The following is a 226,738-nucleotide window of genomic DNA, read 5'->3' as shown; positions in this document are numbered from 1 at the left end:
GGGCGCGGTCGTCGGGCTGATGGCCGGGCCGGGGCCCGCGCTGCTCGCCGAGATGTTCCCGACGCGGGTGCGCTGCACGGGGCTCGGACTCGCCTACGCCCTGTCCAATGCCGTCTTCTCGGGCTGCGCGGGGCTCATCATCACGGAGGCCGTGAAGCGGACCGGGAACGTGGACGTCCCCGCCTACTACGCGGCGGCGGCCTGCGCGGTGAGCATGCTCGCCCTCTTCAAGAGCACCGCTTTCAACGGCACTGCGGGAAAGGCGGGTTGGACGGATGCTGGTGATCGGTCTGATGTCGGGGACGTCGTACGACGGCATTGACGCGGCGGCGGCCGAGCTGCGCCTCACGGGGGACACGCTCCTGCTGAAGCCGCTCGGGATGGTGAGCGAGCCGTACGACGCGGAGCTGCGGGAGCTGCTCGCGGGGGCGCTGCCCCCGGCGTCCGTGCCCCTGGCCGACGTGTGCCGGCTCGACACCCGGATCGGGCAGGCGTTCGCGGCGGTGGCCGCCCGTGCGAACGCCGAACTGTGCGGAGGGCGAGCGGAGTTGATCGCCTCGCACGGGCAGACGGTCTACCACTGGGTGGACGGCGACCGGGTGCACGGCACCTTGCAGCTCGGGCAGCCCGCATGGATCGCCGAGGCGACCGGGCTGCCCGTCGTCGCGGACTTCCGCCCGCGTGACGTGGCCGCGGGCGGCCAGGGCGCGCCCCTGGTCAGCCTGGTCGACCTGCTGTGGCTGCGGGGCAGGCCGGGAACGCCGGTCGCGCTGAACATCGGCGGCATCGCCAACCTCACCGCACCCGACGGGACCGCCTTCGACACCGGTCCGGGATGTGCGCTGGTGGACGCGGCGGCGCGGGAGTTCAGCGGTGGCCGGCTGGCGTACGACGCGGACGGCGCGCTGGCCGCGAGCGGCCGGGTGCACGGCCCGCTGCTGGAGCGGCTGTTGGCCGACCCGTACTACCCGCGCCCCGCTCCCAAGACGACCGGCAAGGAACTGTTCCACCCCGGCTACCTGCGGGCGACGGCCGCCCCGGAGACGCTGTCCGGTGTGCCGGCCGAGGACGTCCTGGCCACGCTCACCGAACTGACGGCCCGCACGATCGCGGACGCCGTCCGCGCGGTCTCGGCCACGGAGGTCATCGCCTCCGGCGGCGGCACCCGCAACCCGGTTCTGATGCGCGGGCTCCGCGCCCGGCTCCCCGGCATCCCGGTACGCGTCTCGGACGACCTGGGCCTGCCCTCGGCCGCGAAGGAGGCGTACGCCTTCGCGGTCCTGGGGTTCCTCACCCTGCACAACCTCGCCGGTACGGACCCCGCCGCCACGGGCGCCCGCCACGCGAGCATCCTGGGCTCACTGACCCCCGGCCGCGACGGACTGAGGTTGCCCGCACCGGTCGAACGGGGCCCGGTACGGCTGGAGCTGGGATGAGCGGGCTCAGAAGGCGTACCGCACCCGCAGCCAGGGCGCGTGCGCCGCGACCAGCTCCGTCAGCCGCCGTACGCCCTCCCGCTTGACGTCGTTGCGGTAACGCACGTTCAGCGCGCCGTTCTCCGAGCGCTTGTCCTGCTGGATCTCCGGGCGCCACAGCACGTCCTCGGCGCGCGGGTGCCAGCGCAGGTTGACGTCATGGAGCTGGCGGTTGTGCGTCAGCATGATGACCTCGGCCGCCGCCTGCGCCTTCACCCGCGCGGGCAGCACGTCGTCCAGGTGGCGCAGCAGCTCCGCCCAGTCCTGCTCCCAGCCGGGGCGCAGCACGACGGGGGAGAGGTTGAAGTGCACCTCGTAGCCCGCGTCCAGGAAGTCCCCGGCGGCGGCGATCCGTTCGGCCACCGGGCTGGTCCGCACGTCCAGCAGCCGGGAGTCGCCGGGCGGCATCAGCGAGAAGCGCACACGGGTCGAGCCGCGCGGGTCCAGACCGAGCAGGTCGCGGTTGACGTACTTGGTGGCGAAGGAGGCCATCGCCGTGGGCCAGTGCCGGAAGGCCGCGACGAGATCGGCGGTGTTGTCGCTGATCAGCGCGTCCACCGAGCAGTCCCCGTTCTCACCCGTGTCGTACACCCAGCGTTCCTCGTCGCACTGCGTGGGCTCCTGCTTCGGGCCGAGGGAGGTGATGTGCTTGTCCAGGGCGCCGATGACGTCCCCGATGTTGGTGAAGACGGTGATCGGGTTGGCGTAGCCCTTGCGGCGCGGTACGTAGCAGTACGCGCAGGACATCGCGCAGCCGTTGGACGCGCCGGGCGCGATCCAGTCCGCCGAGCGTCCGTTGGGCCGTACGGTCAGCGACTTGCGTACCCCGAGGACCAGCGTCTGCCGCTTGACCCGCACCCAGCGGTCGGCGTTGCCCTCGTTGCCGTGCAGATGCGGGATGTTCCAGTGCGAGCCGACCTCCACCAGCCGTGCCCCGGGGAAACGGGCGATGACCTGCCGGCCGCGTGGGGAGAGGGCTGCGGCGGGCTCGGCGTAGATCTCCCGTACGTCGAGCAACCGGGCCGCCGACTCCGACAGGCCACCCGGCTCCGGCGCCCCGCAGGGCTGCGGCTCCTCGGCGCCCAGCAGCTCGGTCAGCCCGAACAGGGCGTCCGGGTCGCCGGGGGCGGGGGAGGAGGACGAGGTCACGACGGGCTCCAGGCGTGCGGGGGTGTGCGGACGAGCGGCTCTGTGCCCTCCCAGGATCCCATCCGACGGTGGTGTTCCGTCCGCGTGCGCGGCCGGGTCAGCGGCCTTCGGCGGGCGCCTTCACGGTGTCGTGGAGCGCGCCGATGATGCCGTCCCGGGTCCTGGCGCCCAGGCGGTCGCTGGTGACCAGAGTCAGGGGGATTGAGGGGAGGGGCGGAAGGGAGTCGATCCTCGTCAGGCCCGGCTCGCGCAGACGGGCCTGCGGGAGAGCTGTGATGCCCCCGGTCGTCTTGACGGCGGACAGGAGACTGACCAGGTCGGCGCATTCCCGGACGAGCGATCCGCCTGTCGCCGCTTCGGACGCCAGGATGTGGTCCCGGACCGTGCAGGGGGCGGTGAAGGTGACGAGCGCGCCCGTGTCCGGAGCGCGGTCCGTCGGGCCGACCCAGGTGAGGGGCAGGTCGGCGATGCGTCGGGTGCCGTGACCCAGGTCCCCGATGCCCAGCGCGACGTCCGCCGAGTGATCGTGCACGAACTCGCGCACCCGGGCGCTGCGGTGGAACCGGAAGCGGACGGCCCTGGCCGGATGGTCACGGGCGAGGACGCGCGCGACCGCGCGCAGCAGCGCCTCGGTGGCGTGCTCGGTGGAGACGACCAGCAGCTCCCCGCTGCGCGGGCCCAGCAGGCGGTGCAGGGCGTCGTCGTGCTCACCGAGCAGCCGGTGGGCCTCCCGCAGCACGTCCTCACCCCGGGACGTGAAGGCGATGTTCCGGCCCTGCCGCTTCACGACGGGGAAACCCAGCTCCGACTCCAGGCGGCGCAGATGCCCGCTGACAGCGGCCTGCGACAGATGCAGTGCCTCGGCCGCCCTGCGGACCCCGCCGAAGGAAGCCACGCTGACCAGGCTGCGCAGGCACGTGATGTCGAGGGTTGCCATGACTCATTGTCACCGGTGGACGAGGGAGGGAAGGAGGAATGTTCACGAATCCCGATCGGTCACGCGCGCCGACCGGTGCCGGTGCTGAGGTCGGGGCATGTCCCAGCGACCTCTTCCGGCCCTGACCGTCCTGCTGTACGCCCTCGGCTATCCCCTCGGCTCGCTCACCCTCGGCCATGTCACGCCGTTCCTGCTGATCCTGCTGCGCTTCCTGCTCAGTGCCGTGCTGATGTGGGCCGTCGTGGCCGTACGGCGCACTCCGCTGCCGCGCGGGCGGCTGCTCGCCTGGACGGTGACCGGCGGGCTGCTGGTGCAGGGGGTGCAGTTCCTCGGTCTGTACTGGGGCATGGCCCACGGGGTGGGGCCGGGTGTGGCGGCCCTGGTGATCGCCATGAACCCGGTCACCACCGCGGTCCTCGCCCGGCTGGTGCTGCGTCGGCGCGAAAGCCCCTGGGGACTCGTCGCGCTCGCCCTCGGCACGGTGGGCGTGATCGCGGCGTGCCTCCCACGGCTGCTGTCCGACCCGTCCGTCGGACCGGGACTGATCACCGTCCTGGTCGCTCTCGGCGGCTTGTCCGGCGGCTCCCTCCTCCAGGAGAGGAAGCTGCGCGCGGTGGACCCCGCCGTGTTCACCGCGATCGGCGTCACCGGCTCCCTCCCCCTGGCCGCCGCGCTCACCCTCACCACCCCGCAGCACATCACCGACCCCCTGCCCGGCGCCGCCCTGCTCCTGCTGCTCGTCCTCGCCAGCGCGCTGGGCATGGCCTGCTACGCGGCCTGCGTACGCAGCAGGGGAGCGCGGGGCGCGTCGATCCTGTTCGCCCTCATCCCCGCGGTCGCCGTGATCGCGTCCTGGAGCCTGCAAGGCACGCCTCTCGACCCCACCACCGCGGTCGCCCTCATCTGCGGCGCACTCGCCTGTGCCGCACAGAGCAGGTCGACGCGGCCCACGCCCGACCCCGCCGGGCGGAGCGGGCAGGGCGGCCCGTACGACGCGGCCACCGTCCGGGAACGAGTTCGCTGAAGACGGAGGCAGGCCACCGCGCACCTGCCCCGCCCGCCTCCCCGGCCGAGTTGCTGCCACCCGTCGATGCGAGAAGGTGAGGGAAAGGTCGGGGAAGGGAGCTTGTGGTGGCAGGCGGTCCCATCGATGACGCCGCGGTGCTGAACGCGCTGTTCGGAAACTCCCCCCAAGGGCTGTTCGTCTTCGACTCCGAGCGGAAGGTCACCCGCTACAACCCGGCCGGCCGAGGGGTCAGGAAGCTCGCCCCCGAGGACATCCTCGGCCACGACGTCGAGGAGTTCGCGCCCGGATTCGAACCGGGGGAACTCGGGTCCCTGATCGACGAGGCCCTCGCCAAGGGCGCGCCGCTGCGGGGGCGGCTGATCCGGGGGCCGTCGCCCTCCGACCCGCGCCGCACCCTCGCGGTGGAGGTGTCGCTCTTTCCGCTGCACCGCCCGGACGGCGGGACCGACGGGCTGGTGGGCGTGGTCGAGGACGTGACCGAGCGGCAGGCCGCGGCGGACCGGCTCGCCGTCCTGAGCACGGTGCACTCGACCGTCGGGTCCACGCTGGACGTACGGACCACGGCCGACGAGCTGGTGCGGGCCCTGGTGCCCGCCTTCGCCGACGCGGCGAGCGTCGACCTGCTGGACGACGACCTCGTCCCCGGCCCCCTGTCGGTCGGGGTGCCGCTGCGCCGCGTGTCCTTCGCTCCCGCGAGCGCCGTGACCGCCAGGAAAGTGGGGGACAGCCGGCCCTTCCCGTTCCCCTCCCCGTACACCCAGGCCCTCAACGACACCCGGGCCCGTGTCGCGCCGGTCTCGCCGGACGCGCCCTGGGTGGCCGCCGACCCGGACGCCTTCGCACCGCTGATCGAGGCGAACGTGCACTCCATGATCGTCGTACCGCTCATCGTGCGGAACACCGTGTTCGGTCTGCTGAACCTGTACCGGCACCGGACCGACCCCTTCGAGGAGGGTGATCTGGACGTGGCCCGGCAGGTGGCCGCCACGACCGCCGCCCACCTGGACAACGCGCGCAGCTACCGCCGCGAGCACGCGGTGGCCTCCACCCTGCAGCGCAAGCTCCAGCCCAGCACCGTTCCGCGCCTCTCGGCGGTGGAGACCGCCCACATGTACCTGCCCGAGAGCGCGGGCGGTGACTGGTTCGACGTCATCCCCCTGTCCGGCACGCGGGTCGCCCTCGTCGTCGGTGACGTCGCCGGACACGGCGTCGAGGCCGCGGCCACGATGGGCCAGCTCCGTATCGCCCTGCGCACGCTCGCCCTCCAGGACCTGGAGACGGACGAGCTGCTGACCCACCTGGACGAGGTCGCCTCCCAGCTCGCGGACGGCTCGGGCACGCAGGTGGCGACCTGCGCGGTCACCGTCTACAGCCCCGTCTCCCGCCGCTGCGCCATGGTGCGGGCGGGGCACCCGGCACCGGTGGTCGTCGACCCCGCCGGATCGCCGGTCGCCGTGGACGTCCCGCCGGGGCCGCCGCTGGGTGCCGGGGGCGGCCGTGTCTTCACCCCGGCCGTGATCGACCTGCTGCCGGGGAGCCTGCTCGCGCACTACACCAACGGCCTCATCGGCGCCCACGGCCACGACCAGGAGGCAGCCCGGCGCAGGCTCGAACAGACCCTCGCCTCTCCGGCCCGGCCCCTGCAGGAACTGTGCGACGACGCCGTCTACCGCATGGCGCCCTCCCGCCAGGACGACGCCGTACTCCTGCTCGCCCGCACCCGCACCCTGCCGAAGGAACACGTCGCGGACTGGACGCTGCCCGCCGACGCGTCCGTCGTGAGCACGGCACGCCGCCTCGTCGACCAGCAGCTCGCCGTCTGGGGCCTCGACAGGGCCGCCCACACCACCGGGCTCATCGTCAGCGAACTCGTCACCAACGCCATCCGTTACGGCCAGGGTCCCGTCCAACTGCGCCTCATCCACGACCGCGGCCGGCTGCTGACCGAGGTCACCGACACCAACAGCACCAGCCCCCATCTGCGCCACGCGCGTGAGAGCGACGAGGGCGGCCGCGGCCTCTACATCGTCATGCGCCTCAGCTCCCACTGGGGCGTCCGGCACAGCCACCAGGACAAGACGATCTGGTCGGAACAGCGGCTGGACGACGAGCCGGAGGGCCCGCCGCAACTCTCCTGAGCCGCCCCGGCCCCGCGTCAGGCCGGGAGCCGCGGATCTCGGCGGACGTACGCCGCCCAGGTCACGCCCGCGCAGACCACGTACGCGGCGACGAACGCCACGTACGCCGCGTCGCCGTTCCCGACCGCCAGGAACGACTGGCGGAAGGCGATGTTGACCAGGACGCCCCCGAAGGCGCCGACCGCCCCGGCGAAGCCGATGAGGGCCGAGGTGCGGGCCTCGCTGTCGGGAGCGGTCCGGCACAGGGTCGGGATCATCTTGTAGGTCGAGCCGTTGCCCAGGCCGCTTAGGACGAACAGAGCGGTGAACGCCGTCATGAACAGGGGCAGCGAGTGGGCCCTCGATGCGGCCAGCGCCAGCAGGGCGCCGCCCGCCATCGCCGCGAAGGCCGCCAGGCTCACCCGTGCCCCGCCGAAGCGGTCGGCGAGGCGGCCGCCCACGGGACGCACGAGGGAGCCGAGCAGCGGACCGAGGAAGGTCAGGTACGCGGCGCTGACCGGCGTGCCGAACTCCTCCGCGAACTGCACCTGGAGCACCTGGCCGAAGGCGAACGAGAAGCCGATGAACGAGCCGAACGTGCCCACGTACAGCAGGGATACCAGCCAGGTGTGCCGCCACCCGAGCAGGACGCGCAGTTGACCGGGCGGCCGGGGCACGCGCAGGTCGTCCATGCGGAGGAAGGCGCACACGGCGGCGGCGACGATGAGCGGCACGTAGAGCAGCACCAGCACGCGAGGACGGCCAGCGCCGACCGTGGCGAGGACGGCGAGCCCCGCCAACTGCACCGCCGGGACACCGAGGTTGCCCCCGCCCGCGTTGACACCGAGGGCCCAGCCCTTGAGGGCTTGGGGGTAGTACGCGTTGACGTTCGCCATGGAGGACGCGAAGTTGCCGCCGCCGACCCCCGCGAGGCAGGCGGTGAGCAGCAGGGTGCCGTACGAGGCGCCGGGCTCCAGCACGACGGCGGTCGCCACGGCGGGGACGAGCAGGAGCAGCGCGCTGACCACGGTCCAGGTGCGCCCGCCGAACACGGCGACGGCACGGGCGTACGGCACGCGCAGCAGCGCGCCGAGCGCGGTCGGCAGGGCGGTCAGGAGGAACTTGCCGGCCGGGTCGATGCCGTACTCGGGCCCGAGGAAGAGGACCAGGACGGACCACAGGCTCCACACCGAGAACCCGACGTGCTCGGCGAGGACGGACCACACCAGGTTGCGGCGGGCGATGCGGGCGCCGCCCGCCTGCCAGAAGGCGGGGTCCTCGGGGCGCCAGCCGGTGAGTTCGCGACGCCGGCCGGGGAGCAGCCGGCGCAGGGGCGGGCCGTCGTCACGAACGCCGGGCGGATCGGCCGGGTGGGCGCTGGTCACAGGCATGAGGGACCGCCTTCGGGGCTCGGGACGTACGGGGGAGTGGTGCGTACCCGCCACACGGGCAGCCGGGCGGGCGTGCCGTCGGGCGCGGTGGGCTCGTCGAGACAGGTGCCGGTGCTCAGGTCGAAGACCTGCTTGTACATGGGGGAGGCGACGACGCGAGTGCTCCCCCGGCTGCCGAGCAGGCCGCGGGACATGACCTGGGCGCCGCTGAACGGGTCGCGGTTGCCGACCGCGTGGAGATGCCCGTCCCGGTCGCGGAAGAGGGCGACCTGCTCGTCGCCGAGGAGTACGGCCACACCCCGGCCGGGGACGAGGTCGGCGTACCTCAGGACGGGGACCCAGCGGACACCGTGCCGGACCTCGACCACCACATCCGTCATCGCCCGGCCTCCTCGGCGGCCGTGAGGACGAGGTCCCGCGGCGGGCGCCCGTGCTCGCCGGGCCGGGCGGGGCGTATCTGCTCGCGTTCGGTCACGAAGGTGACGGTGGGGTCGGGCACGTCGGGGGCGTTGGCGAAGGAGGTGAAGCGGCGCAGCCGGTCGGGGTCGTCCAGTACGGCGGCCCACTCGTCCGCGTATCCGGAGACATGGCGGGCCATCTGGGCGTCGAGGTCGGCCGCGATGCCCAGCGAGTCGTCCAGCACGACGGCGCGCAGATGCTCCAGGCCGCCCTCCAGCCGCTCCAGCCAGGGCGCGGTGCGCTCCAGGCGGTCGGCGGTGCGGATGTAGAACATCAGGAACCGGTCGATGGTGCGGACGAGGGTCGCCTTGTCCAGGCCGGTGGCGAGCAGGTCCGCGTGGCGCGGGGTGGTGCCGCCGTTGCCGCCGACGTACAGGTTCCAGCCGGTGGACGTGGCGATGATCCCGAAGTCCTTGGACTGCGCCTCGGCGCACTCGCGGGCGCACCCGGAGACGGCCGACTTCAGCTTGTGCGGGGCACGTAGTCCCCGGTAGCGCAGCTCCAGTTCGATGGCGAGCGCCGTGGAGTCCTGTACGCCGTACCGGCACCAGGTCTGCCCGACGCAGGACTTCACGGTGCGCAGCGCCTTGCCGTAGGCGTGGCCGGATTCGAAGCCGGCGTCGACCAGGCGGCGCCAGACGGCGGGGAGCTGGTCGACGCGGACGCCGAAGAGATCGATGCGCTGTCCGCCGGTGATCTTGGTGTACAGGCCGAAGTCGCGGGCCACCTCGCCGATGACGATCAGCTTCTCCGGCGTGATCTCGCCGCCCGGCACGCGCGGCACGACCGAATAGGAGCCGTTGCGCTGGAGGTTGGCGAGGTGGTGGTCGTTGGTGTCCTGCAGGGCCGCCTGTTCGCCGTCCAGGACATGGCCGTTGCCCAGGCTCGCCAGGATCGAGGCGACGACGGGCTTGCAGATGTCGCAGCCCTCGCCGGTGCCGTGGTGGTCGAGGAGGGTGGTGAAGTCGGTGATGCCCCGGACGCGGACGATCTCGTACAGCTCGGCGCGGGTGTGGGCGAAGTGCTCGCACAGGTCGCGGGAGACCTCGGCGCCCGACGCGGCCAGCTCGTCCCGGACCACGGTGCCGAGCACCCCGAGACAACTCCCGCATCCGGTACCGGCCTTGGTGCACTTCTTGACCTCGGCGACATCGGTGAGCCCTTGGTCCCGCACGGCGGCGCGGACAGCACGTCCGGTCACGCCGTGGCAGGAGCAGAGCACCGCGTCGTCGGGCAACTCCACCGCACCGGTCCCGCCTTGGCCGGAGGGCAGCACCAGTCGCTCCGGCGGTACGGTCAGCGGCTTCCCGGCGAGGGTGAGCGGGCGCAGTACGCCGTACGCCTCCGTGTCGCCCACCAGGACGCCCCCGAGGAGGGTGTCGTCGGCGCCGATGACGAGCTTCTTGTAGACACCGGAGCGGCTGTCGGTGAAGGTGACGTCGAGGGCGCCGTCGGCGGTGCCGTGCGGGTCGCCGAAGCTGGCCACGTCGACGCCGAGCAGCTTGAGCTTGGTGGAGAGGTCCGCGCCGGTGAACTCACCTGTTCCTCGGCACAGTTGCCGTGCTGCGGTCTCCGCCATCGCATAGCCGGGAGCGACGAGCCCGTATACCCGCCCGTCGGCCGCCTGGGCGCACTCGCCGATGGCCCAGACGCGCGGGTCGGCGGTGCGGCAGGAGGCGTCCACGGTGATGCCGCCGCGCTCTCCCACCGGCAGGCCGCAGTCGCGGGCCAGTCGATCACGGGCGCGGACCCCGGCCGAGAACACCACCAGTCCGGCCGGGAGTTCGGTGCCGTCCGACAGCCGCGCCGCCCGGACGCGTCCGTCGTCGCCCGCGTCCACGGCCGACGTACCGGCGCCGGTGTGCACGCGTACACCCAGCTCCTCGATCTTGCGGCGCAGCACCGCTCCGCCGCCCTCGTCGACCTGGAGCGCCATGAGTCGCGGGGCGAACTCCACCACATGCGTGTCCAGACCGAGGGCGCGCAGCGCACCGGCCGCCTCCAGGCCGAGCAGTCCGCCGCCGACGACGATCCCGGTCCGGGCGCGCGCGGCGTCCTCGCGGATGGCGCGGACGTCGTCGAGCGTGCGGTACACGTGACAGCCGGGGAGGTCATGACCGGGCACGGGCGGTACGAAGGGGTACGAGCCGGTGGCGAGAACCAGCGCGTCGTAGCGCAGGACACGCCCGGAGGCGCTGGTGACGGTGCGGGCGGTGCGGTCGACGGCGGTGGCGGGGTCGCCGAGGTGGAGGGAGATGCCGTGCCGCGTCAGGAACCCGTCCGGCACCACGTTCAGTTCCTCGGCGGGCGTGCCGGAGAACCAACTGGTCAGGTGGACGCGGTCGTAGGCGGGCCGGGGCTCCTCGGCGAGGACGGTGACGTGCCAGGCGTCGGCGCCCGGCTGCTCGTACAGCGCCTCCAGGAAGCGCTGGCCGACCATGCCGTGGCCGACGAGCACCAGTTCCTTCGGCTGTCGGGTGGTGGGGGCGGTCATGGGCGGGACTCCTCGATGACTCGGGCGGACGGCGATGCGGTGAGCAGGGACAGCGGGTCCGGGCCTACAGGGCGGCCGGTGAGGTAGGCGCGGGTGAGGGTGCCCGCGGTGGCGAGGTCGCCGACGAGGACGGCGCCGACGATCCGGTCGCCGCGCAGCACGAGCTTCTTGTAGGCGCCACGGGTGGCATCCCCGATGCGCAGCACGTCGGCGCCCTCCTCGGCGGCGTCGTCGCACGCGCCGAACGCGGCGAACTCCACAGGGCCGGCGGTGAGACGCGACATCGGCCGGGAGCCGGTGTAGCGCGCGCCGGGGTCGGTGCCGGAGAGGCGGGCGGCGAGCACGTCGGCCTGGTCCCAGGCGGCCATGGCCATGCCGTGCGGCGCGGCGCGGTGTTCGGCGCAGTCACCGAGGGCGTAGGTGTGCGGGGCGCAGGCGAGGGTGTCGTCCACCACGACCCCGTGCCGTACGGGCAGTCCGGCGGCGCGGGCGAGGGCGGTGCGGGGGCGCACTCCGCAGGCGAGGACCACCAGGTCGGCGTCGAGGCGGCGGCCGTCCGCCAGGGTGACCCCGGTGACGCGCTCGCCGCCGTCCAGCGCCGTGGCGCGCTCGCCGGGGTGGACCGTCACACCGAGGCGGGCCAGTGTGGTGCGCAGGGCTGCGCCGGCCCGGCTGTCGAGATGGCGTTCGACCAGGTGGGGGCCCTGGTGGACGATGTCCACGGGCAGACCGCGGGCGGCGAGGGCGTGCGCGGTGCCGACGCCCAGCACACCACCGCCGATCACCACGGCACGGCCGGCGGTGTCCGCGTCGCGGATGAGGCGTGTGCAGTCGGTGAGGGAGCGCAGCACGTGTACGCCGCCCGACGCGTCGCCGAGCCCGCGCAGCGGCGGCAGTACGGGCTCGGCGCCGGTGGCGAGGACCAGGTCGTCGTAGGTCTCGCGGCTGCCGTCGGCGAGGGTGAGGGTGCGGCCCCGGACGTCGACGGCGACGACCTCGGTCCCGGTGCGCACCCGTGCGTCCCAGGTCGGCAGCGCGACGGCACCGGGCCGGTGCCGCCCTGCGAGTACGTCGGCCAACAGGGCGCGGTTGTAAGGGGCGTGGGGTTCGGCGCCGTAGAGGGTGGTATCCGTCGGCCCGGCGTGGGCGTGGAGCTGCTGGGCGAGGCGCGCGGCGGCCATCCCGGCGCCGACGACGGCGATGCGGCGGGGCTTCACGCGGTGACCGCCACCGGAGCCGCGGGTGCGCCGACCCGGGGGAGCACCGCTTTCTCGACCCGCACCGCGCACACCTTGAACTCCGGCATCCGGGAGACCGGGTCGAGGGCCGGGTTGGTGAGCAGGTTGGCACGTTCCGGGCCGGGCCAGTGGAACGGCATGAAGACCGTGTCGGGCCGGATGGCGGGGGTGACACGGGCCGGGGCGGTGACGGTGCCCCGGCGGCTCGTGACGGTGAGCGGGTCCCCGTCGCGGACCCCGAGCCCGGTGGCGAGGTCGGGGTGCAGCTCGACGTACGGTCCGGGCGCGGCGGCGGCCAGTTCCGGCACCCGGCGGGTCTGGGCGCCGCTCTGGTAGTGGGTGACGGTGCGCCCGGTGGTGAGGTGGAGCGGGTAGGCGTCGTCGGGTTCCTCGGCGGCGGGGCGGTGCGAGGGCGCGGTGAAGCGGGCCCGGCCGTCGGGGTGGGCGAAGCGGTCGAGGAAGAGGCGCGGGGTGCCGGGGTGCTCCGGGGCCGGGCAGGGCCAGAAGACGCCGTCCTCGGCCGTGATGCGGTCGTAGGAGATGCCGGAGTAGTCGGCGGGCGCCCCGGCCGTGGCCCGGCGCAGCTCGGCGAAGACCTCCTCGGGGGCGTCGGGGAACCCGGTCGCGTGGCCCAGGCGTCGGGCCAGGCCGCGCAGTACGGCCAGGTCGCTGCGGACGCCGGGCGGAGGCGTGACGGCGGCCTGGCGCAGCAGGACGCGGCCCTCCAGGTTGGTGAGGGTGCCGGTCTCCTCGGCCCACTGGGTCACCGGCAGGACGACATCGGCCATCAGCGCCGTCTCGGACAGCACGACGTCGCACACCGCGAGATGGTCCAGCGCGGCCAGCCGACGTGTGACGCGGGCGGCGTCCGGGGCGGAGACGACCGGGTTGGACCCCATGACGAGCAGCGCGCGGACCCCGCCGGGCCGGCCGAGGGATTCCAGGAGCTCGTACGCCGACGGCCCGGAGTGCGGCAGGGCGCCGGGGTCCACGCCCCAGACGCCGGCGACGTGCGCCCGTGCCTCCGGGTCCTCCAGGGAGCGGTAGCCGGGCAACTGGTCGGACTTCTGGCCGTGTTCGCGGCCACCCTGGCCGTTGCCCTGCCCGGTGAGGCAGCCGTATCCGCTCAGCGGCCGTCCGGCCCGGCCGGTGGCCAGACACAGGTCGATCCAGGCGCCCACGGTCGCGGTGCCCTTGCTCTGCTGTTCGGGCCCGCGCGCGGTGAGCACCATCGCGTGCGGGGTGCGGGTGAACAGGGCCACCGCTTCACGGAGTCGCGGCACGGGTACCCCGGTCAGCGCCTCCACGCGTTCGGGCCAGTGGGCCATGGCGGCGGCGCGTGCGTCGGCCCAGCCGGTGGTGCGGGCGGCGATGAACTCCTCGTCCAAGTGCCCTTCGGAGATGGCGAGATGGAGCAGGCCGAGCGCCAGGGCCAGGTCCGTGCCGGGGAGGGGCTGGAGGTGCAGGTCGGCCAGTTCGGCGGTGCGGGTGCGGCGCGGGTCGACGACCACGAGGGTGCCGCCGTTCTCCCTCAGCTCCCGCAGGTAGCGCACGGCGGGCGGCATCGTCTCGGCCGGGTTGGCGCCGACCAGGATCACGCAGCCGGTCCGTGCCACGTCCGCGAGCGGGAAGGGCAGGCCGCGGTCCAGACCGAACGCGGCGCGGGAGGCGGCGGCCGCGGAGGACATGCAGAAGCGGCCGTTGTAGTCGATCGAGCGGGTGCGCAGCGCGACACGGGCGAACTTGCCCAGCAGGTAAGCCTTCTCGTTCGTGAGCCCGCCACCGCCGAACACCCCCACCGCGTCCGGCCCGTGGGTCCCGGCGGTGGCGGTCATCGCCGACGCGACCCGGTCCAGCGCCTCGTCCCAGGACGCCTCGCGCAGGCCGTCGGCGTCACGCACCAGGGGTGCGGCCAGTCGCGCACCGGGCGCCAGCAGTGCGGCCGAGGTCTGTCCCTTCCCGCACAACGCGCCCCGGTTCACCGGGAATTCGTCGCGCCCGGAGACCTCGGGGACCCCGCCGGTGGCGCGCAGCCGCATGCCGCACTGGAGGGAGCAGTACGGGCAGTGAGTGTCGGTCATGGCAACGAGGCTGGCCCGCCGCCGTTTCCACTCGCGCTCGGCCGCGTTGCCCGTGCGGTACGGGACGCGCACAGCGCCGCCGGAGCGGTGTGCGGGAGAGGACATCTTCCGTAACGCGCACGCCCGTTGCGGTAACCGGGACGTGACCGGCTGGCAACGGCCGTGACATCGTGCCCCCGCAGCCTCGGGGCATGAAGGCCGGTACCAGGGAGACGGCCGCCGAACTCACCGGCTTCACGGTGGGCGTCACGGCGGCACGCAGGCGTGAGGAGCTGACGGCGCTGCTGCGTCGGCGCGGGGCGCGGGTGGTGGAGGCGCCCGCGCTGCGCATCGTGCCGCTGGAGGACGACGCGGCACTCCGCGCGGCCACCGAGCGGTGCCTCGCGGCCCCGCTGGACTATGTGGTGGCGACCACCGGCGTCGGCTGGCGGGGCTGGATGAGCGCCGCAGAGGGCTGGGGCTACGGCGCCGCGCTGACCACCGCCTGCCGGGAGGCCGCAGTGCTCTCGCGGGGTCCGAAGGCGACGGGCGCGGTACGGGCCTGCGGCACCACGGAGACGTATTCGCCCGCCTCGGAGGCGGTGGACGAACTGCGCACCTGGCTGCTCGCGCGGGACCTGCGGGGCCGGCGGGTCGCGGTGCAGGAACACGGGGCGCCCCTGCCGGGACTCGCCGCGGCGCTACGGGAGCGGGGCGCGGAGGTAGTGGAGGTGCCGGTGTACCGGTGGGCGCCGCCGCAGGACCCCGAGCCGGTGCGACGGCTGGCGGAGGCCACGGCGCGCGGCGAGGTGCACGCCCTGCTGTTCACCTCCGCGCCCGCCATCACCTCGTTCCTGGAACACGCGGAGGCGGCGGGCCGGTACGAGACGGTCCTGGAGCGGCTGCGCACGGACGTGCTGGCCCTGTGCGTCGGCGCGGTGTGCGCCCGGCCGCTGCTGGAGGTGGGCGCGGAGCCGGTGTGGCCCGAACGAGGCAGACTGGGAGCGATGGTCCACCTGCTCACCGCCACGCTCCCCGGCCGGAACCGGTACCTGGTCCCGGCCGGCGACCGCACGCTGATCCTCCAGGGCAACGCGCTGCTGCTGGGCGGCGACGAGGCTCCGGCCGAAGCGGTGTGGCTGACGCCAGGGTCGGCCCGGGTCCTGCGGGCGCTCGCCGAACGGCCGGGCTGGGTGGTCGGCCGCCCCGACCTGCTGCGCCGGGTATGGCCGGGCCAGGGCGCGGACGAGCACGCGGTGGAGGCGGCGGTCACCCGGCTGCGGGCGGCACTGGGCCCGTACGCGAGTCTCGTCCGCACGGTGCCCAAGCGCGGATACCGACTGGCGACGGAAGCCCCGGCCCGGCGGGACGGCGGTGCCCGATGAACGCACGGCACGCGCTGCCGAGGGTGGCGCAAGGTACCGACCGGCTGCGGGCGGCGCCGTGGCCCCGTGCGGACCTGGTCCGGACGGTGCCCGAGTCCGGGTCCACCAGGGCCCCGGCCCGGCGGGAGGGCGGTGCCCGATGAACGCACGGTACGGGCTGCCGAGGGTGGCGCAAGGTACCGACCGGCTGAGGGCGGCGCCGTGGCCCCGTGCGGACCTGGTCCGGACGGTGCCCGAGTCCGGGTCCACCAGGGCCCCGGCCCGCCCGCGAGGCGGTGCCCGATGAGCGCACCCACGCTGCTGGCGGTGGCGCACGGCACCCGGGACGAGGAAGGGGTGCGTACCGTACGCGCCCTGCTGGACGAGGTGCGCCGGACCCGGCCCGGACTGCGGGTGGAGCTCGCCTGGCTGAGCCTGGTGGAGCCCTCGGTGCCGCAGGCGCTGGCCTCGCTGCCCGGCCCCGCCGTCGCGGTCCCCCTGCTGCTGGCCAGGGGCTACCACGTACACGCCGACCTCCCGGCCCTGCTGGCGGACGTGAGCCCCGGCACGGTACGGGTGGCCCCGGCCCTCGGCCCTTCTCCGTTGCTGGCGGACGCCCTGGCCGCCCGCCTGGCCGAGGCGGGCCGCCCGGCGGACGGCGGACCGGTCGTCCTGGCCGCCGCCGGCTCCTCCGACCCCCGCGCCCGGGCGGACACCGCGGAATCGGCCCGCCTGCTGTCGGCCCGCCTTCACGCCCCGGTGGCGGTCGCCTTCGCCTCCGGCGAAGGCCCGTCACCCGCCGAAGCGGTGGCCGACTTGCGGGCGGCGGGCCATGCGGACGTGGCCCTGGCGGCCCACCTCCTGGCCCCCGGCCACTTCGCCCGCACCCTGACCGGGACCGACGCCCGCTGGACGACAGCCCCCCTCGGCACCCATCCCTCGGTCACGGAACTGGTGCTGCGCCGGTACGACGAGGGGGCGCGGGCGGGGCGGCCCGTGGAGGCACGCGGACCGGTCCTGGCCCGCTGACGCCGCGCGGCCGCCCGTTTGCGGTCGGCGGCGAGGGCGCGAAACATGGACGAGGGGTTCGTCCCCTCGGGGGCGCGCCCGCGTGGACGGACACCGTCTCGGGGTACCCGTCACCACCAGCGGCTGGGTAAGCCGCGCGACGAGGCACTCGTGTGCCCATTCCAAGGAGTGGCCATGCCCGACATCCCGCCGCCCATCACCCCGTACCTCGAACCGGCCGCGAAGGAGCTGGCCGAGGCGACCGACCCGCACCCCCGGATCTACGAGGTCCCGCCGGAACAGGGCCGGGCCATCCTCGCCGACCTCCAGAGCGACACCAGCGTGCCCCGTCCCGAGGTGGACGAGGAGTGGGTCGACGTGGACGCCGGGGAGTGGGGGACGGTCCGCACCCGCATCATCCGGCCCAAGGGGGTGACCGGCCCGCTGCCGGTGCTGTTCTACATCCACGGCGCCGGCTGGGTGTTCGGCGACGACAAGACCCACGACCGCCTCTTCCGCGAACTCACCGTCGGCGCGGGCGCCGCGGGTGTCTTCCCGGTCTACGACCGCGCGCCGGAGGCGAAGTACCCCACCCAGGTGGAGCAGAACTACGCCGTGGGCCGGTGGGTCCTCGAACACGGCGCGGAGCACGGCCTGGACACCTCCAGCATCGCCGTCACCGGCGAGTCGGTCGGCGGCTGCATGGCGGCGGTGTTCGCGCTGATGAACAAGGACCGCGGCGGCATCGACCTCAAGGCCCAGTGCCTCCTCTACCCGGTCACGAACGCCGACTTCGACACGCCGTCCTACAACCAGTTCGCCGAGGGGTACTACCTCACCCGTGACGGCATGAAGTGGTTCTGGGACGCCTACACCTCCGAGCCGTCCGAGCGCAACGAGGTGTACGCCGCCCCGCTCCAGGCGTCCCTGAGCGAGCTGGAGGGACTGCCGCCCACCCTGGTCATCACCGACGAGGCGGACGTCCTGCGCGACGAGGGCGAGCAGTACGCCAACAAGCTCCGCGAGGCGGGCATCGACGTCACCTCGGTCCGGGTCGCGGGCATGGTCCACGACTTCCTGCTCCTGGACAGCCTGCGCGACACCAGGGCGGCCAACATCGCCCGCAAGATCGCCATCGACTTCCTGGGGACGGCTCTGCACGACGACTGAGGCGGAGGGCACGGCACATTGTTGACGGTGCTTACATCGGGTGGCTACCCTGATGTAATCACCGTCAACTTGCGAGCTCTGGAGCCGTGCCATGCCCTCGTCCCAGCAGGAACCGCAGCGGGAGACAGTCGAGGTCGACCTCGGCGGCCGTACGGTCACCGTCCCCAAGGGCGGTCTGTACGACCGGTACCGGATGGAGACCGACCTCGACGAGGTCGCCCGCGACCCCCGCGTCAGCGGCGTGGACTTCTTCCGCGAGCTGCCGAAGACCAAGGTCGACTCCCCGATCGGCCCCACGCTGACCCCGAACTTCTACTACCGCCTCTCCACAGCCCGGCTCACGATGCTCGCGCCCACCCGCGCCATCCGCTCCCGGCTGCCCCGCGAACTGGCACCGCTGGAGGTCGCGCCGGGCCTGGGCCTGGTCTCGGCGATGTTCTTCCGGTACGACGTGTGCGACATCGACTTTTACACCGAGGCCGCCGTCGGCATCGCCGTGAAGCCGGCCCGGCACGGCAGGCTCGGCTTCTTCGACCTCGTCGCCGCCCTCAAGAACGAGCGCCTCGACTCCTACGTGCTCTCCCTCCCGGTCAGCACGGAGATCGCCCAGGTGCGCGGCCACGACGGCTACGGCTTCCCCAAGTGGGTCACGGGCCTGGACGTCGACATCGACGCGCAGCGCACCACCGCGCGCGTGGCCAACGACTCCGGCGGCACCGACCTGGCGCTCTCGGCGCCCACCCCGGCCCAGACCATCCACCCGAGCGGCGAGCGGGTCTCCTCCCTCACCTCGTACACGTCGATCGGCGACGCCTGGCACTCCACCCTGAGCCAGACCAACGTGCTGGCGTCCGGCACCGCACTCGTCCCGCGTGACGTCGGACTCGAGGTGGGGGAGGGCCGCATGGCCGACGACCTGCGCTCCCTCAGGCCGATCCGGACCGTCCAGTTCGACGTCGTGACCGAGGGCCAGCTCGCCCTGCACATGCCGGTCCCGACCTCGGTCCGCAGCCGGTAAGTGAGGAGCCCCGCCATGGCCGTCGACCAAGCCACCCCCACCACCGCCCGCTTCACCGGTCTGCCCGCGTCCCTGACACCGGCCCGCATCGAGCGATTGGCGGCACGGATCACCGCCGCCCCCGACGCCGTACGCGTGACCACCACCGCCCCCTACACCGGCGCACCGCTGGCCGACCTGCCGGTCTCCACGCCCGCCGACGTCGAGGACGCCTTCGCACGGGCCCGCATCGCCCAGCGGACCTGGGCCGCCACCCCGCTGAGCGAGCGGAAGAAGATCCTGCTCCGCTTCCACGACCTCGTCCTCGCCCGCCAGGACGAGGCGCTGGACCTGATGCAGGCCGAGAACGGAAAGACCCGCCGGGACGCGTTCCTCGAAGTCGTGGACATCGCCGTCGTGTCCCGCTACTACGCCCGCAACGGCGCCCGGTACCTCGCGCCCAAGCGTCGCCGGGGCGCGATTCCCCTGCTCACCCGCACCACCGAACTGCGCCACCCCAAGGGCGTCGTCGCGGTCGTCTCGCCCTGGAACTACCCGCTGAGCATGGCCGCGAGCGACGCGATCGCGGCGCTCATGGCCGGCAACGCCGTCGTCCAGAAGCCCGACACCCAGACCGCGCTCACCGCACTGTGGTCGCTGGAACTGATGCGGGAGGCCGGACTCCCGTCCGGGGTCTGGCAGATGGTGGTCGGGCGGGGCAGTTCCATCGGCGGCGCGCTGATGGCGGGCGCCGACTACATGATGTTCACCGGCTCCACCGCCAGCGGCCGCAAGATCGCACGGGACGCGGGGGAGCGGCTCATCGGCGCCTCCCTCGAACTCGGCGGCAAGAACGCCATGCTCGTCCTGGACGACGCCGACATCGAGAAGGCCGCCGACGGTGCCGTCGCCGCCTGCTTCCCCTCGGCCGGCCAGCTCTGCGTCTCCGTCGAGCGCCTCTACGTGGCCGATCCGGTCCACGACGAGTTCGTGGCCGCGTTCGTGGCGCGCGCCCAGCGGCTCAAGGTCGGCGGCTCGTACGACTTCAGCTACGACGTCGGCAGCCTCACCACACCCGCCCAGCTCAAGACCGTCACCGAGCACGTCGACGACGCCGTGGCCAAGGGGGCGCGGGTCCTCGCGGGCGGGAAGGCGCGCCCGGATCTCGGGCCGCTGTTCTACGAGCCGACCGTCCTCGCAGGCGTCACCCCCGACATGACGCTGTACGACCACGAGACGTTCGGCCCCGTCGTGTCGGTCTACCCCGTCCGCGACGACAGCGAGGCCGTCGCGCGGGCCAACTCCACGCCGTACGGGCTCAACGCCAGTGTGTGGTCCCGTAGTGGTGCGCGGGGCCGCGCCGTGGCAGCCCGGCTGCACGCGGGCACCGTCAACGTCAACGAGGCGTTCGCCGCCGCGTGGGGCAGCGTCGACGCGCCGATGGGCGGCATGGGCGACTCCGGCCTCGGCCGACGCCACGGCGCCGAGGGCATCCTCAAGTACACCGAGGCCCAGACCGTGGCTCACCAGCGTGTACAGGGGTTCACCCCGCCGTCGGGCATCGCGCCCGAGACGTGGGCCGCGCTGCTGACCGGCGGGCTCAAGGCGCTCAAGGCGATCGGTTCCCGCTGAACCGACGACAAGGCGGCGCGGCTCCGACAGAGCCGCGCCGCCTTGTCGTGCGGGAACGGTTCGCGCTACGCGGCGCCCCTTGCCGTGCTCAGCCAGGTGCGGTAGCGGCGCAGTGCCCGCCGCTGCCTGCGCTGCTCCGCGAGGAGGGCGAGCGCCGGGTGGGTGCCGGGCGTGGGGCGGCTGCCGCGGGCTATCCGGCGCATCTGGTGACGGACCTGTGCCATGCCGGCGGCCGAGGCGAGCGCCTTGTCGGACCAGGTCACCGGCCTGAGCTGCCGCTCGGCCTCGCGGCCGGCGCGCCAGCGCCCGGGCAGGTCGGGGGTGACCGCGAGGGCGGTGCCCATCCCGATGACCGCCACCCCGCTGTCGAGGACCCGCTCCGCGGTCTCGCGCCGGGTGATGCCGCCGGTGAGCATCAGCGGCAGCGGGCTGGTGCCGACCAGGTCCTTCGCCAGGTCGAGGAAGTACGCCTCGCGGGCCTGGGTGCGCGCGTCGGCCGCGCGGCCGGACATCGCCGGGCTCTCGTAGCTGCCGCCGGACAGCTCGACCAGGTCGACACCGAGCGGCGCCAGCATCTCGATCACCTGGCGCGCGTCGTCGGCGTCGAAGCCGCCGCGCTGGAAGTCGGCGGAGTTCAGCTTGACCGCGACCGCGAAGGACGGTGAGACGGCGGCCCGTACGGCGCGGACCACGTCCAGCAGCATCCGGGCCCGGTTCTCCAGCGAGCCGCCCCACTGGTCGGTGCGCCGGTTGACCAGGGGAGAGAGGAACTGCGAGAGCAGGTAGCCGTGCGCGGCGTGGACCTCGACGCCGTCGAAGCCCGCCTGTTCGGCGCGTCGGGCGGTGACCGCGTACCGGGTGACGGTCTCCTCGATCTGCTGAGCGGTCATGGCGACCGGGCGGCCGAAACGGCTGCTGTGCTTGCCCAGTTCGACACCGACCGCGGAGGGCCCCCACACCACGCCGGGCATGTCGGACCCGATCTGGCGGCCCGGGTGGTTGATCTGCATCCAGATCGCCCCGCCTCCCGCCTTGCCCGCCTTCGCCCACTCGGCGAACGGCTCCAGCGGCGCCGCCTCGTCGAGCACGACTCCGGCCGGACCGGTCAGCGCCTCGGCATGCACCATGACGTTGCCGGTGATGAGCAGTCCGGCACCGCCCTCGGCCCACCGCCGGTACAGCCCGAGCAACTCGCCGCCAGGCAACTGGCCGTCGGCCGCCATGTTCTCCTCCATGGCCGCCTTGGCGATCCGGTTGCGCAGTACCTGCCCGGAGCGCAGGGGCAGCGGCGAGAACAGTTCGCTGGTCATCCGCTTAACCTCTCGTTCTGTATCGCTTACAATGTGTACAGCGTTCACATTAAGCCAGGAATGTAAGCGCCGTAAACTTCGAGGAGTGTGACCTATGCCGCAAGCGAGCAGCTCGTACCACCACGGCGATCTGCGTGCGGCCTGCCTGCGTGCCGCGCGGGAGCTGCTGGAGGAGGACGGCAGCGCCGGACTCTCGCTGCGGGCGGTGGCGCGGCGGGCGGGCGTGTCGGCGACGGCCCCCTATCGCCACTACGCGGACCGTGACGCGCTGGTCTCCGCGGTCGCGGCCGAGGGGTACCGCGAACTCGCCGGACACCTGGCCGCGGCCCACCCCGCACCCAGGACGCCGGACGAACTCGCGGCGGTCGCCGTCGCGTACGTGCGTTTCGCGCTCGACCGCCCCGCGATGTTCCGGGTGATGTTCGCGGAGCCGTGCGACCCGAACAGCGAGGAGCGCGTCGCCGCGACCGCCGCCATCTCCGGGTACGTCCATGGCATCGTGCGCGCCGTCTTCCCCGACGCCGACCCGGACGCGCTGTCGACCACGGTGTGGGCGCTCGTACACGGCCTGGCCTTCCTGCACCTGGACGGCAAGCTCGACTCCTCGACGCCCGAGGTGGTGGAGGCCCAGGTCCGCGCGGCCGTCCAGGCGGTGTTCTCCCTGTCGGCGGCGCGGTAGGGCGCCCCATGTCGAGAGCGGAGCCGTACGGCTCGTCGTCGACCAGAGCGTGCGCATGCCCCAGGCCGCCGAGGCGCGCCGGCCCATGGAAGCCGGCGGACACGTCGGCAGGATCCTCCTGGTGAACGAGCAGTGCGAGGGCGGCACTCGGCGCGCTCACGGCCCCGCCCGAGCGTCACAGCAGACGTAAGATCCGTCGCCGAACCGGCCCCGGATTGGTGTGAGATACGTCTTCATCCGATCAGGGGACGCCACCAATCCACCCCCGCCGCGGGACCGGATTCCCCCCGTGAGCGAAGAACAGAGGGACCCAAGGACACCGCCGCCGGGTCTGCCGCGCCTGGCGCTGGGAGCGCTGAGCGGCATCCTGTCCGGCTTCGCCTCACTGGCCCTGGCCGAACTGGTCGCGGCTGCGGTACGTCCCCAGTCCAGCCCGGTCGTCGCGGTCGGCGGAGCCTCCATCGACCAGACCCCGGCAGCGCTCAAGGACTGGGCGATCCGCAACTTCGGCACCAACGACAAGCTGGTGCTGCAGCTCGGCATCCTCGTGGTGCTCGCGCTCCTCGCCCTGGCGCTGGGTGCGCTGGCGGTGCGCCGCCGGGTGGCCGGAGCCGCCGGGATCCTGCTGTTCGGCGTCATCGGCGCGGCGGCCGCCCTCACCCGCCCCGACTCCCGAGGCTTCACCGACGCGCTGCCGTCCCTGGCCGGGGCCGTCGCCGGAGCGGGACTTCTGTACTTCCTGGCGGGACGCCTCACAACTCCCGCCGTACCGAAGGGCGCTGACAGCGATTCCGCCGCGCCGGACACCTGGGACCGCCGTGGCTTCGTCATCGCGGCCACCTCCGCGGCCGCCGGGTCCGCCGTCGTGGGCGGGGTCGGCAGGTCGCTGACCTCCTCCCGGGCGGGGGACGCCGTCGCCTCCCGCAAGCAGGTCGTCCTGCCGAGCCCCGGCTCCCCGGCCCGGCCGGTACCCCGGCGGGCGGCCTTGCGGGTCGACGGCGTCAGCTCCTACCTCACGCCCAACAGTGACTTCTACCGCGTGGACACCGCCCTGGTGGTGCCGAAGGTCGACGCCACCGCCTGGCAACTCCGCATCCACGGTGAGGGGGTGAGCCGGCCGCTCACCCTCACCTTCGACGACCTGCTGCGCCGGAAGCTGATCGAGCGCCACATCACCATGACGTGTGTGTCGAACGAAGTGGGCGGCCCGTATGTGGGCAACGCCCGCTGGACCGGCGTGCGCCTGGCCGACCTGCTGGCCGAATGCGGGGTCAAGGCTCCCTCGCGCGGCGGACCGGCCGACCAGTTGGTCGCCCGCTCGGTGGACGGCATGACCATCGGGACGCCCGTCGAGGACATCATGGACGGCCGCGACGCCATGCTCGCCGTCGGCATGAACGGCGAACCGCTGCCCTTCGAACACGGCTTCCCCGTCCGCATGCTCGTCCCCGGCCTGTACGGATACGTCTCCGCCTGCAAGTGGATCCAGGACATCGAGCTCACCACGTTCGACTCCTACGACCCCTACTGGGTCAAGCGTGGCTGGGCGCGCAAGGCGCCCGTCAAGACCCAGTCCCGGATCGACACGCCCAAGCCGTTCGCCCGGCCGAAGACCGGCACCGTGATGGTGGCCGGCGTCGCGTGGGCCCAGCACCGCGGTATCGACAAGGTCGAGATCCGCGTGGACGACGGCCCCTGGCAGGAGGCGCACCTCGCTGCCGAGGACACGCGTGACACCTGGCGCCAGTGGTCCTTCCCCTGGCAGGCCGGCAAGGGATCCCACACCCTCACCGTGCGCGCCACCGACCGCGGCGGAAGCGTGCAGACGGAGAAGCGCGCGCGGACCATACCCGACGGTGCCAGCGGCTGGCACTCCGTCGTCGTGACCGTGGACTGAGCCGCCGTACCGAGTCGCCCACCCGGGCGATCACGTCGCCCCCTGAACCAACTCTCGCTTTCCAGCAGCCAGTTGCTGCCCATCGATACAGGAGAAAATTGATGAACGCTCGCATCCGTCGCACCGCCGGTCTGCTCTCCGCCGCCGTGATGCTCCCCCTCGCGCTCAGCGCCTGCTCCGGCAGTGACAGCGGCAGCGACTCGGCCAAGTCCGAGTCGTCGTCGCCCGCCGCCTCCTCGCCGAAGGCCAGTGAGGGTATGAGCGGCATGGACGAGCCGTTCGGTCCGGCGTGTTCGTCGGTGCCGAAGAACGGCGCGGGTTCCTTCGACGGCATGGCCAAGGACCCGGTGGCCACGGCTGCTTCGAACAACCCGGCGCTGTCGACGCTGGTCACGGCGGTGAAGAAGGCCGGTCTGGTCGACACCCTGAACAACGCCCAGAACATCACGGTGTTCGCGCCGACCAACGACGCGTTCAACAAGATCCCGAAGGCGACGCTGGACAAGGTCCTCAACGACAAGGCCCAGCTCACCAAGATCCTGACCTACCACGTCGTGGGCAAGAAGCTGGCGCCGAAGGACCTGGAGAACGGCTCCTTCGACACCCTGGAGAAGTCCAAGCTCATGACCTCGGGCATGGGCGAGTCCTACACCGTGAACGACTCCGCCAAGGTCGTCTGCGGCAATGTCAAGACCGCCAACGCCAACGTCTACATCATCGACACCGTCCTGATGCCCAAGAGCTGACCGGTGCCGGACCTCAGAGCGTGACCACCGCCAGTGGCGCGGTCGTCGGCTGCTTCGAGCCTCCCGTGGGCTCGACCGTGATGCCGACGGCCGTCGCCCGGCCGAGGGGGCCCAGCAGTACCCGGCCCTGGCGGCCGCCCGAGCCGGAGAGCAGGCCGGCCGGGCGGAAGGTCCCGTTGTCGGCGTACCAGAGCTGGTACACCTTTCCACCGCCGAGGGCGGGCAGCCCGGCGGCGACGAACGCCGCCTTCGCCTGCTGGCGGGACACCACCACCCCCGCCTTGCCGCCGTTGCTGAGCTCGCCGGTACGCACGGTGGCGTCCGGGGCGGTGACCACCTCGGCGAGCGAGGCACTGCGTCTCTCCTCGTCGAGGGCGGTTCGCCTGGCGTCCCGCGCCTCCTCGTACTGCCACCAGGCGACCGATCCGCCCGCGACGGCCGCCGCGAGGCAGGCGGCGAGCGCCCAGGGCAGCAGGCGTCGGGCACGGCTCACCCGGACGGTCGGCGTCTCCTGCCGGGTGTGGCGGATGCTCTCCAGCACGCGGGCGCGCGCCGCGTCGTCCGGGCCCAGCGGGGCGGCCTCGGCCAGCCCGACGACCGCTTCCATGAGCTGCGCGGCCTCCTCCCGGCAGGCCGCGCAGGCCGCGAGGTGGTTCTCGAAGGCCGCCCGCTCGTCGGCGGGCAGGGCGTCGAGCACGTAGGCGCCGACCGCGTCGTGGTCGCCGGGTCCCGTGGTCATTCGCCGGCCTCCAGACATTCCCGCAGCCGGTGCAGTCCGGTGCGCATCCGCGTCTTCACGGTGCCGGCCGGCTTGCTCAGGGCGCGGGCGACCTCCTCGTACGTGAGGCCCTCGTAGTAGGCCAGCACCAGGGGCACGCGCTGGTCGCGGCACAGGGCCGCGAGGCAGCGGTACAGCCTGCGCCGCTCGTCGCGGTCCTGCACCAGCTCGGCCACCACGTCGAACGGGCGCTCGCTGTTGCTCTGTGCCACTCTGCGGTCGCGGTCGGAGGCCGCCTGTGCCGAGCGGACCCGGTCGACCGCGCGGTGGTGCGCCAGGGCGAACACCCACGACCTGGCCGAAGCGTGCTCGGGGCGGAAGCGGGCCGCGGTGCGCCAGACCTCCAGCATGACCTCCTGGGCGACCTCCTCCGCCTGGGAGGCGTCGCGCACCACGCGCAGGGCCAGGCCGCGCACGGAGCCGGACAAGCTGTCGTAGAGCAGGGTGAACGCCTCCTCGCTGCCTCGCGCGGTCGCGGTCAGGTACCCGTCGAGCCGCTGGTCGGCGGCCGATCTGTGCCCGTGCATCCGCGGCGTCCCTCCCCTCGTCCTCGCACCTCCTGGCCGGTCTTTCCCTGCCCAGCCTGGGCGCCCGGCGCCGGACGCGCTCCCGCTGGAGGCCCGTGGGTCCGGAAGTCCGTCCGTTCGAGTGCTCGTACCGCCCCTGACGCGCTCCGCGGGGACGTCACGGGGCCGTTCCGTCGAGGACGGCCCACACCGTGTGCCCGTTCCGGGTCGGCTCGTCCCCCCACCGGCTGGCCAGGGTGTCGACGAGGAACAGGCCGCGCCCGCCCTCCTCGAACGTGAAGGAGGGATGCCGCCAGCGAGCCCGGACCCGGGCGGTGTCGAAGCTCGGCCCCGCGTCGGTCACCTCGATGCGCAGGGCCGCCCGGTGGGGCGACCGGCGTCGCAGCGCGCACGCGACCCGCACGGGCGGCCGGCCGTGGCGCAGCGCGTTGGACAGCAGCTCGCCGACCACCACGGCGGCGTCGTCCGCCAGCTCCGCCGCCTGCCGGCGCGTGAGCAGGTCACGCAGTTCGTGCCGCACCGCCTCGGCGGGTACGGACGAGCCGTGGCTGAGACGACGGGAACCGCACTTCATGACGAACCACCTTCGACGGTCTTACAAGTGGTTCGTCACCGAACGCGCCGTGGATGGACCTCCGGCGCGCTTCCTGGAATTCGGCAGAAACTGCCGTCAAGGGTCAAACCGCGGCATCCGCTGCTCCGAATCACAGACATGGATGCTTCGAGACCCGAGAGGAGGTGTACTCAATGCGCACACTCGATGTGAAGCGAGCCGCGGTCCTCGCGGCCGCGGGCGCGATGCTGGCCGGCGGTGCCGCCATCGGAACGGCGGGAACCGCGTCGGCGGCAACCCCCGCGTCGGCACCGGCCTCGCACAGTCAGCACGACGGCGACCGGGGGTCGGGCCATCACGGTTACGGCGACCGCGACAACCGCCACCACGACCGCAACGGCCACGACCGCTACGGCCACTCGCACAACCGTTGGCACCACAACTGGCACGACGGCTGGTGGGGCAACGGCTGCTGGCACTCAGGTTATTGGTACTGACCCGACAGCCGGGGCAAGCGCGGTGAGGCCGGCCCATGAGCGGGGACCGGCCTCACCGTCAGTCACCCGTCCACCCCCGGACGGGGCGTCTGGCGTCGATCCTTGCCGCTGTGCAACGATGGCGGAGACATGAGCTGCCGGCGTGTGCCCCGAGGAGGGTGCCGGTTCCGGGCTCTGAGCCGCATCCCGCTCTGGGATGGGCCGAGGGCCTGCCGTCGTCGGCCGGCCCCTCGTCCGCGAGCGGGACGTGCCGTGCACGGGCTCCTTTCCCCCGAAGGGGGTGCATCCTCTGAAGACGAGCACAGTGATCTTCGGCGACGAAGCGGCGATCAGGCCGCACGGAGACATCGACCACGACGCGCTGCCCAGCCTGAGAGCGGCGTCGGACGCACTCCCCGGCGACGTGGCCTTTCTCACCTGGGACTTCGGCGACGTCCCCTTCATCGGCGTGGCCGGCCTGCATCTTCTGGGCGAGCAGCGGATGCTCGCCGGACGGCAGGGGCGGACCCTGACCGTGCGCGGGCTGCGTGCCCAGCCGCAGCGGCTGCTGCGCGTGGCCGCCGAGCTCTACCCGACGATGGGCTGGAACACCCTGCTGGCCGGTTAGGTCAGACCGAGGCCATCTCCGGCCGCGACCGCTGCTCGCCCAGACTGCCCCCGCGCGGGCCGGCGGGCGGCCTGGTCGGCCACCACAGCCACGGCCCCATGTCGACGGCGAACGCCGGGACGAGGAGCGGGCGGATGAACAGGGTGTCCAGGAGGACCCCCACGGCGACGATGACGCCGATCTGCGCGAGGTAACGCAGGGGCATGACGGTCAGCGTGCCGAAGGTGACGGCGAGGACGATCCCCGCCGAGCTGATGGCGTTCCCCGTGGCGCGCAGCCCCCGGAGCGTGCCGATCCGCTGGCCCGCCAGGAGCGACTCACGGCGGACGCGGTGCATCAGGAAGATGTTGTAGTCGACCCCCAGCGCGATGAGGAAGACGAAGGAGAACAGGATCAGGGACGGCTCCGTCGCGGCCGAACCGAAGACGACGTCGAAGACCACCGCGGAAATGCCCAGCGCGGCCAGGAAGTTGGCCACGGCGACCACGACGAGCACGACCGGCAGGGCGAGGCTGCGCAACAGGCCCAGCAGGAGCAGCAGCACGATCACCAGGACGGCCGGCAGTACGCGGGCCCTGTCGCGCTCGGCGGCCCTCTGGAGGTCGTACACCTGCGCCGGATGGCCGCCCACCTCGGCTCGGGCACCCGCGGTCGCGCGAAGGCGGCCGACGGTCTCCTGGGCACGTTCGCCGTCGGGGACGCCGTCGAGGGTGACCGCGATCGCCGTGCGGCCCTTGGCGGCGCCGGGAGTGATGTCCGTACGTGCCACGCCCGGTGTGGCGTCGATCCGCTGCCGTACCCGTTCGGCGTGGCCGGACTCTACGACGACGACGGCCGGGCTGCCGGTCCCCGCCGGGAAATGAGCCTCCAGAGCCGACTGGGCCCGCACGGAGGGCGCCCGCGCCGCGAGCGCCTGGCCGAGCGGAAGGCCACCGGGTGCCAGGAGCACGGCGAGGGCCGCGCATCCCGCGAGTGCGGCGCACCCCACGGTCCACACCGGACGGGCGTGCCGCTCGACCACCGCCGCGACCAGGGACCAGACCCTTCCGTAGGACCGGCCCGAGTGCGGTCCTCGGGGCCAGAACATCGCGCGGGGGCCGAGGAGTACGGCTGCGGGGACGAAGGTGAGCGCGGCCAGCACGCAGCAGGCCATCGCCACCGCTCCGGCCAGGGCCAGGGAGTGGTTGGAGGGGAGGGCGCTCAGGAGCAGCGCGACCATGGCGCAGGCCACCGTCGCCGCGCTCGCCGTGATGGGCGCCCAACTCGCCAGCCACGCCGTCCGCATGGCGGCCCGCGCAGGCATCTGCGGCGCGTGCTCGTGGTACCGGGCCAGCAGGAGCAGCCCGTAGTCCGTCGTCGCGCCGATGACGAGCACGGAGAGGATGCCCTGCACCTGCCCGTCGACCGTCACCGCGCCCCGGCTGCCCAGCGCGTACAGGGCCGCACTGCACAGGGTCAGGGCGACCACCCCGGAGGCGGCCACCACGAGCGGCAGCAGGACGCTCCGGTGCACGAGGCAGAGAATGACGGCGACCGCGCCCAGCGCGATCAGCAGCAGCCTGCCGTCGATGCCCTCGAACGACGCCTGGAGATCGGCCTGCGCCGCCGCGGGACCGGCCAGATGGACCCTGCTGTCGGGCAAGGCCCCGGCGGCCTGCCTGATGCGCTCCAGAGCCGGCTGGAGCCGTGATGCGTCGAGGTCGGTGAGAGAGACGACACAGACCAGCGAGCGGCCGTCGGCCGAGGCGGTCACGGGGCCGGGAGACCCTGCCGAGAGCGGCAGAGCGCCGAGGACCCGCCGTGCGGCCACGGGGTCCAACCGCCGGGCCGGGGCGGACCGTTCGGCCTCCCACACCACCACGACCGGTGGACCCGTGGACGGCCCGACCGCCTGCAGCTCCCTGGCCACCCGGCTCGACTCGGCCGATGCCGGCAACGTCATCTGCGGCCGCTCGGCCGCGACCGAGGCGAGTCGGCCGGGAAAGGCCGCCGTGCACACGGCCACCACCAGCCAGGCGGCCACGACGAACACCGGAAACCGTGCCGCCACGAACTGCCGGCGCGACAAACGCACCACCTCACCTCACGCGTGTGGACGATTCCGACGCCCTCGCTGCTACAGGACACCGTCCGAGTCCATGGATGCTCGACCCGATCGACGGTGATCCGGAGCCGCCACCCTGGACGGATGGGTGTAAAGGCCCCGATTACCCCCTTCGGTGGAGCGCGCACCGGTCGCTGCCCGGAGTGCGTGCGTACGCCGGTCGGCGTCGGGGATGGACGAGAGCCCCCAGAACCCCTGTACTTGGGGCCGGACAGAGGAGGTACGGCGAGCATGACGAACAGCGCACTTCTGGTGATGGACGTCCAGCGGGACGTCGTGGCCATCGCCGACGACGGCTCCGGGTACCTGCTCCGCCTGCGCAGGGCGATCGAAGGGGCGCGGGCGTCGGGCATCCCCGTGATCTACGTCGTGCTCGGCCTGCGGCCGGGCGATCCCGAAGTCGGTCCTCGCAACAAGGTGATGGCGAACGTCGTGCGGGCCGGGCTCTTCACCGAGGGTGCTCCTGGGACCGAGATCCATCCCGACGTCGCGCCCCGGCAGGGCGATGTCGTGGTGACCAAGAGACGGGGCAGCGCGTTCTCGGGCAGCGACCTCGACCTGGTGCTCAGGGCCCGCGGCATCGACACTCTCGTTCTCACCGGCATCGCCACCAGCGCCGTGGTGCTGTCCACCCTGTGGCGTGCCATCGACCTGGACTTCGGCCTCACCGTCCTGACGGACGCCTGCCTCGACACCGACCCCGAGGTACACCGGATGCTCACCGAGAAGCTGTTCCCGCAATGGGCGGACGTCTTCACCGTCGAGGAGTGGCTCGACGCAGTCGCGTCGCGCTAGTGCCGCATCAGGCAACGTCCGCCCTGCGGTGAGACCGTGCCCGCCGAGGGCTTCGGTAGCTGGCGATAATCGAATGATGAGCGCCCTCGAACGTCCCATGCCTCCCCTGAACGCCGACGAGCGCACCACGCTCGAAAGCTGGCTCGACTTTCACCGCATCACGCTCGCCATGAAGTGCGAGGGCGTGGACGACGAGCATGCCGCCGTCGCGTCCGTGCCTCCGTCCGGCTTCACGTTGACCGGCCTCGTCCAGCACATGGCGGAGGTGGAGCGGAACTGGTTCCGTCGCGTGTTCGCCGGGGATCAGGCCCCGCCCATATATGACCCGCAGGCCGACCCGGATGCCCCCGACGGCGGCTTCGAGTTGGCGGAGGGCGCCACCTTGGGGGATGCCCTCGCCACCTGGCAAGCAGAGATCGCCCGCGCCCGCGAGCACTGCGCCGACCGTGCTCTGTCCGATACGGGTCGCTTCATGGACCAGGACGTCAGCCTCCGCTGGATCTACGTCCACATGATCGAGGAGTACGCCCGCCACAACGGCCACGCCGACCTGGTCCGCGAGCGCGTCGACGGCACCACCGGCGTATAGCGACGGATCAGGCAACGTTGGCCCTGCCGTCGACAGGGCGAACGTCGCCTGATGCGGCACCAGCGGGCGGCAACGACCCGCGCCGGGACCGGGGACCTTGTCACGGACGGGTGGGTCTGGTTCTGTACCCCCGGTACGAGTGCGTGATCACGAAGACACGAAGACGCGAGGAGAACGAGCGGCGTGGAGCGGGGAACGCGGGCGAGTACCAGGGACTCGCTGCCGGAGGGGCTGGGGCAGGCGATACGGGAGACGGCCGGGGCCGTCGCCGCGCTGCTGGACGGCGCGACGGACACGACCGTTCCCGTACCGGGGCTGGAGTGGACCCTCGGTGAGACGGCCGCCCATCTGGCCCTGGCCAACCGGCTGATGGCCGAACTCGCGGCCGGCCGGGAGCGCCCGTACGGCGACGGCACCCCGCAGAGCCTCGCGGCCGCCAACGAGCGGAGTCTCGCCGAGTTCCCCGAGCGCGGGGCGGAACCGCTGGCCGCGACGATCGTCGAGCAGGCCGACGCGTTCCTGGCCGCGCTGGACGGGGCGGCTTCCGACCGGACGCTCCTGACCCCGCTGGGTCCTATGGGCCCGGACGTGCTCGCCTCGTACCTGCTGACCCACATGCTGGGCCACGGCTGGGACCTGGCCCGAGGACTGGGCCGCCCGCACATGATCGACCGGACGCGGGTCGCGCTGTGCCTGCCGTTCCTGAAGACGGCGATGCCGCGCGTCGCCGTCGCCCCCGCCGCGCTGACCGCCCGCTACACCTTGCGCGTCCGGGGCGGCGAGACGTTCGGCGTCACCTTCCGCGACGGCACGGTCGAGGTGCTCCCCGGCCCGCCGGAGCGCTCGGACTGCACCGTCCTCACCGAGCCGGTCACCTTCCTCCTCATCGCCCTGGGACGCCTCGGCCCCTGGCAGGCCATGGCACGCGGCGGTGTACTCGCCTGGGGCCGCAAACCCTGGCTGGCACCCCGCTTCCCCACGCTGTTCCGAGCGCCCTGATTCGGCAGGTGATCGGGGGGTAGGCGTAGCCGGGAACGACGTACGCGCCGAAACGCAGGAGGCTTCCCATGAGCAAGTTCGGGGATCTGGCGAACAAGGCCAAGAACCTGGCCAAGGGCCACCCTGACCAGGCCGACAAGGGCGTGCAGAGCGTCGAGCGGCTGATCGACGAGCGTACGGGGAACAAGTACGACTCCCAGACCGACAAGGCCGCCGACGCGGTGCGCCGCTCCTACGGGGGCCGCGGCACGACCGGCACCCACGGCACGACCGGCACCCCGGGCACGCCCGAGCACTGACCGGCACGGGAGCACAAGGGGCGGGAGACGCTGCACGCGTCTCCCGCCCCTTTCCTGTGTGCGCCCGCCGGTCCCCCCTGACCGGTGACACGTGGAGCCCGATCGGAGCCACGGTGTCGGGCGTGCCTCCGACGCCCACGCGCCGCCGGGCGGTGAGAATCGGCCGCATGGCCCGCCACCACTCCCCGCCCGAGAAGACACCTGATGGGCATTTCGTCGTCATCGACGGGCGGCGGTGGCGTGCGACCGACCCCGACGTGCCCGAAGACATCGCTGCCCGTCTGCGTCGGCATCTAATGAGCGCGCGCCGGGCCGTGCGCTCCGCCCTGGACGCCGGGGACAGCGAGGCCGAGTCGGCGGCGCGTGGCCGTGTGCAGCGGGCCAAGGTCGCGCTGGGGGAGCGTGGAACGCCATGGTGGGAGCAGCCGGGGGAGGAGCGGCGGCGGCGCTGGGAGGAGGGACTCGCGCATCTCGACGCCGACTCCCCGGATTGAGCAATTCCTTTGCTCCGTAGCACATTTGACGATTCATCAGCGAAGCGTCATGCGCCACAGCCGTGTGCATCGAATGTGGAAACCCTGTGCCGTCGAGGTGACTGAGCCACCCTCCCCCGGGCATCCGGACTGTGTTCCGGAAGACCTCACTCACCCGAAGGGGAGCACATCATGCTGGCCATCATCTCGGCGGTCCTGTTCTTCATCGCCTTCCTGATCAACGCGGCGGACATCTCGACCAACGACACCTTCAGCTCGACCAACGTCATGCTGATCGGTCTCGCCCTGCTGGCGCTGCACGTCGCGGGCATAGGCGCCGGCTGGAAGGCCCGCGGCCGCAGAAGCTGAAGCGTCCGTGCCGGGCGGCCGGCCGTCCGCCCGGCACGGACAGGTCGAACTCACGTCCATTCCTTACCTGGTGTCGGCATGAGAGCCGCGGCAGGGGTTACCGGGGAGGCATGGTGCGTTTCGGAGCCGTGGGTCTCCTTCTGACCGGTGCCGCGGCCGCGGCGTCCGCCGCCGTCCTTGTGTCCCCGTGGTGGTGGTCCGCCGCGGGCGTCCTCGCGGCCCTGGGCCTGCTCGGCGGCCACGACCTCCTCCAACGCCGTCACACGGTGCTGCGGAACTACCCGGTCATCGGCCACGCCCGCTATCTCCTCGAGGCGATCCGCCCCGAGCTCCAGCAGTACTTCGTCGAGCGCAACTTTGACGGCCGCCCCTACGACCGCGACACCCGCGACCTCGTCTACGAGCGGGCGAAGGGCATCGACGCCGAGGAGCCCTTCGGCAGCGAACGCGACATGTACGAGCGCGGATACGAGTTCCTGGTGCCCTCGATGGCACCCGTGGACATCCCGGACACGCCGCCCAGGGTCCGGATCGGCGGCCCCGACTGCGCCCACCCTTACGACATGGCACTGCTCAACGTCTCCGCCATGAGCTTCGGCTCCCTCTCCGCCAACGCGGTCCTCGCCCTCAACACCGGTGCCGCGCGCGGCGGGTTCGCCCAGGACACCGGGGAGGGCGGCCTCTCGGAGTACCACCTGCGCCCCGGCGGCGACCTCGTGTGGGAGATCGGTACGGGCTACTTCGGCTGCCGCACGGAGGACGGGCGCTTCGACCCCGCGCAGTTCCGTGAGAAGGCGGCGCACCCCTCCGTCAAGTGCGTCTCGCTCAAGCTGTCCCAGGGCGCCAAGCCAGGCATCGGCGGCGTCCTGCCCGGCAGCAAGGTGAACGCGGAGATAGCCCGGGTGCGCGGTGTCCCGCAGGGGGAGACGGTGATCTCACCGCCGTACCACCGGGAGTTCTCCACCCCGCGCGAACTGGTCGGCTTCCTGGCGAGGATGCGTGGACTCGCGGGCGGCAAGCCGGTCGGGTTCAAGCTCTGTCCGGGCTCGCGCACCCAGTTCCTCGCCGTCTGCAAGGCGATGCTGGCCGAGGGTGTCACCCCCGACTTCATCGTGGTCGACGGCGCCGAGGGAGGCACCGGCGCCGCACCGCTGGAGTTCGCCGACCACCTCGGCATGCCCCTCACCGAGGGACTGGTCACCGTCCACAACGCCCTCACCGGCGCCGGGCTGCGCGACCGCATCCGGGTCGGCGCGAGCGGCAAGGTCGCCACCGGCTCGGACCTCGTCAAGCGGCTGCTCATGGGCGCCGACTACACCAACGCGGCCCGCAGCATGATGTTCGCCGTCGGCTGCATCCAGGCCCAGCGCTGCCACACCAACCGCTGCCCCACTGGCGTCACCACCCAGGACCCGCGCCGCGCCCGGGCCCTGCACGTCCCCGACAAGTCCGAACGGGTCCGCCGCTACCAGGAGGCGACCGTCCGCAGCGCCCAGCAGATCATGGCCGCCATGGGCGTCACCGCCCCTGCCGACCTGCGCCCGGAGATGCTGCGCCGCCGCGACACACCCGCCGGCGACTTCCGCTCCTACGCCGCGCTCCACGACTGGCTGACCCCCGGCGAGCTGACCTGTGAGCCGCCGGAAGCCTGGGCGGCCGACTGGAAGGACGCCGACCCCGACCGCTTCGCCGGCTGACCCGCCGGCATCCGTACCCGTACGGCGGCGCATCGTCCGCCGTACGACACCACCGGGCCCTCAGAGCCCGCGGAGAGGACGATCCCCATGGCCCGCACCGTCGCCCGTCTCGTCGTCGACACGCTGGAAGAACTCGGCGTACGCCATGTGTTCGGCGTCGTCGGTGACGCGCTCAACCCCTTCACCGACGCCATCCGCGCCTCCGATGCCGTGTCCTGGGTGGGCTGCCGCCACGAGGAGGCGGCGGCCTTCGCGGCCGGAGCCCAGTCCCAGCTCACCGACACGCTCGGGGTCTGCATGGGCACGGTCGGCCCCGGCTCGGTCCACCTCCTGAACGGCCTCTACGACGCCGCGAAGAGCGGCACGCCGGTCCTCGCCATCGCAGGGCAGGTCCCCCAGGCGGAGATCGGCACCGACTACTTCCAGGAGGTCGACAACGACCTTCTCTTCAAGGACGTCGCCGTCTTCCGCGCCACCGTCACCTCGCCCGCCCAGCTTCCCGCGCTGCTGGAGGTCGCCGTGCGCACCGCCGTCGGCCGGCGGGGTGTCGCGGTGCTCACCGTGCCCGGCGATGTCGGCGACCTCGAACTGCCCGACGACCGGCCCGTCCGGCTGTCGCTCACCGGCTCCGCCAACCGGCCCGAGGACTCCGCCCTGGACGAGGCCGCCTCCGTGATCGACGGCGGCGGCAAGGTCACGCTCCTCGTCGGCAGGGGCGCGCGCGGCAGCCGCGAGGAGGTCCTCGCCCTCGCCGAACGGCTGGCCGCACCGATGGTGCTCACCCTCAAGGCCAAGGAGGGCTTCGAGGGGGACAACCCCTACCAGGTCGGCCAGACCGGCCTCATCGGCAATCCTGCCGCGGCCCGGGCGATGGACCAGGCCGACACCCTCGTGCTGCTCGGCACCGACTTCCCGTACCGCGACTGGTATCCCGAGGGCAAGAAGGTGATCCAGATCGACCGGGTCGCCGAGCACATCGGGCGCCGCGTGCCGGTGGACGTCGGACTCGCCGCGGACGTCGGGCCGACCCTGCGCGGGCTGCTGGAGCGCGTCCAGGCGCGTACTGACCGGGGCCATCTCGACGGGGCGCGCGAGAAGTTCACCAAGTGGCAGGAAGGCCAGCGGGACCTCGCCGCACCTGGCCACGACCGGGGCCTGCTCGGCAAGGTCCGCTCCAAGTTCGACAACCGCTCGCACCTCGTACGGCCCGAGGCGCTGGCGGCGGCCGTGGACGCCGTCGCGGACCAGGACGCCGTCTTCACCTCCGACACCGGCATGGCCACGGTGTGGCTCTCCCGGTTCGTCGAGATGCGCGGCGACCGGCGCCTCCTCGGCTCCTACAACCTCGGCTCGATGGCCAACGCCATGCCGCAGGCGATCGGCGCGCAATTGCTCGACCGGGACCGGCAGGTCGTCGCCTTCTGCGGCGACGGCGGCCTGTCCATGCTGCTGGGCGACCTGATGACGATCCGCACCGAGCGGCTCCCGGTGAAGCTCGTCGTCTTCGACAACCAGCGCCTCGGCATGGTCAAGCTGGAGCAGGAACAGGCCGGGCTGCCGGAGTTCGGCACGGTCCTCGACAACCCGGACTTCGCCGCCGTCGCCCAGGCCCTCGGCATCCCCGGCATCCGGGTCACCCGGCCCGAGGAGCTGGCGGACGCGGTGAAGCGCGCGTTCGCCGAGCCGGGACCCGTCCTGCTGGACGTGCTCACCAACCCCGACGAGATCGCCGTACCCGGCAAGGCGACCGTCCAGCAGGGCTGGGGGTTCGCCATCGCCAAGGTCCGGGAGAACCTGTCGAGTTCGAGCCGGTAGGGCGTACTCCGCGCGCGGCGGCGTCCGGTGGCCGGGCCGGACGCCGCCGACGGCTCACCTGTGATCGGCGCCGAGGTGCCGGGCGAAGAACCGGGTCGCGCTGTCGGCCTCGAACAGCGGCCAGGCGACGTGGGCTCCGGCGTTGGCGTGCAACGTCTTCTCCGGCGAGGCGAAGGTGTCGAACAGGGCGAGAGCGTCCTCGCGCGGGATGCGCTCGTCGTCCCACTGCACGTCGAACTCGACCGGGACGGTGATCTGCTTCGCCGCCTCGAACAGGGCATCCGGCCACGTCATGCCGAAGACCGCCGCCGTGATCCTGGGCTCGGCCGCCACCAGCGGCACCCCGATCGCCATGCCCAGACCCATGCCGACGTAGCCCACCGGCCCGTCGGCCCCGATCTCCGGGAGTTCCTGAAGGGCGTCGAGGACCGCCCGGTACTCGGGCACGGCGGCCTCCGCCAGACGGGCGTTGTACGGGACGACGACCGGGCTCTCCGGCTCACCCGCCGCCTGGGCGCCGCGCAGAGCGGCGATGTCCTGCTCGTCGCGTGCGGTGCGCGGCCGGTCGCCGTGACCGGGCGCGTCGATGACGGCGGCGTGGAAGCCGCAGCGGGTCACGAGGAGGTGGGCGCGGCCCACCATCGCCCGGTGCTTCTTGTGGGTGCCGCCGCCATGGCCCATCAGGACCAGGGGCGCGCGACCGGCGCCGGAGGCCGGTGACCACAGGACGCCGGGGATGTCGCCGATGGTGAAGTCGCGCTCGACCATGCCGTCCGACGACGACTCGGTGGTGAACTGCAGAGAACGCATGGGTGTTGCCTTTCGGGAGTGCCTGGTTGTCGAGGCGCTCCCGGCGACACCTGCGTCAGTCGCCGGCCGTGACGGAAAGGGGGAGCACCCACGTCGATACAGCGTTCATGGGTCTCACCTCCTCGGGCGGTGTCACGGTCGACTGCAAGCTACAAGGCCGGTCGGCATCGCGTCCAACCATTTTATTCCCCCCGCCCGCAGCACGACGCGCCTGCGCGGACCCAGGGGAGAGCGGGTCCGCGCGGGCGGCGACTCGGGCGGCCCCTCGTCGCTCGGGCGTCTAGCGTCCGAAGGCGATGACGGTCCGCTCGTACTGGCTCAGGGCCTGGCCGAGGCCGAACCAGGTCGCGGGCCAGGTGGCCACGAAGATGCCCCACCGGTCGGCCCGCTCCACGCCCTGGGACTCGACCGTGCGCGAGGTGAGCCAGGACGCGATGGACAGGCCGATGGCCGCGCAGGCGACGGTGTTGGCGTGCTCGCTGCGCAGACCCTTGTCGTACAGGAACTTGATGATCATTGCTCTCCCTCAGGGGCTCGACGACACCTCCACCACGATCTGAGGACGCCATGACGTGCGCACGCGGTATCGGGCAATGGAGTGACGGCGGGGAGGGACCGGCCGGTGAGCGGACCGTGTGCCTCGGCGAGCCGACGCAGAGAAGTGGCCCGGCCATCGTCGGCCGGGCCACTTCATCGCGGTGCGTCGGGCACCGATCGCACGGGGGCGCTCTACCAGCGGTACCAGCGGCCCTTGCGGCCGCCGCTGCCGGCGGGCCGGACGATGAAGCCGAGCACCCATACGACGAGAACGATCACCGCGATCCACCACAGTGCCTTCAGCGCGAAGCCCGCACCGAAGAGAATCAGAGCCAGAAGCAGAACCAGAAGCAGGGGAACCATATTTATCAACCTCCTGACCACCGAATGCCCTCATCCTCGCCCCACACGCACACAAAGGTGAAGTTTGATCTTCCCTTTCAAGGGCATCCGGTTTGAATTTCTCCTGTCCTGTAGGTCGGACCCAGAGGGTGACCGTGGGCCGAGAAGTTTTTCCGTCGCGGGGTTTACGGGCCGGAGACACGGTCATATGCCACCTCGTCAGGCAACAGCGGCACAGCGAAAGGTGAGCGGCATGAGCGCCAGCGAGAAGGCCAAGGCCACGACCGAGCAGGCCAGCGGCAAGGCCAAGGAAGCCGCAGGTCGCGGGGTGGGCAACGAGAAGCTGACCGCCGAGGGCCGTGCCGAGCAGGCCACGGGTGACGCCCGCCAGGCCAAGGAGAAGCTGAAGGACGCCGCGAAGGACTGAGTCCCGCAGCGCGCCTTCGGAGAGCGGCGTGCAGTAATACCCCGCACCGGTCGTGTGCGGGGTATTACTGCACGCCGTTCTCGTATTCTCCTGCCATATTGCTTTTCCTCGAACTCTTCGCCTTTCGGGCATGACGGCAAATCCGCCCAGGCTGCCCGTCTCCACATTTCGCCCCCCCGAGTCGGCCACGATCGCCCGCCCCCGTCCCCAGATGCCCGCGGCGTCCAGAACCGCCGTCTTGCTGCGAGCTGGTCACAGTTGTGGCACTCTCCGACGCGCAACGCCCGCGCTGGGCAGACTCCAGATCATCCTTGCCCGTACGGACAGTGAACTTGACGACGAGGAGCACGAGTTGGCGACCGGCCCGGGCAGCGACGACAGCCGACGGCACTACGCGACCACGCCGCATCTCGTCGAGATGCTGGAAGCGATCTTCCAGGCGTTCCGGCGCCGCAGCCCCATGGCGCTGCCGGAGTTCGTGCTGCACACGGACGGGAGCTCGCACGAGGGCGACGCGGCCGTCCGTGGCAGCCTCGCCGAGTTGCGCCAGGAACTCCGGGCCCGCGGTGTGCCGTTCGCCTCCGTTCGGCAGTCCGCGCTCGTCGACGCCGGCGACGGCGGCAGCCCCATGGTGCGCGCCCTGCGGGTGGTGCAGGCTCTCGGCGGCAAGCCCGTCGGCTCCGGGAACGAGCCGTACGTGGAGCCCCACGCCTGGCGCGGCGGCAGGCGCCAGTACGGCCAGTACGAGTTCCCGCGCAGCGAGCTGCTCCTGGCGATCGAGAGCGTCGTGCGGGACCTCGGCCCCGACGCCGAGCCGGACGAACTGCTGCACGGACTGAACCGCACCGGCTGGCGCCCCGGCGGCGTCCAGTGGACGGCCCGGCTGCGCGACGCCGTGACCGACGCCTCCCGTACGGTGCCCGCCCTCCTCATCGCGGTCGTCGCCGTACTGATCACCGACAAGCCCTGGTACGTGACGCTGCTGTTCCTCGCGGTGGTGATGACCGCTCTGCTGGCCCTGAGCATCCTGCCGGGCCGGGCGCCGGTCTTCCTCGGGCTGCGCCGCGAGGTCCGCTGGTTCCTCAGCACCACCTATCTCAACCAGGGCCCGCGCGCCGACCGCGGTGAGGGCCTGACCTGGCGCCTGCTGCGGCTGTGGCCGCCGGGCCCGGTGCGCCAGCGCGTCGCCGCCGTGGCGCGGGACATCCAGGACGGCGCCCTCCTCGACGAGCACCGCGCCGGCAGCGGCGACGAGGACGCCCAGCGCCGCCACCTCCAGTTGCGCGTGCACGCCCTGCGCGAGGACCTGCGCGACGCGCACCGCGCCTGGTCGCTGGACCTGCGCGGACGCAAACGCCCCACCCCGCCGGTGCTCGTGCTGCCGGACGCCACCGCGGACAACGGCCTGATCGAACTCCTGCGCGCCGTCAGCGACATCCGCAGCATCCGCAGCGAACTCGACCCGCTGCTCGTCGTCGCGGCGGTGCGGCACGAGGACATCGGTCTGCTGGAGCGCAGTTACTCGGCCGAGCCGGCCGCGAGGCACCTGACCGGCTCGGCCGCCGACCTGCCCGCCTGGTACGCGGGCTGGAACCGCGCCCGCCGCGTCAGCCAGTCGCCGAGCCTGGAGGGCAGCACCCTGCCGTGGGTGCTGCGGGTACCGCTGCCGGAGGGGCTGCTGCTCCACCCCGACCTCGGCGTCAGCACCCTGCGCCGCTCCCGCCTGTCCACCGGCCGCCCGCGCTGGACCTGGCTGTGGTCACTGCCCGCGCTGGCCCTCGTCCTCGCCGCCGCCGGGCTCGGGCTCGGCGTACGCGACCACCGGCTGAGCAGTGAGTACTGCGCCAGCGACCTCAGCGGCGCCAACCAGGACACCCGCCGCATCCCCTCGCCCAGCGGCCACGGCTCGGAGTGCGTCGGCGTGGCGACCGGCGGGGTCACCTTCCCGGTGGCGCGGCGGCTCCAGGAGCTGATCCACGAGGAGAACGAGGCGATCAGCGGCACCAACTACGTCACCCTGGTCTACGCGGGTCCACTCAGCGGACCGGACGCGGAGGGCAAGAGCGACGAACTGGTCAAGGGGTTCGAGGAGTTGCGCGGTGCCTACATAGCACAGCACGCCAACAACGCCTCCCAGCCCGTCAAGTTGCGGCTGCTGGTCGCCAACGGCGGCTCGGACATGACCGGCCAGGTCGAGATGGCGGACCGGATCGTGGACGTGGCTCGGCGGGACCGTACGGTCGTCGGTGTGGTGGGAGTCGGCCGCGACATGACCGACACCGACCAGGTGCTGGAGAAGCTGCGCCAGGCCGAACTCCCGGTCGTCTCGGGCACCAACTCCGGTACCTGGCTGCTGGACAAGCCCAACTTCTTCAACCTGGCCGCGACGGACGAGTGGCAGGTGCGGCAACTCCGGCTGCTCGCTGAGCAGTTGCGTGCACCCGGCTCCCATGGCTACGGCACCGCGGGCCGCGCCGTGGTCCTCGGCCGCAACCCCGGCAGCACCCGTGACCGCTACACCCGCGAGCAGATGGACCACGGCGGCCGGATGCTCACCGACGTGGGCTACCGGGTGGACCGGCTGGAGCGGTACAAGCTGAGCAACGGCCGCCCGGTCCTCGGCCGGCAGGTCAGCCAGATCTGCCAGGAGGGCGAGGTACCGCGGGTCGTCTACTTCGCGGGACGCACCGAGGACATCAACGCCCTGATGGACGGCATCACGTCCGAGCCCGGCTGCAACGGCAAGCGCATCGCGCTCCTCGCCGGGGACGACCTCTCGCAGGCGGGCTTCGACACCGACCGCAGCAGCGTCGCCGCCAACGTCACGCTCTACCACCTGGTCCTCACCGCTCCCGGCACCAAGGACGAGGGCACCATCTTCGTCAACAACCTGCGCAAGCTCGGCCCGGAGCAGGAGAAGACACTCGGCCTGAGCGCCTCGACCCCGCAGACGGACAGCGCGTTCAACGACGGCCAGACGATGCTGATGCACGACGCCACCGAGGTGCTGTACCGGGCGGCGGCCGGTGGCGGCGAGGCGCGCGGGCGGGCGGAGGCGTGGTCCGGACTGCTGCGCACGGACATCGACAACCTGGCCACCGGCCGGATCGACTTCACCGCCGCCACCCAGGACGACGCCCGCGAACAGGGCCTGGAGCCCGGCACCCGCGACAACTACGCGATCTCGCTGGTACGGGTCGCCAACACGGGCGGCGCCCACTACGACCGCACGGTCCTCTGCTCCCGCCGCGCCGGCGACAGGCGCCCGCTGACCCAGCGGGAGTGCGACGCGGACCGCCGGGCCCCGTAGACACCGGGACCACGGCCCCGGACTGCGGCGCGCCCCCCCGGGGACCCCGCTGACCAGGAGGCTCTCCCCTGGTGGCGGGGAATCCCGCGTGCCAGTGTTGTACGTGTGCCCTGGGGGACCGGTGCGATCCCGAAAGGTGCCAGATCCATGACCACCATCGACCGGGTGCTGATCGCCGGTGCCACCGGCCGTACGGGCCGGTACGCCGTCGCGGAGGCCGCCGCGCGCGGCCTCACGCCCGTGGCCCTCGCCCGGGACGCTGACCATGCCCGCGAGGCGCTGCCCGGCATCGAGGTCGTCACCGGCGACCTCACCGAGCCGGGCAGCCTGGCGGACGCGGTCCGGGACGTCGACGGGATCGTGTTCGTGCACGGTTCCGACGGCGACTCCCGCCCCGACTCCTTCGAGCGGATCGACTACGGGGGTGTCCTCGGCGTCCTGCGCGCGCTGGGCGAGCGGCGCCCCCGGATCGTCCTCATGACGACCTTCTTCGTCACCCACCGGGACCACTTCTTCAACGAGGGCGGCCACGCCCTGGACTGGAAGCGCCGCTCGGAGCGGCTGGTGCGCGCGAGCGGTGCGCCCTGCACGATCGTGCGTCCGGGATGGCTGGACACCGGTCCCGAGGGCGAGCATGTCCAGGTCGAACAGGGGGATACCGTCGAGGGCTCCACCGGCCGCGCCGTCCTCGCGCGCGTGCTGGTCGAGGCCCTGCTGCACGTCGACGCGGTCGGCAAGACCTTCGAGGTCTTCTCCGGCCCCGGCCCCGCGACCACGGACTTCGGCGCCCTGTTCGCCGGCCTCCGCCCGGACGCGCCGGGCGCCCTCGACGCCGTCGACGACACCGCCGACCTGCCGCTGTCCGCCGAACCCCACCACGTGATCACCGGCTTGGCGGCGTTGCGCACACGCTGACCCTCGTGCCTGGAGAGGGCTGGGCCGACCGCACGCGATGGTGGTCGGTCGGCCCCTGCCTCTCCCTAGATCCCGGAGTCCGTCAACGCGTGCGGCCGGCGACCTCGCGTACGGCCTCGGCGATGGCCGCGAAGTCCTTCTTGAGGAGCGCGCCGTGGTTGCTGGAGACCTTCGCGGCGATCCGGATGTTCGGGTTGCGCTCGGTCACGGCGTCGAGGCCGGCGCGGATGCGTTCCTGCTCGTCGCCGCGGCTTCCGAACGACGTCCCCGAAGCGACCACGTACCGCACCGGGACGGTGATGCCGTCCAGCACCGGGCCCAGCTCGCTCTCGCGGGAGAGCCTGCCGAGCTCGATGTTGCTGTCCGCCTGCTGCTCGGCGGTCATCCGCGGGGCCAGTCCGGTCGGCCGCAACAGCGGCAGGAACCAGCTCAGCCGGCGGAACAGCTTGCGGATCCGCCGCTCCATGGCCTCGTCGAGCCAGTCGTAGGGGAAGGCCCCGTCGACCAGGACCGCGCCCAGGGCGCGCTCCGGACTGCGTTCGGCCCAGTGCGCCCCGACGACCGCTCCGTAGGACCAGCCCACCACCAGCGCCCGGTCCACCCCCCTGGCCGCGAGAACGGCGTCGACGTCCCGGACGGCCGCTTCGAAGGAGTAGTCCGCCGAACGCTCCGATCTGCCGCGGGCCCGCTCGTCGTAGGTGATGTGCCGCCACTCCGTGCCCAGTTCGGCGATGACCCGCTTCCAGTACCCCTGCGTGGCGAACTGGCCGTTGAGGTAGAGCACCGGGATGCCGGGACCGCCGGTGTCGGTGACGGCCAGGGCCGTGTCCTCGACCGGCACCATGCCGGTCCACGTCGAACCGTTCGCGGACGTGCTGTTCTTCGTCATGTGTTCCCCCTGGTCGCTGGAAGGTCCGGGCTCTGGTCCGTCAGAGGCTGCGGGCGGTGATGTCGCCCTTGGAGGTGGTGGCGCGGATCTCGAGTGCGGTGGTGCCGTCGTTCTTGAGGGCGCTGCTGACGCGGCCGTGGTCGGTGGCGGCGTCCAGGGCGGCCGAGACGCCGGTGGCGGCGGCGACCGAGATGTCGCCGGACTTGGTGCGGAGGATCACCGTGCCGCGCAGCGCCTCGGTGATCCGGATGTCGCCCCGCGCGGTGCTGATCTCGGCGGGGCCGCCCAGGCGGCCGATCTCGACGTCGCCGTCGATGGCGGTGAGGCGGACGCCGGCGGCCTCGTCGAGCTTGATGTGGCGGTACGCGCCGTCGAAGGCGACGTCGCCCAGGCGTCCGACGCCGCGGAGTTCGGCGCCGGCGGCCTTGCCCTCGACGCGGGAGCCGGCCGGGAGCTGGACGGTGACCTCCAGGGACCCGGAGGGGCCGAGGAGCTTGCTGTCCGGGGTCGGTGCCGTGATCCGAAGGACACCGTCGGCGTAGGTGACGGTGGTCTGCTCGGCGGCCTTGATGTCCCGGCTCTTGGCGGGGTCGGTGGGGCGGACCTCGACGGTGGTGTCGGCGCGGTCCGCCGCGATGAACTGCACGCGTCCGGCGGGGATCTCCAGGACGGCGGAGACCGGAGCCGGGGTGTCGAACTTCTGCATCGTCTTCTCCCGAGTGCTTGTCGTTTCTGACATTGAAAACGCTACGTTGCGTTCAAGGATCGGGCAACGTACTTGTTGCGCTCGAATGAGGTAAGTGCAGTTGAGAGCCCCTAATTTGTTGCAATGGTTCTGAGTGCAATGCAACGGTGACCCTCACCGTCATTGCAATGGTCCTGAAGTGAACGCTACTGTGGGGCTCGGCGACCGCCGCGACGGACCATTGAGGAGACAGCGATGCCAGGAGGCAGGCTCACCCACCAGGAGCGCCAGCAGATCGCGCTGGGGCTGGCCGACAGCCTCCCCTACGCCGAGATCGCCCGCCGCCTCGACCGCCCGACCTCGACGGTCACGCGCGAGGTGATGCGCAACGGAGGCCCCACCGCCTACCGCGCCGACCTGGCCCATCGCGCCACCGAGCGCCGCGCCCACCGGCGCAAGTCTCCCGCCGCACCAGGCTCGGAGTCGGCCCCGCAGCCGCACGGACGTGACGCCGAGGCCATGGCGGAGTACGAGGAGACGTTCGCCGCCGTCCTCATGGCCTCGGGCCTGACCAAGATGTCGGCACGCGTGCTGACCTGCCTGTTCACCACCGACGCGGGCAGCCTCACCGCGTCCGGGCTCGCTCAGCGCCTCCAGGTCAGCCCGGCGTCCGTTTCCAAGGCCATCGCCTTCCTGGAGAGCCAGAGCCTCGTCCGCCGCGAGCGCGACGAAGGCCGCCGCGACCGCTACGTCGTCGACGACGAACTCTTCTACCAGGCGACGATCGCCAGCGCCCGGGCCAACGACAAGCTCGTCGAGACGGCACGCCAGGGCGTCGCGGTCCTCGGCCCCCACACCCCCGCCGCCGCCCGCCTCGAAAACATCGCCCGCTTCCTCGACTTCATCAGCGAAAGCGTCACCCGCGCCGCCGAACAGGCCCGCGAAGTCCTCCACACCAGACCCGGAGCACCCACGCCCGACACCACCCGGCCGACCCCGGACGACGAGTAGTCCCGGGCCCGGCTCCGGGCGTGCCGGCTTCGTTCTCCGTGAAGACGTGGCGCTCCGGGTCGGCTGGGCGGTGATCGCTCGGCGGGGTCACGGCGGTCGGCCTCATGAACAGGTGACTCCGTGCTCGGACGTACATCCGGGCACGGTCCAGGGCCGACCGCCGAGCGCTACGCCTGCCCGGGCGGAGCCCAGGGCTTCCGCGGAGGCGGCGGGGCCTGCAAGGCACCGCGCAGCGTTTCCTTGAGCGTCTTCGGTGGGGCTTCCTTCTCCTGCACGGAGTGCATGAGCCGGGCGGTGGTCACGCGTATGTGGCATTCGCGGTGGCGCTGCCGTACGAGGACCACCCATGACCCGTCCTGCGCGAGCAGGGCATGCCGGGCCGGTTCGTCTCCCGTGTCCGGCGCGGTCCGGCAATCCTGCCATGTGGATCATCAGCGGCGATTCTCCTTTGCTAGTCGAGAATCTGCGCTCTCCCGTACCAATCTTGCGCACGTTCATAGACTTCCTTTCCGTGCGCTCCTAGCCTTCTTGCGTCCGCTCACCCCACGAGCCCTAAGGACGCACGCCCATGACTTCACCCCCCAACGGCAGACCCCTGCGCCGAGGACTGGCGGCGACCGTGTCGCTGGTGCTGGCCGCGGCCGGCACGCTCGTCGCCGTGGCACTCGCACCCGACGCCGTCGCGGCCGGAGTGCCCGCGCCTTCCCCGGTCGGCATATCCGGCCGCGGCGCGACCGTCCCCTTCAAGGAGCAGGAGGCCGAGTACGCCGCCACCAACGGCACCCTCATCGGACCGGACCGGCTCTACGGCCATCTCCCCTCCGAGGCGTCCGGACGCCAGGCGGTGACACTGGACGCGGCGGGCGAGTACGTCGAGTTCACGCTCAGCGCTCCGGCCAACGCGATGTCGTTCCGCTACTCACTGCCCGACAACTCCGCCGGCACCGGCCGCGACGCGAGTCTCGACCTGAAGGTCAACGGGGCCCAGCTCAAGTCCGTCCCGGTGACCTCCAAGTACGGCTGGTACTACGGCGGTTACCCGTTCAACAACAACCCGGGCGACACCAACCCCCACCACTTCTACGACGAGACCCGCACCCTGCTCGGCTCGACGCTGCCGGCCGGGACCAAGGTGCGCCTGCAGGTGTCGTCCACGAGCGCCTCACCGACGTTCACCATCGACCTCGCGGACTTCGAGCAGGTGGGCGCGCCCATCGGCAAGCCGTCCGGAGCACTGGACGTCGTCGGGGACTTCGGCGCCGACCCGACCGGTGCCGCCGACTCGACCGCCAAGATCCAGGCGGCGGTCGACGCGGGCAAGGCGCAGGGCAGGACCGTCTACATTCCCCAGGGCACCTTCCAGGTGCGCGACCACATCGTCGTCGACCAGGTGACACTGGCCGGTGCAGGCCCCTGGTACAGCGTCCTGACCGGCCGAGACCCGGTCAACCGGGCCAAGGCCGTGGGTGTGTACGGCAAGTACGCGAACCAGGGCGGAAGCAAGAACGTCACGCTCAAGGACTTCGCCATCCTCGGGGACATCCGCGAGCGAGTCGACGACGATCAGGTGAACGCCATCGGCGGCGCGATGTCCAACTCGACCGTCGACAACGTGTGGATGCAGCACACCAAGTGCGGGGCCTGGATGGACGGCCCGATGGACAACTTCACCATCAAGAACAGCCGCATCCTGGACCAGACCGCCGACGGCGTGAACTTCCACATGGGTGTCACCAACTCCACGGTCACCAACACGTTCGTCCGCAACACCGGTGACGACGGCCTGGCCATGTGGGCGGAGAGCGTCCCGAACGTCAAGAACAAGTTCACCTTCAACACGGTGATCCTGCCGATCCTCGCCAACAACATCGTCACGTACGGCGGCAAGGACATCACCATCTCGGACAACGTGATGGCGGACACCATCACCAACGGCGGCGGCCTGCACATCGCCAACCGGTACCCCGGCGTCAACTCCGGTCAGGGCACGGCCGTCTCCGGTACCACCACCGCCGCCCGCAACACCCTGATCCGGGCCGGGAACAACGACTACAACTGGCAGTTCGGGGTCGGCGCGGTCTGGTTCAGCGGCCTCAACGAAGCGCTGGACGCGACGATCAACATCACGGACAGCGAGATCCTCGACAGTTCCTACGCCGCCATCATGAACATCGAGGGCGCGACGAAGGGGCTGCACTTCGAGAACGTCAGGATCGACGGGACGGGCACCTACGCCCTGCAGGTCCAGTCGACGGGCACGGCCTCCTTCACCAACGTCACGGCCACCCACGTCGCCCAGTCCAACCCGATCCACAACTGTGTCGGTCCCGGCTTCGTCATCACCCGCGGCACCGGCAACAGCGGCTGGTACGCGGACCCGCCGGCCTGCACCGGCAACTGGCCGGCCCCGCAGTGGACCAACGGCGGCGTACCCGGCGGAGGCACCACGCCGCCGACCGACCCGCCCACCGATCCTCCGACGGACCCGCCGACGGACCCGACCGTCAACCTCGCCAAGAACCGGCCGGTCACCGAGACGAGCCACACCGACGTCTACCCCGCCACCAAGGCCGTGGACGGCAACGCGGACACGTACTGGGAGAGCGCCAACAACGCCTTCCCGCAGTCCGTCACCGTCGACCTAGGCGCCGCCAAGGCGGTCAAGCGAGTCGTCCTCAAGCTGCCCCCGGCGGCGGCGTGGGCCACACGCACCCAGACGCTGAGCGTCCTCGGCAGCACCGACAACTCCACGTTCAGCACGCTCAAGTCGTCGGCGGCGTACACGTTCAACCCGTCGAGCGGCAACACCGCGACCGTCACCCTGACCGGTACGCCGACCCGCTACCTCCGCGTCACCATCACGGCCAACACCGGCTGGCCCGCGGCACAGTTGTCCGAGCTGGAGGCGTACACGGGCTGACATGCACGTCATGCCCAGTAGTCACTGGCGGTCCCGCTCCGGAAGCCTGACCCGGAGCGGGACCGTCTGTGGCGTCGTGGAGCCGGGTGTCCACCGTGCTCAGTCGGCCGCCCTGACCAAGGTCTCGAAGCCCGAGCCGTCGCAGTAGGACACCGCCCGGCTCTCGGCCCCGGTGTCGCCGCCGACCGCGTCGACGGTGTCGTCGAGGATGCGGGTGGCACCGTCTTCCAGACCCGCCCGGTCAAGCCTCTTCGAGGCATCGATGACCGCGTGCCCCGCCGATGCGGTGCCGTCGGCGTCGGGCGAGTCGACCCCCTGTCCGTCACCGGCGTCTGCGTCGCTGCCTGGTGTGGCGTGCGCCAGGTCCTGCCAGGACCCCAGCTTGGCGCAGTAATCCCGTTGCCACTCCTTGGCCTGCGCCGGATCCTCTGACGAACAACCGCTCACCAGGACTGCGGCGACGGCAAGGACCGCTGCTCGCCGGGCGGTTCGTGTGATCATTCCGGTTCACCTGTTCGGTCACGACAGCACGGGACGGGTGGGGCGACGACGTACGAGTTCGGCGGCGAGGGCGACTTCGGTCCCGGCCAGGCCGACTGAGCTGAACACCGTGATCTGATCGGGGTCGGTGCGGACCGTCACCGCCCCGGCGAGGGCGGCACCGAGGTCGATCATGGCGTCGACGGCGAAGATGTGCGGTTCGGGGTAACCGGCTGCCTGGACCAGGGAGTCGGTGAGGACCACCGAGGCACGGTGGGCCAGGGCGGCGGGCACTTCATGCCGGGAGACGGTCTTGGGGCCGACGGTGTTCACATGCGTTCCCGGAGCGATCCAGTCGGCGTCCAGGACCGGCACCGCACTGTTCGTGGCCACGATCACCACGTCCCGGTCGCGTACGGCGTCCTCGACCGTCCTTGCCGCGCGCGTCCGGACTCCTAGCTCGTCGGCGGTCCTGCGGGCGAACGCCTCGGCACGTCCGGGACGGCGAGCTGCGACCACGACCTCCTCGACCTCCCGTACCGCGAGCATGGCCCAAAGCTGCGTCCACGCCTGCGCACCCGCGCCCACGATGCCGACGCGGACAGGGCCGGGTCCGGCCGCCACCTCCACGGCGACAGCTCCGATGGCGCCGGTCCGCCGCGCGCCGAGTTCCGCACCCTGCACCAGTACGGCCAGCTCGCCGTCCCGGGCAATCCATACGGCCACCAACTGCTCCGCACCGACAAGGGTGTCGTACACCCGGAAGCCGAACATCTCCTGCTCGCGCAGATGCCCGGCTGTGACGACCAGATGTCCGCCGCCAAGATCGGCACGCACACGCGGCGGTGCCTGCAAGGTGCCTTCGTGATGCGCCAGGATCGCCGCCCGCATGGCCCGGACGGCCGTCCCGGCGTCGAGCCGGGCACGGACGTCGTGGTCGTCGAACAGCGGCACAGACACAGCGACACCCCGTTCACCTCGGACGGAAGAAGAGGTCAGTCTGCCAAGGGCGACTCCGCCAGGACCTCCGTCCGCAGGCGTAGGCCGGGTCCGTCTCGCGACCGACGACCCATGACCGAGGCGAGGCCGGGGGACCGGGACCGGAAATTCGGTGTCCTGCAAGGTCCTTGAGGACACAGGATGGTGCGCATGACGTTGGCCACCCCCACGCTGCACACCACTCGCCTGCGACTGCGCCCCTTCACCGACGCCGACGCGGAGCAGCTCTTCGCCCTGCACAGCAACCCCCACGTGATGCGCTACTGGGACTCCCCGCCGTGGGACGACCGGGCCCGCGCCGAACGCTTCATCGACACGTGCCGGAAGATGACGGACGAGGGCTCCGGGGCCCGGACGGCCATCGACCGCGCCGCTGACGGGGCCTTCGTCGGCTGGTGCGGTCTGAGCGGATGGAACCCGGACTACCGCAGCGCGTCGCTGGGGTACATCCTCGACGAAGCGATGTGGGGACACGGCTACGCGACGGAGGCCGCGAACGCGCTGCTGCGGTGGGGGTTCGACGTACTGGACCTGAACCGGGTCCAGGCCGAGACCGACACGCGCAACGTGGAATCCGCCCGGGTCCTGGAGAAGATCGGGTTCCTGCGTGAAGGAACGCTGCGGGAGGACTGCGTCGTGAACGGCGAGGTATCCGACTCGTGGGTGTTCGGATTGATCAGGCGGGAGTGGCGGCCGGCGGCCGTGCCGACTTCAGCCCGCGAGGAGCGGCATTGAGCCGCGGGCTCTGTCAGGCGGACCCGCGAAGTTATTCGGAACGGAGAGCGGCAGCATGAGCGAGGCTGAACCCGACGCCCGGCTCAGGTCGGCGGTTCGCGCCGGGGACGCCGAGGCGGTACGGGATCTGCTGGACAAGGGTGCCGACCCGAACGCGGTGGACGCGAACGGGCTGCCGGTGCTGTGCGTGGCGGTGGCGGCGTACGACGAGCGGGTCGCCGAGGAGCTGACAGCGGGCGGAGCGGACCCCGACCGGGTGCTGCCGGACGGGACCACACCCCTGTGGCACGCCGTCGACGGAGGTTCCCCCGCGGTCTTCTCGGCGGTACTGGGCCCGGAGCCCCGATCGCGACTCCCGCAGGCCGAACGGGAACGTCTGCTCACCTTGGCCCGATGCCGGTACGAGACGGGCACGGCCGAGGAGCTGCGGCGCAGGACGGGCGCGCCGGGGCCCGCCGAGACGGTCCGGGTGCGCGACGACGAGTACGACTGGGTCGATCAGGTCTCGCTCGGCGGCCTCGTCATGCGGGCCGGACACGGAGCCGTCCTGACCTCGCTGGAGGGGGCCTTCCGCATCCCGACCCCCGTCGACGAACTGATCGGCCGCGCGGTCGTGCGGCCGGACGAGGAGCATGTGGACTGGTCCGCGGCCTGCTGGGTCCTCATCCAGCGCCGCAGCTTCGAGACCTGGTCCGCGGTGGTGGCCCAGCGCCGGAGCCCGGACCGGGCACATCGCCTGTTCGTGTCCGGCTACCTGCGGATGCGGGGGCTCTTCGATCCCGACTCCTCCTACGAGGAGGAGGAGCGCGAACTCCTGGCGGCCTGGGCGGCCGAGGAAACGGACGGCGAGATACTCGCGAGGGTGCTCGAGGCCCTCACCGACCGCGACCATCCGGGCCAGGAAGCCGTAGGCCTCCGCCACGCCCGCCATCCCGACCCGCGTGTACGCCGCCAGGTGCCCTACGCCCTCTGCGTGGACCACGTTCCCCGCACGCCCACGGCCAGGGCCGCCCTGCTCACCCTCCTACACGACCCGGACGCCGAGGTGCGGCTCAGCGCGTGCGCGGCGGGCATCCGGGACGGCGACCTCCTGCCGGAGATCACCCGAGCGCTGCTGTCGGTGGCCGAAGCCCCGGACACCGGACCGCGGGCCGTGGCCGCGGCGGCGCTGGCCGGCTCCCCGGACCGTACGCCCGCCGTCGCCGACGCCCTGGCCGCGTTGCTCGGCGACGAAGACCAGCTCGTCCGTCTGGAGGCCGCCTACGGTCTCGCCCTGCGCGACGACCCGCGCACCGCCCGGGCGATCGAACGGGTGGGTCCTCTCGGCACAGGCTTCGAACACGACCACCGGGCCGACGAGTTCTGGCGGTGGAGGCAGCGGAACGGGAACCCGACCGGGGGCTGACGGGGTGGGCCTCTGAGGCTCAGGAGCGCTGAAGGCGTTCGCACTCGCCGCCGAGCTGTCGTCCCGCGACTTCGGCCCGGCCGCCACGGGCACAAGCGCCCTTGCTGGCCTAACGACGTTACTGCGTAAGGGCCTTGGCGCCGACCCTTGGTACCGGCAAGGATCAGGGCTGGAGAACGGGGGGAGTCTCTCCCCTTCCTCGATGGGGGAGTTGCCATGAGTGATGAGCAGGACGCGCTGTCGGAGTTCGCCGAGGCCACGGCCACGAAGTACGGGGTGCCGGGTGCCGCCGTCGGGGTGTGGGTGAACGGCCGGGAGATCTACGGGTGTCACGGCGTGACGAGCGTCGAGAACCCGCTGCCCGTCGATGAGGACACGCTGTTCGTGCTGGGCTCGGTCACGAAGCCCTTCACGGCGACGGCACTGATGCGTCTGGTCGCGGAGGGGCGGGTCGAGCTGGACGCACCGGTGCGCCGGTACGTTCCCGAACTCGCGCTCCCGGACGAGCGGGCCGCGGCGGAGATCACCGTGCTGCAGTTGCTCAACCACACGGCGGGCCTCGACTGGAGGATGAGCGCCTACACCGGCGAGGGGGACGACGCCCTGGCCGCTTACGTGGCGAAGATGTCCGAGGTGGAGCTGATCGCGCCGCCCGGCGCCCGCGCCTCGTACAGCCAGGTGGGGTACAACCTGGCTGGGCGGATCATGGAGAGAGTCACGGGCCGGACCTACGAACAGGCCGTCTCCTCGCTGCTGTTCGAGCCGTTGGGTCTCTCGAACACCTTCTTCGCCGCCGGTGACGTGATGACACGCCGCTTCGCGGTGGGGCACAACGTCGGCGAGGACGGAGCGCCGGCCGTCGCGCGGCAGTGGAAGGACAGCCGCGGCAACAACCCTGGCGGGGGCGGCTCCTCCTCGGTGGCGGACCTGCTGCGATGGGCGCGGTTCCACCTGGGTGACGGCCGTGCACAGGACGGCTCCCGGGTGATGTCCGCCGAGGCCCTGCGGCAGATGCGGGAGCGGACGGTCGAACTGCGGGGCAGCACGCTCGGTGACGCCTTCGGCATCTGCTGGTTCCTGCGCGACGTGGACGGCGTTCGCACCGTCGGTCATGGCGGCTCGGCCAACGGCCAGTTCACCGAGCTGCTGATCGTGCCCGAACGGGACTTCGCGGTCGTCGCGATGTCCAACGCCGGACCGGAGGGCGGCCTCGCCTTCAACCAGGCCGCCGTCCGATGGGCGTTGGAGCATTACCTCGGGGTCGTCGACCGGGACCCGGAGCCGCTCCCGCACGACGAGGAGCGGGGCGTGGAGGTGGCCGGGACCTACGCGAACGACATGATGGCGCTCACGATCGCTGTCGAGGGAGCCGGGCTGACGATCGCCTGCGCGATCAAACCGGAGATCCGCGCGGCGGCGGACACCGAACTGCCCCCGGATCTCCCGCCGGCCGGTCTCGGCCTGCTGCCCGGCGACGCGGACGCGTACATCGTCACGGGCGGTGGCCTTAAGGGGCAGCGAGGCTTCTTCACACGCGACGAGAACGGTGCCATCACCGGCGCCGACCTCGCGGGCCGGCTGTTCCAGCGGGTCTCCCTGGATTCCGTGTGAACGTCGGAGCGCGACCATCCACTGTTCCCCCGCCGGAGGTCCGGGTTTCTGGACCTACGATGGCCCGGTGAAATTCGTGATGGTGCCCGGCGGTTGGCAAGGCGGTTGGGTGTTCGACCCGGTGGCCGACGAGTTGCGCCGAGGCGGTCACCAGGTCGAGACGGTGACGCTGTCGGGGTTGGAGGCGGACGGCCCCGTCGACGCGGACCGTCCGCCGAACCTCGACACCCATATCGACCAGGTGGCAGAGATCGTCGACCGTGGCGGCGGGACGCCCCTCGCGCTGTGCGGCCACAGCTATGGCGGGATGGTGATCGCCGGTGTCGCGGACCGGCTCGGTGACCGCCTCCACCAGCTCGTCTTCATCGACGCCTACGTCCCGGACGACGGGGATTCCTGCTGGTCCCTGACCAGCGACAGATTCCGGGAGGCATTCATTTCCGGCGCCCACGCCGACGGCCGATGGGTCGCGGTCCCCGAGGGGCTCGACCCTCGCGCGCGGCCGCACCCGATGGCGAGCTTCGTCCAGTCGATCAGGCTGAGAGGCAGCCACAGCCCGGCGCTCCGCCGCACGTTCATCAGCGGTGGCGCCTGGGAAGGCAGCCCGTTCGTGCCCCTGACCGAACGGCTGCGCCACGACCCGGGCTGGCGGGTGCACGAGATCCCCGTCGGCCACAACATCGCCCGCCGCGACCCACACAGCCTCGCCGCCGTTCTCGGCGCACTGTCGTCCAACCCCGCCTGACGCACAGCTACTCACACCTCCGCCGTCGCGAGGAGCCGCCCACGACCGGCTACCGGCGATGTCGGTCGCGCTGATCCTCAGTTCAGCCTCCAGTCCGGACTCGGTTGCGTGCCCGAGGGGATGGTGTGTCAGACCACGGCGAGCCTGTCCACCAGTAGTTCCACCCTCGGCTCGGTGTCCTCCGGCGGCAGCCGTCCCGCTCGGGTCAGGGTGGCCAGCCCGTGCAGGGCCGCCCAGAACGTCTCCGTGAACAGTGCCGCGTCGACGCCGTCCCCGGCGACCGCGCCGAGGCTTTCCAGCAACGCGGCGAAGGCGTCCTTGAGGGGCTCCGGGGTGTCCTCCTGCGCGTACGCGAGACCGCCGTCGAGCTGGAAGATGGCGTCGTAGACCGCCGGGTTGCGTGCGGCGAAGTCGAGGTAGGCCCGCGCGAGGGCGGCGACCCGCTCGCGCGGGCCGTCCGCGGCGGCGGTCGCGGCCCGGACCGCCGCGGCCATCTCCACGGCGCCCTGGAGGGCGACGGCGCCGATGATCTCGCGCTTGCCGCGGAAGTGGCTGTAGAGCACGGGCTGGCTGTACTCGATGCGCTCGGCGAGCCGGCGAGTGGTGACCGCGTCCCAGCCCTGCTGCTCGGCGAGTTCGCGCGCCGTCGCCACGATGAGGCGCTCACGGATCGCCCGTTCACGCTCCTTGCGTTCCTGTACCGACATGCCTCGATCCTAGCACCGCTAGACAAGCAAGCATCGGTAGAACTAGCGTTGCCTCATCGGCTATCAACGCTAGATTCCAGGGAGCGACATGCTCAACGCACTCGAGGTGTGCACCACCGTCGTCGTCGGCGTGATGGTGGGGGTGGAGTTCTCCGTCGCCTTCGTCATCAACCGGATCCTCGACGCGCTCCCGGGTGACAGCGGCCAACTCGGCCGTGCGCACGGGGGCCGGATGCTCGGCGCCGTGATGCCGGTCTGGTACATCGGCTCGCTCGTCCTCGTCGCGGCCTGGGCCGTCGCCGGACGGCACCACCCCGGCACCGGCCTCCTCGTCACCGCCGGCCTGTTGCTGATGCTCAGCGTGATCATGTCGATCCTGCTGCTCGTCCCGATCAACGACCGGAGCAAGACGTGGACGCCTGAGAATCGGCCCGCCGACTGGAAGCAGCAGATGAACCGCTGGGACCGCTTCCACTACGTCCGCGTCGCCGTCCTGGTCGCCGCCTTCGCCCTGCTGGTCGCGGCCCTCACCTGAGCCCGCGGTCTCACCCGCCCGGCCGTCAGCCGCGACCGCTCAGCCGGGCGGCCTGAAGCGCAGATCCGCACGGCTGTGGCCCGGTCGGCGCGCATCCAGCGGGGCGACTCGACTCGCCCCGCTGGGACATGGCGAAGCCCTCGCAAGACCTACGACCGCGCCATGCGCTACCGGTTCTCCGAGGCCGTCGACTTCACCGACTCCCGCGTCGACGCCAGCCGTTCAGTACAGCGGAACGATCTCATCGGCGCGGGGCGCGGCGGTGCACCCTCATGCCGGTGGGGTAGCCCGAGGGCTACCCCACCGCCGCCTCTTCGCTTCCCCCGTCCGCCGCGGGGAGGGCGTTGTCGATGAGGACGGCGGCGATGGCGGCGGCGGGGAAGGATTTGTACCCGTACCATCGGCGCACTGGCGATGGCGGGCGGTAACACTGTCGAGGTCATGGGCCGCGATCACCCCAAGGCCGCCGACCTGGCCAAGGCCCTCGGTGGCGGCGCCACGGCGGGGGAGTGGGGCGCCGTACCGGCGGGGGACATCGTCATCGTGGCCCTGTTGTCCGACGGTGTCGTTCCGGCCGTCGTCCACTATGGAGACGCCCTCGCAGGCAAGATCATCGTCGACATCAGCAACCCCTTCAATTCGGCGGCCGACGGTCTGGCCCACCGTGAAGTCACCTCCATCGCGCGGGAAGTCGCCAAGGTGGCCCCGGCCGGTGCCGCCGTGGTGAAGGGATTCAACACCGTCTTCCGTCATGTCCTGGAGAACGGCCGACCCGACATCTTCATCGCCGGCGACGACACGCAGGCCAAGGCGGACGTGGAGGCGTTCATCAAGAGCCTCGGGATGCGCCCGCTGGACGCCGGTGGCCTGGAGATGGCGCACTGGCTGGAAGGAGCAGGTGTACTCACGATGGGGCTCGCCCGGCAGGGGGTGGGCGGCTGGGACTTCTCCCTCGGCGTCACGGAACTATCCGCCTGAGCTGCGCCGAAGGGCTGCTCGCGCTGAAACTTGGAGCTGCTGCACAGCGGTCTCGGCTCGGCCTCAGGCGGGGAGCGCATGGGTGCATGGTGCGGTGGCGGACATGGTCACAGCAACGCCGTGATGCCCTCCCGGTTCTCTGGCAGCCCGGCCGCGCGGAACCACAACACGTTCCCGGCGATGCCGCCCGTCGCTTCGTCGGTGTCCACGAAGGCCCCTAACAGGCTGCGTTGGGCGGGGGTGAGCGGGTGGGTGGGGTCGTAGCCACCGGCAAAGGCTCTGAGCAGGATCGGCCCGCGTTCATGTTCCGTGACCGATGTGCCGTCGGCGGTCACCATGGCGATGGTCACCGGTGCCACCTCCTCGAAGGTCTCGGCCAGGGCGAGTGCGGCGCGCAGCACGGTGAACCTGAACCACCCGTCGAGCCCGGGCAGCGGCTCGGGGAACCAGCCGTCCGTCCGTCGCGGATCCCGCAGGGCGTCGAGGAGGACGGCGAGCGCGCGTGGCCGGTCAGCAGGGGCGGGACGGAGCGCGGCGCACACTCGCACAGCCGGGTCGGAGTCGGCGAGCAGGTCGGAAGTGTCCGTTCCCCACGAGCCGAGCGCCCGCGCCACACTCGCCCGCTCCCTTCGCCCCGCCGCTGGGCCCAGTTGTGCCCGCACCAGCTTGGCGGCCCGCGGTACCCGGTCGGCGAGTTCTGGGGCCGAGAGGAGTGGGACTGCGGCGCCGAGCGCGACCTCGCGGACGTGGGTATCGAGAGAGGAGAGGAACGGCTCGACGGCGTCGTACAGGGTGGGGCGTATCTCCCGGCACGCGTGCAGTGCGGCGCGCTCGTCCGGGTCGTGCTCGCGTCGCCCCTCGTCGTGCCAGGGCGCCCACTGCCAGTCGGTTCGGTCGCGCACCGGATCCTCCCCATGGGCGGCCGACTCGGCGACCTGCCCCAGCCAGGCGAGCAGGCTGCGCGGCGGCCCGTCGTCCCACGGGAAGTGTTCCTCGTGCTCGGCGAGGCCCACCGGGTGGTCGAGGATCGCGGCGACGAACAGTGCGGCGGGCGCGGTGACGGTGTACAGCGACCCCTGGTGCAGCACGCCCATGTCCAATGCGGCCAACGCCTCGGACCGAACCTCGGGATCTTCGTCGACGAGCGGCCGCGTAGAAGCCGGCTTGCTGGAACCGGGCGTGCGCGGACGCCCGGTGATCAGTCGGACGGTGACTCGCCCTGGGCGACCTCGACACCCCGGTGCAGCCAAACGGCTCCGGCCAACGACGAAGCCCCGGCTGCCGTGCACACGAGGGCCATGGCCAGCAGCGCCGGAACCACACGTCGTACGGGCGCGGGGGCGAGCAGCGCCCTGACCCGCGCGGGAACGGGTCCGGTGGCGGCGCCGGGGGCCAGCGCGGGCGTGGTGGCGGTGCCGCGGGCTCGACTCGCGGCCAGTGCCGCACGCCCCACGGCCCGAGCCGTGGTGTCCCGGTCACCGCAGTGCCGCGCGGCGGCTTCGTCGGCCGCCCGCTCGGCGGCGAACGAGACATGGCCGTTGACGCTCGACAGGGCAGGGTGGCACCACCCGGCAAGCTGGGCGGCGGACAGGAAGAGATGGTGTTTCGCGGCGAGGTGGGCCCGCTCGTGCGCGAGCAACGCTTCGCGTTCGACCGGTCCCAGGGCGCGCAACATGCCGGTCGTCACCACGATCCGGTCGGCCCGGCGCAGGGCACCCGGCAGAGCGAAGGCGTCGGGGCGGGGGTCGTCCAGGACGCAGAGTCCTCCGGCATCCGGGAGACCGGCGACGCGGCTGTGGGTGGCGCGTAGGCACACCAGCTCCAGCGCGGCCTTGCGGAGCACTTGGCAAGTGGCCAGTGCGAGACCCCCGGAGGCAAGCGCCGACACGCCCAGGGCCAGCAGCCGGGGCCCCGCGTCGAGCGGCTGGATCAGCTCCGCGAGCGCGGCGGCCGGGGGAAAGGCGAGGGTCAGTGGCAGCAGCAGGACGCCCAGGCTCGCCACGACCCCCGCAGCCAGTGCGAACGTGGCGCAGGTGACCGTCCAGAGGGCGATCTCGGGCCGAACCCGCTCGACGGTGCGCCGGGCCAGTGGCGGCAGCGCCCAGGGCAGGACGAGGGGGACCAGCAGCAGAGTGATCAACGGCCGTCTCCCTCAAGCAGGCGTTTGAGCTCCGCCTCGTCATCGGGGCTGAGTCTTTCGACGAACCTGGCCAGCACCGTGCTGCGATCGTCGTCCTGGTCCAGCTCGCGGTGCATGCGCTGTGCGGTCAGGCCGTGGGCGTCGTCCACCGCGAAGTACAGGAAACCCCGCCGGCCCGGCGTGCGCCCCACCGCCCCCTTCTCATGCAGTCGGGCGAGCAGAGTCGCCACCGTGGTGCGGGCCAGCTCCTGGGGTATCGCCGCTCTCACCTCGGCCGCCGATCGCGGCCGATCCGCCGCGCACAGCGCCGCCAGCACGCTTGCCTCCAGCTCACCGGCGGGCCTGCGCTCGCCCACTGCGTCAGTCATGGGACCTTCCTGTCCGTCCGGTCGTCTACAGTAACGTAGACCGACTACTGCTTTGTAGACGCAAGGGGTCCTGTGCTGCGGCGTCCTGGCAGCGCTCCCGTTCCGTCCGTGTCCGGTATACCCGACAGCCATCACCGAAGGGCCAGCGCCGATGACGCTCGCGCACCAAGCAGCACCCCCGCTCCAACTCGCCGTGAACCTCCTCGACGCGCAGTCGCTGCTCGCCACCTTCGGCACGCTCGGCATCGCCGCGGTCCTCTTCGCCGAGACCGGCCTGCTCATCGGCTTCTTCCTGCCCGGCGATTCGCTGCTGTTCACCGCCGGGCTGCTGTGCGCCTCGGGCTCGGCCGGCGGATCGGGACACCTGTCCCTCGGTTGGGTCCTGGTCGCCGCTGCATCGGGCGCGCTCGTCGGAGCCCAGGTCGGCTACCTGCTCGGCCGCCGGGCCGGCCCGGCACTGCTGAAGCGCACGAGGTCACGCAGGATCAGTGAAGGCGCGGCCAGGGCCGCTGACATCCTCCAGCGGTACGGGCATGCCAAGGCGATCGTGCTGGCCCGCTTCCTGCCGGTCGTACGGACCATGCTGAACCCGCTCGCCGGTGCCCTTGACGTCCCGGCCCGCACCTTCGCCCTCTGGCAGGTACTCGGCGGCCTGCTCTGGACCGTGGGTCTGGTGCTGGCCGGATACGGCCTGGGATCGTCCGTGCCCGACGTCGACCGCTACCTCCTGCCGATCATCGCCGTCATCGTGGTCGTGTCGCTCGTCCCGGTCGGTCTGGAACTCGTACGCTCCCGCCGCTCGCGCGGTGCGAACGGAGGTGCGTGATGCGCACCGTGACCACCGCGCAGGCGTACGACGGCTCGGGCATCGACGGTGGCGCCTACCTCGACGTGGTCGATGCCGCCCACCACGCACCGGCCTGGCTGGACGGCTTCGTCTCGGGCTACTCCACGTACGGCCTCGCCCTGTTCGCCGTCCTGATGCTGATCGGCTGGTGGCAGGCCCGTCACCAGGACCCGGCGCGGGCGGTGAAGGCCCTGGCCGCCCCCGCGCTGACCGTGATCGCCTTCTCCGTCAGCACCGCGCTGAAGCAGGCGGTGCACGAGAACCGGCCGTGCCAGTCCCTGCGTGTGATCACGCTGGAGGCGTGTCCGGCGCCCGGTGACTGGTCGTTCCCCAGTAACCATTCCACTCTGGCCGCGGCGGCCGCGGTCGCCCTGTGCTTCGTCTCGGCCCGTCTGGGAACGGTCGCCGTGATCGGCGCGTTGGCGATGGCGGCCTCCCGCGTGTGGGTCGGGGCCCACTATCCGCACGACATCGTCGCGGGCCTCGCGGTCGGAGCGCTCGTGGCGGCGTCGCTCGCTCTGCTCCTCTTCCGGCACGCCGAAGCCATGGCCGGGCAGCTGGGCCGAGGGCGCCTGCGTCCGCTCGTCGCTCCGTGATTCCCCACGGGCGCCTCCGGCCCCGACCCGCCTCCGGCTCGGCTATGTGAGGACAGGAAGTTCGGTCAGCCCACGGACGAGTCGGGTCCGACGCCACTGCAACTGGGCCGCAGGCACAGCCAGTCGAAGCCGGGGGAAGCGCCGGAGTACCTCCCGCAGGGCGATCTCGGCCTCCGCCTTGGCCAGGGGCGCGCCGACGCAGCGGTGGATGCCGTGACCGAAGCCGAGATGGGCGGCGGCGTCCCGGTCCGAGTCGAGTTCGTCGGGAGCGGGGAAGCGGTCCGGGTCCCGGTTGGCGGCGCCGAGGGAGATGAGGACAGGGGCGCCGGCCGGGATCTCGGTTCCGGCGAGCGTGACCGGTTCGGTGGCGAAGCGGAAGGTGGCTGTGCTGACGGGGGAGTCGAACCGGAGTAGCTCGTCGAGCACGGCCGGGACAGCCTCGGGCTTCTCCCGGAGGCGATCCAGCTCGGCAGGGTGCTGGAGCAGGGCCAGGAGACCGTTGCCCAGGAAGTTGGTCGTGGTCTCGTGCCCGGCGACGAGCAGGAGGACCGCGAGAGAGAGCAGTTCCTCCTCGCTGAGGTGGTCGTCGCCGTCCCGCGCCGAGATGAGGCGGTGGAGCAGCGAGTCGCCGGGCCGCCGACGCTTGTCGGCGATGAGGCCGCCCATGTAGTCGGCCAGCGAGTGGGACGCCGCGTCGATGAGGGCCGGGTTCCCGGAGGCGAACAGTTCTCCGGACCAGCGCCGGACATCGGGTCGGTCAGCTTCCGGCACCCCGAGCAGCTCGCAGATCACGATGACCGGAAGCGGCACCGCGAGGCCGGCGACGAAGTCCACCCGTTCCCCGGTGGGCCACTGGTCCAACAGCGTGTCGGTGACGTCGGCGATGAAGGGACGAAGTTCCGCGACGGCGCCCTTGGTGAACGCTCTGGTCACGAGGTTGCGCAGGCGAGTGTGCCGGGGCGGGTCGCTCGCCAGCATGCTCTGAGCGACAGCGGGGTGCAGGCGGCGACTCGACTCCTTGTCCGCGAAGAAGGCGGCCGTGTCCTTCGAGAGCCGCGCGTCACCGAGCGCCTCGCGGGCCGCGGCATAGCCGGTCACCACGTAGCTGCTCCGTCCGGAGTCGGAGGGTGCGGACTGCACCGGGCACACGGCGCGCATGGCCGCGTAGACGGAGTAGGCGTCGTGTGGGGCGCGGGTGTTCTGATTCGGATCAGTCACGCGGACTCCGGCTGGAGATGATGGGGGCTCGTGACGGGACGGCGGGGCGGGCGCCGGCCTATTGGCCAGCCTGGACAATACCGGCGTAGACGCTCAGGTCAGAGTGGTTGGTCGGCACCTTCCACCGACGGAAGGCGTCCATCCCGTCGGAAGGCCAGCCGGCGTCGCCCTGGTCGGCGACGAAGCGCACGACACGCTGCTGCACGTCGCTCAGGTCACCGAAGGACCGCGGCGGTTCGGCGGGATCGTCCGGGAAGACCAGTCTGAACAGCGTCTGCGCCGTGTAGTACCTGTCGTCGAACGCCTCGACGCCCGTACAGTCGGCCAGGCCGGCCAGCACGGCGTCGACCGCCCGGAGTGTCGTGGCTTCGGGTGTTTCGGCCAGGGCCATCGCCGCGAGGCTCATGTAGGAGCCGCTCAGGAACGACATGGTCCCGGTCTTCTCAGGCGGCCGGGCGACTACCTGCGTCAGCACCTCGACCACGGCCGGGTCGGCAATCCCGAAGCGCGTCAACGCGAAGGCGGAGGCCCAGCGCAGCTCGACGATCGGGCTGTCCAGGTAGCGCCGGATGAAGGGGACGGTCGCCGGGTCGCCGAGCAGGCCGAGGGCGACGACTCCCGTCGCCGCCGCGCCGGGCGAGACTTCATCGGCGATGAAAGCTTTCAAGAGGGGAACCGACGTCGCCGCGGACTCGGGGAACCACGCCAGCAAGTTCGCCGTCCTGGCGCGCAGTTCAGGGCTGTCCGAGGTCAGCAGGACGGCGAGTGCGGGAAGTGCTTCGCGGACGGCGTCGTACGAACGCACCACCGCTTCGGCGTCAATGAGCACTTGCGCGCAGCTCGCCTCGCGCTGCTTGCGCTGCTCGTCGTCCGCCGCTTCGTCGATCCACCGAGCCATGTCGTCGGCTTCGCCGCGTACGTCCGCCAGGGCCGCGCGGTCTTCGCGGGGGTCGTAGCCGTTCGGCAGGTAGTTGTTGTCCAGGCCGATCGCGATGGCGACCAGCAGACCGACGAACCGGTGCCTGTCGACCAGTCTCGGGTCGAGTGCCATCCGCACAAGGAACGGAACGGTGTACTCCGCAGCCTGCGATCGCGTGCCCTGGTGCACGATGTGGTTCGCGAGCTGCGCACTGGGCGGGTACCGGTCCTCCCAGACCCCCGCCTGCAACGCCCGGAGGTGTCCGGGGATGTCGTCGGCCATGCCGTAGGAGTGCTGCAGCTTGGCCCAGGGCACATCGTCCAGGCCGGTGAGAGGGTCGTAGTCCATCACAGCAGCAGATCCTGGCATACCAGGATTCCGTCCCGCGCGGGCCCGTCAAGGAGGATCAGCGTCAGGACGCGGACTGGCCCGCGACCGGGCGATGTTCCTCGGGACCCGCGGTGCGGATCAAGTTGCCGGTCTTCCCCCGGTGTTCATGCACGAGGCGGATTGCCATGGCACCCTCGCCTGCCGCCGAGGCCACCCGCTTGACCGAGCCGCTCCTGACATCGCCGACGGCGAAGACTCCGGGAAGAGTGGTCTCCAGCAGCAACGGGCCTCGGCCGAGCGAGTCCCACCGGGCGGCGTCGGCCGCCGCCTGGGCGTCAGCTCCGGTGAGGACGAAGCCCTTCTCATCCAGGGCCAGCACGCCCCTGAGCCAGTCCGTGCGCGGCCGGGCCCCGATGAACACGAACAGCGCCACGGCCCGCACCTCCCTGCGCTCACCGGTTGCGTTGTCCTCCACGATCAGCGATTCCAGTCTCTCCTCCCCGAAGACGCCCCGGACTTCGGTGTGAAGCAGCACCTCGATGTTCGGGTGCCGTTCCACCTGATCAACCAGGTAACGCGACATGTCCGCGTTGAGGTCACCGCCCCGGACGAGGAGGTGGACCCGGGACGCGTGGTCGGAGAGGAACAGCGCCGCCTGCCCGGCGGAGTTCCCACCGCCGACCACGGCGACCGGATCCGCCGTGCAGAGACTCGCCTCGTGGACGGTCGCCGCGTAGTACACGCTGACGCCCTCAAGACGGTCGATGCCGGGCACGTCGAGCCTGCGGTACCGCACACCCGACGCGAGCACCACGGCGCCCGCCCGGGTCTGGGACCCGTCCGTGAAGGTGACGACGTACTCGTCCTCCTGCGCTGTGAGCCCGCTGACCTGGGCCGGCACCATCAGGCGAGCCCCGAACTTGTGGGCCTGGAGCACCGCGCGTTCGATCAGCTCGCCCCCGGAGATGCCCGAGGGGAAGCCGAGGTAGTTCTCGATACGGGACGAGGTCCCGGCCTGACCTCCGGTGGCCACGGCGTCGACGGCGACCGTGGTGAGGCCGTCGGAGGCGCCGTACACGGCGGCGGCGAGTCCCGCGGGGCCCGCACCCACCACCATCACCTCGCACCGCCCCGCCTCCGGCTCCGGGGCCGGCAGCCCGATGCATCGGGCGAGTTCGGCGTTGCTCGGATTGCGCAGCACCCTCTCGCCCTTCAAGACGACCACCGGAGTCTCCTCGGGACTGATCGCGAACCGGCGCAGCAGCGCCTCCGCCTCCTTGTCCTTCTCCAGATCCACCCAGCGGTGGGGCAGCCGGTTACGCGCGGCGAACTCACGCAGCCGCAGTGTGTCCCGCGAGTAGCACGAGCCGAGGATCCGGAAGCCGGCCCCGAGGCCGATGAGCAGATACCTGCGGCCCAGGTAGGCACGGAGGATCAGATCGCCGAGGACGGGGTCTCGGGCGACGAGAGCGCGTTGCCGCTCCACCGGTACGGCCAGGATCTCGCCCGCCTCGCGCACCACGGCGGTCTCGAACGCCGCCTGGCCCTCCAGCAACCCGAGTTCCCCCAGGAACCTGCCGGGTCCGTGCACCGCCACCGTGCGCTCCTCCGGGCCACCGTGATCCTCGAGGACCGCGACGGTCCCGTCCAGGATCACGAGGAACTCCCGGAACGGCTCGCCCTCGCGGTACAGCACCTCGCCCGCGGTGGTCGTGCGGCGCTCACCGTGCGCGGCCAGGTCCTGGAGCTGCTCCGGTGTCAGGCGCGGAAACGCCCCGTATCGGTCCGGTGTCTCGCGGACCGCGCCATCGTCGTACTCGGCGGTGCTCATCAGACCAGCGCCTCGTGGACGAAGCACCAGCGCCAGTCCTCTCCCGGTTCGAAGGACTGCACGACGGGGTGGTCGTCACTGCCCGCGTGCCGCCTCGCGTGTCTCATGGGCGAGGAGTCGCAGCAGCCGACGTGCCCGCAGGTGAGGCAGAGCCGCAGATGCACCCACGGGGACCCCTCCATGAGGCACTCCTCGCAGCCGCGCGGGGTACGCGGCGTCACTGGACGCACCATCGCCAGGTGCGGGTCGGGAATCGTGACCATGAGGTTTCTCCCTTCTAGGGTGTGCTCGACTGCACTCCTGTGGCTGGTCGGCGGTCCGGGGGGCCGCCGAGGGTCACGGCAGTACGGAGACCAGCGAGCGCGGCAGACTGGATTTGAGGTGGTCCCACTCACCGTCGCTGACATGGCGTTCCAGAACCTCCAGCACGGTGTGCACGACTCGTTCGATGCCGCCGTCGACCGCGTGGGGAAAGTCGTCCCGGACACGCTGGAGGAATTCCTCGCCGCTCAGCTTCACCGGTGTATCGGACGGCTTCCATCCGTCGTAGTAGATGCCGCGGACCAGGGTCGGGAGCTGGGCCCCGAAGTGCGCGGCCCCGTCGACGGGGAGCCGGTCGCGTAGCCGGTGCAGGACGGCACGCAGCACGGCGTACGACTGCTTGCGGCGCTCTCCGGGCCAGCCGTTGGCCTCCTCGATGTCCTTGAGGAGCCGGTTGGCCTTGTCCACCATTGTATCGAAGGAGGTGAAACCCGCTTCGGTCATCTCATGGTCCCTTTCACTCTCGGTGTCCGGACGTGACGGGGCTTGACGCTCTCGGCCGGGGAGGCTCGTGGTCAGCCTCGCTCCGGGGTTCGCCCGCCGGCCAGCGCCTGCTCGACCCACGCGCGCAGCACGTGCGCGGGTGCCGCGCCGGCCTGTCGGGCGACCGTCTCGCCGTGGTTCAGGACGAGCAGGGTCGGCACCGCCTGTACCTCGAACCGCCGGCCGAGCCGCGGGTTCTTGTCGATGTCGACCTTGACGAGCTTGATGCGTCCGGCGAGTTCGCGGGCGACCTGTTCGAGGGCGGGGCTGACCGTGCGGCAGGGGCCGCACCAGGTGGCCCAGAGGTCGACGACGACGGGCTGGGTGGCGTCGTCGGCGATCCCGGCGAAGTCGTCGTCGCCCGCGTCGACGATCCAGGGGAGGGGTTGCTTGCAGTGGCCGCATCTGGGGCTTCCCTCGGCGACCACGGGGATCCGGTTGACGCGCCCGCAGTTCGGACAGGTCACCGTCGTCGTCCGGGTGGAGTTCACGCCGCCCTCGTTTCCCGGGCCCCCTCCTGCTGGTCATAGGTGACCACCAGTTCTCCGTGCAGGGCGTCGACACGGACCGTCGCACCGTCCTGGACATCACCTCGCAGCAGGGCGCGGCCGACCATCGTCTCGACCTCGTGGGAGATGTAGCGGCGCAGCGGCCGTGCGCCGTAGACGGGGTCGTAGCCCAGGTGTGCGATCAACTTCCTTGCCTCTTCGGTTAGTTCGAGGCTGATGCGGCGTTCGGCGAGCCGCTGCCGCAGTTCGTCGAACTGCAGCTCCACGATCCGCTCGATCTGCCGCTCGCCGAGCGGTTTGAACAGGACGATGTCGTCGACGCGGTTGAGGAACTCCGGGCGGAAGTGCCCGCGCAACTCGCCCATGACCAGGGCGCGGGCGTCGGGCTTGATCTCACCCTCGGCGGTGGCGCCGTCGAGGAGGTGCTCGGAGCCGATGTTGGACGTCATGATGATCACGGTGTTGCGGAAGTCGACGGTGCGGCCCTGGGCATCGGTGATGCGGCCGTCGTCGAGGATCTGCAGCAGGGTGTTGAAGACATCGGTGTGCGCCTTCTCGATCTCGTCGAACAGCACGACCGAGTACGGCTTGCGGCGTACGGCCTCGGTGAGCTGGCCGCCTTCCTCGTAGCCGACGTATCCGGGTGGTGCGCCCATGAGCCGGCTGACGGTGTGCCGCTCCTGGTACTCACTCATGTCGAGGCGCACCATGTTCTCCTCGGAGTCGAACAGGGTCCGGGCGACGGTCTTGGCCAGCTCGGTCTTCCCGACGCCGGTGGGGCCGAGGAAGATGAACGAGCCGATGGGGCGGCGCGGGTCACGGATGCCGGAGCGGGCGCGGATGATGGCGTCGGTGACGAGCTGGACGGCTTCGTCCTGGCCGATGACGCGCTCGCGCAGGATCTCGTCGAGGCGCAGCAGTTTCTCGCGTTCGCCCTCCTGGAGGCGGGCGACGGGGATGCCGGTCCACGCGGCGACGATCTCGGCGATCTCCTCCTCGGTGACGACCTCGCGCAGCAGCCGGTTCTCCCCTTGTTTGGCGGCCAGTTGCTCCTCCTCGGCCTTCAGCCGGCGCTCCAGGTCCTGGAGGCGGCCGTAACGGAGTTCGGCGGCGCGGTTGAGGTCATAGGCGCGTTCGGCCTCCTCCGCCTCGGTGCGGACCCGCTCCAGTTCCTGGCGCAGTTCCTGCACGCGCCTGATCGCCTGCCGTTCGGCCTCCCACTGGGCGCGTTTGGCGTCGGCCTCACCGCGCAGGTCGGCCAGTTCCCTGCGCAGTTCCTCCAGGCGGGTTCTGCTGGCGGGGTCGGTCTCCTTGGACAGGGCCGCTTCCTCGATCTCCAGGCGGGTGACGCGGCGGGTGATCTCGTCGAGTTCGGCGGGCATCGAGTCGATCTCGGTACGCAGCCGGGCGCACGCTTCGTCGACGAGGTCGATGGCCTTGTCGGGCAGGAATCGATCGGTGATGTAGCGGTGGCTGAGGGTGGCCGCGGAGACGAGCGCGGTGTCCTGGATCTTCACGCCGTGGAAGACCTCGAGGCGTTCACGCAGCCCGCGCAGGATGGAGATGGTGTCCTCCACGCTCGGCTCGTCGACCTGTACCTGCTGGAAGCGGCGTTCGAGGGCGGCGTCCTTCTCGATGTGCTTGCGGTACTCGTCCAGGGTGGTCGCGCCGATCATGTGCAGTTCACCGCGAGCGAGCATCGGCTTGAGCATGTTTCCCGCGTCCATGGCGCCTTCGGCGGCGCCCGCGCCGACGACCGTGTGCAACTCGTCGACGAAGAGCAGGATGCGCCCTTCGGCGGCCTTGACCTCGCTGAGTACGGCCTTGAGGCGTTCCTCGAACTCACCGCGGTACTTGGCGCCGGCGACCAGGGAACCCATGTCGAGGGCGAACACCGTCTTGTCGCGCAGGCCCTCGGGGACGTCGCCGCGAACGATGCGCTGGGCGAGGCCCTCGACGATGGCGGTCTTGCCGACGCCGGGGTCACCGATGAGGACGGGGTTGTTCTTGGTCTTGCGGCTGAGGATCTGGGTGACGCGGCGGATCTCCGCGTCACGGCCGATGACCGGGTCCAGCCGCCCGGACCGAGCCTCGAGGACCAGGTCGCGGCCGTACTTCTCCAGAGCCTCGTAGGCCACTTCGGGGTTGGCGGAGGTGACGCGCTGGTTGCCGCGGACCTGGGTGAGCACGCTGAGGAACGACTCCCGGGTCACGCCGTGCTCCTTGAGCAGGCGTCCACCGGCGGTCGCGGAGCCCTCCTCGGCCAGGGCGAGCAGGAGGTGCTCCACGGACACGTACTCGTCCTTGAGGCGTTTGGCCTCCCGCTCGGCCGCGTCGAGCAGGCGGGACAGCCGCTGGGTGACGAAGACCTGCCCGGGTGCCGCGCCGGGGCCGGTGACCTTCGGGCGGCGGGAGAGTTCCTCGCGCACGGCCGCGCGCAGTTCCTTCGGCTCGGTTCCGGCCTGTCGCAGCAACCGCGGGATCAGACCGTCCTCCTGATCGAGAAGTGCGAGCAGCAGGTGTTCCCCGTCGACCTCGGTGTGCCCCATGCGGACGGCCGCGCTCTGGGCTTCCTGGAGGGCTTCCTGGGACTTCTGGGTGAGACGGTTCATGTCCATGGGGGTGTTTCACTCCTCATGCCGCGGCCGCGCAGGGCGGCTTCGAGCAGGCTGATGCGGTCGAGCAGGTCGAGCACCAGGCCGATGGATGCGTAGTTGAGGCAGAGCCCGGTGCGCAGCCGCTGGACGCGGGCAAGGAGCGCGGGGGCCGTGGGGGCGAACACCAGGTGCCCGGCGGCGTCGCGTTCGGCGTCGACCAGGCCGAGGGCGACGAACCGGCGGATGAGATCGGGGTGGAGGCCCGAGCGGCGGGCCACGGTGGCCAAGGAGAGCCTCGGGACGGGCACGAGCGCGTACCGGACGGCCGCCGGGCCGGGGTGGGCGATGCCTGCCGCTCCCGTGGGTCGGTCGTTCATCACGTCCTCCTGGGGTCGAAGGAAGAGGTGGCGGCGAGCTCCTCGAACAGTTCGCGCTCGCGGTCGCCGAGCGTGGGCGGCACCACGATGCGCAGTTCGGCGTACAGGTCGCCGTTCTCGCCGCGCGGGTTCGGCATGCCCTCGCCGCGCAGTCGCAGCCTCCGGCCGCTGGACGAACCCGCGGGCACCGTGACCTTGGCCGTGCCACCGCCGGGGGTGGGCACCGGCACGGTCGCGCCCAGGGCCGCCTCCCACGGGGTGACGGGGACCTGGACGTGCACGTCGCGGCCGTCCAGCCGGAACCTGGGGTGGGGCTGGATCCGTACCCGTAGATAGAGGTCGCCCCCTGGGGCGTCACCGCTGCCACGGCCGCCCTCACCCGCCAGGCGGATGCGCTGCCCGTCGGTGACGCCCGCTGGGACGTCGACCTCGTACCGCCGCGGCTGCCCGGTGGGACCGGCGAGCGTGACGGTGCGACGGCCGCCTCGGTACGCCTCCTCGACGGTGAGCGGCAGTTCGGCCTCCTGGTCCGCTCCGGGGACGCCCCCTCGGGCGGCACCGGCGCCGAACATGGAGCCGAGCAGGTCCTCGATGTCGATGCCCTCCGCTCCGAAGTCGTCGCCGAAGCCGGTGTACCGGACGCGTGGGCCGCCCGCGCCGGCGGTCCGCCGGGCGCGGAACCCGCCGCCCGCTCCGGCCGCGACCCGTTCGTCGTAGTCCTCGGGGATCTGGCGGAAGTCGTCGCCGAAGCGGTCGTAACGGGCCCGTGTCCTGGGATCCGACAGGACGCTGTATGCCTCGTTGAGGACCTTGAAGCGTTCCTCCGCGTCCGGGTCCTTGTTGACGTCGGGATGGAACTTGCGGGCGAGCTTGCGATAGGCCTGCTGGATCTCGTCCTGGCTCGCGCTCCGCGACACGCCCAGCACCTCGTACAAGTCCCGTGCCATGACCGTTCACTCCCGCTTCGCGACCGTCACGGAGGCGGGCCTGAGCTGCCGTTCACCGTCCCCGTAGCCGGGGCGCAGCACCTCGACGACGGTACCCGGCGGGGCGTCGGGGTCCTCGACGACTCCGACCACCTCGTGCCGGGCCGGGTCGAAGGCGACGCCGTTCTCGGCGTGCCGGGGGTAGCCGAGCAGTTCGAGGACGTTCACCGCCTGGTCGCGTACGGCCTGTACGCCCTCCACGATCGCGCCCGGATCGGCGCCGGCATGGGTCAGGGCCAGCTCGAGATTGTCCAGGACGGGGAGGAAGGAGGCGGCCGTCCGGGAACGCTCCACGGTCCGCTCCCGCTCAAGTTCCCTGGCGTGACGCTTGCGAAGGTTGTCGAGATCGGCGAGTGCGCGCCGCCAGCGGTCCTCCAGTTCCTGGATCGCGGTCGTGTACTCGTCCTCGGCGGGCGGGGGACCGGCGGCGTCGGTTCCCGGTTCGCCGTTCGCCGCCTCGGGCCGGGGTGGGCCCGGTCGGGGCAGATCCCCGTGAGGTGGGCGTCCGGCGTCTTGTGGGGCCGTTTCGACCGGATCCGAGGCGGCGCGGCCGGGTTCCTGGGGGTGGCTGGGCATGGCGCGCCTCAGCCCTTGTCGAACTCGGCGTCGATGACATCATCGTCACCGCCACCGCCACTCGCGGGACCGCCGGTGGCGGCGTCCTGGCCGGGACCGCCACCCGGGGATGCTCCGCCCTGATGGGCTGCCAGCCCGGCCAGCACCTGCTGCAGTTCGGAGGTCAGAGGCCGCACACGCTCCACGCCCGCCTCCTCCTTGACCGCCGCCCGGGCGTCGGACACGAGCATCTCCGCGCGTGCCTTCTCGTGCGCGGGCGCCGCGTCGCCCAGTTCGGCGAGACGCTTCTCGACCTGATACGCGACGGCGTCCAGTTCGTTGCGGGCGTCGACCGCCTCGCGGAGTGCCTGGTCCTGGCCCTGGTTGCGCTCGGCCTCCTGGACCATGCGTTCGACCTCACCGCGGTCCAGGTTGGAGCTCTCGCTGATGGTGATGCCCTGTTCCTTGCCGGTGTCCCGGTCGCGGGCCTTGACGTCGAGGATGCCGTTGGCGTCGATGTCGAAGGTAACCTCGACCTGCGGTTCGCCCCGCGGCGCCGGCCGGATGTCGGTGAGCTGGAACCGGCCCAGCACGCGGTTGTCGGCGGCCCGTTCGCGCTCGCCCTGGAGGACCACCACATCGACGGCGGGCTGGTTGTCCTCGGCGGTGGAGAAGGTCTCGCTGCGGCGCACCGGGATGGTGGTGTTCCGATCGATGATCTTGGTCATCACTCCGCCGCGCGTCTCCACGCCCAGCGACAAGGGGGTGACGTCGAGCAGCAGGACGTCCTTGACCTCGCCCTTGAGCACCCCGGCCTGGATCGCGGCGCCCAGGGCCACGACCTCGTCGGGGTTGACGCTCATGTTGGGTTCCTTGCCGCCGGTCAGTCGGCGGACCAGAGCCTGGACAGCGGGGATGCGGGTGGAACCGCCGACGAGGATGACCTCGTCGATGTCGCTCTCGCCGACCTTGGCGTCGGCCATGGCCTGCTGTACCGGCCCCAGGCAGCGCTCCACCAGGTCGCCGGTGATCTGCTCGAACGTGGACCGCATGATCGAGGCGGTGAGATGCTTGGGCCCGGCGGCGTCGGCGGTGATGAACGGCAGGCTGACCTGCGTCTGCGTCACCGAACTCAGCTCGGTCTTGGCCTTCTCCGCTGCCTCGAACAGTCGTTGCAGCGCCTGCGGGTCCTTGCGCAGGTCGATGCCGTTCTCCTTCTGGAAGCCGTCCGCGAGGTGATCCACCAGGCGCCGGTCGAAGTCGTCGCCGCCCAGGTGGCTGTCCCCGGCGGTGGAGCGCACCTCCACCACCCCGTCGCCGACGTCGAGGATGCTCACGTCGAAGGTGCCGCCACCCAGGTCGAAGACGAGGACGGTCTCGTGCTCCTTCTTGTCCATGCCGTACGCGAGGGCGGCCGCCGTGGGCTCGTTGATGATCCGCAGCACCTCCAGTCCGGCGATCCGCCCGGCGTCCTTGGTGGCGGTGCGCTGAGCGTCGTTGAAGTAGGCGGGCACCGTGATGACCGCCTCCGTGACCCGCTCCCCGAGCTGCTTGGAGGCGTCGTCAGCGAGTTTGCGGAGCACCTGTGCGCTGATCTCCTCAGGCGCGTACAGCTTGTCGCGCACCTTGATGCGGGCCGCCCCGCCCTCGCCCTCGACGACGTCGTACGCCACCGCCCTGGCCTCTTCGGAGATCTCGTCGAAGTGCCGGCCGATGAACCGCTTGGCCGAGTAGATGGTGCCCTTGGGATTGAGGATCGCCTGGCGCCGGGCCAGCTGGCCCACCAGACGTTCCCCGGTGTCGGTGAAGGCCACCACGGACGGTGTCGTGCGGTTGCCCTCGCTGTTGGGCACCACGGACGGCTCGCCGCCCTCCCACACGGCGATCACCGAGTTGGTGGTGCCCAGGTCGATGCCCACTGCCTTGGCCATGAGGAACTCCTCCCGGTACGGCGCCCGCGTCGACTCTCCGGATCACGTTCGTGCAGGAGGGGGGACCTCCGTCGGTTTCCCTTCGGTGCGCACGCAGGGTCTCGGACACTCCCCAGGGTGACGATGCGGGTGGCTCCACGCCTGCGCCTGGCGAGTCAGGAATGCACGGCTCCGGTCGCTCCACGAGTACGAGAGAAAGAGTGCGGACATCTCGGGTAAGCCGTGGGGGAGCGGGTACGCGGCGTACCTCTCGCCTCCCTGAAGACTCAGGGAGAACGGAGTGATCCCATGGCCGGCGGTCGCATGCACAGCCTCCACCACCACACCCCGGACCGGGCGAGCAGCCTTCCGCGAGGCAGCGCCCGGCGTGCCCGGGGTGCGCGCACACGGCCCCGCACACCCGCCCGCACCCGGGCCGACCATGCCTTCCGCGACCTCATGACGCTCTCCCGTGCCATGTTCGACACCCCGGACGAGGGCGAGATCCTGCGTCTGGCCACGGACCACATGGCCGCAGCGGGGCCATACCGTGCCGAGGCCGGATACCTCGAGGTGGGCGGCGACCTGGTCCGCATCTCGGGGAACGGACAGACGCACGCCTCGGCCGTGGGCCGAAGGGTGCGGGAGCTGGCCGGGCAGGACGGCCCCGTGACCGTACCCGGCAGGCCCTGGGGCCGGGCTCTCGGGCTACGCGGACTCGAGGGACTCCACGGCTACCTCGTGGTGACGTCCCGCTCCCGGCCCACCGAGGCCGAGCGGTCCCTGCTCGCCACGCTCGTCCGGCACACCGCTGCCGCACTGTCCGTCGCCGTCGCACGCCGCCGCCGCCGCGAGGACGCGCTGGAGCTGCACCGGCTGAGGGACGAACGCGCAGCCCTCCAGCGGCAGTTGATCTCCGTCGTGGCCGACCTGGAGTACCAGCGGGCCATTCACACGATCATGGCCGAGGTCGCTGCCTCGAGCGGCGGCGAGGAGGCCGTCACCCGCGCACTGCACCGGCTCACCGGACTCCCCGCGCTGTTCGAGGACCGCTTCGGCCGGCTGAGGTCCTGGACCGGCCCCGGCCGCCCCGACCCGTATCCCGAACCGGACCCCGGGCGCCAGGACGAGATGCTGCACGCCGTCGCCCGTCAGGCCGGACCGGTGCGGATAAAGGACCGGCTGGTCGTCCTGGTACGCCCGCACGGCGAGGTCCTGGGCGTGCTGGCCCTGGTCGATGCCCGGGACCAGGCCGACGAGCACACCGTGCTCGCGCTGGAACACGCCGCCGCGTCGCTCGCCCCGGAGCTGACGCACCTGCGCGATCTGGCCGAAGTCGAGCTGAGGCTGCACCGCGAACTGGTCGACGACCTCCTGGCGGGGACGGACGAGGCGAGCGCCTACGCCCGGTCCGAGGCAGTCGGACACGACCTGCGCCGCGGCCACTACATCGTCGTGGTGCGGTGGCCCGACCGGACCGTGGACGACTCCTTCGCGCAGACCGTGGGACGGGCGGCCTCGGCCGTTGGCATGCGCTCGCTGCTGACCCGACGGTCCGACCACGTGGTCCTGGTCGCCGACGACAGACCGCCCGCCCGCGCGTTGTACGAGGCGCTCGCCCGGGCGACCGGGACACGGTCCGGGGCGGTCGGGGTGAGCGCCCCTTGCGACTCCCTGGCCGACATCCCCCACCACTACCAGGAGGCTCAGCGCGCCCTGGAAGTGCGCCGCCACTCCCGCGAGCGCTACGGCACGACGTTCTTCGACGAGCTCGGCCTCTACCGCATCCTGGGGCCTGGCAACGACTACCGGGAACTGGAGATGTTCGTCCAGGAGTGGCTCGGGCAGCTCATCGACTACGACTTCCGGCACCACGGGGCGATGGTGGAGACCCTGTCCCGGTACTTCGACTGCGGCGGCAACTACGACGAGAGCGCCGAGTCCCTCGCGATCCACCGCAGCACGCTGCGCTATCGGCTCCAGCGCATCCGCGACATCAGCGGTCACGACCTCGCGAACGTCGAGGACCGGCTCAACCTTCAAGTGGCCACCCGCGTGTGGAAGATCGTGCTGGGCGGTCCCGGCTGATGCCCAACCGGCATGTCGCGCGAGCGGGTGACGCCCGGGCCGCTGCAGGGCCTCACAGCGCGATGACGTGGCGGTCGACCAGGTCGAGCAGGGCCCGCAGGGCGGAGCTGGGCCGCCGGGTCGACGACGTGCCGAGATGCATGCTCCAGCGGAGCCCGGTGCCGTGGACGTCCAGGACGTGCAGGCCGGGGGTGCGGGCAACGGCGAACGCGGGCAGGAAGGCGATGCCCAGTCCGTGCCGGACCAGCGCGGCCCCCATGTCGATGTCGGGCACTTCCAGGGCCACCCGGCGCACGACGCCCGCCCCGGCGAACGCCCGGTCGACCACCTCGCGGTTGCCGTAGCCCGGCGGGAAGTCCACGAAGGGCTCTGCCGCGAGGTCCGCGAGTGCCACCTCCCCCCGCTGAGCGAGCGGATGGGCGGCGCTCACCACCAGGACGAGCGGCACGGTGGCCAGCTCCCGTGCGTCGATCCCGGCGGGTTTGTGCTCGGGCAGCGACAGGAAGGCCACGTCCAGGTCCCCGCTGAGCAGCGCGTGCGAAAGTCCCGCCGATCCGGTCGTCGCCAGCCGCAGCCGGACGTCGATCGCCGGATGCCGCGCGTGCAACTGCCCGAGGAGCGCGGGCAGGTCCACCACCTCGACCGAGGCCATGGCGCCCACGTTCACCGTGCCGCGCACCGTGTCCTGTGCGGCGCGCACGGCGTCCTGGGCCGCCTGGGCGGCGTGCAGGGTGGCCCGGGCCTCCGGCAGCAGCGCCGCACCCGCGCCGGTGAGCCGGACCTGCTGCGACGTGCGCTCGAACAGCGTGCAGCCGAGTTCGCGCTCCAGGGAGCGGATCGCGGCGGACACCCCGGACTGCACCACGTGCAGCCGACGAGCGGCACGCGTGAAGCTCAGCTCCTCGGCGACCGCGATGAAGTGTTCCAGCTGACGTAGTCCCACCGCCGACGCTCCCGACGAACCGACCCACCGGATCCCGGCACCCGCTCCCGCCGGCCTGCCGCCCCGCGCCCGCGCGCCGCGCCGCGCCTCGCACACGACCGGCTTCTGGTTCGTGGCGGTGGCCTTCACCGTGCTGATGGCCTTCGGTACCGCGCCCACCCCGCTGTGGCCGCTGTCCGAGGCCCGGGACCACTTCGGCGCGACCACGGTCACGGTGGCGTACGCCTCGATGGTCGTGGGCGCGGCGGCCGCCTTCCTCGGACTGGGGCACCTGTCGGACCGGCTCGGCCGACGGCGCGTCATCGTCCCGGCACTGCTGGTCGGCATCGTCGCGTCGGTCGTACTGATCGCGTGGCGGGACCTGCCGGGGCTGATCGCGGGCAGGATCCTGAACGGTGTCGGACTGGGGCTGATGGCCTCGACCGCGACGACGTACCTGCACGACCTCCACCACGAGGCCCGTCCGGAACGGACGGATTCGGCGCTGCCCGGCATCGTGGCCACAGCCGCCAACCTCGGCGGCCTGGCCGCGGGCCCCCTGGTCGCCGGAGCCGTCGCCGAATGGCTTCCGACGCCCCTGATCACCACCCAGGCGATCTTCTCGCTCGCGATGGCGGTGTGCCTGGCGCTGGTGCTGTCCACCCCTGAGACGGTGGATCGGGAGCTGCCCGCGGCCGAACCGCCCAGCAGGTTCGTCCTGGTCCCCGGCGGCCGGCGGACGTTCGGCGCGGCCGGCGCGCTGGGCGCCTTCGCCTTCGCGATCCTCGGCCTGATCTCTTCCCTCGGGGCGAGCGTGCTCCACGGCACCCTGCACACCGACTCGCACCTCGTGGTCGGCCTGGCGGCCTTCCTCATGTTCGGTTCGGCGGCTGCCGCCCAGCTGGTCCTGGGCCGACTCCCACTGACCCGGCTCCTGACCGTGGGGGCAGTGGTCTTCCCGGTCGGCCTGGTCCTGTGCGCCGTCGCTCTCCACCACCCGGCGCTCTGGCTCTACCTGGTCGCCGTGTCCCTGTCGGGAGTCGGCTCCGGGCTGCTGTTCAAGGGAGGCGTCGAACGTGCCGTCTCAGTGGCCGCGCCCGCCTCACGCGCGGGGGTACTCGCCGTGTTCTTCGTCGTCGCGTACCTGGGAATGGGCGTGCCCTCCGTCCTGTTCAGCATCGCCCTGCGGCATTTCGCCGTGCAGACAGCGATGATCGGCTTCGCGGCGGTCCTCTCCTGTGGCGCCGCCGTGTCGGTCGCCGTCGCGTCGCGTGACCGCTCACCCGGCCCCGGCCCGCTCTCGGCGCAGTCCGCTCGGCCCTCCTGACCTCCCTGCGGAGCCATTCGCCACCGGTCGTCTGGGTGGCGCGGACGTGGGCACTCGGTGCGGGCGCACGTGACGTGGATCCACGCCAGACAGGAGGCCCGAGATGTCTGCGGAGCCGGCCAGAACGATAACGCTCCCCTCCGGGGAGGAGGTCGCGGCGCTCGGGCAGGGCACCTGGTATCTGGGTGAGGAACCGGCCCGGCGTGAACAGGAGATCGCCGCGCTGCGGCTGGGCGTGGACCTGGGCATGACCGTCGTCGACACGGCGGAGATGTACGGCGACGGCGCAGCCGAGGAGCTCGTCGGGGAAGCCCTGCGGGGACGCCGGAAGGAGGTCTTCCTCGTCAGCAAGGTGCTTCCCGGGCACGCCGACCGGAAGGGCACCGTCGCCGCCTGCGAGGGCAGCCTGCGGCGGCTTGGTACGGAACAGCTGGACCTCTACCTGCTGCACTGGCGGGGACGGTGGCCACTGGAGGAGACCCTCGCGGGATTCACCGACCTGATGGAGGCCGGGAAGATCCGTGCCTGGGGCGTGAGCAATCTGGACGTCGCCGAAATGGTGACGCTGACCGCCCTCCCCGGCGGCGACGCCGTGACCGTCGATCAGGTGCTGTACAACCTCTCCCGGCGCGGCATCGAGTGGGATCTGCTCCCCTGGTGCCGCGAGGCCGGGGTGCCGGTCATGGCCTACTCACCGGTCGAGCAGGGGCGGCTGCTGAAGGTCGACGCTCTGGGTGCCGTGGCCCGGGCCCTCGGAGCCACACCGACCCAGGTGGCACTCGCCTGGGTGCTGGCACAGGGGGTGGCCGCGATCCCGCGCTCCGGTTCTCCCGACCACGTTCGGGAGAACCGCGGCGCGATGGACCTCCACCTTCCCGCCGAGGCGCTCGACGCCCTCGACGAGGCGTTCCCGCCGCCCGGCGGGCCCACGCCCCTGGAGATGCTCTGAAGGAGCTGACAGGCGGAGCGCCCGCTCCGTCGTCGGGATGGGGATGCCTGCGCCGTTCATGCTGCTCTGCCGGGGGAAAAGGGGGCTCCCATTTTCGGCCTGGGGTGCGGAGGCGCTCGGCAGGGGGCTCTGCGAACGTCGACCGGGTGACAGCCGATGGCGGCGCGGGCGGGAGCGACTGACGCCGTCCGTTCCCGGCGAGGAGGCGAGTTGAGCATGACTGTGATGGGTGTGCCGAAGTTCCAGAGGTTCTTCCGCGCCGCCGCAAGCCTCGACATGGACAAGAACGACCTGAAGCGGTACGGCGACTTCGTCGACGCCAAGCTCTACGACCTCATGGTCGTCGGCCAGGCCTCGGCCAAGGCCAACGGCAGGGATACCGTCGAACCGTGGGATCTGCCGATCACCAAGGGCCTCCAGGAGAGCATCCACAGGTTCCGGCGGCTCGACGAGGAGGTCGAGCTGAAGCCGATCCTGGAACAGCTCGCCACGCACCCTCCCCTCGACAGGACACCCACCCAGGAGACCGAAGAGCGCTACCCCGAGATCATCGGTGGTCTCAGCGTCGCACTCGCCGAGACGTTCGAAATCATGTACCCGGATGTCAAGAACCCGCAGACCAACCACTGGGAGGGCGTGACCGCGGTGTTCGACCGGCTGCTGTAGGAGTCGCGCCCCGGTGCATGTCGCCGGACCGAACCGAGATGCCGGACGGGGGCGGGCCAGGAAGTGAAGGGAGCCGAACATGACACAGGAACTGCAGGGGATGCGGGTGGCGATTCTCGCCACCGACGGTGTCGAGCGCGTGGAGCTCGACCTGCCGCGCGGTGCGCTACAGGGCGCGGGGGCCAAGACCGAGATCCTCTCGCTCCACCCGGGTGAGATCCAGGCCCGGCAGTTCGACCTCAACGCGGCCGGAACCTTCCCCGTCGACCGTCTGGTCGCCGACGCCTCCGTCGGCGACTACGACGCCTTGCTCCTGCCCGGCGGCACCATGAACCCCGACCAGCTGCGCATGGACCGCGACGCGGTGCGGTTCGTCAAGGACTTCATGGCCGGCGGGAAACCGGTTGCATCGATCTGCCACGGCCCGTGGACCCTGGTGGAGGCGGACGCCGTGCGCGGCCGCCGGCTGACGTCCTGGCCCAGCATCCGCACCGATCTGCGCAACGCCGGCGCGGAGGTCGTCGCCGACCAGGAGGTGGTCGTCGACGGGCAGCTGATCACCAGCCGTGGCCCGGCCGACCTGCCCGCCTTCTGCGCGACCATCGTGGAGCAGTTCGCCAGGGCGCACCACCCGGTTCCCGGCTGACCCGGCGGCCTCGCCGTCAGCGGTGGGAGCGGGCACGCCGCGCGGTCGACGGCATGCGGCTCCGGGGCCGTACCGGTTCTCCGTCGCGGGACACGTCTTTCGCGTACGGACCGTGGGCAGGGTCTACGAGTCGTTCCCCCGGTGGCGGCGCGCAAGCCGGGCCGCGAGGTGAGGGCCGGTGGCGCTGCGGCGGGCTTTCGCCACCTTGGCCGGCCGCCCGGCCGCGACGACCCGCCCGCCCGCGTCGCCGCCGCCCGGCCCGAGGTCGATGACCCAGTCGGCGGTGGCGATCGTGTCCAGGTCGTGCTCGACGAGGACGACCGTGTTGCCGGCGTCGACGAGCCGGTGGAGCTGTCGTAGCAGCAGCGCGATGTCCGAGGGGTGCAGCCCCGCCGTCGGCTCGTCGAGCAGATAGAGCGCGTGCCCGCGCCGGGCTCGCTGCAGTTCGGTGGCCAGTTTGATGCGTTGCGCCTCACCACCGCTGAGTTCCGTCGCGGGCTGGCCCAGCCGCAGGTACCCGAGTCCCACCTCGCGCAGCGTCTCCAGACTGCGGGAGGCGGCCGGGACGGCGGCCAGGAACTCGGCGGCGGCGTCGACGGACAGCGCCAGGACTTCCGCGATGTTCTTGCCCCGGTAGGTGACTTCCAGCGTTTCGGCGTTGTAGCGGGCGCCCGCGCAGGTCGGGCACGGTGCGTAGGTGCCGGGCAGGAACAGCAGCTCCACCGCGACGAATCCTTCGCCCTGGCAGGTCTCGCACCGCCCTTCGGGCACGTTGAAGGAGAACCGCCCGGCCGAGTAGCCGCGCGCCCTGGCCTCGTCCGTCGCCGCGTACAGCTTGCGCACCGCGTCGAACATCCCCGTGTACGTGGCTAGGTTGGACCGGGGAGTCCGGCCGATGGGCCGTTGGTCGACCAGGACCAGCCGGTCGAACGATTCGACCCCCGACGCGTCCTGGACGTCGACCTCCAGCCGCGCCTCGTCGGGCTCCTCGGGTACGAGTCCGAGGTGGCCGCGGACGACCTCGGCGAGCACCTGAGTCACCAGCGTCGACTTTCCGGAACCGGACACGCCCGTCACCGCCGTCAGCACGCACAGCGGTACCTCCACGGACACGTCGCGCAGATTGTGGCGGGAGACGCCGCTCAGGTGCAGCCAGCCGTGCGGTGTGCGCGGGTGGTGGTCGAGAGGCTGGGCGCGCCCGGACAGATACTGGCCCGTGGCCGACTCCCCGACCCGCTCAAGACCGGCGACCGGACCGCTGTACAGCACGCGTCCGCCGCCCTCACCCGCGCCGGGGCCGATGTCGACCACCCAGTCCGCCCGCCGTACGACGTCCATGTCGTGCTCCACGACGAACAGCGAGTTGCCCGTCGCCTTGAGGCGGTCCAGCACGTCCAGCAGCGGTTCCGCGTCAGCCGGGTGCAGGCCGGCGGAGGGTTCGTCGAGGACGTAGACGACGCCGAACAGCCCCGAGCGGAGCTGGCTGGCGATCCGCAGGCGCTGCGCCTCGCCGGGCGACAGGGTCGTCGAGCGGCGCCCGAGGCTGAGATATCCGAGGCCCAGGTCGAGCAGTACGTCGATCCGCGCGACCAGATCGCCACAGATCCGGACCGCGACCTCGGTCGTCTCCCCGGACCGGGCGGTCGACGTGGTGGCGTCGGCCTCGGACCGCCCCGCGACGGGTCGCAGCAGCGCCACGACCTCGGTGAGCGGCATCGCGTTGATCTCGGCGATGGAATGGCCGGCGAAGGTCACGGCGAGCGCCTCGGGCCGCAGTCCGCTGCCGTGGCACTCGGGGCAGGGCACGCTCCTGACGAACCGGAGCGCCCGTTCGCGCATCCTCTCGCTCTTGGAGTCGGCGAGGACGTGCATGACGTGCTTGCGGGCGCTCCAGAACTTCCCCTCGTAGCCGTAGTCGACGCGGTCCTCCTCCGGCTCGATGTACACGGAGGGCTGCTCGTCCGTGTACAGGAGCCAGTCCCGGTCCTTCTTCCTCAGCCTGCGCCACGGCCGGTCGATGTCGATCCCCAGGCCGTTCACGACACTGCGCAGGTTGGCACCCTGCCAGGCGCCCGGCCAGGCGGCGATCGCGCCCTCGCGGATGCTCAGCGAGGGGTCCGGGACGAGTAGGTCCTCGGCGACGTCGTGCACGACGCCCAGTCCGTGGCAGTGGGGGCAGGCGCCGGCCGCGGTGTTGGGGGAGAACCACTCGGCGTCCATCCGTGCGGCCCCGGGCGGATAGGTTCCGGCGCGGGAGTACAGGATGCGCAGCAGATTGGACAGCGTGGTGATGGTGCCGACGGTCGAGCGTGAGCTGGGCGATCCGCGTCGCTGCTGCAGGGCCACGGCGGGAGGCAGTCCGGTGATCTCCTCCACGTGCGGCGCGCCGACCTGCTGCAACAGCCTCCGGGCGTACGGTGCCACGGACTCGAAGTAGCGTCGCTGGGCCTCCGCGTAGAGCGTGCCGAACGCGAGCGAGGACTTGCCCGAACCGGAGACGCCGGTGAAGGCGACCATCGCGTCCCGTGGAACGTCGACGTCGACGTTCCGCAGGTTGTTCTCACAGGCACCCCGGACATGGACGAAGGGGTCGGTCGCGTCTTTGTCCACCTTTCCTGATTACCCGATCGCGCCGGGAACCGCGCGCTGTGTCTTCTCGGGTGCGGGACCGTGCCGGCGGGGGTCAGCGTGTCACGCGGCGTCGGCCGTGCCTCGCAGGCATCCTGTGGGCACGTGCGATCGCGGGGGCAGCCGACGTGAAGGAGTCATGCGGGTGTCGTCCCAGGGCGTTACGGTCGTGGCTCTCCTGGCGGATCCGGATGCGCCGACGGAGATCGCGCAGCGCATCGCCCGCGCACTTCCCGCTCGGCTCGCCGAGAAGTCGGGGGAGGGGCGACGGTTCGATGTTCAGGTGGTCAGTGAGCCCTTCACCGCGGGGACCGAGGACCCGCCCACCTTGATGCGCCGGATCATGGACCGCGCGAGGACGGAGAACTGGGACATCGTCGTGGCCCTCACCGACCTTCCGCTGCACGCAAACGGGCACAAGCTCGTTGTGGATCTGGATCACGAGCATGGTCTGGCGTTGCTGTCCCTTCCTCCTCTGGGCGGCCTGCGGCTGCAGACGAGAGCCCGGCAGGCCGTGGAAGAAGCCGTGCTGAGTTTGGCGGGCCGGACGGCCACCGGGGCAGAGGGACCACCGTCGAGTCAGCCGCTGGGACGCTTCGTCGGTCCTCTTGCGCCTGTCCACCGGGCCCACGTCGGTGAGGAGGAGACCACTGATCTTCGGTACGTCGTCAGCGGCCCGCGCGGCTACCTGAGGATTCTCGGCGGAATGGTCCGCGCCAACCGACCGTGGCGGTTGGTGCCTGGACTGTCGAAGGCCCTGGCGGCCGCACTCGCCACGGGAGCCGTCGCCACCGTGAACTCCACTGTCTGGAGCCTGGCCGAGTCCCTGAGCGTGCCACGCCTCGTGATCGCCATGGTCGGATCTGTCGCGCTCATGATCGGCTGGCTGATCGTGGACGCGGAACTGTGGCATCGGTCCACGGACGCCTCGCCGGAGGAGAGGATGAGGACGGGCCTCTACAACGCCTCGACGATCGCGACCGTGGGTATCGGGGTGTTGGTCTGCTACGTGGGTTTGATGGTCATCAACCTGCTGTGGGCGCTGTTCATCCTCAACGACCGAGTGTTCGCTTCCATGACACGAGCTCCGCTGCACGCCGCGGACTACTGGACGCTGTCCTGGTTCGTCGCCTCGGTCGCCACCGTGGGCGGCGCGCTGGGGTCGGGCTTGGAGAGCGACGAGGCGGTCCGGGCGGCCGCCTTCTCCAAGCGCGAACAGGAACGCCGTAGCGCGTTGCAGGACGACTAGGGCGACTAACTGGTGACTCAAGTCGGAGATGTGCCGTCGTTTCATGGGCGTCACGCCTGGAGACTCCGTTGATCCGTTGGCGCGCGGGGGTTTCGCGTCGGGGCCGACGGGGACCCGGACAACGCGCCGCCGGAGCGCAGACGTTCCGTCTGGCGGGTCGGCGGCGGCACCACCGCTCCGCCCGATCCGGGTGAACGGCCCGCAGAGACGTGCCGGAGCCATGGGGCCCTCGCGGTCAAGACTTTCGGGAGCCGGCTCTGTGCTCTGTCTCCTCACCGTCGTGCCGCGGCCATGCCGGGGCACCGAGGGAAGTCATCATGAAAGCAGCGGTATATGAGGGACCGCGAACGGTCACGGTGAAGGACGTACCGGACGCGAAGATCGAACACCCCTGCGACATCATCGTCAAGATCACCTCCACCAACATCTGCGGTTCGGATCTTCACATGTACGAGGGTCGCACCTCGTTCGAGTCCGGCCGCACCCTGGGACACGAGAACATGGGCCAGGTCGTGGAAGTCGGCCCGGCCGTCCGCAAGGTCCAGGTCGGTGAGTACGTGGTCCTGCCCTTCAACATCGCCTGCGGCTTCTGCAAGCAGTGCGAGCAAGGTCTCACCAATTACTGCCTGACCATGCAACCGGAACCGGCCCTCGCCGGAGCCGCCTACGGATTCGCCGACATGGGCCCCTACCAGGGCGGCCAGGCGGAGCTGTTGCGCGTACCCTACGGCGACTTCAACGCGCTGCGTCTGGGCGAGGACGCCGCCGACCGGCAGACCGACTACGTGATGCTCGCCGACATCTTCCCTACCGGCTATCACGCCACCGAGATGGCCCATGTCAAACCGGGTGACCAGACCATCGTCCTCGGGGCCGGCCCCGTCGGGCTGATGGCGGCCTACTCCGCCCTCCTCAAGGGTGCCGGGCGCGTCTGGGTGGCCGACCACCAGCCCGATCGGTTGCGCAAGGCGGAGGAGATCGGGGCCATCCCGATCAACACCGCGGAGCACAACCCGGCGGATGTCGTCAAGGAGGCCACCCTGGGTCTCGGCGCCGACAACGGCTGTGAGTGCGTCGGCTACCAGGCCCACGACCCCGAGGGTCACGAGGACGCCAGCCTCACACTCAACGGACTGATCGACTCGGTCAGATTCACGGGCGACATCGGCGTGGTGGGCGTGTTCCTGCCCGAAGACCCCGGTGGTGCCGAGGCCCAGGGGGAGCTGGAGGCGCACGGCAAGGTTCCGCTCGACTTCGGCATGATGTGGTTCAAGGGCCAGCACATGGGCACGGGGCAGGCGCCGGTGAAGAGGTACAACCGGGCGCTACGCGACCTGATCGCCGGTGGGAAGGCGCATCCGAGCTTCGTCGTCTCCCAGGAACTCGGCCTGGATCAGGCCCCCACCGCCTACGAGCACTTCGATGCCCGTGACGAGGGCTGGACCAAGGTGGTCCTGCATCCGAACGGACGCGGAAACGGCCACAGGTAGTAAGTGGTCCTAGGCCGTGTCCGGAAAGTCGGTGGCTCGTTGCTCCTTTCATGGCACGTAGGCATGAACTGGCGGATGAGTCGTGGGAGTTGATCGCTCCGTTGCTGGCGCCGGGACGGATGGGCAGACCTGTCCGAGACCGGCGCCAGGTCGTGAACGGGATCCTGTGGAAGCTGTCCACCGGTGCGGCCTGGCGTGACCTGCCCGAACGTTATGGCCCGTGGAAGACGGTCTACGAACGCTTCCGGCACTGGTCCGCCGACGGCACCTGGGACCGACTGCTGGCCCACGTCCAGCAGCACTCCGACGCCGTCGGGACTGTCGACTGGTCGATCGTCTGCGTGGACTCGACGACGGTCCGAGCCCATCAGCACGCGGCCGGGGCCCGAAAAGGGGGCCCTGGGAGGGCGAGGCCCTCGGCCGGTCGCGCGGCGGGCTGACCAGCAAGATGCACCTCGCCTGCGACGGACAGGGCCACCCCCTCACTTTCACCCTGACCGGCGGCAACATCAACGACTGCACCCAGTTCGAAGCGGTCATGGAACGGATTCGGATCGCCCGGCCGGGCCCGGGCAGGCCCCGGACCCGGCCCGACCGGGTCGTCGCCGACAAGGGCTACTCGGCCCGCAAGATCCGCTCCTACCTCCGCAGACGCGGGATCGCGGCAGCGATCCCCGAACGCATCGACCAGATCAACGGGCGCATCCGCCGCGGCGAGGCCCTCTGCCGCCTCGACCGGGCCGCCTACCGGCGCCGCAACGTGGTCGAGCGCTGCTTCAGCCGCCTCAAACAAAACCGGGCCCTGGCCACCCGCTACGACAAACGAGCCGCCCACTTCCACGCCATGGTCACCCTCGCCTGCCTCCGACTCTGGCTCCCATGACTTTCCGGACACGGCCTAGGGGGTGTCCGCATTGTGGCGGGGTCTTCGGTCTGTTCGTGTTGCGTCGTCATGAGCTGACTGACGCATCGTGGGCTGCGAGCGAGCCGTCGCTCGTCCGGCCGCCGGCGGCCCCGCACCGGTCGGCCCAGGTGTCCGGCCGTGCGCCTCCGTCGCTCCCGCTACCCATCGGGCTGAGACCTCAGCCATGGCGGACGTTCTGGGCGATGACCCACGCCTGGTTGCATGTCCGCAGGCGCGGATGACGATGCTTCACGCCGGCTTCACATCAGGCATCATGCTCCCTCAAGCACGATGCCCAGGGGGCCCATGAACACTCGCACCACCGTCGCCGCCATCCTCGGCGCCACCGCGCTCGCACTCACCGCCTGCTCCGGCGCCGACACCGCCGACAGCCCCGGAAACACCAAGCGCGCCGCAACGCCAAAGTCCACCCCTAGTCCGGGATGGAGTGTCGCCGAGAAGGTCGCCGGTATCCCGCCGAAGCCCACCGGCGCGAAGCGAGCCGAACTGCTTCGCGCTCTCGCCGCCGCCAACCCGGACATGGTGAAGTACGAGGACAAGGCCATCGAGGCTGCCCGCAATCAGTGCTCCGCGATCAACGGTGGTGCCCACAAGCCGGATTGGAGCGCGTCGCAGCGCTTCAGCTACAAGGACGTCGCCACCAGCGAGGCCCAGGGCAAGCAGATCAACGAGGCACTCAAGGGCCTCGGCTTCTGCAAGGCGTGATCCAGACGCTATGAGGGCTCGGTCGTCCCTAACGGCCGGGCCCCAGAGCTCAAGCGGTTCGATGAAGGCGGCGTTTCGAGCTCGCCGGGCGAGCGCTGCGCCGCTGGCGGCGCGTGGCGCGACTTCAAAACGCGGTGGTGAGAGGGGTGCGAGTATCCCCCTCCGCAAGGACCTGACTGCCTGTCAGGAAAGTCAGCATTGGGTCAGCACGGGGAAGTGTCAGTTCAGCGCACTCGCCCCCGTGGTTTCAGTGGCACGGACGGCAGTTCAGGCGCGAGCAGTCGATCCCCCTCATACCCCCTCACCTCCCCAAACCGCGAACCCCTCATCCACTCCTCCCGAGCCTGCTCGATCTCCTCCTGCGTACGCCCCACGAAGTTCCACCACATGATCAGCTCCTCCGCGAACGGCTCCCCGCCCAGCAGCATCACGGACGCGTCCGAGTCGGCCTGCAGGGGGAGTTCGGTGCGGCCGCAGCCGAGGTAGAGCATGGAGCCGGGGGTGACCGGGACGCCGTCGACGTGGACCTCGCCGGACATCGACAGGACGCCGTACTCGAAGTCGGGGTCGAGAGGAATGCGAGCCGAGGCGCCCTCGGTGAGGGTGAGGTCGGCGCCTACGAGGGGGGTGTACGTCGTGCCGGGGGACGTCGTGCCGTCCAGGGAGCCCAGGATCACCGTGGCCGTCAGGCCGGGTGCGGTGACCGTCGGCAGGTCCGCGTGGTACTCGAAGTGCGGGTCGGTGTGCCGGTGTTCGTCCGGGAGGGCCACCCAGAGCTGGGCCCCGTGCAGGTAGCGCGCGTGGGGCTTCGGGCTCTCCTCGGAGTGGCTGATCGCCCGGCCCGCCGTCATCAGGCCCAGCTCGCGCGGGCGGATCGTCTGCAGGCTGCCGGTGGAGTCCCGGTGCAGCACCTCGCCCTCGTGCAGCCAGCTCACCGTCTGCAGACCGATGTGCGGGTGCGGGGGCACCTGCATACCGGGCTCGTCCGCGATGTCGTCCGGGCCGTAGTGGTCGACGAACGCCCACGCGCCGATCATGCGACGGCCCAGGTTCGGCAGCAGGCGGCGGACCTCGGTGGACTCCCCGAGCTTCACCGTGCGGGGGCTCAGCAGTTCGCGGACCGGTTCGGCGACGACGAAGCCACGGCCACCGCATGCGCGCGGCTCCGGCGCGAGGTCAAGGTTGCTCATGCGGCCAACCTAGCGCCCGCTCCCCGGACCGGTGGGTCCGCGTCCCCTCACCCCGCGAGTTCCGCCGCCCGCTCGGCCGTCGCCTCCAGTGCCGCCCGTACCGATTCGTCGACGCGGCGGCCGCGGCGGCCGGGGCGACCTCATCGTGCACGTCGAGGTCACCACCCAGACCAAGCTCGACGCCTGTTCCCGCAGCGTGGCGATGCCCTGCGCGGTCGTTCCGCGTGGGGTGCTCGCCCGGCGGTACAGGGATCCCGGGGTCACCCCCGGCTCCGCTGGCACCTCCGCCGTGCCCCGCAGCACCTGGCTCGTCAGCACAGCCGCGTCCGTCGCGTCGAGACCCGCCCCGCGGGCGAAGTCCGTGAAGGACCGGGCGAGGTGGGCCACCAGGGCCGGGCCGCTGCCCCCACCGCGGTCGCCGCGTCCAGCAGGGACTCGTCCTGGACCACCAGCACCCGGCCGATCACCGACAGCGCCCCCTCCGCCCGCTGCACCGCTTCGGGCGGGACCTGCGGACCGGGGCACACCACCGTCATGCTCCGGCCCACGCGCGCGGCCAGGTTCGGCATGGCGCGCAGGACCGCGCCCGTGACAAGCGCCGAAGCGAGGGTCTCCAGCCGTACCCCGGCCGGCACCCACGACGACGATCCGTTCCACGGCCGCCACACTCCTCCACATTCCTCCACACTCCTCGCCTCGGATGCCAGAAGGGACACCGAAGGGACGTTCCGGCCCCCGTACGGGCCACCACAACGCGCCGACCCCCCGCCCCGCCCGGTGCAATGGACGGGTGACCGCCGCCCCGGACGACTGCCTCGCGCGCAACGAGTGGATCTGCGGCGACTATCTGAGCAGCCGCCGCCAGATCCTCCTCGACGCGGTCGGCCAGCACCTGGAGCTGACGGCGTTGTCCGTGCTCATCGGGCTCGCCGTCGCGCTGCCCCTCGCCGTGCTCGCCCGCCGCTGGGGCTGGGCCGCCGGACCGGTGCTCGGCGTCACCACCGTCCTCTACACCATCCCCTCCCTGGCGATGTTCTCCCTGCTGCTCCCCGTCTACGGCCTCTCCGCCACCCTCGTGGTCGCCGGACTGGTGCTGTACTCGCTCACCCTGCTCGTCCGGAACATCCTCGCCGGGCTGCGCGCCGTACCGGAGGAGACCCGGCAGGCCGCGCGCGGCCTCGGCTTCGGTCCCGTCCGGCTGCTGCTCGCCGTCGAACTGCCGCTCGCGCTGCCCGCCGCGATGGCCGGCCTGCGCATCGCCACCGTCTCCGCGGTCTCCCTGGTCACGGTCGGCGCGATCGTCGGCTTCGGCGGACTCGGCAACCTGATCTACGCGGGCATGAACACCTACTTCAAGGCCCAGGTCCTCACCGCGTCCGTGCTGTGCGTGATCATCGCCGTCGCCGCCGACCTGCTTCTGCTGGGCGTGCAGTGGCTGATCACCCCGTGGGTCAGAAAGGGCCGTACATGAACGTGCTCGGCTCCACCTGGGACTGGCTGGCCGACCCCGCCCACTGGTCCGGCGACAACGGCGTCTGGCACCGGCTGCTGCAGCACCTCGTGCTCACCGTCGTCTGCCTGATCGTGAGCTGCCTCATCGCACTGCCCGTCGCGCTCGTCCTCGGCCACCTCGGCAAGGGCGGCGCGCTCGCCGTCAACATCTCCAACGTCGGCCGGGCCGTCCCCACCTTCGCGGTCCTGGTCCTGCTCCTGCTGACCCCGGTCGGCAAGTGGGGGGAGGGGCCCACCGTCGTCGCCCTGGTGCTCTTCGCCGTGCCGCCGCTGCTCACCAACGCCTACGTCGGCATGCGCGAGGTCGACCGGGGCGTGGTCCAGGCCGCGCGCGGCATGGGGATGACGGGGCGGCAGACGATGCTGCGGGTGGAGGTACCGCTCGCGCTGCCGATGATCCTCAACGGGGTACGGATCGCCGCCGTCCAGCTCGTCGCCACCGCCACCATCGCCGCGCTCGCGGGAGGCGGCGGACTCGGCCGGATCATCACCGCGGGCTTCAACCTGGCCAGTACCCCGCAGGTCGTCGCGGGCGCGATCCTCGTCGCGGTGTTCGCGCTGCTCGTGGAGGGCGTCTTCGAGATCGTGGAACGGCTCGGCCCCACCTGGGCGAGGGCCGTCCGATGAGAGCCCGCGCGGCCCTCGCCGCCGCCTGCCTCGCCACCCTCAGCGCCTGCGGCTCCGGTCCCTCCCTGGAGAACCGGGGCGCCGTCACCGCGTCGCCCGGCGACAGCCACCACCTCGTCATCGGCTCGGCCGGCTTCACCGAGAGCGACCTGCTCGCCCAGCTCTACGCCCAGCTCCTCGGCCAGGCCGGATACCGGACCTCCCTGATCACCGTCGCCAACCGGGAGCTGTACGAACCCGCCCTGGAGTCCGGGCAGATCGACGTCGCCCCCGAGTACGCGGCCACCTTCGCCGACTGGCTGAACGCCAAGGAGAACGGCCCCGACGCGCCCCCGGCCGGCTCACCCGACCTCGCAAAGACCATGAAGAACCTGCGCGCCCTGGCCACCCCGCGCGGACTCACCGTCCTCCCGCCGGGCCGGGCCGTCGACCAGAACGCCTTCGCGGTCAGCGCCTCCTACGCCCGCCGCCACCACCTGAAGACCCTCAGCGAACTCGGGGCTTCCGGCCTCAAGGTGCGTCTCGCGGCGGGCGACGAATGCGTCGAGCGGCCGTACTGCGCACCCGGCCTGAAGAAGGTGTACGGCATCGACATCACCGCCGTCGATCCCAAGGGCGTCGGCACCACCCCGGCCAAGCAGGCCGTGCAGTCCGGCCGGGACCAGATGGTGCTGACCACCACCACGGACGCCACCCTCGGCTCCTTCGGCCTCGTCCTCCTCGCCGACGACAAGCACCTCCAGAACGCCGACTACATCGTCCCCGTCGTCAACCGCGCCCGCGCAGGCAGTGAACGGGTCGCCAAGGCGCTCGGCAAGCTCAACGACGTCCTCACCACCGAGGACCTCGCCGACATGAACCGGCAGGTCGACAGTTGGCGGCGGCTGCCCGCCGACGTGGCCCGCACCTATCTGCGGGACAAGGGCCTGATCAAGTGATCTACGCGTCCGCCACCGAGTCGAACGGCACCTGACCCCGCGCGACCCCCAGCGCGTCCGCGTCCACCGACCGGCGCAGCGCCTCGTGCAGCTTGGCCGGGGTCAGCACGCCGAGCAGCCGGGACCCGTCCAGCACCGCCACCCACCCGGCGTCGTACTGGAGCATCACCCCGAACGCCTGCTTCAGCGGGGCGCCCACCGGCACCCACGCCGTCATCCGGTGGGCCAGCTCACCGACCGTGCCGCCCGCCGCCAGCTCGTCCAGCCCCACCCAGCCGTGCAGATCGCCGTCCGCGTCCAGCACGACCGCCCAGCGCGCCCCCTCCTCGCGCAGCCGCCGGGCCGCGCCCTCGGCGGGCTCGTCCGGGCGGGCCACCGGCGGCTGCTCCAGGTCGTCCGGCTCGATCGCGGTCACCGACAGCCGCTTCAGCCCCCGGTCGGCCCCCACGAACCCGGCGACGTACGAGGTCGCCGGCGCCCCCAGGACCGCGCCGGGGGTGTCGAACTGCTCGATGCGGCCCTCGCCGTACACCGCGATCCGGTCGCCCAGGCGGACCGCCTCCTCGATGTCGTGCGTGACCAGCAGCACCGTCTTGCGCACCGCCTGCTGCATCCGCAGGAACTCGTCCTGCAACTGCTCGCGCACGACCGGGTCGACCGCGCCGAACGGCTCGTCCATCAGCAGCACCGGCGGGTCCGCCGCGAGCGCCCGCGCCACCCCGACCCGCTGCCGCTGCCCGCCGGAGAGCTGCTCGGGGTAGCGCGCGCCGAACGTCTTGGGGTCCAGGCCCACCAGATCCAGCAGCTCGGCGGCGCGCGCCCGCGCCTTGGCCCGCTTCCAGCCCAGCAGGGACGGCACGGTCGCCGTGTTGTCCAGCACCGTGCGGTGCGGGAAGAGACCGACCTGCTGGATGACGTACCCGATCCGGCGGCGCAGCCGGACCGGGTCGACGCGCGCGATGTCCTCGCCGTCCACGACGATCCGGCCCGCGGTGGGCTCGATCAGCCGGTTCACCATCATCATGGTGGTCGTCTTGCCGCAGCCGGAGGGGCCGACCAGGGTGACGAGTTCGCCCTCCGACACCTCGAAGGACAGGTCGTCCACGGCCGTCGTACCGTCCGGGTAGCGCTTGCTGACCTGCTCGAACCGGATCATTCCCCCACGCTAGCCGGGGTCCGGGCACCCCGCCCGGCCCCGCTGGCCGAAGGGATGACACCGCTCAGCCCAGCAGCACGACCTCCAGCGTGCGCGGCCCGTGCACGCCCTCCACCCGGTCCAGCTCGATGTCGCTGGTGGCCGAGGGCCCCGAGATCCAGGTCAACGGGCGGGCGGGGGAGAGGCGTTCGAGTGCCTGGGGCACGGACGCCACGACCTGGCCCGGGACGCGGACCACGCAGATGTGGTGGTCGGGCACGAGGGTGATCCGGCGCCGCCCCTGACCGGGCCCGCCGTCCAGGACGAGGGTGCCGGTCTCGGCGACGGCCACCGCGCAGCCGGTCACCACGCTGTCCACCGCGTCCAGCTCGTACGGGGTGCTGTCCGCGCGGTCGGGGACGGGGACCGGGTCGGCGCTCGCCAGCCACGCCGCCGGGAGCCCGTCCGGCACGAGCACGGACTTGGCGCCCCGCGCCGCCAGCAGCCGGGCGATGAGCGCGGGCAGGTCCGCCTCCTCGCACCGGTGCACCACGGCCCGGTAGTCGGCCAGGTTCTCCGCGAGCAGCCCCATCGTCTCCTCGGCGGTGCGCTCGCCGTGCTCGCGCAGGTAGTCGCGCGGGACCGCCCGGTCGTACGGCATGTCGTCCTCGGGTACGTCGGCCAGCGCGCGCCGGACCCGGCCCAGGACGCGTTCGCGGTCGCTCACTTCGTCTCCTCCCTGCCGCCTCGGGTGCGTTCCCACCAGTCCCGGAACGGCTCGGCGGGCAGCTCCGGCAGATCGCGCGTCGCCGTCCACGCCGCGCCGGGGCCCGGCAGGGTGCGCGGGCGCAGGCGGCGGGCGCGGGAGGCGAGGCGCTGGCCGGTGCGCAGGGCGCCCGGCCGGGTGAAGGTCCACCGGGCCGCCCGCATGGCCGCCCGTTCCGCCGCGTGGCCCTTGGCCGGCTTCAGCACCACCCGGTTGCCCTCGCGCACCGCGGGCCCGCCCTCCACGACCCGTTCGCGCAGCCGGACCAGCACCTCGGGGATGTCGATGGCCACCGGGCACACCTCGTAGCAGGCCCCGCACAGCGTGGACGCGTACGGCAGCGAGGCGTCGATCTCGCTTGCCGTGCCGCGCAGTTGGGGGCTGAGGATGGCGCCGATCGGACCGGGGTACACCGAGCCGTAGGCGTGGCCGCCCGCCCGCTCGTACACCGGGCACACGTTGAGGCAGGCGGAGCAGCGGATGCAGCGCAGCGCCTGACGGCCGGCCTCGTCGGCGAGGGTGTCGGTGCGGCCGTTGTCCAGCAGCACCAGGTGGAAGGCGCTCGGACCGTCCCCGTCCGTCGTGCCGGTCCACGTGCTGGTGTACGGGTTCATGCGCTCGGCCGTGGAGGAGCGGGGGAGGGTCTGCAGGAAGACCTCCAGGTCACGCCAGGTGGGGACGATCTTCTCGATGCCGACCACCGAGATCAGGGTCTCCGGCAGGGTCAGGCACATCCGCCCGTTGCCCTCGGACTCCACGACCACCATCGTGCCGGTCTCCGCGACCATGAAGTTGGCCCCGGACACGCCGACCTTGGCCCGCAGGAACTTCTCCCGCAGATGCAGCCGCGCCGCCTCGGCCAGTTCGGCCGGACTGTCGGACAGGCCCTCGGGAGCCGGGCGGCCCCAACCGGCCATCGCGGTACGGAAGATGTCGCGGATCTCGGCCCGGTTGCGATGGATGGCCGGGACCAGGATGTGCGAGGGGCGGTCCTCGCCCAACTGCACGATCAGCTCGGCCAGATCGGTCTCGTAGGCCCGGATGCCCGCCGCCTCCAGCGCCTCGTTGAGCCCGATCTCCTGCGTGGCCATCGACTTGACCTTCACGACTTCCGACTCGCCTGTTTCTTGGACGAGTTGGGTGACGATCCGGTTGGCCTCCGCCGCGTCCGCGGCCCAGTGGACCGTGCCGCCCGCCGCGGTGACCGACTCCTCCAACCGCACCAGGTACCGGTCGAGATGGCGGAGCGTGTGTTCCTTGATCCGGCTGCCCGCCTCGCGCAGCTCCGCCCAGTCGGACACCTCCGCCACGGCCGCCGCGCGCTTGGCGCGGATGGTGTGGGTGGCGTGCCGCAGATTGCCGCGCAGGGTGGTGTCGTCCAGCGCTTCCCGTGCCGCCTCGGGGAAGGCGGGCATTCCGACGAAGGTCTCGTTCACCGGGCCGGATCCTCCTCCGTGCTCGCCAGGATCTCCGCGATGTGCACCGGTCGCACCGACGAGTCGGCCCGGCTCATCGTGCCACCCAGGTGCATCAGGCACGAGTTGTCGGCCGCGCACAGCACCTCGGCCCCGGTCGACTCGGCGTTGCGCATCTTGTCCGCGCCCATCGCCGCCGACACCCCGGCGTTCTTGACCGCGAAGGTGCCGCCGAACCCGCAGCACTCCTCGGCGCCTGGCAGCTCGACCAGTTCGAGTCCCCGCACGGCCTCCAGCAGGCGGCGCGGGCGGTCGCCGAGGCCGAGGGAGCGCAGGCCGTGACAGGTGGGGTGGTAGGTGACCTTGTGCGGGTAGACGGCGCCGACATCGGTGACGCCCAGCACGTCCACCAGGAACTCCGTCAGCTCGTACGTCTTCGGCACCACCGGAGCCAGGGTGGCGGCCAGGCCCTCCCCGCGCCCCTCGGCTCGGGCCCGCTCGCCCAGTCTCGGGTACAGCTCCCGGACCATCGCCGCGCACGAGCCGGAGGGCGTCACGATCGCGTCGTACTCCCCGAACACCTCCGCGAAGTGCCGGGCCAGCGGCTCGCTCTCGTGCCGGTAGCCGGTGTTGTAGTGGGCCTGCCCGCAACAGGTCTGCGCGGCAGGGAAGTCGACGTCCACGCCCAGCCGGTTCAGCAGCCTCACCACGGCGCGGCCGGTGTCCGGGTAGAGCGTGTCATTGACACAGGTCAGGAACAGGGCGACACGCATCGCGGCTCCTCGGGCTCGAAGATCGGACAGGAGCAGCGTAGTCAGCGCACGGCCTGGCGGAAGAGGGCCCACGGAGGTCAGTACCCTTGCCGCGATGCCTGATCACATACCCGTCCTCAGCGCCGACTGCGCCAACTGCTTCGGCCTGTGCTGCGCCGCCCTGCCCTTCGCCGCCTCCGCCGACTTCGCGCACGACAAGCCCGCCGGGAAGCCGTGCGTGAACCTGCGCGACGACCACCGCTGCGGCATCCACACCGAGCTGCGTACCAAGGGCTACGCCGGCTGCACGGTCTACGACTGCTTCGGCGCCGGTCAGCACGTCTCCCAGGTCACCTTCGGCGGCCAGGACTGGCGCACCGGCCCCAAGGCGCGGGCCCGGCTGATGTTCGACGTGTTCCCGGTCGTCCGGCGCCTGCACGAACTCCTGTGGTACCTCACCGAGGCGCTGGATCTCGACACCGCCCGGCCGCTCCACCCGGAGCTGCGCGCCGCGCTGGAGCACACCGAACGCCTCGCCGCGCAGGGGCCCGAGGAACTGGCCGCGCTGGACCCGGCCGCCCACTGGCACGAGGTGGCCGGACTCCTGCTCCGGGTGTCGGAGTCGGCCCGTCGAGGCGTCGGCCGGAAGAAGGGCCGGGACCGGCGGGGCGCCGATCTGGCCGGCGCGCGGATGAAGGGCGCCGATCTGCGCGGGGTCAGCCTGCGCGGCGCCTGCCTCATCGCGGCGGACCTCACCGGAGCCGACCTGCGGCACGCCGACCTGATCGGGGCGGATCTGCGGGGCGCCGACCTGACCGACGCCGACCTCACCGGCGCCCTCTTCGTCACCCAGCCACAGGTCAACGCCGCCCGAGGGGGACCCGGCACCAGGCTGCCGGGCTCACTGGTCCGCCCCGCGCACTGGACAGCGTCCCGCTGAACCCGCGTCCGGCTCCGGAACGCCGGCCGGCGCGGCGGCCGGCGCGCTCCGGCGCTCCAGGCCGAGGCGCAGGCCCTCCGGCATCAGGGTGAGACGCTCGGTGACCTTCAGCCGGTAGCCGGGGTCGGGCCGCAGTTCGTAGCGGCGCAGCAGCAGCCCGAGCACCAACGTGGCTTCATGCAGGGCGAACTGGCGGCCCACGCAGGCTCGCGCCCCCGTGCCGAACGGCTTGAAGGTGTGCGGCGGGCGGGCCCGTACGGCCTTGGCGTCGAACCGGTCCGGGTCGAACCGCTCGGCGTCCTCGCCCCAGACCTCGGGGTCGCGGTGCAGCATCGGCGTGAGGACCAGCGCCCAGCCGCCCCGGCGCACCGGGTGCTCCCCGGCCAGCACGGTGTCCTCGGTGGCCTCGCGGGCGAAGGCGGGTGCGGTCGGCCACAGCCGCAGCGACTCGTCCAGCACCCGGCGCAGATGACGCAGCCGGGCCACCTGGTCGTAGCCGGGCTCCGGGGTGTCGCCCCAGACGCGGTCCACCTCGGCGCGGGCGCGGGCGGCGATCTCGGGGTGCCCGGCCAGGTAGTACAGGGCGAAGGAGAGGGCGCCGGAGGTGGTCTCGTGGCCCGCGACCAGGAAGGTGATCACCTGCTTGCGGACGTTCTCCGCCGACAGCCGTTCCCCGGTCTCGGGGTGGGCCGTCTCCAGCATGCGGTCCAGCAGGTCGCCGTCCCCGCCTCCGGAGCGGCGGCGGGCGGCCACCAGCGCGTCGACCGTGTCGTCGAGGTAGGCGATGTCGGCGGCGTTGCGCCGGGCGGCGCCGCGCTGGAGCAGCGGGGGCATCGGCACGCTGTTGAGCCGCTGGGCGTACGCGAGGGTGCCGACCATGGCCGTGACGAACGGGTGCGGCCGGTCGCGTTCGAAGGAGCCGAAGTCGTGCCCGAAGCCGGTGCGGGCGATGGTCTCCAGCGTCAGCCGGGTCATGTCGCCGGGCACGTCCACCGTGCGCCCGGCGCCCAGTTCGCGGTCCCAGTGGTCGGTCAGTCGGCCGGCGACCGCCAGCATCATCGAGTGGTAACCGGCCATCGCCTCCCGGCTGAAGCCGGGCGCGAGCACGTCGTGCGCCAACTGCCAGTTGGGTTCGTGGTTGTAGGCGGTGAACAGCCCGTCCCCGGCGACCGGGCGCAGATTGGCGACGCCGAGCCCGACGTGCTTGGCGAACCGGGTCTCGTCCGCCAGATCCGCGGCCAGTTTCGAGCCCCACAGGAACACGAACTCCCGCCCCAGCACCCGGCGCCGGAAGATCGGACCCAGTGCGCGCGCCAGGCGCATCGAGTCCTGGACCGGGGTGCGCCGGTCGACGCCCAGCACGTCGCCGAGCACCGGGAGCCTGCGCGGCGGACGCGGGATGCGGTCCAGCTCCGGCCAGCCCTGCTCGGCACCGCGGAACCCCTTGGGCAGCCCGGCCCCCGTCGTCTCGGCCATGACGCGATCTCCCTTGATCCGGTGGCCCGTTGACCTGCACCACTCGCGTGTTGGATGCGAGTTCAATAGTGCTGGCAGTCTGGTCCGCCTACTGAACCGACGTCAAGCAACGTGCCGTCGCGGGTGTCCAGTAGGGTGACGGCATGCCCGCGAACCAGGGGGAACGCGTCCGGCGCAGACTGAGCACCGAGGAGCGCCGCGAGCAACTGCTGGCGGTCGGGGCCCGCCTGTTCTCCGAGAGCCCGTACGACGACGTGTGGATCGAGCGGGTCGCCGAGATCGCCGGGGTCTCACGGGGTCTGCTGTACCACTACTTCCCGACGAAGCGGGACTTCTTCGCCGCCGTGGTGGAGCGGGAGAGCGAGCGGATGCTGTGGATGACCGCCGCCGTCCCCGGCGTACCCGTCCGCGAGCAGCTCGGTGCCGGTCTTGACGCCTATCTGGGGTACGTCGAGACGCACGCCCACGGCTTCCGCGCCTTCCACCGCGCCGACGCGGCCGGTGACCAGGCGGTGCGCAGGGTCTACCAGCGGGCGCTGGCCGCGCAGGAGCGGCAGATCCTCGCCGCGCTGGCGGCCGACCCGGAGTTCGGGATCGCCTTCGAGGGTTCCCCGCAAGCCCGGCTGGCCGTGCGTGGCTGGCTCGCCTTCACCACCGCCGTCTGCCTGGAGTGGCTGCGCGAGGGCGAACCGGACCGGGACCAGGTGCGGGAGCTGTGCGCGCGGGCGCTGCTCGGCGCCATCGCCTGACGCCGCCTTCCCGGAAGCCTGTTCGTGTCACCCGATCGGTGCGGTGTGGTTGGCGTACGCCCGGATCTTCGATAGGTTAGGCAAGGCTTACCTAAGGAGGGCTCGGGATGGGTGACACGCAGGACTGGGCGGCGGAACCGGGAGCGGCGGAGCGGGCGCGGTCGGTCCTTGCCACCGCGTGGTCGTGCGCGGTGACCGCGGACGGCGCCCGCGAGGAGTACGTCGGCGCGCACACCGTGACCGGGGACGGCGCGGTGCTGCTCGACGTGCCGGAGGACAGCGCCCTGTTCGCGGCCGCGCTGTGCGCCCCGCGCGGCGAGCCCACCGCCGTGCTGGAGTTCGCCGACGTGGCCCCTGTGCCGGTGCGCCGACGCATCCGGGCCCGGCTGTGGCTCGCCGGCTTCTTCTCGCAGCGCGGCGCGCGACTGCTGTTCCGGCCCACCCGCGTGGTGCTGCGCCAGCCCACGGGGGCCGTACTGATCGAGCCGGCGGAGTTCGCGGCCGCCCGCCCCGACCCGCTGGCCACCGCCGAGGCGCAGTTGCTGACCCACCTCGCCGACTCCCACCCGGACGCCGTGGAGCGGCTCACCCGGCTGGTCCGGCCGGAGAGCCTGCACGCCGTGACCCGGGTGGCACCGCTCGCCGTCGACCGGCACGGGCTCACCCTGCGCATCGAGCGCACCCGCGCGCACGGCGACGTACGGCTCGCGTTCCACACGCCCGCCGACGACGTCTCGCAGCTCACCGAGCGCATGCACGCGCTGCTCACCCAGGCCGCCGCTGCCTGCCCGCGCGCCCTACAGCGGCACCGCGCAGACGGCGACCGGTGACGCGAACGGCTCGCCCGCCGGGCGCAGCGCTCCGGTGTCCTTGTCGACGTGGAACACGCTCACCGTGCCGGAGCGCTGGTTCGCCGTGAACAGCAGGCGGCCGTCCGGCGTGAGCGCGAGCTGTCGGGGGAAGTCCCCGTCCACCGGCACCGTGTCCAGCAGCCGCAGCCGGGCGCCGTCCTCCTCGACGGCGTACCGGGCGACGCTGTCGTGCCCCCGGTTGGCGAGGAAGGCGAAGCGGCTGTCCGGGGTCACCACGAACTGGGCCGGGTAGTTGGTCGTGCCCCCGCTCGCGCCCGAGGACTGCGGCTCGCCCACGGTGAGCCGGCCGGTCGCCGCGTCGTACGTACACACGGCCACGGTGTCGTCGACCTCGTTGGCGAGGTACGCGTACCGCCCGTCCGGATGGAACGTCAGATGGCGCGGGCCCGCGCCCGGCCTGGTGTGCGCCTGGGACACCTCGGTCAGCGTGCCCCGCTCCGCGTCCAGCCGGTAGGTGTAGACGGTGTCGGTGCCCAGGTCGACGGCGAGGACATGGCCGCCGTCCGGGCTCGTGATGAACTGGTGCGCGTGCGGGCCCTGTTGATCCGGCCCCGGCGCAGGGCTGCCGTGGGTGACCAGCGCGGTGCGCTCGCCGAGGGCGCCCGAGGCGTCGAGGGGATGCACGGAGACACTGCCCGATCCGTAGTTCGCGCTCAGCAGCCAGCGGCCGCTCGGGTGCACCGAGAGGTGGCAGGGCCCCGAACCGCCCGTGCTCCGGCTGCCCAGCACCTCGCGGTCCGCCAGCCGTACGGCGGTGACCGCGCCGTCCTCGCGCTCGTCGACCGCGTACAGCGTCCGTCCGTCCGGGTGGACGGTGACGTACGACGGGTCCGGGATCTCGGCCAGCGACTCCGCGTCGGTGATCGAGCCCGAGACCGGGTCGTACGTCGCCACGGACACGCCCTTGCCGCCGCCCTCGACGGACGTGTACGTGCCCAGGTACAGCGGGCGCGGCCCCGGTTCGGCCCGGTGGGGCTCGTGCCGGGGCCGCGGAGCGGGCTCCGGCAGCGGCGCCGCCGGTGCGGGCACCGTCACGACGGCGGCCGTGCCCGCCATGGCGCCGACGAAGCGCCGCCTGCTCCAGCCGTCCCGTTCCGCCCGCGCTGCCCTGTCCATGCCGCCCCTTGAGTGCTCACCCGTCACCGTGGTCCCGGCCACCCTGTCGCGGACCGGCCGCCGAAGGCAAGGCGGGGCGGGCGCTCACCAGTCGCCGTCCGTCACCGGCTCGCCCGGCGCGTCCTTCAGGGGGACCACCTGGCCCGGCGACGGCTGCTGCCAGGGCTCCGGGTCGTCGCCCAGCCAGTCGCCCACCGGGCGCACCGCCTTCAGGGCGTCGGCGGGGGAGAGGTCGGCGGCCTCGTCGTCGTAGTGGTCGAACCAGGGCAGGCCCGCCCGGGTGTACGCGGCCCGGTCCACGGGCGAGGGCGGGGGCTCCTCGCCGGTGATGCGGCGCCATTCGGGCGGGGTGACCAGGTGGACGAAGACCCGCCCGGCCGGGGTGCCGGACCAGTCCGCCGCGGGCCGTTCGTCCCGGTACACCTCCTGGCGCATCGAGCCGCCCACGCCCAGGCCCATCGCCGCCGCCTGCCGGGGAGCCGCGCCGGCGGACGGCGGGGGACCTCCGGGGGCCGGGGCGGCGAAGGCGGGCGGGGCCGCGAAGGCCGGCTGGGCGCCGTAGCCCCCGGCGAGCGGCGCGGACCGGGCGCGCTCGGCCGCCCGCCACCGGGCGAGCGCCTCGGGGCGCAGCCCGAACGCCTGCAACTGCACCCCGCCCCAGGTCTCCTCGCCGGTCACCTGCCCCTCCACGGTGGCGCCGAGCCCGAGGGGTACGGCGACGAACTGGCGGACGGTGCCCTCGCCGGAGTTGATGCCGTCCAGCCAGGGCTGGCGGGGGAGCGTGACGTAGTTCTGCGGGTCGCGCGCCAGCTCGCCCAGCCAGGGCTTGCCGGAGACCGCGCACACCTTGCCGACGCCGACCTGGAGCGCGGCAGGTTCCGTCGTACCGGCGAAGCTGAGCCACATCGCCTCACGCAGGTACATCGGCAGCAGCACGCCACCGCGCGCCCGCCACTCCTCCGGTACCCGGCCTGCGAAGTCCGCCACCCGGCGCAGCGGGAACTCACCCAGCCCCGGCGGCAGCGGATGCGTACCCCGCTCCGGCAGCCGCAGTGTGCGCACGAACCGCACCACCACCCCGCCACCGAGCCGCAGCGTGTTCCCGTCGATCCGCACCCCGGCCCGCTCGGCCATCGGTCCGCCCCCTCGGTTCGGGCACCGGTCCGGCCCGGTGTCCCCTCACCCAGAACGCCCGCCGACCCCCGCGCGGTTCCGCCACAGGTCCTCCTGCACGCCCAGGCGCTGGCGCAGGCGGTTCACCCGGGGCATCTTGGCGCGCTGCTGGCGCGACACCCGGTCCAGCTCCTCCAGGAGGCGCTGGCTGCGGTGCTCGGTGTCCAGCTCGTCGATGATCCGGCTGACCTCGGTCAGGACCGCGCCGAGCAACTGCCAGTCCTCCCAGTCCTCCTCGACATGGGTCTGGAGCTGTTCCGCGAGCCGGTCGCGGGTGGCGGCGGCCGTGTGCAGCTCGGCGGTCAGCCGGGCCTCGGCCGACTCGGCGTTGGCGCTCAGATCGGTGGTCACCAGGACCGCGAAGCTCACCACCGCGTCCGCGATCTCGGACAGCACCTGCTCCACGGTCGCCCCGATCGGCGGCGGGAACAGCTCCTTGGCGCCCCGTGACTTCGCCAGGTCGGTGAAGGAGCGGGCCAGCACCCGCAGGACGACCGTGCAGATCTCCAGCGTGTCCAGGCCCGTGCGCAGCACCACCCGGTGCAGCAGGCCCTCCTTGACGCGCGGGTTGAGCCGCAGGCTCTCCTCCGCCTGCCGCAGGGCCGCGTCCACCTGGATGATGTCGTGGTCCAGCCGCCGTGCCTCGTGCAGCCGTTCGGCCGCCCGCTGCCAGGGGATGGCGCCGGCCGCCTCCTCACCCATCCGGAGCATGAGCTGGCGCACCCGGCGGGCCAGCCACTCGATCGACCGCTCGGCCGCGTCGATCCACACCGGGGGCGGCAGCAGCAGATTGCAGGCCATGCCGATGATGGCGCCGATCAGCGTCTCCACGATCCGCGCCCAGGCGGTGTAGCCGACCGTGGTGACGCCGAGCACGAGCATCGCGCTGATCGCCACCTCGTTGACGTACTCGTGCACGCGCACCAGATGACCCACGCTCAGCGCGGCCACCAGCAGCAGGGCGAGGCTCCACCAGGTCAGGCCGACCAGGAGGCTGAAGACGATGGCGACCAGGACGCCCGTCACCACCGCGTTCACACGGCGGATGCCGTTGGTGAGCGTGGCGAAGAAGGTGACCTGGACGACCAGCAGGGCGGTCAGGGGCGCGGTCAGCGGGGCCGGTTCCGGACTGAGCCGCAGCGCGATCACATAGGCGACCGTGGCCGCGGCGGCCGACCGCAGTGTCTGGACGACCACCGGCTCCCGGCGGCGCGCGAGCAGACGCCGCAGCGCGTCGGCCCACTTCCGCCGCTGCGGCCCGTCCATCCACTTCCGTACGTCTGGCATCCTTTGGCGTCTTCCCTTTCCGTAACCGCGCCGAACGGGGCCGTTCGAGCAGCGTCTACGCGAAAGGGGTGCCCTCAGGCGTACAACTGATCGATGAAGGCCGTCAGGTTTCCCTCGGCGCGGGCGATCTGTTCCGGGACCGTCAGGCTCTCCTCGAACCTGCTCCCCGACTCCGGCACCTTCTTCCCCCGGACGTACAGGGAACACGCCAGGTCGGCGCACATGTACACGCCGACGGAGTTGCCCTCACGGCCCGCGGGGCCCGCCTTGCGGGCGGTCATCAGACAGACGCCGCCGCCGCGATGGGTCGTCAGACACACCGAGCACATGCTCCGGTGGTGGGACCCGCGCCGGACGGTCGGGAAGCGCAGCGCGACGCCGACGAGCTCCTCGCCGCGTTCGAGCACCAGATAGCTGCGGTCGGGCGCTCCCGGATCGCGCCAGCCCAGGAAGTCGAGGTCGTCCCAGGGTCGTTCGCCCAGGTCGCGGGGGATCGCCAGCCTCTTGGCGTCGCCCTTGGAGCAGTTGACGAAGGAGGCGCGGATGTCCTGCTCGGTGAGGGGTCGCATCGGGAGGAGCCCTTCTGTTGTAGCCGTGAGCCTAGGGGGTCTAGGTTTCGGGAGTCGAGGGTATAGAGCGCGGGCGTGCCGGGCCAAGGGAATTTCCGCCCGCGGCCCTACTCCGCCTCGGCTCCCCGTACCCGAGGCGGCCACACCCCCGGCGCGAGTACGCCCAAGGCGTAGGCGCGGGCGACCAGTTCCGTCCGGTTGGCCGCGTCCCAGCGGGCGGACAGGCGGCGCAGGTGATAGGCGACACCGTCCCGGCTCAGCCCCAGCTCGCGGGCTGCCCGGTCGGTCGTGGCGCCCCCGGCCAGCAACGCCAGCACCGCGCCCTCCACCGGGGTGACGGGCTCCGGCTCGGGGACGGGGTCCGGGCCGCTCTCCCCGAGCACCCGCAGCATCACCAGCAGCGCCGGGACCGCGTCCACGCTGTCGCTCACCGGGTCCGCGGTCAGCTCTCCGAACCGCTCCACCCCGCCGGGCGCGCTCCAGCTCACCGACACCTGGTAGCGGGAGCGGTGCCGCAGCCGCAGGGCCTGGGCGATCCGCTCCACCTGGCCGGCCTCCTGCGGCCGGAACAGCTCCAGCACGTCACGGCCGCGGAGCTGCCCCGGGGTCGTACCGCACTCGGCCGCCATGGCCGGGTTGGCCAGCACCACCTGGCCGTACACGTCGCAGACCGCGACCGGTACCGCCACCCGGTCGAAGAGCGTCAGGGCCCTGTTGCGCCACACCACGGCATCCGCCAGGCCCCATTCCACGCCAGCCTCCAAGGTGCCGAGCCGTCCCGCCGCCATCCAGGTCATCCAAGACGAAAACCCAGGTCAGCGGCAACTTCGGGGGAAGCTCCGAGCCGGTGCGCAAGTGCTCCCGCCGACTTTCCACTGCACGTTCGTGTAGTGGCCAGGCGTCGACGCGCCCCACCGCTGGAGCACGCTGGACAGTGCCAGTCCCGCCCCCCGCGAATCGCTAGTCCCGCCCCGCGAAAGGCAGTTGCCGCGCCATGCCCCCCACCGCACCGCACCCCGAGCCCCCCGTCGTCACCGGCGTGCCGGTCGTCGACATCTCCGCCACCGGGCCGACCCGCACCCCCATCCAGCAGGTCATGGAGCTGATGCGGACCCACGGGCCGGTGCTGGTGCGCCGCCTGCACGGGCGGGACGCGCTGTTCGTCGCCGACGCCGACCTGATCGCCGACCTGGCGGACGAGGACCGGTTCGCCAAGCACATCGGGCCCGCGCTGGAGAACGTGCGCGCCTTCGCGGCCGACGGCCTGTTCACCGCGTACAACGACGAGCCGAACTGGGCCAAGGCGCACGACATCCTGATGCCCGCCTTCGCGCTCGGCTCGATGCGCTCCTACCACCCGGTGATGCTGAAGGTGGCCCAGCGCCTCATCGACGCCTGGGACGGCGCCGCCCGCGCCGGACAGCCGGTGAACGTCCCCGACGACATGACCCGGATGACGCTCGACACCATCGGCCTGGCCGGGTTCGACTACGACTTCGGCTCCTTCGAGCGCGCCGAGCCGCACCCCTTCGTCGAGTCGATGGTGCGCTGCCTCGAGTGGAGCATGACCCGCCTGGCCCGCGTGCCGGGCGGCGACTACTCCGCCGCCGACGCCGCCTTCCGCAAGGACGCCGACTATCTCGCCGGAGTCGTGGACGAGGTCATCGCCACCCGCACCGGCACCGACCAGAGCGAGGCCGACGACCTGCTCGGACTGATGCTCAGCGCCCAGCACCCCGCCGACGGCACCACCCTGGACACCGCGAACATCCGCAACCAGGTCATCACCTTCCTCATCGCGGGCCACGAGACCACCTCCGGCGCGATGTCCTTCGCGCTGTACTACCTGGCCAAGCACCCCACCGCGCTGCGCCTGGTCCAGCGCGAGGCCGACGCCCTGTGGGGCGACGCCGCCGACCCCGAGCCGACCTACGAGGACATCGGCCGCCTCACCTACACCCGCCAGGTGCTCAACGAGGCGCTCCGGCTGTGGCCGACCGCCGCCGCCTTCAGCCGGGAGGCCCGCGAGGACACCCTGCTCGGCGGTCGGGTCCCGCTGCGCGCCGGGCAGGCCGTCAGCGTGCTCGTGCCGATGCTGCACCGCCAGCCCGTCTGGGGCGACAACCCCGAGCTGTTCGACCCCGACCGCTTCACCGCCGAGGCCGAGGCGGCCCGCCCGGTGCACGCCTTCAAGCCCTTCGGTACCGGCGAACGCGCCTGCATCGGACGGCAGTTCGCGCTGCACGAGGCGACCATGCTGCTCGCCATGCTGGTCCACCGCTACCGGCTGCACGACCACGCCGGCTACGAGCTGGACATCAAGGAGACGCTCACCCTCAAGCCCGAGGGCTTCACCCTCACCCTGACCCCGCGCACCGACGCCGACCGCGTCCACTCCTCGCTGCCCGGCGCCGTCGCCGCGCAGGCCGCCGAGGACACCGACACGCTGGGTCTCCCCGCCCGTGTCCGCCCCGGCACCGCCGCCCTGTTCCTGCACGGCAGCAACTACGGCACCTGCCGCGACTTCGCCGGACAGCTCGCCGACGAGGCCGCCGCCCTCGGCGCCGCCACCGAGGTGGCCCCGCTGGACGCGTACGCCGACGGCCTGCCCACCGACCGGCCCGTCGTCATCGCCGCCGCCTCCTACAACGGCCGCCCCACCGACGACGCCATCGCCTTCGCCGCCTGGCTGGAGGGTGAGCACGACCTCACCGGCGTCACCTACACCGTGCTCGGCGTCGGCGACCGCAACTGGGCCGCCACCTACCAGCACATGCCCACCCGCATCGACGCCCGCCTCGCCGAGCTGGGCGCCACCCGCCTCACCGAGCGCGCCGCCGCCGACGCCTCCGGCGACCTCACCGGCGCCGTCCGCGACTACACCACCGCCCTGCGCACCGCCCTGCTCCGGCAGTACGGCGACCCGGACGCCACCGCCCCCGCCGACGAGCCCGAGACCGCCTACGAGGTCCGCGCCCTGACCGGCGGCCCGCTGGACGCCCTCGCCGAGCGGCACGAGCTGGTCCCGATGACCGTCACCGAGGCGTACGACCTCACCGCGCCCGGCCACCCGCGGGTCAAGCGGTTCCTGCGCGTCGCCCTGCCCGACGGTGTCACCTACCGCACCGCCGACCACCTCACCGTGCTGCCGGTCAACGCCCCCGAGACCGTGGAGCGGGCCCTCGCCGCGCTCGGCGCCGACCCCGAAGCGCTGCTCGACATCCGCGCCACCCGCCCGCGCCGCGACGGCCTGGCCGTGGACCGCCCGCTCAGCGTGCGCGAACTCCTGACCCGGCACGTCGAGTTGCAGGAACGGCCCACCGCGCGCCAGCGCGAACTGCTCGCCGAGGCCAACCCCTGCCCGCCCGAGCGTGCCGCCCTCGCCGCCCTCACCGGCGACGACCCGCGCACCCTGCTCGAACTCCTGGAGGACCACCCCGCCCTGCGCGAGGCCCTCGACTGGCCCCGCCTGCTCGACATGCTCACCCCGCTGCGCCCCCGGCACTACTCGGTCTCCTCCTCCCCGGCCGCCGACCCGCGCCACGCCGACCTCATGGTCTCGGTGCTGGACGCCCCCGCCCGCTCCGGCAACGGCCGCTACCGGGGCACCGGTTCGGGCCACCTGGCCGGTCTGCGGGCCGGTGACACCGTGTACGCCAGGGTCCAGCCCTGCCGCGAGGTGTTCCGCACCGACACCTCCACCCCCGTCGTGCTGATCGCGGCCGGCACCGGTCTCGCGCCGTTCCGCGGCGTCGTCATGGACCGGGCGGCAGCCCGCGCCCAGGGTGCCGAACTCCCGCCCGCGCTGCTCTACTTCGGCTGTGACGCCCCCGAGGCCGACTATCTGCACGCCGCCGAACTGAGCGCGGCCGAGGCCGCCGGTGCCGTCTCGCTGCGCCCCGCCTTCAGCGCGGCCCCCGTCGACGGCGTCCAGTTCGTCCAGCACCGCATCGCCGCCGAGGCCGACGAGGTCTGGAAGCTGCTCGGCGCCGGGGCGCGGGTCTACGTCTGCGGCGACGGCGCCCGCATGGCGCCCGGCGTCCGCGACGCGTTCCGCGCGATGTACCGCGAGCGCACGCCGGGCGCGGACGACGCGGCGGCGTCGGCCTGGCTGGACGACCTGGTCGGCGACGGTCGCTACGTGGAGGACGTGTACGCGGCCGGCTGAGCCCGCACCCGCACCCCCTGGAAATCTCACAGCATGAAATAAGGGGGCCCGTGAAGTCGTGTCCGGCCTGCGCCGAAGGGTATGTTGCAGGTCGGGCACGGGTCGGAAGGGGCCACATGGCGGGGCGGAACGGGCGCACGGTACGCGATCTGAGGCGGGGCAACCGCACTGCCGTGCTGCACAGGCTGTACTTCGACGGCCCGCTCAGCCGCTTCGAGCTGGGCCCGGCGACCGGACTCAGCTCCGGCTCGGTGAGCAACGTCGTCGCGGACCTGATCGCGGACGGACTCGTGGAGGAGGCCGGCAGCGTCGACTCCGACGGCGGCCGCCCCCGCACCCTCCTCCGCGTCGCCCCGCACAGCGGCCAGATGATCGGCGTGGACGTCGGCGAGACCCGCGTCCGGGTCGAGCTGTTCGACCTCGCCCTCACCGAACTCGCCCGCGCAGAGCGCCCGTTGACCCGGCCCGGCTACGACGTGGACGACATCACCGGCCACATCAGGGACGGCGTCGCCGAGGTGCTGGCCGTCGAGGGCGCGAGACCCGAACGGCTGCTCGGCGTCGGCGTGGGCGTGCCCGGCATCGTCGAGCACACCGGCGACCGGGGCGCCGTGGTGCACGGCCAGACCATCGGCTGGGACGCCGTCCCGCTGGAGCGGCTGCTCCGCTCGACCTCCCAGCTCCCCGAGAGCGTGCCGTACTTCATCGACAACGGCGCCAAGACGCTCGGCCAGGCCGAGATGTGGTTCGGTGCCGGGCGCGGCGCCCGCAACGCCCTGGTGGTGCTCTTCGGCTCCGGCGTCGGCGCCTGCCTGGTCACCCCCGAGGTGGAGCACGGCCGCGCCGTGGAGTGGGGGCATCTGACGGTACGGGTGCGCGGGCGCCGCTGCCGGTGCGGGGCGCCGGGCTGCCTGGAGGCGTACGCGGGCGCCGAGTCGCTGCTGGCCCGCTGGCGCGAGGAGGGCGGGCGCCCGCCCGAGGGCACCGACGAGGAGACCGCGCTCACCGCGATGCTCGCCGCCGCCTACCCGGCCGGGGGCACCGAGCCCGACCCGGTCGCACTCGCCGTGCTGGAGGAGACCGCCGAGTACCTGGGCGCCGGCCTCTCCGACCTGATCAACCTCTTCCAGCCCGAGCGCATCCTCATCGGTGGCTGGGCCGGGCTCCAGCTCGGCACCCGCTTCCTGCCCGCCGTACGCCACCACGCGACCACCTACGCGCTGCGGCATCCGGCGGACCAGGTCACCATCGAGCTCGGGCGGCTCGGCCCCGACGCGGTGACCGTCGGCGCGGCCATCCTGCCGCTGGCTGATTTCTTCACCCGGGGCGGCCGGCGTGCCGAACCGGCCCCCGAGGACCGGCCGCCCGCCTGGCGGGCCGCGCTGGACGAGCGCGCCCCGCGCTGAGGGGGCCGCGACACGAAGATGCCCCGGCCGTGACGGGGGAATCACGACCGGGGCGGTCCATCAGCGGACGGGGTCCAGGTCAGGTCGGGCCCGCGTCCACATCTGGTTCAACGGACAACCACGGGGTGGCGTTCCCGAGGGGCGGAGTGATCCGGGTCACGCGTGCGGGGTGCCTGGTCAGGACGCCGGTGTCCGCCCCTCGCGGGTCCAGTCCAGCAGCTCGTCCGCCGTCCACGTGTTCACCACCCGCTCCGCGGGCACTCCGCACTCCTCGGCACGGGCGCAGCCCAGGATCTGCCAGTCCAGTTGGCCCGGCGCGTGCGCGTCGGTGTCGATCGAGAACAGCGTCCCGGCCGCCACGGCCTCACGCAGGAGCCGTTTCGGGGGGTCCAGCCGCTCCGGGCGGCTGTTGATCTCGACGGCGGTGCCCGCCTCGGCGCACGCGGCGAACACCTCGGCGGCGTCGAAGGCGGACTCGGGGCGGCCGCGCCCGGTGATCAGCCGGCCGGTGCAGTGGCCGAGCACGTCGGCGTGCGGATCCGACACGGCGGCCACCATCCGGCGGGTCATCGCGGCCGCGTCCATCTTCAGCTTGGAGTGCACCGACACCACCACGACGTCCAGCCGCTCCAGCAGCTCCGGCTCCTGGTCCAGCGTGCCGTCGTCCAGGATGTCGCACTCGATGCCGGTGAGCAGCCGGAAGGGCGCCCAGCGCTCGTTCAGCGTCTCGATCAGGCCGAGCTGCTCGCGCAGCCGCTCGGGGGAGAGGCCGCGGGCCACGGTGAGGCGGGGGGAGTGGTCGGTGAGCGCGGTCCACTCGTGGCCCAGCCCGGCCGCGGCCCAGCCCATCTCCTCGATCGGGCTGCCGCCGTCCGACCAGTCCGAGTGGGTGTGGCAGTCGCCGCGCAGCAGCGCCCGCAGCTCCTCGCCGCCGTCCGCCGTCAGCGGGCCCCCGGCGTCCTCCTCCAGCGAGCGCAGATAGGCGGGAGTCTCTCCGGCCACCGCCTCCTCGACCACCTTCGCGGTCTTCGGGCCGATCCCCTTCAGCGTCTGGAGCGTCCCCGCGGAGACCCGCCGGGCGATCTCGTCCTCGGAGAGGTCCTTGAGCACGCGTGCGGCCGTCCGGAACGCCCGCACCCGGTAGGTGGGCGCGAGCGAGCGCTCCAGCAGGAAGGCGATCCGGTCCAGCGCCGCGACGGGTTCCATGGCCACCTCCCGGCTCCGCACGGACCTCCAGGGTTGCCCACGGCGGCGGCCCCCGCACGGCGGCGGCCCGGACGGCCCGTGCGGACGAGTCGTCCGCGCGCCTCGCGTTCTAGGCTCTAAGACATGACCGAACAATCAGCTCCGTACATGGCCAATCCGCGCATCCGGGTGCTCGGGGTCTGTGAGGGCAGGCCGGGTTCGCCGCCCTTCCGGATCATGGAGATCGACGGCGAGGTGATCGGAGAGGTCACGTCCATCACGGGGGTGCTGGAGGCCGCCGCCGCCCGCGGCATCGTCATCCACGATTTGGACGACCCCGACGTGGTCCGCTGGGTCGGCGGCGACAAGTTCACCTGGCGGGTGCGCGGCGGCACCCGCCGAGGCAAGGGCTGACTAGCCCACCGTCCACTTCTGGGCGGCGCTGCCGTTGCAGGTCCAGAGCTGGAGCCGGGTGCCGTTGGCCGAGTTGGCGCCCGTCACGTCCAGGCACTTGTTGGCCTGCGGGTTCACGATGTCGTTGGCCGAGGAGACGACCCACTTCTGGTTGGGGCTGCCGGCGCAGTCCCACAGTTGCAGGGGAGTGCCGTCCGCCGTGCCGTTGTCCTTGAGGTCCAGGCACTTGCCGAGCGCCCTGATCGTGCCGTCCGACCCGACGGTCCACTGCTGGGCCGCGGAGCCGTTGCAGTCGTAGAGCTGTACGGGGGTGCCGTTGGCGGAGTTCGCCGCCGCCACGTCCGCGCACTTGCCGGCCAGACCCCGGATGGCCTTGCCTCCCGTAGAGCCGCCGCTCGTGGTCACCGACACCGAGTCCACGACGAGCTGCGCCGGGAACTGGGTCGAGCCGTCCGGGTCACCGGGCCAGTAGCCGCCGACCGCCAGGTTCAGGATCAGGAAGAACGGCTTGTTGAACACCCAGGTCCTGCCGCCCAGGTCGGCCGGGGTGCGCCGCTGGTAGACGTTGCCGTCGACCGTCCAGGTGATGGAGTCGGGCGCCCAGTCGACCGCGTAGGTGTGGAAGGCGTCCGCGAACGCCTGTCCGTTCGGCAGCGAGTAGCCCGCGCCTATGCCGCCCGAGCCGGAGTAGCCGGGGCCGTGGATGGTGCCGTGCACGGTGGAGGGCTCGAAGCCGACGTTCTCCATCACGTCGATCTCGCCCGAGTCCGGCCAGTTCACCGGCGTGCCCAGCATCCAGAACGCGGGCCACATGCCCTGTCCGCGCGGGATCTTCATCCGGGCCTCGACATGGCCGTACTGCGCGTTGAACTTGCCCGAGGTGTTCAGCCGGGCCGAGGTGTACTGGCAACTGCCGTACCAGCACTGGTAGTTCGCCGGGTTCTCGCGCTTGGCGGTGATGACCAGGTGGCCCTGGCCGTCCAGTGCCGCGTTCTTGGTGCCCGAGGTGTAGTACTGCCGCTCGTGGTTGTTGACGTTGTCTCCGGTCTCCAGCGTCCACTTGGAGCCGTCGACGGCCGAGCCCGCCGGGCCGTCGAAGGAGTCCGAGAACGTCGCCGCCGCGGCGGTCGGGGCGGCCGTCTCGGCCCTCGCGGGCCCGACGGCCGCCGAGCCGACCAGCGCGGCGGAGAGAGCGGCCAGGAGGCATCTGCGGAGCAGGCGTGGGGATGCCATGACTCTCCGTTTCACATGGGGGGAGTGACGCCTCTTGTTCTAGAGATCGGGACCGGGGCCGTCAATACTTTGGTACAGACCAGCGCCCGGCCGGCCGGACAAACCGGTGGCGGACGCTCATTCCTCCACGGTCTTGGGCCGCCGCGCGTGCACCGCCCGTCCCATCCGGCGCCCCAGCAGCAGCCAACCCAGCAGCGCACCCGTGGTGTTGAGGATGACGTCGTCGATGTCGAAGGCCCGTCCGGTGATCAGCGCGCCCTGGGTCAGCTCCACCATCAGCATCACCAGGCCGGTGAGGAACAGGACTTGGAGCACACCCCGCGCCCGCGGCGCCAGCACCGGGACCAGCACGCCGAAGGGCACGCCCAGCAGGACGTTGCCGCCGATCTGCTTCAGGGTGTCGCGCACCGTCCCGTAGTCGAAGTACGCCTTCAGCGAGTTGCCGGGACGCATGTTGCTGTGCGTCAGCGCCTCCGACGCGGGCGACGGCTCCAGGGTGACCCGGGCCAGCGCGATGGCGAACGCCACCATGAACACGAACGCCAGCAGCATGATCGGCAGCCGGATCGGCAGCGGCAGCGGCCTGCGCTCCGCCACCGCCGGTGCCGGGGCCGGCTCGGGCTCGGGCTCGGTCTTCTCCAGGCGGTCGCGCCGCCAGGGGGTGCGCAGTACGGTCGGCAGGCGTAGGGCGGTACGGGCCATGCGATGGTCCTCCAGTCGTGGACATCCCCGTGAGAAGCAGCGAGTGCCCGGAGAGCGGCCGGTGATGCCGTGCCGGGCGGAACTTCAGGAGCCGTACGAGACGCGTACGTCCTTGAAGCCGAGGGAGCGCAGCAGGCCCTGGAGCATGCCGGTGGTGTTGGTCTCGGCGCGCGCGGTCAGCTCGCTGTCCCGGGCGGCCTCCCCGATGTGCTTGACGGCGAGTTTCTGCACCGCCTGCTCGCCGTTGGGGTTGTCCGAGAACAGATCGCCGAGCCGGTCGAGCAGGCCGCGCTGCTTGGAGACGGCGTAGGAGCGGTCCGGGTCCAGCGCGGGCTTGCCGAGCTGGGCGTGCGGCAGCTTCAGGGTGGCGGAGGTGCGGTCCTCGTCGACCGTCACGTCCTTCTCGCCGAGCTTGCCGAGGTCCACGTAGGCGTCCACGGTTCCGGCGCCGACGTACAGGGTGCGCGAGCCGCGCAGCGCGTCGGGCAGGTACTTGGCGTCCTTCTCCAGGTCCACGACGACCTGGAAGTTGCCCGAGGCGGCGTCGTAGCGGCTCATGTCCTGGATCGACTGGAGCAGCGCCGGGCCCGAGCGGTCGCGGGACTCGGTGCCGAACAGGTCCTTGATGCCGGGCAGCACGGCCAGCCGTATCCCGGCGAACAGCAGCACGAGCACCAGGGCGATGCCGGCGAGCACCTTGACCCAGCCGGGCACGCGCCGCGTCCGCTCCTTGACCGAAGTCGTCATGTCCACGGTTCTCCCTTCCCCTCCTCACATGCCCACCAAATAAGCGAACAGACAAGCGAGTTGACCATCCCGTCCCGTTGACGTAGTTACCCCGGCCGACCCGTACGAGACCCGCCACGTCAGGCGCGCTGACCGGGCGGGGACGGCCGATAGCATGGCCGCCCAGCCCGTACCGATCATGCGAGGAGCGGATCGTGCGAGACATCGCCGTCTTCAGCGGCAGCGCCCACCCCCGGCTGGCCGAGGAGGTGTGCGCGCACCTGGGCGTCACCCTCAGCCCGGCACGGGTCAGCCGGTTCGCCAACGACTGCCTGGAGGTGCAGCTCCGGGCCAACTGCCGGGAGCGGGACGTGTTCCTGATCCAGCCGCTGGTCAGGCCGGTGCAGGAGCACCTGGTCGAACTGCTGATGATGTGCGACGCGGCCCGCGGCGCCTCGGCGGCCCGGATCACCGTCGTCATGCCGCACTACTCCTACGCCCGCTCCGACAAGAAGGACACGCCCCGCATCTCGCTCGGCGGCCGCCTGGTCGCCGACCTGCTGGTGGCGGCGGGGGCGAGCCGGGTGCTCACCATGACCCTGCACGCCCCGCAGGTGCACGGCTTCTTCTCGGTGCCGGTCGACCATCTGCACGCACTGCGCGAACTGGCCTCGCACTTCAGGCAGTACGACCTCACCCGCACCACGGTCGTCTCCCCCGACCTCGGCAACGCCAAGGAGGCCGCCGCCTTCGCCCGCCTGCTCGGCGCACGCGTCGCGGCCGGGGCCAAGCAGCGGTTCGCGGACGACCGGGTCAGCATCAGCTCGGTGATCGGCGACATCACCGGCCGGGACGTGATCGTGCTGGACGACGAGATCGCCAAGGGCAGCACCGTCATCGAACTCCTCGACCGGCTGCGGGAGCTGGAGCCGCGTTCGATCCGGGTCGCCTGTACCCACGGTCTGTTCGCTTCGGGCGCCCTGAAGCGGCTGGGCGAGCAGCCGGACGTACTGGAGATCGTCTGCACCAACACGGTGCCGGTCCCGGAGGACGAGCGCACCGACAAGCTCCGCGTGCTGTCCATCGCCCCTGCCCTGGCCGAGGCGATGCGGCGCATCCACGACGGGGAATCGGTCAGCGCGCTCTTCGAGCAGCCGGCGGGCGCCTGAAGCCCTAGGAAGTGTCCGACGCCCGCAGGGCCGCCTCCAGCGTCGGGTGCGGGGGCAGGACGCGGGTCAGTCCTGTGGTGCTGAGGACGCGGAGGGTCAACGGGTGGACGCAGACCAGGTGAAGACGGCCGCCGCGTTCCAGGACGCGGCGCCGTGCCCGGTTCACCAGGCGCAGCCCCGAGCAGTCGAAGAACTCCACCGGGCGCAGATCCAGGACGAGGCGGGCGCGCTCGCGGCCGGTGAGCCGGTCCAGCAGGGGCGAGATCTCCGCCGCCGAGGCGATGTCGATCTCACCCCGTAACTCCAGCACGGTGTGGCCGCGGTCCTCGCGCACGCGCAGATGCCGGGTGGCCGGGGTCGGTTCCTCCCGCACGACGGCACCACCTCCCACCCGCGCCCGCGACGCACCGCGCCGCCCGGGACTCAGCTACGACAGGAGGAATTTGAGCATGTTCGCTTGACATATGTCTTCGGGTTTGACGCAGTCGGTTCGAATCTGTGTGGTTGTGATCGGCTGATGGTCCGCCGGCCCCGACGGCCGGTGTGTTGCTCAGCGCTTGGCCGGGGCCGCGCCGGGGTGCGGCCAGGTGCCCGTGGAGCGTGCGACCGTCTTGGCGCGGGTGCGGTCCACCACGCTGCGGGCCACCGCGAAGATCGCGCCCTGCATCGCCGCCGCCAGCAGGATCTCGCCCCAGCCGCGGTCCGGGTCCAGCGGGTCGGGCGCCTCCTCCTCGTGCCGGATCACCATCCACGCCTTCCGGAACGCCAGCCCGGCCAGCGCACCGCCGGCCCAGCTGATCGCGAAGCCGACCGGCTTGTGGACCAGCGGCGTCCTGCTCTTGCTCTTGTTCTTCGCCATGCGTCACTCCTTCCTCACCGCGCCCGTCTCCTCTCCGGCGGCCCGGCCGCGCCACCCGTTCGCACGGGCCCCGGCCGGTCGGCGTGGTGCGCCCGCGACGCCTTCGAGCGCCCCCGGCCTCCCCCGTACAGGCCCGTGTGATCCTCCCGGCCGGGGGCATTCGGCGACAGGTGAGCTCTACTTCCCAGGAACAGCGGCCGGCCGCGACGGCCGGCGACAGTGGCGGCCAGGAGGCCGCCGAGACCGACGGGCACACCCGCGTCACCGTCCTCGTGGCACTCGCCGCGAATCTGGTGATCGCGGTGGCCAAGGCCGTCGGCGGGATCTTCGCGGGCTCGCCCGCCCTGCTGTCGGAGGCCGCGCACTCCGTGGCCGACAGCCTGAACGAGGTGTTCCTGCTGGCCGCCCTCAGCCGCAGCCGTCGCCCGCCGGACGCCCGCCACCCCTTCGGCTACGGCAAGGAACGGTTCTTCTGGTCCCTGCTCGCCGCCGTCGGGATCTTCGTCATGGGCGGCTGCTTCTCCTTCTTCCAGGGCTTCGAGGCGATCAGGAACGGCAGTGAGGAGACGTTCAGCGGCTACATAGCGGGCCTCGTCGTGCTCGGCGTCGCCTTCGTCGCCGAGGGGATCTCCCTGATCCGGGCGGTGCGCCAGGCGCACCGGCAGGGCGAGGGAGTCGGCGACGTCCAGGACCCCGCGCTGCGTACCGTGCTCGCCGAGGACGGCACCGCGGTGCTCGGCGTGACCTTCGCCGCCATCGGCATGGTGCTGCACATGATCACCGGGCAGGCCCTCTGGGAGGGCTGCGCGTCGATCCTGATCGGCGCCCTGCTGGTCTACATCGCCTACCGGCTCGGCAGCGACGCCCGCGACCAGCTCATCGGCGAGGCGGCCGACCCCGAGCTGACCGGGCGGATACGGGAACTGCTGCGCGCCCAGCCGGAGATCGACAGCGTGGAGGCGCTGTTCACGATGAAGACCGGTGTCGACTCCGCCCTCGTGGCCGCGCGCGTCGACCTGGTGCCGGGGATGGACAGCGAGGAGGTCGAGGAGGTCGCCGTCCGCATCAAGCGGTCCGTCGCCGAGATGTTCCCCGACGCCGGGCAGATCTTCCTCGACGTGACCGACCGGGACCACACGGACCACGACCACACCGCGCGTGCCGCACAGGAAAGCCCCGCCGCGACGGGGGAGCGCGGCGGGGCCTGACCCTCACGTGCCCGCCGGGGGACGGTCCACACCCGCCGGACGCGGGATGCGCGCGAACCGTCCCCCGGCGCCCGCTCAGCCCGCGTCCGCCGGCTCCAGGACGAACACCGGGATCTCCCGGTCGGTCTTCTCCTGGTACTCGGCGTACGGGGGGTAGGCGGCGACGGCCCGCTCCCACCACTTCGCCTTCTCGTCGCCCTCGACCTCACGGGCCCGCATCTCCCGCTTGTCCGGGCCGTCCTGGAGCTCGACCTCGGGATCGGCCTTGACGTTGAAGTACCAGACCGGGTGCTTGGGCGCGCCGCCCACGGACGCGATCGCCGCGTACTTCCCGTCGTGCTCCACCCGCATCAGTGGCGTCTTGCGGATCTTGCCGCTGCGGTTGCCGCGCGTGGTCAGGATGATCACCGGCAGCCCCGTGTCGCGCAGCGTCGTCCCCTCCCTGCCGCCGGAACCCTCGTACAGCTCGACCTGATCGCGCACCCACTGCTCCGGGCTCGGTTCGTACTCGCCCTCGAGAGGCATGACTCGTCCCCTTCGTCGTGTCGACGGCTTCACTCCTGCGGTCCACCGAAACACCGGGGGCCGCCGGAATCATCCGTACCGCGCACTCTCTGGGCCACGCGGGTGAATAGCCGAATCTCGCGGCTCGTCCGGGCGGGGGGTGGCCGAAAAGGGCCGTACGCGACCACACTGGGAAGACCGATGTGCGTCGGACGGACGGATTCCGGTGCCCGGACACCCCCGGTGGACGTGCTTCTTCGGCCAGATCCCACGGGTCGCCGATCTGGCCGAACTTGCCGTCGCCCTATAGGTGCCCTGGGCATCTAATGAAGATCGGTACGAGGCACCTCTTCGTCTGCGAGGTCTATCCATGACGGAACTTACGGACACCACCGGCCCGGCGAAGGCGGCCGATCCCGTCGCCTTCCCGCAGGACCGCACCTGTCCCTACCACCCGCCCACCGGGTACGGCCCGCTGCGCGAGGGGCGGCCGGTCTCCCGCGTCACCCTGTACGACGGCCGGGAGGTCTGGGCCGTCACCGGCCACGCCGCGGCCCGCGCGCTGCTCGCCGACGCCAGGCTCTCCAGCGACCGCTGCCGCCCCGAGTTCCCGATCCCCACCGCCCGGTTCGCGGGCGTACGGGACCGCCGGGTCGCCCTGCTGGGCCTGGACGACCCCGAGCACCAGATCCAGCGGCGGATGATGATCCCGTCGTTCACGGTCAGGCGCGCCGCCGCGCTGCGTCCCACCATCCAGCGAATCGTCGACGACCTTCTCGACGCCATGATCGAGCAGGGCCCGACGGCCGAGCTGGTGTCCGCGTTCGCGCTGCCCGTGCCGTCCATGGTGATCTGCGGCCTGCTCGGGGTGCCGTACGCCGACCACGAGTTCTTCGAGGCGCAGTCCCGCAAGCTGCTGCGCGGGCCGACTGCGGACGACAGCCAGAACGCCCGCAAGGAGCTGGAGACCTACCTCGGCGGACTCATCGACGCCAAGGCCGCCCACCCCGAGCCGGGCGAAGGGGTGCTGGACGACCTGGTCCACGAACAGCTCCGCGCGGGCGCGCTGGACCGGGCCGAACTCGTCTCGCTCGCCGTCATCCTGCTGGTCGCCGGGCACGAGACCACCGCCAACATGATCTCGCTCGGCACCTACACCCTGCTCCAGCACCCCGACCGGCTGGCCGAGCTGCGCGCCGACCCCACGCTCCTGCCGAGTGCCGTGGAGGAGCTGATGCGCATGCTCTCCATCGCGGACGGCCTGGTCCGCGTGGCGGTCGACGACATCGAGATCGACGGCATCACCATCCGCGCCGGGGACGGCGTGATGTTCTCCACCTCGGTGATCAACCGCGACGACTCCGTCTACGCGGACCCCGACGCCCTCGACTTCAACCGCTCCGCCCGCCATCACGTCGCCTTCGGCTTCGGCATCCACCAGTGCCTGGGCCAGAACCTGGCGCGCGCGGAGCTGGAGATCGCCCTCGGCACCCTGCTCGCCCGGCTGCCCGGGCTGCGCCTCGCGGTACCGGCCGAGGAGATCCCGTTCAAGCCCGGCGACACGATCCAGGGGATGCTGGAACTCCCCGTGACCTGGTAAGAGGCTGCTCGCCATGCACACCGACATCGAGATCGACAAGGACCTCTGCATCGGAGCGGGCCAGTGCACACTGGCCGCGCCGAGCGTCTTCACCCAGGACGACGACGGGTACAGCGCGCTGCTGCCCGGCAGCGAGGACGGCGCGGGCAGCCCCATGCTGCGCGAGGCGGCCCGCGCCTGCCCGGTCGGCGCGATCACCGTCACCGAGAGCTGACCCCCGCCCGCCCCGCCGATAGGGTTTCCCGGTGACCGAACCCGCCGGGAAGCCCTTTCTCCTCGTCGTCGTCTGCGCGGCCGGCATCGCCTCCGGCGTCGGCACGCTGATCGCCGCGGCCCAGGAGCGGGGCTGGGAGGTGGGCGTGATCGCCACCCCGGCGGCGATGAACGGCTTCTTCGACGCGGCCGGCGCCGAGTCCCGCACGGGCCGCCCGGTCCGCTCCGCCTGGCGTTCCCCGGCCGACCCGCGCCCCTTCCCGCAGCCGGACGCGGTCGTGGTGGCCCCGGCGACCTTCAACACGGTCAACAAGTGGGCCGCGGGCATCGCGGACACCCTGGCCGTCGGCACGCTGTGCGAGGCCCTCGGGCTGGGCGTGCCGATCGCGGTGCTGCCCAGCGTGGGCGAGGCACTGGCCGCCCACCCCGCCTACCAGGAGAGCCTGACCCGGCTGCGTGGTCTGGGCGTGCGCTTCGGCGAGGGGCGGGTGCCGGGCGGGTTCGCGTGGACGCGCGGGCTGGAACTGCTGGAACGCCCTTGAGGCTTCAGCCCGTCCGGCGCACGTACCCCTCGTCGTCCGGTGTGGAGACGTCCAGGTCGCGGCGGACGATGCTCAGCCGCGAGCCCCAGCGGGCCGACGCCTTGCGCAGACCCGAGTCGGTGTACTCGATGTCGAGCACCCGGTCGTCGTAGGCGCGGGCGTACACCTCGCACTCGTCGTACTGCCCGCACTCCTCGGCCACCGCGAAGTCCAGCCCGGCGCGCTCTCGCCGACCGGCCAGCTCCGGGGTGTTCTTCTGGCCGACGGCCAGGTGCCGGGCGTGCGCGTGCCGGGTGAGCAGACGCATGAACGCGGTCGCGTCGGCGGGGGTGAGCAGGTGCCGGGAGCGGGTGTAACTGTCGTAGTTGTCGGGCTCGACGGCGTCGTAGCCCTTCTCCGCGCAGCCGTCGATCCAGCGGTTCACCCGCCGGGCCACCCGTTCCCGCTTGGCCGGGGTGCCGATGTCGAGCAGCGGTTCGTCCCAGTCCTCGTCGATGACGACCCGGCCCGCGCGGTCGCGCAGCAGCAGGTCGGCAGGCCAGTCGGCGCGTTCCTGCGGCTGGGCCTGGAAGGCGTTGACGTAGCAGACGTTGTACAGGCCCGGTGCGGGGGAGTCGGCGCGGTCACGGGTGACGACGCGGACCCCGGCGGGCGGGGAGTAGGCGCCGCCGATCTGGTAGTCGAACCCCGCGTGCCGGGGAGGGAGGCGCGGGGCCTTCGGTGCCGGTTCCCCGGTGCCGCAGCCGGTGAGGGCGAGGACGAGCAGGGCGACACCGGCCTTCAGGCGCACGGCGGTTCGGTTCGGTGGCTCGGCTGTACCCGGCTTGATCGACACGGTCGTGATCCAACCGAGCGGACTTCCACGCCGTCAACTCCGGGCCGCGGCACCGTGACGGCCGTCGATCGCAGGAGGTGCCCCCGTCCGCCCGCCACGGCTCCCGGCCCGGCCGCCGTGGCGAACTTCCCCCCTCCCCCCAGGCCCCCGCCGGCTTCGTGCCGGTGGGCCGATGCGCGGTCCGCTACACGCGCACCTTCCGCACCACGCTCCGCAGCTTCTGCCGTACCGCCCCCGGCACGTTCACCGCGCGGACCTCCAGCACCAGGGTCGTCTCCGACGCCTTCTTCACCGGACCGGCGGAGAAGGGGCGGGCGATGTGGAACCAGCGGCTGCGGCCGAGGCCGGTGAGGTAGGGGACGGCGGCGACGGGGGAGGAGCCGGACAGGGACAGCGTCACCGTCCAGCGGCCCGGGCGCAGGCCCTTGACCGGGAGCTCCGCAGTGAACGCGCCGCCGGACCGGATGAGCGACGCCGGAGCCTCGCGGCGGTGGCCCGCGGCGTTCTCCGCGCGCAGGCGCAGCGTCCGGACGTCCTCGGCGCCCTCGCCGTCGAGCTCGCCCGTCACCACCAGCGTGCCCTTGCGCGATCTGTGCCAGGACGTCCCGGTCACCCGGCCCGGGGTGTCGTCGCGCGGTATCTCCTGACCGATGTCGAGGGAGAGGTTCCCCCACTTCGTCACGTACGGGGTGACGGTCGTGGGGGTGCCCGCCTCCGTCGTCACGGTCGTCTGCGCGGGGGCCGGCCCGGATTCGGGGGACTTCAGCCGGACCGTGCGGCTGACCCCCTGGGCCCGTACGTCGAGGAAGAGGTTCCACCGGCCACGGCCCAGTGCCGCGCCCGCCGCCGCCGTGGGCACGGCGATGTCCGCGACGAAGCCGGCGTCCGCGTGGAGTTCGTCGTCCGGGAGCCCGGCGGCGGCGTGCACCCGCGCCGGGACGCGGATCTCCTGGTCGTCCGCGTCGTGGCGGCGCAGCACCAGCTCGGTGGCCGCGTCCAGGGAGGCGACGTTCTCGATGTAGGCGTGGCCGGTCAGGCGCAGCACCCCGCCCTCCTGCCAGGACGCCGAGTCGAGCCGGTGGCGCACGGGAAGGCGGCCGGTGACGTCGAAGGCGCTGTCCGGGACGCCCACCGCCGTGTCACGGAAGAACGGATGCGCCCAGTAGACCCGGCCCCCGTCGACGACGTGACCCCGCTCGGCGTCCGCGTCGGCATTGCGGATGGCCGTCATCACGTCGTCGAACCGGTCGGCCCGCAGCAGGTGCAGCAGCAGTCGGTCACGGGGGACGAGCTTGGCGATGACCGGGTCGGTGACCCACTTCTCCACCCAGTCGCGGATCTCCGGGTAGAAGCGCTCGCGGATGTCCTCCTCGCTCTCCCGGAGCAGCAGCCACCACAGCGGGCCGCACAGCTCCCACTCGACGTGCCGGCGCATGATCTGGTCGCGCCGCGGGCCCGGCTCCAGATAGCGGGCCACCGTCTCGAAGCACAGCCGTGTGCCCTCCATGCGGTGGCTCAGGTTCTGCGCGGTGAGGGTGAGGTTGTTGCCGTTCGCGCGATTGCGCTGGTAGTAGCAGTCGTAGTCCGCGACGACGGATATGCCGTCCGCGTTGAGGTACGCGGCGGCGGTGAACGGCTTGTCCTCGGTGTTGCGGAACGGGGGGAAGCGCAGGTTCAGCCGCTCCAGCAGCGAGCGGCGGAACAGCTTCCAGCAGCCGAGGGTCCGGTAGGCGGCCGAGGAGAAGATGTCCGTACGGGGCTGGGTGTTCTTGAAGACCGCGGTGGGTACCGCCCGGCCGCCGACCGACACCATCTTGCCGAGCACGATGTCGGTCTTGTTCTCGTCGGCCATGGCCACCATGCGGCGCAGCGCGTCGGGGCCCAGGTAGTCGTCGGAGTCGAGGAAGAAGACGTAGTCACCGCGGGCGACGTCCAGGGCGACGTTGCGCGGGACGGCGGCGGTGCCCGAGTTCTCCTGGTGGATGACGCGCAGGGAGGGGCACAGCGCGGCGAGCCGGTCGAGCTCCTTGCCGGTTCCGTCTGTCGATCCGTCGTTCACCGCGATGATCTCGAGCGCGTCCAGGCCGATGGTCTGCTCCATCGCCGAGGTGATGCACTCGGTGAGCTCGGGCATGGCGTTGTAGGCGGGGACGATCACGCTGACGCGGGGGTGATGCATGGACTTCCTCGGGCAACTCGGCGGCGGTGGCACGCACTCACTGCGACCTGTACGGCGGCGCTGTCGAGCACCCGGGTACCCGTTCGTGCCGGGTCCCGGGTGTGGCCGCTTCAAGGTGACATATGCGAAAAATTCGCTGAGTACGTGTAGTTGGACATGCGACCTCGCCGAAAGGTTGCACATCCCATCTAAGTGGAACCGGGGGGTCCGGCCCGATGGCCGACGATCCCCTCCGCTCGGTGTCGTGATGACCAGGCGGGGCGGGCTCGAAAAACTGAATGCCGGTCAAATAACTTCTGGCATGCCGTCCCGCGGCGGGAGATCCCTTGTTACGTGCCGTCACTCTGTGCAAAAGTGTGCGTCGCCGCAGCGCGGGTGATTTCCGGCCGCCGTACGATCCAGGCCGCTCCGATGGCTTTCACATGTCTCAAGTGAGCCGTCGCCGACGTGAGTTGGGGCGCTGCCTCACCCGTCGCCCTGCCGTTTGGTACGGACCATATTCCGTGTGGATTCTTGGAGGAACAGAGCCGTGAAGGGCGAAGGACCGTCGAATTCCCCGGATTCCGCGAGGCCGTTCGGTATCTCCGACGGTGAACTCAGCGCGGAACTCATGAAGTGGACGGGAACGGCGGCCGGGCCCCATCCCGTGGGCGAACTCCTCGACCGCCACTGGGCCGCGGCCTTCGCCTACGCCCGGCTGTGCACCGACGGACCGCGCGCCGCGGGCATGCTGACCACGGCCGCGTTCACCCGGCTGTTCGGCGAGTCGCTGCGCCAGGCCGGGCCGTCCGCCGCCTGGCGTCCCCGGCTCCTGGTCACCGTGCGGCGTATCGCCGCCGAATGGGACGGCGACGGCCGCCAGGAACTCCTGCACCCCGCGCTGCGGCCCGACCAGGCCGGCGCCGGACGCGCCGCCGCCCGGCTGCTCCCCGCCCCCGGCAGGCGGCTGCTGGCCAGCGCCTTCCAGCGGCTGCCCCAGCCCTCGCGCGCGGTGCTCTGGCACGCCGAGGTCGAGGGCGACCCGCTCGCCGTGCCCGCCGCGCTGCTGGGCCTGGACGAGGAGAGCACACACGTCGAACTCGGCCGCGCCAGGGACCGGTTGCGCGAGGAGTGCCTGCAGAGCCACCGCGAGCTGGCGCCGGACGCCGAGTGCGGGCGCTACCTGCGGATGCTGGACGTCACCTTCCGGCGCGGCGGCGGACTCGCCATGGACCCGGACCTGCGCGGCCATCTCGACGCCTGCGGCCACTGCGCCCGCACCGCCGACCAGCTCGCCCGCTTCAACGACGGGCTCGGCCTCGCGCTCGCCGAAGCCGTGCTCGGCTGGGGCGCCGCCGCCTACCTCGACTCGCGCGCCTCCCGCGCCGACGACACCGCCCCGCCGCCCGTCCCGGCCCCGCCCCTGCCCTCAGGCGGCGAGGACTTCGCACCCCCGGCCGCCCCGGCCGCGGAGAACGGGACTCCAGGCGGCCGTACCGCCCACCGCGCTCTCCGGCGCACCCGCCGCCGCAACCTCACGCTGGCCGTCACCACCGTCAGCGCCCTCGTCGCGCTGCCCCTCGTGCTGTGGTCCGTGCTCGGGTCCGACGGCGGTCCCGCCACCGCCCACGGCGCCACCCCCTCCCCGTCACGGGACACCGCCTCCAAGCCCGCACCGCAGCCGTCCTGGGCCGGCGCGGACGGCAACCGGCCCACCGTGCGCGGCCGGCTGCACAACGTGGCCTCCGGGCGCTGCGTCGGCATCGTGGGGCAGAAGGCCGTCGAGGGCGCCGAGACCGAACTCGTCACCTGTTCCTCGGCGCCGGGCCAGCGCTGGCGGTACGAGGCGGACGGACGGCTGCGCAGCGATGCCGAGCCCGCCCTCTGCCTGGACTCCCGCCTCGGCTACTCGGTCCGGCTCGCCCCCTGTTCGGTCACGGGCGGCGACGGCCGCTTCATCCGCTACGACTTCACCCTCCAGGGCACGCTCGTGCCCCGCTGGGACCAGAACCTCGCCCTCACCCCGGCCGCCACGGACGGCTCCGGGGCGCTGGTCCTGAAGAACCGTGCCGAGACCGCCCTCCAGCGCTGGGTCGTGGACACCGCTCGCAACGACCCCCAGATGGAGATCGTCAACTGGGACGAGGGAGCGGCCACGAAGGCCCCCGCCCGCAGTGCCTCCGCCAGGCCGGCCCCCGGCGAGCCCTCACACTCCGCCGGCCCCACGCCCACACCCACCGCCACCGCCACGCCCACCGCCGCTGCGACACCCGGCGAGCGGGACGACGACACCTGCTCCTCCTACCGGGACCGCTGCGGCCGGGACGACGACGAGCGCCGGTACGGAGGCGGCTACGGGGGCGGTTACGGGGGCCGCCACCGCTGAACCCTGTGCGCGGCTCAGTGGTGGTGCGGCGGTGGCGGGATCGTGCCCAGGCCGGGAGCCTGTTCGGGCCAGACCAGCAGAACCGGGCACGGGGCGTGGTCGACCGTGAAGCGGGCCGCCGGGCCCAGGCTGTGCGGGCCGAGCCGGGAGCGGTCGCCGTCGCGGGCCAGCACCAGCAGGCCCGCGCCCTCGGCCGCCGCGACCACCTCGTGTTCCGGACGCCCCGACCGCTCCTCGCGTACGCACGGACGGCCCAGGCGTTCGGCGGCCGCGTCCAGCAGCTCCGCCGCCGAGCCGTCGCCCAGGGCCTCCAGACGGTCCCCCGGGTCGGCCTCCCAGCCCTCCGCCGGACCCTGCCCCCAGGCCCGTCCCCGCCCCATCAGCCCCGCGAACGCGCCGTGCGCCACACCGGGCACCTCGGGCCCCGTCACATGGAGCAGCACCACCTCACGGGCGTGCGGGGCGTGCACCCGCACGGCGTCCACACAGGCGGGCCAGGTGCCCTCGACGAGCCAGACGACCGCACGCATCCGATGTCCTCCTCGGTCCACCCCGTCAGAGAATGTGCAGTGCCCCCCACAGTGCCACCACCGACACCGCCAGCGCCGAGGGCACGGCGATCAGACCCAGCCGGGTGAACTCCCCGAGCCCGACCCCCTCGTCGTGCTGGTGCACGATCCGCCGCCACAGCAGGGTGGCGAGCGAACCGGCGTACGTCAGGTTCGGGCCGATGTTCACGCCCAGCAGCACCGCCAGCACCGCGCCCGCGCCACCCGGTGCGGCCAGCGGCAGCAGCACCAGCACGGCGGGCAGGTTGTTGATCAGGTTGGCCAGCACGGCGGCCAGCGCGGCGATGCCCAGCAGCGCGGGCAGCCCGCCCCCGGACGGCAGCAGATGCCCGAGCACGTCGGAGAGACCGTTGTCCACGACCGCCCGCACCACCACGCCCAGCGCCAGTACGAAGGCCAGGAACGGCGGCGCGGCCGCCCGCACCACGGACAGCGGGGTCGCCTGCCGCCGCACCACGGCCCGCCCGGCCAGCACCAGCGCACCCGCGGCCGCCGCCCACGCCGGATCGACGCCGAACGCCGACGCCACCACGAACCCGGCGAGCGTGCAGCCCACGGTGACCAGCGCGAACAGCGGCAGCGGCGGCTCCTCCCCGGTGTCCCGCGAGACGGGCGCCGCCGCCGACAGGTCGCGGGCGAAGAAGCGCCGGAACACCAGGTACTCGACACCGATCGCGGCCAGCCACGGCAGTGTCATCAGCGCCGCGAACCGGGTGAAGGACAGTCCGCTCGCCGCGAAGGCCAGCAGGTTCGTCAGATTGGACACCGGCAGCAGCAGTGACGCCGTGTTCGACAGATGCGTGCACGCGTAGACATGCGGCTTCGGGCGCACGCCGGAGCGGGCCGCCGTGGCGAACACCACCGGCGTCAGCAGCACGATCGTCGCGTCCAGGCTCAGTACGGCCGTGATCACCGAGGCCAGCGCGAACACCGCGGTCAGCAGCCGTACCGGCCGCCCCCGCGACCAGCGGGCCATCCACGCCCCGCACGCCCGGAACAGTCCCTCCACGTCGCAGAAGTGGGCCAGCACCAGCACCGCCGCCAGGAACCCGACCACCGGGCCCAGCCGGGCCACCTCGTCGCGGGCGTGGTCCAGGGAGATGGCGCCGGTGAGGACGGCGATGCCGGCGGCGGGCACCGCGAGCACCGCCTCCGTCCATCCGAAGGGCCGTACGACCGCCCAGGCGAGCACGGCGACGAGCAGGACGGCCGACAGGGCCTCGGCGAGCGGGGTGTTCAGGGCGATCCTCCGGACCGGTGGTGATGTGCCCGCTCATGAAAACAGACGCCGGTGCGCCGGGCCGACCGGACCCGGCGCCATGACGCCCGGTCAGCCGCCCGAACCGGCGGCGAACACCGTCAGCCGGACCGAGGAGGCGTTCCCGGAGACCGGCACCGGGCCGCCCGTCCACGTCACCTTCAGCGGGTCCCGCTCGTCCGGTGGGGTGATCACCAGCGAGGCCGGCTTCGCCGACTTCGCGCCGCTGACCTGGGGGTTGGAGAAGGTCAGCCCGGCCCACGCGCTCTGGCCGGGCCGGAGCGTCACGGTCACCGGGGAGCCGGAGGTGCGCTCGGGGTCGCGGCCGAGCTGGGTGCCGGAGGCGTTCACGAAGGCCGCGCCCGGATAGCCGCGCAGGGTGCAGGTGCGGGACGACTTGTTGGTGAGCACCACCGGGAAGTTCTCCTGCCCGGCGCCGGGATCGTTGCGGCCAACGGCGGCGCGCAGTTCGGAGGTGTGGCAGCGGGTGCTCTTGGCGCTGTCGGGCGCGACGGTCTTCGTCGCCGTGCCCGGCGCGGAGCTGGGGGGCGTGGTGCCACCGCTCTGGGTGACCGGGGAGGGGGTGTCGGAGGCGGCGGGGGAGCCGGTGGGCTCCCCCGCGTCGGAGGGTTCGGTCGCGGGCGCCGCCGAGCCGGACACCGTCTTCGCCGGTGCCGCGCCCACGTCGCCGTTGCCGCAGGCGGTCAGGAGGCCCAGTACGGCGGCGGTGCCCACGAGCAGGGTCCCGCGCCGCCTGGCCGGGGATGAAGTCGCCATGTCGCGTAAGCCTCCCTGAGGTCCACGGCACGCGGGGCCCCGCGTGCCTGCGGCGCCCGATGCGCCGTCACAGCTTCCGATGCGCCGTCCGGCGGAAAAGTTCGGGACGTGATGGAAAAAACTTCCGCGCCCGCAAAAGTCTCCGCTCACCAGGGCCTCACCGCCAGGCCGGACGCGGGTTCCCCCCGATCAGGTGACCCGCAGCGAGCGGAGTATGCCGTCGGTGGCGTCCGCGTCGCCGTGCTGACGCACCTGTACGTACACCTGCGGGCCGCCCGCGCCGCCCGAGGGGCGCAGCGCGGACTCGGTGACCGAGCCGCCGCCCGCGCAGCCGCTCCACACCCGCACCGTGCCCCGCCAGCCGGACCCCGTGAACGCGTGCCGGTCCGCGCCACGGCACCCGGAGTGCGCGAGCGCGGCCACCCGGCCGGTGAGGTCGCCCTCGCCGACGCCCACGAAGACGCCGTTCACCGGCGCGCCGAGGTCGGACCAGCGGGACACGTCGTCGGCGACCACCAGCCCCGGTTCGCGCCCGCCCGGCAGCCCGAGGGCCCTCGGGTCCCAGCCGGAGTCGCGCAGCTCCCGGTTCCACCCGGCGGGCACCTCGACGGTGATCCGGCCGGAGGCGTCCCGGACCCGGGCCGCCTCCGCGCCGCCCCCGGCGGGCCGGTGCGGTACCAGCGCCACCGCGGCTCCGGCGGCCACCAGCGCGACCGCGGCCGCCCCGGCGAGCACCGCGCGTCTGCCCCGCACCGGGCCGGACCAGCGGGCCCGGCCGGTGCCCGCCGCCAGCCGGTCCAGCTCGTCCGCAAAGGCCCGCGCGCCCGGCCAGCGCCGCTCCCGGTCCGGCTCCAGTGCCCGCAGCACCGCCCGCTCCACGTCCGCGTCCAGCCCCGGCCGCAGCCGGGAGGGCGGGACGACCCGGCCCGGCGGGCCCGGCACGGTCCCGGTGAGCAGCTCGTAGCCGACCGCGCCCAGGCTGTAGACGTCGGCCCGCTCGTCGATGCCCGCGCCCGGCTCGGCCTGCTCCGGGGGCTGGTAGCCCGCCGAACCCGCAGCGAGCGTCAGCGCCGACGCCTGCGCGAGGCTCTTGGCCAGCCCCAGGTCGGCCAGCAGCAGCCGGCGCCCGCCGTCCGGGGCGGTGCGCAGCAGGAGGTTGCTCGGCTTGATGTCCCGGTGCACGATCCCGGCCTCGTGCAGCGCGGCGGCGCCCCGCGCGGCCAGCGACGTCAGCTCCAGCGCCTCGGCCACCGGCAACGGCCCGGCGGCCGACGAGTCGGCGAGGGTGCCGCCGTCGGCGTACTCCATGACGAAGTACGGCCTGCCGTCGTCCAGTTCGCCGATGTCGTAGACCTGCACGACCCGGCTGGAACCGGCCCGGCGCAGCAGCCGCGCCTCGGACAGGAATCGCTCGCGCACATCCAGCCGGTGGGACCAGTTGTCGGCGAGGACCTTGACCGCGACCGACGCGTCCAGTTCGTCGTCGTGGGCGAGCCACACCGTGGCGAACGCCCCGCTGCCCAGGCGCTGTTGAAGGCGATACCGGCCGATCCGCTCCGGGGGGTGCATACGACTATCATGCCTGGCCCGAGATCGACTCCGAGGGGGAGCGGACGTGGCGGACGCGACGACGGCCGAAGAGCTTGCCCGCCTGGCGGCGGCGGGGGACCGGGCGGCCCTGGACCGGCTGCTGACCGAGCTGCGGCCGGAGGTGGTGCGCCGCTGCGGGCGCTTCCTGCCCTGCCGTGAGGACGCCGAGGAGGCCGCGCAGGACGTACTGCTCCAGGTGGCCCGGCACATCGGCGGCTTCGAGGGCCGCAGCCGCTTCAGCACCTGGCTGTACACGGTCGTCGCCAACTGCTGCCGGCAGAAGTACCGCGAGCTGAAGCGGCGGGCGGCCGAGCAGCCCGCGGCGGTGGAGGTGCCGGAGCCCGCCGACCCGCGCACCACCAGCGTCATCGCGGGCTCCCGGATCGACCTGCTGGAGGCGCTGGACCAACTGGAGCGCGAGCATCCGCACCTGGTCGCGCCGCTGGTCTACCGGGACCTGTGCCAACTGGACTACGCCGAGGCCGCCGAACGCGCGGGCATCCCGCTCGGCACCCTGAAGTCCCGGCTGCACGAGGCCCGCAAGCGGGTGCGGCCCTGGCTGAGCGCCCACTGACCCGCCGACGGGGGCGGGCCCGGGGCCGCGGGTCACCTGTCCGCGTCGTGCCCCCGGCTCACTTCTTGTAGCCGAGGACCGTCATCATGCCGCTCTCCGAGTGGTACTGGTTGTGGCAGTGCAGCATCCACAGGCCGGGGTTGTCGGCGTCGAAGTCGATGACCAGCTTGCGGTGCGGAAGCACCACGGCGGTGTCCTTGCGGGCGCCCACCGAGTCGATGCCGGTCAGCGCGAAGGTGTGGCCGTGCAGATGCAGGGGGTGCCACATGTCGGTCGCGTTGACCAGGGTCATCCGGACCCGCTCACCGGAGCGCACCGCGTGCCGCTCGCGCACGTCGTACTGCTTGTGGTCGAAGCCCCAGTTGTACTTCTCCATGGTGCCGGTGACCCGGATGCGCATCTCGCGGTCCGGCTCGCGGTGGTCCAGGGCGACCGAGTCGTCGGGCTGCAGACGGCGGGCGGGGAGCACCTCGCGGTCCAGCTCGGGCAGCTTGACGTCCGCAGGAGGAACGGTTCTGCCGTTGTCGGTGCGGAGCACGGCGAGTGCCTGGCCGCTCTTGCCCTCGGCCAGGGCGACCAGCGGGAACGTCCCGTCCTTGGCCGTGACCAGCACGTCGTACCGCTCCGCCATGCCGACCAGCAGCGCGTCCGTGGTCCGGTGCCGGACCGGATAGCCGTCCGTGTGGGTGACGGTCATCTTGTGGCCGCCTAGCGCCACCCGGAAGGCGGTGTCCGAGCCCGCGTTGATGATCCGCAGCCGGATGCGCTCACCGGGACGGCACTTGAACGAGGTCGGCGCGCCGGGCCTGCGGCCGTTGATGAGGTAGATCGGGTACGAGACGTTGCCGCCGACCCCGTTCAGGATGCGGCTCTTCGGCCCGTGCAGCATGCGGTTCGGGCCGGTGTTCTTCGGCGGGTGGGGTGCGGCCGACTTCGGGTGCTCGTGCGGGTGGGCGCTCGGGCGCTGAGGGCCCATCATCGCCATGCCGCCGCCCGGCTTGAGCTGCTCCAGCACCTTCTCCGGGGTGGACCCGTCGACACCGTCCACCCAGTCGTCCAGGACGATCACCCACTCCTTGTCGTACTTCAGCGGCTCCCTGGGGTCGTCCACGACGAGCGGCGCGTACAGGCCCCGGTCCGGCTGCATGCCGACATGGCTGTGCAGCAGGTAGGTGCCGGGGTCGGCGACGGTGAAGCGGTAGTTGAAGTCCATCCCGGACGGGATGGACTCCTGGGTGAGCCCCGGCGCGCCGTCCATGTCGCAGCGCAGCCGGACGCCGTGCGAGTGGAGGGTGGTGGTCTCCGGCAGCCGGTTGGCCAGCGTGATGCTCAGCACGTCACCGGCCGTGGCCCGCACCAGCGGTCCGGGCAGCGCGTCCTGGTACGCCCAGGTGCGCACGGACCGGCCGCCCAGGTCCAGCGTGGTCTCGCCGGCCGTGAGCGTGAACATGCGCACCCGGCCGGAGCCGCGCCGCCGCTCGGCGGCCCGGACCTCCGGGCCCGACGGTTCCACGTAACCCGCGGGCCCCGGCGGGACGAAGTTCCCCGCCGCCATCATCGTGCCGTGCGGTCCCGGACGGGGCCGGGGACCGGAGTCGGAGCAGGCGGCCAGGAGTCCCGCGCCAGCGGCCGCGAGCGGGGCGCGGAGGAGAGTACGCCGCGAAGGTGTATGCATGAAGGAAATAAGACACTTTTTGTGCTCATATGTGATGGACCTGGGCGCGGCGCGTCTGCTGGTGTCGGCCCGGCGGGATGCCGGGAAGGCCGGGTACCGGGGGAGTGGGTGGCTGAACTGGCTCGATTTACGGGTGAGTACCCTCGCTGTACCGTGAGGGCATGCCAGCTCTCAACGTGGAGTTCAGCGAGCGCGAACTAGCGGACCTGCGGCAGATCGCCAAGGAACGCGGTACGTCGATGAAGGCCCTGGTGCGGGAGGCGGCCGCGGCCGACATCGCCCGGCACCGGGCGCTGGAGGAGGGCGCCGAGACCTTCCGGGCCTTCTTCACCGCGCACGCGGAGGAGTTCGCCGCCGCCTTCCCCGAGGACGAGGCACCGGCCCGTCACGAGGCCGCCTGAGCGGCGATGCCCCCCGTCATCCACATCGACGTCCCCTGGCTGCTCCAGCGCCATGAGGACGTACTGCCCGACCAGCCCTCGGTGGACGACTTCTCCGCCCTTGTCGCCGCCGTCGCCCGGCACCGCGTCGATCCGCCCCGGCTGGGTGTCGACTCCGACCCCGCCTGGCGGGCCGCCGCCCTGCTGCACACCCTCGCCGTGCTCCGCCCGCTGCCCGCGGCCAACGCCCGCTTCGCCTGCGCCACCGCCGTCGCCTATCTGCACATCAGCGGCGCGGGGATCGACCCGCCGTACGGCGCCCTCGTCGACCTCGTCCGTGAGCTGACCGACGGCCGCGCCGACGTGTACGGCGCGGCGGAGCGGCTCCGGTCCTGGCGGATCTGACGCCGCCCCGGCGGACGGGGGAAGCCGTACGTCCATCTGCCGGGGGAGGCCGTACGTCCATCGGCCGGGGCGGCGGGATCGGGCCGGCCCGCGGACTTCGCGAGCGGGCCGGGCCCAGTCCACACCCGCCCGGCATACCGGCAGAACCGTGCGCGGACGGCCGTCGCGTGTGCGGGCTTCACACGGGGCGCGCGGAACCCACCCGACTCCGACTTCCCTGCAAACCCGTCGATGTGGGACGTGCTCCTTGTTGCGTGTGGAGAAGTTGTGCGAGGGTTGACACTCCCGCGCGGGGGGTGAAGTCCGGGACTGTTTCGGCAGTTGGGACGACCGGTCGGAGCGACGCCGGTTCGAGCCACCGCTCCCCGTGCGCACCCGGAGGTTCGCTCCCACGCTCCGCACGCGCCAAAGGAACCGCTCAGTGACCACCCCGCAGCCTCCCCTTCCCCCTTACCTGCCCGGCATGGCGGCGGGGGAGTCCGACGAGTCCACGGCCGCCTCGCTGCGCGCCGGTTCGGACGTGGAGGCGTCCCGGTCCGCCGCCCTGCTGATGGCACGGCACTGGCAGCCCGCCGCCGACTACGCCGTCATCTGCCTCGCCGGCCTCGGACCGCTGGCCCACATGGTCACCGCCGCCGTCTTCCACCAGGCCCTGGACCGGCTCACCCTCGGCGAACCCGCCGAGGCGCTGCGGCCCAGGCTGCTGGTGGCCGTACGGGACACCGTCCTGGACTGGGCGGCCACCGACCGGGTCACCGCCGCCCTGCCGGGCCTCGGCAAGCCCGCCGGGGGGCGCGGCATGCTGGCCGCGAACTCCCTCACCCCGGAGAACCGCACCCTCGCCGAGCGCGCCTTCCACACCCTGCCCCGGCTCGAACAGACCCTGCTGTGGCACACCGCGGTCGAGGCCGAGCCCGTGACCGTCCCCGCGGCGCTGCTCGGCGTGGACCCGGTCGGCGCGGCCGCCGCGCTCGAACAGAGCCGGGAGAAGCTCCGCGCCGGTGTGCTGCGGGCACACCGCGAGCTGGCCCCCAGTGGTGAGTGCCGCCACTACAACCGGCTGCTCGATGTGCCCGTGCGCCGGGGCGGTGCCGTGCTGCCGGACGTCCGACAGCACCTGGACGCCTGCTCCTACTGCCGCTACGCCGCCGAACAGCTCGGCCAGATCGAGAGCGGCGCCGGGCTGCTGCTCGCGGAGGCGGTCCTCGGCTGGGGCGCCCGCCGCTACCTCGACTCCCGGCCCGGCCGGGGCCAGGCCGCCTCCGCCCAGGGCGACGCCCCGCGTCCCGGCGGGCGCCGGCGCGGGAAGCGCGGAGCGCCGGCCCGTGGTGCCAGGCGCGGGCGCGGTAGCGGGTGGTCGTTCCGGACCGGGGCGGGCGTCCTCTCGGCCGGGCTGCTGGTCTCGGGCCTCGCCGTCGCCGCGTGGCCCGAGGACGACGGCGGCCGCACCCCGGTCGCCTCCGCCGGGGCCGCGCCCGCCGCGGACCCGCGCACGGCGCGGCCCTCGCCGACGGCGTCCGCGACCCCGCCCCTGGCCGGACGGCCCATCAGGCTGCGCAACGCCGGAGCCGGACTCTGCCTGGGCATCAAGGGCGAGCCCGAGCGCGGCGCGCTGGTGACGCTGGCCCTGTGCTCCGACGCCGTCACCCAGCAGTGGACGTACGACGCGGACGGCCTCCTGCACAGCCAGGCCGACCCGCAGCTCTGCCTGGACTCCCACGCCGACGCCGCCGTCGTCATCCTCGGCACCTGCGACGACGCGGGCACCGAGCGCGGCAAGGACGTGCGCTACGACCTCACGGTGCGGGGCGAGTTGCTGCCGCTGTGGGACGAGACCCTCGCACTTGCCTCCGCCGACGCGCGTCCCGGCTCCGACATCGTGGTCTCCCTCCGTGACCGCTCACCCGCCCAGCACTGGCTGACCGACACCCCGTCGACGGCGCCCGGCTCCCTGTCGATAGCGGAGACGCCCGAGGCCACGGCCCGCCAGGCGGAGGCGCCGGGGCAGGGGGCCTAGGGCCTGTTGCGAAACAGGCCGGAACAGGCCCTAGTCCGGTCCGTCCGTCAGGACGCCCGGGTCCAGGGTGGCGGGGGAGGCGTGGCCCGAGAGGGCGAGGGTCAGGTCCAGTTCGGCCAGGACGCTGCGGATGACGTGTTCGACGCCCGCCTGGCCGTCCAGGCCCAGGCCGTACACGTAGGGGCGGCCGAGCAGTACCGCGCGGGCGCCCAGGGCCAGGGTCTTGGCGATGTCGTCGCCGGTGCGGATACCGCTGTCGAACAGCACGGTGAGTCGGTCGCCGACCGCGTCCACGACCTTCGGCAGCGCGTCGGCGGCGGCGACGGAACCGGCGACCTGGCGGCCGCCGTGGTTGGACACCACCACCCCGTCCATCCCGGCATCGGCGGCCTCGCGGGCGTCGTCCGGGTGCAGGATGCCCTTGAGGACGATGGGGCCGTCCCAGTGCTCGCGCAGGAACGCCAGGTCCGGCCAGGTGTGCCCGGCGTCCCCGAACAGGCCGAGGAAGTGCAGGACGGCCGCGTTCGGGTCCTCCTCCACCGGCTTGGCCAGCCCTGCGCGGAAGGCGGGGTCGGTGAAGTAGTTGGCGGTGCCCACCCCGTGCAGGAAGGGCAGATACGCCCGGTCCAGGTCGCGCGGGCGCCAGGACAGCAGCGGGGTGTCCAGCGTGACGACCAGCACCGAGAAGCCGGACGCCTTCGCCCGCCCCAGGAAGCTCCGGGTCACCTCGCGGTCGCTGCCCCAGTACAACTGGAACCACCGCTCGGCGTCCCCCATCGCCTCCGCGACCGTCTCCATCGGCGTGCTCGATGCCGACGACAGGATGTACGGCACCCCCTGCGCTGCGGCGGCCCGAGCGGCCCCGCACTCCGCGTCCGGATGCATGATCGACAGCACCCCGACGGGGGCGAGGGCCAGCGGCGCGGGCAGCGTACGGCCCAGCACCCGTACGGAAAGATCCCGCTCCCGTACGTCCCGCAGCATGCGCGGCACGATCCGGCGCCGCTCCAGCGCGGCCCGGTTGGCCCGCTCGGTGCTCCCGTCCCCGGCGCTCCCCGCGACGTACCCGACCGGGCCCGGCCCGAGCCGGTGCTCCGCCAGTTCCGCCAGCCGCGTCAGATCGGTCGGCAGCCGGGGCACCGTCCCGTTCATCCCGTTCAGATAGATCTCGTACTGGAAATCGGCCCACCGAGCGCCCATGCCACCGCTCCCTCTCGTCCGGGGTGTCATGCCCAGCTCAGTCTGCCTCAGGGGGTGGGCGGGGCCGGAGACCGGTAGACGACCCGGTCCCCGAGCTGCCCCAGCGCGGTCGCGGCGAAGAGTCGGCGGAAGTCGGGCTCGCGGAGCAGGCCGAGACGGTCGGCTGGGGGCATGTGGGTGGTCCGGGGGGTGGTGGGCGGGAAGGTCGGGTCAAGCTAGCAGGGGGGTCCGGGGCACTCAAGGTGGCTGCTGTCAGGACGAGTTGTCCCGCAGCCAGGCCAGTCGTTCCGCCGCCGTGCGGGTCAGGGGATGGTGGGGGCCGAAGACCCGGGTGTAGTCGGCGTGGCAGCGGGTGAGGAGGGTGCTCGCCTCCCGGTGGTCGCCGTTGTCGATGAGGACGTTGGCCAGGTTGTCGCGGGCGTGCACGGTGTCGGGGTGGCTGTCGCCCTTGCGGCGGGACACCAGGGACAGGACCTCGCGCAGGATGTGCGCCGACTCCGCATAGCGTTCGCGGGCGTGCAGGACGGCGGCGAGGTTGTTGCGGGTGGAGAGGGTGTCGCCGTGGTCCGGGCCCTTGGCGCGCTGCTGGGCGGTGAGCACGGAACGCATCACCGCCTCCGCCTCGTCCAGCCGGTCCAGGCGGCACAGCGCGGCCCCCAGGTTGGCGCGGGCGGCCAGGCCGATGTCGTCGTCCTGGAGGTTCCGTCGCTCCAACCGGGCCACCAGCGAGCGCAGTTCGCGTTCCGCCTCGGCCCAGTGCCCCGCCTTGACCAGCGCGGCCGCGTGGCTGCCGGTGTCGGAGAGGACCGCCGGGTCGTCCGGGCCCAGCAGCCGTTTCCGGCGTTCCAGCACGTCCCGGCGCAGTGCGGCCGCCTCCGGTTCCCGGCGCAGGTCCTCCAGCACCGAGGCCAGCGACGACGCGCTGTCCAGGGTGTGCGGGTGGTCCGGGCCGAGGAGTTCGGCGCGGCTGGTCCACACGCTGCGCCACACCTCCTCGGACTTGCCCAGCTCGCCCGTGGCATGCATCAGGCCGGCCAGGTCGGCGGCGGTCGTCAGGGTGTCCTCGTGGACGTAGCCGATGGTGAGGGACTGGGTGCGCACCAGGTCCCACAGCCGCTCACGCGCCTCCTCCTGGCGGCCCTCCATACGCGTCAGCGCGCGGGCGTAGTCGCGGAACGCCAGCAGGGTGTCCGGGTGTTCCGGGCCGAGCCGCTGGTGGGCGGCGTTGGCGCGCATGCCGTAGAACTCGTGCGGGGGCAGACCGACCCGGGTGATCTCCTGCTCGCTGCCGTCGTCGTTGATGAGCGTGACGACCAGGTCGGCTGCCGCGGGCGGTCCGGGTTCGGGGGCGTCCCGCTTCTCGTCGTCCTCGCGCTTCCTGCGCCATCCGAGGGCCATGTCCCGACCCCCTCCTTTCCTCGTCCGGTTCCGCGGCTTCACGCCCCGGAGTGCACATGGGCGGCCCACAGGCTGGGGCTGCCGGGGAAGGCCGTCCGGCACTCCCGGACGGCGTGGTGCAGCGCGAGGGCCGCCCGGCCGGCGTCCAACCCCTCGCTCTCGGCGCCGTGTTCGCCGCGCAGACGCCGGTACAGGCTCCGGGTCACACGGACCGCCACCGCGTCGTGCACCGGCCAGAGGGTGCCGATCGCGTGCGGGTATCCGGCGATCTGGAAGGCCGAGGTGATGTGGATGGACTCGTCGGCCAGCCGCTCCGAACCCCGCGCGGTCTCGCACGCCGACAGCACGGCGAGCCGGGCGTCCGGCAGCTCCAGACGCGAGATGTGACGTACCGTCAGCGGCTGCTCCTGGTGGTCGTGCACCAGCAGCCGCGCGCGGGAGGGGTCGTCCGGCTCGCTGACCCCGTGGCAGGCGAAGTGCACGTACGGGTGGGCGGGCAGTGCCGCCATCACCCCGGCGAACGTGGCCTGCGGGCCCGCGACCACCTCGGTCGGCAGCAGCGCGCTCAGCTCCCGCACCTCCCGGCGCACCCCGCCGAGCCTGCGGGCACCGGGGGCGTCGGGCACGACCACCGCCAGGAGGCGCCCGGCAGGCGGGGGGCCCGCCGCGCGGGCGCGCGCGTAGGCCAGGGCGCGGACGGTCGGCGTGTAGGAGGAGACCGCGAGATCCAGCACCGTACGGGAGCCGTCGCCGTGGTGGCCGGCCGCGTGCAACGGCAGCGCGGCGAGCGGGCCGCCCGGCGACCACCACACCCTCGGCCAGGCACCGTCCGGCGGCGGAGCGGACACCCCCAGCGCGCCGAGGACCGGTCCGGTGACGTGGTCCCACGTCCAGGCGAGCACCCCCGCGACCGCCTCCTGGGCGGCCCGCTCCGCGTCCGGCACGGCCGCACCGGCGAGCGCGCCGTCGAGCCTCCGCACCTGCGCCTCGACGGCCGCGGGACCGGCGCCCGGCAGGGGGACCAGGAGCACCCGGTCCGGCAGCAGGACCAGCGCGTCGCTGCGGTACGGGCTCGCGTACGCCACGACCACCGGCCCGCGTCCGGCACACGCCCGCACCTCGGCGGTCGTCGGCCCGCCCAGGAAGCCGCCGAAGCCCGGCAGCGCGCGGATCTCGGCGACCGTCCGTTCCCACCGGGCCGCGAGCGCGTGCCGCTCGTCGGTGTTCTCCCCGCTCTCCCCGCTCTCTCTGCTCGCCCCGCTCTCCCCGTGCTCCTTGTTCTCCTCCTCCGCCGTCCCGGCGTCCAGCGCGTCGATGAGGTCGCGCAGCTCCGCGAAACGCCCGGCCGCCTCCGGGTGCGCGGCCCGCAGCCGCTCCAGTTCGGCGCGCGCCGCGATGGTCTGGCCCAGCAGCACCCCGCGCCCCTGCTCCAGCAGCAGCACCGCGTGGTCCAGGCGGCCCAACTGCACCGCGCACGCCGCGGCGTCGGCGGCGAGCCCCTGCACACTGGTCAGCCCGTGCTCCTGGTCGCCGCGGGTCAGCCGTCTGGTGATGCTGAACGGCAGCAGGGCGAGGGCGACCTCGAATCCTTCGAGCGCCTGCTCCCAGCGGCCCGCGTCCGCCGCGGCGATGCCCCAGGAGTACGCGGCCCGGACGCGCTGCGCGGCGGGCAGAGCCGTGATCCGGGCGACCTGCCGGTAGGCGTCCTCCGCCGCGAGCAGCACGGCCGGGTCCTCGGTCACCAGATGCAGGGTGCGCAGCGCCGACGTGTAGGACTGGAGACGGCCGGCGGTGTGCGACGCACCGGGGGCCGACGCCCACACGGCCCGGCCGAGCGTGGTCACCGCCTCGTTCAGCAGCACCGGGTCCTCGGCCGCGCGGGCGCCGGTGAGCCTGGCCAGGCCCAGGTTGTGCAGATAGTCGGCGTGCTCCGGGGCGCCGTACGCCGTCCGCTCCACGGCCTCGGTCAGCATGGCGACGGACTCCTCCAGGTCGGCCGGTGCGCCGCCGGACTCGTACCGCTGGAACAGGGCGTTGCCGAGGTGGTTCAGCCGCTTGGCCCGCTCCACGCCGCCCGGTGGGGTCCGGGCGAGCACCCGGCGGGCCGCGTCCACGGCCTCGGAGGCGGCGCCCGCTTCCCCTGTCCGCTCGTACCAGGTCTGCAGGATGACTCCCAGGTTGGAGAGCTGGGTGTCGGAGTCGCTCCCTGTGCGGGGGGTGCTCAGCGCCAGCCGGGCCAGGCGGGCGGCCTCGCGCAGCGTCTCCAGGTCGCCCGTCTGGTGGTAGCGCTCGCGCAGGGCCAGGGAGAGGTTCGCCACCCGGTCGAAGTGGCCCTCCTCCTGCGGCGAGGGCTCGGCGAGGGCGGCGCGCAGGACGCGTACGGACTCGTCCAGCAGCCCCGCGTCACCGGTGCGTTCGCCGAGCCGGTGCAGGGCGTTTCCGAGGCTGTTCAGCCGGTGCGGACGCGGCCGGCTGCCCTCGGGGGTCTCCCGTACGGCCTCGCTCAGCAGGGCCACGGATTCGCGCAGCGGCTCGGTGCTCTCGGTGTGCTCGGCCGCCAGCCGGAGGGCCACCCCCAGCCCGTTGAGGGTGCGCACCCGCAGGGGGTGGCCCCTCGGGGTCCCGGCGAGGGCCGCGCGGTAGGCGGCGACCATGCTCTCGATGTCGGCGGCGGCCGAGGTGAGTTCGGCCGCCGTCTGGCATGCCAAGGCCAGGTTGAGCAGGGCGTGCGGGCGGCGCGGTGAGTCGTGCGGGGTGCCGGAGAGGGCCGCGCGGAGCAGGTAGACGGCCTCTCGCGCGCGGGCGGGGTCCCGGTGGACCCTGGCGGTGTGGCGGAGGGCTGCGGCCAGGTTGTTGCGTACGGTCGGCAGCTCCGGGGAGTTCCCGGGCAGCAGCGTCAGGGCCACCCGGCGCAGCCGCTCCGCCTCGGCGAGATCGGTGTCGCTGCCCGTCGCCTCGCCGCGCTCGCCCAGCAGACCGCCGAGGGTGTCGAGGAGGGAAGGCCGGTTGTCCCAGCCCCGCATGGGCGGCAGCTCGGCGGCACGCCGTAACGCGGTGATCCCCGCCTCCAGGTCGGCCGGATCGCGGGTGAGGTCGTAGCGGTCGGCCAGCATGCGGCCCAGGAGGCGGAGATCCTGCTCGTCCGGGGTCGGGCCGGCCGCGAGGAACTGCCCCTGGGTGATCGACTCGTCGAGGTCGCGCCGGTCGCGGAACGCCAGCCAGCGCATCACGAGGGTGGTGCGCAGCCCGGCCACGCAGGCGGTGTGCACGCGGCCGTCCGGTGGTGCCACGCGCAGGGCGTCCCGGGAGATCCCGACCGCGCGGTCCAGCGGACGTCGGTCACCGGTGCGGTCGAACTCGTTGATCAGAGCGCCGACTTGGCGGAGAGCGGCATCGGCGGCCTCGTGCGCGTCCGACATGACCGGCCCCCGTGTGTGTCGCCGCGGGCTCTCGTACGTGGCGTGCGCCGCGTGAGTCCCCCGGCCCGATTTTACCCAAGTGGTCCCTCGGGCACCCTCGTTATGCTGAGTCGCCGGTCGGCTGGTCCAGGGAGGTACGGCGATGAGCGGGCTCGACGACGACGGGAGCGGCGGGCCGCGCCATGAGCGGCTCGCGTCGCTCTGCCACCGGCTCGCCGCGACCGCGCACGCGCCGGAACTCGGCCCCGAGGGACGCCTGCTGATCGAGCACATCACCGCAGAGGTGCGGGGTGGACGGTCACCGGATGAACTGGAGGACGACTTCGACGAGTTGGAGGACCTGCTGCTGGCCGCCGGGTTCACCGCGGGCCTCGGCTCGTACCGGACGGACGCCCCACCCGTCTACCAGAGGTTCCCCGGCGCCGGGCACCCGCTGCTGCGCGTACTGGTCTGCCCGGGCGGATGCTGCGCCCGGGTCGAGGCACCCGCGCCGGAGGGCGGCCCCGCTCCGGAGTGCCGGATCTTCGGGCGGCCGCTGCGGGAGATCGGGCTGCGCCCGTGACCGCGTTCCTCAACGCGCTCGGCGGCAAACTGGCGGAACGCTGGCTGGCCCTGCTGGCGATCCCCGGCCTGGTGTACCTCGTCGCGCTGGCCACCGCGGTCACCCTGGGCCAGCGGCACTGGCGGGACACCGGGCGGCTGCGGGAACGCCTGGACGCTCTCGCCGCCGCGCCGGGGGCGCACAGTGCGGGTGTGCTCGCGGTGGTGGCGGTCGGTGTGCTGGCCGGGGCCGCGCTGACGGGCACCGGCGCGCAGGCGCTGGGCGCGCTGGTCGAGCGGGTCTGGCTGGCGGGGCCGCGCGGTCCGGTGACCCGGTGGCTCACGGCGCGCCGGCTGCGCCGGTGGCGGGCCGCCGACCACGCCTACCGCACGGCGCTGGTCGCGGCCGGCCGGGCCAGGCTGGGCGGTGCGGCCGACGCCGAGGCCCTGGCGGACGAGGCGGAGGCCCGCTACGCCCGCCGCAACGAGATCGGCCTGGCCGCGCCACACCACCCCTGCTGGACCGGAGACCGGGTCACCGCCCCGGACCGGCGCGTGTGGCGGGCGTACCGGGTGGACCTCACCGTCGCCTGGCCCCACCTGTGGCTGCTCGCCCCCGACAGCACCCGCGCCGAACTGGGCACCGCCCGCGCAGCGTTGAGCGCCGCCGCCCGCCTTGCGGCCTGGGGTGCGGCCTACCTCCTGCTGGCCGTGTGGTGGTGGCCCGCCGCACTGGTCGGCGTGGTCACGGCGGCGACCGGGGTGGTACGGGGCCGCACGGCGGCGGAGTCCTTCGCGGAGCTGGCGGAAGCCCTGGTCGACCTCCACGGCAAGGACCTGGCCCAGGCGCTGGGCCTGGAGTGCGAGGGCCGCCTCACCCCGGAGACGGGGGAGGAGGTGACCCGGCTGCTGAGCAAGCCCGACTGAGGTGGCGCGAGCCCCGGTCAGAGGAGGGCGTCGGTCAGGGCGGGGTGTTCCGCGGCCCCCGTGATCGGCGGCACCGGCGCCTCCTTCGTGCGCACCCACCGCGCGCCCTCGGGCCCGTAGGCCGCCCGAGGCTCCGGGAACAGCCACAGCAGGGACAGGTACAGCACCGCCGCCACGGCCAGCGACAGCGGCAGACTGATGTCGACGCCGTTCGCCAGGTCGCCCAGCGGGCCCACGAACTGGCCGGGGATGTCGGTGCAGAGGACGCCGAGCACCGCCGACACCCACCATGCCGTCATCCCGCGCCAGTTCCAGCCGTGGGTGAACCAGTAACGGCCGCCTCGCTGGCGGCGGTTGAAGACCTGGAGGGCGTCCGGGTCGTACCAGCCGCGACGGGTGAAGAAGCCGAGGATCATGACCACCATCCACGGGGTGGTGCAGGTGATGATCACCGTGGCGAAGGTGGAGATCGACCGGACCAGGTCCAGCGCGAACCGGCCGACGAAGATGAACGCGATCGACACCACGCCGACCAGCAGCGTCGCCCGCACCCGCGACAGCCGGGGGAAGACCGAGGAGAAGTCCAGGCCGGTGCCGTAGAGCGCGGTCGTGCCCGTGGACATGCCGCCGATCAGGGCGAGCAGACACACCGGCAAGAAGAACCAGCTCGGCGAGATCGCCAGCAGTCCGCCCACGAAGTCGGGCGCGGCCGGGTCGACGTACTTCGGGGCCTTGGTGGCGATGATGCTCGCCGTGGCCAGACCGAAGACGAACGGCAGCAGCGTGGCCACCTGGGAGAGGAACGCGGCCCCGACCACCCTCCGGCGCGGGGCGTTTGCCGGGATGTACCGCGACCAGTCGCCGAGGAACGCCCCGAACGACACGGGGTTGGACAGCACGATCAGCGCCGCCCCGATGAACGAGGGCCAGAACATCGCCTGCGTGGCGGCGTCCGCCGAGGCCGTGAACGAGCCCGCGTACGACGGGTCGAAGTCACCCGCGAAGGCGACCGCGCCGAGCAGGAAGAGCGCCGTCGCCGACGTCACCGCGATCTTGTTGACGAACAGCATGAACCGGAACCCGTACACGCACACCGCGAGCACCAGCCCGGCGAACAGCGCGTACGCGACCACGTACGAGAGCGGGCCGCGGGAGAGGCCGAACAGCCGGTGCGCGCCGCCGACCAGGGCGTCGCCCGAGCTCCACACCGAGATGGAGAAGAACGCCACCGCCGTCAGCAGGGAGAGGAAGGAGCCGACCACGCGGCCGTGCACACCCAGGTGCGCCGAGGAGGACACCGCGTTGTTGGTGCCGTTCACCGGGCCGAACACGGCCATCGGACACAGGATCAGAGCGCCCGCGAGGACCCCGAGGACCGTCGCCGCGAGGCCCTGCCAGAAGGAGAGCCCGAACAGGACCGGGAACGCCCCGAGCACACAGGTGGAGAAGGTGTTGGCGCCGCCGAACGCGACCCGGAACAGGTCGGACGGGCTCGCGGTGCGCTCCTCGTCGGGGATGCGCTCGACACCGTAGGGCTCGACCTCGGTGAGCGAGGAAGCCTGAGCGGGGGAGTCGGTGGGCTGATGGGTCAACAGAGGCTCCAGGGACGGGGGCTGCCGACGGTACGGCCGGATCGGGACGTGGGGCCAGGGGATGTTTCATCCATCAAGGACCGCCCCGATGGAGGGTTCGCCCACCCACCCGGTCCGGCGAAACCCGTGCGAACGCGAGGAATCGTGAAGGTGTCACGGGCGGATCGTGAAAGCGGCCCCCGCGCGGGGGAGCGGAATGTTTCAGGCCGATTGCTCAGGCGGTGAGTTCCGGCCATCGGACCGGTGCGCGTGTTCGCAATCCCCGGCGTTGCGGGGCCGACGTGTTCGAATTCCGTGACTTCGCGCCACTGATTCAATACGCAATGTTACTGAAAGTCATGGGTGGGATGTGTGTTCCGGCTGCGGACTCGGCAGAGTGGCGCTCGCCGCTGCGGCGCCCCACCGGGCACCGGCCGGCACACCCTCAATGATCGAGCGGAAGGATGCACACCATGCGGAACACCGCGCGCTGGGCCGCGGCCCTCGGCCTCACCGCCGCCGCCGTCTGCGGACACCTGACCGGTTCCGCCGTAGCCGCGCCTGCCTCCCTGTACGCGCCCTCGGCACTGGTCCTCACCACCGGCCACGGCGACAGCGCGACCACGGTCACCCCGGAGCGCGCCGTCACCCTGAGCTGCGCCCCGACGGCCACCGGCACCCACCCGGCAGCGGCGGAAGCCTGTGCCGAACTGCGCGGCATACGAGGCGACTTCAACGCCCTCAAGGCCCGCGCCGATGTCCACTGCACCCGGCTGTACGACCCCGTCGTCGTCACCGTCCAGGGTGTCTGGCAGGGCCAGCGGGTCGCCTACGAGCGCACGTTCGGCAACGCTTGCGCGAAGGACGCGCTCGGCAGCAGCGTCTTCGCGTTCTAAGACCGGGATCGCACGGGCTCCGTGCCGCAGGGTCGGTTTCACGAATGGGGAGTGCGGCCCCTGGAGCGGAGCAACCGGCGATCCCGCGCCGGGAGGGTGAGGCGGAGTGGGGCCGCCGCCTTCCGGACCCACAGCCGCTTCCCGGCCAGGTCCGTGGGGGGCCTCGCCGGGAAGCGGCACATCCCTCTCCGAGGCCGTGTACGCGAAGTCGAGCCAGGCCGGACTTCGCGGACACGGCCTACGCCATCTGCCTGCGCACCAGTTCGTGCATCCGGCCGCCGGTGTCGGCGAGCAGTTCGGCGGGGGTGCCCTGCTGGATCACCTTGCCGTCCTCCATCACCACCACCCGGTCGGCGTCCATCACGGTGGACAGCCGGTGCGCGATGACGACCCGGGTGGCGTTCAGCTTGCGGGTGGACTCGATGACCGTGCGCTGGGTGTCGTTGTCCAGGGCGCTGGTCGCCTCGTCGAAGAAGAGGATGCGCGGCCGGCGGATCAACGCCTGCGCGATCATCAGCCGCTGGCGCTGCCCGCCGGAGACCGCGCCGCTGCCGGCGACGATGGTGTGCAGCCCCATCGGCATCCGCTGGACGTCCTCCGCGAGGCCCGCCAGCTCGATGGCCGCCATGACCTCCTCCGGCGTGTACGGCTCGGTGCCGCAGACCACGTCCATGATGGAACCGTTGAACGGCTGGGCGTGCTGGAGCACCACCCCGCACTGGCGCCGCACCGCCGACTGGTCCAGCGCGCCCAGGTCCTGACCGTCGTACAGCACACTGCCGGAGACCGGCTTGTCGAAGCCGATCAGCAGGCGCAGCAGGGTCGACTTGCCGCAGCCGCTCGGTCCGACCACCGCGACGAACTCGCCGGGACGCACCGAGAAGGACACGTCGTCCAGGACCAGCGGGCCGTCGTCGGAGTACCGGAAGGACAGCCGCCGGGCCTCCAGGGCGCCGGTCAGCGGTCCCGGCCGGGTGTTCCCCGCCCGCACCTCGGGGGTGGCGTCCAGCACCGGGCGGATCTCCTCGAACAGCGGCAGCGCCGCCACCGCCGACACGAACGCGCCGGTGAGCTGGGTGACCGAGGTCAGCACCATCGTCACCGCCGTGCTGAAGGTGAGGAACGAGGCCGCCGACATCGCGCCCTTCGCCGGACCCGCCAGCAGCATGAACATCACCAGCGTGCAGATCGGCAGATACACCGCGCCCAGCACCGAACTGAGGTTCTTGATCCGGCCGACCTTCTGCTGGAGCTCCCGGCTGCGCGCGAACTCGCGGGCCCACGCGGCGTACGCGTAGTTCTCCGCCGACGCCACCCGCAGCTTGGGCAGACCGCGCAGGGTCTGGAACGCCTGGTTGTTCAGCTTGTTGCCGAGCGTCACGAGCCGCCGCTGCCAGCGCACCTGCCACAGCCCGAGCCCCAGGAAGACCGCGGCGATCACCACGAGCATCCCGATCGCGGCCAGTGCCATCGGCACGCTGTAGTACAGCAGCAGGCCGACGTTCATCGCGCCGACCGTCACCGACTGCGCGACCACCGGTCCGACGCCCGCCAGCAGCCGCCGGATCGAGCTGATGCCCATCGCGGCACTCGCCAGCTCACCGGTGGAGCGCCCGCTGAAGAACCGGGTCGGCAGCCTCAGCAGCCGGTCCCAGACCGCCGGCTGGAGCGCACCCTCGATCCGGCCCTCCAGCCGCAGGATGGTCAGGTTCTCCAGCAGCGTGAACGCCGCCGACACCACCCCGCTGAGCATCACCGCGAGACACACCTGCGCGATCAGGTTCTCCCGCGCCTGCGGCACGTACTCGCCGAGCACCTTGCCCGTGGCGATGGGCACCAGCGCGCCGATCACCACCGTGACCAGCCCGGCCAGCAGCAGGTTCAGCAGATCGTTCCGCGTCCCGCCCAGGCTGAACCTGAGCAGGCCCAGCGGGCCGAGCCGCCGCTCGGGCAGCGGCCGGTAGAACATCACCGCACGCGGCTCGAACTCCTCCGCGTTCGCCTTCTCCACCGGCGTCTCCCGGCCCGTCGCCGGCTGTACGGCGACATAGCCGCCGCGCCGCCACAGCAGCGCCACCGGCGCCCCGGACAGCGCCCGGTGCCCGACCAGCGGGCCCACGTTCTCGCGCCACCAGCGGCCCTCCAGGCGCACCGCCCGGATGCGCACCCGCGAGGCCAGCGCCACCCGCTCCACCGGGTCCAGCCGCTCGCTCTCGCCGATGCCGCGCGCCGGATCGGCCAGCGTGATCCCGGCCGCCTGGGCGACCAGCTTGCAGGCCGCGTACCCGGCGTCCGCGTCGGCCGCGGTCGTCCGCCGGGCCGAGCGCTTGCCGATGGAGGCGAGCAGCGTCTGGTCGGCGTGGGCGCGTACCGCCTCACCGGCCTTGATACCGGCGGCCGCACGCGTCTCGTGGGTGCGCTCCAACTGCTCGATCCACCGGTCGAGCGCGGTCAGCAGCCGGTACTGCTGGTCGACCAGGCTCTGCCACAGCGCCGGGTCCATCAGCAGGTCGGCGGCGGCCTCCGCGCCGTACATCGAGCCGTACTGGGCGCTGCCCGGCGGCACCTGCATCCAGAACACGTCGTCGTCCGACGGCGCCACCGACCGGTCCTCGGTCAGCGGCGCCTGGAACAGCACCGACAGGCCGCGGCCGACGCCGAGCGCGAGGGCGTACTCCAGCGGGCTGGAGGAGGGCGGCACGTACTGCGGGTTGCCGTACTCGTCGTACGACCAGGTCTCGGTGTGCGCGCCCTGGTACAGCTCGCGCAGGTTCACCCGGTGCACCACACAGTCCCGCACCGGGCGGGCCACCAGGGAGTGCTGGGGGCCGGCGACCGGGCCCAGCAGCAGCGCGCCCGCCTCCAGCCGGCCCAGGTGGTGCCAGTGGCCCTGCTCGGCGGCGTCCACCGCGAACAGGTCGAGGGCGCCGGCCGCCACCAGCCAGAGCACCTGCGGTCCTTCGAGATCCAGCCGGTTCAGCCCGGCGCAGTCGACCCGCGTGCCCAGCGAGCCGAGGGCGCCCAGCACCAGATCACCGTCGTGCGTGGACGTCATCTCACCGCTCCCTGACCAGCGCCGCGTACGCGCCACCGCGCGCCACCAGCTCCTCGTGCCTGCCCCGCTCCACGACCGTGCCGTGCTGGAGCACCACGATCTCGTCGCTGTCGCGGACCGTGGACAGCCGGTGGGCGATCACCACGCAGGCGCAGCCGCGCCGGCGCAGGTTGTCCATCACGGTCAGCTCCGTCTCCGCGTCCAGCGCGCTGGTCACCTCGTCCAGCACCAGGATGCTGGGGCGGCGCACCAGCGCCCGCGCGATCTCCAGCCGCTGCCGCTGGCCGCCGGAGAAGTTCCGGCCGTCCTGCTCGACCTTGCTGTGCACCCCGCCCGGCCTGCGTGCCACCACGTCGTACAGCGCGGCGTCGCGCAGCGCGTCCTCCACGGCCTCGTCCGGGATCGAGGGGTCCCACAGCGCCACGTTGTCGCGGACCGAGCCCTCGAAGAGGAACACGTCCTGGTCCACGAAGGACACCGAGGCCGCGAGCGCGCCGCGCGGGATGTCCTCGAGACGGCGCCCGTCGATCCGGATCACGCCCTCCCAAGGTGCGTACAGGCCCGATATCAGCCGGGACACCGTCGACTTGCCGCTGCCCGAACCGCCGACCAGCGCCACCTGCTGCCCCGGCCCCACCGTCAGGTCGAACTCGGCCAGCAGCGGCTTGTCCAGGGGGCTGTAGCCGAAGGTCACGCCCTCCAGCTCGACGTGCCCGCGCAGCCTGCGGGTGTCGTCGGAGCCGCCGGGACGCGCGTACAGCGGGTCGGCCTGGAAGTTCTCCACGTCCTTCAGCCGGGCCACGTCCGCCGCGAAGTCCTGGATGCGCCCCGCCACGCCGTTGAGCCGGGTGAGCGGCGCGGTGAAGCGGGCCACCAGCGCCTGGAACGCCACCAGCAGACCGACCGAGATGTGCCCCTCGATCGCCCGCAGACCGCCGATCCACAGGATCAGCGCGCTGTTGAAGGTGGCCAGCGTCGGCGCGACCACTCCCAGCCAGGCGCTCGGCACCCCGAGCTTCTGCTGCTCCTCCAGCGTCGCCGCGTGCTGCCCGGCCCACTTGCGGAAGTAGCCGTCCTCCCCGCCGGTCGCCTTCATCGTCTCGATGAGCTGAAGGCCCGTGTAGGAGGTGTTGGTCAGCCGGGCGGTGTCCGCGCGCAGCTTCGCGGTACGGGTCGCGCGCAGCCGGATCACCAGCCGCATCGCCACGATGTTCAGCAGCGCCACACCGATGCCGACGAACGTGAGCTGCGGGTCGTAGGTGTACAGCAGCACCGCGTACAGCACGACCACGATCGCGTCCACGCCCGCCGCCGCGAGGTCGCGGGCCAGGGTCTCGGCGACCTGGTCGTTGGACTGCAGGCGCTGCACCAGGTCGGCGGGGGAGCGCTGGGAGAAGAAGGTGACCGGCAGCCGCAGCAGATGGCGCAGGAAGCGGGCGCTGGACAGGGTGGAGGAGATGATCCGGCCGTGCAGCAGATTGGCCTGCTGGAGCCAGGTCAGCACCAGGGTCAGCGCCACACAGGTCGCCATCGACGCGAACAGCACGCCGAGCAGCGAGGTCTGGCCGCCGATCAGGAACATGTCGATGTAGGTGCGGCTGAGCGCCGGCACCGCCGCGCCCACCGCGACCAGCAGCAGGCTCGCCAGCACCGCCGCGGGCAGGGTGCCCGCCGTGCCGCGCAGCCGGGCGGGCATCGCGCCGAGCACACCGGGCTTGCGGCCGCCCTTGCTGAAGTCCTCGCCCGGCTCCAGCACCAGCACGACACCGGTGAAGCTGCCGTCGAACTCCTCCATGGGCACGAACCGGCGGCCCTTGGCGGGGTCGTTGATGTACACCCCGCGCCGTCCGAAGCGGCGGCCCATGCCGTCGTAGACGACGTAGTGGTTGAACTCCCAGAACAGGATGGCCGGGGCGCGCACCTCGGCGAGCGCCGCCAGGTCCATCTGCATGCCCTTGGCGGTCAGCCCGTAACTCCGGGCCGCTTTGAGCAGGTTGCTCGCGCGTGAGCCGTCGCGGGAGACACCGCAGGCGATGCGGAGTTCCTCTAGCGGGACATGGCGGCCGTAGTGGCCCAGCACCATGGCCAGGGAGGCGGCGCCGCACTCGACGGCCTCCATCTGGAGCACGGTGGGCGTACGGACCGTGCCGCCACGGGGTTTGGGCACCGGGCGGCGGGCGGGCGCGGCGCGTCTGCGGCCGCGGTTCTCCTGCGCGGTGTCGGTCGGGGTGGTCACGGGAGCAGCCAATCGATCGGACGCTGGTCGGTCAGGTGGACCGAACCGGAGGCCAGGGTCATGGAGTCGAGCCCGAAGGGCGGCCCCCCGGCCGAGGACCAGCGGTAACCGCTCTTCGCGGAAGCCGACTTGTCGAGCGTGACGAGGACGGCGACCGGGCGGCCCTTGCGCGTGAACTGCTGGCCGAGCTGGCTGTCACCGAGGAACGCGCCGATCGACTGGGCGGACTGCGCCGCGCGGTCCACCGACTTCACGCGGCCGCGCAGCACGCCGTAGCGCTCGGCGGGTACGGAGGACACGGCCAGGTCCACGGTGGCGTGGGCCGGGATGGCGGCGGCGTTCTCGGCGGGGACGTAGACGGTCGCGTACAAGGGGTCCGAGTCGTGGGCGACCTTCTCCACGGCGGCCACGTCGGCGCCGGTCTGCACGATCTGCCCGATGGTGGCGGCCAGCGCGGTGACCCGGCCGGCCGCGACGGTACGGATCACCGAATCGCCCTGCGCGGTACGGACCTTGAGCACGGGCGCGTTCGCGGGCAGGTGCTGGCCCTGCTTGGCGAGCACGCCGGTGACCTGACCGGCCACGGGGCTCTGGAGGATGTAACTGCCCTGCCCGTGCGTGAGGATGGCCGGGGCGCTCACGGTGGAGGCGACCGAACCGGTCACCGCCCACACCGAGGCTGCCGCCATCACGACGACGGTGATTCCGAGGACGAGCCACCCCTGCGGGCGTGCCAGTCGCACCGGGAGGTCGAGATCCTCCGGCGACTGGAGCTTGGCGAGGGCCTGTTGGCGGAACTGCACGGAACTTCCCTCACCCGAGGAGAGACGACGGCACGGAAGTGTTTCGGGACGCCCGAGAGTCCCGGACCCGCGAGGGGGTCCGGGACTCTCGGTGACACCGAGGTGCGGTCAGAGACCGGCGACCAGGCCGGTGACCGGGGCCGTGTTGAGGCCGGTGACACCCTCGACGGTGCCGACGGCGGTGTCCACCAGGCCGGAAACCGGGGCGATGCCGTTGACGGCGCCGGTCACGGTGGAGAGGGCGTTCACGGACAGGCCGCCGGAAACGTTGTCCAGCTCGGCGTCCGAGATCTCGACGGTCTCGACACGGGGGGTGGAGTTCATGATGGAACTTCCCTTCGTATGGGTCTTCACAAGGGGGAGAGCGGCCCCCTCTGGGGACAGATGACGGCCGCGACCGCGAGGGGTTCCCGGACCTTCCGGCCGCCGTCTCCGGCAGCCCTGGGGCGGGCCCCGCGATGCGATGGATCAAAGCACGCACGCCGCGCCCGATTCCACTTACTCAGGGCTCTCACCAGCGAGTTCGGCGCACAGTAGGGGTCATTCGTGCAGGCGTGCGCACGTCGCGCCTGGCGCTCCTTCACATTCCCCGCGCCATCGTCGCGCCGTCTCCACTACCGCCGGTAACGCGAATCCGGCACACCTCACCAAACGCGTGTCCGGGACACGTGCGCCGGTGCGGAAACCCCCTCGGACGTGACCTCGTTGGGCGCGGGATGTGCAGATTCCCTGAAGCGGGGATTCCGCTCCATGTGCTGGGCGGAGGGTGATGCGCCGGTGACTCGGCGTGACCGGGGTGCCTGGGTGCCGGATCCGGCGCCGTCGTGGCTGATTCCCCACGCACACAACGAAGTTGGCAATTGGAATTGAACGCGCCGGGTGAACCGCCCGTACCTGTAGCCAGCCGGCACCCCCCTACGAACTGCCCGACAGCGGCAGACCCCCGTACCCAGGAGGTCGAGAAGTTGAGTCACAAGCGAATGCCCAAGCGCAAGGCCGCGATAGCGGTGGGCGGTGTGGCGGCGCTCGGAGCGGCAGCCCTTCTGCTGCCCAACGCCATGGCGTCCCAGGACGAGGGCACGGCCGCGACGGGCACCGTGAAGCCCCTGAAGGCCACCGACGCCACGCTGCTCGCCGCCCAGTTGAAGCAGTCCCTCGGCGGCCAGTTCGCCGGTTCCTACTACGACAGCGCCAAGCGGCAGCTCGTCGTCAACGCCGTCGGCGACGGTGACGCCGTCGCACGTGCGAAGAGTGCGGGCGCGGTCGTACGGCAGGTGGAGAACAGCACCGCCGACCTCCAGTCCGCCGCGAAGACCCTGCGGACCAAGGCGGCCATCCCCGGCACCGCCTGGGCCGTGGACCCGCGCACCAACAAGGTGATCGTCAGCGCCGACAGCACGGTGACCGGCGCCAAGTGGGACCGGCTGGAGTCCACCGTCGACGGTCTCGGCTCCGGCACGGCCACGCTGAAGAAGACCGGCGGCACCTTCAAGACCTTCGTCTCCGGCGGCGACGCCATCTTCTCCCAGGTGCAGGGCGGCAACGTCCGCTGCTCCCTGGGCTTCAACGTCACCGCCGCCGACGGCAGCCCGGCCTTCCTGACGGCCGGTCACTGCGGGGTCGCGGCCAAGCAGTGGTCCGACTCCGAGACCGGCCAGCCCCTCGCCACCGTGGACCAGGCGACCTTCCCCGGTGAGGGCGACTTCTCGCTCGTCAAGTACGACGACCCGGCGACCGAGGCGCCCAGCGAGGTCAACGCGGGCAACGGCCAGATCGTGCAGATCACCCAGGCCGCGGAGGCCACGGTCGGCTCCGCCGTGTTCCGCATGGGCTCCACCACCGGACTGCACGACGGCCAGGTCACCGGCCTCGACGCCACCGTCAACTTCCAGAGCGAGACCGACCCGAACGGCGTCGACACCGTCACCGGCCTCATCCAGACCGACGTGTGCGCCGAGCCCGGCGACAGCGGCGGCTCGCTGTTCACCCAGGAGGGCGCGGCGATCGGCCTGACCTCCGGCGGCAGCGGCGACTGCACCAGCGGCGGCGAGACCTTCTTCCAGCCGGTCACCACCGCCCTCGCGGCCACCGGCGCCACCCTCGGCGACGGCGGTGCCGGCGCGGGTGACCAGGCGGGCGCCGGTGACGAGGCCGGTGCGGGTGACGAGGCCGGCGCGGGTGACCAGGCCGGTGCCGGTGACGAGGCCGGTGCCGGTGACGAGGCCGGTGCCGGGGACCAGGCGGGCGGCGACCAGATCGGCGGCGGCGCCGACGACCAGGCCGGCGCGGGCGCGGGTGCCGACGAGCAGGCGGGCGCCGGTGCCGACGAGCAGGGCGCGGCGGCCGACCAGCAGGGCACCAAGCACCACGGCCGCTCCGGTCACCGAGGCGGCACCTCCTCCCTCACCGGGTCCAACTGACCCACCGCGGCACCACTGAGCCGCACCCCATGCCCCGCCCGGCCGCACCGCGGCCGCGGGCGGGGACGGTCCGGCCCTCCGGCGGGAGGGCCGGACCGTCCGTGTGCCGGGGCTCAATTCCCGTCCCGCGCCCGGAGAAGCAGCATCGCCACGTCGTCCACCCGGTCCCGGCCCGCCGTGCCGTGCCGGACCAGCGCGTCCGCCACCTCCTCCAGCGGACCGCCCCCCGCCTCGGAGAACAGCGCGCCCAGGTCGGTCAGCGCGTCCTCGATGTCCACACCGGGCGACTCCACCAGGCCGTCCGTATAGAGGGCGAGCACCGAACCCGGCGCGAGCGAGACCTCCGTCGTCGGATACGCCGCCTCCGGGTCGATGCCGAGCAGCGGGCCCCCGGCCAGGTCCAGCACCCGTACCCGGCCGTCCGGCAGCCTGAGCAGCGGCGGCGGATGCCCGGCCCGCGCCATGACGGCCCGGCCGTGCGCCGGATCGAGGCGTAGATAGAGGCAACTGGCGAACAGTTCGCTGCCGAGGTCGATCAGCAGCCGGTTGATGCTGCTCATCACCTCGCCCGACGACTGCCCCACCGCGCTGTACGCGCGGACGCCGGTGCGGACCTGGCCCATCAGCGCGGCCGCCGTCACGTTGTGCCCCTGCACGTCGCCGATGACGGCGGACGCCTGCGGCCGGGTCGGCACCAGGTCGTAGAAGTCGCCGCCGATGTCCATGCCCCGCGTCGCCGGGAGATAGCGCGCGGCCGCCTCGATGCCGGGCGGCGGGGACAGCGAGTGCGGCAGCAGCGCCTCCTGCAGGCCGTGCGCCAGCCGGTGCTTGGCGTCGTACAGCAGCGTCCGCTCCAGCGCCTGGGCGATCAGACCGCCGAGGCTGGTCAGTACGGCCCGCTCCTCGGCGGGGAAGGAGTGCGGCTCCGCGTAGGCCAGTACGCACGTCCCCACCGGGCGTCCGGAGGCGACCAGCGGCAGATACGCCCAGGCCGCGAAGCCGTCGCGGGTCTCGCGCCGCACGGGATACAGCCGCTCCAGATGCTCCACCGACTCGAAGAACGCGGGCACCCCACTGCTCAACGCCTGCGTACCCGGCGTCCGTTCGCTCAGCGGCATCCCGTCGAACCACCGCACCACCCGCTCGTCGGGGAAGCCGCGGTGACCGAGCACCCGCAGCCGGCCCTCCTCGGAGGCGAGCAGCACCAGGGCGTGACTGCCGACCGCCGGACCCACCTCGTCCGCGATGAGCTGGATCAGGTCGTCCACCGCCACCGCCTCGGTCAGCGCCCCCGTCAGGCTCAGCAGCCGGGAGATCGTCACCAGCCGGTGCGGCCCGGTCTCGGCCGGGGTGCTCGTGCGCTCCGAGAGCGCCCGGACCCGTGTGATCCGCACGCTCAGCCCGGAACTGCCCGGGTAGAGCCGGAAGGACAGCCAGTGACCGGGCGGCCGCAGCGCCACGAACGAGGTCGGGCGGCGGCTGATCAGCGCGGCCCGGTAACGGTCCTCGTACAGCGGGTCGTTGAGCCACGGCACCGACACCCAGGGCAGGGTGCCCAGCAGTTCGTCCGCGGGTCGGCCCAGCAGTTCGGCGGCCGCCGCGTTGACGTGCCCGATCCGGCCGTGCAGGTCCATGGACACCAGCCCGTAGGGCAGCCGGGCCACCATCCGCGCCGCCTCCTGCGGGCCCGCCGTGTCCACGACGGCCGCGTCCGGCGACGCCACCTGATCGCGCTCGGGACCCGGCGTCCGGTCCTCGGCCGTGGCCCGCTCCAGCAGCCGTGTCAGCCGCTCGCACCCCGCCGTCAGCAGGGTCCGCTCCCGCTCGGACAGCTCCGTGCCGTGCCCGGCGGGCCAGGTCACGAACACCGCGCCGTACACGGTCTCCTCCGTAGCCAGCGGGAGCGCCGCCAGCGCGAAGGGGTAGGGCAGCACCACCGCGATCCGGGGATAGCGGCGCGCCATCTCCTCCCCGCCGCAGACCCACACCGGCCGCCGAAGCCGTACGGCCTCCGCGACCGGGATCGGCGCGCTCACCCCGACCCGCTCCCAGGGCGCGGCGAACGCCCGCGGCAGGCCCGCCATCACCGCCATCTCCAGCACCGGCACGTCCGGCCTGAGGAGGTAGACCGCGCCCGAGTGCGCGCCCACGTCGTCCATCATCGCGGCCAGGGCGACCGGGAGCAGGGGCCGTCCGGCCCCGCCGGCCACCGGGGGCTCCCGCGCGGGCCCCGGCGTGTCGGCCACGCCGACCACCTCCTCGTACGGCCCCTCTCCCAGACCGCGGCCGCGTGCGCGGGGCCACCGCACGCCCCTGACCTGCGGACGAGTCCCACTTCTGGTGATACGTCCGAGTACCCCTTCCGGGGATGCCCATGCCGGGGCACGGAACGAGCGGATACGTACGCCTCCGGGGCTTTCGGGGCAATCGAGCGGAAGGGAAAAACCGCGCGCGGTCGGTGCACAGGGGCTGCGCCACGCGCCCGCACGCGCTGTAATGGCCAACGTGGCGAGTGAGGGTGCTGCGGTGCGCAGAACGGGAGCCGGGCGTGCCGAGCACGTCCTCGCCACACTCATGGCCGCACCCACCACCCAGGACCGGCTCCGCCGCGTCCTGGAACAGGCACTCGTCCTCGCGGGCGCCGCGTTCGCCGGCGTGTACGCCCCCGGCGACGACCCCGCCGTGCTGCGCCTGAGGGAGTCCGTCGGTCTGCCCCGCACCCTCTACGGCCTGCGCGACGGCTATCCCGCCGACGGCGCGGCGCCGGTCGCCGAGGCACACCGCACCGGCCGGCCCCTCTGGCTCGGCCCGAGCGAGGTGGCCGACCGCGCCGAGGGCCGCCGCACACCGTCCCCGGACTTCTCGCTGGCCGCCCTGCCGCTCGCCGGGCCGGGCGGCGGCTGCCTGCTCGCGGTCGCGGAACGGCCCGGCGGCTTCGGCTCCGACGAGAGAGCCGCGCTGGAACTGATCGCCCGCGCCGTCGCCGTTCCCGAGCCCGGCCCGGCCGAGACCCGTGAACTCGCCGCCGACGCCTTCAGCCTCGCCATGGACACCGGCCGGGTCGAGGTCGGCGACGAGATCCTCCGGCTCTTCGGCATAGGGCGCGACGACTTCGACGGCAAGGTGGAGACCCTGCTCGGGCTCACCGTGCCCGAGGACCTGCCCGCGCTGATGTCCGTCGTCGAACCCGACCACATGTCCCTCGGCGAACGCGAGCTGGAGTTCCGCGTCCGCCAGCCCTCCGGCGTGCCCCGCTGGCTCCGGCTGCGCGGCCGGCCCCTGCCGGGCGGCGAGGGCCGGCCCGCCCGGCTCGTCGGCACCGTCGCGGACGTCTCCAAGCTCCGCTCCGACGTCACCGACGTGGCCCGCGTCCAGCGCCTCGCCGCCGATCTCGCCACCGCGGGCACCGTCAAGGACGTCGGCCAGGCGGTCGTCGACGCGCTGCGCAAACCCCTGCGCGCCGACCGCATCGCCCTGGCCGAACTGGAGAACGACCGGCTCGTCGTCACCGTCCTCGACCCGCCCGAACCCGAGGCGTGGCCCGAACTCTGGCGGGCGGAATGGCGCGGCGAGTGGCCCGACGCGCCCGTGCGCGCGATGCCCGCCCTCGCCGCCGCGCTGCGCGACGGCCGCGCCCACGTCTGGCCCGCGGGCTCCGCCCTGGAACCGGGCCTCGCCGGGGTCGGGCCCGGCGGACTCGCGGTGCTGCCGCTGCCCGCCGGAGGCCGGATGGCCGGGGCGTGCCTGATCGGCTGGGACCGCCCGCACCAGTTCGCCCCCGACGAGCGCGCCCTGCTCACCGCCTGCGCCGCCCTCGCCGGACAGGCCCTGCGCCGCGCCCACGCCTTCGACGCCGAGCACGAACTCGTCGGCATGCTCCAGCGCACCCTGCTGCCGCACCGGCTGCCCCGGCTGCCCGGCGCCAAGGCGGTCGCCCGCTATCTGCCCGCCACCGAAGGGCTGGAGGTCGGCGGCGACTGGTACGACGTGATCCCGCTGGCCGACAACCACGTGGCCTTCGTCATCGGCGATGTCCAGGGCCACAACGCGGGCGCCGCCACCCTCATGGGCCAGATGCGCACCGCCCTGCGCGCCTACGCCGCCGAGGGACACCCGCCCGACGTGGTCGTCGCCCACGCCAACCGGCTGCTGCTGGACATGGAGACCGACCTCTTCGCCACCTGCGTCTACGTCGACATCGACATGGAGCAGGGCACCGCGCTGTGCGTACGCGCCGGACATCCCCAGCCGGTGCTGCGCCACCCGGACGGCAGTACGGAGATCGTGGAGGCCGAGGGCGGTCCGCCGCTGGGCGTGCTCACCCGTGCGGAGTACCCGATGACCCCGCTGAGACTGAGACCCGGCACGGTCCTCGCGCTCACCACCGACGGCCTGGTCGAATCCTCCGGCACCGACCTCGACACCGGCATGGACCGGCTCGCCCGCGACCTCGCCGCCGCCGACCCCGCCCACCTGGGACAGACCGCCGACGCCCTCCTCGCGGGCGCCCACCGGGGCGACGACGTGGCGCTGCTGCTGGTGCGCTACGACGGCATGGCCGTGCGCCCGCGCCGCGAGAGCTGGAGCGTGTGGCGGGTCCCTGAGGCGGTACGGCACGCCCGGCGCTTCGTCCGCCGCACCCTGCGCGCCTGGGACCTGCCGGGGGACAGCGCCGACGCCGCCCTGCTGATCGTGTCCGAACTGGTCACCAACGCCCTCGTGCACACGGAGGGGCAGGTGCGGGTCGATCTCAGCCTGGTCGGCCGCCGGCTGCGCATCGCGGTGACCGACTCCTCGCCGCGCGGACCCCTCAAGCCGACCAGCGTCGGCTGGGAGGCCACCGGCGGCCGGGGCATCCTGCTGGTCGAAGCGGTCTCCGACGCGTGGGGAACCGTTCCGGTCAGCGGTGGCAAACAGGTCTGGGCGGATCTGGTGACGGACGAGGTGTGAGGGACGGGTGGGGGATGAGGGACCTTGACGAGACGGACGACGAGACGGACGACGACGCCCGCGGACGGACCCCGGAGGACGGCGCGGACGGCGGTCCCGAGTGGCGGGTTCGCCCGGCGAGCCTAGGGTCGGTTGGTGTGGCACACACCTTCGAAGAACTGGTCCAGAAGCAGCGCGCGGCCGCCGCGGCGCACGCCACCGTGGACGAACTGCGCGACACCTACGGCCCCCCGGCCGAACGGGGCATGACCGGGGCGCAGTCCGGGACGTACGAGACCGCCCTGCGCGCCTGGCGCGACCTGGCCCGCGACGTGCAGACCGCGCTGAACGAGTACGCCCGCGACACCGGGCGGGCCCGCGCCGAGGTCGAGGCCGAGGTCGAGCGGGCCGCGGCCGCAGGGGACTGACCGCACGGCAGGACGGGCGGGCCCGGCACCCTGTTCGCACAGGACGCAGGGCCCGCCCCGCCACGGCCGCTCAGGCGTGGGTCTTGGCCAGCAGGTCGAGGATCTCCGCCGTCGTACCGCTCTCACCGAGGCGCGGGAAGATCCGCTCCACGCTGTTGGTGTGCGCGTCGGCGTCCGCGTCGGACATGGCGTCCGTGGCCAGGGTGACGTTGTACCCGGCCGCGTACGCGTCACGGGCGGTGGACTCCACGCCGATGCTGGTGGCGATGCCGGTCAGCACGATCTGCGTGACGCCCCGGCGGCGCAACTGCACCTCCAGGTCGGTGCCGAACAGGGCGGACCAGTTGTGCTTGGTGACCTGGATGTCACCGGGGTGCCCGGCCAGCTCGTCGACGATGATGTCCCAGCCCTCGGGGAAGGCCAGGCCGCGCGCCTGGCGCTCGGTGCGGCCGGGGACGGCGTCCGCGCCGTCGGCGGCGAAGGAGACCCGGACCAGCACCACGGGCAGGTCACGGGCGCGGAAGGCGTCGGCCAGCTCGGAGCTGCGGGCCACCACGTCGGCGGCGGTGTGCGGCTGGACGGGCATCGCCGTGATGCCGGCCTGGAGGTCGATCACGACGAGGGCGGTACGGGGGTCGAGCGTGGTGACGGACATGCGTCGGCCTTTCGAGGGGGGTGAGCAGGGCGGGCCACAAGGGCTCGGGTTCAGGGGCGCGACAGCCGTTCCAGCAGCTCCAGCGCGGTCAGGACCGTCTCCCGCTCCTCCTCGGTGAACCGGTCCTGGAAGGCGCGGGCCAGCCACTCCTCGCGCAACTGCCGGTTGCCCTCCACGCGGGCCCGGCCCGCCTCGGTGAGCGTGACCAGTTGCCGGCGGCCGTCGTCCGGGTCGGGGGCGCGGCGGATCAGCCCCTGCTGGTCCAGCGCGGCGAGCGTGGCCGCCATGGACTGCGGGCGCACGCCCTCCGCCGCGGCGAGGGCGCTGGCCGTGGCCGCGCCGTGCTTGCCGACCAGGGAGAGCGCGGACTCCTGCGGCGGCGTGAGATCGGCGTCCCGCGCCACCTCACGGATACGGCGCCGCAGCCGGCTGAACACCACCCGCAGATCGCGTGCCGCGCGGGCGGCCGAGCCGGAGATGTGGACCATGCGGCCACCGTAAGGAGGATCAGCCCAGGCTGTCCAGTCCGGACTGTTCAGTTTTACCTGTCCATTGCCGCGTCCCTACGCTGGTGACGTGCGCCTCCTCCTCATGTCCGACACCCATCTGCCCAAGCGCGCCAAGCGGCTCCCGGACCGCCTGCTCGCCGAACTCCCGCACGCCGACGTGGTGTTCCACGCCGGTGACTGGGTGGACACCGCCACCCTCGACCTGCTGGAGTCCCGCAGCCACAGGCTGATCGGCGTGTACGGCAACAACGACGGCCCCGGCCTGCGCGCCCGGCTCCCCGAGGTGGCGTACGCGGAGCTGGACGGCCTGCGCTTCGGCGTGGTGCACGAGACCGGCCAGGCCACCGGCCGTGAGGTCCGCTGCGCCGCCCGCTTCCCCGGCCTCGACGTCCTGGTCTTCGGGCACAGCCACATCCCCTGGGACACCGTCGCCCCCGGCGGCCTCCGCCTGCTCAACCCCGGCTCCCCGACCGACCGCCGACGCCAGCCGCACGCCACGTACATGACCGCCACCGTGGCCGGCGGCGCGCTCACCGACGTCACCACGCACACCCTCCCGTAGCCCCGCGCCCCCGCTTCGGCGCGCGGGATCGGAGTGCGGCTGGTCTGCTGGAGCGAGGGCCCTCACGGGCTTCCGTGTCGTACAGCGGAGAGTCGTACTGCGGAGAGGCGTATGAGTAGCTATCGAGTGGCGCAGGTGACGAGCCCCGGCGGCAGCTTCGAGCTGGTCGAGCGGGAGGTCCAACAGCCGGGCCCCGGCCATGTGCGGATCGCTGTGGAGGCGTGCGGCATCTGCCACAGCGACGCCATGTTCGTCGAGGGCGGGCTGCCCGGCATCTCCTTCCCCGAGGTCCCCGGACATGAGATCGCCGGACGGATCGCGGAGCTGGGCGAGGGCACGGCGGAGCGTGACTGGCAGGTCGGGGACCGGGTCGCCGTCGGCTGGTTCGGCGGCAGTTGCGGCTGGTGCAAGCCGTGCCGCGAGGGCGACTTCATCACCTGCGTCCGCCTCCAGGTGCCCGGCTGGGCCTATGACGGCGGCTTCGCCGAGCAGGTGATCGTCCCCGTCGACGCGCTCGCCCGTATCCCCGAGGGCCTGGCCGCCGCCGACGCGGGGCCCATGGCGTGTGCGGGCGTGACCACGTTCAACGCCCTGCGGCGCACCGACGCCCGGCCCGGCGGTGACCTGGTCGCCGTCCTCGGCGTCGGCGGCCTCGGCCACCTCGGGGTGCAGTACGCGGCCGCGATGGGCTTCGAGACCGTCGCCATCGCGCGCGGTGCGGAGAAGGCCGACTTCGCCCGGGAACTGGGCGCCCACCACTACATCGACAGCACCTCGGGCACCCCCGTCGCCGAGGCGCTCCAGGCGCTCGGCGGCGCCAAGGTGGTGCTGGCCACCGCCGGGAACTCCGACGCGATGTCGGCCACGGTGGACGGCCTGGCCCCGCGCGGCCAGCTCGTGGTCATCGGCGCCACCACCGAACCGCTGGACATCAGCCCGGTCCAGCTCCTGATGGCCGGCCGCGAGGTCAAGGGCCATCCGTCCGGCACCTCCCAGGACGTGCAGGACACCATGGAGTTCAGCGTGCTGCACGGCATCCGCCCGATGAGCGAGAGCGTGCCGCTGGCCGACGCGGACGCCGCCTTCAAGAAGATGCTCGCGGGCAAGGCGCGCTTCCGGATGGTCCTCACCACCGGGTGACGGCCGAACCACGGCGGGACCGGTGCGGCAGCCGCGGCCGCACCGCCCGCAGGACCGCACGGGCCAGCCGCGCCGACGACCGCACCACCCCGGCGGGCCGCGCGACCGCCTGCCGCGACGGCGCCGGGGCCGACCCGAGGCGGGCCGAGAAAGTCCAGGTCAGCCGAGAACTGACCTGGACCCGCGCGAGCCTCGCGCCTATTCGTCCCATGCCTGGATCAGGATCTGCTCGGAGATCCGGCCGTCGCGCAGGATGACCATCGACTCGGCGTAGACCTTGTTCCCGTTCGGGTACTGGCACGACTCGGTGAACGCCGCGCGGTCGCCGTCGATGACGCACTGGTCGAGCCGGTGGATCATCTCGCGGCTGTAGATGTCGGCGAGCATCTCCTCGATCTCGCCGCGGCCGCGCAGCACCTTGGGGTGGCTCGGCTGGTCGGACTGGTCGATGACCCGGATCTGCGCGTCGTCCTCGTACAGCGCGAGCAGGCCCTCTCCGGAGTCCGCCTCGATGGCCTCGCGCAGTGCCTCGGTGGTGAAGGCGGAGTCTTGTCTGCTGCCCATGGTGACCTCCTTCGTACGCCCGCGGCCCGGCGGGCGGCGGACCGCGGGGGCCCACATCCGAGACTCCTCCGCCCCGGCGGTCACGGCAAACGCAGACGACCGGGTCCGCCTGTCGGGTGAGCGACGGCCACCGCCCGTGTCCGGCACGGGGGTAGAAGCGTTACAGAGGGCATGATCTCAACACGACGCATCGTCGCCGCCGTCGGTCTGGCCGTCGGTGTCACGGGCTTTGTCGCACCCATGGCGAACGCGGCCGACGCGAGCGCCCCGGCCAACGGGCAGATCAACCCGATGACCGTGCTGGACGACGTCGCCCTGAGCGAGCTTCCCCCCGAGGCCCAGAGCCAGGTCCCGCGCGTGGGCGAGCAGTTGCGCGGCCTGAACCAGGTGAGCGACCTGAACCGGCTGAACGAACTGCACCAGCTCACCGACCTCGCCGCACCGGTCACCGGGCTGCTCCCCGGGCTCTGACCCGAACCGCATCTCCGACGAGGGCCGTCCACCACCGGGCGGCCCTCGCCCATGCCGGGAAACCCGCTGGTCCACGCCCTCGCCGAGCGCTCTCGGCGCCCCCTTGTGGCGTAGGGTCGGCGGCGTAGGGACACCGACGGAAGAGGGGCCAGGCCATGGCGCAGGAAGTACGCGGCGTTGTCGCACCGGGGAAGGACGAGCCGGTACGGATCGAGACGATCGTGATCCCTGATCCGGGCCCCGGCGAGGCCGTCGTCGACATCCAGGCGTGCGGGGTCTGCCACACCGATCTGCACTACAAGCAGGGCGGCATCTCCGACGACTACCCCTTCCTGCTCGGCCACGAGGCCGCCGGTGTCGTGGAGTCGGTGGGGGAGGGCGTCACCGATGTGGCGCCCGGTGACTTCGTGATCCTCAACTGGCGTGCGGTGTGCGGCAATTGCCGGGCCTGTCTGCGCGGCCGCCCCTGGTACTGCTTCAACACCCACAACGCGAAGCAGAAGATGACCCTGGCCTCCACCGGCCAGGAGCTCACCCCCGCGCTCGGCATCGGCGCCTTCGCGGAGAAGACACTCGTCGCGGCCGGCCAGTGCACCAAGGTCGACCCCGAGGTCTCCCCGGCCGTCGCCGGACTGCTCGGCTGCGGTGTCATGGCGGGCATCGGCGCGGCCATCAACACCGGCGCCGTCGGCCGGGGCGACTCCGTCGCCGTCATCGGCTGCGGCGGTGTCGGGGACGCGGCCATCGCCGGTGCCGTGCTGGCCGGGGCCGCGAAGGTCATCGCCGTCGACATCGACGACCGCAAGCTGGAGACCGCGCGCACCCTGGGCGCCACCCACACGGTCAACTCCAAGGAGACCGACCCGGTCGAGGCGATCCGCGAACTCACCGGGGGCTTCGGCGCCGACGTGGTGATCGACGCGGTCGGCCGCCCGGAGACCTACCGGCAGGCGTTCTACGCCCGGGACCTGGCCGGCACCGTCGTCCTCGTCGGCGTGCCCACCCCGGAGATGAAGCTCGAACTGCCCCTGCTGGACGTGTTCGGCCGCGGCGGCTCGCTGAAGTCCTCCTGGTACGGCGACTGCCTGCCCTCCAGGGACTTCCCGATGCTGATCGACCTGCATCTCCAAGGGCGCCTGCCGCTGGACGCGTTCGTCACCGAGACCATCGGACTGGACGAGGTGGAGCAGGCGTTCGAGCGGATGCACCACGGCGACGTGCTGCGCTCGGTGGTGGAGCTCTGATGACCGCCCGTATCGAACGCCTCGTCACCTCCGGCCAGTTCACCCTCGACGGGCGAAGCTGGGACGTCGACAACAACGTGTGGATCGTCGGCGACGACCATGAGGCCGTCGTCATCGACCCGGCCCACGACGCCGAGGCCATCGCTGCGGCCGTCGGTGACCGCCGCCTCACCGCGATCGTGTGCACCCACGCGCACAACGACCACGTCAACGCCGCCCCCGCCCTGGCGGACCTCACCGGCGCCACCATCTGGCTGCACCCCGACGACCTGCCGCTGTGGCAGCTCACCCACCCCGACCGCGAGCCCGACGAGCACCTGGTCGACGGCCAGGTGCTGGAGACCGCCGGAGCCGACCTGACCGTGCTGCACACCCCCGGCCACGCCCCCGGCGCCGTCTGCCTCTACGACCCCGGTCTCGGTGCCGTCTTCAGCGGTGACACCCTCTTCCAGGGCGGACCCGGCGCCACCGGGCGGTCGTATTCGCACTTCCCGACGATCATCGACTCCATCCGCGACCGGCTCCTCACCCTCCCCCCGGAGACCAAGGTACTGACCGGCCACGGCGACCCGACGACCATCGGCGACGAATCGGGCCACCTCCAGGAGTGGATCGAGCGCGGCCACTGAGCCGCGTGCCGCGAGCGGGCGGCCACCGTGACGGTACGGCCTCTGTCGCGGTGGCCGCCCGCTGTCCTACCGTCGGCCCATGACGGATCTCACCCACCGCTTCACGGGCCACGGCGCCCTCGTCACGGGCGCGGGCCGGGGTATCGGCGCGGCCGTCGCCCGGCGCCTCGCGCAGGAGGGCGCACAGGTCCTGGTGACCGACCGGGACGCGCCGGAGGCGGAGCGCACCGCGGCCTCGCTGCGCCACCAGGGGCTCGCGGCCGAGGCGTTGGCGTGCGACGTGGCCGACCGGGCGTCCGTGGAAGCGGCCGTCTCCCGCGCGGTCACCGCGTTCGGCTCGCTCGACGTACTGGTGAACTGCGCCGCCCACTGTTCCCCGGAGGGCCCGGCGTTCGAGGACGACCCGGACGAGTCCTGGCTCCGTGACCTCGACATCACCCTGGGCGGTGTCCGCCGCTGCTGCCAGGCCGCGCTGCCGCACCTCGCCGCCTCCGGGCACGGCGCCGTCGTCAGCATCGGCTCGGTCAACGGCCTCCAGGACTTCGGCAACCACGCCTACAGCGCCGCCAAGGCCGGCCTCGGCTCCCTGACCCGTACTCTCGCCGGGCAGGCGGCCGCCCGCGGGGTGCGGGTGAACCTGGTCGCACCGGGCACCGTGCGCACCTCGGCCTGGGAGGGGCGCGACGACGATCTGGACGCCGTACGCGACTGCTACCCGCTGGGCCGGGTCGGCGAGCCCGAGGACGTCGCGGCCGCCGTCGCCTTCCTCGCCTCCCGCGACGCCGCCTGGATCACCGGCACCACCCTCGTCGTCGACGGCGGGCTCACCGCCGTGCACACCGGATTCCGCACCGCGCTGGACAGGAGCCGCGCCGGGCGGAGGTAAAGTTCACCGTTTCGTCACAACGTGCCGGAAACACAACCATCCGGCCGATGAGCCGGTCTAGTAGGCCGAAAGCCTCGAAACGCGACGAGGCGACAGCCGGGGGAAGTCCCCGGGACCCGCAGGGGAGAAGGGATGGGGCCGCCCATGGGCGACATACGCAGACGAGGGGCCGTCGCACTCGGGGTCGGCGCGCTGGTCGCGCCGCTCACGCTCGCCGTCACCGCCACACCGGCCCAGGCCGCGAGCTGCACCAGCAAGGCGGGGCCGTACCAGAAGCAGGTGGAACGGTTCCTCGGCCGCACGGCCGACGGCAAGCAGTCCAGCGCCGACTGCACGGCCATCCGCAACTTCCAGAACAAGCACGGCATCACTCCCAACATCGGCTACGCCGGGCCCGTCACCTGGGGTGTGATGGACCTCATGAACCGGCAGAAGGCCGTGGGGAAGAACCCCGACAAGGACGGCAAGTGCCCGACCAACAAGGGCCGCATCGCCTGCGTGAACCTCACGCTCCAGCTCAGCTGGGTCCAGGACGGCAAGGGGCTCGTGTACGGCCCCGTGCCCGTGCGCACCGGCCGTGACAAGTACGAGACCCGCACCGGCCTGAAGAAGGTCTACTGGCGTGACATCGACCACGTCTCCAGCATCTACGACGTGTCGATGCCGTACAGCCAGTTCTTCGACGGCGGGCAGGCGTTCCACTCCGTGGGTCTCAGCATGTGGAACCCGCCGGGCTCCCACGGCTGTGTGAACATGACCACGAAGGACGCGAAGAAGTACTGGTCACTGCTGAAGAACGGCGACGACGTCTTCGTCTACGGCCGCAAGCCCGGCACCTGAGCCCGACCCGCGCGCGGACGGGCGGGTCGGCCCCGCGCAACCGAACTCGCCCTTCCGCACGGCTTCTTGACGTGATGAGCAACACGGTCCGAAATGCCCGAATCGCACGTACTTATTCACGCTGCCTTCACGAGGACCGGCATATGCTTCACACCATGTCCACCACTGCTGAAGCCTCCTGCGGGCGTTCGGCCGCGGAGGTCAACGAGGAGATCCGGGCCCTGTGGCGCCGGTCGGGCGGCATCCTGACCAGCGAGCAGCGCGCGGAGTACCAGCGCCTCGTGATGGAGTGGGCCGCCGCGGCCCCTATGCCGCGCCGCTCGGTCTGACCGGACCCCGCAGCCACCGTCGTACCGCCGAGAGGGCACCCGTGACCGGGTGCCCTCCTTTGCCGCGCCCCGGCCTCACAGGGTCAGCCCCAGGTCGCGGAGTAGTACCGCTGGTACGCCTTGCGGTCCTGCTCGGCGCGGATGTACCGGGTGGCGACCAGCGCGATCACACTGCCCGCGATCACCAGCAGTCCGGGGCCGACGTTCCGGGTGTCGGTGAGCCGGGCCAGCAGCGTCTCGCCCTCCACGCCGTTCACGGGAGCCGTCGAGCCAGGCCGGGCCGCGCTCGGTGTCATACCGCTCTGGCCGGCCTCGGTCGCGGGGGTGGGGGAGGCGCCCTGGGCGGCGCCGGCGGGCGGGGTGGCGGTGATCAGCTTGACGTTCAGTGCCGTGAGCGCCTTGGTCACCGGCTGGAAGAACGTCGTACCGCCGGCGGTGCAGTCGCCGTTGCCGCCCGAGGTGATGCCGAGCGCGATGCCCTCGGAGAACATCGGGCCGCCGCTGTCGCCGGGTTCGGCGCACACATTTGTTTCGATCAGTCCGGTGACCGTGCCCTCGGGGTAGTTCACGGTCGCGTTGAGCGCGGTCACCTGGCCGTCGCGCAGCCCGCTGGTGCTGCCGCTGCGGAACACCCGCTGGCCCACCGCGGCGTCGGCCGACCCGGTGATCCGCACCCCCTTGCCGCCGCCGACCGCGACCACGTCGGCACCCTGGCCGGCCTTGCCGGTGTCGTACTGCACGAGGGAGAAGTCGCCGCCGGGGAAGCTGCTGTTCACCGTGGCGCCGAGCTGCCGGGTGCCCTGGCCGTCCGCGAACCAGATGGAACCGGTCGGCCCGCAGTGCCCGGCCGTGAGGATGAAGTCCCGTTGCCCGTTGGTCACGTTGAACCCGGCCGAGCAGCGGCCGCCGGTCGAGAGGATCGGCTGGGCGCCGTTGAGCCGGGTGGTGAACGTGCCCTGGGTCCTGTGCATCGTCACGAAGTCGCCGATGCGTGAGGCGACCTGGGTCATCTTCGTCCAGTCCCCGGACGACACCGTGCGGTCCCCGCTCACCACGATCCGGTTGGTCCGGTAGTCCACCGCCCACGCGGTGCCCGTGACCCGGGGTGCCGAACGCAGCGCGGCCGTCGCCGACTTCAGCTCGTTCATGCTGTGCCCGACCACCTTGGCCTGGGCCCCGGCTCCGCGCACCTCGGCGGCCGCCCGCTCGTCGGTCACCGCGACGACGGGGCGGCCCTGGGCGTCCACCCAGTTGCCCGCCGAGCGGGCCGTGCCGAGCTTCGCGGCCAGTGCCGCGCCCTTGCCCCCGGCCGTGCCGGCCGCGCTGAACGTCGTGGCGGGCGCGTCCGGGGTCTCGCTCGCCATGGCCGCCTGCGTGACCATCCCTCCTCCCAGGAGGAGTCCGCCGACCGCCGCCAGCCGTGTCACTCGCCGGACGACCCGCCGTCGTGCGTGCCTCATGCCTGACTCCCGAACCCCGAGCGCGTGCCGCCCGTACCGGCGGCACGGGGCCCTCCGGTCGTGAGCGCCCCCCGTCAGTACGGGGCCGGGGCCGGGAGTGTTCAGCGGACGGCGGGATTCCGCGCGGCGTGCCGGGTCAGTTCTTGCGGGCCACCCCGCCGAACATGGCGACCTCCTCCGGCTCGCCCTCCCCGGTACCCTCCGGGCGCCAGCGCGAGCAGGACACCACGCCCGGCTCCAGCAGCTCCAGGCCGTCGAAGAAGCGGGTCACGTCCTCGGGGGTGCGCTGGGTGAGCTTCGGGGTGCCGTGCTCGTTCCAGAACTTCACCGCCTCGTCCACGTCCGGCATCGAGGGGCTGGTGACGGTGTGCGAGAGCACCAGGTAGCTCCCCGCGGGCAGCCGCTCCACCAGGCGCCGGACCATGGCGTACGGGTCCTCGTCGTCGCCGATGAAGATGACCACGCCGAGCAGCATCAGGGCCACCGGCTGGCTGAAGTCCAGGGTCTTCGCCGCGTGCTCGAAGATCGCGTCGATGTTGCGCAGATCCTCGTCGAGGTAGTCGGTGCGGCCCTCGGGGGTGCTGGTGAGCAGGGCACGGGCGTGCGTGAGGACCAGCGGGTCGTTGTCGACGTAGACGACCCGTGTCTCCGGTGCCACGCTCTGCGCGACCTCGTGCGTGTTGTCGGCGGTGGGCAGGCCGGTGCCGATGTCCAGGAACTGCCGGATGCCGACCTCGCCGACCAGGTGACGCACCGCGCGGCCCAGGAAGAGGCGGTCGTGGCGGGCGTACTCGCCTATGCCCGGGTGCAGTTGACGGATCTGGTCGCCGGCCGCGCGGTCGACCTCGTAGTTGTCCTTGCCGCCGAGCCAGTAGTTCCAGATCCGGGCGGTGTGCGGCTGGCCGGTGTTGATGCGGGCGCGCAGGGACACGGCCACGTCGTTGGTGGCGGCCGGGTTGTCGGTCACGGGGGTCAGCTCCTGGGGTGCCTGGTGCGGGAGAGGTACCGGTCAAGACGCAATCTAGACGCCGGAGTTGCTCCGCGCCGCAGGTCCGCGGCATTGGGGGTGTCTGCGCGGCCCCGGGCGCGCCGCCTCCTAGACTCGGGCCATGGAAGACGCGCTTGTGTCCCGGCTCGGCTCGGGCAAGTATCTGCTGGTCACCAGCTACCGCAAGGACGGCACCCCGGTGGCCACCCCGGTCTGGGTCGTCCCCGACGGCGACGCCCTCGGCGTCTGGACGGCCGCCGACAGCTACAAGGTCAAGCGCATCCGCCGCCGCGCGGACGTCCTCGTCGGCCCCTGCGACATGCGCGGCCGCCCCACCGGCGCCCAGCACCCGGCGACCGCCGAGATCGCCGACCCCGCCACCACTGCCCGCTACCGCACCCTGATCGCCCGCAAGTACGGCATCGCCGGCCGCCTCACCCTGCTGGGCAGCAAGCTGCGCCGCGGCACCGAGGGCACGGTGGGCATCCGGGTGACGTTCCCGGCCTGAGGCCCCGTCAGGTCCACGCCCGGCAGACCTCGTCCAGCAGTTGGAAGACCGGCTCGCCCCGCACCGGGTCCTTGGCCGTGGAGAGGCGGACCCGGTCGCCGCTGTGGATGCCGACCGGCGGCCCCATGACCCGGCCGCGCACGACGAAGCCCTCCGCCAGTTCGACCAGGGAGACGTTGCGGGCGGCGGGGGTGTTGCGGTGGACGATCGTGGAGTGCCGGACCGTGCCGACGCCCTCGCTGCGCTCGGTGCGCAGGTCGCTGCCCTGGCAGACCGGACAGAGGAGCCGGTGGTACATCGCGGTGCCGCACCAGGCGCAGCGCTGGTACTCGATGGAGTCGGCGGGGCGGTCCGTGAGGAGGCCCCCTGAGCCTGCCACCGGCTGGGCCGTTCCTGCTGAGTGGTGGTACACGCTCGTCAACTCCCTGCACTGGGCCGGAATCCGCTCGTGCCCGATGCCGTGCCACCGTGCACGAGCGACAGCGTATGGCACTCAGTGTCACTCGTAAAGGCACTGCGTACCCTGAATTACCGGCCCTCGCCCTGTGCCGCCTCGAACTGCCGCACCACCTGCCACAGGGGAGCGTCCCGGCGGGCGACCAGGACCACCACGTCGTCCGGGCGCGGCGACTCGGGCGGGAAGGGGGACGGCGCGGGCCTCGCCGGCGCGTCGGCGAACGCGGCCTGCACGCAGCCCAGGGCGTGGTCCACGGCCGCCTCCGCGTCCCCCTTGCCGTCCGAACGCAGCCAGGAGCGGAGGGCGTTGTTGTGCGCGGCGACCACCGCGGCCGCGATCACGTCTGCGCGCAGCGTGCCGTCCGGACGCCCGGCGAACCGGCCGCGCAGATACGCGGCGAGCGCGCGCTCGTAGCGCCACACCACGGAGAGTTCGTACGCCCGCAGCCCCGGCACCCGCCGGGTCAGCCGGTAGCGCTGTACCGAGAACGCCGGGTTCTCCGCGTACATGCGCAGCACCAGCCGGGCCGCGTCGCACACCCGCCGCACCGGCTCCTCGCCGTCGTCGCCCGTCGACAGGAACGCGGTCATGTCGGCCAGACAGCCCTCGTGGTCGGGGAAGACCACGTCCTCCTTGGAGGGGAAGTAGCGGAAGAACGAGCGTCGTCCGACCTCCGCCAGCGCCACGATGTCGTCCACCGTGGTCTGTTCGTACCCGCGCTCCAGGAAGAGCTGGAAGGCGGCCGCCACCAGGGCGTCGCGCATCGGCGGCTTCGCGGGCGGCGCCGCACTGCTGGTGCTCATGGACGGGAACGTAGCACTCAGGCCCCCCGCCTGGCACTCAGTGCAGTGAACAGGCCCTCACGAGGGAACCGAGTGCTGCGGACAGCGGTGCGCGCGATGCCCGCAGGGCCCGGCGATCATCGGCGCCGGCCTGCGACGTAACCTTTCTCCACCCTGTCGGCACCCGGCCCGAACGAGGAGACCCCGTATGCCCTCCGCCCGCCCCCGCCTGCTCTACGTCACCGACCTGGCGTACCCGGCCCGAGGGCGCCGCTACGGCGACGAGGACGTCTTCCTCACCTCCCGGCTGCGCACCCACTTCGATCTCGCCCTGTGCCACCCGATGGACGCGGCCGCGCTGATGGACGGCTTCGACGCCGTCGTGGTCCGCAACACCGGCCCGGTGCTGGGCTATCGCACCGAGTACGAGGCGTTCCGCGCCCACGCGCTCGAGACCGGCGCCCGGGTCTACAACCCGCTGACCGGCAAGGCCGACATGGCCGGCAAGGGGTATCTGCTCGACCTCACCGTGGCCGGACTCCCGGTCATCCCCACCGTCGCCCACGCCGAGGACCTGCACCGGCTGCCCGCCGCCGACCGCTACGTGGTCAAGCCGATGTACGGCGCCGACTCCCTCGGGCTGCGCACCGTCCCGCCGAGCCGCGCCGCCGAGGCTCCGCTGGCCGACGGCTCGGTCCTGGTCCAGCCGCACATCGACTTCGTCCACGAGGTGTCCTTCTACTTCGTGGACGACGACTTCCAGTACGCCCTCTACGCCCCCGACCCCCGGCAGCGCTGGGACCTCAAGCCGTACCGGGCGACCGCCGCCGACCTGGAGTTCGCGCGCGGATTCATCGACTGGAACGCGCTCGGCCACGGCATCCAGCGCGTCGACGCCTGCCGCACCCTCGAGGGCGACCTGCTCCTGGTCGAGCTGGAGGACCTCAACCCCTATCTCTCCCTGGACGTCCTCACCGAGGACGACCAGGACGCCTTCGTGGGCACCCTGACGGCGTCGCTGAGCCGCTTCGTGCACGAGGGCGCGCACGAGGAGGCGCTCGCCCCGGCGTGACCGGGTCGTGACGGGGACACCCTGAACGCCGCCGCCCCGCGCTCCGTACCCCAGGGCGAGGGACGGAAGGAGAGCAGCGTGCCGACACCCCCCGATCCCGAACGCCCGCGCCCCACAAGGGTCGTGGAACCCGTACGCGTCCTGCGCGCCCGCCCCACCGACGCCCTCGCGGAGCTGATGCGCGAGCTGATGCCGGAACAGGGGACCGGGGTCCGGAGCGAGACGCCCGCGCGGCCCGCCGAGGACGACACCGAGGAACTGCCCCCGGTACCGCCCGAGGGACTGAGTACGGGCACGAGCACAGGCACCGACACGGGCGAGGGCGCGGGGGCCCGTTCCACCCGGCGCCGCTGGGCGGTCGGCCTCGCCCTGGCCGCGGCCGCCCTCACCGGATTCGGCTGCGCCCTCCTGCTCCCCGGCCGCCAGGAGGCCACCGCGCGACCCACGTCCCCACCCGTCACGACCACCGCCCCCGCCACCGCACCCGGGTCCCCCGCCCCCGCCGACCCGGACGGTCCCGGTACCCTCCGCCAGGGCGACTCCGGCCCCGAGGTCACCGAACTGCGGCGCCGCCTGCTGCGCATCCCCGACGTCTTCCGGGACGGCTCTCCCACCGGCGCCTACGACCCCGGACTCACCTCGGCGGTCGCCCGGTTCCAGCTCTGGTACGGCATCCGGGGCGACGAGGACGGCGTCTACGGCGACGACACCCGCCGCGCCCTGGAGTCCCGCACCGGTACGGAGTGACCCGGTCCTCACTCCACCGGGAGCCGGATGTCCACCACGCACACGTCGTCGCGGTGTTCGTCGACCAGCATCATGCCGAGCAGGGTGTCCAGGCTGTCCTCGCCGTGGGTGCGGACCGTGTCGGCGAGGCGGGCGAAGCCCGCGTGGACGTCCTCGCCGGGGCGTTCCACCAGGCCGTCGGTGAACAGCAGCAGCCGGTCGCCGGGTTCCAGCCGGGCCTCGGCCGAGTCGAACACCGGGGTCGCGCTCGCGCCGAGCAGCATGCCGACGGGCCGGGTGAGGAAGCGTGCGGTGCCTCCGCGCACCAGCAGCGGCGGCGGGTGCCCGGCCTGGGCCCAGGCCAGGACGCGGGTCGTGGGGTCGTAGCGGGCCAGCACCATGGTGGCGGTGCTGCGGCCGTCCCGTGAGTGCAGCAGCAGGGTGTTCAGCCGGGTCAGGGCCCCGGTCAGCGAAGACCCCGTGCCCACCATCCCCTTGGCGGTGAAACGGAGTTGAGCCATCGTGGCCACCGCCCCGATGCCATGGCCCGCCACGTCGCCGACCACGAACAGCGCCGCGTCGTCGGAGAGTTCGATGGCGCTGAACCAGTCGCCGCCGACCTGGATGCCCGACTGGGCCGGCAGGTAGGCCACTTCGACCCGCAGCCCGGCCAGCCGGACCGGACCGGCGGGCAGCGGGAGCAGCGCGTGCTGCAGCCGGTCGGCCAGTGCCCGTTCGGCCTGGAGCACCCCGCGCTGCAGCAGCATCGCCCGCTCGCTCTCCACCAGCGCGAGTTCGGCGCTGCGCTGGGCGGTGAGGTCCTGCACGAACCCGTGCACCTCGGCGGGCGTGCCGTCCGGCTCGGTCACCGCCTCCGCGACGATCCGCAGGTGCCGCACCCCGTCGGGCGTCTCCATGCGGAAGGGCACGTCGAAGGGGCGTGCGTGGCGGACGAGTCCGGTGATCGCAGCCCGCAGCGGCCCCGAGTCCTGCGGCGCCACCAGCGCGGGCAGTTCCGCGAGCGCCACGGGTCCGCGCGCCGCGTTCAGCCCGAGCACCGCGTAGGTCTGCGCCGACCAGGAGATGTCGCCGGTGACCAGGTTCCAGTTGGCCCAGCCCAGATTGCCCAGCCGCTGCACGTCCCACAGCCGCTGCTCCTGCCGGTCCAGCGGGTCGAGCCGCAGCCAGGTCACCAGCAGCCCGTCGGCCAGCGGCGCCGCCCGCACGGAGTACGTGGCGGTCACCGGCACGCCGTCCACCACGTCCTGGTAGGCGAACGGCGCGCTCTCGAACGGCACCCCGGTGGTCAGCGCCGTCAGATAGCCGTGCCACAACTGCTCGCCCGCCACGGACGGATAGCTCTCCAGGATGTGCCGGCCGATCATCTCGCGCCCGGTGTTGCCGAACACGTCGACCGCCTCCGGGCTCGCGGCCTCGATGCGGTAGTCCTCCACCGCGCCGGAGGCGGCCCGCAGCGGGCACAGCAGGATCGCGGCGCCCGGCAGCCCGTCGAGCACCGCCTGCACGCTCCGGGCGGCACCGTCCGTCTCGCCGTCCGCCGCCGCGTCGAAGGCGCGCAGCCGTCCCGCGCACAACCGGGCCGCCGCCAGCAGCAGCCGGCGCTCACGCGGCTCGAACGGTCCCTCCTGGGTGCGCAGCACCCCGAGCGCCACGCCGGAGCCCGGCCCGGCGGGCACCGGCAGCCAGGCCCGCGAATGCCATCGGTCGGGCGGGTCCCCGAGCAGGTACCGCCGACGGTCCGCCGCCAGGTCCTCCAGCCAGCGCGGCTCGCCCGTGCGCAGACACTCCAGCGGGGCCAGCCTGCTCAGCGGCGGCATGTGGTGCCAGCGCCCGGCGAGGGCGGCGTCGATACCCGCGTACCCGATGAGTTCGAGACCGTCCTCGGGCAGGTGCTGGTAGAGCAGTACGGCGTCGGCGGCCGCGTCCGGGCCCAGGTGCCGCAGCAGATACCCGGCCAGCTCCTGGGGCGAGCCGACCCGGACGAGATCCCGGCCCAGGTCACCCAGGACGTCCGCGAGGTCGCCGGGTGCGGTGGGCGCGGGCTGCCGGGAGGCGGCCGACCAGGGCTCCAGCGGTCCGGGGTCCTCCGTGTCCGCAGGGGTGGGCTTCGGGGGCTCCAGCGCGCCCAGGGTGAGCCAGCACTCCTCGATCAGGGTGCGGCGGCCGGCCTCGGTCCGCGCGAGCAGCTCCCCGTGGGCGGAGTCGGCCGACCGGCCGGTCATGGCCATCAGCGCGCCCTTGGCCCGCTCCAGCACCGCCGAGGAGGCGGCGAGGTCGCGCAGCCGCTCCAACTCGGCGCGTTGCCGGGCCACGACTTTGGCCAGCGCCGCGACGTCGGCGCCGAAACCGGGGTCCACAGGGGATGCGGGCTCGCTCGTCACGCGACGAGCATGGCACAAGCCGGCCGCTCGCTCACTTGTCCGGCGCAGCCGTTCCCTCCAGGAGCGGCGAGCGCCGGATCGCGGGCGCGGAAGGCCCGGTCAGCGGCCGGTGCCACGGGTGCCCAGCGCCTCGGAGACGGCGCGGACACTGCGCGCGATGTGCTGGAGCTGGAGCAGCTCGGCGGCGTACAGCTTGATGGTGTGCTCGATGACCGACTCGGGCAGCCCGAGCATCGGCAGCTCGGCACGGGCGGTCTGCAGCGCGGTGCGCGCCACCCGGATCTCCTGCTGCACCTGGAGCCCGGCGTGCCGGGCCAGCAGCACGGGGTGCCGGATCAGCGCCGGATAGCTGGCGTAGCGCGCCGGGATCAGTTCGCGCAGCCACTTGGCCGCCGAGCGTTCCCAGTCGTAGCTGCCCGGCGCCTTGACCTGGCAGGGCCAGTCGGGGCTGATGCGCGTGGTGGTGATCGGCATGCTCATCGCTTCCGGTGTGCCTCGTCGTCGGGGAGGGTGCTCCGACGGGTGGGGGCGGCCCTGGCCCGGACGGGCCTGACGGGACCGCCACGGAATCCGTGAGCAGTATTTATATATGCCAACCGCTTTTCAAGACGGATGAAAACATTCATCCGCGCCGATGCGGGATACGTCGCTCCGGATCAGTCCCGCAGGAAGAACTGCTGCTGGTCGGCGACCTGCTCGTACTTCTCCAGCCGGCCCTGGGTGCGCTCGGGGTCGGCGTCGGTCATGGCCTGCAGCAGGGCGGCGGCCAGCAGGCCGGGGGCGGCGTAGGAGTCGAAGACCAGCCGGGAGCCGGTGCCGCTGGCGAAGGTGACGTCGGCCTCCTCCGCGAGCGGGCCCAGCGCCAGGTCGGTGACCAGAGCGACCTTCAGCCCCGCCTCCCGCGCGACCCGCAGCGCGGCGAGCGTCTCCTGAGCGTGCCGGGGCATGGCGAACGCCAGCACCCAGGTACCGCCCGCCTCGCGGGACTGCAGCAGCGCGTCGCAGGCCACGCTGCCGCCCCGCGTCACCAGCCGTACGTCGGGGTGGATACGCCGGGCCGCGTAGCCGAAGTACTCCGCCAGCGAGGCCGAGATGCGCAGGCCCAGCACGGTCAGCGGGGTGGACAGGGACAGCTCCCGGCCCACCCGGATCACCCGGTCCGGGTCGGCGAGGTCGCGGCGCAGATGCTCCAGGTTCTGGATCTCCGCGTCGACCGCCGCCTGCAGCTCGTTCGCCCGGTCCTCCTCACCGGCGCCGCCCGCCAGCGCGCTCAGCGCGATCGACTGGAGCCGCTCCCGCAGCGCCGGATAACCGCTGAAGCCCACGGCGCCCGCGAACCGGGTCACGGAGGGCTGGCTGACCCCTGCCCGGTCTGCCAGCTCGGTGATGGACAGGAACGCCGCCTCGGTGAGGTGCTCTATCAGGTACTGCGCCACCCGGCGCTGTCCTGGGGAGAGCCTGGGCCCGTCGAAGAGCGCCCGCAACCGGGAGGTCGGCGCGGCCTCGGCGCCCGCTGCCGGCCCGCCCGAGGTGATCGCGGATGCCTGTGCGCGCGCCTGCTGCGGCGAGGACGCCGGACCGTCGACTTTGTCTCCCACGACGAGTCAACATAGCTCACCGCCCCACACCGTCCGGCGTGTCGGGCGCGAGGCTCAGCGGCGGTACAGCGTGATCGAGTGGCCCACCTCGCCGACCGGGCGGCTCGTACGGATCAGCTCCGCCAGCCGCCCCCGCGCCTTGGCGACGGCCGAGTCCGAGACCACCAGCAGCCCGCGCACCCGGTCCGGCGGCACCGCGCGAGGGTCGGCCGCGCGGATGCCGTAGTACGACGGGACACCGGCGCCCTTGTACACCAGCCACACCCGCTCGTGCGGGTACCGCTCCCGCAGCCGGTCCGCGAGCGCGCCCAGGTCCTGCCCCCAGTCGACGTTGGAGTCGTGCAGCAGCTCGTGCGTGCGAGCCGGGCCGCCGAACGCCTCGTTGGCGTAGGGGAGGTAGTACGGGAACGCGCGCAGCGAACTCACCGCCACCCACAGCACGAGTACTCCGGTGAGCGCCCCCGCCCACCGGCGCCGCCAGACCGTGACGCAGCCCCCGGCCAGCGCCAGGAACACCGGCACGAACAGCGCGTACCGGGTGCCGAAGTCCCGCGCGCCCGTCATCGCCACCGCCAGCAACAGCGCGGGCGGCACCAGCAGATACACCGCCGCGGGACGCAGACGCGGCACCGCCAGTACCGTCACGACGCCGGCCGCGCCCAGGGCCAGCAGACCGAGCGGGGTCTTCACCAGCAGCGCCACGGGCAGGTAGTACCAGAGGGCGCCGGAGTACACCCGGCCGAACAGGAAGCCGTCCCACGGGTAGTACTCCAGCGCGAACTGCATCCGCAGCCCGGCCCCGTACGCGGGCGGCAGCGGCAGCAGACCGCTCACCAGCGCCCGCTTCCCCGCCAGCGGCGGCACCGGCTCGGCGGGCGCGAACCCCAGCCGGGGGTCGACCACCAGATACGTCGCCCAGACGACCGCCAGCGCCACCAGCAGCACCGTGCTCGCACCCGCGAGCGCCGAGCGCACCCTGCGCCGCCGCCCGGCCCCGGCCCGCGCGTGCCACACCGACCAGGCGGCCAGCACCATCAGCAGCGGGATCGCGGGCAGCGCGCTCATCTTGGTCGCCACCGCCGCGCCCAGCGCCGCCCCGGCCAGTGGCAGGTACGGCCGCGGCCGCGAGCGTGCCCGCCACAGCAGCCAGACCGACGTCAGCAGGAAGGCCGTCATCGGCAGGTCGAGCGTGGCCAGCGAGCCGTGCGCGATCACATCCGGGGAGAAGGCGTACAGCGCGAGCGCCACCAGAGCGGCCGCCCGGCCCGCCAGGTCCCGCGCGAACGCGAACACCACCAGCCCGCACAGCAGGGTCATCGCGATCACCGGCAGCCGTGCCCACAGCATCAGCCGCCAGGGGTCGTTCCCCGACTCGTAGAGCAGGTGCCGTCCCGCGTCGCCCTGGGTGCCGGGGGTGTCGGGGTCGTAGTGCGGATCGGCGACCGCCACCCCGGCCGCGATCAGCAGCTTGCCGAGCGGCGGGTGTTCGGCGTTGTAGCGCACCCGGTGCTCGCGCAGATAGTCGGTGGCCGTCACCACGTACACGGGCTCGTCGATGGTGGGCGTCTGCCGGACCGCCGTGGTGACCATCGCCGCGGCCATCTGGCCCAGGAGCAGCAGCACGAGCAGCGGCACCAGCCGCCCGCGCGTCCGTGCGCGCGGGAGCGGCGCGCGCGGGGTCCCGGGCGCGGGGACCGTCGCGGTGGCCACGGCCCCGTGCTGTTCGCTCGCCATCATCCGCCCCACGGTGGCACGGGCCGCGCCGGTCCCGGCGGCGATCGGCCCCGCTCAGGGCCGTGTCCGCACACCGTTCCCGCGACCGGCGGCGCCACCGCCCGGCCGGCCCCCTCGGCGGACCCTCCGCCGTGCACCCAGGGATACGGCCCCGGACCCGCGCCGGTTCAGCCCCGGCCCGGTCCGGGCAGCACCGAGGGCGGTATCACCAGGTCCGCCCGGTCCCGCGTCGTGGCGATCAGCTCGGCGTTGCGCTGGTCGGTGCCCATCACCCAGGCCACCGCCGCCGTGTGCTCCTTGCCGAACTCCACGTGCCGGGCCACCAGACGCCGCACCCGCTCCGGCTCGGCGACCTCGCAGTACCAGACCTCGTCCAGCAGCGGCCGTATGCCGGCCCACGAACCCTCGCGCAGCAGAAGGTAGTTGCCCTCGGTCACCACCAGCCGCGCGGACGGCGGCACCGGGATCGAGCCCGCCACCGGCTGCTCGAGGTCCCGCTCGAAGGCGGGCGCGTACACCACCTCGCCGTCGGCGGGGGTCTCGCGCAGCCGCCGCAGCAGCGCCGCGTACCCGGCCGCGTCGAAGGTGTCCGGCGCGCCCTTGCGGTCCCGGCGCCCGAGCCGCTCCAGTTCGGCGTCGGCCAGATGGAAGCCGTCCATCGGCACGTGCGCCACCCAGGGCGGCCCGTCCGCGTTCAGGGCCCGCACCAGGTGTCCGGCGAGGGTCGTCTTGCCCGCGCCCGGACCGCCCGCGATGCCGAGGATCGCGCGCTGCCCGCCCGTGACCAGGCTGCGCGCGCGGAGGAGGAGATCGTCGAAGGTCGGCGGCATGGAGCAGAGTGTGCCACCGGGCGCGCGCGGGGCGGTCGGCGGGCGCCCCGTTTCCGCCCCGAAGGGCGTGATCGCCGTGCCCGATCCGGGGAAGGGAGCACGGTATGACTCAGCTCGGACTGCCCGACACCATCCAGGCGTGCCTGTTCGACCTCGACGGAGTCGTCACCAAGACGGCCGTCGTGCACGCGGCCGCCTGGAAGGAGACCTTCGACGCCTTCCTCCGCGACCACGAGGGCCCGGACGCGCGGCCGTTCGACGAGGTCGCCGACTACGACGAGTACGTGGACGGCCGCCCCCGCGCCGACGGCGTCCGCTCCTTCCTGGAGTCCCGCGGGATCCGGCTCCCCGAGGGCACCCCCGACGACCCGCCGGACGCCGGCACCGTGCAGGGCCTCGGCAACCGCAAGAACGAACTCCTCCTGGAGAAGATCCGCACCGACGGCGTCGAGGCGTACGAGGGCACGCTGCGCTATCTGGCCGCCGTACGCGGACACGGCCTGGCCACCGCCATCGTCTCCTCCAGCGCCAACTGCCGTGACGTGCTGCGCTCCATCGGCGCCGAGGACCTCTTCGACGTACGGATCGACGGCGTGGTGGCCGCCGAGAGGCACCTGCCGGGCAAGCCGAATCCCGACACCTTCCTCGTCGCCGCGAAGGAACTGGGCGTGCCCCCGGAGCGCGCCGCGGTCTTCGAGGACGCGCTCGCCGGGATGGACGCGGGCCGCGCCGGAGGCTTCGGATACGTGGTCGGACTGGACCGCACGGGGCAGGCCGACGCGCTGTACGCGCACGGCGCGCATATCGTCGTGAATGACCTCGCCGAGCTGGGAGGCAAGGAGTGATCACTGAACGGTCGTACACGGTAGAGCCCTGGCTCGTGCGCGAGACGGACCTCGATCTCGACGTGCTCGCCCAGAGCGAGTCGGTGTTCGCGCTGTCCAACGGGCACGTCGGCTGGCGCGGCAACCTCGACGAGGGCGAGCCCCACGGCCTGCCCGGCAGCTACCTCAACGGCGTGCACGAGGTGCACCCGCTGCCGTACGCGGAAGCCGGGTACGGCTACCCGGAGTCCGGGCAGAGCGTCATCGACGTCACCAACGGCAAGATCCTGCGGCTGCTGGTGGACGACGAACCCTTCGACCTGCGCTACGGCCGCCTGGTCTCGCACGAACGCGTCCTCGACATGCGGCGCGGGGTGCTGGAGCGCACCTGCGAATGGACCTCACCGGCCGGGTCCACGGTCCGCGTCCGCTCCACCCGGCTGGTCTCCCTCACCCAGCGCGCGGTGGCCGCCGTCGCCTACGAGGTGGAGGCGGTGGGCCGCCCCAGCCGGGTCGTGATCCAGTCCGAGCTGGTCGCCAACGAGAGCCTGCCCGAATCCAACGGCGACCCGCGCGCCGCGATGACCCCGCGCTCGCCGCTGGAGCAGGAGGACGGCTTCGCCTCCGGGGAGCGGCTGCGGCTGGTGCACCGCACCAAGCGCAGCGGTCTGAGGGTCGCGGTCGGCGCCGACCACGTCATCACCGGGCCCGGCCGCACCACCAGCCGCAGCGAGAGCGGTGTCGACGTCGCCCGGCTCACCGTCACCTCCGTGTTGGAGCCGGGGCACACCCTGCGGGTGGAGAAGCTGGTCGCGCACGGCTGGTCCGGCACCCGCTCCCTGCCCGCCATGGCCGACCAGGTGGACGCGGCCCTCGCCGCCGCCTCCCACGACGGCTGGGACGGGCTCCTCGCCGCCCAGCACGAGGCACTCGCCGACTTCTGGGCGCGCGCCGACGTCGAGGTGCACGGCGACGAGGAGATCCAGCAGGCGGTCCGCTTCGCCCTGTTCCACGTCTTCCAGGCCGGCGCCCGCGCCGAGCAGCGCGCCATCCCCGCCAAGGGGCTCACCGGCTCCGGCTACGACGGGCACGCGTTCTGGGACACCGAGATGTTCGTCCTGCCCCTGCTCACCCACACCGCCCCGCGCGCCGTCGCCGAGGCGCTGCGCTGGCGCCACAACACCCTGGACGCCGCCCGCGAACGCGCGGCCCAGCTCGGACTCGGCGGCGCCGCCTTCCCCTGGCGGACCATCGAGGGCTCGGAGGGCTCGGCGTACTGGCCCGCGGGCACCGCCGCCTTCCATGTGAACGCCGCCATCGCCGACGCCGTCGTCCGCTACGTCGAGGCCACCGGCGACGTCCGCTTCGAACGCGAGGTGGGCACGGAACTGCTCGTGGAGACCGCCCGGCTGTGGCGCTCGCTGGGCCACCACGACCACCGCGGCGCCTTCCACATCGACGGCGTCACGGGCCCCGACGAGTACAGCGCGGTCGCCGACGACAACACCTACACCAACCTCATGGCCCGGCAGAACCTGCTCGCGGCCGCCGACGTCGTGGAACGCTACCCCGACGAGGCGCACCGGCTCGGCGCCGACGAGGAGGAGAGCGCGGCCTGGCGGGACGCGGCCGAGGCGATGAACATCCCCTACAACGACGAACTCGGCGTCCACGAGCAGAACGCCGGGTTCACCCGCTACCAGCGCTGGGACTTCGCGGGGACCCGCGCCGACCAGTACCCCCTGCTGCTGAACTTCCCGTACTTCGACCTCTACCGCAAACAGGTCGTCAAGCAGGCCGACCTGGTCCTCGCGATGTACACCTGCGCCTCGTTCTTCGACGACGAGCAGGTCGCCCGCAACTTCGCCTACTACGAGCCGCTGACCGTCCGCGACTCCTCCCTGTCCGCCTGCTGCCAGGCCGTCATCGCCGCCCAGGCGGGCCATCTGCGGCTCGCCTACGCCTACACGACCGAGGCGGCGCTGATGGACCTGCACGACCTGGAGCACAACACCCGCGACGGACTGCACATCGCCTCGCTGGCCGGGACCTGGATGGCACTGGTGGCCGGGTTCGGCGGGATGCGGCGGGTACTGGAGGGCCCGGCCGGGATGAGCTTCGCGCCCCGGCTGCCCGAACGGCTGCGCAAACTCGCCTTCCACCTCCAGTTCCGGGGGCGGCGGCTGCGCGTGGAGATCGGCGCGGACAAGGCCACGTACACGCTGCTCGAAGGGCCGCCGCTGATCATCGAGCACCATGGCGAGACCGTGGCGCTGGAGGCCGACGAGCCCGCCGTGCGGACCGTGCCGCCGCTCACGCACCGGCCGGCGCCGGAACAGCCGCCGCACCGGGTGCCGAAGGGGCTCTGAGAGTCAGCGGTGGCCGTCGCCGTCGGCGAGGAGGTCGCGCAGGGCGCGCTCCTCGTCGGCGGTCAGGCCGGTCACGAACCGCCGAAGCGCCGCTATCGGGTCCGGGTTCCGGTCCAGCGCCGCCCGCATGGCCTCGGCGGTCAACTGGGCCGCGTCCTTCGCCGGACGGTACGCGCCGCGCCGCCCGTCCGCGTCCCGCAGCACCAGGCCCTTGTCGTACAGACGCTTGAGGATGGTGTGCACCGTGTTGTAGGCGAGCCCGCCTATCTCGGCCTGGATCTGCGCCGGGGTGAGCGCCCGCCCGGCACCCCAGAGCGCGGCCAGCACCTCCCCCTCCAGCGCCCCCGCACCCCGCCGCTCCGCCCTGCCGAGGGGCCCTGCACCAGCCATGTCTTCCACCTTACAGCGCGTAGGGCTGCCGCCGGATGGCGGTACGCGGGCGGCAAACCGCCTCGATCCGGGTTACTTTGACCGTGATCCCACCCTGGCGCCCGGTTGTCCCGGATGCCCGTGGCGGGTGCTTCCGTGCCGGAGGGGGAGGGGTGCCGATGACGGACCACGCGGGCACGCACGGCCCCTCCGCACCGGCGCCGGGCGGACTCGGATGAACGGCCGGGCCACCGACACCGCCCCGCACGAGACGCCCGACGCTCCGGCCGACAGTCCTGGGCCACGTCTGCGGGGCGTCGTCTGGCAGGGCGCCCTGCTGCTCTGCGTACTGCTCTTCCTCGCCTACCTCACCCAGCGGCACTGGCCCACCGTGCGCAGCGGGGCGGTGCGGCTGACCCTGGCCGACCAGGGCTGGCTGGCCGTCGGCGCCGTCGCGGCCGTCGGCACCTGGGCGGCCTCGGCGCTCGCCCAGCAGGGGGCGGTCGTCGAGCGGCTGCCCGGTGTCCGGCTCGTCGCGGCGCAGTTCGCCGCCGGTGCCGCCAACCATCTGCTGCCCGCCGGGATCGGCGCCGGGGCGGTGAATCTGCGGTTCCTGCTGCGCTGCGGACTGCCCATGGGCCGCTCCGCCGGCGCGCTCGCCGTCAAGGGCGGGGCCGGGGGAGTGGCCAGGCTGGCGCTGATCGCCCTGCTGGTGCCGTTCTGCCCGGGGCTGCTGCGCGTACCCGAACTGCCCCTCGTCTGGCTCGTCGGCGCGCTCGGCGCGGTGGTGCTGATCGCGGCGGTCGCCGCCGGACCGCTGTGGCCGCGCTGCCGCCTGGCGCTGCGCGCCCTCATGGCCGACGTCCGTGCCGTGCACGCCCGGCCGGGGCGCGCGGTGGCCCTGTGGGGCGGGTCCCTCGCCTTCGCCGCGCTGCACTGCTCGGTGGTGGTCGCCGTGGCGCGCGCCGTCGCGCTGCCGCTGCCCGCGCCCGAGGTGGCCCTGCTCTACCTCGCCGCCAGCGGCGCGGCCGCCCTGCTGCCCACGCCGGGCGGTCTCGGCTCGCTGGACGCGGCGCTCGTCCTCGCGCTCGCCACGTCCGGCGCCCCCGCCGCGACGGCCGCGTCCGCCGTCCTCGGCTACCGCATGCTGACCGTCTGGCTGCCACTGACGCCCGGCCTGCTCACCCTCGCCGTGCTGCTGCGCCGCAAGGCGCTGTGAGGCGTGAGGAGGCGTTCCCGCCCTAGGGCAGGAGCTTTTCGATGGCGGCCGAGCCCTCCGTCTCCAGCTTGCGGCGGGCCCAGTCCAAGCTCTTCGGGGTGACGTCCCTGCCCGCCGCCATCACCAGGTCTTCCGGGCTGATGTCCCCGGCCGGGGCGGTGTGCAGCAGGGCGTCGGGGGTGCACCGGTCGTCGATGGACCGGGACTCTTCGGGCGTGGAACTCGCCATGATGCTCCTCCTGGGTCCGGATGGGCGCATCCGTGCCGGTGCCGCCGAACGGGGCACACTCTCACCATCGGCCGCCGGGCGCCCGTGCGCATCCGGAGCGTCCTACGCTGGAGAGGCAGCCGCACACCGCACCGGGAGGCCGCAGCGATGGCCGAGACGCCCTTCCAGCAGGAGACCAGGCAGAGCCACCGCTATCTGCCGATAGCCGAGCACGGCCTCATCGGGGACCTGCGCAGCGTGGCCCTGGTCGGCAGTGACGGAACCATCGACTGGTACTGCTCACCATCCTTCGACGCCCCCAGTGTGTTCGCCGCCCTGCTGGACGCCGAGCGCGGCGGCCGCTTCGAGCTGGCCGCCTCCGTCCCGGCGCACACCAAGCAGTTCTACTTCCCCGACACCAATGTGCTGATCACCCGCTTCTTCACCGAGGAGGGTGTGGGCGAGGTCCAGGATTTCATGCCGGTCGGCGCCGCAAGGCCCGGTGAGGAGGCCCGGCACCGGCTGATCCGCCGCGTGGTCTGCGTACGCGGCACCGTGCCGTTCCGCGCACTGGTCGCGCCCCGCTTCGGATACGGCGCCGACCCGCACACCCTGCGCGAGGAGGAGGGCCGGCTGCTGTTCGACGCCGGGGAGCGGGCCCTCGCGCTCACCGCGACCGTGGCCATGGAGTGCGACGAGCGGGACGCGCGGGCCGAGTTCAAGCTCGGCGAGGGCGAGAGCGCGGTGTTCGCGCTGGACCAGGCGGGCGGCGAGATCGCCCCGCGCGGCTGCGCGCACGCCGAGGCGGAGCACGAGTTCAACGCCACCGTCGACTACTGGCGCCGCTGGCTCGCCCAGTCCCGCTACCGGGGCCGCTGGCGCGAGATGGTGCACCGCTCCGCCCTCACCCTGAAGCTGCTGACCTACGCCCCCACCGGCGCCATCGTCGCCGCCCCCACCACCAGCCTGCCCGAGCAGCTCGGCGGCGAGCGCAACTGGGACTACCGCTACGTCTGGGTCCGCGACGCCGCCTTCGCGGTGTACGCCCTGCTCCGCCTCGGCTTCGCCGGCGAGGCGGAAGCCTTCATGCGCTTCCTCACCACCCACATCAGCCCCGGCGACGGGGCGACCGAGGGCCCGCTCCAGATCATGTACGGCATCGACGGCCGCAGCGAGCTGCCCGAGAGCGAACTCGCGCACCTGGAAGGCTACTTGGGCTCCGCCCCGGTCCGCGTCGGCAACGCCGCCGCCCCGCAGCTCCAACTCGACATCTACGGCGCCCTGATCGACTCCATCTACCTCTACGACAAGTGGGCCCAGCCCATCTCCAGCGCCCAGTGGGACGACGTGTGCCACCTGGTCACCTGGGTCTGCGACCACTGGGACCAGCCGGACGAGGGAGTCTGGGAGACCCGGGGCGGCCGCAAGAACTTCCTGTACTCCCGGCTGATGTGCTGGGTCGCCATCGAACGCGCCATCCGCCTCGCCAACCGCCGCGGCCTGCCCGCCGACCTGCCCCGCTGGCGCGGCGCCCGGGACGACATCTACCGCCGCATCATGGACCGCGGCTGGTCCGAGCAGCGCGGTGCCTTCACCCAGTGCGAGGACAGCGACGTACTCGACGCGTCCGTGCTGATGATGCCGCTCGCCAAGTTCATCGCGCCGACCGACCCCAAGTGGCTCTCCACCCTCGACGCGCTCACCGAGGACCTGGTCTCCGACTCCCTCGTCTACCGCTACGACCCCGAGGCCAGCCCGGACGGTCTGCGCGGCGACGAGGGCACCTTCTCCATCTGCTCCTTCTGGTACGTCGAGGCCCTGGTCCGCGCGGGCCGCGTCGACGAAGCCCGCCTGGCCTTCGAGAAGATGCTCACCTACGCCAACCATCTGGGCCTGTACGCCGAGGAGATCGGCCGTACCGGGGAACAACAGGGCAACTTCCCACAGGCGTTCACCCATCTCTCCCTGATCAGCGCGGCCTTCAACCTGGACAAGGCACTGGGCTGAGCCGCCCCGCCGTCAGACGAACCGCGAACTCGACACCGGCCCCGGCGACTTGATCCGTGCGCGGCGACCCTGGAGCCAGGTGCCGCGTACGGCGGCCGCGAACTCGGTGAACACCTCGTCGGAATCGTCGGGACCCTCTCCGTCGCCGGTATCGGCCGCGAGGTCCTTCAGGCCGGCCACGATCTCGGCCGCGAGCTCCTGCTCCGGGCGGTCGTCCGCGGGCCCCCGCTCGACACCACCGTCCGCGCCCTGCCGTAGCTGAGCGCCCCAGGGCGACGTCACCACCTGGTGGAGCAGGGTCACGCTGTCCGCCGTGACGGCGGGCGGGTCGGTCCAGCAGCTCGCGTGCTCGTGCAGCACCTGCCCCGGCGCCCGCTCCAGCAACTGACCGAGGACATCCGGGCCGTCCTCGTGCCCGGCCAGGGCGTTCAGGTCGTACGCCACCACCACCGTGTCCTCCCGGCCGGGTACGAACGGCTCCGCCGGGAGGCCCAGGACCTCGGCGGCGGCCAGGCCCAGGACACGGGAGTCGCGGTCCGGCAGCAGCGACACCGACCGGGGACGCACCCCGGTGGCCTCCAGCAGTGTCCGCAGGCGCAGCAGGCCCCGCAGGCACAGCGTCTCGTCGTCCTGGGTGAAGGCATAACGGCCGGTCATGCCCTCGTCGAAACCGAAGGGGGAGAGCGTGCCGAGGACGGAGCCGCCCATCACGTACTGCCAGCCGCGCAGGTCGGTCCGGTCCAGCGGGCCCGCCCGCTCCGCGTCCGCCGCGCGCCGCAGCATCAGGTTCTGCCGCTCCCGCGTGGGCAGCCACATCTCGTCCTCGGGATCGCCCAGCAGCGCGTGGTGGCGGCGGGCGGCCTCCAGGTCGCCCGCCATGATCGAGTTGAACACCAGCAGATAGCGGTCCGGCCACTGTTCGAACCGGTCCTCGTACCGGGCGAGTTCGTCCGCCGCCTCGCGGTGACGCCCCTCGTCCTCGTACGCCGCGACCAGTTCGCGCAGCACCCCGAGGGAGTCCGGCGCCCGGCGCAGGGCCGGGACCGCCAGGAAGGACACGCCGCGCTCGATGCACGCGTACCCGAAGGCGAACAGCGCGCGCGGCTCCTCCGATCCCGCGGCCAGCGCGGACGCTGCCTCGGCCAGGTCGTCGAAGTCCGCCGACGCGGCGGCCCGTTCGACGACGAGCGCCACCTCGGCGAGCGGCGCCTCCTCGGCGCAGGCCCGTAGCAGGCGGAGCGCGCCGGGGACGTCGGAGGCGTCCAGCGCCTCCCACGCCCTGCGCAGTTCGGGGGAGTTCGGGCGGCGGCGCTTCCTGCGGGAGAACATGCGGATGATCATGCCCGGCAACCCCGGACGCGCTCAACGCATTTGTTCGAGGCGCGCGCGTGCGGGCCTTACGGCAACGGCTGTTCCGCCCAGATGATCTTGCCGGTCGGGGTGTAGCGGGTGCCCCAGCGGTCGGAGAGCTGGGCCACCAGGAAGAGGCCGCGGCCGCCTTCGTCGGTGCTCGCCGCGTAGCGCAGGTGGGGGGAGGTCGTCGTGCCGTCCGAGACCTCGCAGATCAGGGAGCGGCCGCGCAGGAGGCGTACGCCGATGGGGCCGCGGCCGTAGCGGATGGCGTTGGTGACCAGTTCGCTGAGGATCAGCTCCGTGGTGAAGGTCAGATCCTCCAGGCCCCACTCGGCGAGCCGGCGGGTCACCTCGGCGCGGACCTCCGAGACGGCGGCCGGGTCGGCGGGCACCTCCCACGCCGCGACCTGGTCCGCGCCCAGGACGCGGGTCTCCGCCACGATCAGCGCGACGTCGTCCGCGGGCCGGACCGGCAGCCGGTCCAGGACGATCCGGCAGGTCTCCTCCGGCGAGGCGCCGGGCGCGTGCCGCAGCGCGTCGCGCAGTAGGTCCAGCCCCTCGTCGATGTCCCGCTCGCGGTCCTCCACCAGCCCGTCCGTGTACAGCACCAGACGGCTGCCCTCCGGCAGCTCCAGGTCGGCCGTCTCGAACGGCAGCCCGCCCAGGCCCAGCGGGGGACCGGCGGGCACGTCCGGGAACGTGACCGTGCCGTCCGGCAGCACCAGCGCGGGCGGCAGATGACCGGCCCGCGCGATGGTGCAGCGCCGGGACGCCGGGTCGTACACCGCGTACAGACAGGTCGCGCCCGTGACGGCGGCCGCGCCGTCCTCCGGGGTCTCGTCCTGGTCGAGACGTGCCACCAGCTCGTCCAGCAGGCCCAGCAGCTCGTCCGGGGGCAGATCGAGCGAGGAGAAGTTGTGCACGGCCGTACGCAGCCGGCCCATCGTCGCCGCGGCGTGCAGCCCGTGCCCCACCACGTCGCCCACCACCAGGGCCACCCGCGCCCCCGGCAGCGGCAGCACGTCGAACCAGTCGCCGCCCACCCCGGACTGCGCGGGCAGATACCGGTAGGCGATGTCCAGCGCGTCCTGCGCGGGCAGCGTACGCGGCAGCAGGGAGCGCTGGAGGGTCACCGCCATGCTGTGCTCGCGGGTGTAGCGGCGGGCGTTGTCGATGGACACCGCCGCCCGCGCCACCAGTTCCTCCGCCAGCGCCAGATCCTCGGAGTCGAACGGCTGCGGCTTCTCCGAGCGCCAGAAGTTCGCCACCCCCAGCACCAGGCTGCCCGCCCGCAGCGGCACCGTGATCAGCGAGTGGACGCCGTAGTCGACGATCTGCTCGGTGCGCTCCAGGTCCTGGGCTTGCCAGCCCGGCGCCTCCCGCAGGTCGGGCTCCACCACGGACTGCCCGGTGGCGAGGCTGCGCGCCTGGGGCGAGGTCGGCACGAACCGGATGCGCTCACCCAGCGGATACAGCGGGGCGTCCTTGCGGATGCCGCTGAACGCCGCCCGCCGCAGCTCGGTGCCCGGCTTCGGCTCCTCGCCCTTCAGTACCGCGTCGAACAGGTCCACCGTGACGAAGTCCGCGAACCGGGGCACCGCCAGCTCGGCCAGTTCCTCCGCCGTACGACTCACGTCCAGGCTGGTGCCGATGCCCACCCCGGCGTCGTACAGCATGTTCAGCCGCTCGCGGGCCACCTCGGCGCGGCCGGACAGGGCGCGTAGCTCGGTGGAGTCGCGCAGCGTGGTGACGCTGCCGGGCGGGCCGCCGCGCAGATCGGTGGGGCGCTGGTTGATCGCCAGCAGCTTGTCCTTGACCAGATGCACCTCGTCCGTGGCGACCCGCCCCGAGGCGAGCAGCCCGGCCGTCTCGTCGTCAAGACCGAGGTCCAGCACGCTGCGCATCTCGGCGTCCTCGGGCAGATCCAGCAGCCGGTGCGCCTCGTCGTTGGCGAGCAGCAGCTTGCCGTCCCCGCCGACGATCAGCACACCCTCCCGGACCGCGTGCAGCACCGCGTCATGGTGCTCGTACATCCGGGTCATCTCGTAGGGGCCGAGGCCGTGCGTCTGGCGCAGCAGACGTCTGCTGACCAGCGCCGTTCCCGCCGTGGCCAGCGCCAGCGCCGCCGCGGCCGCCGCGAGCAGCAGCGGGACCTGCTGGTCGGCCGCCCCGCCGACGTGCGCCGTGGTGATACCGGCCGACACCAGCCCCACCACCGTGCCGTCGCGGTCCCGCACCGGCACGACCACCTGCACCAGCGGCCCTATCGTGCCGTTCAGCTCCTCCACCACCGTGCCGCCGTGCAGGGCGGGCCCGATGGTCCCCACGAACTTCTTGCCGATCCGGTCCCGGTCGGGATGGGTGTACCGGATGCCCTCGGTGTTCATCACGACGATGAAGTCCACCTTGGTCGCCTTGCGGGCGGCCTCGGCGGAGGGCTGGAGGATCGCGGTCGGGTCCGGCGTACGCAGCGCGGCCGCGGTACCGGGGGCGTTGGCGAACGCGCCGGCGGCGGACAGGGAGCGGTTACGGGCCTCCAGCTCGCTGTCGTGCCGGACCTGGAGCACCTGCGCCACCACGGCCGACACCACCAGCAGCAGCACGATCACCACCTGGAGCAGGAACACCTGCCCCGCCAGGCTGCGTCCCGTCATCGCGGCACGCAGCACCCCGGGCGGAGTGCCCTCGCCGTCACCCCCGCCCGGATGCCGCGCGCCGAAGGGCGCGCGCGGATGCCCGAAGGAACGGGGCGCCCGCGTGTCGGGTCGGCCGGGCAGTCGCACCATGTGCCCATGTCTACACTGCCGCGCTCCGTCAGGCGAGGCCATCCCCCGAGGTCGGGGGCCTCGCGCCGCCGAGCCGGGCGCGCCCGGCCGGCCAAAACCCGTACGGGATCCCCCGAACCGTCCCATGCCGCCGGACACCGCTCAGAGGTCGCCCGTCTTGCCGGGCAGCGGACGCGCGGCGCGCAGGCTTCGCAGGGCGAGAAGCAGGACGCCGATGTCGTCGAGATAGACCGGGTCGGGAAGCAGATCGGTCGGCAGCACCAGATAGAGGACGGCACCCCAGAAGACCCAGCGCGGCCCGGTCGGCAGCCCCGCTTCCCGCAGCGTGCGCCGGGTCCGGACCAGCCGCACCAGCAGGACGACGGCCAGCACCAGTACGGCCGCCGCCACGACGGCGGCCCCCACCAGCGCGATCGTGCTCTTGTCCACTGTCCCCTCCCGAGCCGCGGCGGCTTGTGCCGCTCATCTGCTTCTGCCCGTTCCCGCGCGCGGCAGCCGCCTGGTCACACCCGGTCGCTGTCCTCCACGGCGGGCGGGGAGCCGGGGGTGTCCCCGGTGGCCTCGGGCCGCTGTCCCCGCGCCGGGAGCCGCAGCCGCTCGAAGGTCCGGGTGAGCTGCTGCAACGGCGACTGGGTGCGCGCCGAGGGCCGCTGCTGGGGGAGGACGGGCAGCGGGGTGTCGCGGTAGGCGGCCAGCGCCTCGTGGGCCTGCTCGGCGGCCTCGCGGTACAGATCCCGCGACTTCGTCATCGCCTCCAGCGCCTCCCGGTACCGCTCGACCCGGCGCCGCTCTCGCTCCAGCTCCTCCTGCGGGGTCATCAGCGTCCAGTTCTCCCGCAGATCGGTCAGCGCCTCGCCGAGCCCGCGGGGCCGCGGCCGGGACAGCGCGGCGAAGTCCCGCAGGGCCGCGACCAGCTCGGCCGGCTCGGAGCCGTCCAGGAAGACGCTGCGCACGCTGTACGCCTGCCGGTCGTAGCCGTCCGGCGCCGGGTCCCAGGGCAGCAGCACGGCACCGCCGCGCGGCACCTCGACCCCGAGGTCCTTCAGCGCCCAGTTGACCGCCCGGAACTGCTGCGGAGTGGCCCGGTGCTCGATCACCCGGTGCCGCAGCCCCGGCGGCAGCAGCCCCGCCAGCGGCAGCTTCCCGCGCTCGTCCGGCGTCATCGCCTCGTGCACGACCAGATTGACGCACCACGCCTCACGGGCCGCGTCCCGCAGCCGCCGCCGCATCTCCTTGTCGTCCAGCGGCAGCGCGTTGACCTGCCGGAAGCGCAGACCCGGCACGGTCGGGTGCTGGTCCCACTCGCCGTCACCGCCGGAGGCCGCGCCGCCCTCGGGCCAGAACAGGGTGGCCGGCGAGGGCCACGTCTCCTCCCACGGCTCCTCGGCCTCCGCGACGAGCGTCCACTCGTGCCCCGGCCGCTCGGGCCGCAGTACGAGGGTGAGCCGGGCCCGCACGGTGACCTTCCCTCCGGCGCGCCAGCGCGCCTCGAAGATCCGGTGCGTGGAGCCCTCGGGTGCGGGCGGCTCGGAGAAATCGTCCAGATCCCCGCTCGCCCGATTCCGGCGCAGGGTACGGCGTACGACGTCTTCGGGGGTGGGACCGGTGTGACGGCCGCGGGCCGCCCAGAGGGTCTGCGGGACGGGGGCGCGGTCGCTGGCGGAGTTCGACATGGGCCAATCTGCTGGTGGGGGCCGGTGCGCGTTCCAGTATCACCGCTCGGCCCCGTCACCGGGGCGCCGGGTCCCGGAGCGGCGCCCCGGCCGGGGGCGCGCGCGGTGGTGTGCGCCCCCGGTGCGCCTCGCACGCTCCCGCCGGGGCGCCGGTAGCGCGCGAGACCCCGACAAGAGGTCTCGTCGGGGTCTCGCGGTGGTGCGGGCGCTACGGCCGGAGCGTCAGGCCCCGCTCTCCCGGAGCATGTCCTCGCGCTCGACGAGCTTCACGCGCGCGCGGCCGTGCGGCTCACCGAGGGCGCGCTCGGCGGCGTCCAGCTTGTACCAGCCGTCCCAGGTGGTGAAGCGGACGTTCCGCTCGGCGAGGAACGTCTCCACGGACTCCGGCTCGGGCGAGGCCGGGGTCTGCAGACGGCCGCCCGCGTGGTCGGCCAGCAGGTTGGCCACCGTCTCGTTGGCGTCGCCCTTGGTGTGACCGATCAGACCGACCGGGCCGCGCCTGATCCAGCCCGTGACGTACGTGGACGTCAGGTGGGCGCCGCTCTCCTCGATGACCCGGCCGCCCTCGTCCGGGACGGTGCCCGTCTCGAGGTCCCAGGGCAGCTTGGGCAGCTTCTCGGACAGGTAGCCGACCGCGCGGTAGACCGAGGTGACGTCCCAGTCCTTGAACTCGCCGGTGCCCTTGACGTTGCCGGTGCCGTCCAGGGCGGTGCGCTCGGTGCGCAGGCCGGTGACCTTGCCGTCCTCGCCGAGGATCTCCGCCGGGGACTCGAAGAAGTGCAGGAAGAGCTTGTGCGGGCGGTCGCCGACGTCGCGGATCGCCCAGTTCTCCAGCGTCTTGGCGACCATGTCGGCCTGCTTGTTGCCGCGCCGGGTCTCGATGGAACCCGCGTCGTAGTCGATGTCCTCGGGGTCGACGATGACCTCGATGTTGGGGGAGTGGTCCAGCTCGCGCAGCTCCATCGGGCTGAACTTCGCCTGCGCCGGGCCCCGGCGGCCGAAGACGTGGACCTCCAGGGCCTTGTTGGCCTTCAGACCGTCGTAGACGTTCTGCGGGATCTCCGTCGGCAGCAGCTCGTCCGCCGTCTTGGCGAGGATGCGGGCCACGTCCAAAGCGACGTTGCCGACACCGAGGACGGCGACCTTCTCGGCCTCCAGCGGCCAGGTGCGGGGCACGTCGGGGTGGCCGTCGTACCAGGACACGAAGTCCGCCGCGCCGTACGAGCCGTCCAGGTCTATGCCGGGTACGGACATCTCGCGGTCGGCCATCGCGCCCGTGGAGAAGATCACCGCGTCGTAGAAGGTACGCAGGTCGTCGAGGTTGATGTCGCGCGGGTAGTCGACGTTGCCGAAGAGACGTATCTGCGGCTTGTCGAGCACCTGGTGCAGGGCGGTGATGATGCCCTTGATGCGCGGGTGGTCGGGCGCCACGCCGTAGCGGATCAGGCCGAACGGGGCGGGCATCCGCTCGAAGAGGTCGATGGACACGCCGGGGTCGGCGGCCGTCTCGGACTTCAGCAGGGCGTCGGCGGCGTAGATCCCGGCGGGGCCGGCTCCGACGATGGCTACCCGCAGGGGGCGCGGCATGATCAGGTTCCCTTCGAGCGTGGACAGGCGACTCGATCAGGAAGCCTAAGCTAAGGCAGCCCTAAGTTAGTACACGGGTCCGGTCTATGGGCTCATAAACAGGTTTTATGGGCGGTCACGCGGGCCTGATCACCCGGTGGATGGCGGCCTCCCCGGCGCCGTAGACCGACTCCTCGCGGATGGTCGCACCCGGCCCCGGAGCGTGGATCATCGTGCCGTTGCCGACGTACAGACCCACGTGTCGGTCGTCCTCGAAGAACAGCACCAGGTCACCGGGGAGCGCCGCGCCGAGCGCCACCTCGGTCCCGGCCACCGCCTGGTCGTGCGCGGCCCTCGGCAGCTCGACCCCGGCCGCCCGCCAGGCGCCCTGGGTGAGGCTGGAGCAGTCGAACGAGTCGGGCCCGGTGGCACCCCAGACGCACGGCTTGCCGACCTGCGCGGCCGCGAAGGCGATGGCCTTGGCGGCTCGCACGACGTGGGCGGACTCGGTGGCGGGCCGGGCGGCAGGGAAGGTGCCGGTGCTGAAGGCGGTGGGTTGGGGTGTGGGGAAGGATCCGGTTCCGGTTCCGGTTCCGGTTTCGTACGCCGGGGCCGGGGCCGGGGCCGGGGTGGGTGCCGGCGCCGGGGCTGCCTGGGGTGCGGGCGGCGCGGGCTGGAACGCGGGTGCTGCCGGGAACGCGCCCGTGTCGTACGTCGGGACCGCGGCCGGGACCGCCTCCGCCACCGGGGGCACGGCCGGGAACGCCCCCGTGTCGTAGGCCGGCGCGGCCGCCGCCGGGAAGGCGCCGGTGTCGTACGCGGGAGTCGGCGCGGCCGGGAAGGCGAAGGCGCTGGTGTCCACGGCGGGCAGCGTGCCGGTGTCGGTCTGGGGGGCCGGGGCCAGATAGCTCAGCCCGCCGGTGCCGGTCAGCGGGCCGGGGACCGGGTACGGCAGCGAGCCGGTGTCGCTCATCGCGTCCGGGACCGGGTACGTCAGCGGGCCGGTGTCCGTGACCGGGGCGGGCGGTACCGGCCACTGACCCGTGGGGGCGGCCGGTGCCTGAGCCGCGCCGGAGCTGGCGATCCCCGGCGCGGCAGTCTGTACGGCGCCCGGTGCGGGCGCCTGCTGGGTGCCGCCTGCCCATGCCTGTTCCGGAGCGGCGTTCCAGGCACGGCGGGACAGCATGTCCCTGGCGGAGGCGAGCTTGCGGCGGTTGCCCGCCTTGAGGTCGGCGGGGGAGGCGCGCCCCGGCCCGGCGGGCGCGGTCGGCAGCACTCCGGGGGTGTTGTCGGGCGGGGGCGGCGCTGCGGGGCTCGTCATGCCCGCCATGCCCCTCATGCCCGGCATGTCCATGCTCCCGAGGTCCGGTCCACCGGTCGGCAGGGCCGGGGGCGTCAACTCGGGTGCGCTTACGGGGAGTTGGGCGACCGGTGCGGCGGGGAGTGCCGCCACGGGCGCGGCCGGAGGGAGTGCGGTCGCCGGACCCGCCTCCAGCGCGGGGGTGGACGGGCCGCCCGTCAGCTCGGCCACCGGGCGCTGGGAGGTTCCGGCGGGCAGCGCGGGCCTCTCCGGCTCGACGCTGGGCAGGCCCAGCTCCTCGGCGGTCCAAGTCCGTTCGACGACGGGGGAGTTGTCGGGCATCCGGTCGGCGGGGAGGGTCGCGGCCACGGTCGGGCCGACGTTGGCGCGGGCCGCGTCGAACCACTGGCGGGTCACCGCGTCGAGCGCCGGGTCCTGACGGCCGCCGGACCGCTTGGCCAGCGGGACACCGCGCTTGCGGGTGGCCGCCGCCACCGCGCGGGTGGCGTTGTAGTTGCCCGTCGCGGTCTCGGCCCGTGCGTAGAGGGAGTCGATCCGCTGCCGAACCTCTTCGTGACTCTCCGGCGCCATGGGAGACGACTCCTTCCTCGCCCCGCGGGGCAGTTGGCCCGGCGCGCCCGGAAGTCGGTCGAATCTCCCGTACCGGACGCCGCTGCGGGCTCACTGGGGTGGGGAGCCGGGCGGCCTGCCGTCAACCTAGCCAACTTGTGTCACTCGTGTGAAGGTCGACGGGTGGAATGTCCGATACGTATTTGTGATGTTCGCTGCGGCGTTCGGGCGGGCACACTGTGCGGCCACGCGGTCAACTGCCCCGCGACGGTGCGCTCGTGGGGTCGTGTGCCTCATGTGACCGGTATTTCTTGAGAGTTCGCCGAGAATTCCGGGCCGGGGTGAACACGTGGGCGTCGTCCCGCGTATGGGTGTGGGGCGCCACATGCCCCCCACCGACCACGACCCGCAGGGGACGATCTTGGAACCGAACAGGCGCAGGCGCCCGACCGGCGCACGACGCGTGACGCTCGCCGCGGTCGCGCTGATGCTGGGCGGCGGCGGACTCGTCGCGGTGAACGTCTACGCGTCGGCCGGCGAAGGCGGCTGGGGCGGAGAGGGCTCCGGCGACGCGGCCAACGCGCAGCTCAGGTCGGCCGGGATGGCGACCATCGACTGCCCCGACGTGGGCGCTCAGCTCACCGACGTACCGGAGGCCGCCCGCGGGGACGTCGACCGTGAACTGGCCCAGTTGGACCAGCAGATCGCGGAGGCGTACCAGCGGCTCCAGCAGTCGGCCGACGCGCTCCGTCAGGACCCGGCCGCCGCCGACAACTCGGTGATGAACCCGCTGAAGGACAAGCGGACCGCGACCCTGGGCCGGATCGCCGACGCCATCGGCCGGGCCGGGAACCGTCCGGACAAGCTCGACGCGCTCGCCGCCTGCGCCCTGCGGCCCGCCGAGGCCGCGCCGGGCGGCGAGGGCCAGGAGTCCGCCGCCCCCGCCCAGAGCGCGGGCCAGGGCCAGAACGGCGGCACCGGGCAGGGCGGCAACGGACCCGTCGCCGCCGACTACGTAAACATCGACTCCGTGCAGCCCAACGCCCCCAAGGCACCGCCCGGCGGCACCTTCCGCACCGAGTGCGGGGTCAACGAGAACGGCCTGTTCAACTCGGACAACGTGATCGTGGCGCCGGGTGTCTCCAACGGCGCGCACCACTTCCACGACTACGTCGGCAACCAGTCCAACACCGCCTTCGCCAGCGACCAGGACCTCGCCGACGCGAAGACGAGCTGCGCCGACCAGGGCGACAGGTCCACGTACTACTGGCCGGTGCTGCGCCTGCAGAACGGCAAGCAGGAGCGGGACGCCGGGGCGCCTGGCGGTGGCACCGAGGGCAACGCGGGCGAGATCGTCACGCCCAAGGAGGTCACCCTGACCTTCGTCGGCAGCCCGAGCGGGCAGGTCACCGAGATGCCGCGCCTGCTGCGCATCATCACCGGCGACGCCAAGGCGTTCGTCAACGGGCCCGCCAACGCCAACGCCTCCTGGAGCTGCACCGGGTTCGAGGACCGGCAGCTCAAGGACAAGTATCCGCTGTGCCCGTCGGGCAGCGACGTGGTGCGCAGCTTCCACTTCCAGAGCTGCTGGGACGGCCGGAACGCCGACAGCGCCAACCACCGCACCCACGTGGCCTTCGCCGACGCCCAGGGCAACTGCCCCGCAGGGTTCAAGGCCATCCCGCAACTGGTCCAGCGGATCGTCTACGACGTGGACGCGCCGAGCCTGGCCGACGGTGGCAAGGGCACCCCGCTGTTCGCGGTCGACTCCTTCCCCGAGCAGCAGCACAAGCCGGTCACCGACCACGGCGACTTCATCAACGTCTTCGACGAGGACCTGATGCGCACCATGGTCGACTGCATCAACTCCGGCCGTGAGTGCGGCCCCGGCGACGACGGCAAGGGCGGCGGGGGCAAGGACGACGACGGCAACGGCAACGGCAACGGCGGCGGCGGCAAGGGCGACGGCGGTACGGCGAACCCGAGCGAGGAGCCCGGCGGCCAGGACACGGCCGAGCCGAGCGCGACCGCCGCGCCCGAGAAGCCCGCCGAGTCCCAGCCGGCGAAGCCGGAGGAGCCCGCCGGGACCACCCCGGCGCAGCAGCCCGCGCAGTCCAACCCCGTGGAGGCGCCCCGCGTCGACGCGACGACCGCACCGGCCAACACCACCAAGAACGACGGCGGCGAGGCCAAGCGGGACGACTCCAACGCTCCGGCCACCCCGGCCGGCACCGCCGGCGGTGCCGCACCGCAGGCATCCCAGTCCGCTCCGGCGCAGGCCGGTGCCGTCACCACCCCGCCGCCCGCGGACCTGGAGCCGCAGGCGGTCGGCAGCGGCGGTCTGGCTGAGACCGGCGCCAACCTGTGGCCCGCCGCCCTCGGCGTGCTGCTGGCCGCGTCCGGCCTCGTGATGCTGCTCCGCGCCCGGCGTCTGCGGTACTGACCCGAGCCCGGCCCGAGCCCCCGGCCCCTTCACGGGACCGGGGGCTCAGTGCGCCGTACGCCGGCAGTACAGGAACAGGTGCGGCTCCGGCCCGGCGTCCGGGTGGGCCGGTACGAAGGTGGCATGGGCCTCGGACAGGACCGTCAGCCCGGAGTCGGCGGCCAGCCGGGCGAACTCCTCCGGCGCGAAACTGCTCACCCGCACCGGCTGCCCCATGAACTCCGTCTCCGCGTCCGCCACGTCCACCGGCACCGTGGCCAGCACCGCCAGACCCCCCGGCCGCAGCGCCCGCGCCAGCGCGCCCACCACCTCGCGCTGCTCGGCACGGGTCATCTGGAGCAGCGAGAAGTACACGCAGACCGCTTCGAACGAACCCTCCTCCAAGGGGAGTTCACGGATGTCGGCCACCCGGAACTCCGCGTCCGGCACCTGGCGCGCGGCCAGGTCCACCATCACCGGGGACACGTCGACGCCCAGTACCCGGTGCCCGGCCCGTGCCAGCGCCTCGGCGGTCGGCCGGCCGGTCCCGCTGCCCACGTCCAGCACGCGGCTGCCCGGCATCAGATGGTCCAGCAGCCAGCTCAGCGAGGCCAGATGCGGCCCGGAGGTGGCGAACGCCCGCTCGTACGCGATGCCCAGCGTGTCGAACACCACCGCTGCCGGTGCCCGCTGATCTTCCTCGGCCAAGACGGCTCCTCTCGAGTTCCGTACCAGTGCCCGGCATCGTCGTACCCATGCCCGCACTCCGCGACGCCCGCGTTTGCGGACGGAAGTACCGACAGGGCAGGGTGCGGGCGTGCCCACCTTGCTGATCGTCCACCACACGCCCTCGCCGAACTGCCAGGAGCTGCTGGAGGCCGTCGTGTCCGGCGCGACGGCGCCCGAGATCGAGGGCGTCCGCGTGGTCCGGCGCGCCGCCCTCGCCGCGACCGCCTCCGACGTGCTGGCCGCCGACGGCTGTCTGCTCGGCACCCCGGCGAACCTCGGTTACATGTCCGGCGCCCTCAAGCACTTCTTCGACCAGATCTACTATCCGTGCCTGGACGAGACCCGGGGCCGCCCCTTCGGCTACTGGGTGCACGGCGGCAACGACGTGACCGGCGCCGTCCGTGCCGTCGAGGCCGTCACCACCGGCCTGGGCTGGCGCCGCGCCGCCGAGCCGGTCACCGTCACCGGCACGCCGGGCAAGGCCGACACCGAGGCGTGCTGGGAACTGGGCGCCGTCCTCGCCGCCGGCCTGGCCGGCTGACGCCGGGGTCGCCCGTTCGGCGGCACCGCCCGCACCGCCCACCGGCCCCGCCCGGCCGGGCGCCCGACGGGCGAGGCGCCGGTCCGGCCGCCCGCCCCGGCCGGACGAAGGTGCGGGCACGGGACCCCTGGCCGACGATGGGTCACGAGGCCGCGTCCTTGCTGGACGCGGTCGCATCCCGTCGTACGTCGACCGAATCGAGGGAGCGTCGGATGCGAGCGGACGGCCACGCACCCGGACGGCCCGCGCCCGGCGGGCAGGACGCCGACCAGCGCACCACCGAGGAACTCCTGCGAGACGGCGCCCGCGAGATCGCCGACGTCGCCGAGGGCGTCCGCGCCGTCGCCGAACGCACCGCGGACGCCCTGCTCGCCCCACCCCGCAAGCGCTCCGCCCGACACCCCCGCACCGGACTCACCGCCCGCTGGGCACTGCTGCGGGCCCTGACGGACCCGCGCGGCCTGGGCACCCCGGCCGGAGCGGCCCGCAGAAGACTCACCAGGCTCCTCGGCGCCCGCCGGGGCGGTGAACCCCTGGCCGCGCTGATGGCCGTCACCGCGCTGCGGCTGCGCATCGCCGCCGTCCTGACCGGCCACCCCGAACTCGCCCGCGACCCCGGCATGCGCCGGCTCACGGCGGCCCTCGGCACCCAGGGCGACCGGGAGGCGGTACGCGCGCTGCGCACCCTCTTCCAGGACCCCGGCGCCCAGCGCGCCCTGGCCGCGCTCGCCCCCGTACTGGCCGAACTCCTCACCGTGCGGGCCCTGTTGGACGCCGAGCCGCCCGACAGCCCGGAACCGGCGCCGGAACCGGGGCACGACCAGGGCGCCGCCGAGGCCGTCGACCTCCGCGACCGGGAGAAGCAGACCCTCGCCACCGAGGGCTCGCTCCTCGGCTTCCTGCGCAACATCGACATCCTCGCCCCCGAGGGCCGCGTCCTCGTACAGAACGTGCGCGGCCCCGACGGTGTCGTCCGGTACGTCGTCCAGGCACCCGGCACCGACTCCGGCCGCCCCCGCCACGGCTCCCCGCACGATGTCGTCGGCGCCTGGCGCGAGCAGCTCACCGCCGACTCGCCCTACACCCGCGCGCTGCGCCCCGCCATCGAGGACCACGGCATCCCGCGCGGCGCCGAACTCGCCCTGATCGGGCACGGCGAAGGCGGCACCGCACTGCTCAACCTCGCGCGGGACGCCGCGTTCTGCCGCGCCTACCGGCTCACCCACGTCATCGCGGTCGGCTCCCCGGCCCCCGCAGGACGCCCCGCCGACCCCCGCACCTGGATCGGCCACATCACCAACGAGCACGACCTCGTCCCCGCCGCGACCACCGCCGCCCCGCATCCCGAACGGTACGAGGCCCGCTACACCGGACCCACCCGCGCCTTCCCGCGCTCACACCTATTGCGCGAGTACATGGACCATCTGCGCACCGTCGCCCCCGCGGCCCGCGCGCACATCGACGACGCCCTCACGCCGTACCGGGGCCCCGTCGTACGCAGCCAGGCGTACCAGCTCAAGGACCCGGCCCGGCCGCCCGAGGGCCACCCCTTCCTCACCCTCCCCACCGCCTCGGTCCCGACGACCACCGGTCCGGTCGGCGTGCCCGTGCGCTACCAGGACTCCGCCGCCGCCCACCTCTGCTTCCCGGTCGACACCGAGGCGGTGCGGGCCCTGCTGCCCGACGTGCCCTGGATGCGGCCCAGCGGGATCGGCCGGCACACCCTCGCCGTGCTCTCGCTGTACGAGCACCGCTGCTCCACCCTCGGCCCCTACACCGAGATCGCGCTGTCCGTGCCGGTGGACGACCTGTGGCGGCCCCGCCCGGCCGACCTCGCCACCGACCTGCTGCGCCGGGCCGACCTGCGCCGCACCGGCCGCTACGTCCTCTCCTCCGCCGTCACCAGCGAGGAGGCCCGCGTGGCGACACGCGAGATCTGGGGCCAGCCCGCCGTACGCGCCGCCGCCGAGGCCCATCTGACCGGCCCCCGGCTCCGGCTCAGCGCGCCGGGACTCGGCATCGCCGTCCTCGGCCGCCTCGGCCCCGGCGTGCGCTGCCCCGAGCCGGACTGGGCCCTGTACGGCCGACGCGGCGAGAGCACCGTCCGCACCGCCGTCCGCACCTCCGGGCGCCCCCGTCTGCACGCCGGGGCCGGGGTGCGGCTCAGGCTCGACACCGCCGCCGCCGAACCCATGGCCGGGCACCTGCGCAGGCTCGGCATCGACACCGCCCGGCCGCTGTTCGTCGTGGCCTGCCCCCAGTTCATGGTCCACCGTGCCGCGGGCGCCGTCCTGCCGCGCTGAACATCCTCGACCCACGCGACCGGGAGCCGTCATGGTGAGCCACTCCACCCCCACCCAGTCGATCCCGGCCGAACTCCTCGACCGGATAGCGCTGTTGCGCACCGACGCCGATCTGATGGACGACTACGCCCGACGCCTGTTCGTCACCGCCGCATCCCTGAACGGCCGGGTCGCGGCCCCTGAGTGGAGCAGACCCACGCTCGCCCGCCAGGCGGCCGCCTGCCGTACGACCGCCCGCCAACTGCGCGCCGCGGCAGAGGCGTTGCTGAGTCAGACCGGGACCGGCCCGCGGCGGCCCCGCCGTCGCCCGGCTGCGTCCGCCGTGCTCCCGGCCACCGCCCGGAAGTAAGCCGCGCCCGGCGGCTGGCCGAGGACGTTCGGGCATCCGGGTGGTAGCCGGTGCCGTCCTGGGCCGAACGGGTCGTGGCGGCCCGGCAGCCGCCCCGGAGGTCCGGATAATCACCGCTCATGCAGCTCGTGAACGCAGGTCAAGCGACCCGGCGCGCCCCCGTGGCCGTCACCGGACTGGGACTGGTCACACCGGCCGGCGTCGGACAGCACGCGGCCTGGGACGGCCTGTGCGCCGGAACCTCCACGGCCACCGCCGACCCCGGACTCGACGGGCTGCCCGTGGCGTTCTCCTGCCAGGTGCCCGACCTGGACACGCGCCGGCTGCTCGGCCACCGGCTCAGCCGCCGCCTGGACCGCTTCACCACCTTCGCCCTGCTCGCCGCGCGTGAGGCCGTCGCCGACGCCGGACTCACCCCGGACGACTGGGACGGAGCGCGCATCGGCATCGTGATGGGCGTCGGCACCGGCTCGATGCAGGGCTGGCAGGCCGAGTTCGACCGGCTCGCCGCCCGCGTCCCCGACCGCGTCTCCCCGCTCGCCCTGCCGCGCAGCGTGCCCAACATGGCCGCCGCCGAGATCGCCCTCGACCTCGGCGCCACCGGCCCCAACCTCGTCGTCTCCACCGCCTGCGCCTCCGGGACCAGCGCCATCGGCCTCGCCCGTGACCTGCTGCTCGCAGGCGCCTGCGACCTCGTCCTGGCCGGGGGCAGCGAGTCGGCCCGGCTGCCGATGACCGCGGCCTGCTTCGCCCAGATGCGCGCCCTGTCCCGCCGGGCCGACGCCCCGCACGAGGCATCCCGCCCCTTCGACCGCGACCGCGACGGCTTCGTCCTCGGCGAGGGGGCCGCCGTCCTCGTCCTGGAGCGCACCGCCGACGCCCGCGCGCGCACGGCCCGCCCGGCCGCCCTGGTCGCCGGGTACGGCGCCTCCTGCGACGCCCACCACTTCACGTCCCCCCACCCCGACGGCGACGGCGCCGCCCGCGCCATCCGCAGCGCCCTTGCCGACGCCGGGCTCGCCCCTGAGGACGTCGACCACGTCAACGCCCACGGCACCTCCACCCCGCAGGGCGACCTCGCCGAGCACAACGCCCTCCACCAGGTCTTCCACCGCCCGCCGCCGGTGACCGCCGTCAAGGGCACCATCGGCCACGCCATCGGCGGCGCGGGCGCCATCGAGGCCGCCTGCACCGTCCTCACCCTGCGCCACCAGCTCATCCCGCCCACCGCCAACCTTCACACCCTCGACCCGGCCATCGACCTCGACGTCGTCGCCAAGGTCCCCCGCCCCACGCCGATGCGAGCCGCCATCAGCAGCTCCTTCGGCTTCGGCGGCCAGAACGCCGTACTGGCCCTCACCGCCGCCGAGTAGCCGCCCCCGGCCGGGCCCACCCAGCGCCCGCGCCCAGCCGAAAGGTCCCGCCCGTGCCGGAAGCCCCGGAAGCGCCGCAGATCCCGGACGCCGTACGACCGCTCGGCCGTGCGCGGTCCCGGCCGACCACCGAACAGGTGCTGATCGGCGTGTTCGTCGCCGTGCCCTTCCTCGCGCTCCTCGCCGCCGTCCCGCTGGCCTGGCGCCACGGGCTCAGCCCCACCGACCTCGGGCTCGCGGCCGGGTTCTACCTCGTCAGCGGGCTCGGGATCACGGTCGGTTTCCACCGGCACTTCACGCACGGCTCGTTCAAGGCCCGCCGTCCGCTGCGCGTGGCGCTCGCCGTCGCGGGCAGCCTCGCCGTGCAGGGGCCGGTGCTCACCTGGGTCGCCGACCACCGCAAGCACCACCGCTACTCCGACCGCGACGGCGACCCGCACTCGCCCTGGCGGTACGGCCGCACTCCCCGCGCGCTCGCCAAGGGCATGTTCCACGCCCACCTCGGCTGGCTGTTCGACACCGACCACGCGCCCGTCGGGCAGTACGCGCCCGACCTGGAGCGCGACCCGGCGCTGCGGCTGGTCTCACGGCGCTTCGGGGCCCTGGTCGCGCTCTCGCTGACGCTGCCCGCGCTGCTCGGCCTGCTGCTCACCGGGACCTGGGCGGGCGCGGCGACCGCGTTCTTCTGGGCCGGGCTGGTGCGGATCTGCCTGGTGCACCATGTCACCTGGTCCATCAACTCCATCTGCCACGCGACCGGTTCACATCCGTTCCGTAGCAGGGACCGCTCCGGCAACGTGTGGTGGCTGGCCCCGCTCTCGTTCGGCGAGTCCTGGCACAACCTCCACCACGCCGACCCCACCAGCGCCCGGCACGGCGTCCTCACCGGCCAACTGGACGCCAGCGCCCGGCTGATCCGCTGGTTCGAACGCCTCGGCTGGGCCTACGACGTGCGCTGGCCCGACGCCGGCCGGGTACGGGCCCGACGCCAGGAAGGCCGGGAACCGGGAACGGGAACCACCGCACGGGAATTGCGGTCTTAGGCACCGTCAACGACCGGGATCGACCCGGTCGCGTGGAAAACGGGGAATCGAGAGACATGTCCATCCGCACTCGCACGACTCCGGTGACCGTCGTCGCCCTCGCCGCGGGCCTCGCCCTGGCCGCCGTGACCCCGGCCCTCGCGGGCACGACCTCCGTCGCCGCCCGGCCCGCCGCCGCGACCACCGCCCAGGGCGACCCGCGCAACGTCACCCAGCGGGTCGGCGACTTCTACGGTGCCTACATCGACGCCGTCCACGACCACGAGGACCCGGCGAGCGGCGCCGACGCCAAGGCGCTGCGCGACTTCTACCTCTCCGCCTCCGCCCGGAGGAAGGTCAGCGCCTGGGAGAGGAAGAACCACGCCGACGGCATCCTCTTCGCGCAGAACGTCCCCGTGAAGTGGAAGGTCGCCTACACCGGCTCCGGCATGGGCCACGCCACCAGCCGCGTCACCCTCACCTGGAGCGACGGCGCCCACCCCCAGGTGACCCGGATCGACGTGCAGTCCGACCTGACGACGCGGAAGATCACGGACCTGAAGCCGGCGGAGTGAACCGCGCCCGGCCGGGACCCTGCGGCGGGTCCCGGCCGGGCGGAGGGGTTCAGCGGTTGACCGCCCGCATCCCGGCCTCGTCGTACCGCTCGCCCGACACCTCCGGCAGCTCCGCGTCGATCTGCGCCAGCTCCTCTGGAGTCAGCTCGATGTCGACGGCGGCCGCGTTCTGCTCCAGGTAGGAGCGGCGCTTGGTGCCGGGGATGGGGACGATGTGGTCGCCCTGGGCCAGGACCCAGGCGAGGGCGAGCTGGGCCGGGGTGACGCCCTTCTTCCCGGCGATCTCCTTGACCTTGGCCGCGAGCCGCAGGTTGGCCTGGAGGTGCTGGTCGGTGAAGCGGGGGCTGGAGCGGCGGTAGTCGTTCTCGTCCAGCTCGTCGGGGGAGGAGAAGCGGCCGGCGAGGAAGCCGCGGCCGAGCGGCGAGTAGGCGACGAAGCCGATGCCCAGCTCGCGGCAGGTCGGCAGCACCTCCGCCTCCACGTCCCGCGACCACAGCGAGTACTCGCTCTGCACGGCCGTGATCGGGTGCACGGCGTTGCCCCGGCGCAGCGTCTCCGCGCTCGCCTCGCTCAGCCCGATGTGCCCGATCTTGCCCTCGGCGACCAGCTCGGCCAGCGCGCCCACCGTCTCCTCGATCGGCACGGCAGGGTCGACCCGGTGCTGGTAGTACAGGTCGATGTGATCGGTGCCCAGGCGCTGGAGGGAGCCCTCCACGGAGGAGCGGACATGCTCCGCCGAGCCGTCCTGGCGGCCCACGCTGGACATGTCGCCCGGCACGGCGTCGTCCATCCGGAAGTTGAACTTGGTGGCGAGGACGTAACTGTCACGGTGGCCCCGGATCGCCTCGCCGACCAGGGACTCGTTGGTGAGCGGCCCGTACATCTGGGCCGTGTCGAGGAAGTCGATGCCCAGCTCGCGGGCGCGCCGGATGGTCTCCACGCCCTCGTCCTGGTCGGCCGTCCCGTAGAACGCGGACATTCCCATGCAGCCGAGGCCGATGGCCGATACCCGCAGATCCCGCAGACTGCGCTGTCGCATGTGGTGTTCCAGCCTTTCGCACGCGCTCGATCGTCCTTCCGGACGACTTAGGGCCCCCAGCCGGGGACCGGGCCCCTTCATCCATCTAGCGACGGATCTGGCCGCCCGGCATCCCGTGAGGGACGCCGGGCACCGGAGCGCTCGTGACGCTACGAGCTGGAGCGCGCTCGAAGTCAAGTCACCCGTTCAGGCGTACCGGCAGCTCGAACAGGTCGTTCTGGGTGACCACCGGCTTGTTGCGCAGCTCGGACGCCGGGACCGCCAGGTCCAGGTGCGGGAAGCGGGCGTACAGCGCGGGCAGCGCCACGGCAGCCTCCAGCCGGGACAGCGCGGCGCCGGGGCAGACGTGCGGGCCGTGGCCGAAGGAGATGTGCCGGTTGGTGATCTCCCGCGTGACGTCGAACTCCCCGGCGCTCGGTCCGTGCGCCTCCTCGTCGCGGCCGAGCGCGCCGTACGACACGATCAGCGCGTCACCGGCCGGGATGACCCGGTCGCCCACGGGGACGTCCTCGGTGGCGAAGCGGATCAGCACGTGCGAGGTCGGCGTGGACCAGCGCAGCGTCTCCTCGACCACCGCCGACCAGTCCACCCGGCCGGACAGCACCAGTTCACGCTGGTCCGGGTGGGTGGAGAGGTTGACGACCGCGTTGACGATCAGGGAGATCGTCGTCTCGTGGCCGGCCGCGATCATCAACTGGAGGGTGGCGACGATCTCCTCGTCGGTGAGGTGGTCGCCGTCCGCCGAGGCGAGGATCAGCGCGCTGGTGAGGTCGTCGCCCGGCTCGGCCCGCTTCGCCGCGACGGTCGCCGCCATGATCCCGGCCAGCTCGGTCAGGGTGGCGACGACCTCGGCCGGCGGGGTCTGGGTGGAGAAGAACTTCTCGAACAGCACCTTCAGCCGGGGCAGCGAGGACTCGTCGATGCCCATCAGCTCGGCCACCACGTACATCGGGAGCGGGTAGGCGAAGGCCGCCTTCAGGTCCACCGCCCCGCCGCCGTCGGGCAGCGCGTCCAGCAGGTCCTGGGTGAGCTTCTCGATCCGCTCCCGCATCAGCTCCACCCGGCGCGGGGTGAGCGCCTGCGCGACCAGCGTGCGCATCCGGCGGTGGTCGGCGCCGTCCACGGTGAGCATCGAGCGGCCCGGATTGGCCAGCCCGATCAGCGGCCAGTCCGCCGGTATCTCGCCGCGCCGCCAGGCGCCCCACACGTTGATGTCCTTCACCAGGCGGGGGTCGGTCAGCAGTGCCTTTGCCTCGGCGTGCCGGGTGACGGCCCAGACGGGCACCCCGCCGGGCAGCTCCACGGCCGCGAGCGGTCCGGCCGCGCGCAGGGCCGCGCTCTCGCCGTCCAGATCGGTGACGAAGGGGTCGAGGGCGATACGGGAAGTCCCGGTACCGGTGGTCATCGTGACGTGCCTCCCAGGGCAGGGGTCGAAGTGAACCGCACGGGCAACTCGGTCAGCCCGCGCAGCCAGGGCGAGGGCCGACGGGTGAGGGACCCGGCGGGCACCGCCAGATCGATGTCCGGCAGCCGGTCGAGGACGACCTCGATGCCGGTGCGCGCGATCACCTCGGCGATCTCCTGCGCCGGGAACGGGCAGCGGTGCTCACCGTGCCCGAAGGAGAAGTGCGCGTTGTTGCCGCCGGTCAGCGCGGAGGCGTCGGTACGCACCTGGGGATCGGAGTTGGCACCCTGGAGGCCGAGCAGCAGCAGGTCACCGGCGCGTACGCGGCGGCCGCCGAGGTGGGTGTCGCGCGCCGCCCAGCGGCCCGCGACGTTCTGTGTGGGGCTGTCCTCCCACAGCACCTCGTTCATCGCCTCCGCGACGCTGTTGCGGCCGCCGAACAGGGAGGCGGCGAACCGGTCGTCGGTGAGCATCAGCCGCAGCGAGTTGCCGATCCAGTCGGCGGTCGGCTGGTGACCGGCCGCCATCATCACCATCAGGTCCTGGACGATCTCCTCGTCGGTGAAGCCGCCGTCGTCCGCCAGCATCCGCGAGACCACGTCGTCGGCGGGCTTCTCGGTGCGGTCGGCGACCAGCCGGGCCATGGCGGACGCCAGATGGGACTGGCCGTCCAGTGCCCGTTCCCGGCCGTCGATCATGTCGTTGAGCGCGGTGACCAGCTCCGGGCCCTCGTCGTCCGGGAAGCCGTAGAGGTGCGCGAGGACCCGCACGGGCAGCAGCGCCGAGTACTGGGCGACGAGGTCGGCCTCGCCGGAGAGGCAGACGGTGTCGATCAGCTCGTCCGCGAACCGCTCCGCCTGGCGCCGCAGTTCGAAGGGGTCGACCGACTCCAGCGCGTTGCTGATCATCGCGGCGCGCTGCCGGTGCCGTTCGCCGACCGTGTAGAGGATCGAGGGCTGGCGGTGCCCGATCATCGGCAGCAGCGGCCAGTCGTCGGGGACGTTCTCCCACTGGTTCCACAGCTCGGAGTCACGGCTGAACAGCACCGGATCGCCGGTCACCTGATGCAGCTCGCGGTAGCCCACCACCAGCCAGGCCGGGATGCCGCCGTCCAGCTCCACCGGCACCACGGAGCCGTGGTCGCGCCGCAACTCCCGGTAGAGGCAAGCTGGTTCGGTCTGGAACCGGGGTCCCGCGAGGGGTACGGCCTCGGACATCAGACCAGCTCCCCTCTGGCTCCGGCCGCCTCGGCGTACCGGGTCTGCACATGACGGACCAGGGTGATGAGCACTTCCTTGGCCGACTCGCGGGAGCGGGCGTCGCAGTCGATGAGCGGCACGTCCGGATCGAGGTCCAGGGCCGCGCGCACGTCGTCGCCCGCGCGCACCGGGCCGCCGAAGTCGTTGCAGGCCACGATGAACGGCGTGCCGTGGTGCTCCAGCCGGTCGATGGCGTACCAGGAGTCGTCGATCCGACGGGTGTCCACCAGCACGACCGCGCCGAGCGTGCCGGAGAACAGCCGGTCCCACAGGAACCAGAACCGCTCCTGGCCGGGCGCCCCGAACAGGTACAGCACGTTGTGCGCGTCCAGGGTGATGCGGCCGAAGTCGAAGGCGACGGTGGTGGCCGTCTTGCCGACCACCTGCGCGATGTCGTCCACCGACGCGCCGGCCTGGGTCATCGTCTCCTCGGTGTTGAGGGGACGGATCTCGCTGACCGAGCGGACCAGAGTGGTCTTGCCGACGCCGAAGCCGCCCACGACGACGATCTTCAGACCGTTGTCGGCGGAGGCACCCAACGGGGTGCGCGCGTCAGAGGTTGCGGAGTCCAACGAGCACCTGCTCCAGGATGTCGGGGTCGGTGATGGCGGGGCGGCTCGGATGGCGGGCGCTCACATGGCCGGTGGCCAGGAGGTCGGACAGCAGCACCTTGGTGATGCTGACGGGCAGGCGCAGCTCGGCGGCGATCTCCACCACGGAGGTGGGGAACTCCGTCAGCCGCAGGATGGCCACGTGCTCGGACTGCATGCCGGCGGCCGCCGCCGACTCGGCGACGAGCAGTGTGACCAGGTCCAGCGGGCTGCCGTCGCCGGTCCCGACCCGTCCCCGCGTGATGGTGTAGAGACGGTCGGGAGCGTCGTCTCTGCCCGGACGGCTCATGAGGAGCGAGGCGGAGCGGTGAGGTGCTCGCCGAGTTGCTCCACCAGCTCGCTCATCGTGTGGCCGACGACTCCGGGGTCGGCGTCCTCGCTGGTCACCACGGCCAGGTGGGCGCCCTGGCCCGCCTCGACGATGAAGAGGACACCGCCGTAGAACTCGGCCATCGCCGAGCGGACGCCGCCGCTGCCGTCGCCGAACTCCACGGACGCGCCGTGCGAGAGCGACTGGATGCCCGCGGCGATCGCGGCGAGCTGGTCCGCCTGGTCGACGGACAACTCGGGTGTACGGCACAGCTTGAGGCCGTCACGGGAGAGCACGAGCGCGTGCCGGGCGCCAGGAGTCTTCTCCAGCAGGCCCTCGAGGAGCCAGGTGAGCGTGTCGTCGGCGGTGGTCGGGCCGGTCATGAAGTGGTGTCGCCTTCCAGGTGCGTGTGCGGTTGCGTGGGGGGATGGGGGACAGCGGGGGTGTCGGCGGGGCCGGGCCCGCCGGGGTTCTCGGGCCGGGTGTGCGGCGCCCGGTCCCCGGCCTTCTCCGGCCGCGGGCCGGTGCCGGGTCGGACCGCGTCGCGGAAGCTGCTGAAGCGGGCCGCGCGCACCTTCGCCTGGTCGGGGCCGGGCGCGGGCCGCGCGGTGTCGTCGTGCGAGGCCGACCGGGACCGCTCGGCCTCGGCCAGCGTGCGGCCGCGACGCCGCTTGGGCAGCCCGCCCACCTCGTCGGCGGGCGGAGCGGGGGACTCGTTGACCAGGGCGGCCGGGGCGGCGGGGGCGGCGGAGCTCTCGGGCCCCGGCGCCGGGGTGAGCGGGGCCGCGGGGGCCGGGCTGGTGAGGATCTCCTGCGGTACGAGCATCAGCACACCGGTGCCGCCGCGCGCCGAGGGCCGGAACGACACCTTGAGGCCGTACTTGCGGGCCAGCCTGCCGACCACCGCGAGGCCGAGCCGGGTGCCGGTCAGACCGCCGAGGCCGGACACGTCACCGGTCACCGCGCGCTCGGCACGGCGCAGTTGCACGTCGCCCATCACCAGGCCGCTGTCCTCCACGGAGACGATGACCCCGGCCGGGACCTCCTCCACGTAGACATGGACCTCGGCGGTGGGCGGGGAGAAGTTCGTGGCATTGTCGAGGAGTTCGGCGAGCGCGTGCATCACGCCCTCGGCCGCGTGCCCGGAGACGGCGACCCCGCTGACCGAGTGCACCCGCACCCGCCGGTAGCCGCCGATCCGGCCCATCGCGCCGCGCAGGATGGACTCCATGGCGATGGGCCGCGCCCAGCGCCGTCCCGAACGCGCCCCGGTGAGCACGGCGATGGAGTCCGCCAGCCGCCCGGCCTGCGCGGTGCGGTGGTCCAGGTGCAGCAGGTCGGCGAGGATCTCCTCGTCGCTGTGCCGCTCCTCCATCGCCCGCAGGTCGGCGAGGGTGGCCGTGGCCAACGCCTGCATCCGGCCTGCCGTGTTGGAGGTGGCCGAGACGGCGGCGGCGCGTTCGCGCCGGGCCCGCTCCAGTTCCCCGGACAGCCGCAGCACCTCACCCCGCAGCCGCTCCGTCTCCCGTGCGCCGTCCTTCTCCAGCCGGACCCGCTCGGTGCTGAACTCCTGTCGCTGAGCCGCAAGTTCGTCGATGAGTCGCTGCTGCTCCCGGCGCGTCTCCTCCTCCGCCGAGGTCCGCTGCCGCTCCAGCCGCGCCACGTCGGCCAGCGCGTCCTCGAGCCGGCGCCGGGCACGGCGGGCGGAGTGCCGGGCCCGGGCGGCCACGGCCACCGCGACGCAGAGCACGACCCCCGCCGAACCCCCGGCCCACACCAGCGCGGTGCGCGCCGGGTCGGGGGCGGCCGCCACGACCGCGCCGAGCGCGAGCGCCGACAGAGCGGCGGTCGCGACGAGGGCGACGGCGAGCGTGCGGAGGGCGTGGCGGTCGTCGCCAGGGGGCGTGGGCGCGGTCATCGGTCCGGTCTGGTCCTCGCGGCAATCGGGGGTGGTCGGGAGACGAGAATCACTGGCTTGAGTGAACCGGCGGTCACTATACGAGAGTTGATGATCAAAGTGGAAAGAAAGCAGCGGCCTTCCATGAAGTGGACGTTCAAATCATGGCTTTGGCCGCCAACCGGGCGCTGGTCACGTATGCACCGAAGCCGTAGATCTTGACGACCGGCCCGCCGCCCGCTGGACTGTGAGCGCCCGCCCCGACGGGGTCGTGGCCAGGGGGAGAAGGTGCGAAGGGGGAGCGGCACGTGGCGGGGGATCCGGGGGCGTGGAGCCTCCTCGCGCGCCTGGTCCGGTTCACCGGACGCGCCCTGCGCGGCGAATGGCGCGCCGTCGTCGTGGGCCCGGTGCGGCGGCTCGCGCGCCGGGGACTGTCCGGGCTGGTCCTCGCCTTCGTCGCCGCGTCGGGCGTCGTCCTCTTCCACGACCTAGCCCAGCATCCCCTCGGCGCCACCTGGGTCCGGCGGCTCGGCGGCGTCACCGCCGACCTCCCCCTGTGGCTCTCCCTGCTGCGCACCCCCGTATCGCTCTACGTCCCCGCGCTGGACCTGCCGGTGTGGGCGGGCATCACCCAGTTGTTCCTGGCCTTCGCGCTCGCCGAACTGGTCCTCGGCCGCGCCCGCACCCTGGCCATCGCCTACGTCACCACACTGGCCGGGACCCTCACAGCCCGGCTCATGATCGCCCTCGGCCCCGGTTGGTGGGGGTTCGGCCTGCCCGCCGCATGCGGTTCCGTCCTCGACACCGGCCCCTCGGCCGCCGTCGTGGGTCTGTTCACCTATCTGGCCGTGGTGCGGCGGGCCCCCGTGGTTTTCACCCTGACAGGCGGATCCATGGTGTGGGAGTCCGTCGCGGTGCCCAACCTCGCCGGGCGCGAGCACCTGATCGCCGTGGCCGCCGCGATCACCCTGGGCCTGCTGCGCGGCCGCCGCCCCCGCCTCCCGTACGCCGGGAAGCCCCGGCCCCTGCCGGTACCCGCCCCCGGTGCCCCGCCCGCGCCTTCCGTCCCTGACCCCCGCATCGCGCCCGCACTTCCGACCGACACGGCGCGGACACGTCAATGTGATGGTTTTCGCACTTCGACCGGGGCACGCACCCCCTAGTGTTTCCGCGAAGTACGGGGGCAGTACGTGGCTGACACCATGGTGTTCGTCGCCGGCAGGCTGAAGGGAATCCCAGATGTTCCGCAAGGTGCTGGTAGCCAACCGCGGGGAGATCGCCATCCGCGCTTTCCGGGCGGGCTACGAACTCGGCGCGCGCACGGTGGCCGTCTTCCCCCATGAGGACCGCAACTCGCTGCACCGGCTCAAGGCCGACGAGGCGTACGAGATCGGCGAGCCCGGACACCCCGTCCGCGCCTATCTCTCCGTCGACGAGATCGTGACCGCCGCCCGCCGTGCCGGGGCCGACGCCGTGTACCCCGGCTACGGCTTCCTCTCGGAGAACCCCGAGCTGGCCCGCGCCTGCGAGGAGGCGGGCATCACCTTCGTCGGCCCCAGCGCCGACACCCTCGAACTCACCGGCAACAAGGCCAGCGCTGTCGCCGCCGCCCGCGCGGCCGGGGTGCCCGTGCTCGGCTCCTCCGCGCCCTCCAACGACGTGGACGAACTGGTGCGCGCCGCCGACGAGATCGGCTTCCCCGTCTTCGTGAAGGCGGTCGCGGGCGGCGGCGGCCGGGGCATGCGCCGGGTCGAGGACCCCGCGCAGCTCCGCGAGTCCATCGAAGCCGCCTCCCGCGAGGCCGCGTCCGCCTTCGGCGACCCGACCGTCTTCCTGGAGAAGGCCGTCGTCGACCCCCGTCACATCGAGGTGCAGATCCTCGCCGACGGCGAGGGCGACGTCATCCACCTCTACGAACGCGACTGCTCGCTCCAGCGCCGCCACCAGAAGGTCATCGAGCTCGCCCCCGCGCCCAACCTCGACCCCGCACTGCGGGACCGGATCTGCGCCGACGCCGTCCGCTTCGCCCGCGAGATCGGCTACCGCAACGCCGGCACCGTGGAGTTCCTGCTCGACCGGGACGGCAACCACGTCTTCATCGAGATGAACCCCCGCATCCAGGTCGAGCACACGGTCACCGAGGAAGTAACCGACGTCGACCTCGTCCAGGCCCAGATGCGCATCGCCGCCGGGGAGACCCTCGCCGACCTCGGCCTCGCCCAGGACCGGATCACCCTGCGCGGCGCCGCCCTCCAGTGCCGGATCACCACCGAGGACCCCGCCAACGGCTTCCGCCCGGACACCGGACAGATCAGTGCCTACCGCTCACCCGGCGGCTCCGGCATCCGGCTCGACGGCGGAACCACCCACGCCGGTACCGAGATCAGCGCCCACTTCGACTCCATGCTGGTCAAACTCACCTGCCGGGGAAGGGACTTCCAGGCCGCCGTCGGCCGCGCCCGCCGCGCGGTCGCCGAGTTCCGCATCCGGGGCGTCGCCACCAACATCCCCTTCCTGCAGGCCGTGCTGGACGACCCCGACTTCCGCGCCGGACGCGTCACCACCTCCTTCATCGAGGAGCGCCCGTATCTGCTGACGTCCCGTCACTCGGCCGACCGGGGCACCAAGCTGCTCACCTATCTCGCCGACGTCACCGTGAACAAGCCGCACGGCGAGCGCCCCGAACTCCTCGACCCCGTGACCAAGTTGCCCCCGCTGCCCGCGGGCGAGCCGCCGGCCGGCTCCCGGCAGCGCCTGGTCCACCTCGGCCCCGAGGGATTCGCCCGCGAACTGCGCCAGTCCCGGGCGCTCGGCGTCACCGACACCACCTTCCGCGACGCCCACCAGTCGCTGCTGGCCACCCGCGTGCGCACCAAGGACCTGCTCGCCGTGGCCCCCGTCGTCGCCCGCACGCTGCCCGAGCTGCTGTCCCTGGAGTGCTGGGGCGGCGCCACCTACGACGTGGCGCTGCGCTTCCTCGCCGAGGACCCGTGGGAGCGGCTGGCGGCGCTGCGCGAGGCGGTCCCCAACATCTGTCTGCAGATGCTGCTGCGCGGCCGCAACACCGTCGGCTACACCCCGTACCCCACCGAGGTCACCGACGCCTTCGTGCACGAGGCCGCCGCCACCGGCGTCGACATCTTCCGCATCTTCGACGCGCTCAACGACGTCGACCAGATGCGGCCCGCCATCGACGCCGTACGCGAGACCGGCACCGCGGTCGCCGAGGTCGCCCTCTGCTACACCGCCGACCTCAGCGACCCCGCCGAGCGGCTCTACACGCTCGACTACTACCTGCGGCTGGCCGAGCGGATCGTCGAGGCCGGCGCCCATGTCATCGCCATCAAGGACATGGCGGGCCTGCTGCGCGCCCCGGCCGCCGCCAAGCTGGTGACCGCGCTGCGCAGCGAGTTCGAGCTGCCGGTGCATCTGCACACGCACGACACCGCGGGCGGACAGCTCGCCACATACCTCGCCGCGATCCAGGCGGGCGTCGACGCGGTGGACGGCGCCGTCGCCTCGATGGCCGGGACGACCTCGCAGCCCTCGCTGTCGGCTCTCGTCGCCGCCACCGACCACTCCGAGCGCCCCACCGGCCTGGACCTGCAGGCCGTCGAGGAGCTGGAGCCGTACTGGGAGGGCGTGCGCAAGGTCTACGCCCCCTTCGAGGCGGGCCTCGCCTCCCCGACCGGTCGCGTCTACCACCACGAGATCCCCGGCGGCCAGCTCTCCAACCTGCGCACCCAGGCCGTCGCGCTGGGCCTCGGCGACCGCTTCGAGGAGATCGAGGCGATGTACGCGGCCGCCGACCGCATCCTCGGCCGCCTGGTCAAGGTCACCCCGTCCTCCAAGGTGGTCGGCGACCTCGCCCTGCACCTGGTCGGCGCCGGTGTGTCACCGGACGACTTCGAGGCCGACCCGGACCGCTTCGACATCCCGGACTCGGTGATCGGCTTCCTCCGCGGCGAGCTGGGCACCCCGCCCGGCGGCTGGCCGGAGCCGTTCCGTACCAAGGCGCTGCGCGGACGCGCCGAGGCCAAGCCGGTGCGGGAGCTGTCCGCCGAGGACCGCGAGGGACTCGCCAAGGACCGGCGCCCCACCCTGAACCGGCTGCTGTTCCCCGGCCCGACGGGCGAGTTCGACACCCACCGGCAGGCGTACGGCGACACCAGCGTGCTGGACAGCAAGTCCTTCTTCTACGGACTGCGCCAGGCGAAGGAGTACGCCGTCGACCTGGAGCCGGGTGTGCGGCTGCTGATCGAGTTGCAGGCGGTCGGTGAGGCGGACGAGCGCGGTATGCGCACGGTGATGTCCACCCTCAACGGCCAGCTCCGGCCGATCCAGGTCCGCGACCGCTCGGCCGCCACCGACGTACCGGTGACGGAGAAGGCCGACCGCTCGCAGCCGGGCCATGTGGCGGCGCCGTTCGCCGGAGTGGTGACGCTCGCGGTGGAGGAGGGCGCCGAGGTCGCGGCCGGGGAGACCGTGGCCACCATCGAGGCGATGAAGATGGAGGCGACGATCACCGCGCCGAAGGCGGGCCGGGTGTCCCGGCTTGCGATCAACCGCATCCAGCAGGTGGAGGGCGGAGACCTGCTGGTCGAGCTGGCCTGAGCCGCCGTACGTCCGCTCCGGCCCCCGCGAGTGGGGGCCGGAGCGGACGTACGGGCGGGATCAGTCCCAGAGCGGGTAGACCATGGTCTGCGTGAAGCCCTTCGGGCGCGCGTCGTCGTACGTCACGCTCATCCGGGTGTAGCGCTGCACGGCAGGGTTCTTCTTCCACTCGGCCGGACGGTCGAGGCGCACGGTCACGTGGTACGAGCGGAAGACGCCCTTGGCGCAGTACGGGTCGCAGTCGTTGACCACGTTCACACCCTCGGCCACGGCCGACTCCGAGTCCCACTTGAGCCAGTTGAGCCCGTTCAGCCGGCTGTTGCCGTCACCGCAGGCCAGGAGGAAGTCGGCCGGGCGCACGTCCTTCTTCCACTGGCAGTCGACGAGCACGGGGGCGGTCCGGTCGCGGTGTGGCAGGGGGGCCGTCGGGGGGCTGGCCGACGCCGTCGTCATCGCCGCGGTGAGCAGGGCTCCCGCCGCCAGGGTGACCGTCGTTCCCACCAGTGATCCGCGCATGGTCGCTCCCACCTGTCGTGCTGTGTCCGACCGTGTGCCGACGCTACGACCCTTCGCCCGAATGCACCACTCGCGCAGGTCGGAGCGCGGGTCAGCCGTGCCGGACGGTCAGCCCGTAGAACGCGACGCGGGCACCCTTGGTGGTGGAGTCGGACGAGGACTGGTTGTAGGACCCGGCCTTGAAGTACTGCTTGTACGGCTTGAAGGACGCCGGGATGCCATAGCGGGTGGTGCTGCCGTTGACGGTCAGCTCGATGGTGTCGCCGCCGGTCACGGCGATGCTGTACGTCCAGGTCTTGCCCACCGGCACCTGGCCCACGGTGTGCGCGGTCTGGCCGCCGGAGGGGGAGTTCTCGGTGCCCAGGACGATCTCGCCGTCGGAGTGGTAGTACAGCTCCAGGAGCGGCTTGGTGGAGGTACCGCCGGAGCCGAGGTGGATCTGTCCGACGCAGACGTTCTTGGTCACCGACACCACCCGGAGGGTCGCGCTCATCCGGTGCGTGCCGGTGAGCGCCCAGTCGGCCGCGCCGCCGCCGGGGTTCATCTCGCGCAGCTCGGAGCGGGCGTAGTTCGAGTTCGGCGTGGTGACGCCCTTCTCGGGCGCCCAGAAGGTCATCGCGCCGTCGCGGGTGTCGGTGTAGAAGTACGCGTCCTGGTAGCCGTTCGCGCCGCGCAGCCGGGACGAGGGGATCGTGGTGGGCGAGCCGGGGGAGCCGACCGGCTCCTGGAGCTGCCAGACCGACAGGTCGAAGTTGCCGCCGGGCGCCACGTCCGGGTCGGCCGCGTGCGCGGTTCCGCCGAGGGCGCCGAGAGTGAGGGCGAGGCTCGCGGCCGCCGCCGTGAGAAGCCGGGAACGGATCATGTGGGGGGGTCCTCCCGCCGGGCCGGACGCGTTCAGCAGTCTGAACACCGAACGCATCCTTGGACGTCGATGACCCGTGAAGCTAAAGGTCCGGTCCAGGCCCGTCAAGGGGTCACGGCATCAGCAGGAGCCCTCGTCCTGCCACGGACCCCAGTCGGAGCCGCTCGGCGTCTCGTTCTGGGTCCACCACTTGGCCTTCCAGTTGTGGTGGTTGTAGGACGCCTCGTCCCCGCTGACGTAGACGGCCGACGAACTCCAGGCCGCCTTGCAGGAGTTGCCGGGATTTGGGGGCGTCGGGGTCGGCGTGGGCGTGGGCGTGGAGTTCGGCGGGGTGGCACCGGCGAACTTCACCGAGAACTTGGCGAAGTCCCAGGCGCTCTGGGCCACGCTGGAGCAAGTGCCCGAGGTGCGGCCGCCGTTGTCGGCCGGGGTGCACTGGCGGTCGCGGTTCAAGCTCCAGAAGGTGAAGCGGTCCATGTGGTGGCCGGTGGCGAAGTCCAGCACCGTCTGGAAGTCGGCCTGGGAGAAGTACTCCCCGGTGTCGCTGCGGCCGTTCATCCCGGAGAAGCCCTCGTGGGCGTACGCCGTGGCCTCGTCCCAGTCGAAGGTGGAGCGCAGGACGCCGTTGAAGGCGGCCAGCGCGCTGGTCTGGCTCGCCGCGCCGTTGAAGCCGCCGTCGAAGGGCATGATGGAGAAGTTGTTCGGGGTGAAGCCCTGGGACTTCGCCTCCAGCAGCATCTGCTTGCCGAACCAGCCGGTGCCGTCCGCCGTGCCGGCCGTGGTCACCGAGACGTACAGGCCGGGGTTGTTCTGCTGGAGGATCTTGGCGGCGCCGATCTCGTTGTGGACGGCCGCCGTGTTCTCGTACTCCGGCTCCTCCAGGTCGAAGTCGATGGCGTGCAGGCCGTACTTGGTGATGACCTGCTGGTAGGCCGCCGCCGTGGCCGCCGGGTCGGCGCAGGTCTGGCCCAGCTTGGTGCCGCCGTAGCCACCGATCGAGATGGAGACGTCACCGCCCTTGGACCGGATGGTGTTGATCACCGACTGCACGGCGGTGTCCGAGGAGACCGGCGAGGTGCCGCCCCAGGTGGGAGAGCAGCCACCGCCGTTGGGTGCCAGCACGAACGCGAGCTGGAACGCCTTGAGGCCGGTGGCGTCCATGATGGCGGCCGCGTTCGGCGGGTCGTTGTCCGTCGGCATCAGATAGGGGGCCGCCGCGTACCAACGGTTGTCGAGCGCGCTCGTGGCGCCCGAGGCGCTGCCCGCGACCAGTGCCGTCGTGCCGGCCGCGGCCAGCGTGACGGCGGCGGCCGCGCCCAGACATGCCCGAAGACGTCTCACTAAGAGCCTCCAGAGGGGGTGGGGGATGGGGGAGTGCAAGACTCCTGGACAGCGCCCCTCTTGGTCTAGTCCAATACGCGTCTTTGGACTGGACCAAACCGTCTCTTTACCGAGGAGTAAGTGAACGGCCCTTGTGCGCAGGGCACTTGCCGAACCGGCCGATCTGCGCGGAACCGTGGCGGAGCGTCCGCCCTCTGAGGCACCCTTGACGCTGTGCGTACTGTTTCGCCACGTTTGAGCGGCGGTGCGCGACGGGGAGCGATCACACGAAGGGCGGGGCGAACTGCGGTGGAGATCACCATTCACAGACCCGGCGAACTGACCTCCGCGCTGCGCGGGGCCTGGCACCGGGCGATGGACGAGTCACCCGAGTACGCCAACCCCTTCCTCGCGCCGGAGTTCGCCATCGGAGTAGGCCGCCATCGGAGCGGCGTACGCATCGCGGTGCTGCGCGAGGGCGGGGAACCGGTCGGCTTCCTCCCCTATGAGCGGGGGCCGTTGGGCACCGGCCGGGCCATCGGCCTCGGACTCTCCGACTGCCAGGCGCTCGTGCACCGGCCGGGCGTCACCTGGGACGCGGCCGAACTGCTGCGCGCCTGCGGGCTCAGCATCTTCGAGTTCGACCATCTCGTCCAGGAGCAGCGGCCGTTCGCCCCGCATCTCACCGGCACCTTCGCCTCGCCGGTCATCGACGTGAAGCCCGGCGACGGCACCTACGCCGAGTGGCTGCGCGCCACCTATCCGGGGCTCGCCAAGACGACCCTGAAGAAGGAGCGCAGGCTCGGCCGGGACATCGGCGAGGTGCGGTTCGTGTTCGACGAACGCGACCCGGAGGTGCTGCGCACCCTCATGCGCTGGAAGTCGGCCCAGTACCGCCGCACCGGCCGCATGGACCGGTTCTCCCGCCCCTGGATCGTGGACCTGGTGAACCACCTCTTCCATGTCCGCGAGGAGCACTTCACCGGCGTGCTCTCCGTGCTGTACGCGGGAGACCGCCCGGTCGCCGCCCACTTCGGGCCGCGCTCCAGCACCGTCCTGGCCGCCTGGTTCACCGCCTACGACCCCGACCTGCACTACTACTCGCCGGGGTTGATGATGCACCTGCGTACGGCCGAGGGTGCCGCCCGCAGCGGCGTGACGCTGGTCGACCTCGGCCGGGGCGACAAGGAGTACAAGGACTGGCTCAAGACCCGCGAACTGCGGGTCGGTGAGGGCTTCGCGGCCCGCCCCCACCCTGTGGCGGTGGCCCAGCGGGTGTGGCGCCGGCCGGTGCGCGGGCTGCGCAACACCGTGCTGGCCCATCCCCAACTGCTGGCGCCCGCCGATCGGTTGCTGAAGACGGTGGGTCAACTACGCACCCAGGGGCGGCCGGGCCGCTGACCTCACCCGGCGGGACTGTCCGGACCAAAGCGCATGGTCCGGACAGTCCCGCCGCCGTGTGAACGGCCGCTGGATGTGAACGCCCTTGTGCAGAAAGGATTTAGCTTCCGAAGGCTTGCGCCCGTTTGGTTCATCCCTTAAATCAAAACATGAACTAAGCAGGGGCCGGTCTCCCGGTCCCGCAGTCGCAGGGAGCCGCAATGAGACTGAGATCCCTGGGGACAGCGCTCGCCGCCACGGCAGCACTGCTCGCCCTGCCCACCTTCCAACCACCGGCCGCCGTCGCCGCGACGGACGCCGCCCAAGCCGGCTGCAACACCGCCAACGCCGCGCAGGGCAAGCCCGCCACCGCCTCCTCCAGCGAGAGCGCGGGCACCCCGGCCTCCGCCGCCTTCGACGGCGACGCGGGCACCCGCTGGTCCAGCGCGTTCGCCGACCCGCAGTGGCTCCGCGTCGACCTCGGCTCGGTGCAGGACCTGTGCGGCATCGACCTGAACTGGGAAGCCGCCTACGGCAAGGACTTCCAGCTCCAGAGCTCGACCGACGGCACGAACTGGACCACGCTCAAGACCGTCACCGGCGCCACCGGCGGCACCGCCTCGTACGCGGTCAGCGGCTCCGGCCGCTACGTGCGCATCAACGGCACCGCCCGCGGCACGGCCTACGGCTACTCGCTGTGGGAGATGGCCGTGCACACCGGCACCACCGGTGTCCCGCCGGTGCAGGGCGGCGGCGACCTCGGCTCCAACGTGATCGTCGTCGACCCGAGCACGCCGAACCTCCAGCAGAAGTTCGACGACGTCTTCGCCCGCCAGGAGTCGAACCAGTTCGGCTCCGCCCGCTATCAGTTCCTGATGAAGCCCGGCACGTACAACAACATCAACGCCCAGCTCGGCTTCTACACCTCGATCTCCGGCCTCGGTCTCAACCCCGACGACGTGCAGATCAACGGTGACATCACCGTCGACGCGGGCTGGTTCAACGGCAACGCCACGCAGAACTTCTGGCGTTCGGCGGAGAACCTCGCCATCCGCCCGGTCAACGGCACCGACCGCTGGGCCGTCGCGCAGGCCGCCCCGTTCCGCCGCATCCACGTCCAGGGCGGGCTCAACCTCTCGCCCAACGGCTACGGCTGGGCCTCCGGCGGCTACATCGCCGACTCCAAGATCGACGGCACGGTCGGCCCGTACTCCCAGCAGCAGTGGTACACCCGTGACAGCTCGGTCGGCGGCTGGACCAACGGCGTCTGGAACATGGTCTTCAGCGGCGTCCAGGGCGCCCCGGCGACCAACTTCGACAGCGGCCCGTACACCACGCTGGACAACACGCCGGTCTCCCGCGAGAAGCCGTTCCTCTACCTCGACGGCTCCACGTACAAGGTGTTCGTCCCGGCCAAGCGCACCAACGCGCGGGGCGTGTCCTGGCCGGCCAACGCGGGGACCTCGCTGCCGCTGGACCAGTTCTACGTGGTCAAGCCCGGCGCGACGGCCGCCACCATCAACCAGGCGCTCGCCCAGGGCCTCAACCTGCTGTTCACGCCCGGCGTCTACCACCTGGACCGGGCCATCGAGGTCAACCGCGCCAACACCGTGGTCCTCGGCCTCGGTCTCGCCACCATCGTCCCGGACAACGGCGTCGACGCCATGCACGTCGCCGACGTGGACGGCGTCAAGCTGGCCGGCTTCCTCATCGACGCGGGCAGTGCCAACTCCGACACCCTGCTGCGGATCGGCCCGGCCGGCTCCACCGCCGACCACTCGGCCAACCCCACCACCATGCAGGACGTGTTCGTGCGCATCGGCGGCGCGGGCCCCGGCCTCGCCACCAACTCGGTCGTGGTCAACAGCAACAACGTCGTCATCGACCACACCTGGCTCTGGCGAGCCGACCACGGCAGCGGCGTCGGCTGGGACACCAACCGCGCCGACTACGGCCTGCGCGTGAACGGCAACGACGTCCTCGCCACCGGCCTGTTCGTCGAGCACTACAACAAGTACGACGTGTACTGGGCCGGGCAGCGCGGGCGCACGATCTTCTTCCAGAACGAGAAGGCGTACGACGTGCCCAACTCCGCCGCCATCACCCATGACGGCATCGTCGGCTACGCGGCCTACAAGATCGCCGACTCGGTCACCTCGCACGAGGCGTGGGGTCTGGGGAGTTACTGCAACTTCACCACGGACTCCTCCATCGTCCAGGCGCACGGCTTCCAGGTCCCGGTGAACTCCGGGGTCAAGCTGCACGACATCCTGGTGATCTCGCTCGGCGGCAAGGGCCAGTACGCCCACGTCGTCAACAACACCGGCGCCCCCACCTCGGGGTCCGACACCATCCCGTCCAAGATCACCCAGTTCCCGTAAGGCACACCGGCCCCTGCGTGTCCTCGCGGGCGCGCAGGGGCCGTCGTGTGCGCGGGGTCCGGCAGGCGGGGTCCGCGAGCCGCGCCTAGGGTGGCGTCGACGGAGGGCCGCGCGGCCCTCCGTCACGGCCCCCGGCCCGGTCAGGCGTCCGAGCGGCCGGCCGTCCAGGTCAACACCTGGGCTGCCGGGCCGACTTCACCCACCGGGAGCCTCCCGCTCCCGCCTCGGACGACCCCCGGTCCGGGGGCTCCTGCCCGAACGGAGTAGCACGGCGGGCGCCCCGCCGTGGCTGGCGCTGTGATGGAGGGGTCCCAACCTCGACCAGTGAGGCACCTCATGCGTATGCGCAAGCTTGCTACAACGGCCGTTCTCGCGGGCGCCCTTGCCCTGTCCGGCGCCACGGCGGCCCAGGCGGCAGACCCGGACCCGACCACCGGTGTCGCCGCCAACAGCCCCGGCGTCGCCTCCGGCAACGTCGTCCAGGTCCCCGTGGAGATCCCGGTCAACCTGTGCGGCAACACGATCGACGTCGTGGGCCTGCTGAACCCCGCGTTCGGCAACATCTGCGCCAACTCCTGAACGGCGCGTGACGGGTGCCGGTCCCTCCAGCGAGGGGCCGGCACCCGGCTGTCCCGGCTCAGTCGCGGGCGGCCGCGACGCTCTCCTTCGGGGCCGGGGCGACAGGGGGCCGGTCCGCCGGACGGCGGCCGCGCAGCAGCAGGCGCCGTACCGGACGCTCCACCCCCTCGAACAGCGCCCAGGACAGCCCGAGCGACACCGTGAACGCGGCCACGGTCACGCCGATCCCGGCCGCCGCGCCGAAGCGCGGCTTGTCTCCCAGCACGGCGATGCCCGCGCGCAGCACCAGCAGATGCACCATGTAGAACGCGAACGACAGCTCCCCGAGCCGCACCATCCGCCGCCCCCGCCAGAGTGTGGGCAGCCCGCGCAGGTCGGCGACGGCCGCCGCCGGGATCAGCGCGGTGAAGCCCGCCAGGGTGCAGGAGGTGGCCGCGTAACCGGGGGCCACCTGGGGGACGAGGAAGTAGCCGAGGATGGCCAGGGCGAGCGAGCCCTCCAGGCCGGGGCCGCGCCAGCGGTCGAGCAGCACCAGCCGCGCCGTGACCGTGCCGAGGACGAACTCCGGCAGCCGGGCGGCGGGCAGCGAGTACAGCGGCTGATCCAGCCAGTGGTGGGCGTCGGCCCAGGCCAGGCCCAGCGCGACCACCACCGCCGCGCCGCCCAGTATCAGCGTGCCGCGCGCGTCGAGCCTGCGCAGCAGCCAGAAGAGGGCCGGGAAGAGCGCGTAGAAGAACGCCTCGCAGGCCAGCGACCAGCTGACCGGGTTGAGCGTCTGCCACCAGGGCTGCCACCAGGAGTGCACCAGGGACAGGTTCGCCAGGGTCTGCTTCCAGGTCGGGAGCGCGGGCTTGCCCATGGCGAAGGCCACGGTGACCGCGATGAGGGCGGTGGCCAGGTGGACGGGGTAGACCCGCGCGATCCGCCGCCGCCAGAAACCGGGCGCCCGGTCGCCGGGCCGGGCCGACCAGGTGAGCACGAAGCCGGACAGGACGAAGAAGAACGACACCCCGGTGCCGCCGGGTGTGAAGGCCCAGGAGACCAGCCGCCCGGCCTGGCCGCCGAGGTAGCCGAAGTTGTTGATGTGCAGTCCGAACACCAGCAGGGCCGCCATCCAGCGCAGCCCGGTCAGCGAGGGCAGCGAAGGTCTGACGCCCCCCGGCGGGGAGGAGCGGGCGGTGGCCGCGTCGGGCCCGGCGGGCGGCGTCCGGGGCGTCCGGGTCGTCGCCGTGGTCATCCGATCACCTGCCGCTGGAGGTTCGCGTGGGGCATGGAGGGGACTGCTGCCCTCCCGCACCGCCACATTCACGTCATGCCGGAAACGTCACACTGCTGCCGAACGAGAGAGCCCCCGCGCTGCCACGGATGGCGGGCCCGGAGCACCCGGACGAGTGAGAGGCCGGTGCCGCGCGGAAGTGAGGATCGGGCGCTTGCGCGAGGACGGTGCGGGGAAACACAAGGGTGGGTTCCGGTTCGGGTCCGTTCACCCGTGCGAGGGACCGTGCGGCTCGGCGTGCCCCCGGGGCCGGAGCCGGGTCACATGATGCGGGCAGGCCCGCCGCGCTCCGGGTGCCGAACCGGTTCTCCACCGGGGACACGGAACGGCACCCAGCAGTCACACTAAGAAGTCAAAAAATTGCATAGCTCGTTTTCTTGAATCTCTCGTGTTTATGACGGTAGGTTCGTCCCATGACCGCATCCCAGCCTCCGACCACCGCCGCCGCGGAACTCCGCGGTGCGGGCCTCCGCGTCACGGCGGCCCGCGTCGCGCTGCTGGAGACCGTCCGTGCCGGCGACCACCTCGGTGCCGAGGCGATCGCCTCCCAGGTCCGCGAGCGTGTCGGCCACATCTCCGTGCAGGCCGTCTACGAGGCGCTGCACGCGCTGACCGGCGCGGGCCTCATACGCCGCATCGAGCCCGCGGGCAGCCCCGCCCGGTTCGAGGGACGCGTCGGCGACAACCACCACCACGCCGTGTGCCGGTCGTGCGGTGCCGTCGTCGACGTCGACTGTGCCGTGGGCCACGCGCCCTGCCTGACCGCTTCCGACAACCGGGGCTTCGCCATCGACGAGGCCGAGGTCGTGTACTGGGGCACCTGCTCCGACTGTTCCACCGGCCGCAGCTCCTGAGCGCCGGGTTCGTCCGTTCCGGAAGGATTGACAATGCCTGACAACGAAGACGCGATCGTCACCGACCCGAAGCCCGAGGAGTCCGGCGGCTGCCCCGTCGCCCACGGTGCCAGCGCCACTTCCCTGCACCCGGCCCTCGGCAGCGGCAACGACCGCTGGTGGCCCAAGCAGCTCAACCTGAAGGTCCTTGCGAAGAACCCGCCCGTCGCCAACCCGCTGGGCGAGGAGTTCGACTACGCCGAGGCGTTCCTCAGCCTCGACCTGCCGGCCGTCAAGCGCGACCTCGCGGAGGTGCTCACCACCTCCCAGGACTGGTGGCCCGCGGACTTCGGACACTACGGCCCGTTCATCATCCGGATGGCCTGGCACAGCGCCGGCACCTACCGGACCCGGGACGGCCGCGGTGGCGGCGGCACCGGCCAGCAGCGCTTCGCCCCCCTGAACAGCTGGCCGGACAACGCCAACCTGGACAAGGCCCGCCGTCTGCTGTGGCCGGTGAAGAAGAAGTACGGCCAGAACATCTCCTGGGCCGACCTCATGATCCTCGCGGGCAATGTCGCGCTGGAGACCATGGGCTTCAAGACCTTCGGCTTCGGCGGCGGCCGCGTGGACGCCTGGGAGCCCGACGCCGACGTGTACTGGGGTCCGGAGACCACCTGGCTCGGCGACGAGCGCTACACCGGCGACCGTGAGCTGGAGGAGCCCCTCGCGGCCGTCCAGATGGGCCTGATCTACGTCAACCCCGAGGGCCCCAACGGCCACCCGGACCCGATCGCCGCGGCCCGCGACATCCGCGAGACGTTCGGCCGCATGGCGATGAACGACGAGGAGACCGTCGCCCTGATCGCGGGCGGCCACACCTTCGGCAAGACCCACGGCGCGGGCCCGGCGAGCGACGTCGGCCCTGACCCGATGGACGCCCCGATGGAGCAGCAGGGCCTCGGCTGGAAGAACAGCTTCGGCACCGGCAAGGGCCCCGACACCATCACCTCGGGCCTCGAGGTCACCTGGAACTCCACGCCGATCACCTGGGACGTGAACTTCTTCGCCACCCTGTTCGGCTACGAGTGGGAGCTGACCGAGAGCCCCGCCGGCGCCAAGCAGTGGAAGCCGAAGGACGGCGCGGGCGAGGGCACCGTGCCCAGCGCCTTCGACCCGGCCAAGAAGATCGCGCCGAACATGCTCACGACGGACCTGTCGCTGCGCTTCGACCCGATCTACGAGCCGATCTCCCGCCGCTTCTACGAGAACCCGGAGGAGTTCGCGGACGCCTTCGCGCGTGCCTGGTACAAGCTGACCCACCGCGACATGGGCCCGAAGTCGCTGCTGCTCGGCCCGGAGGTCCCGGAGGAGACGCTGCTGTGGCAGGACCCGCTGCCCCAGCCGCAGGGCGAGCCGATCGACGCGGCCGACGCCGACGCGCTCAAGGGCAAGATCCTCGACTCGGGTCTCACCGTGTCCCAGCTCGTCAGCGCCGCCTGGGCGTCCGCGTCCACCTTCCGCGGCAGTGACAAGCGCGGCGGTGCGGACGGCTCCCGCGTCCGTCTGGAGCCGCAGCGCGGCTGGGAGGTCAACGACCCCGACCAGCTCGCCCTGGTGCTGCGCACCCTCGAGGGCATCCAGGAGGAGTTCAACGCCTCCGCCGGTGCCAAGCACGTCTCCCTGGCCGACCTGATCGTCCTCGGCGGCGACGCCGCGGTGGAGAAGGCCGCCAAGGACGGCGGGTTCCCGGTTCAGGTGCCCTTCACGCCGGGCCGCGTGGACGCCAGCCAGGAGCAGACCGACGTCGAGTCCTTCGAGGCGCTCAAGCCCGCCGCCGACGGCTTCCGCAACTACGTCGGCAAGGGCAGCAACCCCGGCCGCGCCGAGTACGCGCTCGTCGACCGCGCCAACCTGCTGACCCTCAGCTCCCCGGAGATGACCGTCCTCGTCGGCGGTCTGCGGGTCCTGGGCGCCAACTACCAGGACTCCAAGCTGGGTGTCCTCACCGAGACGCCGGGCGTGCTGACGAACGACTACTTCGTCAACCTGCTCGACCTGGGTACGACGTGGAGCTCCACGTCCGAGGACGAGGCCACGTTCGAGGGCCGCGACGCGGCCACCGGCGCGGCCAGGTGGACCGGCACCCGTGCCGACCTGGTCTTCGGCTCCAACGCCGAGCTGCGCGCCGTCGCCGAGGTGTACGCCAGCGACGACGCCAAGGAGAAGTTCGTCAAGGACTTCGCCGCCGCGTGGCACAAGGTGATGAACCTCGGCCGGTTCGACCTCGCCTGAGCCCGAACACCCGGAAGGGGCGCCCCCGAGCCGACCGGCCCGGGGGCGCCCCCTTTGTGTGAAACCCCCGGCGACCTGCGGTTCCCGCTTCCCCGGCGTCCGGTACTGCGGGCTCGCCGGGACAGGTGCACGATGGTGGTGTGGCAGGCGAGAGGAGGCTGCCGATGACTCGGACACCTCCGGAGACGATCACCCCTCTGCGGCTGTGGCGCTGGCGGCGTAATCCGTTGCGGCGGCACGGTGACCTCGTCGAGGGCTGGGTCGTGCTCCTCACCTGGATCTTCGTCGTACTGGGCGGTGCCCTCGCGGGTTACGCCGCCGCGAGTTCCGTGGACTCCACACTCGCCGCTCGCCGCGACCAGGTGCACGAGGTCCGCGCCGTGCTCACCGGCCCCGCGCCGAAGACCCCGCCGGCGGGCAGCGGCTACGACGACGACCGGGTCTGGGCCG

203 protein-coding genes and 1 pseudogene (2 of these 204 cut by a window edge) are annotated in these 226,738 nt (G+C 72.6%); 99 read left to right on the top strand and 105 right to left on the bottom strand.

Annotated features, from left to right (window positions below; translation table 11 throughout):
* Together HEK131_RS17465 and HEK131_RS17460 are read left to right on the top strand one after the other, a co-directional pair.
* Positions 1-322 carry the end of an MFS transporter gene (locus HEK131_RS17465; RefSeq protein WP_244336018.1) on the top strand. The gene continues 1,031 nt to the left of window position 1, outside the view, so the window shows 322 of its 1,353 coding nt (coding positions 1,032-1,353); the start codon falls outside the window, past its left edge; its stop codon occupies positions 320-322.
* Complete coding sequence (locus tag HEK131_RS17460) at positions 276-1,436, top strand: anhydro-N-acetylmuramic acid kinase (protein ID WP_244336016.1); 1,161 nt, start codon at positions 276-278, stop codon at positions 1,434-1,436. The genes HEK131_RS17465 and HEK131_RS17460 overlap by 47 nt, the downstream gene beginning before the upstream one ends.
* Positions 1,437-1,442: 6 nt before the next feature.
* On the opposite strand, the gene HEK131_RS17455 is transcribed toward HEK131_RS17460, so the two are convergent.
* Positions 1,443-2,624 carry a spore photoproduct lyase family protein gene (locus HEK131_RS17455; protein WP_432215648.1) on the bottom strand — a complete coding sequence of 394 codons (1,182 nt, stop codon included), beginning with the start codon at positions 2,622-2,624 and terminating at the stop codon, positions 1,443-1,445.
* 97 nt (positions 2,625-2,721) lie between these two features.
* A complete protein-coding gene (locus HEK131_RS17450; protein ID WP_244336014.1) occupies positions 2,722-3,561 on the bottom strand; it encodes a LysR family transcriptional regulator in 840 nt (279 codons plus the stop codon).
* Between the two features lie 97 nt (positions 3,562-3,658).
* Between HEK131_RS17450 and HEK131_RS17445 the strand changes: the two genes are divergently transcribed.
* Both HEK131_RS17445 and HEK131_RS17440 read left to right on the top strand, forming a co-directional pair.
* Complete coding sequence (locus tag HEK131_RS17445) at positions 3,659-4,585, top strand: DMT family transporter (RefSeq protein ID WP_244336012.1); 927 nt, start codon at positions 3,659-3,661, stop codon at positions 4,583-4,585.
* Positions 4,586-4,692: 107 nt separating this feature from the next.
* A complete protein-coding gene (locus tag HEK131_RS17440) occupies positions 4,693-6,726 on the top strand; it encodes a SpoIIE family protein phosphatase (protein ID WP_244336010.1) in 2,034 nt (677 codons plus the stop codon).
* A 17-nt stretch (positions 6,727-6,743) separates the two neighbouring features.
* On the opposite strand, the gene HEK131_RS17435 is transcribed toward HEK131_RS17440, so the two are convergent.
* The 5 genes from HEK131_RS17435 to HEK131_RS17415 are packed head-to-tail and all read right to left on the bottom strand — an operon-like array spanning position 6,744 to position 14,368.
* On the bottom strand, positions 6,744-8,096 hold the full coding sequence (locus tag HEK131_RS17435) for a nitrate/nitrite transporter (protein ID WP_244336009.1): 1,353 nt from the start codon (positions 8,094-8,096) through the stop codon (positions 6,744-6,746).
* Entirely contained in the window at positions 8,087-8,476 is a 390-nt protein-coding gene (locus HEK131_RS17430; RefSeq protein ID WP_217462046.1) for a nitrite reductase (NAD(P)H) small subunit, read from the bottom strand. The genes HEK131_RS17435 and HEK131_RS17430 overlap by 10 nt, the downstream gene beginning before the upstream one ends.
* Entirely contained in the window at positions 8,473-11,049 is a 2,577-nt protein-coding gene (nirB, locus tag HEK131_RS17425) for a nitrite reductase large subunit NirB (protein ID WP_244336008.1), read from the bottom strand. The genes HEK131_RS17430 and nirB overlap by 4 nt, the downstream gene beginning before the upstream one ends.
* Positions 11,046-12,266, bottom strand: a complete 1,221-nt coding sequence (locus HEK131_RS17420) for an NAD(P)/FAD-dependent oxidoreductase (protein WP_244336007.1) — start codon at positions 12,264-12,266, stop codon at positions 11,046-11,048. The genes nirB and HEK131_RS17420 overlap by 4 nt, the downstream gene beginning before the upstream one ends.
* Positions 12,263-14,368: a molybdopterin oxidoreductase family protein gene (locus HEK131_RS17415; protein WP_244336006.1), complete on the bottom strand. Its 2,106-nt coding sequence runs from the start codon at positions 14,366-14,368 to the stop codon at positions 12,263-12,265. The genes HEK131_RS17420 and HEK131_RS17415 overlap by 4 nt, the downstream gene beginning before the upstream one ends.
* Positions 14,369-14,559: 191 nt before the next feature.
* On the opposite strand from HEK131_RS17415, the gene HEK131_RS17410 reads away from it, so the two are divergent.
* The 5 genes from HEK131_RS17410 to HEK131_RS17390 all read left to right on the top strand — a co-directional run bounded on the left by HEK131_RS17410 (position 14,560) and on the right by HEK131_RS17390 (position 20,518).
* Positions 14,560-15,732, top strand: a complete 1,173-nt coding sequence (locus HEK131_RS17410; RefSeq protein ID WP_244336005.1) for a uroporphyrinogen-III synthase — start codon at positions 14,560-14,562, stop codon at positions 15,730-15,732.
* A gap of 282 nt (positions 15,733-16,014) precedes the next feature.
* Positions 16,015-16,740, top strand: coding sequence for a sirohydrochlorin chelatase (locus tag HEK131_RS17405; RefSeq protein ID WP_244336004.1), 726 nt, complete (start codon positions 16,015-16,017; stop codon positions 16,738-16,740).
* A 174-nt stretch (positions 16,741-16,914) separates the two neighbouring features.
* Positions 16,915-17,889: an alpha/beta hydrolase gene (locus HEK131_RS17400; RefSeq protein ID WP_217462040.1), complete on the top strand. Its 975-nt coding sequence runs from the start codon at positions 16,915-16,917 to the stop codon at positions 17,887-17,889.
* A gap of 91 nt (positions 17,890-17,980) precedes the next feature.
* Positions 17,981-18,907 (top strand): acetoacetate decarboxylase family protein, encoded by a 927-nt coding sequence (locus tag HEK131_RS17395; RefSeq protein ID WP_244336003.1) that lies wholly within the window; start codon positions 17,981-17,983, stop codon positions 18,905-18,907.
* 15 nt (positions 18,908-18,922) lie between these two features.
* Entirely contained in the window at positions 18,923-20,518 is a 1,596-nt protein-coding gene (locus HEK131_RS17390; protein ID WP_244336002.1) for a succinic semialdehyde dehydrogenase, read from the top strand.
* 65 nt (positions 20,519-20,583) lie between these two features.
* Here the strand turns inward: HEK131_RS17390 and HEK131_RS17385 are convergent, their stop codons facing one another.
* Entirely contained in the window at positions 20,584-21,828 is a 1,245-nt protein-coding gene (locus tag HEK131_RS17385) for an NADH:flavin oxidoreductase/NADH oxidase family protein (protein ID WP_217462037.1), read from the bottom strand.
* A gap of 94 nt (positions 21,829-21,922) precedes the next feature.
* On the opposite strand from HEK131_RS17385, the gene HEK131_RS17380 reads away from it, so the two are divergent.
* The 3 genes from HEK131_RS17380 (at position 21,923) to HEK131_RS17370 (ending at position 25,150) form a co-directional block, all read left to right on the top strand.
* Positions 21,923-22,507, top strand: coding sequence for a TetR/AcrR family transcriptional regulator (locus HEK131_RS17380; protein ID WP_217462036.1), 585 nt, complete (start codon positions 21,923-21,925; stop codon positions 22,505-22,507).
* A gap of 289 nt (positions 22,508-22,796) precedes the next feature.
* Complete coding sequence (locus tag HEK131_RS17375; RefSeq protein WP_244336001.1) at positions 22,797-24,404, top strand: molybdopterin-dependent oxidoreductase; 1,608 nt, start codon at positions 22,797-22,799, stop codon at positions 24,402-24,404.
* A 101-nt stretch (positions 24,405-24,505) separates the two neighbouring features.
* On the top strand, positions 24,506-25,150 hold the full coding sequence (locus tag HEK131_RS17370; protein ID WP_244336000.1) for a fasciclin domain-containing protein: 645 nt from the start codon (positions 24,506-24,508) through the stop codon (positions 25,148-25,150).
* A gap of 13 nt (positions 25,151-25,163) precedes the next feature.
* Here HEK131_RS17370 and HEK131_RS17365 read toward each other — a convergent pair whose 3' ends face one another.
* The 3 genes from HEK131_RS17365 to HEK131_RS17355 all read right to left on the bottom strand — a co-directional run bounded on the left by HEK131_RS17365 (position 25,164) and on the right by HEK131_RS17355 (position 27,029).
* Positions 25,164-25,889 (bottom strand): anti-sigma factor, encoded by a 726-nt coding sequence (locus HEK131_RS17365; RefSeq protein WP_217462610.1) that lies wholly within the window; start codon positions 25,887-25,889, stop codon positions 25,164-25,166.
* Positions 25,886-26,455 (bottom strand): ECF RNA polymerase sigma factor SigK, encoded by a 570-nt coding sequence (gene sigK / locus HEK131_RS17360; RefSeq protein WP_217462609.1) that lies wholly within the window; start codon positions 26,453-26,455, stop codon positions 25,886-25,888. The genes HEK131_RS17365 and sigK overlap by 4 nt, the downstream gene beginning before the upstream one ends.
* Before the next feature lie 157 nt (positions 26,456-26,612).
* Complete coding sequence (locus HEK131_RS17355; protein WP_217462608.1) at positions 26,613-27,029, bottom strand: ATP-binding protein; 417 nt, start codon at positions 27,027-27,029, stop codon at positions 26,613-26,615.
* A 173-nt stretch (positions 27,030-27,202) separates the two neighbouring features.
* Here HEK131_RS17355 and HEK131_RS17350 point away from each other — a divergent pair, with 173 nt between their 5' ends.
* Together HEK131_RS17350 and HEK131_RS17345 are read left to right on the top strand one after the other, a co-directional pair.
* Positions 27,203-27,505, top strand: coding sequence for a hypothetical protein (locus tag HEK131_RS17350; protein WP_244335999.1), 303 nt, complete (start codon positions 27,203-27,205; stop codon positions 27,503-27,505).
* Positions 27,506-27,809: 304 nt separating this feature from the next.
* Entirely contained in the window at positions 27,810-28,112 is a 303-nt protein-coding gene (locus HEK131_RS17345; RefSeq protein WP_244335998.1) for an STAS domain-containing protein, read from the top strand.
* A 1-nt stretch (position 28,113) separates the two neighbouring features.
* Here the strand turns inward: HEK131_RS17345 and HEK131_RS17340 are convergent, their stop codons facing one another.
* Positions 28,114-30,186 (bottom strand): MMPL family transporter, encoded by a 2,073-nt coding sequence (locus HEK131_RS17340; RefSeq protein WP_244335997.1) that lies wholly within the window; start codon positions 30,184-30,186, stop codon positions 28,114-28,116.
* A 261-nt stretch (positions 30,187-30,447) separates the two neighbouring features.
* Between HEK131_RS17340 and HEK131_RS17335 the strand changes: the two genes are divergently transcribed.
* The 8 genes from HEK131_RS17335 to HEK131_RS17300 all read left to right on the top strand — a co-directional run bounded on the left by HEK131_RS17335 (position 30,448) and on the right by HEK131_RS17300 (position 37,252).
* Positions 30,448-31,011 carry a cysteine hydrolase family protein gene (locus HEK131_RS17335; protein ID WP_244335996.1) on the top strand — a complete coding sequence of 188 codons (564 nt, stop codon included), beginning with the start codon at positions 30,448-30,450 and terminating at the stop codon, positions 31,009-31,011.
* Positions 31,012-31,087: 76 nt separating this feature from the next.
* Positions 31,088-31,600, top strand: a complete 513-nt coding sequence (locus HEK131_RS17330; protein ID WP_244335995.1) for a DinB family protein — start codon at positions 31,088-31,090, stop codon at positions 31,598-31,600.
* Between the two features lie 183 nt (positions 31,601-31,783).
* Positions 31,784-32,599: a maleylpyruvate isomerase family mycothiol-dependent enzyme gene (locus tag HEK131_RS17325; RefSeq protein ID WP_244335994.1), complete on the top strand. Its 816-nt coding sequence runs from the start codon at positions 31,784-31,786 to the stop codon at positions 32,597-32,599.
* A gap of 68 nt (positions 32,600-32,667) precedes the next feature.
* Complete coding sequence (locus HEK131_RS17320) at positions 32,668-32,898, top strand: antitoxin (RefSeq protein WP_244335993.1); 231 nt, start codon at positions 32,668-32,670, stop codon at positions 32,896-32,898.
* Between the two features lie 167 nt (positions 32,899-33,065).
* Positions 33,066-33,392, top strand: a complete 327-nt coding sequence (locus HEK131_RS17315) for a hypothetical protein (RefSeq protein WP_244335992.1) — start codon at positions 33,066-33,068, stop codon at positions 33,390-33,392.
* Positions 33,393-33,563: 171 nt separating this feature from the next.
* A complete protein-coding gene (locus HEK131_RS17310; RefSeq protein ID WP_217462599.1) occupies positions 33,564-33,740 on the top strand; it encodes a hypothetical protein in 177 nt (58 codons plus the stop codon).
* A 110-nt stretch (positions 33,741-33,850) separates the two neighbouring features.
* A complete protein-coding gene (locus HEK131_RS17305) occupies positions 33,851-35,437 on the top strand; it encodes an FMN-binding glutamate synthase family protein (protein ID WP_244335991.1) in 1,587 nt (528 codons plus the stop codon).
* 87 nt (positions 35,438-35,524) lie between these two features.
* Positions 35,525-37,252 carry a thiamine pyrophosphate-dependent enzyme gene (locus tag HEK131_RS17300; protein WP_244335990.1) on the top strand — a complete coding sequence of 576 codons (1,728 nt, stop codon included), beginning with the start codon at positions 35,525-35,527 and terminating at the stop codon, positions 37,250-37,252.
* Between the two features lie 54 nt (positions 37,253-37,306).
* On the opposite strand, the gene HEK131_RS17295 is transcribed toward HEK131_RS17300, so the two are convergent.
* The 3 genes from HEK131_RS17295 to HEK131_RS17285 all read right to left on the bottom strand — a co-directional run bounded on the left by HEK131_RS17295 (position 37,307) and on the right by HEK131_RS17285 (position 38,962).
* Positions 37,307-38,062: an alpha/beta hydrolase family protein gene (locus HEK131_RS17295; RefSeq protein ID WP_244335989.1), complete on the bottom strand. Its 756-nt coding sequence runs from the start codon at positions 38,060-38,062 to the stop codon at positions 37,307-37,309.
* A 280-nt stretch (positions 38,063-38,342) separates the two neighbouring features.
* Positions 38,343-38,579, bottom strand: coding sequence for a hypothetical protein (locus HEK131_RS17290; protein WP_161147430.1), 237 nt, complete (start codon positions 38,577-38,579; stop codon positions 38,343-38,345).
* A gap of 212 nt (positions 38,580-38,791) precedes the next feature.
* Positions 38,792-38,962, bottom strand: a complete 171-nt coding sequence (locus HEK131_RS17285) for a hydrophobic protein (protein ID WP_161147431.1) — start codon at positions 38,960-38,962, stop codon at positions 38,792-38,794.
* 232 nt (positions 38,963-39,194) lie between these two features.
* Here HEK131_RS17285 and HEK131_RS17280 point away from each other — a divergent pair, with 232 nt between their 5' ends.
* From HEK131_RS17280 to HEK131_RS17270, 3 genes are all read left to right on the top strand, one after another.
* Positions 39,195-39,368, top strand: coding sequence for a CsbD family protein (locus HEK131_RS17280; RefSeq protein WP_161147432.1), 174 nt, complete (start codon positions 39,195-39,197; stop codon positions 39,366-39,368).
* 352 nt (positions 39,369-39,720) lie between these two features.
* Positions 39,721-42,678, top strand: coding sequence for an ABC transporter substrate-binding protein (locus HEK131_RS17275; RefSeq protein WP_244335988.1), 2,958 nt, complete (start codon positions 39,721-39,723; stop codon positions 42,676-42,678).
* 147 nt (positions 42,679-42,825) lie between these two features.
* A complete protein-coding gene (locus tag HEK131_RS17270; RefSeq protein WP_244335987.1) occupies positions 42,826-43,593 on the top strand; it encodes an SDR family oxidoreductase in 768 nt (255 codons plus the stop codon).
* Positions 43,594-43,675: 82 nt separating this feature from the next.
* On the opposite strand, the gene HEK131_RS17265 is transcribed toward HEK131_RS17270, so the two are convergent.
* Entirely contained in the window at positions 43,676-44,482 is an 807-nt protein-coding gene (locus tag HEK131_RS17265; protein ID WP_244335986.1) for an alpha/beta fold hydrolase, read from the bottom strand.
* A 40-nt stretch (positions 44,483-44,522) separates the two neighbouring features.
* A complete protein-coding gene (locus HEK131_RS17260; protein ID WP_244335985.1) occupies positions 44,523-45,188 on the bottom strand; it encodes a DUF4097 family beta strand repeat-containing protein in 666 nt (221 codons plus the stop codon).
* 234 nt (positions 45,189-45,422) lie between these two features.
* On the opposite strand from HEK131_RS17260, the gene HEK131_RS17250 reads away from it, so the two are divergent.
* Both HEK131_RS17250 and HEK131_RS17245 read left to right on the top strand, forming a co-directional pair.
* Positions 45,423-46,178, top strand: a complete 756-nt coding sequence (locus HEK131_RS17250) for a helix-turn-helix domain-containing protein (protein ID WP_432215647.1) — start codon at positions 45,423-45,425, stop codon at positions 46,176-46,178.
* A 568-nt stretch (positions 46,179-46,746) separates the two neighbouring features.
* Positions 46,747-49,098: a discoidin domain-containing protein gene (locus HEK131_RS17245; protein ID WP_244335984.1), complete on the top strand. Its 2,352-nt coding sequence runs from the start codon at positions 46,747-46,749 to the stop codon at positions 49,096-49,098.
* Positions 49,099-49,197: 99 nt separating this feature from the next.
* On the opposite strand, the gene HEK131_RS17240 is transcribed toward HEK131_RS17245, so the two are convergent.
* Both HEK131_RS17240 and HEK131_RS17235 read right to left on the bottom strand, forming a co-directional pair.
* Entirely contained in the window at positions 49,198-49,599 is a 402-nt protein-coding gene (locus HEK131_RS17240; protein WP_244335983.1) for a hypothetical protein, read from the bottom strand.
* Positions 49,600-49,617: 18 nt separating this feature from the next.
* Positions 49,618-50,538, bottom strand: a complete 921-nt coding sequence (locus HEK131_RS17235) for an ornithine cyclodeaminase family protein (RefSeq protein WP_244335982.1) — start codon at positions 50,536-50,538, stop codon at positions 49,618-49,620.
* A 189-nt stretch (positions 50,539-50,727) separates the two neighbouring features.
* Between HEK131_RS17235 and HEK131_RS17230 the strand changes: the two genes are divergently transcribed.
* The 4 genes from HEK131_RS17230 to HEK131_RS17215 all read left to right on the top strand — a co-directional run bounded on the left by HEK131_RS17230 (position 50,728) and on the right by HEK131_RS17215 (position 55,073).
* Complete coding sequence (locus HEK131_RS17230; RefSeq protein WP_244335981.1) at positions 50,728-51,312, top strand: GNAT family N-acetyltransferase; 585 nt, start codon at positions 50,728-50,730, stop codon at positions 51,310-51,312.
* Between the two features lie 55 nt (positions 51,313-51,367).
* Positions 51,368-52,717, top strand: coding sequence for an ankyrin repeat domain-containing protein (locus tag HEK131_RS17225; RefSeq protein WP_244335980.1), 1,350 nt, complete (start codon positions 51,368-51,370; stop codon positions 52,715-52,717).
* A 216-nt stretch (positions 52,718-52,933) separates the two neighbouring features.
* Positions 52,934-54,328: a serine hydrolase domain-containing protein gene (locus HEK131_RS17220; RefSeq protein ID WP_244335979.1), complete on the top strand. Its 1,395-nt coding sequence runs from the start codon at positions 52,934-52,936 to the stop codon at positions 54,326-54,328.
* A gap of 67 nt (positions 54,329-54,395) precedes the next feature.
* A complete protein-coding gene (locus HEK131_RS17215) occupies positions 54,396-55,073 on the top strand; it encodes an alpha/beta fold hydrolase (protein ID WP_244335978.1) in 678 nt (225 codons plus the stop codon).
* A gap of 128 nt (positions 55,074-55,201) precedes the next feature.
* Here the strand turns inward: HEK131_RS17215 and HEK131_RS17210 are convergent, their stop codons facing one another.
* Positions 55,202-55,780: a TetR/AcrR family transcriptional regulator gene (locus tag HEK131_RS17210; RefSeq protein WP_244335977.1), complete on the bottom strand. Its 579-nt coding sequence runs from the start codon at positions 55,778-55,780 to the stop codon at positions 55,202-55,204.
* 88 nt (positions 55,781-55,868) lie between these two features.
* On the opposite strand from HEK131_RS17210, the gene HEK131_RS17205 reads away from it, so the two are divergent.
* Both HEK131_RS17205 and HEK131_RS17200 read left to right on the top strand, forming a co-directional pair.
* Positions 55,869-56,315 carry a DUF1772 domain-containing protein gene (locus HEK131_RS17205; protein WP_244335976.1) on the top strand — a complete coding sequence of 149 codons (447 nt, stop codon included), beginning with the start codon at positions 55,869-55,871 and terminating at the stop codon, positions 56,313-56,315.
* 384 nt (positions 56,316-56,699) lie between these two features.
* Positions 56,700-57,293 carry an NADPH-dependent F420 reductase gene (locus HEK131_RS17200; protein ID WP_432215705.1) on the top strand — a complete coding sequence of 198 codons (594 nt, stop codon included), beginning with the start codon at positions 56,700-56,702 and terminating at the stop codon, positions 57,291-57,293.
* A gap of 107 nt (positions 57,294-57,400) precedes the next feature.
* On the opposite strand, the gene HEK131_RS17195 is transcribed toward HEK131_RS17200, so the two are convergent.
* The 3 genes from HEK131_RS17195 to HEK131_RS17185 all read right to left on the bottom strand — a co-directional run bounded on the left by HEK131_RS17195 (position 57,401) and on the right by HEK131_RS17185 (position 59,801).
* The gene (locus tag HEK131_RS17195) at positions 57,401-58,402 is read right to left on the bottom strand and encodes a hypothetical protein (RefSeq protein WP_244335974.1); all 1,002 of its coding nucleotides are present in this window, start codon (positions 58,400-58,402) and stop codon (positions 57,401-57,403) included.
* Between the two features lie 89 nt (positions 58,403-58,491).
* On the bottom strand, positions 58,492-59,433 hold the full coding sequence (locus tag HEK131_RS17190; RefSeq protein WP_244335973.1) for a M48 family metalloprotease: 942 nt from the start codon (positions 59,431-59,433) through the stop codon (positions 58,492-58,494).
* The gene (locus tag HEK131_RS17185; RefSeq protein WP_244335972.1) at positions 59,430-59,801 is read right to left on the bottom strand and encodes a BlaI/MecI/CopY family transcriptional regulator; all 372 of its coding nucleotides are present in this window, start codon (positions 59,799-59,801) and stop codon (positions 59,430-59,432) included. Before HEK131_RS17185 ends, HEK131_RS17190 begins: the two co-directional genes overlap by 4 nt.
* Before the next feature lie 151 nt (positions 59,802-59,952).
* On the opposite strand from HEK131_RS17185, the gene HEK131_RS17180 reads away from it, so the two are divergent.
* Both HEK131_RS17180 and HEK131_RS17175 read left to right on the top strand, forming a co-directional pair.
* Positions 59,953-60,627, top strand: coding sequence for a DedA family protein (locus HEK131_RS17180; RefSeq protein ID WP_244335971.1), 675 nt, complete (start codon positions 59,953-59,955; stop codon positions 60,625-60,627).
* On the top strand, positions 60,627-61,244 hold the full coding sequence (locus tag HEK131_RS17175) for a phosphatase PAP2 family protein (RefSeq protein ID WP_244335970.1): 618 nt from the start codon (positions 60,627-60,629) through the stop codon (positions 61,242-61,244). The genes HEK131_RS17180 and HEK131_RS17175 overlap by 1 nt, the downstream gene beginning before the upstream one ends.
* Before the next feature lie 42 nt (positions 61,245-61,286).
* On the opposite strand, the gene HEK131_RS17170 is transcribed toward HEK131_RS17175, so the two are convergent.
* From HEK131_RS17170 to dnaK, 11 genes are all read right to left on the bottom strand, one after another.
* Entirely contained in the window at positions 61,287-62,402 is a 1,116-nt protein-coding gene (locus tag HEK131_RS17170; RefSeq protein WP_244452051.1) for a cytochrome P450 family protein, read from the bottom strand.
* A 118-nt stretch (positions 62,403-62,520) separates the two neighbouring features.
* Positions 62,521-63,732 carry a HEAT repeat domain-containing protein gene (locus HEK131_RS17165; RefSeq protein WP_244335969.1) on the bottom strand — a complete coding sequence of 404 codons (1,212 nt, stop codon included), beginning with the start codon at positions 63,730-63,732 and terminating at the stop codon, positions 62,521-62,523.
* A 61-nt stretch (positions 63,733-63,793) separates the two neighbouring features.
* Positions 63,794-65,542 (bottom strand): FAD-dependent oxidoreductase, encoded by a 1,749-nt coding sequence (locus HEK131_RS17160; RefSeq protein WP_244335968.1) that lies wholly within the window; start codon positions 65,540-65,542, stop codon positions 63,794-63,796.
* Entirely contained in the window at positions 65,542-65,805 is a 264-nt protein-coding gene (locus HEK131_RS17155; protein WP_244335967.1) for a UBP-type zinc finger domain-containing protein, read from the bottom strand. Before HEK131_RS17155 ends, HEK131_RS17160 begins: the two co-directional genes overlap by 1 nt.
* A gap of 73 nt (positions 65,806-65,878) precedes the next feature.
* Complete coding sequence (locus tag HEK131_RS17150) at positions 65,879-66,307, bottom strand: DUF2267 domain-containing protein (RefSeq protein WP_244335966.1); 429 nt, start codon at positions 66,305-66,307, stop codon at positions 65,879-65,881.
* 71 nt (positions 66,308-66,378) lie between these two features.
* Entirely contained in the window at positions 66,379-66,837 is a 459-nt protein-coding gene (gene trxA / locus HEK131_RS17145) for a thioredoxin (RefSeq protein WP_244335965.1), read from the bottom strand.
* Positions 66,834-69,473, bottom strand: coding sequence for an ATP-dependent chaperone ClpB (gene clpB / locus HEK131_RS17140; RefSeq protein WP_244335964.1), 2,640 nt, complete (start codon positions 69,471-69,473; stop codon positions 66,834-66,836). Before clpB ends, trxA begins: the two co-directional genes overlap by 4 nt.
* Positions 69,464-69,829: a chaperone modulator CbpM gene (locus HEK131_RS17135; protein ID WP_244335963.1), complete on the bottom strand. Its 366-nt coding sequence runs from the start codon at positions 69,827-69,829 to the stop codon at positions 69,464-69,466. Before HEK131_RS17135 ends, clpB begins: the two co-directional genes overlap by 10 nt.
* Entirely contained in the window at positions 69,829-70,776 is a 948-nt protein-coding gene (locus HEK131_RS17130) for a DnaJ C-terminal domain-containing protein (protein ID WP_244335962.1), read from the bottom strand. The genes HEK131_RS17135 and HEK131_RS17130 overlap by 1 nt, the downstream gene beginning before the upstream one ends.
* A gap of 6 nt (positions 70,777-70,782) precedes the next feature.
* Positions 70,783-71,391 carry a nucleotide exchange factor GrpE gene (grpE, locus tag HEK131_RS17125; protein ID WP_244335961.1) on the bottom strand — a complete coding sequence of 203 codons (609 nt, stop codon included), beginning with the start codon at positions 71,389-71,391 and terminating at the stop codon, positions 70,783-70,785.
* Positions 71,392-71,399: 8 nt separating this feature from the next.
* Positions 71,400-73,301: a molecular chaperone DnaK gene (dnaK, locus tag HEK131_RS17120; protein WP_244335960.1), complete on the bottom strand. Its 1,902-nt coding sequence runs from the start codon at positions 73,299-73,301 to the stop codon at positions 71,400-71,402.
* A 438-nt stretch (positions 73,302-73,739) separates the two neighbouring features.
* On the opposite strand from dnaK, the gene HEK131_RS17115 reads away from it, so the two are divergent.
* The gene (locus HEK131_RS17115) at positions 73,740-75,368 is read left to right on the top strand and encodes a PucR family transcriptional regulator (protein ID WP_244335959.1); all 1,629 of its coding nucleotides are present in this window, start codon (positions 73,740-73,742) and stop codon (positions 75,366-75,368) included.
* Positions 75,369-75,420: 52 nt separating this feature from the next.
* Here the strand turns inward: HEK131_RS17115 and HEK131_RS17110 are convergent, their stop codons facing one another.
* Entirely contained in the window at positions 75,421-76,311 is an 891-nt protein-coding gene (locus HEK131_RS17110; protein ID WP_244335958.1) for a LysR family transcriptional regulator, read from the bottom strand.
* A gap of 118 nt (positions 76,312-76,429) precedes the next feature.
* Here HEK131_RS17110 and HEK131_RS17105 point away from each other — a divergent pair, with 118 nt between their 5' ends.
* The 4 genes from HEK131_RS17105 to HEK131_RS17090 all read left to right on the top strand — a co-directional run bounded on the left by HEK131_RS17105 (position 76,430) and on the right by HEK131_RS17090 (position 79,878).
* On the top strand, positions 76,430-77,617 hold the full coding sequence (locus HEK131_RS17105) for an MFS transporter (protein WP_244335957.1): 1,188 nt from the start codon (positions 76,430-76,432) through the stop codon (positions 77,615-77,617).
* A gap of 103 nt (positions 77,618-77,720) precedes the next feature.
* Positions 77,721-78,566 (top strand): aldo/keto reductase, encoded by an 846-nt coding sequence (locus HEK131_RS17100; protein ID WP_244335956.1) that lies wholly within the window; start codon positions 77,721-77,723, stop codon positions 78,564-78,566.
* Between the two features lie 216 nt (positions 78,567-78,782).
* Positions 78,783-79,232, top strand: a complete 450-nt coding sequence (locus HEK131_RS17095) for a DUF1931 family protein (RefSeq protein WP_244335955.1) — start codon at positions 78,783-78,785, stop codon at positions 79,230-79,232.
* A gap of 79 nt (positions 79,233-79,311) precedes the next feature.
* Complete coding sequence (locus tag HEK131_RS17090; protein WP_244335954.1) at positions 79,312-79,878, top strand: type 1 glutamine amidotransferase domain-containing protein; 567 nt, start codon at positions 79,312-79,314, stop codon at positions 79,876-79,878.
* A gap of 123 nt (positions 79,879-80,001) precedes the next feature.
* Here HEK131_RS17090 and uvrA read toward each other — a convergent pair whose 3' ends face one another.
* Complete coding sequence (gene uvrA / locus HEK131_RS17085) at positions 80,002-82,488, bottom strand: excinuclease ABC subunit UvrA (RefSeq protein ID WP_244335953.1); 2,487 nt, start codon at positions 82,486-82,488, stop codon at positions 80,002-80,004.
* Between the two features lie 157 nt (positions 82,489-82,645).
* Between uvrA and HEK131_RS17080 the strand changes: the two genes are divergently transcribed.
* The 4 genes from HEK131_RS17080 (at position 82,646) to HEK131_RS17065 (ending at position 86,875) form a co-directional block, all read left to right on the top strand.
* Positions 82,646-83,755 (top strand): hypothetical protein, encoded by a 1,110-nt coding sequence (locus HEK131_RS17080; RefSeq protein ID WP_244335952.1) that lies wholly within the window; start codon positions 82,646-82,648, stop codon positions 83,753-83,755.
* A 317-nt stretch (positions 83,756-84,072) separates the two neighbouring features.
* Positions 84,073-85,245, top strand: a complete 1,173-nt coding sequence (locus HEK131_RS17075) for a glutathione-independent formaldehyde dehydrogenase (RefSeq protein WP_244335951.1) — start codon at positions 84,073-84,075, stop codon at positions 85,243-85,245.
* A 50-nt stretch (positions 85,246-85,295) separates the two neighbouring features.
* A protein-coding gene (locus tag HEK131_RS17070) for an IS5 family transposase (protein ID WP_244335950.1) occupies positions 85,296-86,128 on the top strand; the annotation gives its coding sequence in 2 pieces (ribosomal slippage) (positions 85,296-85,638 and positions 85,638-86,128; 834 coding nt in all).
* Positions 86,129-86,455: 327 nt separating this feature from the next.
* Complete coding sequence (locus HEK131_RS17065; protein ID WP_244335949.1) at positions 86,456-86,875, top strand: hypothetical protein; 420 nt, start codon at positions 86,456-86,458, stop codon at positions 86,873-86,875.
* A gap of 224 nt (positions 86,876-87,099) precedes the next feature.
* Here HEK131_RS17065 and HEK131_RS17060 read toward each other — a convergent pair whose 3' ends face one another.
* From HEK131_RS17060 to HEK131_RS17055, 3 genes are read right to left on the bottom strand one after another with little or no spacing between them, the layout of a single operon-like run.
* Positions 87,100-88,065 (bottom strand): pirin family protein, encoded by a 966-nt coding sequence (locus HEK131_RS17060; protein ID WP_244335948.1) that lies wholly within the window; start codon positions 88,063-88,065, stop codon positions 87,100-87,102.
* Positions 88,066-88,074: 9 nt separating this feature from the next.
* On the bottom strand, positions 88,075-88,452 hold the full coding sequence (locus tag HEK131_RS30335; protein ID WP_432215646.1) for a pyrroline-5-carboxylate reductase dimerization domain-containing protein: 378 nt from the start codon (positions 88,450-88,452) through the stop codon (positions 88,075-88,077).
* Complete coding sequence (locus tag HEK131_RS17055) at positions 88,377-88,700, bottom strand: hypothetical protein (protein ID WP_244335947.1); 324 nt, start codon at positions 88,698-88,700, stop codon at positions 88,377-88,379. The genes HEK131_RS30335 and HEK131_RS17055 overlap by 76 nt, the downstream gene beginning before the upstream one ends.
* Before the next feature lie 155 nt (positions 88,701-88,855).
* On the opposite strand from HEK131_RS17055, the gene HEK131_RS17050 reads away from it, so the two are divergent.
* Genes HEK131_RS17050 through HEK131_RS17040 form a run of 3 tightly spaced genes read left to right on the top strand, consistent with a single transcriptional unit; the run spans position 88,856 to position 91,142 of the window.
* A complete protein-coding gene (locus HEK131_RS17050; protein ID WP_244335946.1) occupies positions 88,856-89,536 on the top strand; it encodes an ABC transporter permease in 681 nt (226 codons plus the stop codon).
* Entirely contained in the window at positions 89,533-90,204 is a 672-nt protein-coding gene (locus HEK131_RS17045) for an ABC transporter permease (protein WP_244335945.1), read from the top strand. The genes HEK131_RS17050 and HEK131_RS17045 overlap by 4 nt, the downstream gene beginning before the upstream one ends.
* On the top strand, positions 90,201-91,142 hold the full coding sequence (locus HEK131_RS17040; RefSeq protein WP_244335944.1) for an ABC transporter substrate-binding protein: 942 nt from the start codon (positions 90,201-90,203) through the stop codon (positions 91,140-91,142). The genes HEK131_RS17045 and HEK131_RS17040 overlap by 4 nt, the downstream gene beginning before the upstream one ends.
* A 1-nt stretch (position 91,143) precedes the next feature.
* On the opposite strand, the gene HEK131_RS17035 is transcribed toward HEK131_RS17040, so the two are convergent.
* The 4 genes from HEK131_RS17035 to HEK131_RS17020 form a co-directional block, all read right to left on the bottom strand.
* The gene (locus HEK131_RS17035; RefSeq protein WP_217462567.1) at positions 91,144-92,298 is read right to left on the bottom strand and encodes a betaine/proline/choline family ABC transporter ATP-binding protein; all 1,155 of its coding nucleotides are present in this window, start codon (positions 92,296-92,298) and stop codon (positions 91,144-91,146) included.
* Between the two features lie 64 nt (positions 92,299-92,362).
* Positions 92,363-93,004 (bottom strand): LutC/YkgG family protein, encoded by a 642-nt coding sequence (locus HEK131_RS17030; protein ID WP_244335943.1) that lies wholly within the window; start codon positions 93,002-93,004, stop codon positions 92,363-92,365.
* Entirely contained in the window at positions 93,001-94,479 is a 1,479-nt protein-coding gene (locus HEK131_RS17025; protein WP_244335942.1) for a LutB/LldF family L-lactate oxidation iron-sulfur protein, read from the bottom strand. The genes HEK131_RS17030 and HEK131_RS17025 overlap by 4 nt, the downstream gene beginning before the upstream one ends.
* Positions 94,476-95,231, bottom strand: coding sequence for a (Fe-S)-binding protein (locus HEK131_RS17020; protein WP_244335941.1), 756 nt, complete (start codon positions 95,229-95,231; stop codon positions 94,476-94,478). Before HEK131_RS17020 ends, HEK131_RS17025 begins: the two co-directional genes overlap by 4 nt.
* Positions 95,232-95,838: 607 nt before the next feature.
* Here HEK131_RS17020 and HEK131_RS30330 point away from each other — a divergent pair.
* A pseudogene (locus HEK131_RS30330) lies at positions 95,839-96,150 on the top strand (pentapeptide repeat-containing protein); the annotation flags it as partial.
* Here HEK131_RS30330 and HEK131_RS17010 read toward each other — a convergent pair.
* Entirely contained in the window at positions 96,112-97,626 is a 1,515-nt protein-coding gene (locus HEK131_RS17010; RefSeq protein WP_244335939.1) for a cytochrome P450, read from the bottom strand. The pseudogene HEK131_RS30330 and the gene HEK131_RS17010 sit on opposite strands and share 39 nt — an antisense overlap.
* 143 nt (positions 97,627-97,769) lie before the next feature.
* Here HEK131_RS17010 and HEK131_RS17005 point away from each other — a divergent pair, with 143 nt between their 5' ends.
* On the top strand, positions 97,770-98,375 hold the full coding sequence (locus HEK131_RS17005) for a TetR/AcrR family transcriptional regulator (protein WP_244335938.1): 606 nt from the start codon (positions 97,770-97,772) through the stop codon (positions 98,373-98,375).
* Between the two features lie 107 nt (positions 98,376-98,482).
* Entirely contained in the window at positions 98,483-99,205 is a 723-nt protein-coding gene (locus HEK131_RS17000; RefSeq protein ID WP_244335937.1) for a DUF2470 domain-containing protein, read from the top strand.
* Here the strand turns inward: HEK131_RS17000 and HEK131_RS16995 are convergent.
* The 5 genes from HEK131_RS16995 to HEK131_RS16975 all read right to left on the bottom strand — a co-directional run bounded on the left by HEK131_RS16995 (position 99,173) and on the right by HEK131_RS16975 (position 104,180).
* Positions 99,173-100,363 carry a lactonase family protein gene (locus tag HEK131_RS16995; RefSeq protein WP_244335936.1) on the bottom strand — a complete coding sequence of 397 codons (1,191 nt, stop codon included), beginning with the start codon at positions 100,361-100,363 and terminating at the stop codon, positions 99,173-99,175. The two genes, HEK131_RS17000 and HEK131_RS16995, sit on opposite strands and share 33 nt — an antisense overlap.
* A gap of 84 nt (positions 100,364-100,447) precedes the next feature.
* Positions 100,448-101,497, bottom strand: coding sequence for a hypothetical protein (locus HEK131_RS16990; protein WP_244335935.1), 1,050 nt, complete (start codon positions 101,495-101,497; stop codon positions 100,448-100,450).
* Positions 101,498-101,542: 45 nt separating this feature from the next.
* The gene (locus HEK131_RS16985; RefSeq protein WP_244452050.1) at positions 101,543-102,802 is read right to left on the bottom strand and encodes an FUSC family protein; all 1,260 of its coding nucleotides are present in this window, start codon (positions 102,800-102,802) and stop codon (positions 101,543-101,545) included.
* A 95-nt stretch (positions 102,803-102,897) separates the two neighbouring features.
* Entirely contained in the window at positions 102,898-103,392 is a 495-nt protein-coding gene (locus HEK131_RS16980) for an FBP domain-containing protein (RefSeq protein ID WP_244335934.1), read from the bottom strand.
* A 107-nt stretch (positions 103,393-103,499) separates the two neighbouring features.
* Positions 103,500-104,180 (bottom strand): PAS domain-containing protein, encoded by a 681-nt coding sequence (locus HEK131_RS16975; protein WP_254641339.1) that lies wholly within the window; start codon positions 104,178-104,180, stop codon positions 103,500-103,502.
* A 206-nt stretch (positions 104,181-104,386) separates the two neighbouring features.
* Here HEK131_RS16975 and HEK131_RS16970 point away from each other — a divergent pair, with 206 nt between their 5' ends.
* A complete protein-coding gene (locus HEK131_RS16970) occupies positions 104,387-107,560 on the top strand; it encodes a bifunctional cytochrome P450/NADPH--P450 reductase (RefSeq protein ID WP_244335933.1) in 3,174 nt (1,057 codons plus the stop codon).
* 116 nt (positions 107,561-107,676) lie between these two features.
* Entirely contained in the window at positions 107,677-108,966 is a 1,290-nt protein-coding gene (locus HEK131_RS16965) for an ROK family transcriptional regulator (protein ID WP_244335932.1), read from the top strand.
* A gap of 177 nt (positions 108,967-109,143) precedes the next feature.
* Here the strand turns inward: HEK131_RS16965 and HEK131_RS16960 are convergent, their stop codons facing one another.
* Positions 109,144-110,172 (bottom strand): PHP domain-containing protein, encoded by a 1,029-nt coding sequence (locus HEK131_RS16960; protein WP_244335931.1) that lies wholly within the window; start codon positions 110,170-110,172, stop codon positions 109,144-109,146.
* Positions 110,173-110,295: 123 nt separating this feature from the next.
* On the opposite strand from HEK131_RS16960, the gene HEK131_RS16955 reads away from it, so the two are divergent.
* Positions 110,296-110,565, top strand: coding sequence for a hypothetical protein (locus HEK131_RS16955; RefSeq protein ID WP_217462550.1), 270 nt, complete (start codon positions 110,296-110,298; stop codon positions 110,563-110,565).
* Here HEK131_RS16955 and HEK131_RS16950 read toward each other — a convergent pair whose 3' ends face one another.
* From HEK131_RS16950 to HEK131_RS16940, 3 genes are all read right to left on the bottom strand, one after another.
* Positions 110,566-111,798: an RICIN domain-containing protein gene (locus tag HEK131_RS16950; RefSeq protein ID WP_217462549.1), complete on the bottom strand. Its 1,233-nt coding sequence runs from the start codon at positions 111,796-111,798 to the stop codon at positions 110,566-110,568.
* A 117-nt stretch (positions 111,799-111,915) separates the two neighbouring features.
* Entirely contained in the window at positions 111,916-112,500 is a 585-nt protein-coding gene (locus tag HEK131_RS16945; protein ID WP_244335930.1) for a VanZ family protein, read from the bottom strand.
* A gap of 84 nt (positions 112,501-112,584) precedes the next feature.
* On the bottom strand, positions 112,585-113,247 hold the full coding sequence (locus tag HEK131_RS16940; protein ID WP_217462547.1) for a DUF4230 domain-containing protein: 663 nt from the start codon (positions 113,245-113,247) through the stop codon (positions 112,585-112,587).
* A 194-nt stretch (positions 113,248-113,441) separates the two neighbouring features.
* Here HEK131_RS16940 and HEK131_RS16935 point away from each other — a divergent pair, with 194 nt between their 5' ends.
* Complete coding sequence (locus HEK131_RS16935) at positions 113,442-114,395, top strand: ribose-phosphate diphosphokinase (RefSeq protein ID WP_217462546.1); 954 nt, start codon at positions 113,442-113,444, stop codon at positions 114,393-114,395.
* Between the two features lie 4 nt (positions 114,396-114,399).
* Here HEK131_RS16935 and HEK131_RS16930 read toward each other — a convergent pair whose 3' ends face one another.
* Both HEK131_RS16930 and HEK131_RS16925 read right to left on the bottom strand, forming a co-directional pair.
* Positions 114,400-114,768: an anti-sigma factor antagonist gene (locus tag HEK131_RS16930; protein ID WP_244335929.1), complete on the bottom strand. Its 369-nt coding sequence runs from the start codon at positions 114,766-114,768 to the stop codon at positions 114,400-114,402.
* 177 nt (positions 114,769-114,945) lie between these two features.
* Positions 114,946-115,254 (bottom strand): DUF4235 domain-containing protein, encoded by a 309-nt coding sequence (locus HEK131_RS16925; RefSeq protein WP_244335928.1) that lies wholly within the window; start codon positions 115,252-115,254, stop codon positions 114,946-114,948.
* A gap of 170 nt (positions 115,255-115,424) precedes the next feature.
* On the opposite strand from HEK131_RS16925, the gene HEK131_RS16920 reads away from it, so the two are divergent.
* Positions 115,425-116,462, top strand: a complete 1,038-nt coding sequence (locus tag HEK131_RS16920) for a cation diffusion facilitator family transporter (RefSeq protein WP_432215645.1) — start codon at positions 115,425-115,427, stop codon at positions 116,460-116,462.
* Between the two features lie 75 nt (positions 116,463-116,537).
* Here HEK131_RS16920 and HEK131_RS16915 read toward each other — a convergent pair whose 3' ends face one another.
* Positions 116,538-116,987 carry a nitroreductase family deazaflavin-dependent oxidoreductase gene (locus HEK131_RS16915; protein ID WP_217462541.1) on the bottom strand — a complete coding sequence of 150 codons (450 nt, stop codon included), beginning with the start codon at positions 116,985-116,987 and terminating at the stop codon, positions 116,538-116,540.
* 349 nt (positions 116,988-117,336) lie between these two features.
* Between HEK131_RS16915 and HEK131_RS16910 the strand changes: the two genes are divergently transcribed.
* The 3 genes from HEK131_RS16910 to HEK131_RS16900 are packed head-to-tail and all read left to right on the top strand — an operon-like array spanning position 117,337 to position 119,321.
* Positions 117,337-118,566, top strand: coding sequence for a cytochrome P450 (locus HEK131_RS16910; protein ID WP_217462540.1), 1,230 nt, complete (start codon positions 117,337-117,339; stop codon positions 118,564-118,566).
* Positions 118,567-118,579: 13 nt separating this feature from the next.
* Positions 118,580-118,780: a ferredoxin gene (locus HEK131_RS16905; protein WP_161146537.1), complete on the top strand. Its 201-nt coding sequence runs from the start codon at positions 118,580-118,582 to the stop codon at positions 118,778-118,780.
* A 31-nt stretch (positions 118,781-118,811) separates the two neighbouring features.
* Positions 118,812-119,321 carry a flavoprotein gene (locus tag HEK131_RS16900; RefSeq protein WP_244335927.1) on the top strand — a complete coding sequence of 170 codons (510 nt, stop codon included), beginning with the start codon at positions 118,812-118,814 and terminating at the stop codon, positions 119,319-119,321.
* 4 nt (positions 119,322-119,325) lie between these two features.
* On the opposite strand, the gene HEK131_RS16895 is transcribed toward HEK131_RS16900, so the two are convergent.
* The gene (locus HEK131_RS16895) at positions 119,326-120,111 is read right to left on the bottom strand and encodes an endo alpha-1,4 polygalactosaminidase (protein WP_374201452.1); all 786 of its coding nucleotides are present in this window, start codon (positions 120,109-120,111) and stop codon (positions 119,326-119,328) included.
* 229 nt (positions 120,112-120,340) lie between these two features.
* On the bottom strand, positions 120,341-122,335 hold the full coding sequence (locus tag HEK131_RS16890) for a glycosyltransferase family 2 protein (protein WP_244335926.1): 1,995 nt from the start codon (positions 122,333-122,335) through the stop codon (positions 120,341-120,343).
* A gap of 529 nt (positions 122,336-122,864) precedes the next feature.
* Between HEK131_RS16890 and HEK131_RS16885 the strand changes: the two genes are divergently transcribed.
* A complete protein-coding gene (locus HEK131_RS16885; RefSeq protein ID WP_244335925.1) occupies positions 122,865-124,700 on the top strand; it encodes a ricin-type beta-trefoil lectin domain protein in 1,836 nt (611 codons plus the stop codon).
* 14 nt (positions 124,701-124,714) lie between these two features.
* Here HEK131_RS16885 and HEK131_RS16880 read toward each other — a convergent pair whose 3' ends face one another.
* From HEK131_RS16880 to HEK131_RS16865, 4 genes are all read right to left on the bottom strand, one after another.
* On the bottom strand, positions 124,715-125,230 hold the full coding sequence (locus HEK131_RS16880) for a universal stress protein (RefSeq protein WP_217462537.1): 516 nt from the start codon (positions 125,228-125,230) through the stop codon (positions 124,715-124,717).
* Positions 125,231-125,255: 25 nt separating this feature from the next.
* Entirely contained in the window at positions 125,256-126,509 is a 1,254-nt protein-coding gene (locus HEK131_RS16875; protein ID WP_244452047.1) for an arsenic transporter, read from the bottom strand.
* A gap of 90 nt (positions 126,510-126,599) precedes the next feature.
* A complete protein-coding gene (locus HEK131_RS16870; protein WP_244335924.1) occupies positions 126,600-127,304 on the bottom strand; it encodes a DUF4232 domain-containing protein in 705 nt (234 codons plus the stop codon).
* Between the two features lie 189 nt (positions 127,305-127,493).
* A complete protein-coding gene (locus tag HEK131_RS16865) occupies positions 127,494-128,873 on the bottom strand; it encodes a serine/threonine-protein kinase (RefSeq protein WP_244335923.1) in 1,380 nt (459 codons plus the stop codon).
* Between the two features lie 46 nt (positions 128,874-128,919).
* Here HEK131_RS16865 and HEK131_RS16860 point away from each other — a divergent pair, with 46 nt between their 5' ends.
* Entirely contained in the window at positions 128,920-129,468 is a 549-nt protein-coding gene (locus tag HEK131_RS16860; protein ID WP_217462288.1) for an RNA polymerase sigma factor, read from the top strand.
* A 58-nt stretch (positions 129,469-129,526) separates the two neighbouring features.
* On the opposite strand, the gene HEK131_RS16855 is transcribed toward HEK131_RS16860, so the two are convergent.
* Positions 129,527-131,143: a multicopper oxidase family protein gene (locus tag HEK131_RS16855; protein ID WP_217462287.1), complete on the bottom strand. Its 1,617-nt coding sequence runs from the start codon at positions 131,141-131,143 to the stop codon at positions 129,527-129,529.
* Positions 131,144-131,304: 161 nt separating this feature from the next.
* Here HEK131_RS16855 and HEK131_RS16850 point away from each other — a divergent pair, with 161 nt between their 5' ends.
* The 3 genes from HEK131_RS16850 to HEK131_RS16840 all read left to right on the top strand — a co-directional run bounded on the left by HEK131_RS16850 (position 131,305) and on the right by HEK131_RS16840 (position 133,945).
* Positions 131,305-131,544, top strand: coding sequence for a hypothetical protein (locus HEK131_RS16850; RefSeq protein WP_217462286.1), 240 nt, complete (start codon positions 131,305-131,307; stop codon positions 131,542-131,544).
* A 6-nt stretch (positions 131,545-131,550) separates the two neighbouring features.
* Positions 131,551-131,928, top strand: coding sequence for a toxin Doc (locus HEK131_RS16845; protein WP_217462285.1), 378 nt, complete (start codon positions 131,551-131,553; stop codon positions 131,926-131,928).
* Between the two features lie 421 nt (positions 131,929-132,349).
* The gene (locus tag HEK131_RS16840; protein WP_244335922.1) at positions 132,350-133,945 is read left to right on the top strand and encodes an RICIN domain-containing protein; all 1,596 of its coding nucleotides are present in this window, start codon (positions 132,350-132,352) and stop codon (positions 133,943-133,945) included.
* Positions 133,946-133,975: 30 nt separating this feature from the next.
* Here HEK131_RS16840 and HEK131_RS16835 read toward each other — a convergent pair whose 3' ends face one another.
* The 4 genes from HEK131_RS16835 to HEK131_RS16825 all read right to left on the bottom strand — a co-directional run bounded on the left by HEK131_RS16835 (position 133,976) and on the right by HEK131_RS16825 (position 139,962).
* Entirely contained in the window at positions 133,976-135,145 is a 1,170-nt protein-coding gene (locus HEK131_RS16835) for a lactate 2-monooxygenase (RefSeq protein WP_244335921.1), read from the bottom strand.
* 47 nt (positions 135,146-135,192) lie between these two features.
* On the bottom strand, positions 135,193-135,318 hold the full coding sequence (locus HEK131_RS30145; protein WP_279614256.1) for a hypothetical protein: 126 nt from the start codon (positions 135,316-135,318) through the stop codon (positions 135,193-135,195).
* Positions 135,319-135,397: 79 nt separating this feature from the next.
* On the bottom strand, positions 135,398-136,543 hold the full coding sequence (locus HEK131_RS16830) for a tetratricopeptide repeat-containing protein (protein WP_244335920.1): 1,146 nt from the start codon (positions 136,541-136,543) through the stop codon (positions 135,398-135,400).
* 38 nt (positions 136,544-136,581) lie between these two features.
* The gene (locus tag HEK131_RS16825; RefSeq protein WP_244335919.1) at positions 136,582-139,962 is read right to left on the bottom strand and encodes a CHAT domain-containing tetratricopeptide repeat protein; all 3,381 of its coding nucleotides are present in this window, start codon (positions 139,960-139,962) and stop codon (positions 136,582-136,584) included.
* A 142-nt stretch (positions 139,963-140,104) separates the two neighbouring features.
* Here HEK131_RS16825 and HEK131_RS16820 point away from each other — a divergent pair, with 142 nt between their 5' ends.
* Together HEK131_RS16820 and HEK131_RS16815 are read left to right on the top strand one after the other, a co-directional pair.
* Complete coding sequence (locus HEK131_RS16820) at positions 140,105-140,524, top strand: hypothetical protein (RefSeq protein ID WP_244335918.1); 420 nt, start codon at positions 140,105-140,107, stop codon at positions 140,522-140,524.
* Entirely contained in the window at positions 140,521-141,429 is a 909-nt protein-coding gene (locus HEK131_RS16815) for a hypothetical protein (protein ID WP_244335917.1), read from the top strand. Before HEK131_RS16820 ends, HEK131_RS16815 begins: the two co-directional genes overlap by 4 nt.
* Before the next feature lie 17 nt (positions 141,430-141,446).
* Here the strand turns inward: HEK131_RS16815 and HEK131_RS16810 are convergent, their stop codons facing one another.
* Positions 141,447-143,021 (bottom strand): purine-cytosine permease family protein, encoded by a 1,575-nt coding sequence (locus HEK131_RS16810; RefSeq protein WP_244335916.1) that lies wholly within the window; start codon positions 143,019-143,021, stop codon positions 141,447-141,449.
* 452 nt (positions 143,022-143,473) lie between these two features.
* Between HEK131_RS16810 and HEK131_RS16805 the strand changes: the two genes are divergently transcribed.
* Complete coding sequence (locus HEK131_RS16805; protein ID WP_244335915.1) at positions 143,474-143,896, top strand: subtilase-type protease inhibitor; 423 nt, start codon at positions 143,474-143,476, stop codon at positions 143,894-143,896.
* Between the two features lie 238 nt (positions 143,897-144,134).
* On the opposite strand, the gene HEK131_RS16800 is transcribed toward HEK131_RS16805, so the two are convergent.
* The 4 genes from HEK131_RS16800 to HEK131_RS16785 all read right to left on the bottom strand — a co-directional run bounded on the left by HEK131_RS16800 (position 144,135) and on the right by HEK131_RS16785 (position 150,314).
* Positions 144,135-146,951 (bottom strand): NHLP bacteriocin export ABC transporter permease/ATPase subunit, encoded by a 2,817-nt coding sequence (locus HEK131_RS16800; protein WP_217462275.1) that lies wholly within the window; start codon positions 146,949-146,951, stop codon positions 144,135-144,137.
* A gap of 1 nt (position 146,952) precedes the next feature.
* Positions 146,953-149,187, bottom strand: coding sequence for an NHLP family bacteriocin export ABC transporter peptidase/permease/ATPase subunit (locus HEK131_RS16795; protein WP_279614255.1), 2,235 nt, complete (start codon positions 149,185-149,187; stop codon positions 146,953-146,955).
* Complete coding sequence (locus HEK131_RS16790) at positions 149,184-149,990, bottom strand: HlyD family efflux transporter periplasmic adaptor subunit (protein ID WP_244335914.1); 807 nt, start codon at positions 149,988-149,990, stop codon at positions 149,184-149,186. The genes HEK131_RS16795 and HEK131_RS16790 overlap by 4 nt, the downstream gene beginning before the upstream one ends.
* A 108-nt stretch (positions 149,991-150,098) precedes the next feature.
* Positions 150,099-150,314 (bottom strand): hypothetical protein, encoded by a 216-nt coding sequence (locus HEK131_RS16785; protein WP_030805100.1) that lies wholly within the window; start codon positions 150,312-150,314, stop codon positions 150,099-150,101.
* 656 nt (positions 150,315-150,970) lie between these two features.
* Between HEK131_RS16785 and HEK131_RS16780 the strand changes: the two genes are divergently transcribed.
* A complete protein-coding gene (locus HEK131_RS16780; RefSeq protein ID WP_244452045.1) occupies positions 150,971-152,410 on the top strand; it encodes a S1 family peptidase in 1,440 nt (479 codons plus the stop codon).
* Between the two features lie 113 nt (positions 152,411-152,523).
* Here HEK131_RS16780 and HEK131_RS16775 read toward each other — a convergent pair whose 3' ends face one another.
* A complete protein-coding gene (locus tag HEK131_RS16775) occupies positions 152,524-154,665 on the bottom strand; it encodes a SpoIIE family protein phosphatase (protein WP_432215704.1) in 2,142 nt (713 codons plus the stop codon).
* A 241-nt stretch (positions 154,666-154,906) separates the two neighbouring features.
* On the opposite strand from HEK131_RS16775, the gene HEK131_RS16770 reads away from it, so the two are divergent.
* Together HEK131_RS16770 and HEK131_RS16765 are read left to right on the top strand one after the other, a co-directional pair.
* Positions 154,907-157,360 (top strand): SpoIIE family protein phosphatase, encoded by a 2,454-nt coding sequence (locus HEK131_RS16770; RefSeq protein ID WP_244335912.1) that lies wholly within the window; start codon positions 154,907-154,909, stop codon positions 157,358-157,360.
* A 137-nt stretch (positions 157,361-157,497) separates the two neighbouring features.
* Positions 157,498-157,767 carry a hypothetical protein gene (locus HEK131_RS16765; protein WP_217462302.1) on the top strand — a complete coding sequence of 90 codons (270 nt, stop codon included), beginning with the start codon at positions 157,498-157,500 and terminating at the stop codon, positions 157,765-157,767.
* Between the two features lie 70 nt (positions 157,768-157,837).
* Here HEK131_RS16765 and HEK131_RS16760 read toward each other — a convergent pair whose 3' ends face one another.
* Complete coding sequence (locus HEK131_RS16760) at positions 157,838-158,422, bottom strand: hydrolase (protein WP_217462270.1); 585 nt, start codon at positions 158,420-158,422, stop codon at positions 157,838-157,840.
* A 50-nt stretch (positions 158,423-158,472) separates the two neighbouring features.
* Positions 158,473-158,910 (bottom strand): MarR family winged helix-turn-helix transcriptional regulator, encoded by a 438-nt coding sequence (locus tag HEK131_RS16755; RefSeq protein WP_217462269.1) that lies wholly within the window; start codon positions 158,908-158,910, stop codon positions 158,473-158,475.
* Between the two features lie 88 nt (positions 158,911-158,998).
* Between HEK131_RS16755 and HEK131_RS16750 the strand changes: the two genes are divergently transcribed.
* Together HEK131_RS16750 and HEK131_RS16745 are read left to right on the top strand one after the other, a co-directional pair.
* The gene (locus HEK131_RS16750; protein WP_244335911.1) at positions 158,999-159,493 is read left to right on the top strand and encodes a metallophosphoesterase family protein; all 495 of its coding nucleotides are present in this window, start codon (positions 158,999-159,001) and stop codon (positions 159,491-159,493) included.
* A 111-nt stretch (positions 159,494-159,604) separates the two neighbouring features.
* Positions 159,605-160,633, top strand: coding sequence for an alcohol dehydrogenase (locus HEK131_RS16745; RefSeq protein WP_244335910.1), 1,029 nt, complete (start codon positions 159,605-159,607; stop codon positions 160,631-160,633).
* Between the two features lie 198 nt (positions 160,634-160,831).
* Here the strand turns inward: HEK131_RS16745 and HEK131_RS16740 are convergent, their stop codons facing one another.
* A complete protein-coding gene (locus HEK131_RS16740; RefSeq protein ID WP_217462266.1) occupies positions 160,832-161,197 on the bottom strand; it encodes a nuclear transport factor 2 family protein in 366 nt (121 codons plus the stop codon).
* A gap of 171 nt (positions 161,198-161,368) precedes the next feature.
* On the opposite strand from HEK131_RS16740, the gene HEK131_RS16735 reads away from it, so the two are divergent.
* The 6 genes from HEK131_RS16735 to HEK131_RS16710 all read left to right on the top strand — a co-directional run bounded on the left by HEK131_RS16735 (position 161,369) and on the right by HEK131_RS16710 (position 165,596).
* Positions 161,369-161,668, top strand: coding sequence for a hypothetical protein (locus HEK131_RS16735; protein WP_217462265.1), 300 nt, complete (start codon positions 161,369-161,371; stop codon positions 161,666-161,668).
* A 155-nt stretch (positions 161,669-161,823) separates the two neighbouring features.
* The gene (locus HEK131_RS16730; RefSeq protein ID WP_217462264.1) at positions 161,824-162,912 is read left to right on the top strand and encodes an S-(hydroxymethyl)mycothiol dehydrogenase; all 1,089 of its coding nucleotides are present in this window, start codon (positions 161,824-161,826) and stop codon (positions 162,910-162,912) included.
* The gene (locus tag HEK131_RS16725; protein WP_244335909.1) at positions 162,912-163,541 is read left to right on the top strand and encodes an MBL fold metallo-hydrolase; all 630 of its coding nucleotides are present in this window, start codon (positions 162,912-162,914) and stop codon (positions 163,539-163,541) included. The genes HEK131_RS16730 and HEK131_RS16725 overlap by 1 nt, the downstream gene beginning before the upstream one ends.
* Before the next feature lie 79 nt (positions 163,542-163,620).
* Positions 163,621-164,427 (top strand): SDR family NAD(P)-dependent oxidoreductase, encoded by an 807-nt coding sequence (locus HEK131_RS16720; RefSeq protein WP_217462262.1) that lies wholly within the window; start codon positions 163,621-163,623, stop codon positions 164,425-164,427.
* A 144-nt stretch (positions 164,428-164,571) separates the two neighbouring features.
* Complete coding sequence (locus tag HEK131_RS16715; protein ID WP_244335908.1) at positions 164,572-165,267, top strand: L,D-transpeptidase family protein; 696 nt, start codon at positions 164,572-164,574, stop codon at positions 165,265-165,267.
* Positions 165,268-165,410: 143 nt separating this feature from the next.
* The gene (locus HEK131_RS16710; protein ID WP_217462260.1) at positions 165,411-165,596 is read left to right on the top strand and encodes a hypothetical protein; all 186 of its coding nucleotides are present in this window, start codon (positions 165,411-165,413) and stop codon (positions 165,594-165,596) included.
* A gap of 83 nt (positions 165,597-165,679) precedes the next feature.
* Here HEK131_RS16710 and HEK131_RS16705 read toward each other — a convergent pair whose 3' ends face one another.
* Positions 165,680-167,056: a S1 family peptidase gene (locus tag HEK131_RS16705; protein ID WP_244335907.1), complete on the bottom strand. Its 1,377-nt coding sequence runs from the start codon at positions 167,054-167,056 to the stop codon at positions 165,680-165,682.
* A 136-nt stretch (positions 167,057-167,192) separates the two neighbouring features.
* On the bottom strand, positions 167,193-168,023 hold the full coding sequence (locus HEK131_RS16700; protein ID WP_244335906.1) for an SAM-dependent methyltransferase: 831 nt from the start codon (positions 168,021-168,023) through the stop codon (positions 167,193-167,195).
* A gap of 142 nt (positions 168,024-168,165) precedes the next feature.
* Here HEK131_RS16700 and HEK131_RS16695 point away from each other — a divergent pair, with 142 nt between their 5' ends.
* The gene (locus tag HEK131_RS16695; protein ID WP_217462257.1) at positions 168,166-168,552 is read left to right on the top strand and encodes a PPOX class F420-dependent oxidoreductase; all 387 of its coding nucleotides are present in this window, start codon (positions 168,166-168,168) and stop codon (positions 168,550-168,552) included.
* A 7-nt stretch (positions 168,553-168,559) separates the two neighbouring features.
* On the opposite strand, the gene HEK131_RS16690 is transcribed toward HEK131_RS16695, so the two are convergent.
* Positions 168,560-168,964: a Zn-ribbon domain-containing OB-fold protein gene (locus HEK131_RS16690; RefSeq protein ID WP_217462256.1), complete on the bottom strand. Its 405-nt coding sequence runs from the start codon at positions 168,962-168,964 to the stop codon at positions 168,560-168,562.
* A 116-nt stretch (positions 168,965-169,080) separates the two neighbouring features.
* Positions 169,081-169,812 (bottom strand): TetR family transcriptional regulator, encoded by a 732-nt coding sequence (locus HEK131_RS16685; protein ID WP_217462255.1) that lies wholly within the window; start codon positions 169,810-169,812, stop codon positions 169,081-169,083.
* Between the two features lie 187 nt (positions 169,813-169,999).
* On the opposite strand from HEK131_RS16685, the gene HEK131_RS16680 reads away from it, so the two are divergent.
* Together HEK131_RS16680 and HEK131_RS16675 are read left to right on the top strand one after the other, a co-directional pair.
* Complete coding sequence (locus tag HEK131_RS16680; protein WP_244335905.1) at positions 170,000-170,863, top strand: hypothetical protein; 864 nt, start codon at positions 170,000-170,002, stop codon at positions 170,861-170,863.
* Between the two features lie 78 nt (positions 170,864-170,941).
* Positions 170,942-171,610 carry a peptidoglycan-binding protein gene (locus HEK131_RS16675; protein ID WP_244335904.1) on the top strand — a complete coding sequence of 223 codons (669 nt, stop codon included), beginning with the start codon at positions 170,942-170,944 and terminating at the stop codon, positions 171,608-171,610.
* An 8-nt stretch (positions 171,611-171,618) separates the two neighbouring features.
* Here the strand turns inward: HEK131_RS16675 and HEK131_RS16670 are convergent, their stop codons facing one another.
* The 5 genes from HEK131_RS16670 to HEK131_RS16650 all read right to left on the bottom strand — a co-directional run bounded on the left by HEK131_RS16670 (position 171,619) and on the right by HEK131_RS16650 (position 178,153).
* The gene (locus HEK131_RS16670; RefSeq protein ID WP_244335903.1) at positions 171,619-173,991 is read right to left on the bottom strand and encodes a SpoIIE family protein phosphatase; all 2,373 of its coding nucleotides are present in this window, start codon (positions 173,989-173,991) and stop codon (positions 171,619-171,621) included.
* A 99-nt stretch (positions 173,992-174,090) separates the two neighbouring features.
* A complete protein-coding gene (locus tag HEK131_RS16665) occupies positions 174,091-174,471 on the bottom strand; it encodes a hypothetical protein (RefSeq protein ID WP_217462252.1) in 381 nt (126 codons plus the stop codon).
* Between the two features lie 176 nt (positions 174,472-174,647).
* A complete protein-coding gene (locus tag HEK131_RS16660) occupies positions 174,648-175,589 on the bottom strand; it encodes a MurR/RpiR family transcriptional regulator (protein ID WP_244335902.1) in 942 nt (313 codons plus the stop codon).
* Between the two features lie 54 nt (positions 175,590-175,643).
* Positions 175,644-177,326, bottom strand: coding sequence for a phospholipid carrier-dependent glycosyltransferase (locus tag HEK131_RS16655; protein ID WP_432215644.1), 1,683 nt, complete (start codon positions 177,324-177,326; stop codon positions 175,644-175,646).
* 164 nt (positions 177,327-177,490) lie between these two features.
* The gene (locus HEK131_RS16650; RefSeq protein ID WP_244335901.1) at positions 177,491-178,153 is read right to left on the bottom strand and encodes a nucleoside/nucleotide kinase family protein; all 663 of its coding nucleotides are present in this window, start codon (positions 178,151-178,153) and stop codon (positions 177,491-177,493) included.
* 104 nt (positions 178,154-178,257) lie between these two features.
* Here HEK131_RS16650 and HEK131_RS16645 point away from each other — a divergent pair, with 104 nt between their 5' ends.
* Both HEK131_RS16645 and HEK131_RS16640 read left to right on the top strand, forming a co-directional pair.
* Positions 178,258-178,998, top strand: coding sequence for an HAD family hydrolase (locus HEK131_RS16645; protein WP_244335900.1), 741 nt, complete (start codon positions 178,258-178,260; stop codon positions 178,996-178,998).
* Positions 178,995-181,346: a glycoside hydrolase family 65 protein gene (locus tag HEK131_RS16640; protein WP_244335899.1), complete on the top strand. Its 2,352-nt coding sequence runs from the start codon at positions 178,995-178,997 to the stop codon at positions 181,344-181,346. The genes HEK131_RS16645 and HEK131_RS16640 overlap by 4 nt, the downstream gene beginning before the upstream one ends.
* Before the next feature lie 3 nt (positions 181,347-181,349).
* Here HEK131_RS16640 and HEK131_RS16635 read toward each other — a convergent pair whose 3' ends face one another.
* Positions 181,350-181,736 carry a BlaI/MecI/CopY family transcriptional regulator gene (locus tag HEK131_RS16635; RefSeq protein ID WP_217462246.1) on the bottom strand — a complete coding sequence of 129 codons (387 nt, stop codon included), beginning with the start codon at positions 181,734-181,736 and terminating at the stop codon, positions 181,350-181,352.
* A gap of 214 nt (positions 181,737-181,950) precedes the next feature.
* Here HEK131_RS16635 and HEK131_RS16630 point away from each other — a divergent pair, with 214 nt between their 5' ends.
* Complete coding sequence (locus HEK131_RS16630; RefSeq protein WP_244335898.1) at positions 181,951-182,934, top strand: lysylphosphatidylglycerol synthase domain-containing protein; 984 nt, start codon at positions 181,951-181,953, stop codon at positions 182,932-182,934.
* Between the two features lie 22 nt (positions 182,935-182,956).
* Here the strand turns inward: HEK131_RS16630 and HEK131_RS16625 are convergent, their stop codons facing one another.
* A complete protein-coding gene (locus HEK131_RS16625) occupies positions 182,957-183,163 on the bottom strand; it encodes a hypothetical protein (protein WP_161149653.1) in 207 nt (68 codons plus the stop codon).
* Between the two features lie 147 nt (positions 183,164-183,310).
* Between HEK131_RS16625 and HEK131_RS16620 the strand changes: the two genes are divergently transcribed.
* Entirely contained in the window at positions 183,311-185,149 is a 1,839-nt protein-coding gene (locus HEK131_RS16620; protein ID WP_217462243.1) for a glycoside hydrolase family 15 protein, read from the top strand.
* Positions 185,150-185,161: 12 nt separating this feature from the next.
* On the opposite strand, the gene HEK131_RS16615 is transcribed toward HEK131_RS16620, so the two are convergent.
* The 6 genes from HEK131_RS16615 to HEK131_RS30325 all read right to left on the bottom strand — a co-directional run bounded on the left by HEK131_RS16615 (position 185,162) and on the right by HEK131_RS30325 (position 194,418).
* On the bottom strand, positions 185,162-186,478 hold the full coding sequence (locus HEK131_RS16615; RefSeq protein WP_244335897.1) for a hypothetical protein: 1,317 nt from the start codon (positions 186,476-186,478) through the stop codon (positions 185,162-185,164).
* Positions 186,479-186,546: 68 nt separating this feature from the next.
* Entirely contained in the window at positions 186,547-189,156 is a 2,610-nt protein-coding gene (locus HEK131_RS16610; RefSeq protein ID WP_432215703.1) for a SpoIIE family protein phosphatase, read from the bottom strand.
* Between the two features lie 273 nt (positions 189,157-189,429).
* The gene (locus tag HEK131_RS16605; protein WP_161147373.1) at positions 189,430-189,717 is read right to left on the bottom strand and encodes a DUF1232 domain-containing protein; all 288 of its coding nucleotides are present in this window, start codon (positions 189,715-189,717) and stop codon (positions 189,430-189,432) included.
* A 74-nt stretch (positions 189,718-189,791) separates the two neighbouring features.
* The gene (locus tag HEK131_RS16600) at positions 189,792-190,961 is read right to left on the bottom strand and encodes a hypothetical protein (protein WP_244335895.1); all 1,170 of its coding nucleotides are present in this window, start codon (positions 190,959-190,961) and stop codon (positions 189,792-189,794) included.
* 222 nt (positions 190,962-191,183) lie between these two features.
* Positions 191,184-192,548: an FAD-dependent oxidoreductase gene (locus HEK131_RS16595; protein WP_244335894.1), complete on the bottom strand. Its 1,365-nt coding sequence runs from the start codon at positions 192,546-192,548 to the stop codon at positions 191,184-191,186.
* Between the two features lie 115 nt (positions 192,549-192,663).
* Positions 192,664-194,418, bottom strand: coding sequence for an NlpC/P60 family protein (locus tag HEK131_RS30325; RefSeq protein WP_432215643.1), 1,755 nt, complete (start codon positions 194,416-194,418; stop codon positions 192,664-192,666).
* A gap of 466 nt (positions 194,419-194,884) precedes the next feature.
* Between HEK131_RS30325 and HEK131_RS16580 the strand changes: the two genes are divergently transcribed.
* Positions 194,885-196,840, top strand: coding sequence for a DUF1996 domain-containing protein (locus tag HEK131_RS16580; RefSeq protein ID WP_244452043.1), 1,956 nt, complete (start codon positions 194,885-194,887; stop codon positions 196,838-196,840).
* Positions 196,841-196,885: 45 nt separating this feature from the next.
* Here the strand turns inward: HEK131_RS16580 and HEK131_RS16575 are convergent, their stop codons facing one another.
* Positions 196,886-197,527, bottom strand: coding sequence for a class I SAM-dependent methyltransferase (locus tag HEK131_RS16575; RefSeq protein ID WP_217462238.1), 642 nt, complete (start codon positions 197,525-197,527; stop codon positions 196,886-196,888).
* Positions 197,528-197,636: 109 nt separating this feature from the next.
* Between HEK131_RS16575 and HEK131_RS16570 the strand changes: the two genes are divergently transcribed.
* From HEK131_RS16570 to HEK131_RS16545, 6 genes are all read left to right on the top strand, one after another.
* Positions 197,637-198,089 carry a flavodoxin family protein gene (locus HEK131_RS16570; RefSeq protein ID WP_244335893.1) on the top strand — a complete coding sequence of 151 codons (453 nt, stop codon included), beginning with the start codon at positions 197,637-197,639 and terminating at the stop codon, positions 198,087-198,089.
* Between the two features lie 212 nt (positions 198,090-198,301).
* The gene (locus HEK131_RS16565; RefSeq protein WP_244335892.1) at positions 198,302-200,392 is read left to right on the top strand and encodes an acetoacetate decarboxylase family protein; all 2,091 of its coding nucleotides are present in this window, start codon (positions 198,302-198,304) and stop codon (positions 200,390-200,392) included.
* A gap of 31 nt (positions 200,393-200,423) precedes the next feature.
* Positions 200,424-200,741 (top strand): hypothetical protein, encoded by a 318-nt coding sequence (locus HEK131_RS16560; RefSeq protein ID WP_244335891.1) that lies wholly within the window; start codon positions 200,424-200,426, stop codon positions 200,739-200,741.
* A gap of 128 nt (positions 200,742-200,869) precedes the next feature.
* Positions 200,870-202,114: a beta-ketoacyl-[acyl-carrier-protein] synthase family protein gene (locus tag HEK131_RS16555; RefSeq protein WP_244335890.1), complete on the top strand. Its 1,245-nt coding sequence runs from the start codon at positions 200,870-200,872 to the stop codon at positions 202,112-202,114.
* Positions 202,115-202,167: 53 nt separating this feature from the next.
* A complete protein-coding gene (locus HEK131_RS16550) occupies positions 202,168-203,157 on the top strand; it encodes an acyl-CoA desaturase (RefSeq protein WP_432215642.1) in 990 nt (329 codons plus the stop codon).
* Between the two features lie 56 nt (positions 203,158-203,213).
* Complete coding sequence (locus HEK131_RS16545) at positions 203,214-203,711, top strand: hypothetical protein (RefSeq protein WP_244335889.1); 498 nt, start codon at positions 203,214-203,216, stop codon at positions 203,709-203,711.
* A 49-nt stretch (positions 203,712-203,760) separates the two neighbouring features.
* Here the strand turns inward: HEK131_RS16545 and HEK131_RS16540 are convergent, their stop codons facing one another.
* From HEK131_RS16540 to HEK131_RS16510, 7 genes are all read right to left on the bottom strand, one after another.
* Entirely contained in the window at positions 203,761-204,750 is a 990-nt protein-coding gene (locus HEK131_RS16540) for an aldo/keto reductase (protein ID WP_244335888.1), read from the bottom strand.
* Between the two features lie 178 nt (positions 204,751-204,928).
* Entirely contained in the window at positions 204,929-206,155 is a 1,227-nt protein-coding gene (locus HEK131_RS16535) for a cytochrome P450 family protein (RefSeq protein WP_244335887.1), read from the bottom strand.
* Entirely contained in the window at positions 206,152-207,372 is a 1,221-nt protein-coding gene (locus tag HEK131_RS16530; protein ID WP_217462229.1) for a cytochrome P450, read from the bottom strand. Before HEK131_RS16530 ends, HEK131_RS16535 begins: the two co-directional genes overlap by 4 nt.
* Positions 207,372-207,986 (bottom strand): GTP-binding protein, encoded by a 615-nt coding sequence (locus HEK131_RS16525; RefSeq protein ID WP_432215641.1) that lies wholly within the window; start codon positions 207,984-207,986, stop codon positions 207,372-207,374. The genes HEK131_RS16530 and HEK131_RS16525 overlap by 1 nt, the downstream gene beginning before the upstream one ends.
* A complete protein-coding gene (locus HEK131_RS16520; RefSeq protein ID WP_217462228.1) occupies positions 207,967-208,314 on the bottom strand; it encodes a DUF742 domain-containing protein in 348 nt (115 codons plus the stop codon). Before HEK131_RS16520 ends, HEK131_RS16525 begins: the two co-directional genes overlap by 20 nt.
* On the bottom strand, positions 208,311-208,718 hold the full coding sequence (locus HEK131_RS16515; protein WP_161149581.1) for a roadblock/LC7 domain-containing protein: 408 nt from the start codon (positions 208,716-208,718) through the stop codon (positions 208,311-208,313). Before HEK131_RS16515 ends, HEK131_RS16520 begins: the two co-directional genes overlap by 4 nt.
* Complete coding sequence (locus tag HEK131_RS16510; protein WP_244335886.1) at positions 208,715-210,253, bottom strand: sensor histidine kinase; 1,539 nt, start codon at positions 210,251-210,253, stop codon at positions 208,715-208,717. The genes HEK131_RS16515 and HEK131_RS16510 overlap by 4 nt, the downstream gene beginning before the upstream one ends.
* Positions 210,254-210,540: 287 nt before the next feature.
* Between HEK131_RS16510 and HEK131_RS16505 the strand changes: the two genes are divergently transcribed.
* Both HEK131_RS16505 and HEK131_RS16500 read left to right on the top strand, forming a co-directional pair.
* Positions 210,541-211,395, top strand: a complete 855-nt coding sequence (locus HEK131_RS16505; RefSeq protein WP_244335885.1) for a hypothetical protein — start codon at positions 210,541-210,543, stop codon at positions 211,393-211,395.
* A gap of 76 nt (positions 211,396-211,471) precedes the next feature.
* Positions 211,472-214,846: a pyruvate carboxylase gene (locus HEK131_RS16500; RefSeq protein ID WP_244335884.1), complete on the top strand. Its 3,375-nt coding sequence runs from the start codon at positions 211,472-211,474 to the stop codon at positions 214,844-214,846.
* 60 nt (positions 214,847-214,906) lie between these two features.
* On the opposite strand, the gene HEK131_RS16495 is transcribed toward HEK131_RS16500, so the two are convergent.
* The 3 genes from HEK131_RS16495 to HEK131_RS16485 form a co-directional block, all read right to left on the bottom strand.
* Positions 214,907-215,362: a hypothetical protein gene (locus HEK131_RS16495; RefSeq protein ID WP_244335883.1), complete on the bottom strand. Its 456-nt coding sequence runs from the start codon at positions 215,360-215,362 to the stop codon at positions 214,907-214,909.
* A 91-nt stretch (positions 215,363-215,453) separates the two neighbouring features.
* Positions 215,454-216,224: a polysaccharide lyase family 7 protein gene (locus HEK131_RS16490; RefSeq protein ID WP_244335882.1), complete on the bottom strand. Its 771-nt coding sequence runs from the start codon at positions 216,222-216,224 to the stop codon at positions 215,454-215,456.
* Between the two features lie 120 nt (positions 216,225-216,344).
* Entirely contained in the window at positions 216,345-217,565 is a 1,221-nt protein-coding gene (locus HEK131_RS16485) for a carbohydrate-binding protein (RefSeq protein WP_244335881.1), read from the bottom strand.
* A gap of 288 nt (positions 217,566-217,853) precedes the next feature.
* On the opposite strand from HEK131_RS16485, the gene HEK131_RS16480 reads away from it, so the two are divergent.
* The 3 genes from HEK131_RS16480 (at position 217,854) to HEK131_RS16470 (ending at position 221,884) form a co-directional block, all read left to right on the top strand.
* Complete coding sequence (locus HEK131_RS16480) at positions 217,854-218,945, top strand: GNAT family N-acetyltransferase (RefSeq protein WP_244335880.1); 1,092 nt, start codon at positions 217,854-217,856, stop codon at positions 218,943-218,945.
* A gap of 200 nt (positions 218,946-219,145) precedes the next feature.
* Complete coding sequence (locus HEK131_RS16475; RefSeq protein WP_217462220.1) at positions 219,146-221,305, top strand: discoidin domain-containing protein; 2,160 nt, start codon at positions 219,146-219,148, stop codon at positions 221,303-221,305.
* 342 nt (positions 221,306-221,647) lie between these two features.
* Positions 221,648-221,884, top strand: a complete 237-nt coding sequence (locus tag HEK131_RS16470; protein WP_244452040.1) for a chaplin — start codon at positions 221,648-221,650, stop codon at positions 221,882-221,884.
* 58 nt (positions 221,885-221,942) lie between these two features.
* Here the strand turns inward: HEK131_RS16470 and HEK131_RS16465 are convergent, their stop codons facing one another.
* Positions 221,943-223,121 carry an acyltransferase family protein gene (locus tag HEK131_RS16465; protein WP_244335879.1) on the bottom strand — a complete coding sequence of 393 codons (1,179 nt, stop codon included), beginning with the start codon at positions 223,119-223,121 and terminating at the stop codon, positions 221,943-221,945.
* Positions 223,122-223,573: 452 nt separating this feature from the next.
* Here HEK131_RS16465 and HEK131_RS16460 point away from each other — a divergent pair, with 452 nt between their 5' ends.
* The 3 genes from HEK131_RS16460 to HEK131_RS16450 form a co-directional block, all read left to right on the top strand.
* On the top strand, positions 223,574-224,014 hold the full coding sequence (locus HEK131_RS16460) for a Fur family transcriptional regulator (RefSeq protein WP_217462218.1): 441 nt from the start codon (positions 223,574-223,576) through the stop codon (positions 224,012-224,014).
* Between the two features lie 33 nt (positions 224,015-224,047).
* The gene (gene katG / locus HEK131_RS16455) at positions 224,048-226,288 is read left to right on the top strand and encodes a catalase/peroxidase HPI (RefSeq protein ID WP_244335878.1); all 2,241 of its coding nucleotides are present in this window, start codon (positions 224,048-224,050) and stop codon (positions 226,286-226,288) included.
* 164 nt (positions 226,289-226,452) lie between these two features.
* Positions 226,453-226,738, top strand: the start of a protein-coding gene (locus HEK131_RS16450) for an Rv1733c family protein (protein ID WP_244335877.1). 317 nt of this gene lie beyond the right edge of the window; the window shows 286 of its 603 coding nt (coding positions 1-286); the start codon lies at positions 226,453-226,455; the stop codon falls past the right edge of the window.

The organism is Streptomyces seoulensis, from assembly GCF_022846655.1.
Taxonomy (GTDB): domain Bacteria; phylum Actinomycetota; class Actinomycetes; order Streptomycetales; family Streptomycetaceae; genus Streptomyces.
Note: the sequence above shows the minus strand (reverse complement) of the source record. Positions and strands in the feature narration are given on the sequence as shown.

What these genes read in the sequence shown, in the direction of transcription:
- HEK131_RS17460 (WP_244336016.1), top strand. Translation starts at nt 276, where the DNA reads ATGCTGGTGATCGGTCTGATGTCGGGGACGTCGTACGACGGCATTGAC.
- HEK131_RS17450 (WP_244336014.1), bottom strand. Translation starts at nt 3,561, where the DNA reads ATGGCAACCCTCGACATCACGTGCCTGCGCAGCCTGGTCAGCGTGGCT.
- HEK131_RS17445 (WP_244336012.1), top strand. Translation starts at nt 3,659, where the DNA reads ATGTCCCAGCGACCTCTTCCGGCCCTGACCGTCCTGCTGTACGCCCTC.
- HEK131_RS17435 (WP_244336009.1), bottom strand. Translation starts at nt 8,096, where the DNA reads ATGCCTGTGACCAGCGCCCACCCGGCCGATCCGCCCGGCGTTCGTGAC.
- HEK131_RS17430 (WP_217462046.1), bottom strand. Translation starts at nt 8,476, where the DNA reads ATGACGGATGTGGTGGTCGAGGTCCGGCACGGTGTCCGCTGGGTCCCC.
- nirB (WP_244336008.1), bottom strand. Translation starts at nt 11,049, where the DNA reads ATGACCGCCCCCACCACCCGACAGCCGAAGGAACTGGTGCTCGTCGGC.
- HEK131_RS17415 (WP_244336006.1), bottom strand. Translation starts at nt 14,368, where the DNA reads ATGACCGACACTCACTGCCCGTACTGCTCCCTCCAGTGCGGCATGCGG.
- HEK131_RS17410 (WP_244336005.1), top strand. Translation starts at nt 14,560, where the DNA reads ATGAAGGCCGGTACCAGGGAGACGGCCGCCGAACTCACCGGCTTCACG.
- HEK131_RS17405 (WP_244336004.1), top strand. Translation starts at nt 16,015, where the DNA reads ATGAGCGCACCCACGCTGCTGGCGGTGGCGCACGGCACCCGGGACGAG.
- HEK131_RS17400 (WP_217462040.1), top strand. Translation starts at nt 16,915, where the DNA reads ATGCCCGACATCCCGCCGCCCATCACCCCGTACCTCGAACCGGCCGCG.
- HEK131_RS17395 (WP_244336003.1), top strand. Translation starts at nt 17,981, where the DNA reads ATGCCCTCGTCCCAGCAGGAACCGCAGCGGGAGACAGTCGAGGTCGAC.
- HEK131_RS17390 (WP_244336002.1), top strand. Translation starts at nt 18,923, where the DNA reads ATGGCCGTCGACCAAGCCACCCCCACCACCGCCCGCTTCACCGGTCTG.
- HEK131_RS17385 (WP_217462037.1), bottom strand. Translation starts at nt 21,828, where the DNA reads ATGACCAGCGAACTGTTCTCGCCGCTGCCCCTGCGCTCCGGGCAGGTA.
- HEK131_RS17380 (WP_217462036.1), top strand. Translation starts at nt 21,923, where the DNA reads ATGCCGCAAGCGAGCAGCTCGTACCACCACGGCGATCTGCGTGCGGCC.
- HEK131_RS17370 (WP_244336000.1), top strand. Translation starts at nt 24,506, where the DNA reads ATGAACGCTCGCATCCGTCGCACCGCCGGTCTGCTCTCCGCCGCCGTG.
- HEK131_RS17365 (WP_217462610.1), bottom strand. Translation starts at nt 25,889, where the DNA reads ATGACCACGGGACCCGGCGACCACGACGCGGTCGGCGCCTACGTGCTC.
- sigK (WP_217462609.1), bottom strand. Translation starts at nt 26,455, where the DNA reads ATGCACGGGCACAGATCGGCCGCCGACCAGCGGCTCGACGGGTACCTG.
- HEK131_RS17355 (WP_217462608.1), bottom strand. Translation starts at nt 27,029, where the DNA reads ATGAAGTGCGGTTCCCGTCGTCTCAGCCACGGCTCGTCCGTACCCGCC.
- HEK131_RS17350 (WP_244335999.1), top strand. Translation starts at nt 27,203, where the DNA reads ATGCGCACACTCGATGTGAAGCGAGCCGCGGTCCTCGCGGCCGCGGGC.
- HEK131_RS17335 (WP_244335996.1), top strand. Translation starts at nt 30,448, where the DNA reads ATGACGAACAGCGCACTTCTGGTGATGGACGTCCAGCGGGACGTCGTG.
- HEK131_RS17330 (WP_244335995.1), top strand. Translation starts at nt 31,088, where the DNA reads ATGAGCGCCCTCGAACGTCCCATGCCTCCCCTGAACGCCGACGAGCGC.
- HEK131_RS17320 (WP_244335993.1), top strand. Translation starts at nt 32,668, where the DNA reads ATGAGCAAGTTCGGGGATCTGGCGAACAAGGCCAAGAACCTGGCCAAG.
- HEK131_RS17315 (WP_244335992.1), top strand. Translation starts at nt 33,066, where the DNA reads ATGGCCCGCCACCACTCCCCGCCCGAGAAGACACCTGATGGGCATTTC.
- HEK131_RS17310 (WP_217462599.1), top strand. Translation starts at nt 33,564, where the DNA reads ATGCTGGCCATCATCTCGGCGGTCCTGTTCTTCATCGCCTTCCTGATC.
- HEK131_RS17305 (WP_244335991.1), top strand. Translation starts at nt 33,851, where the DNA reads ATGGTGCGTTTCGGAGCCGTGGGTCTCCTTCTGACCGGTGCCGCGGCC.
- HEK131_RS17300 (WP_244335990.1), top strand. Translation starts at nt 35,525, where the DNA reads ATGGCCCGCACCGTCGCCCGTCTCGTCGTCGACACGCTGGAAGAACTC.
- HEK131_RS17295 (WP_244335989.1), bottom strand. Translation starts at nt 38,062, where the DNA reads ATGCGTTCTCTGCAGTTCACCACCGAGTCGTCGTCGGACGGCATGGTC.
- HEK131_RS17290 (WP_161147430.1), bottom strand. Translation starts at nt 38,579, where the DNA reads ATGATCATCAAGTTCCTGTACGACAAGGGTCTGCGCAGCGAGCACGCC.
- HEK131_RS17285 (WP_161147431.1), bottom strand. Translation starts at nt 38,962, where the DNA reads ATGGTTCCCCTGCTTCTGGTTCTGCTTCTGGCTCTGATTCTCTTCGGT.
- HEK131_RS17280 (WP_161147432.1), top strand. Translation starts at nt 39,195, where the DNA reads ATGAGCGCCAGCGAGAAGGCCAAGGCCACGACCGAGCAGGCCAGCGGC.
- HEK131_RS17270 (WP_244335987.1), top strand. Translation starts at nt 42,826, where the DNA reads ATGACCACCATCGACCGGGTGCTGATCGCCGGTGCCACCGGCCGTACG.
- HEK131_RS17265 (WP_244335986.1), bottom strand. Translation starts at nt 44,482, where the DNA reads ATGACGAAGAACAGCACGTCCGCGAACGGTTCGACGTGGACCGGCATG.
- HEK131_RS17260 (WP_244335985.1), bottom strand. Translation starts at nt 45,188, where the DNA reads ATGCAGAAGTTCGACACCCCGGCTCCGGTCTCCGCCGTCCTGGAGATC.
- HEK131_RS17250 (WP_432215647.1), top strand. Translation starts at nt 45,423, where the DNA reads ATGCCAGGAGGCAGGCTCACCCACCAGGAGCGCCAGCAGATCGCGCTG.
- HEK131_RS17245 (WP_244335984.1), top strand. Translation starts at nt 46,747, where the DNA reads ATGACTTCACCCCCCAACGGCAGACCCCTGCGCCGAGGACTGGCGGCG.
- HEK131_RS17240 (WP_244335983.1), bottom strand. Translation starts at nt 49,599, where the DNA reads ATGATCACACGAACCGCCCGGCGAGCAGCGGTCCTTGCCGTCGCCGCA.
- HEK131_RS17230 (WP_244335981.1), top strand. Translation starts at nt 50,728, where the DNA reads ATGACGTTGGCCACCCCCACGCTGCACACCACTCGCCTGCGACTGCGC.
- HEK131_RS17225 (WP_244335980.1), top strand. Translation starts at nt 51,368, where the DNA reads ATGAGCGAGGCTGAACCCGACGCCCGGCTCAGGTCGGCGGTTCGCGCC.
- HEK131_RS17220 (WP_244335979.1), top strand. Translation starts at nt 52,934, where the DNA reads ATGAGTGATGAGCAGGACGCGCTGTCGGAGTTCGCCGAGGCCACGGCC.
- HEK131_RS17210 (WP_244335977.1), bottom strand. Translation starts at nt 55,780, where the DNA reads ATGTCGGTACAGGAACGCAAGGAGCGTGAACGGGCGATCCGTGAGCGC.
- HEK131_RS17205 (WP_244335976.1), top strand. Translation starts at nt 55,869, where the DNA reads ATGCTCAACGCACTCGAGGTGTGCACCACCGTCGTCGTCGGCGTGATG.
- HEK131_RS17185 (WP_244335972.1), bottom strand. Translation starts at nt 59,801, where the DNA reads ATGACTGACGCAGTGGGCGAGCGCAGGCCCGCCGGTGAGCTGGAGGCA.
- HEK131_RS17180 (WP_244335971.1), top strand. Translation starts at nt 59,953, where the DNA reads ATGACGCTCGCGCACCAAGCAGCACCCCCGCTCCAACTCGCCGTGAAC.
- HEK131_RS17175 (WP_244335970.1), top strand. Translation starts at nt 60,627, where the DNA reads ATGCGCACCGTGACCACCGCGCAGGCGTACGACGGCTCGGGCATCGAC.
- HEK131_RS17170 (WP_244452051.1), bottom strand. Translation starts at nt 62,402, where the DNA reads ATGCGCGCCGTGTGCCCGGTGCAGTCCGCACCCTCCGACTCCGGACGG.
- HEK131_RS17160 (WP_244335968.1), bottom strand. Translation starts at nt 65,542, where the DNA reads ATGAGCACCGCCGAGTACGACGATGGCGCGGTCCGCGAGACACCGGAC.
- HEK131_RS17155 (WP_244335967.1), bottom strand. Translation starts at nt 65,805, where the DNA reads ATGGTCACGATTCCCGACCCGCACCTGGCGATGGTGCGTCCAGTGACG.
- HEK131_RS17150 (WP_244335966.1), bottom strand. Translation starts at nt 66,307, where the DNA reads ATGACCGAAGCGGGTTTCACCTCCTTCGATACAATGGTGGACAAGGCC.
- clpB (WP_244335964.1), bottom strand. Translation starts at nt 69,473, where the DNA reads ATGGACATGAACCGTCTCACCCAGAAGTCCCAGGAAGCCCTCCAGGAA.
- HEK131_RS17135 (WP_244335963.1), bottom strand. Translation starts at nt 69,829, where the DNA reads ATGAACGACCGACCCACGGGAGCGGCAGGCATCGCCCACCCCGGCCCG.
- HEK131_RS17130 (WP_244335962.1), bottom strand. Translation starts at nt 70,776, where the DNA reads ATGGCACGGGACTTGTACGAGGTGCTGGGCGTGTCGCGGAGCGCGAGC.
- grpE (WP_244335961.1), bottom strand. Translation starts at nt 71,391, where the DNA reads ATGCCCAGCCACCCCCAGGAACCCGGCCGCGCCGCCTCGGATCCGGTC.
- dnaK (WP_244335960.1), bottom strand. Translation starts at nt 73,301, where the DNA reads ATGGCCAAGGCAGTGGGCATCGACCTGGGCACCACCAACTCGGTGATC.
- HEK131_RS17115 (WP_244335959.1), top strand. Translation starts at nt 73,740, where the DNA reads ATGACGCTCTCCCGTGCCATGTTCGACACCCCGGACGAGGGCGAGATC.
- HEK131_RS17100 (WP_244335956.1), top strand. Translation starts at nt 77,721, where the DNA reads ATGTCTGCGGAGCCGGCCAGAACGATAACGCTCCCCTCCGGGGAGGAG.
- HEK131_RS17095 (WP_244335955.1), top strand. Translation starts at nt 78,783, where the DNA reads ATGACTGTGATGGGTGTGCCGAAGTTCCAGAGGTTCTTCCGCGCCGCC.
- HEK131_RS17090 (WP_244335954.1), top strand. Translation starts at nt 79,312, where the DNA reads ATGACACAGGAACTGCAGGGGATGCGGGTGGCGATTCTCGCCACCGAC.
- HEK131_RS17080 (WP_244335952.1), top strand. Translation starts at nt 82,646, where the DNA reads ATGCGGGTGTCGTCCCAGGGCGTTACGGTCGTGGCTCTCCTGGCGGAT.
- HEK131_RS17075 (WP_244335951.1), top strand. Translation starts at nt 84,073, where the DNA reads ATGAAAGCAGCGGTATATGAGGGACCGCGAACGGTCACGGTGAAGGAC.
- HEK131_RS17065 (WP_244335949.1), top strand. Translation starts at nt 86,456, where the DNA reads ATGAACACTCGCACCACCGTCGCCGCCATCCTCGGCGCCACCGCGCTC.
- HEK131_RS17060 (WP_244335948.1), bottom strand. Translation starts at nt 88,065, where the DNA reads ATGAGCAACCTTGACCTCGCGCCGGAGCCGCGCGCATGCGGTGGCCGT.
- HEK131_RS17045 (WP_244335945.1), top strand. Translation starts at nt 89,533, where the DNA reads ATGAACGTGCTCGGCTCCACCTGGGACTGGCTGGCCGACCCCGCCCAC.
- HEK131_RS17040 (WP_244335944.1), top strand. Translation starts at nt 90,201, where the DNA reads ATGAGAGCCCGCGCGGCCCTCGCCGCCGCCTGCCTCGCCACCCTCAGC.
- HEK131_RS17035 (WP_217462567.1), bottom strand. Translation starts at nt 92,298, where the DNA reads ATGATCCGGTTCGAGCAGGTCAGCAAGCGCTACCCGGACGGTACGACG.
- HEK131_RS17020 (WP_244335941.1), bottom strand. Translation starts at nt 95,231, where the DNA reads ATGCGTGTCGCCCTGTTCCTGACCTGTGTCAATGACACGCTCTACCCG.
- HEK131_RS17010 (WP_244335939.1), bottom strand. Translation starts at nt 97,626, where the DNA reads ATGGCCGAGACGACGGGGGCCGGGCTGCCCAAGGGGTTCCGCGGTGCC.
- HEK131_RS17005 (WP_244335938.1), top strand. Translation starts at nt 97,770, where the DNA reads ATGCCCGCGAACCAGGGGGAACGCGTCCGGCGCAGACTGAGCACCGAG.
- HEK131_RS17000 (WP_244335937.1), top strand. Translation starts at nt 98,483, where the DNA reads ATGGGTGACACGCAGGACTGGGCGGCGGAACCGGGAGCGGCGGAGCGG.
- HEK131_RS16995 (WP_244335936.1), bottom strand. Translation starts at nt 100,363, where the DNA reads ATGGACAGGGCAGCGCGGGCGGAACGGGACGGCTGGAGCAGGCGGCGC.
- HEK131_RS16990 (WP_244335935.1), bottom strand. Translation starts at nt 101,497, where the DNA reads ATGGCCGAGCGGGCCGGGGTGCGGATCGACGGGAACACGCTGCGGCTC.
- HEK131_RS16985 (WP_244452050.1), bottom strand. Translation starts at nt 102,802, where the DNA reads ATGGACGGGCCGCAGCGGCGGAAGTGGGCCGACGCGCTGCGGCGTCTG.
- HEK131_RS16980 (WP_244335934.1), bottom strand. Translation starts at nt 103,392, where the DNA reads ATGCGACCCCTCACCGAGCAGGACATCCGCGCCTCCTTCGTCAACTGC.
- HEK131_RS16975 (WP_254641339.1), bottom strand. Translation starts at nt 104,180, where the DNA reads ATGGCGGCGGGACGGCTCGGCACCTTGGAGGCTGGCGTGGAATGGGGC.
- HEK131_RS16970 (WP_244335933.1), top strand. Translation starts at nt 104,387, where the DNA reads ATGCCCCCCACCGCACCGCACCCCGAGCCCCCCGTCGTCACCGGCGTG.
- HEK131_RS16965 (WP_244335932.1), top strand. Translation starts at nt 107,677, where the DNA reads ATGGCGGGGCGGAACGGGCGCACGGTACGCGATCTGAGGCGGGGCAAC.
- HEK131_RS16960 (WP_244335931.1), bottom strand. Translation starts at nt 110,172, where the DNA reads ATGGAACCCGTCGCGGCGCTGGACCGGATCGCCTTCCTGCTGGAGCGC.
- HEK131_RS16955 (WP_217462550.1), top strand. Translation starts at nt 110,296, where the DNA reads ATGACCGAACAATCAGCTCCGTACATGGCCAATCCGCGCATCCGGGTG.
- HEK131_RS16950 (WP_217462549.1), bottom strand. Translation starts at nt 111,798, where the DNA reads ATGGCATCCCCACGCCTGCTCCGCAGATGCCTCCTGGCCGCTCTCTCC.
- HEK131_RS16945 (WP_244335930.1), bottom strand. Translation starts at nt 112,500, where the DNA reads ATGGCCCGTACCGCCCTACGCCTGCCGACCGTACTGCGCACCCCCTGG.
- HEK131_RS16940 (WP_217462547.1), bottom strand. Translation starts at nt 113,247, where the DNA reads ATGACGACTTCGGTCAAGGAGCGGACGCGGCGCGTGCCCGGCTGGGTC.
- HEK131_RS16925 (WP_244335928.1), bottom strand. Translation starts at nt 115,254, where the DNA reads ATGGCGAAGAACAAGAGCAAGAGCAGGACGCCGCTGGTCCACAAGCCG.
- HEK131_RS16915 (WP_217462541.1), bottom strand. Translation starts at nt 116,987, where the DNA reads ATGCCTCTCGAGGGCGAGTACGAACCGAGCCCGGAGCAGTGGGTGCGC.
- HEK131_RS16910 (WP_217462540.1), top strand. Translation starts at nt 117,337, where the DNA reads ATGACGGAACTTACGGACACCACCGGCCCGGCGAAGGCGGCCGATCCC.
- HEK131_RS16905 (WP_161146537.1), top strand. Translation starts at nt 118,580, where the DNA reads ATGCACACCGACATCGAGATCGACAAGGACCTCTGCATCGGAGCGGGC.
- HEK131_RS16890 (WP_244335926.1), bottom strand. Translation starts at nt 122,335, where the DNA reads ATGCATCACCCCCGCGTCAGCGTGATCGTCCCCGCCTACAACGCCATG.
- HEK131_RS16880 (WP_217462537.1), bottom strand. Translation starts at nt 125,230, where the DNA reads ATGCGTGCGGTCGTCTGGCTCGTCGAGGGCACCTGGCCCGCCTGTGTG.
- HEK131_RS16870 (WP_244335924.1), bottom strand. Translation starts at nt 127,304, where the DNA reads ATGGCGACTTCATCCCCGGCCAGGCGGCGCGGGACCCTGCTCGTGGGC.
- HEK131_RS16865 (WP_244335923.1), bottom strand. Translation starts at nt 128,873, where the DNA reads ATGCACCCCCCGGAGCGGATCGGCCGGTATCGCCTTCAACAGCGCCTG.
- HEK131_RS16855 (WP_217462287.1), bottom strand. Translation starts at nt 131,143, where the DNA reads ATGCATACACCTTCGCGGCGTACTCTCCTCCGCGCCCCGCTCGCGGCC.
- HEK131_RS16850 (WP_217462286.1), top strand. Translation starts at nt 131,305, where the DNA reads ATGCCAGCTCTCAACGTGGAGTTCAGCGAGCGCGAACTAGCGGACCTG.
- HEK131_RS16845 (WP_217462285.1), top strand. Translation starts at nt 131,551, where the DNA reads ATGCCCCCCGTCATCCACATCGACGTCCCCTGGCTGCTCCAGCGCCAT.
- HEK131_RS16835 (WP_244335921.1), bottom strand. Translation starts at nt 135,145, where the DNA reads ATGGGCGCTCGGTGGGCCGATTTCCAGTACGAGATCTATCTGAACGGG.
- HEK131_RS30145 (WP_279614256.1), bottom strand. Translation starts at nt 135,318, where the DNA reads ATGCCCCCAGCCGACCGTCTCGGCCTGCTCCGCGAGCCCGACTTCCGC.
- HEK131_RS16830 (WP_244335920.1), bottom strand. Translation starts at nt 136,543, where the DNA reads ATGGCCCTCGGATGGCGCAGGAAGCGCGAGGACGACGAGAAGCGGGAC.
- HEK131_RS16825 (WP_244335919.1), bottom strand. Translation starts at nt 139,962, where the DNA reads ATGTCGGACGCGCACGAGGCCGCCGATGCCGCTCTCCGCCAAGTCGGC.
- HEK131_RS16820 (WP_244335918.1), top strand. Translation starts at nt 140,105, where the DNA reads ATGAGCGGGCTCGACGACGACGGGAGCGGCGGGCCGCGCCATGAGCGG.
- HEK131_RS16805 (WP_244335915.1), top strand. Translation starts at nt 143,474, where the DNA reads ATGCGGAACACCGCGCGCTGGGCCGCGGCCCTCGGCCTCACCGCCGCC.
- HEK131_RS16800 (WP_217462275.1), bottom strand. Translation starts at nt 146,951, where the DNA reads ATGACGTCCACGCACGACGGTGATCTGGTGCTGGGCGCCCTCGGCTCG.
- HEK131_RS16785 (WP_030805100.1), bottom strand. Translation starts at nt 150,314, where the DNA reads ATGAACTCCACCCCCCGTGTCGAGACCGTCGAGATCTCGGACGCCGAG.
- HEK131_RS16780 (WP_244452045.1), top strand. Translation starts at nt 150,971, where the DNA reads ATGCCCAAGCGCAAGGCCGCGATAGCGGTGGGCGGTGTGGCGGCGCTC.
- HEK131_RS16770 (WP_244335912.1), top strand. Translation starts at nt 154,907, where the DNA reads ATGGCCAACGTGGCGAGTGAGGGTGCTGCGGTGCGCAGAACGGGAGCC.
- HEK131_RS16760 (WP_217462270.1), bottom strand. Translation starts at nt 158,422, where the DNA reads ATGTCCGTCACCACGCTCGACCCCCGTACCGCCCTCGTCGTGATCGAC.
- HEK131_RS16755 (WP_217462269.1), bottom strand. Translation starts at nt 158,910, where the DNA reads ATGGTCCACATCTCCGGCTCGGCCGCCCGCGCGGCACGCGATCTGCGG.
- HEK131_RS16745 (WP_244335910.1), top strand. Translation starts at nt 159,605, where the DNA reads ATGAGTAGCTATCGAGTGGCGCAGGTGACGAGCCCCGGCGGCAGCTTC.
- HEK131_RS16740 (WP_217462266.1), bottom strand. Translation starts at nt 161,197, where the DNA reads ATGGGCAGCAGACAAGACTCCGCCTTCACCACCGAGGCACTGCGCGAG.
- HEK131_RS16735 (WP_217462265.1), top strand. Translation starts at nt 161,369, where the DNA reads ATGATCTCAACACGACGCATCGTCGCCGCCGTCGGTCTGGCCGTCGGT.
- HEK131_RS16730 (WP_217462264.1), top strand. Translation starts at nt 161,824, where the DNA reads ATGGCGCAGGAAGTACGCGGCGTTGTCGCACCGGGGAAGGACGAGCCG.
- HEK131_RS16725 (WP_244335909.1), top strand. Translation starts at nt 162,912, where the DNA reads ATGACCGCCCGTATCGAACGCCTCGTCACCTCCGGCCAGTTCACCCTC.
- HEK131_RS16720 (WP_217462262.1), top strand. Translation starts at nt 163,621, where the DNA reads ATGACGGATCTCACCCACCGCTTCACGGGCCACGGCGCCCTCGTCACG.
- HEK131_RS16715 (WP_244335908.1), top strand. Translation starts at nt 164,572, where the DNA reads ATGGGCGACATACGCAGACGAGGGGCCGTCGCACTCGGGGTCGGCGCG.
- HEK131_RS16710 (WP_217462260.1), top strand. Translation starts at nt 165,411, where the DNA reads ATGCTTCACACCATGTCCACCACTGCTGAAGCCTCCTGCGGGCGTTCG.
- HEK131_RS16705 (WP_244335907.1), bottom strand. Translation starts at nt 167,056, where the DNA reads ATGAGGCACGCACGACGGCGGGTCGTCCGGCGAGTGACACGGCTGGCG.
- HEK131_RS16695 (WP_217462257.1), top strand. Translation starts at nt 168,166, where the DNA reads ATGGAAGACGCGCTTGTGTCCCGGCTCGGCTCGGGCAAGTATCTGCTG.
- HEK131_RS16685 (WP_217462255.1), bottom strand. Translation starts at nt 169,812, where the DNA reads ATGAGCACCAGCAGTGCGGCGCCGCCCGCGAAGCCGCCGATGCGCGAC.
- HEK131_RS16680 (WP_244335905.1), top strand. Translation starts at nt 170,000, where the DNA reads ATGCCCTCCGCCCGCCCCCGCCTGCTCTACGTCACCGACCTGGCGTAC.
- HEK131_RS16665 (WP_217462252.1), bottom strand. Translation starts at nt 174,471, where the DNA reads ATGAGCATGCCGATCACCACCACGCGCATCAGCCCCGACTGGCCCTGC.
- HEK131_RS16655 (WP_432215644.1), bottom strand. Translation starts at nt 177,326, where the DNA reads ATGATGGCGAGCGAACAGCACGGGGCCGTGGCCACCGCGACGGTCCCC.
- HEK131_RS16650 (WP_244335901.1), bottom strand. Translation starts at nt 178,153, where the DNA reads ATGCCGCCGACCTTCGACGATCTCCTCCTCCGCGCGCGCAGCCTGGTC.
- HEK131_RS16645 (WP_244335900.1), top strand. Translation starts at nt 178,258, where the DNA reads ATGACTCAGCTCGGACTGCCCGACACCATCCAGGCGTGCCTGTTCGAC.
- HEK131_RS16635 (WP_217462246.1), bottom strand. Translation starts at nt 181,736, where the DNA reads ATGGCTGGTGCAGGGCCCCTCGGCAGGGCGGAGCGGCGGGGTGCGGGG.
- HEK131_RS16630 (WP_244335898.1), top strand. Translation starts at nt 181,951, where the DNA reads ATGAACGGCCGGGCCACCGACACCGCCCCGCACGAGACGCCCGACGCT.
- HEK131_RS16625 (WP_161149653.1), bottom strand. Translation starts at nt 183,163, where the DNA reads ATGGCGAGTTCCACGCCCGAAGAGTCCCGGTCCATCGACGACCGGTGC.
- HEK131_RS16620 (WP_217462243.1), top strand. Translation starts at nt 183,311, where the DNA reads ATGGCCGAGACGCCCTTCCAGCAGGAGACCAGGCAGAGCCACCGCTAT.
- HEK131_RS16615 (WP_244335897.1), bottom strand. Translation starts at nt 186,478, where the DNA reads ATGTTCTCCCGCAGGAAGCGCCGCCGCCCGAACTCCCCCGAACTGCGC.
- HEK131_RS16610 (WP_432215703.1), bottom strand. Translation starts at nt 189,156, where the DNA reads ATGACGGGACGCAGCCTGGCGGGGCAGGTGTTCCTGCTCCAGGTGGTG.
- HEK131_RS16600 (WP_244335895.1), bottom strand. Translation starts at nt 190,961, where the DNA reads ATGTCGAACTCCGCCAGCGACCGCGCCCCCGTCCCGCAGACCCTCTGG.
- HEK131_RS16595 (WP_244335894.1), bottom strand. Translation starts at nt 192,548, where the DNA reads ATGCCGCGCCCCCTGCGGGTAGCCATCGTCGGAGCCGGCCCCGCCGGG.
- HEK131_RS30325 (WP_432215643.1), bottom strand. Translation starts at nt 194,418, where the DNA reads ATGGCGCCGGAGAGTCACGAAGAGGTTCGGCAGCGGATCGACTCCCTC.
- HEK131_RS16580 (WP_244452043.1), top strand. Translation starts at nt 194,885, where the DNA reads ATGCTGGGCGGCGGCGGACTCGTCGCGGTGAACGTCTACGCGTCGGCC.
- HEK131_RS16565 (WP_244335892.1), top strand. Translation starts at nt 198,302, where the DNA reads ATGCGAGCGGACGGCCACGCACCCGGACGGCCCGCGCCCGGCGGGCAG.
- HEK131_RS16560 (WP_244335891.1), top strand. Translation starts at nt 200,424, where the DNA reads ATGGTGAGCCACTCCACCCCCACCCAGTCGATCCCGGCCGAACTCCTC.
- HEK131_RS16545 (WP_244335889.1), top strand. Translation starts at nt 203,214, where the DNA reads ATGTCCATCCGCACTCGCACGACTCCGGTGACCGTCGTCGCCCTCGCC.
- HEK131_RS16540 (WP_244335888.1), bottom strand. Translation starts at nt 204,750, where the DNA reads ATGCGACAGCGCAGTCTGCGGGATCTGCGGGTATCGGCCATCGGCCTC.
- HEK131_RS16535 (WP_244335887.1), bottom strand. Translation starts at nt 206,155, where the DNA reads ATGACCACCGGTACCGGGACTTCCCGTATCGCCCTCGACCCCTTCGTC.
- HEK131_RS16530 (WP_217462229.1), bottom strand. Translation starts at nt 207,372, where the DNA reads ATGTCCGAGGCCGTACCCCTCGCGGGACCCCGGTTCCAGACCGAACCA.
- HEK131_RS16520 (WP_217462228.1), bottom strand. Translation starts at nt 208,314, where the DNA reads ATGAGCCGTCCGGGCAGAGACGACGCTCCCGACCGTCTCTACACCATC.
- HEK131_RS16515 (WP_161149581.1), bottom strand. Translation starts at nt 208,718, where the DNA reads ATGACCGGCCCGACCACCGCCGACGACACGCTCACCTGGCTCCTCGAG.
- HEK131_RS16510 (WP_244335886.1), bottom strand. Translation starts at nt 210,253, where the DNA reads ATGACCGCGCCCACGCCCCCTGGCGACGACCGCCACGCCCTCCGCACG.
- HEK131_RS16500 (WP_244335884.1), top strand. Translation starts at nt 211,472, where the DNA reads ATGTTCCGCAAGGTGCTGGTAGCCAACCGCGGGGAGATCGCCATCCGC.
- HEK131_RS16495 (WP_244335883.1), bottom strand. Translation starts at nt 215,362, where the DNA reads ATGCGCGGATCACTGGTGGGAACGACGGTCACCCTGGCGGCGGGAGCC.
- HEK131_RS16490 (WP_244335882.1), bottom strand. Translation starts at nt 216,224, where the DNA reads ATGATCCGTTCCCGGCTTCTCACGGCGGCGGCCGCGAGCCTCGCCCTC.
- HEK131_RS16475 (WP_217462220.1), top strand. Translation starts at nt 219,146, where the DNA reads ATGAGACTGAGATCCCTGGGGACAGCGCTCGCCGCCACGGCAGCACTG.
- HEK131_RS16470 (WP_244452040.1), top strand. Translation starts at nt 221,648, where the DNA reads ATGCGCAAGCTTGCTACAACGGCCGTTCTCGCGGGCGCCCTTGCCCTG.
- HEK131_RS16465 (WP_244335879.1), bottom strand. Translation starts at nt 223,121, where the DNA reads ATGACCACGGCGACGACCCGGACGCCCCGGACGCCGCCCGCCGGGCCC.
- HEK131_RS16460 (WP_217462218.1), top strand. Translation starts at nt 223,574, where the DNA reads ATGACCGCATCCCAGCCTCCGACCACCGCCGCCGCGGAACTCCGCGGT.
- katG (WP_244335878.1), top strand. Translation starts at nt 224,048, where the DNA reads ATGCCTGACAACGAAGACGCGATCGTCACCGACCCGAAGCCCGAGGAG.